Source organism: Pseudomonas sp. NPDC089569 (genome assembly GCF_050280625.1).
GTDB lineage: Bacteria > Pseudomonadota > Gammaproteobacteria > Pseudomonadales > Pseudomonadaceae > Aquipseudomonas.
Map to the genome: position 1 here is coordinate 1 of NZ_JBNNVQ010000003.1, position 190,274 is coordinate 190,274.

The 190,274-nt window shown below is 59.9% G+C and carries 169 protein-coding genes, 3 tRNA genes and 8 pseudogenes; 65 read left to right on the top strand and 115 right to left on the bottom strand.

Going from position 1 to position 190,274, the window contains the following annotated elements; genetic code table 11:
• From flhA to ACQKP2_RS02625, 60 genes are all read right to left on the bottom strand, one after another.
• Window positions 1-1,866: flagellar biosynthesis protein FlhA (gene flhA, locus ACQKP2_RS02330; RefSeq protein WP_427574053.1), on the bottom strand; the 1,866-nt coding region annotated here is incomplete at its 3' end.
• Window positions 1,867-2,626: 760 nt separating this feature from the next.
• Window positions 2,627-3,766, bottom strand: coding sequence for a flagellar biosynthesis protein FlhB (gene flhB / locus ACQKP2_RS02335; protein WP_427574054.1), 1,140 nt, complete (start codon window positions 3,764-3,766; stop codon window positions 2,627-2,629).
• 3 nt (window positions 3,767-3,769) lie between these two features.
• Window positions 3,770-4,555 carry a flagellar biosynthetic protein FliR gene (gene fliR / locus ACQKP2_RS02340; RefSeq protein ID WP_427574056.1) on the bottom strand — a complete coding sequence of 262 codons (786 nt, stop codon included), beginning with the start codon at window positions 4,553-4,555 and terminating at the stop codon, window positions 3,770-3,772.
• Window positions 4,556-4,558: 3 nt separating this feature from the next.
• Window positions 4,559-4,828, bottom strand: coding sequence for a flagellar biosynthesis protein FliQ (gene fliQ / locus ACQKP2_RS02345; protein ID WP_427574057.1), 270 nt, complete (start codon window positions 4,826-4,828; stop codon window positions 4,559-4,561).
• Window positions 4,825-5,583, bottom strand: a complete 759-nt coding sequence (fliP, locus tag ACQKP2_RS02350) for a flagellar type III secretion system pore protein FliP (RefSeq protein WP_427574058.1) — start codon at window positions 5,581-5,583, stop codon at window positions 4,825-4,827. Before fliP ends, fliQ begins: the two co-directional genes overlap by 4 nt.
• Window positions 5,583-6,029 (bottom strand): flagellar biosynthetic protein FliO, encoded by a 447-nt coding sequence (gene fliO, locus ACQKP2_RS02355; protein WP_427574059.1) that lies wholly within the window; start codon window positions 6,027-6,029, stop codon window positions 5,583-5,585. Before fliO ends, fliP begins: the two co-directional genes overlap by 1 nt.
• Window positions 6,030-6,470 (bottom strand): flagellar motor switch protein FliN, encoded by a 441-nt coding sequence (gene fliN / locus ACQKP2_RS02360; RefSeq protein ID WP_427574060.1) that lies wholly within the window; start codon window positions 6,468-6,470, stop codon window positions 6,030-6,032.
• 67 nt (window positions 6,471-6,537) lie between these two features.
• Complete coding sequence (fliM, locus tag ACQKP2_RS02365; protein WP_427574062.1) at window positions 6,538-7,506, bottom strand: flagellar motor switch protein FliM; 969 nt, start codon at window positions 7,504-7,506, stop codon at window positions 6,538-6,540.
• A gap of 10 nt (window positions 7,507-7,516) precedes the next feature.
• Window positions 7,517-8,020 (bottom strand): flagellar basal body-associated protein FliL, encoded by a 504-nt coding sequence (gene fliL, locus ACQKP2_RS02370; RefSeq protein WP_427574064.1) that lies wholly within the window; start codon window positions 8,018-8,020, stop codon window positions 7,517-7,519.
• Window positions 8,021-8,234: 214 nt separating this feature from the next.
• On the bottom strand, window positions 8,235-9,614 hold the full coding sequence (locus ACQKP2_RS02375; protein ID WP_427574066.1) for a flagellar hook-length control protein FliK: 1,380 nt from the start codon (window positions 9,612-9,614) through the stop codon (window positions 8,235-8,237).
• An 84-nt stretch (window positions 9,615-9,698) separates the two neighbouring features.
• A complete protein-coding gene (locus ACQKP2_RS02380) occupies window positions 9,699-10,067 on the bottom strand; it encodes an Hpt domain-containing protein (RefSeq protein WP_427574068.1) in 369 nt (122 codons plus the stop codon).
• Between the two features lie 30 nt (window positions 10,068-10,097).
• Complete coding sequence (locus tag ACQKP2_RS02385) at window positions 10,098-11,804, bottom strand: ATP-binding SpoIIE family protein phosphatase (RefSeq protein ID WP_427574070.1); 1,707 nt, start codon at window positions 11,802-11,804, stop codon at window positions 10,098-10,100.
• Between the two features lie 5 nt (window positions 11,805-11,809).
• A complete protein-coding gene (locus ACQKP2_RS02390) occupies window positions 11,810-12,118 on the bottom strand; it encodes an STAS domain-containing protein (protein ID WP_427574072.1) in 309 nt (102 codons plus the stop codon).
• A 225-nt stretch (window positions 12,119-12,343) separates the two neighbouring features.
• On the bottom strand, window positions 12,344-12,793 hold the full coding sequence (gene fliJ / locus ACQKP2_RS02395) for a flagellar export protein FliJ (protein WP_095195720.1): 450 nt from the start codon (window positions 12,791-12,793) through the stop codon (window positions 12,344-12,346).
• Between the two features lie 6 nt (window positions 12,794-12,799).
• Window positions 12,800-14,158 (bottom strand): flagellar protein export ATPase FliI, encoded by a 1,359-nt coding sequence (gene fliI / locus ACQKP2_RS02400; protein ID WP_427574074.1) that lies wholly within the window; start codon window positions 14,156-14,158, stop codon window positions 12,800-12,802.
• Window positions 14,148-14,942, bottom strand: a complete 795-nt coding sequence (gene fliH / locus ACQKP2_RS02405) for a flagellar assembly protein FliH (RefSeq protein WP_427574076.1) — start codon at window positions 14,940-14,942, stop codon at window positions 14,148-14,150. Before fliH ends, fliI begins: the two co-directional genes overlap by 11 nt.
• A gap of 4 nt (window positions 14,943-14,946) precedes the next feature.
• Window positions 14,947-15,966 (bottom strand): flagellar motor switch protein FliG, encoded by a 1,020-nt coding sequence (gene fliG, locus ACQKP2_RS02410; RefSeq protein WP_077045773.1) that lies wholly within the window; start codon window positions 15,964-15,966, stop codon window positions 14,947-14,949.
• Window positions 15,959-17,743, bottom strand: a complete 1,785-nt coding sequence (gene fliF, locus ACQKP2_RS02415) for a flagellar basal-body MS-ring/collar protein FliF (RefSeq protein ID WP_427574078.1) — start codon at window positions 17,741-17,743, stop codon at window positions 15,959-15,961. Before fliF ends, fliG begins: the two co-directional genes overlap by 8 nt.
• A 15-nt stretch (window positions 17,744-17,758) precedes the next feature.
• Complete coding sequence (gene fliE, locus ACQKP2_RS02420; protein WP_427574080.1) at window positions 17,759-18,088, bottom strand: flagellar hook-basal body complex protein FliE; 330 nt, start codon at window positions 18,086-18,088, stop codon at window positions 17,759-17,761.
• A gap of 249 nt (window positions 18,089-18,337) precedes the next feature.
• Entirely contained in the window at window positions 18,338-19,717 is a 1,380-nt protein-coding gene (locus tag ACQKP2_RS02425; protein WP_427574082.1) for a sigma-54-dependent transcriptional regulator, read from the bottom strand.
• Between the two features lie 5 nt (window positions 19,718-19,722).
• Window positions 19,723-20,940 (bottom strand): sensor histidine kinase, encoded by a 1,218-nt coding sequence (locus ACQKP2_RS02430; protein ID WP_427574303.1) that lies wholly within the window; start codon window positions 20,938-20,940, stop codon window positions 19,723-19,725.
• A gap of 129 nt (window positions 20,941-21,069) precedes the next feature.
• Window positions 21,070-22,545, bottom strand: a complete 1,476-nt coding sequence (locus ACQKP2_RS02435; RefSeq protein WP_427574083.1) for a sigma-54 dependent transcriptional regulator — start codon at window positions 22,543-22,545, stop codon at window positions 21,070-21,072.
• 170 nt (window positions 22,546-22,715) lie between these two features.
• The gene (locus ACQKP2_RS02440) at window positions 22,716-23,012 is read right to left on the bottom strand and encodes a flagellar protein FliT (RefSeq protein WP_427574084.1); all 297 of its coding nucleotides are present in this window, start codon (window positions 23,010-23,012) and stop codon (window positions 22,716-22,718) included.
• Between the two features lie 11 nt (window positions 23,013-23,023).
• On the bottom strand, window positions 23,024-23,419 hold the full coding sequence (fliS, locus tag ACQKP2_RS02445; protein ID WP_427574086.1) for a flagellar export chaperone FliS: 396 nt from the start codon (window positions 23,417-23,419) through the stop codon (window positions 23,024-23,026).
• A 128-nt stretch (window positions 23,420-23,547) separates the two neighbouring features.
• Entirely contained in the window at window positions 23,548-24,984 is a 1,437-nt protein-coding gene (gene fliD, locus ACQKP2_RS02450) for a flagellar filament capping protein FliD (RefSeq protein ID WP_427574087.1), read from the bottom strand.
• An 83-nt stretch (window positions 24,985-25,067) separates the two neighbouring features.
• The gene (locus ACQKP2_RS02455) at window positions 25,068-25,430 is read right to left on the bottom strand and encodes a flagellar protein FlaG (RefSeq protein WP_427574089.1); all 363 of its coding nucleotides are present in this window, start codon (window positions 25,428-25,430) and stop codon (window positions 25,068-25,070) included.
• A gap of 72 nt (window positions 25,431-25,502) precedes the next feature.
• The gene (locus tag ACQKP2_RS02460; protein WP_427574090.1) at window positions 25,503-26,354 is read right to left on the bottom strand and encodes a flagellin domain-containing protein; all 852 of its coding nucleotides are present in this window, start codon (window positions 26,352-26,354) and stop codon (window positions 25,503-25,505) included.
• A gap of 242 nt (window positions 26,355-26,596) precedes the next feature.
• Window positions 26,597-26,863: a hypothetical protein gene (locus tag ACQKP2_RS02465; RefSeq protein WP_427574091.1), complete on the bottom strand. Its 267-nt coding sequence runs from the start codon at window positions 26,861-26,863 to the stop codon at window positions 26,597-26,599.
• On the bottom strand, window positions 26,860-28,149 hold the full coding sequence (locus ACQKP2_RS02470) for a motility associated factor glycosyltransferase family protein (protein WP_427574093.1): 1,290 nt from the start codon (window positions 28,147-28,149) through the stop codon (window positions 26,860-26,862). The genes ACQKP2_RS02465 and ACQKP2_RS02470 overlap by 4 nt, the downstream gene beginning before the upstream one ends.
• Before the next feature lie 93 nt (window positions 28,150-28,242).
• Window positions 28,243-29,169, bottom strand: coding sequence for a ketoacyl-ACP synthase III (locus tag ACQKP2_RS02475; protein ID WP_427574094.1), 927 nt, complete (start codon window positions 29,167-29,169; stop codon window positions 28,243-28,245).
• Window positions 29,170-29,398: 229 nt separating this feature from the next.
• Complete coding sequence (gene pseI / locus ACQKP2_RS02480; protein ID WP_427574096.1) at window positions 29,399-30,451, bottom strand: pseudaminic acid synthase; 1,053 nt, start codon at window positions 30,449-30,451, stop codon at window positions 29,399-29,401.
• On the bottom strand, window positions 30,444-31,949 hold the full coding sequence (gene pseG / locus ACQKP2_RS02485) for a UDP-2,4-diacetamido-2,4,6-trideoxy-beta-L-altropyranose hydrolase (protein WP_427574098.1): 1,506 nt from the start codon (window positions 31,947-31,949) through the stop codon (window positions 30,444-30,446). Before pseG ends, pseI begins: the two co-directional genes overlap by 8 nt.
• On the bottom strand, window positions 31,946-32,653 hold the full coding sequence (gene pseF, locus ACQKP2_RS02490) for a pseudaminic acid cytidylyltransferase (protein ID WP_427574100.1): 708 nt from the start codon (window positions 32,651-32,653) through the stop codon (window positions 31,946-31,948). The genes pseG and pseF overlap by 4 nt, the downstream gene beginning before the upstream one ends.
• Window positions 32,650-33,270 (bottom strand): pseudaminic acid biosynthesis-associated methylase, encoded by a 621-nt coding sequence (locus ACQKP2_RS02495; protein WP_427574102.1) that lies wholly within the window; start codon window positions 33,268-33,270, stop codon window positions 32,650-32,652. The genes pseF and ACQKP2_RS02495 overlap by 4 nt, the downstream gene beginning before the upstream one ends.
• The gene (gene pseC / locus ACQKP2_RS02500; RefSeq protein ID WP_427574104.1) at window positions 33,270-34,460 is read right to left on the bottom strand and encodes a UDP-4-amino-4,6-dideoxy-N-acetyl-beta-L-altrosamine transaminase; all 1,191 of its coding nucleotides are present in this window, start codon (window positions 34,458-34,460) and stop codon (window positions 33,270-33,272) included. Before pseC ends, ACQKP2_RS02495 begins: the two co-directional genes overlap by 1 nt.
• A gap of 126 nt (window positions 34,461-34,586) precedes the next feature.
• Window positions 34,587-37,502 (bottom strand): glycosyltransferase family 2 protein, encoded by a 2,916-nt coding sequence (locus ACQKP2_RS02505; RefSeq protein ID WP_427574106.1) that lies wholly within the window; start codon window positions 37,500-37,502, stop codon window positions 34,587-34,589.
• A 56-nt stretch (window positions 37,503-37,558) separates the two neighbouring features.
• Window positions 37,559-38,296, bottom strand: a complete 738-nt coding sequence (locus ACQKP2_RS02510; RefSeq protein ID WP_427574107.1) for a cephalosporin hydroxylase family protein — start codon at window positions 38,294-38,296, stop codon at window positions 37,559-37,561.
• A gap of 17 nt (window positions 38,297-38,313) precedes the next feature.
• The gene (locus ACQKP2_RS02515) at window positions 38,314-39,384 is read right to left on the bottom strand and encodes a class I SAM-dependent methyltransferase (protein WP_427574108.1); all 1,071 of its coding nucleotides are present in this window, start codon (window positions 39,382-39,384) and stop codon (window positions 38,314-38,316) included.
• Window positions 39,381-40,232, bottom strand: coding sequence for an NAD-dependent epimerase/dehydratase family protein (locus ACQKP2_RS02520; protein WP_427574110.1), 852 nt, complete (start codon window positions 40,230-40,232; stop codon window positions 39,381-39,383). The genes ACQKP2_RS02515 and ACQKP2_RS02520 overlap by 4 nt, the downstream gene beginning before the upstream one ends.
• Window positions 40,229-41,455, bottom strand: a complete 1,227-nt coding sequence (locus tag ACQKP2_RS02525; RefSeq protein ID WP_427574111.1) for a methyltransferase domain-containing protein — start codon at window positions 41,453-41,455, stop codon at window positions 40,229-40,231. The genes ACQKP2_RS02520 and ACQKP2_RS02525 overlap by 4 nt, the downstream gene beginning before the upstream one ends.
• Window positions 41,452-42,012, bottom strand: coding sequence for a dTDP-4-dehydrorhamnose 3,5-epimerase (gene rfbC / locus ACQKP2_RS02530; RefSeq protein WP_427574112.1), 561 nt, complete (start codon window positions 42,010-42,012; stop codon window positions 41,452-41,454). Before rfbC ends, ACQKP2_RS02525 begins: the two co-directional genes overlap by 4 nt.
• Window positions 42,009-43,091, bottom strand: a complete 1,083-nt coding sequence (gene rfbG / locus ACQKP2_RS02535) for a CDP-glucose 4,6-dehydratase (RefSeq protein ID WP_427574114.1) — start codon at window positions 43,089-43,091, stop codon at window positions 42,009-42,011. Before rfbG ends, rfbC begins: the two co-directional genes overlap by 4 nt.
• A complete protein-coding gene (gene rfbF, locus ACQKP2_RS02540; RefSeq protein ID WP_427574115.1) occupies window positions 43,073-43,846 on the bottom strand; it encodes a glucose-1-phosphate cytidylyltransferase in 774 nt (257 codons plus the stop codon). The genes rfbG and rfbF overlap by 19 nt, the downstream gene beginning before the upstream one ends.
• A 280-nt stretch (window positions 43,847-44,126) precedes the next feature.
• Window positions 44,127-47,720, bottom strand: coding sequence for a glycosyltransferase (locus tag ACQKP2_RS02545; protein ID WP_427574117.1), 3,594 nt, complete (start codon window positions 47,718-47,720; stop codon window positions 44,127-44,129).
• A gap of 115 nt (window positions 47,721-47,835) precedes the next feature.
• A complete protein-coding gene (locus tag ACQKP2_RS02550) occupies window positions 47,836-49,407 on the bottom strand; it encodes a flagellar hook-associated protein 3 (RefSeq protein ID WP_427574119.1) in 1,572 nt (523 codons plus the stop codon).
• 13 nt (window positions 49,408-49,420) lie between these two features.
• Entirely contained in the window at window positions 49,421-51,466 is a 2,046-nt protein-coding gene (flgK, locus tag ACQKP2_RS02555) for a flagellar hook-associated protein FlgK (protein ID WP_427574121.1), read from the bottom strand.
• A 23-nt stretch (window positions 51,467-51,489) separates the two neighbouring features.
• Window positions 51,490-52,770: a flagellar assembly peptidoglycan hydrolase FlgJ gene (flgJ, locus tag ACQKP2_RS02560; RefSeq protein ID WP_427574122.1), complete on the bottom strand. Its 1,281-nt coding sequence runs from the start codon at window positions 52,768-52,770 to the stop codon at window positions 51,490-51,492.
• Window positions 52,771-52,781: 11 nt separating this feature from the next.
• The gene (locus tag ACQKP2_RS02565) at window positions 52,782-53,891 is read right to left on the bottom strand and encodes a flagellar basal body P-ring protein FlgI (RefSeq protein ID WP_427574123.1); all 1,110 of its coding nucleotides are present in this window, start codon (window positions 53,889-53,891) and stop codon (window positions 52,782-52,784) included.
• 18 nt (window positions 53,892-53,909) lie between these two features.
• On the bottom strand, window positions 53,910-54,605 hold the full coding sequence (gene flgH, locus ACQKP2_RS02570; RefSeq protein ID WP_427574125.1) for a flagellar basal body L-ring protein FlgH: 696 nt from the start codon (window positions 54,603-54,605) through the stop codon (window positions 53,910-53,912).
• A 52-nt stretch (window positions 54,606-54,657) separates the two neighbouring features.
• Complete coding sequence (flgG, locus tag ACQKP2_RS02575; protein WP_427574126.1) at window positions 54,658-55,443, bottom strand: flagellar basal-body rod protein FlgG; 786 nt, start codon at window positions 55,441-55,443, stop codon at window positions 54,658-54,660.
• Between the two features lie 45 nt (window positions 55,444-55,488).
• Complete coding sequence (locus ACQKP2_RS02580) at window positions 55,489-56,229, bottom strand: flagellar basal body rod protein FlgF (protein ID WP_427574127.1); 741 nt, start codon at window positions 56,227-56,229, stop codon at window positions 55,489-55,491.
• 963 nt (window positions 56,230-57,192) lie between these two features.
• On the bottom strand, window positions 57,193-57,756 hold the full coding sequence (locus tag ACQKP2_RS02585; RefSeq protein ID WP_427574128.1) for an NUDIX hydrolase: 564 nt from the start codon (window positions 57,754-57,756) through the stop codon (window positions 57,193-57,195).
• A 2-nt stretch (window positions 57,757-57,758) separates the two neighbouring features.
• Window positions 57,759-58,511, bottom strand: coding sequence for a GntR family transcriptional regulator (locus ACQKP2_RS02590; RefSeq protein ID WP_427574129.1), 753 nt, complete (start codon window positions 58,509-58,511; stop codon window positions 57,759-57,761).
• Window positions 58,512-58,570: 59 nt separating this feature from the next.
• Window positions 58,571-58,975: a carboxymuconolactone decarboxylase family protein gene (locus ACQKP2_RS02595; protein ID WP_427574130.1), complete on the bottom strand. Its 405-nt coding sequence runs from the start codon at window positions 58,973-58,975 to the stop codon at window positions 58,571-58,573.
• A 132-nt stretch (window positions 58,976-59,107) separates the two neighbouring features.
• Complete coding sequence (locus ACQKP2_RS02600; RefSeq protein ID WP_427574132.1) at window positions 59,108-59,593, bottom strand: flavin reductase family protein; 486 nt, start codon at window positions 59,591-59,593, stop codon at window positions 59,108-59,110.
• Window positions 59,594-59,605: 12 nt separating this feature from the next.
• On the bottom strand, window positions 59,606-61,087 hold the full coding sequence (locus tag ACQKP2_RS02605) for an aldehyde dehydrogenase (RefSeq protein ID WP_427574133.1): 1,482 nt from the start codon (window positions 61,085-61,087) through the stop codon (window positions 59,606-59,608).
• The gene (locus ACQKP2_RS02610) at window positions 61,084-61,917 is read right to left on the bottom strand and encodes an alpha/beta fold hydrolase (protein WP_427574134.1); all 834 of its coding nucleotides are present in this window, start codon (window positions 61,915-61,917) and stop codon (window positions 61,084-61,086) included. The genes ACQKP2_RS02605 and ACQKP2_RS02610 overlap by 4 nt, the downstream gene beginning before the upstream one ends.
• 42 nt (window positions 61,918-61,959) lie before the next feature.
• The gene (locus ACQKP2_RS02615) at window positions 61,960-62,550 is read right to left on the bottom strand and encodes an amino acid synthesis family protein (RefSeq protein WP_427574135.1); all 591 of its coding nucleotides are present in this window, start codon (window positions 62,548-62,550) and stop codon (window positions 61,960-61,962) included.
• A 274-nt stretch (window positions 62,551-62,824) separates the two neighbouring features.
• Entirely contained in the window at window positions 62,825-63,187 is a 363-nt protein-coding gene (locus ACQKP2_RS02620; protein WP_427574137.1) for a cupin domain-containing protein, read from the bottom strand.
• Between the two features lie 12 nt (window positions 63,188-63,199).
• The gene (locus ACQKP2_RS02625; RefSeq protein WP_427574139.1) at window positions 63,200-64,588 is read right to left on the bottom strand and encodes an NAD(P)/FAD-dependent oxidoreductase; all 1,389 of its coding nucleotides are present in this window, start codon (window positions 64,586-64,588) and stop codon (window positions 63,200-63,202) included.
• Between the two features lie 119 nt (window positions 64,589-64,707).
• Between ACQKP2_RS02625 and ACQKP2_RS02630 the strand changes: the two genes are divergently transcribed.
• Window positions 64,708-65,559, top strand: coding sequence for a helix-turn-helix domain-containing protein (locus ACQKP2_RS02630; RefSeq protein WP_427574140.1), 852 nt, complete (start codon window positions 64,708-64,710; stop codon window positions 65,557-65,559).
• Between the two features lie 9 nt (window positions 65,560-65,568).
• On the opposite strand, the gene ACQKP2_RS02635 is transcribed toward ACQKP2_RS02630, so the two are convergent.
• Window positions 65,569-66,435 (bottom strand): patatin-like phospholipase family protein, encoded by an 867-nt coding sequence (locus tag ACQKP2_RS02635; protein ID WP_427574141.1) that lies wholly within the window; start codon window positions 66,433-66,435, stop codon window positions 65,569-65,571.
• A 146-nt stretch (window positions 66,436-66,581) separates the two neighbouring features.
• Between ACQKP2_RS02635 and ACQKP2_RS02640 the strand changes: the two are divergent.
• From ACQKP2_RS02640 to astA, 9 genes and pseudogenes are all read left to right on the top strand, one after another.
• Window positions 66,582-66,761: pseudogene (locus ACQKP2_RS02640) on the top strand (winged helix-turn-helix transcriptional regulator); the annotation flags it as partial.
• A 314-nt stretch (window positions 66,762-67,075) separates the two neighbouring features.
• Window positions 67,076-67,855 carry a transporter substrate-binding domain-containing protein gene (locus tag ACQKP2_RS02645; RefSeq protein WP_427574142.1) on the top strand — a complete coding sequence of 260 codons (780 nt, stop codon included), beginning with the start codon at window positions 67,076-67,078 and terminating at the stop codon, window positions 67,853-67,855.
• A 61-nt stretch (window positions 67,856-67,916) separates the two neighbouring features.
• On the top strand, window positions 67,917-68,642 hold the full coding sequence (locus tag ACQKP2_RS02650) for an ABC transporter permease (RefSeq protein WP_427574144.1): 726 nt from the start codon (window positions 67,917-67,919) through the stop codon (window positions 68,640-68,642).
• On the top strand, window positions 68,639-69,349 hold the full coding sequence (locus ACQKP2_RS02655; RefSeq protein ID WP_427574145.1) for an ABC transporter permease: 711 nt from the start codon (window positions 68,639-68,641) through the stop codon (window positions 69,347-69,349). Before ACQKP2_RS02650 ends, ACQKP2_RS02655 begins: the two co-directional genes overlap by 4 nt.
• 71 nt (window positions 69,350-69,420) lie before the next feature.
• The gene (locus tag ACQKP2_RS02660) at window positions 69,421-70,182 is read left to right on the top strand and encodes an ABC transporter ATP-binding protein (protein ID WP_427574147.1); all 762 of its coding nucleotides are present in this window, start codon (window positions 69,421-69,423) and stop codon (window positions 70,180-70,182) included.
• A gap of 12 nt (window positions 70,183-70,194) precedes the next feature.
• Window positions 70,195-70,674 carry an Lrp/AsnC family transcriptional regulator gene (locus tag ACQKP2_RS02665; RefSeq protein WP_427574149.1) on the top strand — a complete coding sequence of 160 codons (480 nt, stop codon included), beginning with the start codon at window positions 70,195-70,197 and terminating at the stop codon, window positions 70,672-70,674.
• Window positions 70,675-70,861: 187 nt separating this feature from the next.
• Window positions 70,862-72,406 (top strand): class I SAM-dependent methyltransferase, encoded by a 1,545-nt coding sequence (locus tag ACQKP2_RS02670; protein ID WP_427574151.1) that lies wholly within the window; start codon window positions 70,862-70,864, stop codon window positions 72,404-72,406.
• 180 nt (window positions 72,407-72,586) lie between these two features.
• Window positions 72,587-73,525 carry a citrulline utilization hydrolase CtlX gene (gene ctlX, locus ACQKP2_RS02675; protein ID WP_427574153.1) on the top strand — a complete coding sequence of 313 codons (939 nt, stop codon included), beginning with the start codon at window positions 72,587-72,589 and terminating at the stop codon, window positions 73,523-73,525.
• Complete coding sequence (gene astA, locus ACQKP2_RS02680) at window positions 73,522-74,568, top strand: arginine N-succinyltransferase (RefSeq protein WP_427574154.1); 1,047 nt, start codon at window positions 73,522-73,524, stop codon at window positions 74,566-74,568. The genes ctlX and astA overlap by 4 nt, the downstream gene beginning before the upstream one ends.
• Window positions 74,569-74,901: 333 nt before the next feature.
• Here astA and ACQKP2_RS02685 read toward each other — a convergent pair whose 3' ends face one another.
• From ACQKP2_RS02685 to ACQKP2_RS02745, 13 genes are all read right to left on the bottom strand, one after another.
• A complete protein-coding gene (locus ACQKP2_RS02685) occupies window positions 74,902-76,116 on the bottom strand; it encodes an OprD family porin (RefSeq protein WP_427574156.1) in 1,215 nt (404 codons plus the stop codon).
• A 182-nt stretch (window positions 76,117-76,298) separates the two neighbouring features.
• Window positions 76,299-76,679, bottom strand: a complete 381-nt coding sequence (locus ACQKP2_RS02690) for a RidA family protein (RefSeq protein WP_427574158.1) — start codon at window positions 76,677-76,679, stop codon at window positions 76,299-76,301.
• A 10-nt stretch (window positions 76,680-76,689) separates the two neighbouring features.
• On the bottom strand, window positions 76,690-78,141 hold the full coding sequence (locus ACQKP2_RS02695; RefSeq protein WP_427574160.1) for an NAD-dependent succinate-semialdehyde dehydrogenase: 1,452 nt from the start codon (window positions 78,139-78,141) through the stop codon (window positions 76,690-76,692).
• On the bottom strand, window positions 78,141-79,523 hold the full coding sequence (locus ACQKP2_RS02700; RefSeq protein ID WP_427574161.1) for an aspartate aminotransferase family protein: 1,383 nt from the start codon (window positions 79,521-79,523) through the stop codon (window positions 78,141-78,143). The genes ACQKP2_RS02695 and ACQKP2_RS02700 overlap by 1 nt, the downstream gene beginning before the upstream one ends.
• Before the next feature lie 43 nt (window positions 79,524-79,566).
• A complete protein-coding gene (locus ACQKP2_RS02705; RefSeq protein WP_427574162.1) occupies window positions 79,567-80,628 on the bottom strand; it encodes an ABC transporter ATP-binding protein in 1,062 nt (353 codons plus the stop codon).
• Window positions 80,629-80,648: 20 nt separating this feature from the next.
• Complete coding sequence (locus ACQKP2_RS02710; protein ID WP_427574164.1) at window positions 80,649-81,449, bottom strand: ABC transporter permease; 801 nt, start codon at window positions 81,447-81,449, stop codon at window positions 80,649-80,651.
• A gap of 2 nt (window positions 81,450-81,451) precedes the next feature.
• Window positions 81,452-82,360, bottom strand: a complete 909-nt coding sequence (locus tag ACQKP2_RS02715; RefSeq protein WP_427574166.1) for an ABC transporter permease — start codon at window positions 82,358-82,360, stop codon at window positions 81,452-81,454.
• A 74-nt stretch (window positions 82,361-82,434) separates the two neighbouring features.
• On the bottom strand, window positions 82,435-83,517 hold the full coding sequence (locus ACQKP2_RS02720) for an ABC transporter substrate-binding protein (protein WP_427574167.1): 1,083 nt from the start codon (window positions 83,515-83,517) through the stop codon (window positions 82,435-82,437).
• Window positions 83,518-83,568: 51 nt separating this feature from the next.
• Window positions 83,569-84,534 (bottom strand): membrane dipeptidase, encoded by a 966-nt coding sequence (locus tag ACQKP2_RS02725; protein WP_427574168.1) that lies wholly within the window; start codon window positions 84,532-84,534, stop codon window positions 83,569-83,571.
• A 15-nt stretch (window positions 84,535-84,549) separates the two neighbouring features.
• A complete protein-coding gene (locus tag ACQKP2_RS02730; protein WP_427574169.1) occupies window positions 84,550-85,257 on the bottom strand; it encodes a hypothetical protein in 708 nt (235 codons plus the stop codon).
• Window positions 85,254-86,984 (bottom strand): hypothetical protein, encoded by a 1,731-nt coding sequence (locus ACQKP2_RS02735; protein WP_427574171.1) that lies wholly within the window; start codon window positions 86,982-86,984, stop codon window positions 85,254-85,256. Before ACQKP2_RS02735 ends, ACQKP2_RS02730 begins: the two co-directional genes overlap by 4 nt.
• Window positions 86,981-87,703 carry an IclR family transcriptional regulator gene (locus ACQKP2_RS02740; RefSeq protein ID WP_427574173.1) on the bottom strand — a complete coding sequence of 241 codons (723 nt, stop codon included), beginning with the start codon at window positions 87,701-87,703 and terminating at the stop codon, window positions 86,981-86,983. The genes ACQKP2_RS02735 and ACQKP2_RS02740 overlap by 4 nt, the downstream gene beginning before the upstream one ends.
• A gap of 406 nt (window positions 87,704-88,109) precedes the next feature.
• Window positions 88,110-88,412, bottom strand: a complete 303-nt coding sequence (locus ACQKP2_RS02745; protein ID WP_427574174.1) for a hypothetical protein — start codon at window positions 88,410-88,412, stop codon at window positions 88,110-88,112.
• 59 nt (window positions 88,413-88,471) lie between these two features.
• Between ACQKP2_RS02745 and ACQKP2_RS02750 the strand changes: the two are divergent.
• The 3 pseudogenes from ACQKP2_RS02750 to ACQKP2_RS02760 form a co-directional block, all read left to right on the top strand.
• Window positions 88,472-89,282 (top strand): annotated as a pseudogene (locus ACQKP2_RS02750) (AraC family transcriptional regulator); the annotation flags it as partial.
• Window positions 89,283-89,560: 278 nt separating this feature from the next.
• Window positions 89,561-90,250: pseudogene (locus tag ACQKP2_RS02755) on the top strand (PAS domain-containing protein); the annotation flags it as partial.
• A 342-nt stretch (window positions 90,251-90,592) separates the two neighbouring features.
• Window positions 90,593-91,141: pseudogene (locus ACQKP2_RS02760) on the top strand (methyl-accepting chemotaxis protein); the annotation flags it as partial.
• A gap of 68 nt (window positions 91,142-91,209) precedes the next feature.
• On the opposite strand, the pseudogene ACQKP2_RS02765 reads toward ACQKP2_RS02760, so the two are convergent.
• The 5 genes and pseudogenes from ACQKP2_RS02765 to ACQKP2_RS02785 all read right to left on the bottom strand — a co-directional run.
• Window positions 91,210-91,449, bottom strand: a pseudogene (locus ACQKP2_RS02765) (tyrosine-type recombinase/integrase); the annotation flags it as partial.
• Between the two features lie 13 nt (window positions 91,450-91,462).
• Window positions 91,463-91,888, bottom strand: coding sequence for a hypothetical protein (locus tag ACQKP2_RS02770; RefSeq protein WP_427574176.1), 426 nt, complete (start codon window positions 91,886-91,888; stop codon window positions 91,463-91,465).
• Window positions 91,889-92,494: 606 nt separating this feature from the next.
• Complete coding sequence (locus tag ACQKP2_RS02775; protein WP_427574177.1) at window positions 92,495-93,091, bottom strand: hypothetical protein; 597 nt, start codon at window positions 93,089-93,091, stop codon at window positions 92,495-92,497.
• A 265-nt stretch (window positions 93,092-93,356) separates the two neighbouring features.
• Window positions 93,357-93,701 (bottom strand): hypothetical protein, encoded by a 345-nt coding sequence (locus tag ACQKP2_RS02780; RefSeq protein WP_427574179.1) that lies wholly within the window; start codon window positions 93,699-93,701, stop codon window positions 93,357-93,359.
• Between the two features lie 46 nt (window positions 93,702-93,747).
• On the bottom strand, window positions 93,748-94,650 hold the full coding sequence (locus ACQKP2_RS02785; RefSeq protein ID WP_427574181.1) for a LysR family transcriptional regulator: 903 nt from the start codon (window positions 94,648-94,650) through the stop codon (window positions 93,748-93,750).
• A gap of 124 nt (window positions 94,651-94,774) precedes the next feature.
• Here ACQKP2_RS02785 and ACQKP2_RS02790 point away from each other — a divergent pair, with 124 nt between their 5' ends.
• From ACQKP2_RS02790 to ACQKP2_RS02800, 3 genes are all read left to right on the top strand, one after another.
• The gene (locus ACQKP2_RS02790; protein ID WP_427574182.1) at window positions 94,775-96,205 is read left to right on the top strand and encodes an aldehyde dehydrogenase family protein; all 1,431 of its coding nucleotides are present in this window, start codon (window positions 94,775-94,777) and stop codon (window positions 96,203-96,205) included.
• A gap of 601 nt (window positions 96,206-96,806) precedes the next feature.
• Window positions 96,807-97,094 (top strand): hypothetical protein, encoded by a 288-nt coding sequence (locus ACQKP2_RS02795; protein WP_427574184.1) that lies wholly within the window; start codon window positions 96,807-96,809, stop codon window positions 97,092-97,094.
• An 894-nt stretch (window positions 97,095-97,988) separates the two neighbouring features.
• Complete coding sequence (locus ACQKP2_RS02800; protein ID WP_427574186.1) at window positions 97,989-99,569, top strand: diguanylate cyclase domain-containing protein; 1,581 nt, start codon at window positions 97,989-97,991, stop codon at window positions 99,567-99,569.
• A 107-nt stretch (window positions 99,570-99,676) separates the two neighbouring features.
• Here ACQKP2_RS02800 and ACQKP2_RS02805 read toward each other — a convergent pair.
• Window positions 99,677-99,820 (bottom strand): annotated as a pseudogene (locus ACQKP2_RS02805) (methyl-accepting chemotaxis protein); the annotation flags it as partial.
• 258 nt (window positions 99,821-100,078) lie between these two features.
• Window positions 100,079-100,166: transfer RNA gene (locus ACQKP2_RS02810), tRNA-Ser, on the bottom strand.
• Between the two features lie 123 nt (window positions 100,167-100,289).
• Between ACQKP2_RS02810 and ACQKP2_RS02815 the strand changes: the two genes are divergently transcribed.
• Entirely contained in the window at window positions 100,290-100,961 is a 672-nt protein-coding gene (locus ACQKP2_RS02815; RefSeq protein ID WP_427574187.1) for a Bax inhibitor-1/YccA family protein, read from the top strand.
• 66 nt (window positions 100,962-101,027) lie between these two features.
• Here ACQKP2_RS02815 and ACQKP2_RS02820 read toward each other — a convergent pair whose 3' ends face one another.
• Complete coding sequence (locus ACQKP2_RS02820) at window positions 101,028-101,465, bottom strand: Lrp/AsnC family transcriptional regulator (RefSeq protein ID WP_427574188.1); 438 nt, start codon at window positions 101,463-101,465, stop codon at window positions 101,028-101,030.
• 137 nt (window positions 101,466-101,602) lie between these two features.
• Between ACQKP2_RS02820 and ACQKP2_RS02825 the strand changes: the two genes are divergently transcribed.
• Window positions 101,603-102,496 carry a DMT family transporter gene (locus ACQKP2_RS02825; RefSeq protein WP_427574189.1) on the top strand — a complete coding sequence of 298 codons (894 nt, stop codon included), beginning with the start codon at window positions 101,603-101,605 and terminating at the stop codon, window positions 102,494-102,496.
• 7 nt (window positions 102,497-102,503) lie between these two features.
• Here the strand turns inward: ACQKP2_RS02825 and ACQKP2_RS02830 are convergent, their stop codons facing one another.
• Together ACQKP2_RS02830 and ACQKP2_RS02835 are read right to left on the bottom strand one after the other, a co-directional pair.
• On the bottom strand, window positions 102,504-103,523 hold the full coding sequence (locus tag ACQKP2_RS02830) for an FUSC family protein (protein ID WP_427574304.1): 1,020 nt from the start codon (window positions 103,521-103,523) through the stop codon (window positions 102,504-102,506).
• A gap of 68 nt (window positions 103,524-103,591) precedes the next feature.
• Window positions 103,592-105,217: an NADP-dependent glyceraldehyde-3-phosphate dehydrogenase gene (locus ACQKP2_RS02835; RefSeq protein ID WP_427574190.1), complete on the bottom strand. Its 1,626-nt coding sequence runs from the start codon at window positions 105,215-105,217 to the stop codon at window positions 103,592-103,594.
• 302 nt (window positions 105,218-105,519) lie between these two features.
• Here ACQKP2_RS02835 and ACQKP2_RS02840 point away from each other — a divergent pair, with 302 nt between their 5' ends.
• From ACQKP2_RS02840 to ACQKP2_RS02880, 9 genes are all read left to right on the top strand, one after another.
• Window positions 105,520-106,407 carry a Dyp-type peroxidase gene (locus ACQKP2_RS02840; protein WP_427574192.1) on the top strand — a complete coding sequence of 296 codons (888 nt, stop codon included), beginning with the start codon at window positions 105,520-105,522 and terminating at the stop codon, window positions 106,405-106,407.
• Between the two features lie 209 nt (window positions 106,408-106,616).
• Entirely contained in the window at window positions 106,617-107,384 is a 768-nt protein-coding gene (locus ACQKP2_RS02845) for a GntR family transcriptional regulator (protein ID WP_427574194.1), read from the top strand.
• Window positions 107,381-109,111, top strand: a complete 1,731-nt coding sequence (locus tag ACQKP2_RS02850; RefSeq protein WP_427574196.1) for a fumarate reductase/succinate dehydrogenase flavoprotein subunit — start codon at window positions 107,381-107,383, stop codon at window positions 109,109-109,111. Before ACQKP2_RS02845 ends, ACQKP2_RS02850 begins: the two co-directional genes overlap by 4 nt.
• Window positions 109,112-109,137: 26 nt before the next feature.
• Window positions 109,138-109,383, top strand: coding sequence for a 4Fe-4S dicluster domain-containing protein (locus ACQKP2_RS02855; RefSeq protein ID WP_003225615.1), 246 nt, complete (start codon window positions 109,138-109,140; stop codon window positions 109,381-109,383).
• Window positions 109,384-109,610: 227 nt separating this feature from the next.
• Window positions 109,611-111,035: an ABC transporter substrate-binding protein gene (locus ACQKP2_RS02860; RefSeq protein ID WP_427574198.1), complete on the top strand. Its 1,425-nt coding sequence runs from the start codon at window positions 109,611-109,613 to the stop codon at window positions 111,033-111,035.
• A gap of 146 nt (window positions 111,036-111,181) precedes the next feature.
• The gene (locus ACQKP2_RS02865; RefSeq protein WP_427574200.1) at window positions 111,182-111,964 is read left to right on the top strand and encodes an ABC transporter permease; all 783 of its coding nucleotides are present in this window, start codon (window positions 111,182-111,184) and stop codon (window positions 111,962-111,964) included.
• Window positions 111,964-112,812, top strand: coding sequence for an ABC transporter ATP-binding protein (locus ACQKP2_RS02870; protein ID WP_427574201.1), 849 nt, complete (start codon window positions 111,964-111,966; stop codon window positions 112,810-112,812). The genes ACQKP2_RS02865 and ACQKP2_RS02870 overlap by 1 nt, the downstream gene beginning before the upstream one ends.
• The gene (locus ACQKP2_RS02875; RefSeq protein WP_427574202.1) at window positions 112,809-113,771 is read left to right on the top strand and encodes a HEAT repeat domain-containing protein; all 963 of its coding nucleotides are present in this window, start codon (window positions 112,809-112,811) and stop codon (window positions 113,769-113,771) included. The genes ACQKP2_RS02870 and ACQKP2_RS02875 overlap by 4 nt, the downstream gene beginning before the upstream one ends.
• Complete coding sequence (locus ACQKP2_RS02880; protein ID WP_427574204.1) at window positions 113,768-114,043, top strand: DUF971 domain-containing protein; 276 nt, start codon at window positions 113,768-113,770, stop codon at window positions 114,041-114,043. The genes ACQKP2_RS02875 and ACQKP2_RS02880 overlap by 4 nt, the downstream gene beginning before the upstream one ends.
• A 114-nt stretch (window positions 114,044-114,157) precedes the next feature.
• Here the strand turns inward: ACQKP2_RS02880 and ACQKP2_RS02885 are convergent, their stop codons facing one another.
• Window positions 114,158-114,895: a TorF family putative porin gene (locus ACQKP2_RS02885; RefSeq protein WP_427574206.1), complete on the bottom strand. Its 738-nt coding sequence runs from the start codon at window positions 114,893-114,895 to the stop codon at window positions 114,158-114,160.
• Window positions 114,896-115,029: 134 nt separating this feature from the next.
• Window positions 115,030-116,772: an amidohydrolase gene (locus tag ACQKP2_RS02890; protein WP_427574207.1), complete on the bottom strand. Its 1,743-nt coding sequence runs from the start codon at window positions 116,770-116,772 to the stop codon at window positions 115,030-115,032.
• A 104-nt stretch (window positions 116,773-116,876) separates the two neighbouring features.
• On the opposite strand from ACQKP2_RS02890, the gene ACQKP2_RS02895 reads away from it, so the two are divergent.
• From ACQKP2_RS02895 to ACQKP2_RS02915, 5 genes are all read left to right on the top strand, one after another.
• On the top strand, window positions 116,877-117,791 hold the full coding sequence (locus ACQKP2_RS02895; RefSeq protein ID WP_427574208.1) for a LysR substrate-binding domain-containing protein: 915 nt from the start codon (window positions 116,877-116,879) through the stop codon (window positions 117,789-117,791).
• A 145-nt stretch (window positions 117,792-117,936) separates the two neighbouring features.
• The gene (gene lexA, locus ACQKP2_RS02900) at window positions 117,937-118,554 is read left to right on the top strand and encodes a transcriptional repressor LexA (RefSeq protein WP_427574210.1); all 618 of its coding nucleotides are present in this window, start codon (window positions 117,937-117,939) and stop codon (window positions 118,552-118,554) included.
• Window positions 118,554-119,171 (top strand): translesion DNA synthesis-associated protein ImuA, encoded by a 618-nt coding sequence (gene imuA / locus ACQKP2_RS02905; protein WP_427574212.1) that lies wholly within the window; start codon window positions 118,554-118,556, stop codon window positions 119,169-119,171. The genes lexA and imuA overlap by 1 nt, the downstream gene beginning before the upstream one ends.
• 7 nt (window positions 119,172-119,178) lie before the next feature.
• A complete protein-coding gene (locus ACQKP2_RS02910; RefSeq protein WP_427574214.1) occupies window positions 119,179-120,594 on the top strand; it encodes a Y-family DNA polymerase in 1,416 nt (471 codons plus the stop codon).
• Window positions 120,570-123,668 carry an error-prone DNA polymerase gene (locus ACQKP2_RS02915; RefSeq protein WP_427574215.1) on the top strand — a complete coding sequence of 1,033 codons (3,099 nt, stop codon included), beginning with the start codon at window positions 120,570-120,572 and terminating at the stop codon, window positions 123,666-123,668. Before ACQKP2_RS02910 ends, ACQKP2_RS02915 begins: the two co-directional genes overlap by 25 nt.
• Window positions 123,669-123,807: 139 nt before the next feature.
• Here ACQKP2_RS02915 and ACQKP2_RS02920 read toward each other — a convergent pair whose 3' ends face one another.
• The 7 genes from ACQKP2_RS02920 to ACQKP2_RS02950 form a co-directional block, all read right to left on the bottom strand.
• Window positions 123,808-124,470, bottom strand: a complete 663-nt coding sequence (locus tag ACQKP2_RS02920) for a flavin reductase family protein (protein ID WP_427574217.1) — start codon at window positions 124,468-124,470, stop codon at window positions 123,808-123,810.
• Between the two features lie 12 nt (window positions 124,471-124,482).
• On the bottom strand, window positions 124,483-125,970 hold the full coding sequence (locus ACQKP2_RS02925; protein WP_427574218.1) for an amidohydrolase family protein: 1,488 nt from the start codon (window positions 125,968-125,970) through the stop codon (window positions 124,483-124,485).
• The gene (locus ACQKP2_RS02930) at window positions 125,967-127,163 is read right to left on the bottom strand and encodes an amidohydrolase family protein (RefSeq protein ID WP_427574220.1); all 1,197 of its coding nucleotides are present in this window, start codon (window positions 127,161-127,163) and stop codon (window positions 125,967-125,969) included. Before ACQKP2_RS02930 ends, ACQKP2_RS02925 begins: the two co-directional genes overlap by 4 nt.
• Window positions 127,164-127,329: 166 nt before the next feature.
• Window positions 127,330-128,388, bottom strand: coding sequence for an extracellular solute-binding protein (locus tag ACQKP2_RS02935; RefSeq protein WP_427574222.1), 1,059 nt, complete (start codon window positions 128,386-128,388; stop codon window positions 127,330-127,332).
• 17 nt (window positions 128,389-128,405) lie between these two features.
• Entirely contained in the window at window positions 128,406-129,194 is a 789-nt protein-coding gene (locus ACQKP2_RS02940; protein WP_427574224.1) for an ABC transporter permease, read from the bottom strand.
• Window positions 129,191-130,108, bottom strand: a complete 918-nt coding sequence (locus ACQKP2_RS02945) for an ABC transporter permease (RefSeq protein ID WP_427574226.1) — start codon at window positions 130,106-130,108, stop codon at window positions 129,191-129,193. Before ACQKP2_RS02945 ends, ACQKP2_RS02940 begins: the two co-directional genes overlap by 4 nt.
• 1 nt (window position 130,109) lies before the next feature.
• Window positions 130,110-131,192 (bottom strand): ABC transporter ATP-binding protein, encoded by a 1,083-nt coding sequence (locus ACQKP2_RS02950; RefSeq protein ID WP_427574228.1) that lies wholly within the window; start codon window positions 131,190-131,192, stop codon window positions 130,110-130,112.
• 140 nt (window positions 131,193-131,332) lie between these two features.
• On the opposite strand from ACQKP2_RS02950, the gene ACQKP2_RS02955 reads away from it, so the two are divergent.
• Complete coding sequence (locus ACQKP2_RS02955; RefSeq protein WP_427574230.1) at window positions 131,333-132,022, top strand: GntR family transcriptional regulator; 690 nt, start codon at window positions 131,333-131,335, stop codon at window positions 132,020-132,022.
• 317 nt (window positions 132,023-132,339) lie between these two features.
• Here the strand turns inward: ACQKP2_RS02955 and ACQKP2_RS02960 are convergent, their stop codons facing one another.
• Entirely contained in the window at window positions 132,340-132,858 is a 519-nt protein-coding gene (locus ACQKP2_RS02960) for a DUF4142 domain-containing protein (protein ID WP_427574232.1), read from the bottom strand.
• A 219-nt stretch (window positions 132,859-133,077) separates the two neighbouring features.
• Between ACQKP2_RS02960 and ACQKP2_RS02965 the strand changes: the two genes are divergently transcribed.
• Window positions 133,078-133,311 (top strand): DUF465 domain-containing protein, encoded by a 234-nt coding sequence (locus ACQKP2_RS02965; RefSeq protein WP_427574233.1) that lies wholly within the window; start codon window positions 133,078-133,080, stop codon window positions 133,309-133,311.
• Window positions 133,312-133,568: 257 nt separating this feature from the next.
• Here ACQKP2_RS02965 and ACQKP2_RS02970 read toward each other — a convergent pair whose 3' ends face one another.
• From ACQKP2_RS02970 to ACQKP2_RS02990, 5 genes are all read right to left on the bottom strand, one after another.
• The gene (locus tag ACQKP2_RS02970) at window positions 133,569-134,657 is read right to left on the bottom strand and encodes an SMP-30/gluconolactonase/LRE family protein (RefSeq protein ID WP_427574235.1); all 1,089 of its coding nucleotides are present in this window, start codon (window positions 134,655-134,657) and stop codon (window positions 133,569-133,571) included.
• The gene (locus ACQKP2_RS02975; RefSeq protein ID WP_427574236.1) at window positions 134,654-135,799 is read right to left on the bottom strand and encodes a sterol desaturase/SRPBCC family protein; all 1,146 of its coding nucleotides are present in this window, start codon (window positions 135,797-135,799) and stop codon (window positions 134,654-134,656) included. The genes ACQKP2_RS02970 and ACQKP2_RS02975 overlap by 4 nt, the downstream gene beginning before the upstream one ends.
• Before the next feature lie 105 nt (window positions 135,800-135,904).
• The gene (locus tag ACQKP2_RS02980) at window positions 135,905-136,768 is read right to left on the bottom strand and encodes a LysR family transcriptional regulator (protein WP_427574238.1); all 864 of its coding nucleotides are present in this window, start codon (window positions 136,766-136,768) and stop codon (window positions 135,905-135,907) included.
• A gap of 126 nt (window positions 136,769-136,894) precedes the next feature.
• Window positions 136,895-137,209, bottom strand: a complete 315-nt coding sequence (locus tag ACQKP2_RS02985; protein ID WP_427574240.1) for an SCP2 sterol-binding domain-containing protein — start codon at window positions 137,207-137,209, stop codon at window positions 136,895-136,897.
• A gap of 64 nt (window positions 137,210-137,273) precedes the next feature.
• Window positions 137,274-137,984 carry a histidine phosphatase family protein gene (locus tag ACQKP2_RS02990; RefSeq protein WP_427574242.1) on the bottom strand — a complete coding sequence of 237 codons (711 nt, stop codon included), beginning with the start codon at window positions 137,982-137,984 and terminating at the stop codon, window positions 137,274-137,276.
• A gap of 201 nt (window positions 137,985-138,185) precedes the next feature.
• Between ACQKP2_RS02990 and sohB the strand changes: the two genes are divergently transcribed.
• Entirely contained in the window at window positions 138,186-139,208 is a 1,023-nt protein-coding gene (sohB, locus tag ACQKP2_RS02995) for a protease SohB (protein WP_427574244.1), read from the top strand.
• Between the two features lie 186 nt (window positions 139,209-139,394).
• On the top strand, window positions 139,395-143,291 hold the full coding sequence (locus tag ACQKP2_RS03000) for a dermonecrotic toxin domain-containing protein (RefSeq protein ID WP_427574246.1): 3,897 nt from the start codon (window positions 139,395-139,397) through the stop codon (window positions 143,289-143,291).
• 43 nt (window positions 143,292-143,334) lie between these two features.
• Here the strand turns inward: ACQKP2_RS03000 and ACQKP2_RS03005 are convergent, their stop codons facing one another.
• Both ACQKP2_RS03005 and ACQKP2_RS03010 read right to left on the bottom strand, forming a co-directional pair.
• Window positions 143,335-143,829 (bottom strand): DUF934 domain-containing protein, encoded by a 495-nt coding sequence (locus ACQKP2_RS03005; protein ID WP_427574248.1) that lies wholly within the window; start codon window positions 143,827-143,829, stop codon window positions 143,335-143,337.
• The gene (locus ACQKP2_RS03010) at window positions 143,813-145,471 is read right to left on the bottom strand and encodes a nitrite/sulfite reductase (RefSeq protein WP_427574249.1); all 1,659 of its coding nucleotides are present in this window, start codon (window positions 145,469-145,471) and stop codon (window positions 143,813-143,815) included. Before ACQKP2_RS03010 ends, ACQKP2_RS03005 begins: the two co-directional genes overlap by 17 nt.
• A 522-nt stretch (window positions 145,472-145,993) precedes the next feature.
• Here ACQKP2_RS03010 and ACQKP2_RS03015 point away from each other — a divergent pair.
• Window positions 145,994-147,079 carry an ABC transporter substrate-binding protein gene (locus ACQKP2_RS03015; protein ID WP_427574251.1) on the top strand — a complete coding sequence of 362 codons (1,086 nt, stop codon included), beginning with the start codon at window positions 145,994-145,996 and terminating at the stop codon, window positions 147,077-147,079.
• Between the two features lie 6 nt (window positions 147,080-147,085).
• Here the strand turns inward: ACQKP2_RS03015 and ACQKP2_RS03020 are convergent, their stop codons facing one another.
• From ACQKP2_RS03020 to mrcB, 5 genes and pseudogenes are all read right to left on the bottom strand, one after another.
• Window positions 147,086-147,304 (bottom strand): DUF2970 domain-containing protein, encoded by a 219-nt coding sequence (locus tag ACQKP2_RS03020; RefSeq protein WP_427574252.1) that lies wholly within the window; start codon window positions 147,302-147,304, stop codon window positions 147,086-147,088.
• A gap of 169 nt (window positions 147,305-147,473) precedes the next feature.
• A pseudogene (locus ACQKP2_RS03025) lies at window positions 147,474-149,651 on the bottom strand (vitamin B12 dependent-methionine synthase activation domain-containing protein); the annotation flags it as partial.
• A gap of 417 nt (window positions 149,652-150,068) precedes the next feature.
• Window positions 150,069-150,404: a YqcC family protein gene (locus tag ACQKP2_RS03030; RefSeq protein WP_427574254.1), complete on the bottom strand. Its 336-nt coding sequence runs from the start codon at window positions 150,402-150,404 to the stop codon at window positions 150,069-150,071.
• Window positions 150,404-151,138, bottom strand: coding sequence for a tetratricopeptide repeat protein (locus tag ACQKP2_RS03035; protein WP_427574256.1), 735 nt, complete (start codon window positions 151,136-151,138; stop codon window positions 150,404-150,406). The genes ACQKP2_RS03030 and ACQKP2_RS03035 overlap by 1 nt, the downstream gene beginning before the upstream one ends.
• A gap of 16 nt (window positions 151,139-151,154) precedes the next feature.
• On the bottom strand, window positions 151,155-153,479 hold the full coding sequence (gene mrcB, locus ACQKP2_RS03040) for a penicillin-binding protein 1B (protein WP_427574258.1): 2,325 nt from the start codon (window positions 153,477-153,479) through the stop codon (window positions 151,155-151,157).
• A gap of 115 nt (window positions 153,480-153,594) precedes the next feature.
• Here mrcB and ACQKP2_RS03045 point away from each other — a divergent pair, with 115 nt between their 5' ends.
• From ACQKP2_RS03045 to ACQKP2_RS03060, 4 genes are all read left to right on the top strand, one after another.
• Window positions 153,595-155,151 (top strand): AAA family ATPase, encoded by a 1,557-nt coding sequence (locus ACQKP2_RS03045; protein ID WP_427574259.1) that lies wholly within the window; start codon window positions 153,595-153,597, stop codon window positions 155,149-155,151.
• 90 nt (window positions 155,152-155,241) lie between these two features.
• The gene (locus ACQKP2_RS03050) at window positions 155,242-155,586 is read left to right on the top strand and encodes a pentapeptide repeat-containing protein (RefSeq protein WP_427574261.1); all 345 of its coding nucleotides are present in this window, start codon (window positions 155,242-155,244) and stop codon (window positions 155,584-155,586) included.
• Window positions 155,587-155,829: 243 nt separating this feature from the next.
• Window positions 155,830-156,102 carry a TfoX/Sxy family protein gene (locus ACQKP2_RS03055; protein WP_427574263.1) on the top strand — a complete coding sequence of 91 codons (273 nt, stop codon included), beginning with the start codon at window positions 155,830-155,832 and terminating at the stop codon, window positions 156,100-156,102.
• A gap of 506 nt (window positions 156,103-156,608) precedes the next feature.
• A complete protein-coding gene (locus ACQKP2_RS03060) occupies window positions 156,609-156,926 on the top strand; it encodes a Rieske (2Fe-2S) protein (RefSeq protein WP_427574265.1) in 318 nt (105 codons plus the stop codon).
• On the opposite strand, the gene sfsA is transcribed toward ACQKP2_RS03060, so the two are convergent.
• Window positions 156,923-157,636 carry a DNA/RNA nuclease SfsA gene (sfsA, locus tag ACQKP2_RS03065; protein ID WP_427574266.1) on the bottom strand — a complete coding sequence of 238 codons (714 nt, stop codon included), beginning with the start codon at window positions 157,634-157,636 and terminating at the stop codon, window positions 156,923-156,925. The genes ACQKP2_RS03060 and sfsA overlap by 4 nt on opposite strands.
• The gene (locus tag ACQKP2_RS03070) at window positions 157,636-158,808 is read right to left on the bottom strand and encodes a pyridoxal phosphate-dependent aminotransferase (RefSeq protein WP_427574267.1); all 1,173 of its coding nucleotides are present in this window, start codon (window positions 158,806-158,808) and stop codon (window positions 157,636-157,638) included. Before ACQKP2_RS03070 ends, sfsA begins: the two co-directional genes overlap by 1 nt.
• A gap of 333 nt (window positions 158,809-159,141) precedes the next feature.
• Between ACQKP2_RS03070 and dksA the strand changes: the two genes are divergently transcribed.
• The 16 genes from dksA to ACQKP2_RS03150 all read left to right on the top strand — a co-directional run bounded on the left by dksA (window position 159,142) and on the right by ACQKP2_RS03150 (window position 179,964).
• Entirely contained in the window at window positions 159,142-159,585 is a 444-nt protein-coding gene (gene dksA, locus ACQKP2_RS03075) for an RNA polymerase-binding protein DksA (RefSeq protein WP_046815673.1), read from the top strand.
• Between the two features lie 77 nt (window positions 159,586-159,662).
• Window positions 159,663-160,559, top strand: a complete 897-nt coding sequence (gene gluQRS, locus ACQKP2_RS03080; protein WP_427574269.1) for a tRNA glutamyl-Q(34) synthetase GluQRS — start codon at window positions 159,663-159,665, stop codon at window positions 160,557-160,559.
• A 77-nt stretch (window positions 160,560-160,636) separates the two neighbouring features.
• A complete protein-coding gene (locus ACQKP2_RS03085; RefSeq protein WP_003176118.1) occupies window positions 160,637-160,813 on the top strand; it encodes a hypothetical protein in 177 nt (58 codons plus the stop codon).
• Window positions 160,797-163,751 (top strand): sensor histidine kinase, encoded by a 2,955-nt coding sequence (locus tag ACQKP2_RS03090; protein WP_427574270.1) that lies wholly within the window; start codon window positions 160,797-160,799, stop codon window positions 163,749-163,751. The genes ACQKP2_RS03085 and ACQKP2_RS03090 overlap by 17 nt, the downstream gene beginning before the upstream one ends.
• Window positions 163,752-163,773: 22 nt before the next feature.
• Window positions 163,774-165,213, top strand: coding sequence for a sigma-54-dependent transcriptional regulator (locus tag ACQKP2_RS03095; RefSeq protein ID WP_427574272.1), 1,440 nt, complete (start codon window positions 163,774-163,776; stop codon window positions 165,211-165,213).
• Between the two features lie 766 nt (window positions 165,214-165,979).
• Window positions 165,980-167,380 (top strand): polynucleotide adenylyltransferase PcnB, encoded by a 1,401-nt coding sequence (locus tag ACQKP2_RS03100; RefSeq protein WP_427574274.1) that lies wholly within the window; start codon window positions 165,980-165,982, stop codon window positions 167,378-167,380.
• Window positions 167,381-167,383: 3 nt separating this feature from the next.
• Window positions 167,384-167,869 (top strand): 2-amino-4-hydroxy-6-hydroxymethyldihydropteridine diphosphokinase, encoded by a 486-nt coding sequence (folK, locus tag ACQKP2_RS03105; protein ID WP_427574276.1) that lies wholly within the window; start codon window positions 167,384-167,386, stop codon window positions 167,867-167,869.
• 364 nt (window positions 167,870-168,233) lie between these two features.
• Window positions 168,234-169,034 (top strand): 3-methyl-2-oxobutanoate hydroxymethyltransferase, encoded by an 801-nt coding sequence (gene panB / locus ACQKP2_RS03110; RefSeq protein ID WP_427574277.1) that lies wholly within the window; start codon window positions 168,234-168,236, stop codon window positions 169,032-169,034.
• Window positions 169,031-169,891: a pantoate--beta-alanine ligase gene (gene panC / locus ACQKP2_RS03115; protein ID WP_427574279.1), complete on the top strand. Its 861-nt coding sequence runs from the start codon at window positions 169,031-169,033 to the stop codon at window positions 169,889-169,891. The genes panB and panC overlap by 4 nt, the downstream gene beginning before the upstream one ends.
• A 160-nt stretch (window positions 169,892-170,051) precedes the next feature.
• Window positions 170,052-170,432 (top strand): aspartate 1-decarboxylase, encoded by a 381-nt coding sequence (gene panD / locus ACQKP2_RS03120; protein ID WP_003228271.1) that lies wholly within the window; start codon window positions 170,052-170,054, stop codon window positions 170,430-170,432.
• Window positions 170,433-170,655: 223 nt separating this feature from the next.
• Window positions 170,656-172,320 carry a glucose-6-phosphate isomerase gene (gene pgi, locus ACQKP2_RS03125; protein ID WP_427574281.1) on the top strand — a complete coding sequence of 555 codons (1,665 nt, stop codon included), beginning with the start codon at window positions 170,656-170,658 and terminating at the stop codon, window positions 172,318-172,320.
• A gap of 192 nt (window positions 172,321-172,512) precedes the next feature.
• On the top strand, window positions 172,513-174,450 hold the full coding sequence (gene acs, locus ACQKP2_RS03130) for an acetate--CoA ligase (RefSeq protein WP_427574283.1): 1,938 nt from the start codon (window positions 172,513-172,515) through the stop codon (window positions 174,448-174,450).
• Window positions 174,451-174,577: 127 nt separating this feature from the next.
• Window positions 174,578-175,450: an oxygenase MpaB family protein gene (locus ACQKP2_RS03135; protein WP_427574285.1), complete on the top strand. Its 873-nt coding sequence runs from the start codon at window positions 174,578-174,580 to the stop codon at window positions 175,448-175,450.
• A gap of 156 nt (window positions 175,451-175,606) precedes the next feature.
• Complete coding sequence (locus ACQKP2_RS03140) at window positions 175,607-176,623, top strand: class I SAM-dependent rRNA methyltransferase (protein ID WP_427574286.1); 1,017 nt, start codon at window positions 175,607-175,609, stop codon at window positions 176,621-176,623.
• A gap of 93 nt (window positions 176,624-176,716) precedes the next feature.
• Window positions 176,717-179,668 (top strand): DUF748 domain-containing protein, encoded by a 2,952-nt coding sequence (locus ACQKP2_RS03145; protein WP_427574305.1) that lies wholly within the window; start codon window positions 176,717-176,719, stop codon window positions 179,666-179,668.
• Window positions 179,668-179,964: a DUF2845 domain-containing protein gene (locus tag ACQKP2_RS03150; RefSeq protein WP_427574288.1), complete on the top strand. Its 297-nt coding sequence runs from the start codon at window positions 179,668-179,670 to the stop codon at window positions 179,962-179,964. The genes ACQKP2_RS03145 and ACQKP2_RS03150 overlap by 1 nt, the downstream gene beginning before the upstream one ends.
• A 188-nt stretch (window positions 179,965-180,152) precedes the next feature.
• Here the strand turns inward: ACQKP2_RS03150 and ACQKP2_RS03155 are convergent, their stop codons facing one another.
• The gene (locus ACQKP2_RS03155) at window positions 180,153-180,506 is read right to left on the bottom strand and encodes a BON domain-containing protein (RefSeq protein ID WP_427574289.1); all 354 of its coding nucleotides are present in this window, start codon (window positions 180,504-180,506) and stop codon (window positions 180,153-180,155) included.
• A gap of 343 nt (window positions 180,507-180,849) precedes the next feature.
• Complete coding sequence (locus tag ACQKP2_RS03160) at window positions 180,850-181,272, bottom strand: pilin (RefSeq protein WP_427574290.1); 423 nt, start codon at window positions 181,270-181,272, stop codon at window positions 180,850-180,852.
• 356 nt (window positions 181,273-181,628) lie between these two features.
• Between ACQKP2_RS03160 and ACQKP2_RS03165 the strand changes: the two genes are divergently transcribed.
• The 4 genes from ACQKP2_RS03165 to yacG are packed head-to-tail and all read left to right on the top strand — an operon-like array spanning window position 181,629 to window position 184,537.
• A complete protein-coding gene (locus ACQKP2_RS03165) occupies window positions 181,629-182,846 on the top strand; it encodes a type II secretion system F family protein (protein ID WP_427574291.1) in 1,218 nt (405 codons plus the stop codon).
• 1 nt (window position 182,847) lies between these two features.
• Window positions 182,848-183,720: a prepilin peptidase gene (locus tag ACQKP2_RS03170; protein ID WP_427574293.1), complete on the top strand. Its 873-nt coding sequence runs from the start codon at window positions 182,848-182,850 to the stop codon at window positions 183,718-183,720.
• Window positions 183,717-184,340, top strand: a complete 624-nt coding sequence (gene coaE, locus ACQKP2_RS03175) for a dephospho-CoA kinase (RefSeq protein ID WP_427574295.1) — start codon at window positions 183,717-183,719, stop codon at window positions 184,338-184,340. Before ACQKP2_RS03170 ends, coaE begins: the two co-directional genes overlap by 4 nt.
• Window positions 184,337-184,537, top strand: coding sequence for a DNA gyrase inhibitor YacG (yacG, locus tag ACQKP2_RS03180; protein ID WP_096515130.1), 201 nt, complete (start codon window positions 184,337-184,339; stop codon window positions 184,535-184,537). The genes coaE and yacG overlap by 4 nt, the downstream gene beginning before the upstream one ends.
• 36 nt (window positions 184,538-184,573) lie before the next feature.
• On the opposite strand, the gene ACQKP2_RS03185 is transcribed toward yacG, so the two are convergent.
• A complete protein-coding gene (locus ACQKP2_RS03185) occupies window positions 184,574-185,263 on the bottom strand; it encodes an energy-coupling factor ABC transporter permease (protein ID WP_427574297.1) in 690 nt (229 codons plus the stop codon).
• Window positions 185,264-185,400: 137 nt separating this feature from the next.
• Here ACQKP2_RS03185 and ACQKP2_RS03190 point away from each other — a divergent pair, with 137 nt between their 5' ends.
• Genes ACQKP2_RS03190 through ACQKP2_RS03205 form a run of 4 tightly spaced genes read left to right on the top strand, consistent with a single transcriptional unit; the run spans window position 185,401 to window position 188,138 of the window.
• On the top strand, window positions 185,401-186,027 hold the full coding sequence (locus tag ACQKP2_RS03190) for a DUF1780 domain-containing protein (protein ID WP_427574298.1): 627 nt from the start codon (window positions 185,401-185,403) through the stop codon (window positions 186,025-186,027).
• On the top strand, window positions 186,024-186,551 hold the full coding sequence (locus ACQKP2_RS03195; protein ID WP_427574299.1) for an MOSC domain-containing protein: 528 nt from the start codon (window positions 186,024-186,026) through the stop codon (window positions 186,549-186,551). Before ACQKP2_RS03190 ends, ACQKP2_RS03195 begins: the two co-directional genes overlap by 4 nt.
• A 54-nt stretch (window positions 186,552-186,605) precedes the next feature.
• Window positions 186,606-186,779, top strand: coding sequence for a DUF3094 domain-containing protein (locus ACQKP2_RS03200; protein WP_427574300.1), 174 nt, complete (start codon window positions 186,606-186,608; stop codon window positions 186,777-186,779).
• Between the two features lie 60 nt (window positions 186,780-186,839).
• Window positions 186,840-188,138 carry an NAD(P)/FAD-dependent oxidoreductase gene (locus tag ACQKP2_RS03205; protein WP_427574301.1) on the top strand — a complete coding sequence of 433 codons (1,299 nt, stop codon included), beginning with the start codon at window positions 186,840-186,842 and terminating at the stop codon, window positions 188,136-188,138.
• A 58-nt stretch (window positions 188,139-188,196) separates the two neighbouring features.
• Here ACQKP2_RS03205 and ACQKP2_RS03210 read toward each other — a convergent pair whose 3' ends face one another.
• The 4 genes and pseudogenes from ACQKP2_RS03210 to ACQKP2_RS03225 all read right to left on the bottom strand — a co-directional run bounded on the left by ACQKP2_RS03210 (window position 188,197) and on the right by ACQKP2_RS03225 (window position 190,215).
• Window positions 188,197-189,060 carry a methyl-accepting chemotaxis protein gene (locus ACQKP2_RS03210; RefSeq protein ID WP_427574306.1) on the bottom strand — a complete coding sequence of 288 codons (864 nt, stop codon included), beginning with the start codon at window positions 189,058-189,060 and terminating at the stop codon, window positions 188,197-188,199.
• Window positions 189,052-190,002 (bottom strand): annotated as a pseudogene (locus ACQKP2_RS03215) (MCP four helix bundle domain-containing protein); the annotation flags it as partial. The pseudogene ACQKP2_RS03215 and the gene ACQKP2_RS03210, both read right to left, overlap by 9 nt.
• A tRNA-Pro gene (locus ACQKP2_RS03220) sits at window positions 189,970-190,046 on the bottom strand. The gene ACQKP2_RS03220 and the pseudogene ACQKP2_RS03215, both read right to left, overlap by 33 nt.
• Window positions 190,047-190,139: 93 nt before the next feature.
• A tRNA-Lys gene (locus ACQKP2_RS03225) sits at window positions 190,140-190,215 on the bottom strand.
• Window positions 190,216-190,274: the final 59 nt, after the last annotated feature.

The following is a 190,274-nucleotide window of genomic DNA, read 5'->3' on the forward strand; positions in this document are numbered from 1 at the left end:
ACTATTGAGCAATATTTGTTCCAACCTTGGCTCCAGCGTGATCACTGGCAGCTCCGACTCAGTGCCTACAATGCTTTGGACGATTGCGCGAGAGACACCGACGCGCACGGCGGCCACCAATGCGGCAGTATCTTGACTCTTGGCGGCGTTGTTGGCGATGGCTTCGGCAATACTGCGAATGTCACGCACCGGCACCTGCTCGGCCAGCAGTGCCTGCAGCACCTTGAGCAATTGCGACAGCGAAACCACACCCGGCACCAGCTCTTCTGCCAGTTTCGGTGAGTTTTTCGCCAGCAATTGCATCAATTGCTGCACTTCTTCGTGGCCGATCAGCTCACTGGAGTGTTTGTACAGAATCTGGTTGAGGTGAGTCGCCACTACCGTACTGGCATCGACCACCGTGTAGCCAAGCGATTGCGCCTGAGAGCGCTGGCTGATTTCGATCCACACTGCCTCCAGGCCGAAAGCCGGATCTTTGGCGTTAATGCCATTGAGTGTGCCGTAGACCTGTCCGGGGTTGATCGCCAATTCGCGCTCCGGGTAAATCTCGGCTTCGGCCAGGATCACGCCCATGAGCGTCAGGCGGTAGGCACTCGGCGCCAGGTCCAGGTTGTCGCGAATGTGCACCGTCGGCATCAGGAAGCCCAAGTCCTGGGACAGCTTCTTGCGCACCCCTTTGATACGCGCGAGCAGCTGACCACCCTGGTTGCGATCCACCAGCGGAATAAGGCGATAGCCTACTTCCAGGCCAATCATGTCGATGGGCGTCACGTCATCCCAGCCCAGCTCCTTGGTTTCCTGGGCGCGGGCCGGCGACGGCAACAATTCCTGCTGGCGCTTGACCTCCTGCAGGGCTTGAACCTTGGCCGCATTCTGCTTTTTCCAGAACAGGTAGGCACCACCGGCCGCCAGGGCCGCCATGGTCAGAAACGACAGGTGCGGCATGCCGGGCACCAGCCCCATCACCGCCATCAGACCGGCAGCCACCGCCAATGCCTTGGGCGAGGCGAACATCTGGCGATTGATCTGCTTGCCCATGTCTTCGGAACCCGAAGCACGAGTCACCATGATTGCAGCCGCAGTGGACAACAGCAGTGATGGCAATTGCGCCACCAAACCGTCACCAATGGTCAGCAACGCGTAAACCTTGCCGGCATCGGCGAAGCTCATGCTGTGCTGGAAAATACCGACCGCCATGCCGCCGATCAGGTTGATGAACAGAATCAGCAGGCCGGCGATGGCGTCACCGCGTACGAATTTGCTGGCACCGTCCATGGAGCCGTAGAACTCGGCTTCCTGGGCGACCTCGGCGCGGCGGGCCTTGGCTTGCGCCTGGTCGATCAGACCGGCATTGAGGTCGGCGTCGATCGCCATTTGTTTGCCGGGCATGGCGTCGAGGGTGAAACGCGCGCTCACCTCGGAAATCCGCCCGGCACCCTTGGTCACCACGACGAAGTTGATGATCATCAAAATCGCGAAAACCACGATACCGACGACGTAGTTTCCGCCGATCACCACCTCACCGAAGGCCTGGATCACCTTGCCCGCAGCAGCATGGCCGTCCTGACCGTGAAGCATTACCACCCGAGTGGACGCCACGTTCAGCGCCAGTCGCAGCAAGGTCGCCACCAGCAGGATGGTCGGGAACACAGCGAAATCCAGCGGCCGCAAGGCGTATACGCAAACCAGCAGCACGACAATGGACAGGGCGATGTTGAAGGTGAAAAACACGTCGAGCAGGAACGGCGGCACCGGCAACATCATCATTGCCAGCATCACCAGCAACAACAGCGGCACACCCAGGTTGCCCCGACTGAGCTCAGCCATGTTACTGCGGGCAGTGTTGATTAACTGAGAGCGATCCACCGGTATTCCCCGTTCCTTTGAAGCAAACTTTTGACGCCTGAAGCAGGCTCGGGGCGGCTACTGCAAGAAGCTTTCCAACTTTTGCCGGAGGGTGAAATAGAGGGGGTTGAAGCGAGAATGTGCGCCGCGTGAGCGAGGCGCTGCGGGGGTATCTGTTGTACCGCGTTATCGTTCTTCGCCTGTAGGAGCGAGGCTTGCCCGCGAACCGGACGCCGCGGTGTATCTGCTGCATCGCGTAATCGTTCTTCGCCTGTAGGAGCGAGGCTTGCCCGCGAACCGGACGCCGCGGTGTATCTGCTGCATCGCGTTATCGTTCTTCGCCTGTAGGAGCGAGGCTTGCCTGCGAACCGGACGCCGCGGTGTATCTGCTGCATCGCGTTATCGTTCTTCGCCGGCAAGCCTGGCTCCTACAGGCGAAACAGACACCGTGGTGTATCTGTTGTACCGCGTCATCGTTCTTCGCCTGTAGGAGCGAGGCTTGCCCGCGAACCAGACTCCATGGTGTATCTGTTGTACCGCGTCATCGTTCTTCGCCTGTAGGAGCGAGGCTTGCCCGCGAACCGGACGCCGCGGTGTATCTGCTGCATCGCGTCATCGTTCTTCGCCGGCAAGCCTGGCTCCTACAGGCGAACCAGACACCATGGTGTATCTGTTGTACCGCGTTATCGTTCTTCGCCGGCAAGCCTGGCTCCTACAGGCGAACCAGACACCATGGTGTATCTGTTGTACCGCGTTATCGTTCTTCGCCGGCAAGCATCCATCAGGAATCGCGTCGCAGATCCGGTGGAATCGGCAAATCGTCCTTGAGCGGTTCCGGCCGTTTGCCCTTGCCGGCCCGATATTGGCGAATCTGATAGACATAGGCCAACACCTGCGCGACAGCCAGGTAGAGCCCGCCCGGGATTTCCTCTTCAAGCTCGGTCGAATAGTAAATCGACCGCGCCAGCGCCGGGGATTCGAGCAGCAGGATCTCGTTGGCCGCGGCGATTTCGCGGATTTTCAGGGCCAGGTGGTCGCTGCCCTTGGCGATCAGTAGCGGCGCACCACCCTTGTCCGCATCGTATTTGAGCGCCACGGCGTAGTGGGTCGGGTTGGTAATGACAACATCCGCCTCGGGAATCGCAGCCATCATGCGCCGCTGGGACATTTCGCGCTGCACCTGGCGAATCCGCTGCTTGACCTCCGGCCGACCCTCCTGGTCCTTGTGTTCGTCGCGTATTTCCTGCTTGGTCATCAGCAGCTTTTTGTGGCTTTCCCAGAGCTGCACCGGGACATCCACGGCGGCGATGATGATCAGCCCGCACGCCATCCACAACGTGCTCCAGCCCACCACTTGCAGGCTGTGAATAATTGCCCTGTCCAGCGGCTCATGGGCGATGCGCAGCAAATCGTCGATATCCGAAGACAATACCGCCAGCGCCACGAACAGAATGATGATGAATTTGGCCAACGCCTTGAGCAGCTCCACCAGCGCCTTGGCGGAGAACATGCGCTTGATGCCGGGCAGCGGATTGAGCCGACCGAACTTGGGCGCCATGGAGCTTGTCGCGAACAGCCAGCCACCCAACGAAATCGGACCGATGATGGCGGCCAACACCAGTGCAATCATGACTGGCTGAATCGACCAGAGGGCAATCTGCCCCGAATGCAGCAGATAGGTGGTCATGGAGCGCTGATCCATGATCACTTCCCTGGGCAAGGAGAAGTTGATGCGCATCAGCTCCATCATGTCCTGCGCCATCATTCCGCCGAAAATCAGCAGCGCACAAGCACCGACCAGCATGATTGCCAGGGTGTTGAGTTCCTTGGAGCGCGCAACCTCGCCCTTCTCCCGGGCGTCCTTCTTCTTTTTCTCCGTGGGGTCTTCTGTCTTGTCCTGACCGCTCTCGCTCTCAGCCATGACTCAGCGCGCCTTCGCCAGTTCGCGTAAAAACTGCAGGGCCTCGGTGGCCAGCGGTTGATACTGATTGAGAATGTCCGCCATGCCGATCCAGAGAATCACCATCCCCAGCACCAGAATCAGCGGGAAACCAATGGAAAAGATGTTCAGTTGCGGCGCCGCGCGGGTCATCACGCCAAATGCGATGTTGACCACCAACAGCGCGGTAACCGCCGGCAACACCAACAGCAGTGCCGCACCGAGGACCCAGCCGAGTTTGCCCGCCAGCTCCCAGAAATGATTGACCATCAACCCGCTGCCGACCGGCAGGGTGGTGAAACTCTCGGTGATGACTTCCAGCACCACCAGATGGCCGTTCATTGCCAGGAACATCAGGGTCACCAGCATGGTGAAGAACTGCCCGATCACCGCGACCGACACACCGTTGGTGGGGTCGACCATCGACGCAAAGCCCATGCCCATCTGAATGGCGACGATCTGCCCGGCCACCACGAAGGCCTGGAAGAACAGTTGCAGCGAGAACCCCAGGATCACGCCAACGAGAATCTGCTCGGCAATCAGCAGCAATCCGCTTAAATCCAGTGCATTGACCGGCGGCATCGGCGGCAGTCCGGGCGCAATGACGACCGTGATGGCCAAGGCGAAATAGAGGCGCACGCGCTTGGGCACCAGGGTCGTGCCGAATACCGGCATGACCGTCAGCAACGCGCCGATGCGGAACAGCGGCAACATGAAGCTCGCCACCCAGGTACTGATCTGGGTGTCGGTCAAGGCAAGCAGCGATTGCATGGCTCAGCCGATGACCATCGGTATGTTGTGGTACAGCTGAATGATGTATTCCATGAACGTCTGCACAATCCATGGCCCGCCGACGATCAACGTCACCAGCATCACCAGCAGGCGCGGCAGGAAGCTCAAGGTTTGCTCGTTGATCTGCGTGGCGGCCTGGAACATGGCCACCAGCAGCCCCACCAGCAGACTCGGAATCACCAGGATGGCGACCATCATGGTGGTCAGCCAGAGCGCCTCCCGGAAAATGTCGACCGCTACTTCAGGCGTCATGGCGAGACACCGCCAAAGCTGCTCGCCAGGGTGCCAATGATCAACGCCCAGCCATCGACCAGCACGAACAACATGATTTTGAACGGCAGGGAAATGATCAGCGGCGAGAGCATCATCATACCCATGGCCATCAGCACACTGGCGACCACCAGGTCGATGATCAGGAACGGAATGAAGATCATGAAACCGATCTGGAATGCGGTTTTCAGCTCCGATGTGACGAACGCCGGCACCAGGATGGTCAACGGCGCCTGATCCGGGGTGGCAATGTCAGTGCGCTTGGACAGCCGCATGAACAGTTCCAGATCACTGGTGCGCGTCTGGGCCAGCATGAAATCCTTGATCGGCACCTGAGCCTTGGCCACCGCGTCCTGGGCAGTCATTTTTTCAGCCAGGTAAGGCTGCAAGGCGTCCTGATTAACGCGATCGAACACAGGCGCCATGATGAACAGGGTGAGAAACATCGCCATGCCCGTGAGGATCTGGTTCGACGGCGTCTGCTGCAGACCCAGGGCCTGACGCAGGATCGAGAAAACAATGATGATCCGGGTGAAGCTGGTCATCAAAATGACGAACGCCGGGATGAAGCTCAGCGCGGTCATGATCAGCAGGATCTGCAGGCTGACCGAATACTCCTGGGCACCCTGTGCGTTTGTGCCCAGGGTAATGGCAGGGATCGACAACGGGTCGGCGGCCCATGCCAACGGCGCGCCCAACATCAGGGCCAGCGTCAAGACGATGCGTAACGCACCCATTACTTCTTATCCTTCTGATCCTTGCCGAGCATCTTCAACAAATGCTGGGCAAACTCCGGGGTCGCCTTTTCAGTCCCGCTCGGTACCTGCACCGGCTCCTTGAGCACGTGCAACGCAGTGATGGTGCCTGGGCTCAGACCGAGCAGAATCTGCTCATTGCCGACCTGCACCAACATCAGACGATCGCGAGGGCCGAGGGCGCGTGAACCGATCAGCTCGATCACCTGCCCCTTGCCGGCAGGACCGGCCTGCTGGACCCGGCGCAACAGCCAGGCGAGGAAAAAAATCAGCCCCAGCACCAGCAGCAGGCCGAACACCAGCTGCGTCAACTGTCCGGCCACCCCGCTACTGACCGCAGGGGCGGCGGCAGCAGTGGCGACAGGTTCGGCGGCCAGCACATCGAACGGCAGCGCCAGCGCCAGCAAGCAAACAGAAAGCTTTTTCACTCAGCGCAACTTCTTGATGCGTTCACTTGGGCTGATCACGTCAGTCAGGCGGATGCCGAACTTTTCGTTGACCACGACCACTTCGCCATGGGCGATCAACGTACCGTTGACCAGCACGTCCAGCGGCTCGCCAGCCAGGCGGTCAAGTTCGATGACCGACCCCTGGTTGAGTTGCAGCAGGTTGCGGATGTTGATTTCAGTGCTGCCCACTTCCATGGAAATCGACACCGGGATATCAAGGATCACATCCAGGTTCGGCCCTTCCAGGCTGACCGGATCGGTGTTTCTCGGCATGCTGCCGAACTCTTCCATCGGTACACGGTTGTCGGCCGCCAACAGGGCGTCGATGTCGGCCTGACCGGCATCGCCGGTTTCTTCCAGGGCCGCAGCCCATTCGTCTGCCAGTGCCTGGTCGTCCTGGATGTTCATTTCGTCAGCCATCATTTGTCCTCGGCGGGCCACCTGTCTGCGGGAGGCCGTCAGTTAAAAGCGAATGTGTAAACGCCGGTCAACGGCGCTCGATCGGCTCGATCACTTGCAAGGCAAGATTGCCTTTGTGCGACCCCATCTTGACCTTGAAAGCCGGTACGCCATTGGCGCGCATGATCATGTCTTCCGGCATTTCCACCGGGATAATGTCCCCCGGCTGCATGTGCAGAATGTCGCGCAGCTTCAATTGGCGACGGGCAACCGTGGCGCCGATCGGCACGTCGACATCCAGCACATCCTGGCGCAGGGCATTGACCCAGCGCTCGTCCTGATCGTCGAGGTCCGACTGGAAGCCGGCGTCGAGCATTTCGCGCACCGGCTCGATCATCGAATACGGCATGGTTACGTGCAGGTCACCGCCACCGCCATCGAGTTCGATGTGGAAGGTCGACACGACGATGGCTTCGCTGGGACCTACGATGTTGGCCATGGCCGGGTTCACTTCCGAGTTGATGTACTCGAAGTTCACTTCCATGATTGCTTGCCAGGCTTCCTTCAAGTCGATGAAGGCCTGCTCCAGCACCATGCGCACCACACGCAGCTCGGTCGGGGTGAATTCACGGCCTTCGATCTTGGCGTGACGGCCGTCACCGCCAAAGAAGTTGTCCACCAGCTTGAACACCAGTTTGGCGTCGAGAATGAACAATGCCGTGCCACGCAGCGGCTTGATCTTGACCAGGTTGAGGCTGGTCGGTACGTACAGCGAATGCACGTATTCGCCGAATTTCATGACCTGCACGCCACCGACCGCCACGTCCGCCGAACGGCGCAGCATGTTGAACATGCTGATGCGCGTGTAGCGGGCGAAACGTTCGTTGATCATTTCCAGGGTCGGCATGCGTCCACGGACGATGCGATCCTGGCTGGTCAGGTCATAGCTTTTGACGGTGCCGGGGTCGGCAACGGTATCGGTCTGTACCAGACCATCGTCCACGCCATGCAACAGCGCGTCGATTTCATCCTGGGACAGCAGGTCCTGCACGGCCATGTCGTGTTTCCTACTGCAGTACGAAATTAGTGAAAAGCAACTGTTCGACGACCACTTTGCCGAGTTCTTTCTGAGCCACTTCCTGGACGCTGGCCGTCGCTTTCTGACGCAGCATTTCCTGGCCGACCGGCGATGCCAGCGTGGCGAAATCCTGCCCGGAGAACAGCATGACCAGGTTGTTGCGGATCACCGGCATGTGAACCTTCAGCGCATCCAGATCCGCCTGATTGCGCGCCAGCATGGTGATGCTCACCTGCATGTAGCGCTGACGGCCGTTCTGGTTGTAGTTGGCGACGAACGCCGGCGCCATCGCCTCGAAAATCGCCGGTTGTTTACCGATCGGAGCGGTTTCGGCCACGGCCACAGGCTTGCTCTGGGCACTGTGCATGAAAAACCAGGTCGCCCCCACGGACATACCGATCGCCAGCAGCAGAGCCACCACGATCAGGATAATCAGCTTGATTTTGCCTTTGGTTGCGGGATCTTTTACCGCTGCTGCGTCGCTCTTCGCCATGCCAATAATCCGTCACTATTCGGGTTTTCACAGTCGCACGGCAAGGCTGGAGCAAGTGTTATGCCAGAAGTATCGGACGGGGGATGCGCCCCCCCCCTGTAGGAGCGAGCAAGCTCGCGATGGACTGAAGAACGCCCCGGGGTGTCAGGCTCCCAGCGTTATCGTTTGCGTCCATCGCGAGCTTGCTCGCTCCTACAGAGAGAATTGAATCAGATCAGGCGTAGTAGTCGACCGCGCTGGAGCCGATCACGCTGGTCACCGGCGCAGCCACCTCGGCAACGCTCGGTGCGAGCTCTTCGTCCATGCCGTCGAGTCGACCGCCATTTGCACTGGACCGACCGCTCTGGCTCTGCTGAGCCTGTTGCTGTCCTTGCTGCGAGCCTCGGGACTGGTCGGACACGTTGACATCGACCTGGCCCATGCCTTGTTGTGCAAACATGTCACGCAGGCGATGCACCTGGCCATCCAGCGCTTCGCGAACGCCGGCGTGAGCGCTCATGAACGTCACCTGGGTCTGCTGGTCCGGAATCATGTTCACCCGAATGTCCAGGCGCCCCAACTCGGCCGGCTGCAGTTGTATGTCCGCCGCCTTGAGATTGGCACTGGACAGGTACATGACCCGGTTGACCACTTCTTCGGTCCAGCCGCTCTGATGCATGGCGATCGGCTGGTTCACCGGCACGGCATTGGCGGTTTTCGGTGTCGCCGCCTGAGTCAGCGCCGCCAGACGGTTGGCGAAATCATCGACCCGGGTATCGCTGCTGGCCGCCTTCAGGTCCTTGAGGCCGTCATCGATCAGACCGCTGAACGCCTTGTCTCCCCCCTGCTCAGTGCTGTCCTTGCTGGTCTGGACTTCGAGCATGCTGGCCATGCCGGCGGCAAAATTCTGCGCCGAGGTCTGCTCACCTTCCGCCTGAGCCTGGGCAGGCGTTGCTGCCACTTTGGGCTGCGACTGACTGGACGCAGACACGTGTCCGCTTTGCTCCATGGCCATGCGCACGGCAGGCAATGCGTCGAGAGGATCGGCTTCAGGGTCGAAATCGGGATCGGTATTGGTATCAGTAGCGGCGACGGCAACTGTCGCCGCGCTTGTGGCGGCCATCGAAGCGGGGCTGATCGGCTGGGCCGCTGGCTGCGCGACTTCCACCTGCGGCGTTGTCGGCAGCGGTGCTGTTTCAACAGGCTGCACGACCTGCAGCAAGGCCGGGTCAAGCGCCGGATCGACGGTCACGGCATCGACGACGGTTGTCGGCGCGCTGTCGGTCGCTTCGTCGCTGGAGGACTGATCGTCAGTCTGTGCCGTTTTTTCATCAGGCAAGGTTTTGCCGCTATCGGCAACCGTCGGCTGCGGGGCGGCAGAATTGTCGTCGGCGACATCCTTCTTGCCGACGCTATCGGGAGTCTTGTCGCGCACCGGTTTGACCGAGGCACCGGCCGTCGGAGCGGGCGTGCTCTGAGCCTGCCTGGCATAGACCTGAGCGAAGCTTGCAGCCTTATCCCCGGGCTCAGTGACCGACGCCGTGGGATTGGCGGAGACGGTTTGAGTCTTGGCCTGCGCGGCGGCCTGAAGCAGTGTATTGGGGGTAACGGGCATTTAACGGTCTCCGCTGCACTGGAATCGTAGGTACAGTTGTGGAGTAAGCTGCAAAGGTCGCGCCAGTTTCACTAACGGACGCGATCAAAAAGGTCGAGCGGTCGTGCTGGCCGAAAGAGAACGCTGACGCTCTTGTTCATAAAGCGGGCGGATAAACGCAAACTCACGGGCGATTTCAGCCACCAGAGCCTCAAGATCAGAAAGATTTTGCCCCTTGGCTCGTTGCTCCAGCTCATGGCAGAGCCCCGCCAGGCGTATGGCGCCCATATTGCTGCTGCTCCCCTTGAAGCTGTGAGCCGCCTCAAGAACCTGCGCGGCATCGGTCGACACGGTCAACCGTTGCAAGCGCTCTACGGAGTCCGCAAGGAAGGTATCGATCAGCGTCGAAAACTCATCCTCCATGACCTCCCGCAACGCGTTCAAAGCGTCCGGGTCCAGATGTATGTCTGCCACTTGTTCACTCCTTGATCAAGAATGCGCGGATTATGCCAGAGCCTCCCAGAAAAACTCCACGCGGGCGCTTCGACCATCGTCGGACCAACTGGCGTTACGCCCCAACTGACGGATCAGACTGACACCACGACCCGACAAACGGACCGGATCAAGGGGACGCTCCATCACTGATCCCACATCGAATCCCTTGCCGCTGTCCTCGACGCGGATCACCAGGCAACCACCTTCACCTTGCGGCATAACCTGCAAATGTACCCGCACGTAACCGTCCTGCAGTTGATCCAGACGTGCGCTGCGCTGCTGATAATAGCGGCCGAAGCCGGCGATATCGCGCTTGAGACTGGAATCCAGCCCAAGCACGCCATGCTCCAGCGCATTGGAGTACAGCTCGGCCAGTACACTGTAGAGCGCCCCGCTCTGCGCCCGCAGCCCATGAACCTCAAGCAACAGTTGCAACAGGTATGGCAGCGGGTTGAAGCGCTTGAGCGTGGAGGCGCGAAACTCAAAACTCACCGACCAGTCCAGCGGACAGGATTGACCACTGTCGGAATAGATGGGAGGCGACGGACTGAGCTGTTGCGGATCCAGCAGGCTGATTTCGACCATGCTGACATCGTCGCGGGCTTGGCCACGAAAATCCCGCAGTGCCTGCTCGATCTCCTCGAACAAAGTGTCCGGATGACGATTGGCGGCAAACACCTGTTGCAGGCGCTGCACACCAAACAATTGATCGTTGGCATCACAGGTGTCGATCACCCCGTCGGACAGGAGGAACACCCGATCGCCCATCGCCATTGGGAACACTTCGGTGCTGTCATCGAAGGCCTGCGGGCTCAATACGCCCAGCGGCAGATGCCGTGCAGACAGCGGCGTGCGCTCCCCCGTGGCAATGCTGTGCAGATAACCATCCGGCATGCCGCCGTTCCAGACCTCCACCGAACGACGCTGAAAACTCAGGCTCAACAGGGTTGCACAACAAAACATATCCACCGGCAGGATGCGCTTGAGCTTGGCGTTCATTTCGCGCAGGGTTTCGGCCAGTCCATAGCCCTTGGCAGTCATGCCGTAGAAAACTTCGGCCAGGGGCATCGCGCCGACCGCAGCCGGCAAGCCATGACCGGTGAAATCGCCAAGCAGCACATGCATATCACCGGCCGGGGTAAACGCAGCCAGCAGCAAATCACCATTGAACAGCGCATAAGGCGATTGCAGGTAACGGATGTTGGGGGCATTCAGGCAGCCGGAGTGCGCCACCTTGTCGAACACCGCCTTGGCCACTCGCTGCTCGTTGAGCAAGTAATCGTGATGCCGGGCGATCTGGTCACGCTGCTGCAGCACCGTGGCCTGCAACCGCCGCAGGCGATCCATCGCCTTGATTTTGGCGGCCAGGATCACCTGGTTGTACGGTTTCGCCAGAAAATCGTCACCTCCAACTTCCAGACAACGGGCCAAGGCCTCGCTTTCGGACAATGAAGTCAGGAAGATGATCGGTACCAGAGTTTCCCCGGCCAATGCCTTGATCTGCCGAGCGGCTTCGAAGCCGTCCATCACCGGCATCATCGCGTCCATCAACACCAGTTGCGGACGTTGCTGATCAAACGCTTCGACCGCTTCGGCCCCGTTGGTCGCCGTCAATACCTGATGCCCCTGGCGCCGCACGATGCTCGACAGCAGCATGCGGTCAGCCGCGCTGTCTTCGGCGATCAGTATCGTCAGCGATTCGAGTGCAGGCTGCACGGCAATCAACTGATGTCGAACAGCTTGTCGAAATTGGAGATCGCGAGGATTTTCCTCACATCGGAACTGCTGTTGACCACGCGAATATCCGAATCGTCGCCGCCGGCGTGATCACGCAACAGCAGCAACATGCCCAGCGCGGAGCTATCGAGGTAGGTCGCCTCTTTGAGATCGACCACCACCGAACTCGGCATGTTTCGATCAACGCACTCATAAGACTCGCGAAATTCCTGATGCTTGGCGAAATCGAATCGTCCCTTGACCGATATCGTCAGCTTTTGCCCATCCGGGGAGACTTCTGTGACAACTGACATGTTATGGCTTCCTTGTCATTGTTGATCCAGGTTGTACAAGGTTTAGCATTTGGTAGAGGCCTGGGCAAGGTAGTAAAGGTGTGCCGCCTGACAGATCGCTTTCACTGTAGGAGCCGGCGGTGCGGCGATCCGACTTGCCGGCGAAGGCGTTTTCATTGGTGCCGCTTGACGTGAGGCCGTCTTCGCGGGCAAGCCTCGCTCCTACGGTCACTCGATCTGGCTGATTCAATACTGATCCTGCCGCGGCAAGCGCTGCGACAACTCGTCCAGCAGTTTCTGTTCGCGCTTGTCCTCCAGCGCCCGCGCCTCGTCCATGTATCGCTGGACCAGTTTGCGCAATCCTTCGACCCGGGCGAATGCCTGCTGCCAGGTGTCCCGCGCCTTGTTGAGGTTGTTCTGGTGCCAGGCCAGGCTTTGTCGCTGCTGGTCGATGGCCGTGCCCAGTTGAGCCAGAAATCCCTGATAACCCAACAGCCACTGGCCCGATACGCCACCACTGCCGCGCACGATCCATTGCTCCTGATAGTCGAGGCGAAACGCTTCGAGGTCGGCCAGCTTGCTTTCTGCCAGACGTACCTGCCCCTGGAAATGCCCCAGGCGCTGGACCGCGGTTTTTTCGGCCTTCTCGGCCATTTCCACCACGGGAGCCAGGCGTCCCGCCCGAGTCTGGGCCATGGCCGGTTAGCCGCCCGCCGCAGGCGCGAAGATCGAGGCGAGATACGCCTCGCTTTCGCCCAGGCTGATGCTGTCGTTGAGGCCCTGACGCAGGTATTTGACCAACTGCGGTTGCAGGGAAATGGCCAGGTCGGTCTCACGGTCACCACCGGCGACATAGGCACCGACACTGATCAGGTCACGGCTTTGCTGATAACGCGACCACAGCTGCTTGAAATACTGCGCGCGGGTCATGTGCTCCGGCGACACCACGGCCGGCATCACCCGGCTGATCGAAGCTTCGATATCGATGGCCGGGTAATGACCTTCCTCGGCCAGTCGCCGCGAGAGCACGATATGCCCGTCGAGCACGCCCCGCGCCGAGTCGGCAATCGGGTCCTGCTGGTCATCGCCTTCGGACAGTACGGTGTAGAAGGCCGTGATCGAACCACCGCCCTTTTCGGCGTTACCGGCCCGCTCCACCAGTTTCGGCAGCTTGGCGAATACCGACGGTGGATAACCCTTGGTTGCCGGCGGCTCACCGATGGCCAGGGCAATTTCCCGCTGGGCCTGGGCGAAACGGGTCAGGGAGTCCATCAGCAGGAGGACGTTCTTGCCCTTGTCACGGAAATATTCGGCGATGCGAGTGCAGTACATGGCGGCACGCAGACGCATGAGCGGCGCGTCGTCCGCCGGCGACGCGACGACCACCGAACGCTTGAGCCCTTCTTCACCGAGGATGTGCTCGATGAATTCCTTCACTTCACGACCCCGCTCACCGATCAGCCCGACGACGATGATGTCGGCCTCGGTGAAGCGGGTCATCATGCCCAGCAACACCGACTTACCCACGCCAGTACCTGCAAACAGGCCCAGACGCTGGCCGCGACCGACCGTCAACATCCCGTTGATGCTACGGATACCCACATCCAGCGGCTCACTGATGGGTTCGCGCTTGAGCGGGTTGATGGTCGGGCCGTCCATCGGCACCCAGTCCTCGGCCTTCATCCCGCCCTTGCCGTCCAGCGCTCGGCCGGCGCCATCGAGCACCCGCCCCAGCATGCTCATGCCCATCGGCAGGCGCCCGCCATCGGACAGCGGCACGACCCGAGCGCCCGGCGCGATGCCGGCAACGCTGCCGACCGGCATCAGAAAAACCTTGCTGCCGGAAAACCCCATGACCTCGGCTTCGACCTGCACCGGGTGATGGCTGTCGTCGTTGATGACCATGCAGCGACTGCCCATGGCCGCACGCAAGCCTTCGGCTTCGAGGGTCAAGCCGACCATGCGTAGCAGTCGACCTTCCAGGATGGGCGCGCCCTGCAGTTGAATGGCCTCGGCATAACCGCCCAAGCGCTTGGCAAAACTGGTGCGTTCAAGGCGCATCGGGGGTGTCCGCGCCCTGTGCCGCAGGCAGGCTGGCCATCGGCAATTCAAGGCTCACGTCCGGCTCGGCCGGGTGCAATGCCTGCTCGTGCAATTGATCGAACAGCTTGTCCATCGCTTGCACGACGCGGGTTTCCACCGTGGCGTCGATACGACTGTGCTCGGTCTCGACCCGACAACCGCCCGGCAACATGGCCTCGTCTTCGACGATTCGCCAGGTTTCTTCATGGCGCTCGCGCAAGGCTTTGACCTGTGCGAAATCCTGCGGGTTGACGTACAGGCGCACATTGTCCACACCCAGCGGCAGAAGCTTGAGGGCTTCGCGCATGACGTGTTCGATCTGCGTGGAGTTGATGGCCAACTCGCGCTGAATCACCTGCCGGGTGATGTGCTGCACGAGGTTGACCAGCGACTTTTCGATCTGGGTGTCCTGCTCGGCAATGGGCTCGAACAAATGCGTCATCAGTTGTTCAAGGCTGGCGATCTTGGCGGCCAGTGCCACTTCGGCTTCCTGACGGACCTTGAGCGTGGTGCTGTGGAAGCCTTCCCTTTCGCCCACCGCGAAGCCTTCGTTGTAGGCTTCCTGGCGAATGCTTTCGAGTTCTTCGAGTGTCAGTGGCTGAACTTCCTCCAGCGGCACTTCCTCGATTTCCGGCGGCTCGGGTTCCGGCTCCGGCTCAGGCTCGGGTTCCGGCGGATCGAAACTGGGCAGCGCCCAGGTATCGAAACCACTGGCCTGCCCGGCCCGGATCAGGTCAGTGGGCGACTCATCATGCTTGACCATGGCGTTAGATCATTTCCTCGCCGCCCTTGCCGCCGAGAACGATTTCTCCGGCCTCGGCCATACGACGGGCGATGGTGAGGATTTCCTTCTGCGCCGTTTCCACGTCGCTGACACGCACCGGCCCCTTGGCTTCGAGGTCGTCGCGCAACAGTTCCGCCGCACGCTTGGACATGTTCTTGAAGATCTTTTCCTTGACGTTTTCGTCCGAGCCCTTGAGGGCCAGCACCAGCACGTCGGAAGACACTTCACGCAACAGGGCCTGGATGCCGCGATCATCGACATCGGCCAGGTTGTTGAACACAAACATGAGGTCTTCGATCTGACCGGACAGGTCTTCGTCGACTTCGCGGATCGAGTCCATCAGTTGACCTTCGATCGAGCTGTCGAGGAAGTTCATGATGTCCGCCGCGCGCTTGATACCGCCCAGGGTGGTGCGCGAGGCATTGGAGTTGCCGGAGAACTGCTTCTCGAGAATCTGGTTCAGTTCCTTCAGAGCCGCTGGCTGAACGGTGTTCAGCGACGACACTCGCAGGATGATATCCAGTCGCACCTTGTGGTCGAAGTTGCCGAGCACTTCGCCTGCCTGATCCGGGTCGAGGTAAGCCACCACGATCGCCTGGATCTGCGGGTGTTCGTAACGGATCACGTCGGCAACGGCGCGCGGCTCCATCCACTTGAGGCTATCGAGGCCGCTGGTGTTGCCTCCCAGCAGGATCCGGTCGATCAGGCCGTTGGCCTTGTCTTCGCCCAGGGCCTGGGTGAGCATTTTGCGGACATAGTCATCGGAGCCCACGCCGAGGCTGGTCTGGTCGCCGACGATGTCGACGAACTCGCTCATGACCTGCTCGACTTGCTCGCGATGCACGTTCCCCATCTGCGCCATGGCCACACCGACACGCTGGACCTCCTTGGGTCCCATGTGGCGCAGCACCTGGGCGGCGTCGGTAGAGCCAAGGGACAGCAGCAGGATCGCTGCCTTGTCGACTTTGGACAGTTTGGCGGCAACGGCTCGGTTATCACTCATCTGCGTTAATCCACTCTTTCACGACCTGAGCCACACGACCCGGGTCTTCTGCCACCAGACTCTTGATTGCGTTCAACTGCGCGTCATAGCCCTCGCTCGGGCTTGGCAGCAGGATGCTTTGCGGGCCGCCGAGGCTGACGCGGTCGTTGGCCAGTTCGCCATCCAGACCGCCCATGCCACCGAGTTCCACGTCGCTGCCGATGCCGGCCAGCTCTTTCTTGCCGCCACCGGTAATGTTGTTGAGCACCGGACGCAGTACACCGAACACCAGCACCAGAATGAACAGGACGCCCAGCACTTGCTTGACGATGTCCCAGAACCAGGGCTGGGAGTAGAACGGAATATCGGCAATCACTTCACCGCGGTCGGCGGAGAACGGCATGTTGATCACGCTGACACTGTCGCCACGACTGGCGTCGAAACCGACGGCGTCCTGCACCAGACGGGTGAAGCGCGCCAATTCGTCGGCGCTCCACGGTGTACGGGTCGTCTCGCCGTTGGCCGGGTTGACCTTGACCTGATCATCGACCACCACCGACACCGACAGGCGATTCAAACGGCCCAGCTGCTGTTTGGTGTGGCTGATGGAACGGTCGAGTTCGAAGTTCTTGGTCGATTGCGAGCGTTTGTCTGCCGGGTAAGGCGCCAGCATCGGCTGACCGGTGGCCGGGTCCATGATTTGCTGGCCGTTGGCATCGATCAAGGGTTGCCCTGGCTGCACCATGCCCGCCGACGCCGTGGCGCCGCCCGTGGTTTGCGGTGCGGAAGCCGGCGATGGCGGCTGGTTGCTCAAAGCCCCCGGTACGCCTTGCGGGCCATTGCTGGCGGTACGTTGCTCGTTGACCGACTGCTCGCTGCGCAGCGCCGGTTGATCCGGGTTGAACTGCTCGGCAGTCGACTCGACGGCACTGAAATCCACATCGGCGGAAACCTCGGCCTTGTAGCGGTCATTGCCGAGTACCGGTTGCAGGATGTTGTGCACACGCTGGGTCAGCATGCTTTCCATGCGACGGCTGTAGTCGAACTGTTTGCCGGCCATGGTCAGTTCGGAGTTTTCCGCCTGGTCGGAGAGCAGGTTGCCCTTCTGGTCGACCACGGTGATCTGCGACTTGCTGAGTTCAGGCACGCTGGTCGCCACAAGATTGACGATGGCCACGACCTGGCCTGGCTCAAGCGAGCGACCGGAATACAGCTCGACCAGAACCGAAGCGCTCGGCTTGCGCTCGTCGCGTACGAACACGGAACTCTTCGGTATCGCCAGGTGCACACGGGCACCCTTGACGTTGTTCAGACTGGAAATGGTGCGCGCCAGCTCGCCTTCCAGGCCGCGACGGTAACGGGTGGCCTCCATGAACTGGCTGGTGCCCAGGCCCTGCTCCTTGTCGAGGATCTCGAAACCGACGTTGCCATCGCTGGGCGTCACACCCGCGGCCGCCAGTTTCAGGCGCGCGCGGGGCAGATCATCGGCCTTGACCAGCAGGGCGCCGGAATTGGGTTCGACGGTATAGGGAATGTCGGCGGAAGCGAGGGTATCCATGACCTGTTTGGCGTCCATGCCGGCAAGGCTGCCGTACAGCGGACGATAATCCGGCTGCTGGGACCACAACACCACGGCAAAACCGATCGCCACGCTCGCAGCCAGGCCGACCAGAAGGCCCACCTGACGCAACATGGTCATCTCGGAAAGGTTTTCCAGGAAGGACAGCCCGAACAGCGGCGGCTTGCCGCCTGGCGGTGTGGCCTTGGCCGGAACGTTATCGGCGACTGCTTCTGCCATGACTCAATCTCGTCCTTAAACCGGCATCTGCATGATGTCTTGGTAAGCCTGAACCAGCTTGTTACGCACTTGGGTCAAGGCCTGGAAAGACACACTGGCCTTCTGCGAGGCAATCATCACGTCCGTCAGGTCGACGCCGCTCTTGCCGATCTCGAAGGCACTGGCCAACTGATTGGAGGCCTGCTGGGTATCGTTCACTTTATTGACGGCCTGACCCAGCATGTCGGAAAAGCTGTTGCCACTCAGCTCCGGGGCGGCGGCAGTCGATTTCGGCATAGACATGGCATCCATTTGCATGGCACGCATATCCAGCATCAACCGATTAAATTCAATACCTTGACTCATGGCTTCTCTCTTTGACGAGCTACGTCGTTGGCGACCCGCAATTTTTTGACACTCATTCGACGGGTAGTGAGGTGTTAGCAACAAGGGTGCCAGCTCCGCGCGCCCACTGAACAAAAGCCCTTAGCGCACGCTCCCCCGTAGGAGCCAGGCTTGCCGGCGAACCAAAGGTGGCCGTAACACCGACCTCACCGCCCTCGGTTCGCCGGCAAGTCGGGACGCCGCACCGCTGGCTCCTACAGGGGATCGGGTTCAGGTGGCGAACAAATACGCTTCCACATCCATTCCTGCATCGCGCATCTGCGCCAGCTTGTAGCGCAAGGTACGCGGACTGATACCCAGGCGCTCGGCCGCCTCCTTGCGTCGGCCACGCTCGGCGCGCAAGGTGTCGATGATCATCTGGAACTCGCGCCGGCGAAGATCATCACCCAACGCTCCGGCGGACTCCGCCTCGACCTCCACCAGCGGCACAGGCGTGGCCACCGGCAAAGGCACGCAGGAGACCGGCCCGGCCAGGCAAAAATCCTGCGGCTGGATCAAACCGCCCTGCTGCAGAATCAAGGCGCGCTGAATGGCATTATCGAGCTCTCGCACATTACCTGGCCACGGATAACCGATCAGGCAAGCCTGCGCCTCAGGCGACAGGCGTGCTGCCGCATGCTTCATTTTATGGACGTGCCTGGCCAGCAACCGCTCGGCCAGCGGCAGAATATCGGCAGTACGCTCACGCAGCGGACGCCACGCCAGCGGAAACACCGACAGACGATAGTAAAGGTCTTCGCGGAAACGGCCGGCCGCCACTTCCCCGGCCAGGTCACGGTTGGTGGTCGCCACCACGCGAATGTCCAGGGCAATGGGCTTTCGCGCCCCCACTCGCTCGACTTCGCGCTCTTGCAGCACGCGCAGCAATTTGGCTTGCAGCCCCAGGGGCATTTCGGAAATTTCGTCAAGCAGGATGGTCCCGCCGTCAGCCTGCTCGAACTTGCCGGCCTGCGCCGCGATGGCGCCGGTGAAGGAACCCTTTTCATGACCAAACAACGTGGCTTCCAGCATGTTGTCCGGGATCGCCGCACAATTGATCGCGATAAACGGCTGACTGGCACGATGGGATTGCTGGTGGATGTAACGCGCCAGCACCTCCTTGCCCGTCCCCGACTCACCGGAGATCAGCACCGTGGAATCACTGCGGGCCACCCGCGCGGCCAGCTCCAGCAATTGTGCACTGGCTGGCTCGAATGCCACCGGCCCTTCACTGTCAGCAGCCCCAAGACTGCCCAGCGCATGTCGCGCGACCTGATCGAGCAACGCCTTGGGCTCGAACGGCTTGACCAGATAGTCGGCCGCGCCCTGGCGCATCGCATCCACCGCACGCTCCACGTCACCGTGCGCCGTCATCAGTAACACCGGCAGCTGCGGCTGGCGCGCTCGCAGTACGCCCAGCAATTGGTGACCATCCATGCCCGGCATGTTGACGTCGCTGATTACCAGATTGAACACCTCGGCCTCGACCGCGACCAACGCCTCCTCTGCCGACGCCACCGCCTTGTAGTCGTGGCCGGCGAGCAGCAGCGTATCGGCCAGCGCTTCACGCAAGGCGCGGTCATCCTCGACCAGTAAAACCCTGATACTCATGCGCTTCACTCCACTCCTTGAGCATTGCTTTCTTCACTGACAAAAAGCGGCAGGATCACCTGCGCACAGGTGCCGCGCCCCAGCCGCGAGTGCAATCGGAAATCGCCCTGATGGGCACGCGCGACCGCCTTGACCACGGTCAGGCCCAGGCCGGTCCCGGTCGCCTTGGTCGTGAAGAACGGCTCGCCCAGACGCCCCAGCACGGCGCGCTCTATACCGCTGCCGCTATCACTGATGCACACGCGCAAGTGGTTGTTGCGGGTATACAGATGGACTTTCAGGCGCACATTGGCGTTGCTGGCCTGGATCGCATTTTCAACGAGATTGAGCAGAGCCCCGACCAGCGTGTCGCGACTGCACAGCAGTTCACCCGCGTGACTGTCACACTGCCAGCGGATCGGCAGATCCTGCACATGGGTCAACGCTGCCGCCTGCAGTGACTGCATCAGCTGTCTGGGGGTTACCCGATCGGTCAAAGGCAACTCGCCCCGCGCGAATACCAGCATGTCGCGCACCTGATGCTCCAGCTCGTGCAAGCGCTCCTTGAGACGCCCGGCAAACCGCTGTTGGGTCTCCACCGGCAACGCCTGTTCAGTCAAATGACTGGCATACAGCAAGGCCGCCGACAACGGCGTGCGAATCTGGTGAGCCAGCGAGGCAACCATGCGCCCAAGAGAGGAAAGGCGCTCATGGCGGGCCAGTTGGTCTTGCAAATGACGGGTTTCAGTCAGGTCGTTCAGAAGCACGAGCTGCCCAGGTTCGGCATCCAGCGAGCGCGTGGCAATCGACAGGCGCCGACCATTCTTGAGGGAGATTTCGTGACCGTCATCTTCGCGAGGGGCAAAGCAGCGGGCAATGACGTGACGCCACAGTTCACCTTCGAGCGGCAGCCCGAGCAGCTCGGAGGCCGCCGGATTGGCTTCACACACGATGCCCTGAGCGTCGATTACGATGACACCCCCTGGCAAAAGATCGAGAAGATTTTGCAGACGGTTGGCCAGGCGTTCCTTTTCCGCCAACTCCTGCATGCGCTGCGCGCTGACCACCGCCAGCTCACCCTTGAGCTCGGTAACCCGCGCTTCGAGCATGCTGTAGGAACTGGTCAACTGGTTCGACATCTGGTTGAACAACGCAAAAGCCTGCTCAAGACCAAGCCGGCTTGCCTGCTCTACGGACGATGGTTGTCCCGAGGCATCCCCAAGAGCATCTGAGACAGGAGACATCTGGGCGGATGGGGGCATGGGTGTTCTCTCGCTTGGCTGACCGTCAGTGAAACGGAACGTTGCGAGGAACTTAGCAATACCCGTGCCTAAAAAAATCCGCTGGAAAATGAAGCACTTGAAAAACAGGCGTCAATCATCCGCCTGCTCATCTCCATCACGACGGCTCATGCCGTACTTGCGCATCTTTTCCACCAGCGTGGTACGGCGAATGCGCAGGCGCTCGGCGGCACGCGCCACGATGCCATTGGCATCGTCCAGCGCCTGCTGGATCAACCCTTGCTCCAGACCACCAAGGTAGTCTTTCAGGTCCAGGCCTTCCGGCGGCAACATGGCATTGGCGGTGAAGTCCGGCGTGTGGCCGTTGATGGCCACCCGTTCTTCGAGATCACTGCGCAAGCTGTCGACCATTTGCTCATCTTCGTCGTCGACATAGCGGAATTTCTTCGGCAATTCCGCCACACCGATCACCCCGTACGGATGCATGATCGCCATGCGCTCCACCAGGTTGGCCAGCTCGCGAACGTTGCCCGGCCAGCCGTGACGGCACAGCGACATGATGGCTGCGGAATTGAAACGGATCGAACCGCGCTTCTCGTGCTCCATGCGCGAAATCAGTTCGTTCATCAACAGCGGAATATCTTCGACACGCTCGCGCAGCGGCGCCATCTCGATAGGGAACACGTTCAGCCGATAGTAAAGGTCTTCGCGGAACGTGCCGACCTCGATCATGCTCTCAAGGTTCTTGTGGGTCGCAGCAATGATGCGCACATCAACGCCCTGGGTCTTGTTGCTACCCACGCGCTCGAAGGTTCGCTCCTGCAACACGCGCAACAACTTGACCTGCATCGGCAGCGGCATGTCGCCGATCTCGTCGAGGAACAGCGTGCCGCCATTGGCCAGTTCGAAACGCCCGGCACGACTGGTGATCGCCCCGGTAAATGCGCCCTTCTCATGACCGAACAATTCGCTTTCCAGCAGCTCGGCCGGAATGGCCCCGCAATTGACCGGCACAAACGGTGCTTCACGACGCTTGGAGTGGTAATGCAGGTTGCGCGCAACCACTTCCTTACCGGTGCCCGACTCGCCCAGGATCAACACACTGGCGTCGGTGTCGGCAACTTGCTGCATCATCTGGCGCACATGCTGGATCGCCCGGCTGGTGCCGACCAGACTGCGGAAAAGATTGGGTTCACGGTGACGACCGCGTTCGCGGGCCTGGTCGTACATCTCGCGATAGACCTGGGCACGGTGCAGGGAGTCGAGCAGTTTGCTGTAGCTGGGCGGCATTTCGAGGGTGGAGAGCACCCGGCGACGCTGGTCTTCCGGCAGGTCAATGGAAGAATTATCGCCCATCAGCAAAACAGGAAGGAACTCATCCCATGCCGAGAGTGTCTTTAACAGGCCCAGAAGTGCACCAGGAGCATTGACCGTCCCGATGAGGACACAGATCACTTCACGACTAGACGATAGAGAGCCGACAGCCTGCTGCCAGTCATGGCTACCGCAGGGTAAATTTTCTTCGCCGAGAAAATTTAAAATCACCGCCAGGTCGCGGCGGCGGACGCTATCGTCATCAATCAGCAGGATTTTGGTTTCACGCCACATGCAATAGCAACTTCCCTAGTCAACTCAATGCCCAAAATGCTGGGGCAAGCTAAACGCTTGCAGGCTTGTTACGCCTGAAGACGACTGAAATCTGGAACCAGCCACTAGTTAAGTCAAAAAACCGTGCACAGTCAAATTTATGGCGCACCGTATGGATTAACCGGGGTTAATTAACCAAACAGATGGTAAACCTTTGCCGCATTTTTCGCATGGTTGATCTGCGACATCTCGTCGACTATCGCCTGCCTCTCCCCCATGGCAACCTCCAGCAGTTGCTTGTAAACAAACAGCAACTGCTCAAGGTTGTTACGCAGGACCTCCTCGTCCAACGAAGCCTCACTCAAGACATCTTCCATGCAGGAACGGCAATCGAGGTCCAATTGACCGATAGCCTCCCAGTTACGCTCGGCCAGGGCACCAACCAGCGCTTCACGGGTTTGTTCGATTCGCTGCAATACAAGACTCATGGTGTTCTCCTTTAAAACTGCGGACCCGGCTCAGCAATACCGTCCCAGCCTTCTTTGACGGTGCGGAGCAACCCGGCGACCTCATCGAGAATCTTCGCATCACTTTTGACATTCGCCTCAGCCAGGCGACGCATCATGTACAGATAAAGACTGTCGAGCTCGCCTACTGCTTCGGCGCAATTTTCAAGATCCAGGCCTTCACGCAAGCCACCGATGATGCCAACGGCCTTGTTGATGGACACACATTTTCCGGGAATGTCCTTGCGCTCCATGGCGCCTTTGGCCTGGGCGATACGATCCAGCCCACCCTCCATGAGCATCTGTACCAAACGATGCGGACTGGCCTCTGACGCCTGGGCGTGCGCGCCTACTTTCTGATATTGCCGAAGGGCTAACATTGGATTCATGTTCTACCTCATTGCCACAATGACTCGTATGTCCAGTGTATCGCCAGCGAGTCGGAAAACTTTAGATGAAAAGACAAAAACCCGGCACACGCTGAAATGCGTTGCCGGGTTTTTGTCGTCCGTCATGTCTAGTTATTGGATTTCTGGGCGTTCAAGGAGGTGAAGAACGACGTGATGCTGGTCGCGGTCGCTTTCATCTGCCCGACCAACAGGTCCATGGCGTTGTATTTGGCGGTCAACGTCTTGGTCATGTTCGCAACACGCAGATCCAGCGCCGCCTGCTGGTCTTTGAGGTTTTTGCTCACACTCTGCAAACCGGTGTTGCGCTGATCGAGCATACCACCCGTCATCACGTACGGTTTGATCGCCGCCCCCATGCGCGTCAGCAGCCCATTGGTCGCGTCCGTACCATTGAACAACTGCTGGACCTGACCACTCATGCCACTGGTAGCCATGGCCTTGCCGAACGCGGTCGTGTCGAATGCCAGCTTGCCAGTGTCGCGATCGGTCATGACACCCAACTGCGAAAGCACGGCCAGCGGACCACCCGCCCCTGGAGCCGTCAGCACGCCACGGATATCGGAAACCAGCGAACGGGTCAACGAATCACCCGTAAACGCCGCCTGGACCGTTAGCTTTCCATCGGCATCCGCTGTCGCCTTGGACAAGGTGTTGATGGTGGTCATCAGGGTGTTATAGGAATCCACGAACGACTGGATGGACGTTTGCAGACCGGTCGTGTTGGTCGCCACGGTAACAGTCGCCGCAGCCGGCGGCGTACCCGGGCTCACAGACGCCAGGTTCAGCGTCAAACCACTGATCGCTCCGGTCACTGTATTGCTCTTGCTGGTCACCGCCAGACCATCGATGGTTAGCGATGCATCCGTGGCAAGCGCGCTGACAGCACCGGAAGCAGAGGCAGAAGGATTGCTGCCCATCAACTGAGTACCGTCGATTTCGAGACCTGCGATACCGCTCACTGTGAGATCGGAACCCGAACCAGTCTTGTTGGAGCTGATGACCAGACGCGATGCACCACTGCTGTCGGTCACGATGTTGGCAGAAATGCCATTGCTCGACTGCGCAGAGTTGATGGCATCCCGCGTGCTCTGCAGGGTCGCATTGGCTGGAATCGTTACATTGTAATCAGTGCCATTTTGACTGATTTTCAGAGTACCACTCGGAATGGCACTGGTAGCACCGCCGGCAAAAGAAGCACTGGCTACTTTCGAACCAGTGGCCAGACTCTGTACAACGACATTGTAAGTCCCGGCAACCGCAGTGTTATCGGAGGTCGCAGAGAGGATCGATGGAGTGCCCGACGTAGCGGTATAACCCGCAAATGCAGGATTCGTCGTGCTACTCAAATTGGTCAGTGCCGTCTGAAAGGCGGTCAAGGCACTTTTCAATGAGCCGACACCGGAAATCTTCAGCGTGTTGGCTTTGGTCGCAGTATCGATCTGCGTTTGTTTGGCCGCTTTGTCGGAATTGACCAGCGCGGTAACGATCGAACTGATGTCCAGGCCAGAGCCCAGGCCCGTTCCCGGTAAAATTGGACTTGCCACGTTGCATCTCCTTTCAGATTGCTGCCAGTCTTTTGACCCTTACCAGCGTCCCAAGAACAGACAGACATTATTCATGCCAGCTATCAGACCTTGGCGTCGAACAATACGTGGCTTGCATTGCTCAGGCTCTCGGCCAGCTTGAGGGCCTCTGCGGAAGGAATCTGCCGCACGACTTCACCCGTCTCGCTTGCAATGACCTTCACGATGACCTTTCCGGACTGTTCGTCTATCGAGAACTCCAGATTGCGCTTGATCGACTGTACAAACTTCTCGATCTCCTGCACCGCCTGCTTCAGATGAGCGTCATCGGACTGCAGTTTTTTGTCCGGCACTGGCTCCGCCGCTGTAACACTGGCGGTTTTAGGCGTCTCGGTCGGCTTGTCCGAAACCGTATTCGCGGACTGGAGCGCCGGATAAGACACGTTAAGCTTTACGCTCATTTCCATGCCCGTCACCTCTTAAAGTAAAAAGCGAGAGAGCATGACCAGCACACTCCCCCGCTCAAACTCATTCCGAAATTACTGAAGCAGCTTCAGTACAGCGGAAGGCAGTTGGTTGGCTTGTGCCAGAACAGAAGTGGAAGCCTGTTGCAGGGTTTGCTGCTTGGTCAGGTTCGCGGTTTCTGCAGCGAAGTCGGTGTCTTGTACACGACCCTGTGCAGCGGTGGTGTTCTCAACGATGTTCTGCAGGTTGGCGATGGTGCTGGTCAGACGGTTTTGCGAAGCACCCAGGTTTGCACGAGTGCTGTTGATCTTGTCGATAGCAGCGTCGATTGCGGTGATGGCGTTGTCGATGTTACCGGACAGGGCAGCGGAAGTTGCACCGGTCAGAACAACAGTACCGCTACCTACCGACAGGCTCACGGCGTCGAACTTGGAGCTCAGTACCAGGTCGATACGGTTGGCCGAACCAGTGTTCGCACCTACTTGCAGCTGCATGGTGCCAGCCGAACCGTCCAGCAGGTTTTTGCCGTTCAGGTTGGTGGAAGCAGAGATACGGGTCAATTCGTCAGACATCTGAGCGAATTCGGAGTTGGTAGCGGTCTGGTCAGCAGTAGCGTTGGTACCGTTACGTGCTTTAACAGCCAGTTCACGCATACGCTGCAGAATGTCGGTCTGTGCTTGCAGAGCGCCTTCAGCGGTCTGAGCAACGGAGATACCGTCGTTGGCGTTCTGGATTGCTTGGTTACCACCACGGATTTGCGCGCCCATGCGGGTTGCGATCTGCAGGCCGGCGGCGTCGTCTTTGGCGCTGTTGATTTTCAGGCCGGAAGACAGACGATTCATCGAAGTCGACAGAGCGTCGGTAGCGCGGTTCAGGTTTTTCTGAACGCCCAGAGACGTGGTGTTGGTGGTTACGGTTAATGCCATGACGAATTCCTCGTTGGTTGGGTACTGCGGCTTCCGGCCCTGGCAACCGCCGGGTATGGCCTAGAGAACCTTCGTAATAGTTATCGTCGGGTTGGCGGGTTGCTTGAGGGCTTTTTTCAAAAAAATTGCCATCACCCTGCCACCCCTCAGAAAACAAGGGCTTAGCGCCCCTCAACCACGAAAAAATGACGTCATAAAACTGTCCATGACACAAACCCGCGTACTAGCGCGGTCGGTCGACTTCAGGCGGGAACAGATTCCAGCAGTTCGATCAACTCGTACTCCAGGTAGTCGGCAAGCCCCAACCAGTCCTGGCGCTCCTGGCAGGCCAGCATTTGAGTCAACAGGCACGTCCACCCCTGCTGAACATCTGCAGGCGCGCGCAACACCAGCGCCTGCACCTCATCGAAAACATCGACCATGGTCAGCGCAGCCTCGACATCACGCCCCAGTCGGAACAGCGTGGCGCATTGGCGGCACCCGGACAGGCCTTTCAACAGGGCACTCATTGGACGAACTCCGGGTTGAACTGCGTTCCGGCAATCATCGCTCCCGCCTGACTGCTGTTGAAGAAACTCACCTGCGGATGACCGGCGATGTATCGCTCAAGCACGCACAGATAACTGCGGAAATTCAACTGTGTCCTGACTCGCTGGCCATGGCCATCGCGAACCCAGTACCTGGCCTGACTGACGGGTGGCCCGAGGTCGCCGTCATTCCAGCCGGCATGGGTCTTGTCCATCGGAAATGCAAAGTCGGCGCCGAACAACGTGATGCGTCCGGCCCCCATTTTCACCGCCAGGTCCACGGCCGGATGGATCACGCTGCCCCCGACATGCAATTGCGCCCTGGGATGCTGCTCGCGCAACCGTGCATAAATCGGGCTGGCGGAATAAGCCCCGTAACGCTTGCCCCTCCAGGCCTTCAGCATCTCCGGATCGCTCATGGGCATATACACCAGCGGTATGCCATCGGATTGTTCGAAGGGTAAATGCAAAGTACTGATTCGCTGGTCGATGCTCACCACCAGATCCGGCGTGATCCCGTTCTCCCGCAGCGGCCGATAGGCCGTATCGACGCAAATGAACAGTGGTCGCTCGGCCCGCCCGCGCACCGCGGCCAACCGCTGGTAGTGACTTTCGAGGGTCGGCCCCGTGCCGATCACATAGATTTCCCGATCGGTGCAGGTGCCAAACAATTTCGTTGCATCATCGTCGGCGAGCAACACATCAAGACAATCGCGCAAGCGCTGCTGAATGAATGGCGACTGCGGATCGAACTCACGGTTGTTGAAGCTCAAATGCACTTCACTGACCAGCCGATCACGAATCTTCGCATTGAAGTCATCGGCCAGCAGCATTTCGGCAGGCAAGGCAAAAAATGGCGTGAAGATGTCCGGAAAATCGCCGGCAAAAAGCAGCTCCACACGCGGGTCATCGAGCCATTGGCGATGATCGAGCAATTGCAGCACCAGCTTGAACAATGCGCCGTTGAGGACGTGCACATAGAGCTTCTCGAGCCCGGGACGCTCAAGCAGCACTTGTGGCAACTCTCCAAGGCCGATGCCGTAAACATGCAGTTGTGGCTTGTCGAGCGGCAGACTGGAGGCCTGTACACGGGCTTCGCCAAGGCGATCGTGTCGGCTCGTGAGCTGAATGCCGTCCACACTCAACGTCGAGTCCCGTCCCTTGAGCAGCTCGACCTGGACCGTGCCCTCTTGCGTCAACAGTCGCTGATACTGCGCCGGCCAGCGCCGCTGTATCACCTGAGCATTGTCTTCAAACCATTCGCTCATGCAGCCTCGCATTCCCTTCAAACGAAAAAAGCGTCCAAGGTTACCCCTTGAACGCTTTTTTTGTATTGGCCTTTTGTATTAAAAAACTTTCACTCAAGGCCGATAGATAATTGCCGAGCCCCAGGAGAGTCCAACACCGAACCCACTGAGCGCAACGCGTTTCCAGGTGGAGTCCAGAATGCGCTTTTCCAGCAGCAATGGAATACTCGACGACACTGTATTGCCGGTTTCGACCATGTCCTTGACGAACTTCTCCGGCTCACCCTCGAAACGTCGCGCTACGGCGTCGACAATCGCCGCACTGCCCTGATGGATACAGAACGCATCGATGTCTTCGGACTTCAAGCCTGACTCATTCAACAGCTCGTGCAGATGCGCCGGCACCTTGAGCAAGGCGAAATTGAATACCTGACGGCCGTTCATGAAAAACACGCCGTCGGTGACTTTCAAATGAGGCGCGCCAGAGCCGTCGGTACCGAACTTGGACTTGCCCAGTTGCCAGGGTGCGTCTTCGCCCATCCAGGTGGCGGTGGCCGCATCGCCGAACAGCATGGTGGTGTTGCGATCTTCCGGATCGACGATCTTCGAGTACGGATCAGCCGTGATCAACAGGCCGTTTTTCAGGCCAGCGGCTTCCATGAAACCCTTCAGCGCATAAATGCCGTAGACATAGCCGGAGCAACCCAGGGAGATATCGAACGCAGCGACATGGGTCGACAGACCGAGCTTGTCCTGCACGATGGCGGCTGTATGCGGCAGTCCTTCTTCGTCACCGTTCTGGGTGACGACGATCAGCGCATCAATGGATTCACGCTTCAGATCGGGATTACTGGCAAACAACGCATTGGCCGCTTCAACGCACAGATCCGAAGTCTCCTGCGCTGCATCTTTGCGTGGCAGGAACGCCGAACCGATCTTGCCCAGGATGAATTCTTCATCCTTGTCGAACTTTGCACCTTGTGCGTAATTGTCCAAGCCGGCTACAGGAACGTAGCTCGCAATGCTTTTTATGCCAATCATTACGGCTTCCCAATAATAAACAGCCCAATACCACCACTCGCAAGGATTCGAGGGGGCGCCGACAAACCAAAAATTTTCCGTTGCAGCGGAGCAACGGCAGGAAGCGCAAAGAGCCATCACTGGACCCGATTACAGGCCAGGCGCCATCTTCCCTTGCAATACAATACATTGAAGATGCGCGTTATGACTCACAGGTCACGCTAAATTGCCGATTTGGACCTGCAAGGGGCTATTCGACCAGCGACCAGTCCAGCGGGGTTCCGCGCTTGATAGCCTGACGGGCGCGGCGCCCCAGCAGGTTTTGCGCATGTTTGGGGGCCAGTCCCAGCCCCGGACGAATGGCACGCAGATTGGCGGCGCTGAAGGGCTCGCCGGCCGCCATGTCCTGGGTGACATACAGCGAGCGACGGTAAATCAAGGAATTGCGCTCAGCCTCGGTAATACCGTAATGCACCTGCCCCATGGCCTGCCAGGCGCGTTCGGTTTCGACAACCAGACTCGCCATTTCCGCAGGCTCCAGAGAGAAACTGGCATCCACGCCCCCTGCCGAACGGTCGAGGGTGAAATGCTTTTCCACGACCGTTGCGCCCAGCGCCACTGCCGCCACGGAAACACCAACGCCCATCGAGTGATCGGACAGCCCGACTTCACAACCGAACAACTCGCGCAAATGCGGGATCGTACGCACATTGCTATTGGCGGGCGTGGCGGGATACGTGCTGGTGCATTTGAGCAGCACCAGATCCTTGCAGCCGGCCTCGCGGGCGGCACGTACCGTCTCGTCAAGCTCGGCGATACTGGCCATGCCGGTGGAAATGATCAGCGGCTTGCCGGTGGCGGCGACCTGGCGAATCAACGGCAGGTCGGTGTTCTCGAAACTGGCGATCTTGTAGGCCGGCACGTCCAGGCTTTCGAGAAACTCGACGGCGCTGCCATCAAACGGCGTGGAAAACGCCAGCATGCCGAGTTCCTTCGCCCGGGCAAAAATCGGCGCATGCCATTCCCACGGCGTATGGGCCTTCTCGTACAACGCATAAAGCGAAGTGCCAGCCCACAGGCTGTCGGGATCCTTGATGAAGAACTCGTTTTCGGCCAGGTCCAGGGTCATGGTATCGGCGGTGTAGGTTTGCAGCTTCAACGCATGCGCACCGGCCTTGGCGGCGGCCTCGACGATTTGCAACGCAACGTCCAGCGACTGGTTATGGTTGCCGCTCATTTCCGCAATGATGAAGGGCGGCGCATCGGCACCGATCAGGCGCTCGCCAATCTTGAAACTAGTCATTTGCAGGATCCTTCAATACGCGAGTGAATGCGCAGGCATTCTGGGTAAAACCGGCTTGGCGAAAAACGTTCAGCGACGCTTGATTATCGGGCAGCACCTGGGCGGTGAGCGACTCCAGTTGCGGCCAGTGCGCGGTGATAAACGCTGTACCCCGCTCCAGCAGCGCCGCGCCCCACCCCAGCCCCATGCGCTCTGCGAACAGGTAAATCGACACTTCGGCCGTAATGCCGCACAAGTCATAACGCAGAACACCGACCGGCCCGTCATCGGATTCGGCGATCAACAGCATCCGGCAAACATTGTTCAAGCTTGCCGTCAGCCAGTTCTGATGGGCCGCGCGGTCGATCGGGCCGGTTTCCAATGACCAGCGTCGCACCGCCTCGGCGTTGCGCCCATCGAACAACAACTGCGCATCATCCAGGGTGGCCGGTCGCAACTTCAGCAACGCCCCCATCAATGCCGCCGCCACACGCTGCACACCTCGCCCATCGACCAGCTGCCGCGAACGCAAGGCCAGGCTCTGGCGCAAGCCCTGATTGCCGGCGACGAATCCGATGGCCAGACGCAGTTGCTCAACGCTGACCTGCTCCCGGGCGCCCATGAATACGTGGGCGCCGAAAGTCGCCATGACCTCGCCGTTGGCCAACTGATTGTTCGATACGGCAATGCAGATGGTCGGCAACCCCATCGCCGCCCGTTCCCAACTCGTACCGCCCCCAGCCCCGATAAACAGGTCGGCTTCGGTCATCAATCGATAGAAGTCGCTGACGTAACTGTGTAGTCGCCAATTGGGCTTGCTCGCCGCCAAAATCTGCATCTGTGCCCAGGCCGGATTATCGGCACCGGCGACAAAATCGACTTCCAGTTCAGGGAAATCCACCAGTGCCAACATCGCGTGATGAGTCTGCATCGCGGCATCGAAACCACCGAAGTTCACTAACACACGGCGGGCCTGAGGCTTGATTTCGATGGCCGGGCAGCGAAACTCCTCGCGCAACATGGCATACCGAGGGCCGAACAACGTTCGACAACCAGGGGGGAGCAGTGATCTGTAGTCCTGCGCAGTGCCCGACAGATTCTGGTTCAGCAGCAAATCGACTGTGTAGGCACGAGTGGCGAGATCATCCACTGCAGCGATCCGTGGAGCCCAACGCCGCGCGGCGGTCTGCCACTGATGATCAAGGCCATAGTGATCGACGAGGATCCAGTCGAAGGCTGGATGCCGTTCAAGCAACACATCCAGCGCAGCGACATCCGCCTGCCATGGCAGCATGGACTCGATGGCTTGTTGCGGGTCTTCGCCGTCATAGCGCTCCGGCAATGAAAACGTTTCGAATCCTTCGGCCTGCAGTGCATCCAGTCGATGACCCGGCAACAGGCGACAAGCGAATGCCACGTGACTGCCCTGCCGGCGCAACACTCGAGCCAAAGTCAGGCATCGGGCGATGTGACCGCTACCGATGTTGGGCGAGGCGTCGGAACGGATCAGCACTCTCATTGAATTTCACCTGCAGCCTTCAGCGCTGCATACAGGTATTCGGCACGCTTCCAGTCATCCGGTGTATCGATGTCCTGAACCAGATAGCGCGGCAAAATCACTGGCAGGCTTTGTGGTGAATACAGCAGTTCCCCTCGCAACCAGGCTTCGCTACGCCCCCAGTAAAACTGTCCGGCATCCTGATAGGCAGCCGACAAGTCCTGCGAACGGGTATGACGGAACTGTGGATACAACGCATTCAATGCGCCCTGATCGTCAAGGGTCAACGCTCGCTGAACCGGGAAACCGAACTCGCACACCGAAAACGCATAAGACTTGTCGGGATGCTGATTCAGCAGATTCAATCCAGTGGCGAGAAATCGCGGCTGCAACAGCGGTGCGGTCGCGTAAATGCAACAGGCCCGATCGAATTCGTGACCCTGCTCACGCAATGCTTGCAAGGCATGGACAATCACCGCTGCGGTGCCAGTGAAGTCATCCGCCAGCGCCGCCGGACGCATGAAGGGCACCTGCGCGTCGCAGGCACGTGCCACTTCGGCAATCTCCTCGTCGTCAGTGCTGACCACCACGTGAGAAAACAAGCCCGATTCCACTGCTGCCTGAATCGAGCGGGCAATCATCGGCACGCCCGCGAACGGCTTGAGATTCTTGCGCGGTATGCGCTTGCTGCCACCGCGGGCCGGGATGATTGCGACGTTGCTCAATGGCGTTTTTCCAGCAGAAACCAAGTGATGTCATCCACCGGAAACCGCGGATCGCGGTGGTAACCAAAGCCATAATCCAGCAATTGCAGGTCGGCATATCGATCGAGCATTTCCCCGGCGAAATCACGCTTGAACAACTTGCCGCTGTTACCGCGATACGGAACCTCGACCGGTGCAGGGTTGTAGTACTCGGCAATCAGTATGTAGCGCTGGCTCAGAGCATAAAGCTGCTCGTACGCCGCCGGCAGCAACTCCGGCGCCAGGTGAATCAGCACGCCTTTGCTCAGGGTCAGGTCAAAAGTACGTTCGCGGGGAAAATCGAACAACGATCCTTGCCAGATCTGTGCAATGCCCTGTTCCCTGGCAGCGGCACAAGCGCTTGCATTGATCTCTACGCCAAACAATTCGCAGTGGGGCAGCAGCTGGCGCAATGCCTGCAAGTTGTTACCCGCATTGGTACCCAGCTCCAGCAGGCTATCTACCCGTCCGACCCGTGTCAGCGCCTTGGCAAACAGCGCCAGATTGTTCGCCACCAACGCCTGCCCGATATTGCGACTGACGTACTGGTTGCCGAATTCGCCCTGCCAGAAAGTTTCCTGTTCGGTCAGTTCACGCATCACACATTTCCCACCAGCCGCCATGGCTGAATCAATTCAATCAACTGCTGCATCTGCTCGATCACGTAGTCCTGCTCCTCATCGCTGAGCAATGGATACAACGGCAGGCTAATGGCTTCAGCGTAATATTGTTCGGCCTGCGGAAAATCACCTTCGGCGAATCCGAGCTCACGATAGTACGGCTGCAAATGCACCGGAATGTAGTGCAGGTTCACACCGACACCGGCAGCCCGCATCCCTTCAAAGACCTCACGATGGCTGAGTGTGATCTGATCGAGTTGCAGGCGTACCACATACAAATGCCACGACGATTCGGCTTCGGCTTGTGCGCTGGGCAAGGTCAGCGGCAGGTAGGCCAGCAACCGGTCATATCGCGCCGCCAATTCGCGCCGGCGCTCGATGAACTCATCGAGCTTGTTCAGTTGCGAAAGGCCAAGAGCCGCTTGCAAGTCGGTAATCCGATAGTTGAAGCCCAACTCCACCTGCTCGTAATACCAGGGACCATGGCTGGGACCGGTCATTTGTTGCGGATCGCGGGTCATGCCATGACTGCGCAAGCGCTGCAAGCGCTCGGCAAGTTCGGGACTGTTGGTCATGACCATGCCACCTTCGGCGCTGGTGATGATCTTCACCGGATGAAAGCTGAACACCGTCATTGCTGCGAATTCGCCGCAACCTACCGGGCGCCCGGCGTAAGACGCACCGGCTGCATGGGACGCGTCCTCGATGACGGTGAAGCCATAGCGCTTGGCCAATGAGGCGATCCTGCGCATGTCGCAACTCTGTCCGGAGAACGCAACGGCCACCACCACTTTGGGCAACCGGCCTTCTCGCTCGGCGCGCTCGAGTTTGCTGGCAAGCGCACCCGCGTCGAGGTTCCAGGTATGCGGGTCGATATCGACAAAATCCACTTCGGCACCGCAATAGCGACCACAATTTGCAGAGGCCAGAAAGGTATTCGGTGTCGTCCACAACCAATCGCCCGGGCCGAGGCCTGCTGCCAGACAAGCGATATGCAACGCCGCAGTGGCATTGCACACCGCAACGGCATAACCAGCCTCGCAACGATCGGCCATCGCGCGTTCGAAACGCTCGATGGTCGGCCCCTGAGTCAGCCAGTCGGACTGCAAGATACCGACGACGGCGTCGATATCCGCCTGGTCAAGACTTTGTCGAGCGTAGGGAATCATGCTGACAACCAGATAGGGGCAAGCACGTTCCGGGCAGACGGACACCCGAACGAACCCGCGCCGCCAGAAATGAAAATCGATTTACCGTTGAACATGCCTTGAGTCCTTAATTGCTGTGCGCGGGGCTTACCCGAGCAACTGCGTCCAATTGACCGGAGCGCTTTCACCCAGGGAATAACCTTTGCCGTTCAAGGACAGGTTGGCGTTGTAGGCCTGGTCCTGGGCAAAAGCCGTGGCCCATTTTTCACGCAATGCCTCAAGGGCTTGCGATGGTTGCGGTACTTCGCCCGAATGAATGACCTGGACCTGTGGCGTCCAAACGGTGAGGTATCCGGCCTGGCCTGCCTTGAGGCACAGATCGACATCGCTCAAGCCTTGCGCGAAGGTCACATCGTCCAGACCGTCCACCGCATCGAACAGTGCCTTGCGTACCATCAGGCACACCTTCGATACCGCCGAGCAGTTCTGCTCCACGCTCAGGCGCTGCATGTAGCCCTTGGCATCCTGCTTTTCGCCGACGAACGCCGAACCGACGCCACCGTTCAGGCCCAGAATCAGACCGGCCTGGGTGACCTTGCCATCGCGGCCGATCAATTTGGGACCGACCACGCCGACTTCCGGACGCTGCGCGTGATTGAGCAGCGACTCCAGCCAGTTCGGGTTGACCAGTTCGCAATCCGCTGCCAGCAGCACCAGGTATTCGCCACGGGCCTGCTGGCTGGCGGCGTTGAACAACGCAGCTTCGCTCAGCACGTGATCGGCGCGCAGGACATTGACCTTGTGATGCTGATAAGTACCCAGCCAGTCGTTGACCTCGGCCGACGGGTTGGAATTGAGTGCGATCAGCACTTCATATTGGGTGTAGCGGGTACGCAGCAACACGCCTTGCAGGCACTGCTGCAGCGCCGCCAGGTCATCCCCGGCCGGCACGATGATCGATACCAGCGGGCGCTCCGCATGGCGGTAATCGATCTGATAGGTGCCAGGTGTCGCCGAGGTGACCTTGGCTTTGTAGCCACGACTGCCCAAGTGGCGCAACAACGTCAGGCGCTCATCGGCGTTCTCTTCCAGCTCCGGCGCCCGGGCGATGACCAGCGGTTCATCCAGATGAGCCAAGCCGTTGAGGCCGCCCTGCTCGATGATACGCAGCAGCAGGTCGAACTCCAGCGCCTTGCTGAAGTCGGGCTGGTAGCCGCCGACTTCGATAAACACCTCGCGACGGATCAACCAGTGACGCGACATCAGGCCAGGCAGGCTCTGCAGCAGATCAAGATTGAAGCCGGGGCGGAACACATCCACCAGTGCGCCTTCGCCGTTGCGCTGGATTTCATCGGTGCAAACGGCACGGCAGTGCTCGGCGGACAGCAACTCCAGGCTCGCTCGCAACAGGCCACCGGCGGTGAATTCGTCCCCCGCCTCGGCCAGCATCAGCCAGTCGCAAGGTGACTGGCGAGCGCTCTGATTGAGTTTTTCGACATAGTTGCCTTCAGTGACCCGGACGAAGTGCAGGGTGTTCTGCGCCGTCGTGGCCGTCGGTGCTTCACCGGTGGTGAACACCACAATCCTGAACGCCTTGCTGTGACCTTCGAGCAGGCTGTCGAGCGTGGTTTGCAGCTTGTCGACATCGTTGTCCAGATCCAGCAGGAAGATGCCGAATTGCGGGCCTCCACCGTTGGCCGCCAGGTGCAGGCTGATCGACTCGGCCTCCCGTGCATCGGGCTGGCGTGGTGCAAGCCAGTTGAGCAGGCGTCCCGACTGCATCTTGTCGAACGTCTGGTAGTGGTCGTCCCGGGACACCTCGTCCAGGCGCGCAATCCAGTCACGCATGGCCTGTGCGTCCTCGTCCTCGCCCAGCAGCTCCAGTTGAGTCAGCAAGCGCTTGACCACGGGGCGATTGAACGCGTTGAGATCGTGTGCCAGCCACAAACGGTCGACGATGCTCTCCGCCGTGTCGTTATTGCGCGGGCTCAGCAAATGTTCCTGGCGAGTCCACACACCTTCGAGCAATTCAAGTTGCAAGCGACCGGCCGGCATGGCGTGCAGCAGGAATTCGAACTGGGTCAGCCGATCGAAAAATGCCTGATTGTAAAAAGGCATCTCGACATATTGCTTCGGCCCGAAACGATGCTCCGGTGCCTTGAGGGTGTTGTTCCAGATGGACTGGAAAATCAGCTCCACCGTCAGTGCCCGACCGGTTTGCAGGCTGTCGATCATGGCATCGAAACTTTCCATGACAAAGGCTTTGCCCTGCACCGGATCAAGGCCCTTGATACCGGTTGGCAACGAGGCCAGGAACTCGGCGAAGGCATGACGCTCGGCCACCGATTTGCTATCGGTGTAGGTCAACGAGTGATACACCTCGGTATTGTGCTCGGAGTTGCCGTAGTTGATCTCGCGCACCACGTAGGCACTCGGCAGAATCCGCGCCTTGGCGCACGCCAGCATGTAGTACACATGGCCGATTTCCTGCCATTGGAAGCTGGTGCCCGGCGGCAGCAACGAATACCAGGATTTCATCAGGTCGGTACGGGTCACCGCGTAGAACGGCGGCAGGTACTGGCTCATGTAGTCCACGACGCGATCCTGGGCCCGCTCGGACGAATAGTCCTCGCACACCTTTTTGTCGCGGCGGTAGTAGCTCACGCTGCCACCGAGGGTCAGGTACATCAGGCAATAGCCGTGGCACATCCCGTAGTCGCGGTTCTCCTCCAGGAAATCCACCGACTCGAACAACGCGTCATGCACGATGAAGTCGTCGTCGGCCGCCAGCACCATGTACGGGGTGGTCACTTGCTCCACGCCGTGGGCAATCTTGGCCTGGAAGCCACTGTAGGCGAACTGCGGCACGTGCTGGTAGTCGACGTCGGGCAGCTCGCCCTTGAAAGGCTCGGTCGCGGAATCCAGGACCAGGACTCTGCAAGGCAAGGCACCGTAATACTTCATCGCCCTGCGCAAAAAGGCCGGACGATTGTGGGAAATCAACACCACCGTCAGCAACTCATTGAGTGGCAACCTGTGCTCAGAAACGGACTTGCCTTGCATAACCTCTCCCCACAACCGGCGAAACGCCTGATAAACGCTTTATTGATGGTGCCGAATTAACGAACGCGACGCAGGTAGCCGTCCGGTGCAACGCTGATCAACAGCTTGTTGTCCATCTGCACATCGATTTCAAAATCGCGGTTTTCTTCCAGGTAAGCCCAGACCGCCGTCTTCGGGTTGTCGCCCGGCCCCCATGGACGATCCGGGAAGAAGTCGGCCGGCATGTCTTCGACCACGGTGTCCATCACCACGCAGTAGCTGCCCACCGCGACCAGCGGGGCGTACAGACGCAGCTCTTCCAGAACATGATCGTGGGTGTGGTTGGAGTCGAGCACCAGGATGACTTTCTTGCCTTCGGCCGCAGCACGGACCTGGGCGGCGATCGCCTGGTCGATGCTCGAACCCTCGATCATTTTGATGCGCTTGCTCATCGGGTGACTTTCGATGGCTTCGCGGTTGTGCGCGCGGATGTCCAGGTCAATGCCCAGCACTTCGCCATGACCCTGCAATTCCAGCAGCGAGGCGTAGTAGATGATCGAGCCGCCGTGGGCGATGCCGCATTCGATGATCAGATCCGGCTTGACCTGCCAGATGATCTCTTGCATCGCCATCATGTCTTGCGGCAACTGGATGATCGGACGGCCCATCCACGAGAAGTGGTAGCTGTATTTGTGCTTGGCCGATTCATTGAAGAAATCACGGGCCAGGCCGGTCAGTTTCTGGTCGTCGCCCTGGGCGGCGATCTGTTCCTGGCACTCGGCTTCGAAGGCTTTATTGATGCTGTTGTCGGTCATTTTCAAAATCTCAATAGTCACTGGAACGAAGCGCTGTCGACGGCGTGATAGACATAGCGTCCATCGGTCATCCGCTTGATTTCTTCGAGGTAATTGGAATTCATCACAAACAGGTTGGCGCCTTCGGGCAAGGCGTCCATGGCCTCTTGCGGCGAGGACACACGCACACCGCTCAAGGGCAGGAAGCGCCCCTGCTTGGCCGGATTGATATCCACCACGCGATCCACCGCCACCCCTGCCCGCTGCAGGAACAACGAATAGATCACGCCCTTGGACGACGCTCCCCAGATGGCAGAACCCTGTTGGGGAGCGGCCTGGATAATCCGTACGGCGCGGTCGAGGCTGGCGGTGAAGCCTTCGGGCAATGCCAGGCGTGGCACCGGTTGCTCCGGGGTCAGGCGCAACGTGGCCAGGTCGGCGACGATGTACAGGTACTGGCCACCAAACAGGTGGCCGGCCTCGTGGACGGTGCCGAACATCCGGCGCAGGTCGTCGAGACGGAAATAGTTGACGTGCTCGTAGAACAGGTCGAACCAGGCGCGGTGTTCCAGAATCCAGTCGAAGCACGGCACCTCGATATAGATCTGCCCGCCCTGATTGGCTTCGGCGATCTCGGCGAGGAAGCTCACCGGGTCCTGAATGTGCTCGAGCACATGACGCAGCACAATGGCATCGGCAGCCAGACCCAGACCGCGGGTGAACGGCGCCTTGATCACATCGGCGCTGTCACCTTCATAGGCCGGGTCGATGCCGGTGATGGCGTAGCCCAGGCCTTTCAGGAGTTCGAGAAAGTAGCCCTTGCCGCAGCCGACTTCGATCAGTTCCTGATCCTTGAAATGGCGGGCAATGATGCCTTCGACGTCACTCAAGTGCTTCTGGAACTGGCCGGAATGCGCCTGTTCGTTCTGATAATCGGCGTCGTAACTGAGCTTGTCGGCGTCGAACGCCGCATTGAAAATCAGCCCGCTACGCTCGTCCTGCACCAGCAGCATGTCGGCGCTGGCCGAGGCTCTTGCGGAGTCGGCGTCAACAAAAGTGCGGTTCTGCAACACCGGCAGGTCGGTGACACGATACAACTCATGCCTCATTGCTCTGCTCCCAGAAGTTGTTGCAAGCGTTCGGTCACGGCCCAGAACGCCAGGGGTTCATGGGTCGGGTACGGGTAATGGCCCAGGTTCAGTTGCAGTGCCACGCCGCGTTCACGCAAACGTTGCTCCACCAGTGCCCGTACCGACACCGGTTGGCCGCTGGCGCAGTTGATGACGCCATCGAAGTCGCGTTTGCGCAGGATCGCGGCGAGATAACCGGCGGCGGTTTCTATCGCCAGAAAATCACGCAGTTGTTCACCGGCGGACATGTTGAAAACCGGCTCACCCGCCTCGATGGCCCGATCCAGTGCCGCCAGCAGGCTGTTGGGGTTCTGTCCGGCTCCATGCAGGTAAAACAGTCGGGCCCATTGCAACGTGAACGCATGCGTCTGCTGCAAGCTGCGCAGGAATCGATGCAGGCTGTGCTTGGCCAGCCCATAAGGGTTGGCCGGTTGCGGCTCGACGGTTTCACTGAGCGGTCCGCTCTGCAGGCCGTATTCGAAACAGGTGCCGGTCACCAGCACCTGCGTCACCCCCGCTTCCACTACGTCCTTGATGAAGCGGTAGTCCGCCATCAGGTTGTGCTCGATGTGGAACAGCGCGCGGTAGTTCGGCAGCCCGGGCCAGGCCAGATGCGCCAGCGCATCGATGCCGTCGGTCAACGCCGCGATACCCAGATCGGCGGCGTGAATATCCGCCGCAACGAACTCGACGTCCTTGATCCACGGCATGCTCGCTGCAGTTTGCGCGTTACGTGCCACGGCCCGTACCGAGCAGCCGCGCGCCAGCAATGCTGCAACCAGATGCCGGCCGACGAACCCGGTAGCCCCGGTAACCAGTACGTTCACAGGACAGTCAACTCAGGCACGGCAATCACGAAGCGGCCATCCCACTGACGTACCTGGGCCAGTTGCTGACTGACTTCGTGCAGCAGGTTCCATGGCAGCACCAGAACGTAGTCGGGTTTTTCGACATCGATCTGCGCCGGGGAAACGATCGGGATTCGACTGCCCGGCAAACACTTGCCCTGCTTGTGCGGGTTGGCATCGGCCACCCAGGCCAGCAGGTCCGGCTTGACCCCGGCGTAGTTGAGCAAGGTATTGCCCTTGGCGGCCGCGCCATAACCGACGACACGCTTTCCGTCAGCCTTGGCCTGCAGCAAAAAGCGCAGCAGTTCGTGCTTGATACGCTCGGCGGCAGGTGCCAGGGTCGCGTAGTACTCAGGGGTTTTCACCCCGGCGTCGAGTTCGGCCTGCAATTGCTGCTGCACGGTTGGCTGTACCGGGCGGCGCTGGCCGTCCATACGCTGGACAAACACCCGCAGCGAGCCACCATGGGTGGACAGCTGACTGACGTCGAACACTTGCAGACCGTTACGCTCGCACAAGGTCTGCACGGCGGTCAGCGAAAGGTAGGAATAGTGCTCGTGGTACAGCGTGTCGAATTGCTGGCCGGCCATCAGCGTGAGCAATTGCGGAAACTCGAACGTCGCCACACCCGTCGGCTTGAGCAGCGTCGCGAAACCACCGAGGAAATCGTTGATGTCCGGCACATGGGCCAACACGTTGTTGGCCGCCATCAGGTCGGCGCCCCAACCCTCGCCGGCCAGCTGCCTGGCGGTATCGCGGCCGAAGAACAGCTCGCGAATCTCCAGGCCTTTTTCCCGTGCCGCTTGCGCGGTGCTGCGGGTCGGCTCGACGCCCAGGCAGGGAATGCCGCGACGGGCCACGTACTGCAACAGGTAGCCGTCGTTGGCCGCCACTTCCACGACGCGGCTGTCGGCGGTCAGGCCGAAACGCTCGACCATCTCGGCCACATAACCCTCGGCATGGGCCAGCCAGGTGCTGGAGAACGAACTGAAGTAGGCGTACTCGGCATCGAACAGGCTGTCGGCGCTGGTGTAGTCCTCTGTCTGGACCAGCCAGCATTGCTGGCACACCGCAACCTTCAAGGGCACCCATTGTTCGGCCTGATCCAGCTGATCGGCGCGCACGTAGGCATTGGATGGCGGCGATGTACCCAGGTCGATCAGTGGCAGGGTCAGTGCAGCAGCGCAACCACGGCAGTTCATAAACGCACTCCGGCGAAATGTTCATCGAGCGGCGGATGGTTGGCATCACGCACCGACAGATTATTGACAGGCAGCGGCCAGGCAATCGCCAGCCGGGGATCGTTCACCGACAAACCGCCTTCGTGTTCCGGCGCGTAATCGTTGCTGTGCAGGTAAAGCAGCTCGGCGTCGGCGGTCAGGGTCTGGAAACCATGGGCGAATCCGGCCGGAATCAGCAGGCTGCGACCATCGCCGGCACGCAGCTGCTCAGCGTGCCAGCGCAGAAAGGTTGGCGATTCAGGCCGCAAGTCCACCGCCACATCCCAGACCTCACCGCGCAGACACGTGATCATCTTGGCTTCCGGCGCGTGGGCGTTCTGGTAATGCAAACCGCGCACGCTGCCCCGCTCGCGGGTGCAGGAATGGTTGATCTGACGGATATGAAACGCCTGACCGAACGCACTCAGGCTGCCTTCGCAGAACAGCCGCGCGAAGTGCCCGCGCTCATCTTCGAAGCGTTTGTGTTGCACGCTGAACAAGCCGTCGAGCGGCAATGCCTTCAACAGAAACTCGCTCACAGCACGCCCCGGTACAAATTCAACTGGCCCAGGCTGATGGCGCGCATGTCATCGCCGTTCTGCCAGGCCAAATGCCAATCCAGGGTATGGGTCAGGCATTGCTGCAACGTCCAGCGCGGTTGCCAGCCCAGCAATTGACGGGCGCGGCTGCTGTCCAGGCGCAGCAGACCGGCCTCATGCATGTCACTCGGTTCGATGCGCAGGCCGCGTGCCTGTGGCCAGCGGTTGGCGAGCAGCCCAACCACTTCGCCGACGCTGCACATGTCCGCTTCACCGGGGCCGAAATTCCAGGCACCGGCAAACGCATTGCCCTGTTCATACAGGCCGGCAGCCAGTTGCAGATACCCGGCCAGTGGCTCCAGGGCGTGCTGCCACGGACGCACCGCCTGCGGATAGCGCAGCGTGACCGGCTCATCCGCCGACCAGGCCCTCAGCACATCGGGAATCAATCGCTCCGGGGCGAAATCGCCACCGCCCAGCACATTGCCGGCGCGGGCCGTGGCCAATGCCAGGCCATGCTCAGCATACTTTTCGGCGGGGAAAAACGAGGCGGCATAGGACTGCGCCAGCAACTCGCAGCAGGCCTTGCTGCTGCTATACGGATCGTGACCGCCCAGGGCTTCGTTTTCCCGGTATGGCCACAGCCATTCCTGATTGGCATAGACCTTGTCGGTCGTCACCAGCACGCAGGCACGCACGCCACCTATCTGACGAATCGCCTCAAGCAGGTTGAGTGTGCCCATGACGTTACTGGAGTAGGTGCCCAACGGGTCGCGATAGCCTTCGCGCACCAGCGGCTGGGCCGCCAGATGCAGGACGATTTCAGGCTGGGTTTCGGCGATCAACTCCAGCAAGGCCCCCAGGTCACGCAGGTCGCCGCGCTGATCGTTGATGCCTTCGTGAACGCGGGCCAGTTCGAACAGACTGGGTTCGGTGGATGGCTCAAGCGAAAAACCGCTGACCTCGGCGCCCAGGCTTTGCAGCCACAACGTCAGCCAACTGCCCTTGAATCCAGTGTGGCCGGTGACCAGAACCCGCTTGCCGCGCCAGAATTGCGGGCTCAGTCCCATTGCTTCCATGGGGCCTCCCCGCTCTGCCACAACGATTCCAGGTGGTTCTTGTCACGCAGGGTGTCCATCGGGTGCCAGAAACCGTCGTGCTGGAAGGCCTGCAACTGCTGCTGGCTGGCCAGTGCCGCCAGCGGCTCGGCCTCCCAGGATGTCTGGTCGTCTTCGATAAACGGCAGCACCTTGGGCGACAGCACGAAAAAGCCGCCATTGATCCAGCCGCCATCGCCCCGCGGTTTCTCGACGAAGCCCTTGACGCTGTCGCCATCGCGCTCCAGGGCGCCGTAACGCCCCGGTGGTTGCACGGCCGTCACCGTGGCCAGCTTGCCGTGGGACAGGTGAAAGTCCACCAGGGCACCGATGTTGAGATCCGAGACGCCATCGCCATAGGTGAAACAGAAGGCTTTTTCGCCCTCCAGATAACGGGCGGCGCGACGCAGGCGGCCGCCCGTCATGGTGTCTTCGCCGGTGTCGATCAGGGTCACGCGCCAGGGTTCGCTGTAGTTCTGGTGAACATCCATGCGGTTGTTGCACATGTCGAAGGTGACGTCGGAGGTGTGCAGGAAGTAGTTGGCGAAGAAGTCCTTGATCGCATAGCCCTTGTAGCCAAGGCAGATCACGAAATCGTGGATTCCGTGTGCGGAGTACTGCTTCATGATGTGCCAGAGAATTGGCTTGCCGCCGATCTCGATCATCGGCTTGGGCTTGAGGTGCGACTCTTCGCTGATTCGCGTGCCGAGGCCACCTGCCAAAATAACTGCCTTCATCCCCTTCCCCTATTGTTCGTCACCGGGCTCAGCCAAGCTGTATCAAGCTTTTTCGGGCCACCTGGGTTAAACCTGCATGCCGTTCAGAGCACTGGTCGACTCATCGCAAGTGCTCGTTTTATGGCGATATAAGGGGGACTTGCAGGAAACGCGCCAGCTCTTCAGCTCCCGCACCGGGCGAGGCGACGAGCGATCATTGGCACGGGTGCGAAGACTCGCAGGCAAAAAAAAGGCAGGCGACTCAACGTCGCCTGCCTTGTCAGTCTCAATACGGATACCGTCAGTCGGCCAACCAGCCGTTTTCCCAGTAGCGCAGGTTATCGCCACGCAGAACGTAGTCGCGCAGCACGATCTCGCGCAATTCGTCGCCCATGCGATAACTGGCGTCCGGATCGGACAGATGCATGCGAATGGCCTGCAACCATTCGTCCGTGGTGTTGGTCTTGATACGCGTGCAGGGCAAGTAACCGCGGTAGGCCAGGGTGTCGGTGCAAATGACCGGGTAGCCGCAAGCGCCGTACTCGAGCAGGCGCAAGTTGCTCTTGCAGTCGTTGAAAATGTGGAACTCCAGAGGCGCCAACGCCAGGTCCAGGTTCAGGCTGGCCAGCTTGGCCGGGTAGGCATCGAGCCCGATGACCCCATGGAACTCATGCATGTACGGACGCAGATCGTCCGGGCACATGCCGAAGAACACCCAATCGACTTCATTGGCCAGCTCCCGCACCACATCGGCGATCACCGCCAGGTCGCCGTGATGGCTGGTACCGCCACCCCAACCGACCCGAGGCTTTTTCGAGGTGCGGCGCTGACTGCGCAGGCCCGTCCACATATGAGCGGCCAGCATGTTCGGCACAACGCGAATATCGTGATGCATGTCCGACAAGGCATTACCCAGCGGCTCGGTGGAGACCACCACGCGATCGCACATGCCGATCGCCCGCCGAACCAGTTGTTCCATTTCGTCCTTGCCCGGCATGTTGCGGATATGCGCATTGCGATGCGGTACGTTGATGACATAGTCATCCAGTTCGTAGATCCGCCGGGCGCTGGAGTACTTTTGCAAACTCGGGATTTCGTTGATCGGACCTTCGGAATAGCGACCTTGCAGGACGATAACGTCAGGCGACTGACGCTCGACCTCGATGATCGTAGGCAGGTTGTAGTGAATGCGCCCCAACGCCCTGCCGGCCGCCTGCAGTTCGATCAGGGGCTGGGTCACACGGTAGTGCCCGATCGCGGAGGCATTGACCGGCAGCGCCAGAATCTTCGGCATCTGGACCTGGGAAAATGGGCTCCAGCCCGTGCGCAATCCTGGGTCGAGGCTGAAGCTTGTGCCCCCGAGTCCCTGTAGCGCCAGGTTGGTGTTGTAGGCCGGATCACGGGCCACGATCGGCAGCCAGCGCTTATAGAAAATTTCCTGTTCGCCTTCGCTTCGGGCCTGGTCGCCTGCCTGCGCCGGCAAGACCGGTTGCCCACCCAACGCCAGCTGGGCATACGGCGTCCACACCACCAGGTAACCTTGCTGGCCGATGCGCAGGCACAGATCCACCTCGTTGAGCGACTGCGCCAGGTCCTGATCGTCAAGACCACCGGCCGCTTCAAAAACGGCCTTGCGCACCATCAGGCAATCACCGCCCACGGCGCTGAAGTTGTGGGCAGTCTGCAATCGGAACATGTAGCCCGCCGCCTGCAGCGTCTCCCCGTAAAACGGCGCGCCGGCCGGCCCTTGCAAGCCAAGGATCAGGCCGGCATGCAGCACTCGGCCATCGGGATTGAACAGCTTGGCCCCGACGACACCGACTTCCGGGCGCTGTGCGTGATTGAGCATCTCGGCCAGCCACTGGCCCTGAGTGATGACCGTGTAAGGGTTGAGCAAAACAACATAATCGCCGGCGGCCTGCTTCACCGCGAAGTTGCGCACCGCCGCGGCATTTCCCTGTTGCGGACAATCGAGCACGCGAATCCGCTCGCTGCCCAACTGCGCCATGCCTTCGAACCAGGCACAGGCCTCGGCACTCTCACTGCCATTGTTGACCAGCAGCAACTCATATTCGCTGTAGGTCGTCTTCTCCAGCAGGCTCTCGACGCAGCGCTGCATGGCCAGGGTCTGGTCTTTGCCGACGATGATGATCGACACCAGCGGCTGTTCTGCATGCAGGTAATCGACACGATTGAGAATGGCCGAACTGCCGGGGCGAATCTCATGGGCGATGCCCATGCGCTGCAGGTGCGCTTCGAGCAACGCCGGGTTGGTATCAAGCACTTGCGGCTGCGACAACCAATTGGCCAGATCCAGCACCGACTCCAGCAACACCTCGGCAATGTGACCAATGGCGTCCGTGCCGTCATTCTCGACCATGCGCCACAACACATCGTGCGGCGCCAGCTCTGCAAAGCGCGAATCGAAACCACCCAGCGCCAGAAAACGTTCGCGCTCGAACGCCAGGGCTCGCCCGACATAGGGGTAGCTGCGCATGAGGTCCAGGTTGAAATCAGGCTTGAACGCAGGCTCCGAGGACTCACCCTGACGCAACCCGCCTTCATCGCTGTACAGGCATGCCACTCCGTGCGCGTGGGCAATTCGCTCGGCCATGATCAGCAAGGCCGGTGCCACCAGGCGATCACCGGCCCTCAACAGATAGAACCAGTCGGCACCGTCCAGTTGCGGTAGCAAATCGTTGATCTGCTGCTGCCAGTCTTCTTGCAGCGGCAATCGGAATACCCGTCCGTCCAGCCCGGCCTCAGTGCAGGAAGCCGACAGCACCAGGGTCAATTCAGGTACGTAATCCTGCGCGGCGAGCGATTGCAGCGTCACCTGCAGTGCGGAACGGCTGCCCTCCTCATCGATGACGACCGGAACGATTTTCGGAACTTTCGGCCACGCAGCCAGCGTGTCCGCCAGCGAATCGCGCTGCCCCTCTGTGAGCAGGCGACAGGCGAGCCATTGGGCATAGAGCTCGGCAAAACTGACACTGGCGATACCGACATGCCACTCCTGGGTGGTCTGCTTCGTCCCCAGGGTCCGACTCAACGGCAGCTCTTCCCACACTCGTGGCGATTCATCCACCTGGGTCAGCGGCACATAGCGAACCCAACCCGGCGCCGGTGCCGCTTCGCCGCTGCGCGCCTTGAGCATTTGCGACAACCATTGCTGCTCGGTCTGCGCCGCGTCCTTCATCGCCTGCTGACTGCTCAAGCGCTCGGGGTACAGGCGTTCGATGCCGAGGACGTGGTTGGACACCGCCAGATTCCCGCGCCGCATCAGACACACGTACAAGGCGAAATCGAGCGTCGCAACGAAGCAATGATCAGGCTGGGTCAATGCCGGGAACAGCTCCAGCAGATCCGCCCGACGGAACAGGGCATTGCTGAAACCGCCAAGGATGTTGACCGGAAAATTCTCGAAAATCGCCAGCAGGTCTTCGCCCTTGAATACCCCACCTACCGGGGAGAGCGGGGTGTTTTCCAGGCGCGAAGGCAAAACAAGATCATCGGCATCCCAGAACAGCCGCTGGGCCACCGCCAGGTTGACGTCAGGGCAATCGATGAGCATCTGCGCCTGACGCTCGATGCAGGCGGAGAACAACTGATCATCATCGCAAAGGAACTTGATGAACTCGCCTTTCGCCTGCTCCAGGCCCGCCTGGAGATTGCCCACCAGTCCCAGGGTTTGCGCGTTGCGCACATAACGTACGGCGCCGCCCTGCTCGATCACCGAGGCAACGATACCCTCGATCTCAGGGCCACGGCTGTCGTCGCAAACGATAATCTCCAGATTGCCATAGCTCTGGCTCACTGCAGTGTGAAGCGCACGACCGAAAAAGCGGGGATTGAAGGCGGGAATGACCAGGCTGACAAGAGGAAGTGAATTCACGGCGGGCTCACAGGCGGTACGAGCCCGCTCTTGAAAGCGAGCCCCTGGATACCGCAAAAAAGACGATAAATACTGAAGGAGCAAGGCAATCGGGCGCCTGCGCGCCCGAGCACCATCAGATCTTGTTGAACAGCCCCAGCTGGGAGATCTTGCTGAACGCCAGTTGAGCGGCCTGCAGCATGGTCTGCTGCAAGGTCAGGCGGGTCATGACCTCTGCCGGGTCCGAATCCTTGATCGCCGACTGGCTCGAAGCGTTCGCCAGACTGAGGCTCTCGTTGGTCGCGGACTGATTATCCAGCGCCTGGCCGCGAGTACCGATCGTGGTAACGGCCGAACCGATCTGGTTGGCGGCACTGTCGAGGTTGCCCAGGCCGGCTTCCATGGCACCGAGAAAGTTCTGCTTGGCCACGGCGCTGCCATCGCTCGGCGTATTCAACGCGGTGATCATCTGGCCCAGGGTGTCGAGCACGTTCTGGGTCTGATGGTTGTTCGGCTGAATGATGAACTGGTCGCCCGATGCCGGGGCGCCACCGCCCAGGGCAAAGGTAACGCCCGCAGCGGTTGCGTTGCCGGCCGTCACCGTACCCGACGAAACCGGACGGCTGTCGGCGGTGATCGGTGCGGCATACAGGTCGAACGCCGTGGCGCTGGTGAACTTGAGGATGGCTCCGCCTTGCGGGAAGGCATTGGTGTAGGCCGCCTGGTTCGTCACGCTGGAGCCGGTGATGACCGCTGTCGACGAGTTGCCGGCGCTACGCGAGGCGTTGAAGGAGTCCGGGGCCGCCGACAGCTGGAAGCTGTGGCCGGCGATGACCGCGTCCGGGTTGGTGTCGGCAGCACCGAGGTTGATGTTGAGCTTGAGGTCCACGCCACGGAAGCTGACTGTCTGGTTGGCACCATTGGAGTTGCTGATCAGACCGTTCTGGCTGGCTTCGGCCGTGACGTCGTTACCCAGGGCATCGGTGATTTGCAGTTGCGTACTGCTCAGGAAGGTAACGGTATACGGCTGGCCACCGGAAAACTTCGCGTTGTAGGTGCTGCTGGAGCCGATCGTGCCGCTGGACAGCACCACACGACCGTCGTCCACCGCAGGCGCGGTCATGGTGGTCTGTGTGCGGGCAGTGTTGATGGTCTGCTGGAAAGCATCCCAACCGGTGGTGTTGGTGCCTATCGTCACGTTGTCGCCGATGCCCAGATCAATGCTGGTCTGGTCACCGTTGTAAGAGTAGGTGCCGTCCGAGTTCTGCGAGTAAGGCGCGGTGTCGGTTTTCGAACCGGAGAACAGGTAGTTGCCGTTCGCGTCCTTGGAGTTCATCAGGCCCAGTACTTGCTGCTGGATCTGCGTCATTTCCGCCGCATAGGCCTTGCGGTCCGCGTCAGTGGCAATACCGTTGCTGGCGGCAAGGGCCAGTTCCTTGGCGCGCTGCAAGGCAGTGCCGATTGAAGTCAGCGTCGTTTCCTGCTGGGTCAATGCGCTCTTGGTCGTGCTGATATTGGTGCTGTACTGATCGAGCATCGAGCTCTGCTGGCCCAGTTGCAACAACCGGCCGGCACCGATCGGATCGTCGGCGGCGGTGTTGATGCGCGTCAGGCTGCTGGCTTCGTTGCTGGTCGCGATCGCCTTGTTGAAGTTGCGCTGATAGTTCGCAGCGGTTATCTCGTAATACTGGGCGGTGGAAATGCGCATGAATTACGACTCCTTAAAGGCTGTTGATCAGCGTGCTGAAGATTTCCTGCGCAGCCTTGATGATCTGCGAAGAAGCGGTGTAGTACTGCTGGTACTTGACCAGGTTGCCGGACTCTTCATCCAGGTCGACCCCGGATACCGAATCACGGGCACCCTTGGCGTTGGTCAGGATCGCCGTCGTGGCGTCGCTGTCGGACTTGCCCTGGGCGGCCTTGGTGCCCACATTGGTGACCAGCTTGCCGTAGGCGTCGGTCAGGCTGATGCCTTTGCTTGCCGAACCGGTATCCACGGTTTGCTTGGTCTGCAGTCCCACCAGCGCTTGTGCGTTGCCGTTGTTCGACGAGGCTGCACCGGTCATGTTGATCGTGAAGGTTTCACCGCTGGCAGGCGAAGCACCGACCGTGGTCTGCAGGCTGAACGTCTTCTGTACCGCCGGCACAACGCTGTTGTCCATGATCGGAGCGCCGGTGGCGTCGACCATTGGCACGCTCAGGTTCAAGGTGTTGCTCTGGCCCGGAACGATGGTGCCGGTGCCGATCGAGTTGCCCTGGGCATCGACCAGGTTGTAGCCCTGGCTGCCGCCGCTTGGGGCACCGAACACGAGCTTGACCGGCGTCGAATACTTGATCGCGGTCTGCATGTCGGCCTGGGCCGCCGGGTTGTAGATATCGATGGTGCTGGTCAGCTTCGGCTGGGTGTAGGTGCCGGAGTTGTTGGCGCTGGTCACACCGGTCAAGGGTGATGCCGCGGCGATTTTTTTCGGGTCGGTGAGCACGGTCTGGATGCTCGCCGCCGCGCCGCGGGTCGGCGTCACCTTGAACGAATCACCGGCGCTGAGCGCGCCACCGTTGAGCGACAGGCTGAACCCGTCGATCACCGGGGCCGGTGTCGTCGTGGTGCTGAACGAGCCCATGTCAGTGCCGTCCGAACGCTTGACCGAGTAGTTGGTCGCGCTGGTGAACGTCACCTGATAATCGTTGGTGGTCAGCTTGCCGGTGTCCTTGATGGTGACATCCAGGTTGCCCGAACCTGCGCTGTTGCCTGCCTGGGCGATGCTGCGCTGGCTGATCAGCGCGGCACTGTTGATATTGTTGAAAATCGCCGCGCCGAAATCGCCGTTCTTGTCGATGCCTTGCGCCTGCTGACTGTTGATCTGGTCAGCGACCACCAGGGCTACGCGCCCCAACTCGTTGAGCGAAGGATCGAGCACGTCCTTGCGATAGGTGAGCAGGCCACCGATCGAACCGCCAGTGACCACCGACGTGATGTCGATGGTGCTGGAACCACGGTCCATCTGCAGCGCCATGCGCGAAGGATCGTCCTTGCTCGGTACGGTTTGCAGTGTGTTGGTGGTGTTGCCGACCACCAGAGGCTGACCGCTGCCGACATAAATGTCGTAGCTGTTGCCGCGCTCGACAACCTGCGTCCCGACCAGCTCGGACAGCTGGCGTACCGCCTCGTTGCGCGAGTCCATCAGGTCGTTGGGCTGGCTGCTGCCGGTGGAAAGCTCGGAAATCTTCTGGTTGAGATTGGCGATCGTGGTGGACAGCTTGTTCACCTGCGCCGCCATGTCCGACAAATTGCCGTTGAGATTGGTGTTCTGGTCATTCAACTGCTTGGCAATCGAATTGAAGCGGGCGGACAACGCCTGCGCACCGCTGAGCACCGACTGACGGGAGGTATCGTCGGTAGGCGAAGTCACGACGCCCTGCATCGAGGTGAAAAACTTCTGCAGCACACCGGTCAACCCGGTGTTGGAGTCCGAAAGCGTCGCGTCCAGCGGCGTGGCCTGGGCACTGTACGCCGCCGCTTCGCTATTGAGCGAGGAAGCGGTGCGCAACTGCGATTCCAGGTAGGAGTTGTACACCCGACGCACATCGGCCAGCGTGGTGCCGGTGCCGATGAACACGTTGCCGTACTGAAGGGAGCTCTTGGTTGACTGCACGGTCTGCTGGCGCGAGTACCCGGCGGTGTCGACGTTGGCAATGTTGTTACCGGTAGTCACCAACGATGAATGGTTGGCAGACAACCCCGACATCCCGATATTGAGCAAACTCATGGTTCAGACCTTATAACTTGTGCCTACAAAGGCATAGTGGAAGCGCCCGCCGCAGCGTAGTTCTGGTAACTCGTCATCTGCCTGGCAATCTGCGAAATCTTGCTCGCGTAATTGGGGTCGGTTGCGTAACCGGCCTTTTGCAATTCGCGTACAAACTGTTCAGGGTTATCGGCAGACTTCACGACATCTTGATAGCGATTGTTGGTTTGCAGCAGCGTGACCAGGTCATGGAAGCTGTCCTTGTAGGAATCGTAGGAACGGAACTCGGCCGTCTCCTTGACCATCTGGCCGTTCCTGAATTCGCTGGTGATCGCCCGCGCCGAACTGCCCTTCCAGCTATCGCCGGCCTTGATGCCGAACAGGTTGTGGCTGCTGCTGCCATCCTGTGCACGCATGACCGATTTGCCCCACCCGGTTTCCAGTGCAGCCTGCGCCACCAGGTAACGTGGATCGACGCCGATACGGTCGGCCGCCTCCTTGGCCATCGGCAGCATGGTATTGACGAAATCGTCGGCGGAACTGAAGGCTTTCTTCGCAGGCGCCAGAGGAATCTGGGCGATGGCACGACCGTGAATCTGCAGGGTCCCGCCGGAGGATTGCTGCGCACTGAGCAGCCAGTCGCCGTTGTACAGAGGCCCGGACCCGGTTGTCGTGGTGCGCTCCGGCAATGCTGTCTTGCTGACGGCTGCGGTACCGGTCGCGGCGGAAGGCACCAGCCCCGCCAGCAGGCGGTCGGCCAGTTTTGGCGGCAATGCCAGTCGTCGCTGATTCATCAGCGCCATGTCGTTGCGATGCGCGCCCTCGCCTGTCGGTGCGCCGACCGAGCGTGAAGCCCACAGCGGACGTTCACCATTGACTCGCGACAGCGGCCCATTGGTTGCTACCGTGCCGGCAGCCACCGGCGTCTGAGCGGCGGCTTTTGCGGCTGCCTGCTTCTGCGCGGACAATTCTGCCGCCTCACCCGGCGCCAGCGGTTTATTCTTCGACATCTGCCGCATCAGCACGTCCGCCAGACCGATACCACCGCCCTGACGGGACATGGAAACGGCCAGTTGCTGGTCGTACATTTCCTGATACTGCTTGGCTTCAGGCGTATTGAGCGGGTTGTCCTTTCCCAGCGCTTCGGTGGCCGAGCGCATGGACTTGAGCATTTCGCCAAGGAACAGCGATTCGAATTCCTGCGCCACCTTGCGCATGTTCGCATCGCTGTTCTTGTCGCCGACCTTGAGCTGATTGAGACGATTGAGGTCCGAATAGGCGCCCGAATCGCTGCTGCTGACCAGGCCGCTCTTGTGCATATCCATGGTCGCCGTCCTCAAATCACGATCAGGTCGGCCTGCAAGGCGCCGGCTTGTTTGAGTGCTTCGAGAATGGCCATCAGGTCACCCGGTGCCGCGCCGACCTGGTTCACCGCCCGCACGATTTCGTCGAGGGTGGTGCCCGGACCGAACTTGAACATCGGCTTGGCTTCCTGCTGGGCGTTGATCTTCGAACGCGGCACCACCGCCGTCTGGCCATTGGACAGCGGACCTGGCTGGCTGACGATCGGGTCTTCGGTGATGGTCACGGTCAGGCTGCCGTGGGTGACGGCGGCCGGGGAAACCTTGACGTTCTGCCCGATCACGATGGTGCCGGTGCGGGAGTTGATGATGACTTTCGCCACAGCCTGACCCGGATCGATCTCGAGGTTCTCCAGGATCGACAGGTAGTCGACCCGCTGGCTCGGATCGAGTGGCGCGGTGACGCGAATCGAACCGCCATCGATCGCCTGGGCCACGCCCGGACCGAGCATGTCGTTGATTTTGTCGACGATGCGCTTGGCCGTGGTGAAGTCGGAACGGTTGAGGTTCAACGTCAGGCTGTTGCCCTGGTTGAAACCGCTCGGCACGGCCCGCTCGACCGAGGCACCGCCCGGGATGCGGCCGGCCGAAGGAACGTTGACCGTGATCTTCGAGCCGTCGCGACCCTCGGCATCGAAACCGCCCACCACCAGGTTGCCTTGCGCAATCGCATAGACGTTGCCATCGATACCCTTGAGCGGTGTCAGCAGCAGGGTGCCGCCGCGCAGGCTCTTGGAGTTACCGATGGATGAAACCGTGATGTCGACCTGCTGCCCCGGCTTGGCGAACGCCGGCAAATCGGCACTGACCGACACCGCCGCGACGTTCTTCAACTGCACGTTGCCCGAACCCGGCGGCACCTTGATGCCGAACTGCGAAAGCATGTTGTTGAAGGTTTGCAGGGTGAACGGCGTCTGGGTCGTCTGGTCGCCGGTGCCGTTAAGCCCCACCACCAGGCCATAACCGATCAATTGGTTGGAACGCACGCCGGAAATACTGGCGATGTCCTTCAGCCGCTCGGCTTGAGCACTGAAAGCCGCGGACATCAGGAGCGCGGCCACCATGAGTTTTCTGAAATTCAACATGCTCACCGGAAAAGCCACTTAGAAAGGGAACAGCGGGCTGAGGAAGAAACGGTCGAACCAGCCCGGCTGACTCGCATCGGCAAACGAGCCGGTGCCCGAATAAGTGATGCGCGCATCGGCAACCCGGGTCGACGATACGGTGTTGTCGGTGGCGATGTCGTCGGCACGAACCAGGCCGGCAATCCGCACCAGCTCATCACCGGTGTTGAGGGTCATCCACTTCTCGCCACGCACGGCAATGATGCCGTTGGGCAATACATCGGCGACGGTCACGGTGATCGAGCCGGTCAGGGTGTTGCCCTGCGCCGCCTTGCTGTCGCCCTTGGTCGCGCGGTCGCCTTCATAGCTGGCGTTCAGGCTCAGGTCACCGCTACCGAACGGGTTGTTGGTGTTGGGTGTGGAGCCGAACAGCGAGGTCAGGCCGATGCCGGTCTTGCTGTTTTTCGCCACTTGCGAGTTGGCGTTTTTACTGGCCTGGGTCTTTTCGTTCAGGGTGATGGTGATGATGTCACCGACCCGGAACGCCTTGCGGTCCGAGTACAGGTTCTGCTCGAACCCGGCCTGATAGATCGAGCCATTGTTCGCTGCAGCCGGCAGTGGCGTGCGCGGCAACACCGGGGCGTAGTAAGGGTCATTGGGCTTGGGCGTCGGACCGACACAACCGGTCAGCGCGGTGATCCCACTCAGTGCCAGAACAGAGACGATGCGTTTCATGACCCTACCTCACGGTGTTGCCGGCGACCCCGAGGCCGCCGCATAGACTTGATTACAGATTCTGCGTTACGAACGAGAGCATCTGGTCGGCGGTGGAGATCACCTTGGAGTTCATCTCGTAGGCGCGCTGAGTGGTGATCATGTTGACCATTTCCTCGACGGTGCTGACGTTGGAGGTTTCCAGGGTGTTCTGCAGCGTGGTGCCGAAACCGGCCAGGCCTGGCGTGCCGACTTGCGGCGCGCCGCTGGCGGCGGTTTCCAGGAACAGGTTGCCGCCCACCGCTTGCAGGCCGGCCGGGTTGATGAAGTCGGCGGTCTGCAGGTTGCCGATCACCTGGGAGGCCGGGTTGCCGGCCACGGTAATCGACACGGTGCCGTCCTTGCCCACGGTGAAGGTCTGGGCATCGTTGGGAATGACGATCGACGGTTGCAGGGCAAAACCGCTGGCGTTGACGATCTGGCCATTGGAGTCCAGGTGGAACGTACCGTCACGGGTGTAGGCCGTGGTGCCGTCCGGTTGCAGGATCTGGAAGAAACCACGGCCATCGATGGCCATGTCCAGCGGTTGCTCGGTGGTTTGCAGGCTGCCGGCGTTGAAGTTCTTCTGGGTGCCGACAATGCGCACACCGGTACCCAGTTGCAGGCCCGACGGCAGTTCGCTGTCCTGGGTCGACTGGGCGCCTGGCTGACGCTTGATCTGATAGAGCAAGTCCTGGAACTCGGCACGATCACGTTTGAAACCCGTGGTCGACACGTTGGCCAGGTTGTTGGAGATGGTGGTCAGGTTGGTGTCCTGGGCGGACAAACCGGTTTTGGCAACCCATAGAGCCGGAAGCATTCGATTCTCCTCGTGCGCCTGTTTTACGGCGCGACGTTCTGATAATTAGCTGAGCTGCAAGACCCGAGCCATGGCCTGGTCGTCTTCTTTGGCGGTGTTCATCATCTTGACGTGCAGCTCGAATTGCTTGGACAAGGCCAGCACCGAGGTCATTTCGTCCACGGCATTGACGTTGCTCGACTCAAGGAAACCGGACACCAGCTTGACGTTGGCATCGGCTTGCGCCGGGGTGCCGTCCTTGGTGTGGATCGAACCGTCCAGGCCCTTGGTCATGTTCTTGATGTCCGGATTGACCAGCTTGATGCGGTCGACTTCCGCCATCACGCGAGGGTCTTCGCCCATCGAACGAATGCTGATGGTGCCGTCTTCACCGACTTCGATCTGCTGCTCGGGCGGCACGGCAATCGGTCCGCCATTGCCGATCACCGGCATGCCGTTGCCGGCGCGCAGCACACCCAGGGCATCAACCACCAGGCTGCCGGTGCGCACATAGCTTTCGCCGCCGTCAGGGTTCTGTACGGCCATCCAACCGCTGCCTTGAACGGCAACATCCAGGTCGCGACCGGTTTCCACCAGGGCGCCAGGAGAGAAATCGGTGGCCGGGCGTTCGGACATGGCAAACGCACGCGCCGGAAAGCTGTCACCGAACACCGGCATCGAACGCGCCTGCTCCAGGTCTTTCTGGAAGCCGTTGGTGGAGATGTTCGCCAGGTTGTTGGCATGAGCCTTTTGCGCCAGTGCATTCTGGCTGGCGCCGGTCATTGCCACATAAAGGTACTTGTCCACAATCTTTCCTCTGCCCGCCGGACGTTTGCCGCCCACTGCTGTACTCATGAGCCACAAGCAATTTGCAGACCAACTTGTTTTTTGCGGCGCGAAGCCCGAGAAACAAAGGACTTGGAGGATTGAGGAGGTAAAGGGGATTTGTATCGGAGACGAAAAACCGGCGGTGTCATGCCGGTGGGTGGCAAGGCCTGGCCTTGGTCGATGGTAGCGACCGCCATCGCAAGCGACACGACCAACCCGCTTACCAGCCGCCTCGCTTCGGCTTTTGATCTTGATCTTGCTCCGGTGGCATTCCGATATAACGTGGCGCATCAATTGAAAGGCTTTTGAAGGTGAGCATATCCATTGCTGCGGTCGTGGCGGCTAATGGTTCCGCCCTTACGGCGGGTCACTTTGTCGCGCCAAAGTAACCAAAACGCCGCTCCCCTGACGTCCGGCCCTGCGCTTCGCTCCAGGTTCCCTCGCTCCGGTCCCGCTCCGTGGGCCCGCCGCCATCGGCCATCCTTGGCCGAGGGCGGCTAACCCGGCATCCATGCCGGGTTGCCCACTGCGCAGAACCTCCACTCGGCCTTCCGACGGGGAAAAGCTTGTAGGAGCCAGGCTTGCCGGCGAAGGCGTACCTGAGATCGCTTTCGCCGGCAAGCCGTGCTCCTACAGGACAGGTCGATAGCTGTGCTTTGGATTTTGATCTTGATCTTGACCTTCTTGCCCCTCGAGAGGCCGAGCGCAGAACCTCCACTCGGTCTCCCGACGGGGAACAGCTTGTAGGAGCCAGGCTTGCCGGCGAAGGCGTACCTGAGATCGCTTTCGCCGGCAAGCCTGGCTCCTACAGCGGTACACGCAACGCCCCATCGAGAGGCCGAGTGGAGGTTCTGCGCAGTGGGCAACCCGGCATTGATGCCGGGTTAGCCGCCCCCACAGAATCTGCACAGCGCCTTCAGATAACGAACACCCACAACCCCATCAGCGAATGAAGTGAATCTTCCCGCTGTCGTCGTTGCCCATGTAGATGCCGTAGACCCCGGCTTCGCGTTCCTCGATGTAGCGTTCGAGAATCTGCCGGATCGCCGGGTAGTAGATGCTGTCCCAGGGAATGTCCTGGGGCGCGAAGAATTTGTAGTCCAGGGTCTCCGGCCCATGCTGGCCGGTGATTTCCAGGGCGACGGCGCGGAAGATGATGTACACCTCACTGATCTTCGGCACGCTGAAGATCGAATAGGGCGAATGAATCTCCGCGCGCACGCCGCTCTCTTCCCAGACCTCGCGCAAGGCCGCCTGCTCGGTGGTTTCGCCGGCCTCCATGAAGCCTGCCGGCAGCGTCCAGGTACCGGGACGCGGCGGGATGGCGCGTTGGCACAACAGGTATTTGCCATCCTGCTCGATGATGCAGCCGGCAATGATTTTCGGATTGACGTAGTGGATGTAGCCGCAACCGCGGCACATCAGGCGCTCGTGCGTATCGCCCGGCGGCAGCTGTGACTTGAGGTCATTACCGCCGCATTTCGGACAAAAGCTCGGGCTGAACATGATCAACGACCTATGCGAGGTTCTTTGAGTGCGATGGGCAGGGTGATTTCGGGAGTCGCCCCGGTTTCTTCCTGCTTGCGCTTGAGGTATTCGAGGGCAACGGTGGCGGCGGCACGGACGTGATCGACGCAGGCCTGGTGAGCGGCCAGCGCATCACCGCTCTTGATCGCCTCGACCATGCGCTCCATTTCCTGGTTGCTGGCTCCGCGACGGTTTTCCTGGGACACGGACGTGGCGCGCAGGTAGCTGATCCGTGCTTGCAGCTGACGCAGTTGAGTGGCCGCGACGTGGTTGCCGGAGCCTTCGAGCAACACGTCGTAGAAACCTTGCACCGAGTCGATGACCTGCTGAAGTTCCCCTTCCTTGAGTGCCTGGCGGTTTTCTTCGAGGGCTTTTTCCAGGGCCTTGATGTCCTTGGCCTTGGCCCGCAGGGTGAACAACTGGACGATCAGGCCTTCGAGCACGCAGCGCAGCTCATAGATGTCCACGGCATCGGCCAGGGTGATGATCGCCACCCTTGGGCCCTTGGCATCGGCGAATTCCACCAGGCCTTCGGATTCCAGGTGACGCAAGGCTTCGCGTACCGAGGTGCGGCTTACGCCAAGGCGATCGCAGAGGTCGCGCTCGACCAGGCGATCTCCCGGCAGAAGCTGGAAGTTCATGATGGCGCTTCGCAGTTTATCCAGCACGATTTCGCGCAGGGTGACGGGGTTGCGATTGACCTTGAAGCTGTCGTCGAGTGGCAGGCGTTTCATGGGGTCCGCTCTGAATGTGGCTGTCCATGCAGAACGGGCATCAACGGTGCCCGTTCAGATCAAACAGCCGAGGGTTGACTGGAGGCCTCGGCATCGGCTTCGGCGAAGGCTTCACGGGCGAGCCGGAAACTGTCCACGGCCGCGGGGACGCCGCAGTAAATGCCGACCTGAAGCAAAATTTCGCGTATTTGCTCACGACTCAGTCCGTTACGCAAGGCGCCGCGTACATGCAGCTTGAGTTCGTGCGGCCGATTGAGGGCCGAGATCATCGCCAGGTTGATCATGCTGCGCTCCTTGAGCGACAAGCCCTCGCGACCCCAGACATGTCCCCAGCAGTACTCGGTGACCATTTCCTGCAAGGGGCGGGTGAAGTCGTCGGCGTTCTCGATGGAGCGGTTCACATAGGCCTCGCCCAGCACTTGCGTGCGGATCTGCAGGCCTTTTTCGTACTTTTCGTTACTCATCATTTCCCTCGCATCACCAATTCCTGTGGGAGCTGGCTTGCCAGCGATGACGGCATATCAGTCGACATTTTCATCGAATGATCCATCGCAATCGCTGGCAAGCCAGCTCCCACAGGGTCCTCTGTTAACCCGTCAGGTCAGGCTCGGCAGCGGCCCCAGCTTGCCTTTGTGGTAGATCATCGGGGTCACCGGCTGCTCGGGCAGGATCAGGTTTTTCACCGCGCCGACGATGATGGCGTGATCGCCGCCATCGTATTCGCGCCACAGTTCGCACTCGATGATTGCCGTGGCCTTGCCCAGGATCGGGTTGCCCAACTCGCTCAAATGCCAATCGATGCCGTTGGCCTTGTCCTTGCCTTTACCGGCAAACGCGTAGGCTTCGGCGGTCTGGTCGGCGGACAGCAGGTGAATCGCAAACTGCTTGCTGTCACGCAGCACCGGATAGGTGTCGGAGGCGTAGTTGGGGCAGAACAGCACCAGTGCCGGATCGATCGACAGCGCACTGAATGCGCTGGCGGTGATGCCGACGATGCCGCCTTGCGGGTCGAGGGTGGTGACCACCGTGACGCCGGACGGGAAGGAGCCCATGACGTCTTTGTAAATGCCGGGTTCGATCATTTTGCTGGACTCCTAGCGCATCACGAACGGATCAGGCATGGGTGCCTGGGAAAGGTTGATCCACACCGTTTTCAGCTCGGTGTAGGCCAGCACCGAATCGATGCCGCTTTCGCGTCCGTAGCCACTGTTCTTGAAACCGCCGATCGGTGCCATGGCCGAAACGGCACGGTAGGTGTTGACCCAGATGATCCCCGAGCGCACGTCCCGGGCCAGGCGATGGGCGCGGCCCAGGTCGCGGGTCCAGATGCCGGCGGCGAGGCCGAACTGAGAGTCGTTGGCGATGGCCAGCGCTTCGGCCTCGTCCTTGAAACGGATGACCGAGGCCACCGGGCCAAACACTTCTTCCTGCATGATTTTCATCGAGTTGCGGTCGCACTCGAACAGGGTCGGCTCGTAGAACCAGCCATCTCCCACGCCAGCCGGGCGCTTGCCGCCGGTGCGCAGGCGCGCACCTTCGGCGATGGCGTCGGCGACCAGTCCTTCGACTACAGCCAGTTGTTGTGCGGTGGCCATCGGGCCCATTTCACTGCTGTCTTCCTGCGGGTTGCCGATGCGGATGCGCTGGGCGCGTTCCACCAGGCGAGCGACGAACTCGTCGTAGATCTCGTCCTGAACCAGCAGGCGCGAGCCGGACACGCAGCTTTGCCCCGAGGCGGCATAGATCCCGGCGATGGCGCCGTTGATCGCGCTGTCGAGGTCGGCGTCGGCGAAAATGATGTTCGGCGATTTGCCGCCCAGTTCCAGCGACAGCTTGGCGAAGTTCTCGGCACTGCTGCGCACCACGTGACGCGCGGTGGCTGCACCACCGGTGAAGGCAATCTTGCGCACCAGCGGATGGCGGGTCAGGGCCGCGCCGGTGCTGGGGCCGTAGCCAGTGACGACGTTGACCACACCCGGTGGAAAACCGGCCTGATGCGCCAGGCGAGCCAGTTCCAGGATGGTCGCCGAGGCGTGTTCGGAAGGCTTGATCACGATAGTGTTGCCCGCCGCCAGGGCCGGCGCCAGTTTGATCGCGGTCAGGTACAGCGGACTGTTCCAGGGAATGATCGCGGCGACCACGCCCATGGCTTCGTGCACGGTGTAGGCAAACAGGTCCGGCTTGTCCAGCGGCAGGGTGCCGCCTTCGAGTTTGTCGGCAAGGCCTGCGGTGTAGTGGAAGAACTCCGGCAGATAGCCGACCTGGCCACGGGTCTCGCGAATCAGCTTGCCGTTGTCACGGCTTTCCAGCTGTGCCAGTTGTTCCTTGTTTTCTGCAATCAAGTCGCCCAGGCGTCGCAGCAACTTGCCACGAGCGGTGGCGGTCAGGCCACGCCAGGCCAGGCTGTCGAAAGCGGTTTGCGCGGCCTGCACGGCGCGTTCGACGTCGGCTTCATCGGCATCGGGCAGTTCAGCCCAAGGTTCGGCCAGGGCCGGGTTCAGGCTTTGGAAGGTCTTGCCGGACAGGGCATCGACCCATTCACCGCCGATGCACATCTGGAAGCGTGCGAGTGTCATGCAACGATCCCCTTTATATGGTTTTGTCGGGTGTGTGCGGCGTCGAGAAACTCCAGCAACAGCTGGTTGACCAGGCGCGGCGATTCTACGGGCATCATATGCCGCTGCTCGGCGAGTACGGCAACCTTCGCACCGGCAATGCGCCCGGCCAATTGCTCGGCCATGTCCGGGGTCGATCCGGGGTCCAGCTCTCCGGTGGCGATCAGCGTCGGTACCTGGATGGTGCCCAGGTCGTCGGCGCGGTACATGTCCTGGGTGGCGAACAGTTCATAAGTGGTCAGGTAACCCTGGGGGTCATTGCCTGCCAATGTCTGGCGAATTGCAGCGATCTGCGCCGGGTTGGCCGCCTGGTACTCGCGGCTGAACCAGCGTGACAGCGCCGCTTCGGCGTTGGCGTCCGGCCCGTGTTCGGCGGCCTGGCTGGTGCGCGCGATCACGCCGGCACGCTGTTCGGCGGTGCGGTTGAAGACGCTGTTGAGCACCACCAGGCTTTGCAGGCGTTGCGGGTAGTGCAGGGCAAAGGCCCGCGCCACCAGTCCGCCCATGGAAAAGCCGATCACCGCTGCCTTGGGCAATTGCAGGTGATCGAGCAGCTCCAGTAGCTGATCGGCATACCCGAGCAGCTGCGTGCCGTTTTCCGGACGCGGGCTGGCGCCATGACCGAGCATGTCGTAGGCGATGACGCGGTACTTCGTGGCCAGGCCAACGATCTGACCGCCCCACATTTCTTTGTTCAGGCCCACGCCGTGGATCAAGACCACGGGCTGGCCTTGGCCGGTCGCCAGGTAACTGGTTCCAGCCGGGGTTTGTTCAGCGGTGAGCCGAATCATGGAGCGCTCCTGCATACCTTTTTTGTTGTAGTGACCGATCGGTTACTGGGCTTTTTCGGCCGCCAGTTCTTCCAGATCGATGTAACGGTTGCCGATGCGCGGGTGCACACGGCCGCCATCGGCGCAACCCAGGACGACGACGATTTCGTCGGCACGTGGCGCGTCTTCGATCTTCATTTCCAGGGTGATGTAGTGCGAACGCAGACCTTCGTCGTCCTTGTGCATCATCGGAATCTGGATCGAGGTGCCCGGGCCGCCGCGCTTGTTGGTGAAGCTCAGGTAGCTCTTGGCCTTGACCGCTTCGCGGTAGTGGTTGCCGAAGCGCAGGGTATGGATGACGGCGGAAGCGTGTTCGACTTCGCCATCGGCACCGACCACGGCGGCCTTGCCATAAGCTTCGATTTTTTCGGCGCCGCCGATCAGGCCCACCAGGCGTTCAACCATCAGTGCACCGAGGTCGGAGCAGTTGGCGCGGATCTGCGGTTTCAGGTCTTCGACGAAGCCGTTGCCCACCCAGGGGTTTTTCATCACGACAGCCAGGCCGACCATGGTTACGGGCTTGTCGGTGGCTTTGCCGCCTTCGATAAGGGTTTCTTCGACATAGCTGACGATCTTGCGGATTTCGAAACTCATGGACTGCTCCGTTTCAGGGTGGAAAGGTGTCTGTGCGTATGATGGTATACCATAATATAGGATGCGCAAGAGCCAGAAAGGAGTTTCTGGTCGCAAGGCGACAAAATGGAGGGATTGCGGCGTATCCGGATTGGGAAAAGCCGCACAACCGTATGGGCGTACGGCTGCGCGCTCAGGCGCCGGGTTGAGGCTGGAAGGTCTTGTTCAGGGCAAAAAAAAGCCGCTCATCTCACGACAGGCGGCATTTTTCGGTGCGGTGATTCGACAAAGGGATTCAGCCCAGGATGAAAAACACCTTTCGAACCGCTGTCAGGTTCTCCCAGGTTCCCTGGAATCCCGCCGCTACGACAAAGGAATCACCGGGGCCGAATGTGCGGCTTTGACCTTCGGCATCTGTCAGCCTGACGGTGCCCTCAAGAATGTGGCAGAGCTCATCGAAATCACATTGGCAACGCTCCAGATGAGGGCCTGCCTCCCAGATGCCGGCGTATGCTTTTTTTTCCGGTGCGGTGAAATGTTTCCAGGTTGAACTGAGGTAAGGCGCATCGACCACTACCGGGTCGTTGATCTCGCGCTCCAGTGGGTCAAGTGTCGGGTTCTTGAAGTCGATGACGTGTTTGGGCAGGGCGGTTGTCATGATGTTCTCCGATCAAGAGTCGAAACCGATGCCCAAGGCATCGAAGGATTTGAGCAGCAGGTTGCGGTGGCCATTGCGGTCCTCCCGCGCCAATGCGTGCTGTGCCAGCTTTACGCCGACATAGCGCAGGGGCTCCGGCGGAAATCGAAAGGGGGCTTTGCGGGTCATCATCAGCTCGGTTCTTTCGGTGCGTTCACCGGCCAGCAAATCGAGCATGTTCTGTGCGGCGAAGCGGCTTGCCGATACACCCTGGCCGGTAAAACCCATGGCATAGGCAACGCGGCCCTGGTGTTCGCAGCCGGTGAACAGCGTGGTGCGCGCCGAGGTGTCGATGATGCCGCCCCAGATATGACTGAAGGAGACATCGCGCAGGGGCGGGAAGGCTTCGCGGAACTGTTCGGCCAGCCGATTGAAGCTCTCGGGGCGTTGCGTCAGTGCTTCATCGCGACGACTGCCAAAGTGGTAAATGGCATCGTAGCCGCCCCAGAGAATCCGGTTGTCGGCGGTCTTGCGCAGGTAGTGGAATTGATTGCCGGCATCGGCAATGCCATGGCGACCGGTCCAGCCGATCGCTTGCAACTGTGCCTGGCTCAACGGTTCGCTGACCAGCGTGTAGTCGTAGACCGGAATCACACTGGAGGCCAGGTGTCCCAACAATGGCGGTGCAATGTTGGTGGCCAGCGCAACCTGGCCTGTGCGCACGTCAGCGTCCGGTGTGCGAATCAGCAGGCTGTCCCTTTCCGCGCGCAACTCCAGCACAGGGCTTTGCTCGAATATCTGAACCCCTTGCTCAAGGCAAACGCGGCGAAGTTCCGCGGCCATTTTGGCCGGGTTGAGCAGGGCGTAGTTCGTTTCGAACAGGCCCGCGGAGTAGACGGGGGAGTCGAGGCGCTGATTCAGCGCATTGCCCTCAAGCCATTCGCATTCAATACCGAAGCGGGCGTAGTTGCGCTGCATCGAGCGCAAGCCTTCGATCTGCCACGGTTGGCTGGCCAGGTTCAGTTTGCCTTCGCGTTCAAACTCGACCTGCATGCCCAGGCGCTGAAGATCGTTGGCCAACTCGTCGAGATTTTGCCGGCCCAGGCGGATCAAGCGTTCGGCCTCCGTCGGCCATCGCTTCAACGCATTGGAGACACCATGGGAGATGCTTGGCGCGCAGAACCCGCCATTGCGTCCGCTGGCTTCGCCGCCGCAACGTCGGGCTTCGAGCAAGGCGATGCTTCGCGATGGCCAGCGCTGGCGAGCCAACAGGGCTGTCCAGAGGCCCGTGAAGCCACCGCCGACCACGGTCAGGTCGAAGTGCGGGTTGCCGCTCACAGATGGGCGAGGTGGGGATTGTGAAACGCTGTCGATCCAGTAAGGTTTCGGGTGGGCGTTAACCAGCGAAGCGTGTAACTGCATAAGGGACTCCGGCGATGCGTCGGACGATGATGGCAGCAGGTTACCCGCTACAGCGCCCCCGGAAATGCTCGACGGTTGCCTGCGGGCACGCGCGTAAAAATCAAAGTGATGGCGGGACAATGGATAAGCGTGAAGAGAGTCAGGACAAACGTGTTTCCCTGGGCACCGAGACCTTTCGGCAGGATCCGGCCAGCGCGCAAACCCATGCGCTGATCCTGCGTTACCACCAGGCCTGGCGCCGACGCGATATTGATACGTTGCTGACGCTGCTCGACCCGCAGGTCGAGTACAACGATTTTTTTCAGGGGCGCCGAATTGCTCCCCATGAGCTGCGTGACTACCTGTTGTCCAGCATGCCGGCGGCAGGCGATGAAACGCAGCACTATGTCGACCGCTTGCGCGTTGACGGTGACACCGCTTTCCTGCAGTACCAGGTGACGTTGCGCGGCACCCAGGGGCTGGTGTCGTTCCAGGCATGCGAGGCCTTGACCGTTCATGCGGGGAAGGTGGTGCGAGTCAACGAACACTCGACGCTGGTGGGGCAGCAACCCACCATCGCGTCGACGCCGTCCTCGCGAGTCGCCTCCAGCCGCCTCGGTTTATCCGCGCGCCAGCTAAGCTTGCTGGCCAGCGATCTGTTGCAGTATTTCCAGGATCAGCAGCCCTACCTGAATCCGGATCTGGACATGGCGCAGGTGGCGGCGGCCACTGGCTATACACGCAATCAGATCTCTTTCTTCCTCAACCAGGTAATGGGCTGCAGTTTCTACCAGCACATCAATCAGATGCGCTTGCGTCATTTGCTGGGGCAACTGGAGAACGTCGTGACCACGACCCGCATCGACGAGCTGGCCCGCGCGGCAGGGTTTCGCTCGTTGTCGACCTTCTATCGTTGTTTCCGCGAAGAGACCGGGCTTTCGCCAAAAGCCTATCTGGAACGTACATCCCACACTCAAAGCTCTAATGCCTAAGCTCCAAGCTCAATGCTCATGCGCATGGTTGTGGAGCGTCAAGGCGCCCGGCACCTTGGTGCGCTCGAGTCCGCCACGATCCAGCCACCGCAGCGTCTGCTCATAAGCGCGCTGCAACAGGGACTCGGTCTGGGCAAAGTTGAACACCGAAACATCCACGGGGCATAAAGGCGGAACGATGTGCAGGCTGGTGAGGGTGCGGAAGTGTTCGATGTCGCTCACCAGTTGGCGCATGCTCATCAGGTTGACGGTGTGCAGGGCCAGGGCCACCAGGCCTCGGGGTGGTTGGGTCAGGGCGCAACTCATGCCGGTGGGGACCACCACGACGTTGGTGGCGCCCAGGGCTACGGCACTTGAAATAGGCGTATTGCTGGCCACGCCGCCATCAATCAGAAACTGATCGGCGATTTGTACACTGGGAAACACCAGCGGTATGGCAGCGCTGGCCAGTAGCGCCTGTTCCAGTTCGCCACTGGACAGTACCGTCTCGGCACCGCTGAGCAGGTCGGTGGTGACGATGTACAGAGGGAGTTTCGCATCCTCGATGCGGTGGATCGGTAAAGCCTGGTCAAGCAGTCGCTTCAAGGCCGCCGGTTGCAGCAGAAACCCGCGCCGTTTGATCAGTCCTCTACAGGTATCGAGCCAGGACAGGGGAAAGATGTCCGTTTTACGCAGGCCGCGCCAGAAACCGGCGAGCGCCTCGACACCGGCGGCATCGGGTCTTGCGGCAAAGTAGGCACCGTTGATGGCACCCACTGAAGCACCCACCACCAGGTCGAATCGGACATCGGCCTCGACCAGGGCTCGCAACATGCCCACCTGGACGGCCCCCAGGCTACCACCGCCAGCAAACACGATCGCATTTTTGGTTGCCATGCTTGAAGCCTCTGGGCAGCAGTGCGTCGAGTCAGTGTAGTTGACGGCATATGAAACAGAGGTATCCCAGGCGTTGCTGCAGTCCATGCCGTTACTTCACATCGGATATCGAGCAGAACGCTTGAGCACTGCGCTCTACAGTTGCTGTGGTCAGCATGCGGCAATGGGGCGAGCGTTTCCTGTTCAGCCAGCAAGAGACGCGCTCGATATTGCTGGACAACGAGTCCGGCCAGCCTCTGATGCCGATTGAGGTTCGTTCCTCGAGTGGCCAGAAACTCGGTCCTTCCGACTGCCACAGAGTCAGGCTGGTTGCAGGCGAGCCGTGAGTCGCCCCTTGCTACGACGGCCGACGACATAATCGGCTGTGAAGGCTCTCCCTTCAGCACGAACGCGCTGTTTGTGCGTGAGGTTTCGACACCAACGCCATCCCGGTCATTGGCATTCTGGCGGTCCGTTTCAAGCGCTCCGTGCTATCGCGTGAGATGGACTGCATTGCCCGACGACTGGCTCCATTTCAGTCGAAAACAACAACAAACACGGCTGCGGCCAAGACCGCATCGATTCTCTGCCCCTGTCAAAAAGAGTGGTCCGGCCCTGGCGCCAGACCGCGATAAATCCAAATATTCCGGGACTCAAGAAGATGAACATCAAATGGCTGACCTTACCGGCACTCGCCTTGCTGTGCTGCGCCACCGGCGCCAGCGCCAAGGAGTGGAAAGAACTGCGTTTTGGCGTCAACCCCAGCTATCCGCCCTTTGAATCGACCACCGCCGACGGGGGCGTGCAAGGGTTTGGCGTGGACCTGGGCAACGCAATCTGCGCCGAGTTGAAAGTGACCTGCGTCTGGGTCAGCAATGACTTCGACGGGTTGATTCCGGGGCTCAAGGCCGGCAAGTTCGACGCCATCGAATCGTCGATGACCGTCACGGACACGCGCAAAAAACAGATCGATTTCACCGATCGCCTGTATGCCGGCCCGACCGCCATTGTCACTCGCAAGGACTCGGGGCTCTTGCCCACCGCCGAGTCGCTACGCGGTAAAACCATCGGTTACATGCAGGGCACGATTCAGGAAACCTACGCCAAGGCCAAACTGGCACCGGGCGGGGTGAAACTGCGGGCCTATCAGAACCAGGACCAGGTGTACGCCGACCTGGTTTATGGGCGGCTGGACGCCTCGATCCAGGACAAGCTGCAAGCGCAAATGAGCTTCCTGGCAACGCCGCAAGGTGCTGCCTTCCAGAACAGCGAAGGCATCAGCGACCCGCTGGTGCCGTCGGAAATCGCTATCGGTGTGCGCAAGGACAACGACGAACTCAAAGGCATGCTCAATGCCGCCATCAAGGCCCTGCACGAAAAGGGTATCTACGCGCAGATCCAGCAAAAGCATTTCGGCGATCTCGACCTTTATAACAACTGATCCCCGCGCCTGACGGCCGCTGTTTCGCAGCGGCCGGGGCGCTTCAAGACAGGTGACTGGCGTGAATTCCTTCCTGAATCTGATCGGGGGCGATCTTTCGGCCCTGCAAGGCTATGGCCCGTTGTTGCTGCATGGCACCTGGGTCACCCTCAAACTGTCGGCGCTGGCGCTGCTGGTGAGCATGGCGCTGGGGCTGCTTGGTGCCGCGGCAAAACTGTCGCCATTGAAGCTGCTCAACCTGCCGGCCACCTTTTACACCACATTGATCCGTGGCGTGCCGGACCTTGTGCTGATGCTGTTGATTTTCTACAGCCTGCAAGGCTGGTTGAGCAGCCTGACCGAGGTCATGGGCTGGCCCTATATGGAAATCGATCCGTTCGCGGCCGGTATCGTCACCCTCGGCTTCATTTACGGCGCGTACTTCACCGAGACGTTTCGTGGGGCGATTCTGAGCGTCCCCCATGGGCAACAGGAAGCCGCCGCCTGCTTTGGTCTGAATCGCTGGCAGCGCTTTCGCTTCGTGGTGTTCCCGCAAATGATGCGTTTCGCCTTGCCGAGCCTGGGCAACAACTGGCTGGTGTTGCTCAAGGCCACGGCGCTGGTGTCGATCATCGGTCTGTCGGACCTGGTCAAAGTGGCGCAGGAGGCCGGCAAGAGCACCTTCAACATGCTCGACTTCCTGTTGCTGGCGGCGGCGCTGTATCTGCTGATCACCAGTGCTTCGAACGCCGTATTGCGAGTGCTGGAGCGGCGCTACAACCAGGGTGTGCGGGGGATGGCGCGATGATCGAGTTGATAGCCGAATACTGGAAACCCTTCCTCTACAGCGATGGCGAGACCCTTACCGGGCTGGCCATGACCCTGTGGCTGCTGGTGGCGAGTATCGCGATGGGCTTTGTCCTGTCGCTGCCGCTGGCGATCCTGCGGGTTTCGCGCTGGCGCGTGCTGCGTTGGCCGGTGCAGTTGTTCACCTACGTGTTTCGTGGCACACCGCTGTATATCCAACTGTTGATTTGCTACAGCGGCATTTACGGTATGGCGGCGGTGCGTTCGCAGCCGTTGCTGGAAGCCTTCTTCCGTGACGCGATGAACTGCACCCTGCTGGCTTTCACGCTCAATACCTGCGCCTACACCGTGGAAATTTTCGCCGGGGCGATTCGCAGCATTCCCTATGGTGAAATCGAAGCCGCCCATGCCTATGGCCTGAGTGGTTGGCGCCTGTATCTGCAACTGATTTTGCCTTCGGCGTTGCGTCGCGCTCTGCCGTATTACAGCAACGAAGTCATCCTGATGTTGCACGCGACGTCGGTGGCGTTCACCGCGACCATTCCGGACATCCTCAAAATCGCACGGGATGCCAATGCGGCGACTTTCATGACCTTCCAGGCGTTCGGTATTGCCGGTCTGTTGTACCTGATGCTGTCGTTCGGGTTGGTTGCAGCGTTCCGTCTGGCGGAGAAACGCTGGCTGAATTTCCTTGGGCCTGCGCACTGAAGTTCCACTTTCCATTGCCCATTTTCCATCCAGAGCGGCGTCGTTCAGTGCGCCGCTCCAGGAGTGCATGCATGTACAAACTCACGGTTGAAAATCTGTATAAACGTTTTGGTGACAACGAAGTGCTCAAGGGCGTCTCGTTGAACGCGCGGGCGGGGGACGTGGTGAGCATGATCGGCGCCAGCGGCTCGGGTAAAAGCACCATGTTGCGTTGTATCAACTTTCTGGAGCGGGCGGACGAAGGGGCCATCGCACTGGACGGTGAACGGGTGCTGACCCGGCAGGGCGCGGGTGGCATGCGCGTGGCTGACCCCAGGCAGTTGCAGCGTCTGCGTACCCGGTTGGCGATGGTCTTTCAGCATTTCAATCTCTGGAGCCACCTGACCGTACTGGAGAACATCGTGCTGGCGCCGTGTCGGGTTCTCGGCATGAGTCGCAAGGCCGCCGAAGACAGCGCGCGAGCTTATCTGGACAAGGTCGGGTTGCCGCAGCGGGTGGCCGATCAATACCCGGCGTTTCTCTCCGGCGGCCAGCAGCAGCGGGTGGCAATTGCCCGTGCCCTGGCGGTCGAACCGGAGATCCTGTTGTTCGACGAGCCGACCTCGGCGCTCGATCCGGAACTGGTGGGTGAGGTATTGAAGGTCATTCAGGCGCTGGCCGAAGAGGGCCGGACCATGCTGATGGTGACCCACGAAATGGGCTTTGCCCGGCAGGTTTCAAGCCAGGTGTTGTTCTTGCATCAGGGGCGGGTCGAGGAGCAGGGTGATGCTACGATTCTCGACCAGCCAAACAGCGAACGTTTGCAGCAATTTCTATCGGGTCGTTTGAAGTGAGGTAAGGCGTACATGGCCGATATCCGCGATCTGTCGATCGTACTTGACCGTATCGATCAGGCAATCATTGACGTGCTGCGCCATGAAGGGCGCATCACCTATCAAAAGCTCTCCGAGCGTGTGCACCTGACCCCCAGGCCGTGCCTGGAAAGGGTACGCAAGCTCGAACAGCTCGGCGTCATTCGCGGGTATGGCGCGATTCTCGATGAGAAAAAACTGGCGCCGGGCTTGTCGCTGCTGGTGCTGGTGGCGCTGTCGAACCAGAGTGGCCGGGCGGCGCAAAAAGCCTTCGAAGCCAAGGTCCGTGAGTGTCCTCATGTATTGGAGTGTCGCCTGATCAGCGGTGCCTTCGATTACAGCCTGCGCATGCGTTGCCGGGACATGGAGCATTATCGGGTGTTGTCCGAGGTATGGTTCGATGATCCGGACTTGCACATTGACAAATTGGTGAGCCATCCGGAGCTGGCGATGGTCAAGACCATGATGGGATAGAGCAACGGATCACCGCCTGTGACCGGCCCGCAATGATGGCTTATGTGCACGATGCAGGGCAGGCCACAGGCGCTGACCTCCCGCTTTTGAGCCTTCAGCGATTCACTCGCGTTTTTCTGCTTGTCGTACGCAACGGCTACCCCTTATAAGAGCGAATTTTCACTCTCGAAATAATAGGGGCACGAGCATGAGCGATTCCTGGAACGAAGGGTATTTTACGGACGAGGGCTACACCTACAGCTATAGCCGGGAAATCAATCCAGTCTTCCAGCGCTTTTGCTTGTTGTTGCGCGGTTTTACCAGCCTTGAGTCGGCCGACGGCCATCACTGCGAATTGGGTTTTGGCCAGGGCGTCTCGATCAATATCCATGCCGCAGCCAATCCGGGATCCTATGTGGGGACCGACTTCCACCCGGGCCAGGCAGCCCATGCCAATGCACTGGCGACAGCCTGGAACAGTGATGCAAAGCTGTATGACGACAGCTTCGAGCAACTGCTGGCGCGCGATGACTTGCCACAATTTGACAGCATCAGCCTGCATGGCATCTGGACCTGGGTCAGCCGCGACAACCAGAAACTGATCGTCGAATTCGCCCGCCGTCACCTCAAGCCGGGTGGTCTGCTGTACATCAGCTACAACTGCTTCCCCGGATGGTCGCCTTCGGCGCCATTGCGTCATCTGTTCAGCCTGCACGACCGGTTCGCCAACCACACCGCGGTACGTCCGGACCAGCGCATAGACGCAGCGCTGCAATTCTCCGAAGCACTGCTTGCGGCCAATCCGAACTACGCCGGCACGGCCCCGAACCTTGACGCCAAGCTGCAGAGCATCAAGGCGCAGAATCGCCAGTACGTCGCCCATGAGTACTTCAACCGCGACTGGAACTGCATGTACTTCACCGACGTGGTCGATGCGCTGGCCCCGGCCAAACTCGACTACGCCACGACAGCTGTGCCGCTGGATTCAGTGGATCCGCTCAACTTGAACGCGCAGGGCATGGACTTTCTGGAAGGCATCGAGCACCCGATCGTGCGCGAGCAGGCGCGTGATTACTTCGTCAATCAGCATTTCCGTCGCGACCTGTACGTGCGGGGCGCCAATCGACTGTCCGCCGCTGAACAGCGCCAGGCGATGTTCAACACACGTTTTGTCCTGCTGCAGGTCGCCGAGAGCGTGTCGGACACCATCAGCGGGCCTGCGGGCGAAGCGACGCTGCAGGCAGAGGTCTATGGTCCTGTACTCGACGCGCTGGCGGCCAACGCCTATGCACCGAAAACCTTGCGCCAGATATCAGGGGCCGTGCCCTCGATGCTTTATGACGATCTGGTTCAGGCCATCACTGTACTGGTAGGAATGGGGGCCGTGGCGCCGTGTCAAAGCGAAGCGGCCGAGCAGCGGGTACAGCAGCGCTGCAGCACGCTCAACCTGCAGCTGTGCAAACGCTCGCTGCTGAGCAACAAGATCCAGGTCCTGGCCAGCCCGGTCACGGGCGGCGGTGTGCCGGTCAGCCGCTTCCAGCAGCTGTTCCTGATATCGATCAAGCAAGGCAACAAACATCCGGCTCAATGGGCACAACTGGTGTGGGCCATCCTCAGCGAACAAGGCGAAGTCCTCGTCAAGGACAATGCACCGTTGACCACGGCCGAAGAAAATATCGCTGAGCTGACTGAACAGGCTCAAGCGTTTGCAGAGACGTCGCTGGTGATCCTCAAGGCGTTGGGCATCGTTTGACCGGGGAGATGTGATGTAAGCCCAGGGGACAGTCAAGCAGTCTGTCCCCTGGGTTGGAGATCGGCTGCAGGGCCCACCGATTTCAGCCGTTTCAGTCACCTCCACGCCCTTTATCAACCGGGTTTTCCGGGCCTTGGAACAGACAATGAGCCTCTCTCGAACCTCATTGAATCTGTCCTCATGCAAACCACCAATACTGTTTTGATGATTCGCCCGACACGTTTCTCCTTCAACCAGGACACTGCGGCGAACAACCGTTTCCAGCGTCCGGCAGCCGCCGCTGAAGATGTGCAACTCAAGGCGCTTGCGGAGTTCGACGGTTATGTCGCTGCGCTGCGCCGGCATGGCGTCGAGGTGCTGGTGCACAATGATCGCGAAGCGCCGCATACACCGGATTCGATCTTTCCCAACAACTGGTGGAGCAGCCACCCGGACGGCACGCTGGTGCTGTACCCGATGCAAGGCCACAACAGGCGCCTTGAGCGGGACAAGGGCGTTCTCGACTGGCTACGGGACCAGTATCGGGTCGAGCAACTGCTGGACCTCTCCGATCTTGAACAGCAGGAGGTTTTTCTGGAGGGCACCGGCAGCATGGTGCTGGACCGGGAACAACGTATTTGCTACGCCGGTTATTCCACGCGCACTCATGCGCAGGCACTGGATCGGTTGGTCGGCCATCTGGGCTATGAGCTGTGCGCTTTCAACGCGGTGGACCGTCAGGGCGTGCCGATTTATCACACCAACGTGATGATGAGTGTCGGCACTCGCCTGGCGCCGGTTTGCCTGGCGTCTGTCACCGATCCGGATGAACGCCTGGTACTGCGCTCGCGGCTCGAAGCCAGTGCAAAGCGCGTGATCGACCTGGACTGGGCGCAACTGGAATCCTTTGCCGGCAACATGCTGGAAGTCCACAACGCCGCAGGCGAACCCTTGCTGGTGATGTCACGCACGGCCTGGCAATCGCTGGACGCCGGCCAGCGTCGCCTGATCGAAACCCACGTCACACCGCTGCCGGTGAACATCGATACGATCGAGCGCATCGGCGGTGGCAGTGCGCGCTGCATGTTGGCGGAGGTCTTTTTGCCCAGGCAACAGGCCGCACAGGAGCAAGCGCGATGATCGTTCGTCCTGCAACAGCGGAGGATTTGCCGGCATTGCTGGCCTTGGCCCATAGCGCCGGTGCCGGTTTGACGACGTTGCCCGCCGACGCTTCACGGCTGCGCCAAAGGCTGGAATGGGCGGCGAAGACGTTTGCCGGCGAGGCCGAGCGCGCCGACGCGGACTACCTGTTTGTACTGGAGAGTGAACGCCGCGAAGTGGTGGGCATTTGCGCCCTGGCCGGCGCCGTAGGCTTGCGTGAGCCCTGGTACAACTACCGGTTGGGCCTGTTTGTCGCGGCGTCGAAGAACCTCGGGATCAACCAGCAGTTACCGACCTTGTTCCTGGGCAATGACATGACCGGGCATTCGGAGCTCTGTTCACTGTTCCTGCACGCCGATCATCGCTGCGGTTTGAATGGGCGCTTATTGTCAAAGGCGCGGTTTCTGTTCCTGGCGGAGTTTCGTCAACACTTCGGTGAAAAGGTCATTGCCGAAATGCGCGGCTACTCGGACGAGGAGGGCGTGTCACCGTTCTGGGAAGGCTTGGGGCGACACTTCTTCAAAATGGACTTCGCCGACGCCGATTACCTGACAGGGTTGGGCAACAAGACGTTCATCGCAGAGTTGATGCCCAAATTTCCGTTGCCCACCTGTCTGCTGCCAGAGGCAGCGCGCAATGTCATCGGCCGCGTTCACCCCAACACCGAACCGGCACTGGGCATGCTCAAGGCCGAAGGGTTCGAACATCGGGACTACATCGACATCTTTGACGGTGGCCCGTTGATCGAATGCGCCACCGGGGACATCCGCGCAGTCCGTGACAGCCAGGTACTGCCATTGAGTATTGGCACCCCGGGCGAACAGGCGGCGACCTACCTGATCCATAACTGCCAGTTCGCCGAGTGCCGGATCACGGCGGCAGCGGCACGGGTGGCAGACGATACGCTGATTGTCGAGGCTGACACCGCCCAGACGTTGGGGTTGAGGGAAGGGGATTTGGTCAGGGCGGTGAGTCTGGCGGTATCAGGCGGGCCGGACAGGGCGATTTCGTCGGCCGCGTAGCGTCCCAGGCGGGCCAGGGCCGTCTGCGCAAGCCCTAGGTAGATCTCGAGCCCGGGGCCGCGCCGGGGCAGAGTCACCAGGTCATCGCGGTCATCATTGAATCGCCCCTGGTTTGTAGACATCCGACGGCCGCTTCTGACCGATTTCTGCCGGAGTTGACCTGCAACTTTGGATCGATGGCCGCCTGTGATGATGACGTCCATCGACCAAAACACGTCCTGCGTAGCCGCTATCTGCTGCGTTATGAATCAACTGTTACGTCATTCGCCATGACTACCCAGTACTATCGTCCTGAGTGACAAAACGACTGAGATTGCAGCGTGGCTCTGCTCGTTAAAACAGGCTGATCGGGTAGTCGATAATCAAGCGCATTTCGTCCAGGCTATTGCCCAGTGCGCTCGATCGGTGGGAGGCGTGACGCAGTTGGAACCCTAGATCCTTCGCGGTACCGGACTGCACCACATATCGAAGGCTGATATTGCGTTCCCATTCCTTGCCATCTTCGACTGTGCCGTTGTCGATATGCTGACCGCGCACATACAGCACCATGGCATTCAGACCGGGAATGCCCAGCGCTGCGAAATCATAGTCGTAGCGGGCTTGCCATGAGGTCTCGTCCTTTTCCATGAAATCCGAATACTGCACTGAGTTGGCCAGCCAGACCGCGCTGCCGCCGTCCACGCCATAGACATACCCTGTTTCGCCGCTGCTCTTCTGGAAGGCTGCTGTGAAGGTGTGTCCGTCGTGCTTCCAGGCGCTGGAAAGGCTCCAAATGGTGTTGTCGACATGACCGCTAAGTTCTGCGCCCAGCCCTTTGGTGCGGTACAAGTTGAAGGCCGTCTTCAAGGTATCCGACGCACCCACTGGCGCTGCCCAGGAAAGATCGACGTAGCGCTTCTCGAAATTGTCCGCCACGTTGGAGTAGTACAGGCCGGTGTTGATGCTGTCGTTGAAGCGGTATCGAGCCCCGACGATGTTGGCTCGGGTCAGACCCCTTCCATCGTGACGCGCAGTGAACTGTGAGCCCATGGCGGTAAAGCGGCCGGCATCCAGACTCAGCCCCGGAATGTCTTCGCTGTGGATCAGCGTGCCCTGGGTGGTTTCCGGAAGCAGGCGTCCCATCATCGTGGCGAGTACCGGCAGGGAAACGAACTGATCACCGTATTTGAGCGTGGTTTGACCGGAGCGCAGCTTGATGGCTGCGCCTGACTCGGAAATGCTTTGCGCATCTGCGGGAATCGTCGGCCATTGGTCGCGGCCACTACCGCTGTCCAGTTTGACGCCCAGCAATCCATAGGTGTCGAGACCGACACCAATCGGTCCTTCGGTGAAACCCGAGCGGTACTTGAATGTGAAACCTTGGCTGGTGTCTTCGGTGTAGCTCTTGGGTGCCGCCGGGTTGTGGTAGTCCTGATTGAAGTACAGGGTGCGGGCCAGCAGATCGGCGTGGCTGCCCTGAATGAAGCCTTTTTCCTCTTCGGTGGCGTAGGTGATATCGACACTGCTCAGGCCGAAGGCGGTCATGAGCAAGCGGGTCGTGATGCGCATATTGCAGCTCCTTGAATTTCAGCTGTGTTGCCTTGGCACTGGCCGCGGCTGTTTTTGTTGTGGGCGCTAAAAATCAGCTCCGACGGATGTCGGCGGTCACTTTTCGGGCGAACGAACCCGCTCGACGGCCGCTGCGGGGGCAGCGGGCCGAGTGGGACGTTCAGATTTTTCGGGAGGCTTGATCAGCCAGGGAAAGCGGCCTGGGCAACCAGTTCGATACGCACGCCAGGGGACAGTAGTTCCTTGACCACCACTGTGGCCCGGCAAGGGTAGGGTTCGCTGAAGAACTCGGCGTAAACCTTGTTCATGCCTGGTGAATCGCTGCGCTCGGTGAGAAAGATCTGCATGTGAGCGACGTTGGCCAGGCTACCACCGGCTGCCTCCATGGCCTGACGCAGATTGTTCAAGGCCTGGCGGGTCTGTTGTTCGATATCGCCGTCGACGATAGCTCCGGTGTGCGGATTCTTGGAAATATGTGCCGAATACACCAGATGCCCCGCACGTACGGTGCCGTTGAGCGGAGCCTTGGAGCGAACAATACCGGTGTCGATGACTTCAAGCATGGAGCGATCCTTAATGGGGTGGATTTTCGAAATGAGTGACGAACTTGGTGTTCAAGTAACCGGCGAAGGTCTCGCTACCACCTTCGCTGCCATAACCGCTGTCCTTGATGCCACCGAACGGTGTTTCCGGTAGCGCTAGACCGAAATGGTTGATGCTGACCATTCCTGCTGCCAACGCTTGGGAGGCATGTTGGGCACGGGCCGAAGAAGCGGTGAACACGTAGGACGCCAGGCCATAGGGCAGGGCGTTGGCCATTTCGATGGCCTGGCTGAAATCGTCGAACGGCACGACCACCGCCAGCGGCCCGAAAGGCTCTTCGTGCAGCAGGCGAATCTGTTGTGGGGCGTCGTGGATCACGGTGGGGGCAAAAAAATTGCCCGCATCGCCAATCCGCTCCCCACCACAGGCGATCTGTGCGCCAAGGCTGCGCGCGTCCGCCACCAGCGCCTCCATTGCCTGCACGCGCCGCGCGTGGCAGAGCGGACCCATATCGACATTCTCCTGCAGGCCATGGCCGACTCGAGCCTGGGCGACTTTGGCGACAAAGCGCTCGAGGAAGCGCTCTTGGGCAGCACGCTCTACATAAAAGCGGCTTGGCGAGACACAGACCTGCCCAGCGTTACGCAGCTTGTTGGCGGCGAGCGCATCGGCGGCAGCCTCGATATCCGCATCGGCGAACACCAGTACCGGAGCATGTCCGCCCAGCTCCATGGTGCAGCGCTTCATGTGTGAACCGGCGAGGGCGGCGATCTGCTTGCCCACGGGCACCGAACCGGTAAACGACACCTTGCTGACCCTTGGATCGCTGATCAGTGTTTTGGAGATGTACGCCGGGTTGCCCCACACAAGGTTCAGGCAACCGTCCGGCAGGCCTGCCTCCTGTAACAAGCGTCCGATGGCCATGACTGCCGAAGGCGTGTCCTCTGGCCCTTTGAGGATGATGGTGCAGCCCGCACCCAATGCCGCACACACCTTGCGCAAGGCCTGGCTGAAGGGAAAGTTCCACGGCGTGAACGCAGCGCAGACACCCACCGGTTCAAGCATCACGCTCTGGCGCACCCGGATATCACGGGCAGGAATGATCCGGCCATACAGTCGCCGACATTCCTCAGCGTGCCATTCGGCGTGCTCGGCGGCAAAGCGCACTTCGCCGAAGGCTTCGGCCAGTGGTTTGCCCTGATCTCGGGAGAGGTCGAGGGCAATGCGCGGGGCCTGTTCGCGGATCAGCGTGGCGAACCGACGCAGGATCTCCGAACGCAGTATTGGTGAACTGTTGCGCCAGTGCTTGAAGGCGCGCTCGGCACTCGACAGTGCGTTTTCCAGATCCTGGTCGGTGGCATGGGGCAACTGGCCAAGCTCGGTGCCGAATGCCGGGTCCACCACCGACTCGGTCTTGCGTTGCTCGCTCAACCATTGGCCATCGATGAACAACGCCAGCGACGTATAGGCTTGAGTGTTCATCAGGCGTCCACCAAACCATGGTCGCGAGCCCAGACCAGGGTATCGTCCAGAGCGCGTTCGATTCGCTCGATCAGGTCGTCGATTTCATGTTCTTCAATGATCAGCGCCGGGCATAGACTCAAGGTATCGCCCAGGCCTCGGGTGATGACGCCATGGACCTGTGCCCGGCGGCCGGCATAGGCAGCGGCCGACTGTTCGAAGGCGAAGGTCTCGCGGGTGTCCTTGTTACGCACGAATTCCAGGCCGCCCACCAGTCCCACGCCACGGGCTTCGCCAATCAATGGATGTTCCCCAAGCCGGCGTATGCCTGCCTGGAAGCGCGGTGCGACTCGCTGCACGTGGCCCAGGATGTCGCGCTCCTGATAGATCTTCTGTGCTTCCAAAGCGACCGCAGCCGCCACCGGATGTCCGCCATAGGTGAAACCGTGGGAAAAGCTGCCGATCTTCTCGCTTTGTGCCTGGAGCACACGGTCGATCTTCTCGTTGATCAGCAAGGCAGAGATCGGCATGTAGGCGGCCGACAGTTGCTTGGCCAGGCTGATCATGTCCGGCTTGAGGTCGTAGGTTTGCGAGCCGAACATGTTACCGGTGCGGGCAAAACCGCAGATGACTTCGTCTACCACAAACAGGATGTCGTACTTGCGCAGCAGCGCCTGGACCTTGGCGAAATAGCCTTCCGGCGGCAGGATCACCCCCCCGGAAACCATGACCGGTTCGGCGAAGAACGCCGCGATGGTTTCCGGGCCTTCGCGCAGGATCATCGCTTCCAGATTACCGACGCAACGCTCGACAAACGCCGACTCGCTCTCGCCCGGCAGTCCGTTGCGGTAATAGTGCGGGCAATCGGTGTGCAGGATGTTGGCAATGGGCAGGTCGAAATCGCGGTGGTTGTTCGGCAGCCCCGTGAGGCTGGCCGACGCCACGGTCACACCGTGATAACCGCGCTGGCGGGCGATGATCTTCTTCTTTTGCGGCTGGCCGATCGCATTGTGGTAGTACCACACCAGTTTGATCGCCGTGTCGTTGGCTTCCGATCCCGAGTTGGCGAAAAACGCCTTGGCCATTGGCACCGGCGCCATGGCCAGCAGGCGCTCGGCCAGTTCGATGCTCGGCTGCGTCGATTTGTGCGCGAACGAATGATAGAACGGCATGCGTTGCATCTGTTCGAAGGCTGCCTGGGCCAGGCGCGGCTCACTGAACCCCAGGGACGCACAGAACAGCCCGGCCAGGCCTTCGATGTAGCGATTGCCCTGATCATCGGTGACGTAGATGCCTTCACCGCCAGTGATCACGTGTGGGCCCAGGGTCTGATGAGCGTGATGGTTGGTGTAAGGGTGCAGCAGGCTGTCGATATCGCGTTGCTGCAGATCGGTGATGCTCATGGTCTTCTCCATTCCGGGTGGACGGCGCGGCCGTCGAGAATCGTTACGCGTGCAGCGCAGGGATCACGTGGATGTCATTGGCTTGCCAGTGCAGCGGCAACTGCTGGCCCGTTTGCAGACCACGAGCCTGAGGTCCGGGGATACGCACCCTGATAGTGGATTTGCCGAGCTTGCCGATGGCCAGGACGCTGTCGCCATAGTTCACAGCGGCCTCGACTTGAAGCAGGGCGTTGCTCTGGCCCTGCTCGGCCACGCGAATCATTTCCGGGCGCAGCAGCAAGTCGACGCTGGTGCCGGCAGGCAGGGTCAGGTCGTCTGCCTGCAAGTTGCCGATGCCGTCCACGCGGTACTGCCCGCGGCCCACGCAGGTGGCCGGCAGGAGGTTGTTGTCACCAACAAACGAGGCGACGAACCGCGTGGCCGGGCGCAGGTACATGTCTTGAGGCGCGGCAATCTGTTCGATCCGTCCATGGTTGAAGACCGCAATACGGTCGGACATGGTCATGGCTTCGGTCTGGTCGTGGGTGACGTAGATCATGGTCACACCCAGTTCCTTGTGGATACGCTTGAGCTCCATCTGCATGTGCTCGCGCATGTTCTTGTCCAGCGCGCCGAGGGGTTCGTCGAGCAGAATCAGGTCCGGCTCGAACACCAGCGCGCGGGCCAGCGCCACCCGTTGTTGCTGACCACCGGACAGTTCGGCCGGTTTGCGTCCGGCCAGGTGACCCAGGCCGACCATTTCCAGGGCGGCACCGATCATGCGGTTTTTTTCAGCCTTGGCCACACCACGCATGCGCAGCGGGAAACCGACGTTATCGGCCACGCTCATGTGGGGAAACAGTGCGTAGTTCTGAAACACCACGCCAATATTGCGGGCGTGAGGCGGGACTTGATCGATGGCCCGGCCGCCAATGCGGATGTCACCGCTGGTGGGTTGCTGGAAGCCGGCGATCATCATCAGGGTAGTGGTTTTCCCCGAACCAGAAGGGCCGAGGAAGGACACGAATTCACCAGGTTCGATCTGCAGCGAGACGTTGTCGACGGCCGGTTGCAGGTTGTCGTATTGCTTGACGACGTTATGCAGCGTTAGTGAGCGGGCGGGCATGATGAAAACTCCGTAAGCGGTCAGTAGGCAGTCTGGGCGGGGACGCTGCCGCGGGTGGCGCGCCGGGTCAGGCGGGCGGCCAGCGGCACGAGCATGCAGGCCAGTACCATGATGAACAGGAAGGAGGACGCCGCCGAGATCACCGGATCGGCCTCCATGCGGAAGCTGTTGAACATCTGTCGTGGCAAGGTCGCGGTGTCGCGACCGGAAATGAAGACGGCGATCACCGTCTCGTCGAACGACTGGATGAAGGAGAACAGCGCGGCAACCAGTACGGCGGGGCGCAACACCGGAAAGGTCACCAGCCAGAACGTGGTCATCACCGGTGCACCGAGGCTCGAGGCCGCGCGCTCAAGGTTGGTGTCGAAGCTCTTGAGTGCCGCGGTGATGATCAGAGTTGCCACGGGGATGCCCAGGCAGGTGTGGGCAATGATGATGCCGGTGTAGCTCTGGGTCAGGCCCAGCGTACCGAAGTACATGTAGTAACCCAGAGCCATGACGATTTGCGGAACGATCATCGGCAGCATCAGCAACAGATTCAGCGCCGTACGCCCGACAAAGTAGTGACGAACCAGCGCGAAGGACGCGGGAATAGCCAGCATCAATGTCAGCACGGTCGTGGCGGCACCGATGAACAGACTGTTGAACAACGGCTGCATCCAGTTGACGTCAGTGAAAAAGTGCTGGTAGTTCCCCAGCCAATATGCACTGGGCGGGAATTGCAGCGAAGCATTGGCGCTGAACGACATCGGCACCACGATGAACAAGGGGACGGCGATAAACACTGCAATCAGGAAGGCGAGCAGCTTCAGACTTCTCATGCTCATTTTCTCCAGAGACGATCCAGGCCGATGAAACGGTGATAGAGCCAGAACAGGGCGACGGTAATCACCAGCAAAATGACCGACATGGCCGAGGCCGCGCCGAAGTCCAGGACCTGTTCGATCTGGTCGCCGATCACCCCGGAAATCATTTGCTGGTTGGGGCTGCCCAGCAGTACCGGCATCACGTAGAAACCCAGGCAGGTGATGAACACCAGAGTGCAGCCATTGACCACACCGGGCAGGCTCAGCGGCAGGTACACCGTGGCGAATGCGCGCAGTGGATGCGCGCCCAGGCTCTGCGCGGCCCGTACATAACGTGAATCGATGCGCTTCATCACCGCATACATCGCCATCACCATGAACGGCACCATGGCGTGGGTCATCGCCACCGTGGCGCTGAACGAGGTGAACAGCATTTTCGGTGACGGCACCCAGCCAAGGCTTTCCAGTAGATGGGTGAGCGGTCCCTGGCGGCCGAAAATCACCATCCAGGCGTAGGTACGTACCAGAAAACTGGTCCAGAAACTCAAGGCGATGATCGCCAGCAGCAGGCCACCCAGGCGTCGCGCCGGACTTGCTGCGATATACGCCAGCGGATAGCCGAGCAGCAGGCTGCAGACAGTCACGATCGTGGCGGTCTTGAAGGTCTCCAGTAACACCGCGAAGAAGTGCCCGGAGCTCAGCAAATAGCTGAAGTTGCCAAGCCCGGGCTTGGGCTCGGTTACGCTCATCACCAGGACATAGCCCAACGGCACGATGAAAAACAGGATGAGAAACAGTGCGGCCGGCAGATAGAGCGGCAAGGGACTCTTGATCAGCGCTCTGAGCAGAGTGCCCGGCTGTTCGTCACTTTGCGCCGCGTTTTTTTCGAGATTTGCGTCTCGGCGCAAGCTCGGTGCTTCGTTCATTTCGATACCCCGTACAGCAAATGGGTGATGTCGCGCCCAGGCAGGACCGGAACGCGACATCCAGGTCGTTCACTTCAACTGCTGATCCAGCGATCGAAGCGTGTTGCTATTTCGTCGAGTTGTGGCAACAGCTTGACGCCGTCCAGAACCACCGCTTTTTCCATGTGTTGGGGGTTGGTCGGTGTAATCGCTGCGGTCTTCTCGTCGATATAGGTGAAGGCTTTCGGGTTCAACGGACCTGAGGCGTCGACGGCGCAGAAACGCGCCATGCCTTCGGCGTTGTTGGCGATCGACTCGATCAGGCGCCAGGCATTGCGCGCCCGGGGCGTACCCTTGGCGACGACCCAGCAGCTCTTGTCGATAAGTGCCTGATCCCAGATCACTTCCACCGGCTCTTTCGAGGACTGTTGCACGTTGATGGCGTAGTCGTTCCAGATGCCGATCATGTCTACTTCACCATCGCGCAGCAGTTGCTGCGATTGCGGGCCTTGGGTCCACCACACGCGAACTGCGGGTTTGATGCGGTCGAGGGCGGCGAAGGCGCGATCCAGGTCGTAGGGGAACAACTGATCGGGCGGTACGCCGTCGGCCAGCAAGGCAAATGCCAGGACCCGAACAGGGTAGCGCTGCAGGCTGCGGCTGCCGGGAAACTTGTCCAGGTCCCAGAAGTCTTTCCAGCTTTGCGGATGCCCGTTGGGAAAGCTGTTTTTGTGGTACGCGATCAGGTTGGCGAAGGCATGGGTGGCCACACCATTGGCGTAGATTGCGCCAGGCCACAGTTTGCTCTCGTCAATGTTGCCCGCCGCGGGCTCGATCAGATTGGAGGCGTTGGCCCGGGCGATTTCCGCGAGGCCAAGGGTGGTGACGTCAAACTCATAGACACCGGTGCGGGTCTGGGTCGCCAGCTTGGCAAAGGAAATCGGCGAGACAGTACGAATCTCGACACCCGACTCACGGGTAAAGGGATCGAACAGGAACTCTTTCGCCGCCTTCTCCCAGTTGCCGCCCCAGGTGTTGACATACAGGACGTTGTCGTCGGCGCTGGCGCGACGAATGAACGGCGGCAAGGTTGCCAGTGCGGTGCCGGCCAGTGTTGCTCCGAGGAATCCCCGGCGCGACAGCTCGAACTTGCTTTTACTCGAATCACGATCACTCATAGTTGTCTTCCTTATTTAGGATGCGTCGTGGCAGATTCAAAAGCGGCTCTGTCAGCCGAAGACTTCCTCGTAGAGGCGCAGCCAGTTGCCACCGAGGATCTTCGCGGCCTCTTGTGGGTTGAAACCGGCGCGCTGCAAGCCATCGGCGACCACGTTCAACTGGCCGGCCTTGAGCAGCCATTCAGGCTTGCGAGCGGGGCCCGGGCTTGCCGCCGAGCCTGCGCCGTACTGAACGGTTCGGGTCCAGCGGCCCTTGCGCATCCAGTCGTAGTCACGGGGTTGCATGTTGTGGCTGTAATCGGTGCCGATGCCGACGTGGTCGATGCCGATCAGATCCACGGTACGGGCGACCATTTCACACCAGCCATCCACGCTGGCACAGGCGGCCTCCGGGGTGATGTTGCGATAGGCGACACAACCGATCACGCCGCCGTTATCGCGCAACGCATGCAGGACGTCGTCGCTCTTGTTGCGCTTGTGCGCGAATACGCTGGCTGCGTTGGCGTGAGTGATGGCGACCGGTTTTTGCGACCATTCAATGGCCTCAAGCGTGGTGCGATCACCCACGTGGGACAGGTCCACGACCATGCCGACACGGTTCATTTCACGGATTACTTCGCGACCGAAGCGCGCCAGGCCGCTGTCGACTTCCTCGTAGCAACTGCTGCCCAGTTCGTTCTGGTTGTTGTACGTCAGTTGCACCACACGCACGCCCAGATCGGCGAACAACTCGACAAAGGCGATGCGGTTGTCGAACAGGTTGCTGTTCTGGTAACCCAGGACTACGGCGATCCGGCCGCTGCGCTGCGCCTCGCGAATATCCTCGGCACAGCGGGCAATGAGCATCAAATCGGCGCATTCACGCGCCATGTGTCGCCAGTGACCGATCGCATCCAGGGACTCTATGGCCCCTTCCCAGAAACCCAGGGTCGGCGTGACGCAGGTGTAGCCGCCGGCCTTGAGTTCTTCGAACACTTGACGATCAAAATGGCCGCACTGCAAAGCATCGATAAGCATGGGAGTAGCGTCCTCTTAGTGAGTAGGGGCGGTGGTGCCGGATTCGATGCCGGCCATCAACAGCGAAAGATCCGTTTCGTCTTCGTCCGGGCGGCCGACCAGTCGGCCCTTTGCATCGACCATGATGGAGCCTGCATGCCGACGCGATTCGAAGGAGTCGGGGGCCAGTGCTTCGTTGGCGTGATGGAACAATTTCCACCACAGTGCGGCTTCGACCTTCAGGCCGTTGAGGCGGATCTGGTCGAGCAAGGTCGGCGCTTGAGTCCGGTGCTGTGCGGTCAGGGTCAAGCCTTGCGTGTCGGATGCGAGTTCGATGCAAAGGCCATAACGCTCGGCCAGAGCCTTGATCACGTGCAGTTCTTCGGGCTCCTGCACATTGGCCACCCGCAGGCGGGCTTCGCCATGACGCTTGAGGTCGTCTGCCAGCAGGTCGAGCAGGGTGTCGGCGACCAGCCAGGCGTGCTGACCGGCGCAATCGACCCTTTTCACGTCAATCTGGTTATCCAGCGAAAGCGCCCGCGGTCCGCTTTGTTCCAGCAACTGCAGGTGCCTTTGCAGTTCGGCGAAACCGCCCAGGTTCAATGCCGCGGAATACAGCGCGCAGTCACGCAGGGCCGGGACCATGCCGGGCTCCATGCGCACCACTTGCATCAAACGTTCAAACACCAGGCGGCATTCGCGCAGGCTGACCTGCAGCGTGCGAGGGGTAGGGGACAGGCTCATAGGGCAGGCTCCGATGGGTAGAACCAGTGATGGCTGGCGTTGCCGCTGGCCAGGTCTTCGGGAAGCGGAGCACCGTGGAACAGCACGCCGCGCAGGTTGCGGTTGAGGTAGTCGCGGGTTTTGTCGATGCCGTGCAGGCCGACGTTGAGCAACCGGGTGATGTGCGCGGGGATGAAGTCCTCGCTCATGATGTCGGCGTGGGGCGAGTGATAGGGCGTGCCGGCCAGCGCCTGCACGCGGGTCACGATGGCTCGGTGACGCGGATGCATGAGCAGGAAGCGGGCGGTGCTCAGGTCTTCCGGCTGGGCAGCGAGTTCCTCGTCCAGGCTGGTAATCAGACGCGGCAAGTCCAGGCCCAGGTTGACCACATCGCCCAGCGCGTCCTGTGGACCGCGACGGGGTTCTTCCGCGGTGGCGGATTTGTACCAGACGTAGCGGCGCCGGCTATCGTCCAGATCGATGTTGAATGCCCATGGGTATTCGCTGCGCAGCAATTCGCGCAGACGACCGACCGGCATTTCCGGTGTGCCCACCAGTTCCTCGTCGAGGATCAGGTTGCGGCTCAGGCGATCGGCGACTTGTGGCACCAACTCGATCAGCAGGCTGTGCAACGTTTCGAGTACTTCGTCATGGACGCGGCCATCCAGCGAGCGGCACAGTTCGGCGAATGGCAGGTCGCCAATCACTTGGCCGGTCTGCAAGCGCGCCTGCAAGCGCACGACTTCGCTACGGACTGTCTGTAGTTCGGCGGCGACGGCAGCGCTGCTGATGAAGGACTCATAGACGCCGCGGTCCTGTTCGCGGAACTGAATCGCCCGGTCGAGCAGCGTCAATAGAAGAGAGCATCGCTCCAGCGCCACTTCAGGTTCCAGGCCTTTGGCATTGGCCAGGGCTTCCTCGCGAATCCACAGCCAGCGCTCGATCAGTCGCGGGTGGTTATTGACGAACAGCATCAAGCCCAGTGCCGAGCCATTGCCCACTCCAAGGAAACGCCGCAGTTCAGGCGCCATTGCGCAGGCATTCGGCGATGCCAGGCGAGCCAGGTGCTGGACCAGGTCCTGGGCATACACGCGCATCATGTAGGCACAAAGCATTTGTGCGGCGAGGGACCAGCGTAAAGGGTGATCCTCTTCATAGGCCAAAAAGCTTTTGGTGCCGAAGGTGCCGTTGCCGTCGAGTCCGGTGTTGCGCATCAGATAGCAGGTTTGCGCGAGTACGCCGACATCCGGTTGGCGACCGGCCGCCAGCGCTTCGACCGCCTGATTGAAGAAGCGCGCGCTGCGGTTGGAGCGGCACCAGATCAAGGTGTTGGGGGTTGCACGACCTTCATAGAGCTTGGGCAGTTCTTCGCCGGTTTTGGCGAAGTCCTGTTCGCTGATCTCGCCTTCTACCAGTGCACCCAGCATGTCCCAGGAACGACCGATGATTCGGCCTGTGCGGCCGTGAGCCGAGGGCTCGAAGGCAAACACCGGGAAGGAGAATTTCCAGCTATCGATTTCGATGAGGTAGTTGGCGACGCCGCTTCCCTTTGCATCGATGTCGAACCGGGTGCAGGTGATTTTCCAGCGCTGCTCGATGGCTTGGGCCATCAGTGCATGGGAAGCACTAATGCGTGATGGTTGAATCACCGCCAGTCGCTCGGGCTTCATCAGCTGTGCGGGCGAGCGCATCAATCGCGCAAGTCGATGCGCATGCGACTCGGTTTGATAGTTGGGTACGGCAGTCATGCTTGGGCTCCACGCAGGCGCGCGTTCACGACATCCGCGGCGGCGGAGGCGATAGCGGCGCATTTATCAAGATCGAAGCCGGCTTCGGGGCCGGAAATCGCCAGGGCGGCGATGCAGTTGTCATGGGTGTCGAAGATCGGTACGGCGACCGCGGAGACGGCGCGTGGTCCGGTCATGCCGGACACGGCGTAACCCTGCTGGCGGTAGGTTTCGAGCAGGGATTCTTCCGGCAGTGCGATGCCATCGGCGCGCAATTGGGCGATGACTTCCGGGCGGGCATGGGCCACCAGAATCCGCCCCATCGCCGTGCGCTCCAGATTGAGCCGGGCACCGACCCGCAAGTCTGCCCGCAGGATTCCCTTGGATTCGACTCGACGCAGGATCACCGCTTCATGACCTTCCAGAACGGCAAGGGAGGCGGTTTCCAAACTTTCGGTGACCATGTCCTGCAACACGTCAGCCACGCGCTCACCCAGGTTACCTTGCTCCATGGCCATGCTGGCGTAGCGAACGATGCGCAGGGTCAGGCGATAACTGCCTTCTTCGGTCTGCTCGATCCAGCCGCCGTCGGCCAGGGTGATCAACCGCTGATGAGTTGCTGCGCGCGCTTCGTCAAGGGCTTTGGCCACTTCAGTCAGGCGCACGGCGCGCGGTGAGGACGCGACGTAATCGAGGACCGCGAGGGTCTTGGTGACGGAGGAAAGTGTGCGTACAGCCATTTTTGATTTCTCTTGTTGTCTTCTATTAGAATACGTGGTATTCATATGCAATAAATTCTGATCCTGCCCTTGATGCGTGTCAATGCTTCGGGGGATTTTTTGTGGGCGATAGAAAATTCAGGCGACGGGTTTTGCTCGGATCGTCTGGTATTGGTGGATTTTTTAGAGTCGGTTTTCCCCGGGGATGGGGAAGATTTTTCTGCGTGGGAGCGCAGATATGCGCTTGGAGGACAGCCCTTTTCGGGTGAGAGGGCTGGGTAAGGAGGGGTAGTTTTTGGTGAATCTCCCTTGGTTTCTTAGAGGTGCCTGGCTGCCCCTTTTGGCCGGTTTCTGCTGGTCATGACCGTCAAGAATCGGCCAAAAGTTACCCTTCGCGAAGAGTAGTGGTCGACCCAAAACGGTCAAATCAATAAACGAATGTTTCACCGACAGAGAGTGGGATTCGCTGAATTTCCGTCTCGCTCATAACTCGCCAATCATTCGGCAAAATACCGTACTCGAACTCGGCGCTTTCCAGGGCCTCATCCAATCCAAGCATCAAGTGGTCGCCTGCAATCTGGAGTTCTGCGTAGTCCTTAAAGCGTATTTCCAGATGCACCAGGTCATTGTCTTCCGCCTTCAGGCAGAAAAGCACGATAGCGGTAACGTCAGGCCGGAAATCGCTGATTTTCCTTACATTAGAAAATAGGTGACTTGTGGGCTGGGGCATGGTGTCAGCCGCATTTATTGATAGTGGATTACAGCATTCTGTAAGGCTGCTTTTAACCGGATGACTGCAATCCGCTCATGGCGCCACCCCGGCATGTCATTGCCTCGCATTTTGTCTCCGCGGGGCATATGCAGGTACGTGTCGACGACGGTGACGCGGTCGACGTAGGGGGGCGAACTCATATTGGTGCCGCGCAACGAGGTCCATAGTTTCGGCAGCGATCTGGGCATGGCACCCATGCCGGTCAAGGACGTCATTCAACCGCCGGAGATCGGCGGCATTTCACGCATCAAGTACGGCAATAGCGGTGAGGCCACGCAGTTGTTGTGCGGCTTCCTTGGTTCCGAAACGCCCTTCGGCCCGCTGCGTTCATCGCTGCCATCCCTGTTGAAACTAAACCTGCGCGCAACACCTTCGGGGATCTGGATCGAAAGCTCGTTTCGTTTCGCTGTCAGTGAAATCGCCGCGGGGCGCGCCGGCTTGACAACAGTCATCGCCAAGCTTTCCGAACTGCTCTTCGTCGAAGCCATCAGCCAGTATGTCGCCGGCCTACCGGCTGAGCGGCGTGGCTGGCTGGCGCTGCTCCATGCGCGTCCCACCGAAGGCTGGACCGCAGAGGCCCTGGCCCTTGAAGTGGGGATGGCACGTTCGGTGTTCGCGCAGCGATGTACCGCGCTGGTCGGCCAGCCGTCCATGCAATACCTGACCCTCTGGCGCATGCACGTGGCCGCTCAGCACTTGCGCGAAGGGCGCGGCAATGTGGCGCAAGTCGGCTTTGCCGTGGGCTATGAATCCGAAGCCGCGTTCAGCCGTGCATTCAAGCATCAGTTCGGAATATCCCCCGGTACCTGGCGCAAGCAAATGCTTTGAGAGGTTACGCAGGCAGATCATCGAGCATCGGTCAGGGCCTTTGTATCGGTTGTAACTGTTCTTTATTCCTCGCATTGGATTTTCAGGATTTCCTGATGGATTTTCGGGATTTCCTGACGGGTCTTCATGAAAGTGCCATCTTAAACTTGCTGAGTTCATGGTTTGGTGGAAGTTTTTGCGTGGGAGTAACTAATTAGACTCATTAAAAGTTCAGTGCTGTGATTTTTCGTGGTGCTTTCGAGTGCTTCAAGTCAACCAATATTTGTCGTGGACGTGCTATGCGAACTAACTTGCCGGTTACAGGCCGAAATGTCGAACTACCACAGGACGTGAATATACTTTCCACGACGGATACCCAGAGCCATATAACGTATATAAATCCCGACTTCATCAAAGTCAGTGGATTTTCCGAAGCCGAACTTCTAGGGCAGCCTCATAATCTTGTCAGACATCCCGATATGCCTTCGGCGGCCTTCCAGCACATGTGGGCAACCTTGAAGAGCGGGCGATCCTGGATGGGCATGGTCAAGAATCGTTGCAAGAACGGCGATCACTATTGGGTCAGTGCCTATGTCACCCCGATCAGCAAAAATGGCCAAATCGTCGAGTACCAATCGGTGCGTACCAAGCCTGATGCCCGGCAGGTGCAGGCGGCGGAACAGCTGTATGCCAGGCTTCGCAGTGGCAAGGCTGCACGGTTCAAATGGTCAGGTTTGGGCTTGCAGCCCAAACTCTCCCTGTCGATCGGTTCTATCATCGCCCTCAGTGCAGTCGGGCTGGTGAGCATCACCCAATTGCCGCTGGAGAAAGTGATGCCGGTCGCCGGGCTTGCCTGTCTGCTGGGCTCGCTGGTCATTAACCGGATGCTGCGTCCTTTGAAAGCACTGTCGTCAAAAGCACGCGATATTGCAGACAATCCGCTGAGTCAGGTTATCTATACCGGACGCAGCGATGAGTTGGGCCAGATCGAGTTTGCCTTGCGCATGGCACAAGTTGAAACCGGTTCCGTCATCGGCCGGATCGGGGATGTTTCCAATCGATTGGGCGGGTGTGCGGACGATCTTCTCAAAGCCATTGAAGCCAGCGACAGGCTTACGGTTGAGCAACAGGCAGAAACCAATCTGATCGCGACTGCCGTCACCCAAATGGTTGCCAGTATTCAGGAGGTTGCCAGTAATGCCCTGAATGCCGCGAAGGCTGCGGACAAGGCGGACAGTGAAACCCGCAGCGGCGGTAATCTGGTCGCCCACACAAGCGAATCGATCATCGAACTGGATGACGAGATTCAACAAGCGGCCGGCGTCATTCAAGAACTGGAAAATCACTGCACAGAGATTTCCAATGTCCTGAATGTCATTCGTGGCATCGCGGAACAGACCAATCTTCTGGCATTGAATGCTGCGATCGAGGCTGCCCGGGCAGGAGAGCAGGGGCGGGGTTTTGCCGTGGTCGCCGATGAAGTACGAGGCCTTGCCGCACGAACTCAGCAATCGACCACCGATATCCAACAGATGATCAGCGTGTTGCAAGAGGGTGCCCGTTCTGCGGTGACGGTCATGGAAAGGAGCCGAGAGCAGGCGCAATCCAGCGTCAGTCGGGCTCAACAGGCTGCAGGTGCTTTAACGGGCATTGGTCGGCGCGTTAATGAAATTACCGAAATGAACGCGCAAATTGCCACGGCGGTAGAACAACAGGGCATTGTTAGCGAGAGCATCAATCGCAGCATCATGAATGTACGCAGCGCCGCTGATGACAACGTTGAAATGGGGAAAACCAATCACATCAGTGCAGGGCAAGTCGCCAAGTTGACTGTGGAACTTCGTGAGTTGGCGCGGCAGTTTTGGGAGCGTCGGCACTAGGTGTCGTCCAGCGGGGTGAAGATAGGGGCAGATAGCGACGGTCTAGAATCGACCGTCGCGATGGATGGTTAGACTTCAGTCTGTTCCGCCATTTCCAGGGCATCATCGACCTCGATTCCCAGGTATCTGACGGTGCTTTCAAGCTTCGTATGACCAAGCAGGAGTTGGACAGCTCTCAGGTTTTTCGTCCTGCGATAGATCAACGATGCCTTCGTTCTCCGTAACGTGTGAGTACCGTACATAGTTGGGTCAAGGCCAATGGCTGTAACCCATGCTTTGACTATTCGAGAGTATTGTCTGGTGGAGAGATGCTCTGAGTTGTTATTCTTTGGGCTTCTTGTTCTTTTTCTTCCTCTGAAACATCTTAAATACCTGCTTCAAGTCCACGCCAAAACCAAAAAGACCAGGCTTGAGTTGAAGCGCATCATAGAACTCTCCCGCCTTCTGCTTTGCGACTGACATTTCATGCTGCTTCTGCTCTACAAGCTCCTGCGCTCTGAGAGCCTTTAGATGCTCATTGTATGTGGCGGAGACTTTTACCTCCTCAAGAGCCGCGTCATTGAGGATGTGGAGTTGATCAAAGGATGCGTAGATCGGTAACTGCTCACTCTTCGCCAGATTCATGTATTGCCACACAGACAGAAGATGTCGAACACTATCCGTTTTGGACGGGCCGAGCGTAGAAATGAGTTCGTCCAGTTTTCCGATTTCTTCCGGGCTGAGGTTGAAATTAATTTGCAGTGCCATGCGAACTCCTCAAGGCAGAAGGACCTAGGTGGTGTAAGAGGTGATCGGAGCGCAAAGCGCCCAGGGGATTGCAAGAGTGGTGATTGGCTCACTCATGTCGTCGAACCAATACCGCATAAGCATAGGTGAGATAGGTTTGAACGGAGCCATTTAGAATGCTATGGCTGACCGTCCGTTCATGGCCGTTCTCTGCGGGTCATGACCACCCAGCATGACGGTCAAATCCGATGCAAAGGGACGACGAAAATGGGGACTCCGAAAATGGGGACTGATTTATTTTTGCTTTCTTTAAGAAAATAGATCAGTCCCCTTTCTTCTCCGCAATGCGTGGAGGTCGCTAATCGACCCAAACCTGCCTGTCAATACGGGCAAAAATTGGCCAGGAGCGGGTGTTTAGAGTAACAAAAATAAATCTGTCCCCTTTTCAGTCGTCCCCTTTTCAGTCGCTAGTTTATGATCGTCCTCTTCTGGCCGCTTTTTGCTGTCGCCGAGGGCGGAAATCTAACCATAGCTGCCTTTCGCAGGGACAGAAAACGACCGTAGCGGTCGGTTGATGCTAGCGTTAGTTTAGCCATATGGCCTTATTCGAAATTTGGCGCAATATTTTTATTGTATTAGTTTTCTAACACTGTCATTGAAAGACGAGGTAGATGGAAATAGATGTAAGCTGTAATACCACCATGTACTCTCTGCGGCGAATTTGACGCTCCCGGCACCATCTTGCGTGGTGAAGTCAAGTGGTAAAGTCTTATGCTTGTCGAAAAAAGTTTGGATTACGTTTAGTTTTCCCCGCGTTTGCTCACTATCCAGCAAGATGAATACGTAACTGCTAGTAGATACAAGCCAAGTTTTTTGCTTGGGGGTTTGAAAAATTAGCAGCTCTTTTTTCACATATTCATTTTCGTCGAGTAGGCCTGAGTCGGCTACAAAGCTATGAATGCTATTCACTGTTAAAAAACCGTCGGCTCCCAACTCTACGACTGGTGATGCGTTCCGAGATAAAGACTTTGCTGCCGTTTCAGTAGGTTGTTGGAATAGAAACTCATTATCTCCTAATTTCAAGGATGCTAATCTCTTTAGTAATTCCGTTAACGGGGTTCGGAATGCATAAATTGCATACAAAGCAATAGCTGGCCAAGCTAGATCCCCTAACAATTGAATTAGTGCCACTGGAAAAGTCGGACCACCTGCTTGCTCACTCATTTGGCCTCCGAATCCTGAACAAGTCCGAGTGGTCGATGACCTCTCAGGGGATTAGTGAATAACACCTTTTGTCTTGCAATCACTCGTTACTAGGTGGAGCGCATGAAGTTGAGCCGGCACTGACTGAAGATGTATTTCAATGGAGACGAATAGAGTTAGTGACAGCAATCTAAGCATAGCCATTTTTTACAGCATTGGACGATAATGACCACCCTTTAAAGGCCGCTTCTGGCCGATTTCTGCCGTTCGCGAGCGGCCGCTACTCTCATCTTCCCCACAGCAACCTTTCAACCTCATCATATTTACCGGCGACCTTCAAATAGGTCTCAGCCCATCCACTACTCATGCCCAGTTCCTGCAAAGGTCCGGTCGGTGCAAACAACACGGCGACGTTCAATCGCTCAGGCAAAGTACCGGCCTTCAGTGAGTGGATCAGGGCTTGTAGTTCAGCTCTCGCCTTGAACTCATCAGCCCAATACGACCAGCAGAAATCATTCCCCGGAATCGACACCAGTTCGACGGCGGCCTCAAGTATGAGAATGAGTGACTGGACGGCGGAATCACACTTCGCTGTTTCCCGGAGCAAGCGATGCAAGTGGCGGGTTTCCATGGGGACTCCAGATACGATTGCGACGATAAAAGGTGGCTAAACATGTTCAAGCCGCAGTGGGCCGCAATTCGTGCACCAGTTCAATCAGTGCGCGCAACCGTGCCGGCACGAAGCGATGGCCCGAGTAGTAAAGCCTCAACCCGCCGAACGACGGGCACCACGGCATCAGCATCGGCACCAGGGCGCCGCTTGCCAGTTCTTCCTGGATGAACCACTCGGAAATGAAACCGATGCCAAGGCCCGACAACACGGCCTGTTTGATGGCCTGCAACTCGTTGGAGGCGAAGCGCACCGGCAGATCCATTTGCAGCTTCTGCCCGTCGCGCTCCAGTTCCCACTGGTAGAGGCCTCCGTGGGCCATGCGCATGCCGATGCTCTGGTGGGTGAGCAGGTCTCGTGGGTGTTCGGGCACACCATGGCGTTCGAGGTAATCGGGTGTTGCCACCACGAGCATCTGGATGTCACCTGACAGTGCCACGGCAATCATGTCTTGCGGAACGGACCCAGCCAGGCGAATCCCGGCGTCGAAGCCGCCGGCGACAATGTCGACCATGCTAGCTTCGCTGACGATGTCGATGCGCACCTCGGGATAGCGCTGAGCGTACTGCTTGAATAGCGGTTCGAGCAGCAGGTAGGCCGCGCCATACGGTGCATTGATGCGCAGTGTGCCGCTGGGGGCGTCGGGGCCGACACTGGCTTCTTCGCCGGCACTTTTGATTTGTGCCAATGCAGGGGCGATGCGTTCCACATAGCGTTGCCCTATGTCGGTGAGGGCAACGCTGCGCGTGGAACGATTGAACAGACGCACCTTCAGGCGCGCTTCCAGGCCGGCCACCGCGCTGCTCACGGCAGTGGTGGACATGCCCAACTCCTGTGCTGCGCCACGAAAACTGCTGCGGCGAGCAACGGCCAGCACCACTTCCAGCTCGGTCATTCCTGTTCTGTGCATGGATTGTCCTGAAAATAAGGATTCTTCATAAGCTAAAGGATAGCTTATCGGAATAATCAACCCTTCTTAGACTTCGCATCACAGAGGCTCGATTCAGGCGAGTCATTTTGAGCGAGGAGTCGCCATGCAACGCATTGAACAGATCTACATCAACGGCGAGTTCGTCATTCCACACGGTCAGGAATGGTTTGACCTCCATAACCCGAGCACTGAGGAGGTCATCGGTCAGGTTCGGCTCGGCGACGCACTGGACGCGCGGCGTGCCATTGCAGCCGCCAAGGCAGCGTTTCCAGCCTGGGCTCGTACCCGCCGGGAGGAGCGCATTGCGGCACTGCAACGCATGCACCGGGCCGTGGCGGCAAGGGAGGAAGAACTGCTGGAAGCCATCCTCGTGGAGTACGGCGCACCTGCGGTCCGCGGGCGCTGGATGGCGACCTATCCGGCGGATGTGATTGCGCAAGCAATCGAAGCACTGCAGGCGTTCGATTTCGAGGAACAGGTCGGCATGGCCAGGGTCATTCTGACGCCCGTGGGCGTGACCGGCCTGATCACGCCCTGGAACAGCAATGCGGGCTTCATTTGTAACAAGTTGGCCACCGCGCTGGCGGCAGGCTGCACCGCCGTCATCAAGCCAAGCGAGATGAGTGCATTGCAGACGCAGGTCGTGGTCAGTGCGTTGCACGAAGCAGGGCTGCCACCGGGTGTATTCAATATCGTCAACGGACGGGGCGATGTGGTAGGCGAGGAAATCGCCCGACATCCTGACGTTGCCAAAATCTCGTTCACGGGTTCGTCCGCTGTCGGCCAGCATCTGGTAAGAAGCGGTGCTGACACCATGAAGCGCGTGACGCTCGAACTCGGCGGCAAGTCGCCCACCGTGGTGCTGGACGACGCGGATTTCCAGGCGGTCATGCCGTTGGTACTGCAAGCCGGATTTCTCAACAGTGGCCAGGCTTGCATCGCGGGCACCCGCATCCTTGTGCCGCGCAGCCGGCTGGCAGAGTTCGAGCGGATTGCGAAGGAGGGCGTCTCACAGATTCGATCGGGCGACCCGCGCAACGCAGACACCGACATCGGCCCGATGGTGAGCCAGAAACAATGGGAACGGGTGCAGCGCTACATCCGTATCGGCCAGGAAGAAGGCGCGAGGTTGCTGGCCGGTGGCGAAGGTCGCCCGGAAGGCTTGCACGCCGGATGGTTCGTGAAGCCGACGATCTTCACGGATGCCAATAACCGGATGCGCATCGCGCGTGAAGAAATCTTCGGCCCCGTGCTGACGATCATCCCCTATGAAGATGATGCTGATGCAATCAGCATTGCCAACGATACGGACTACGGGCTGAGCGCTCTGGTGCTGGGAAAAAGTTCCGAGCGCTGTATGAACATCGCCCGTCAGATTGATTCGGGACGCGTGCTCATCAACACCCTGGCCCACGAACCGCGAGCCCCTTTCGGTGGGTTCAAGCATTCCGGCCTTGGGCGCGAAATGGGCAGATGGGGGATGAGCGCGTATCTGGAGCCGAAGACGTTGGTCGCGTATGACTCGTTGAAATGACCGGGTCGGGTTCCTGTGTGAGGGCATTGGATGGGGAGTGGCAGCCAGTGGCCGCTTACCAAGGTATGGGCTGAAGTATGGGCTGGCAAAATTTTTGATGCGGTAGAAACGACAAAGCCCTGAATAATCAGGGCTTTGTCATATGTAGATGGCAGAGGCGATGGGATTCGAACTCGTGGGCCTGCTACAGTCGACGTTTTTCAAGTTCGATGATTAATTCTTATATTTCAATTAGTTAATAAAGAATTTGTTCCGCAAGTGAGCAATCGATGATTGCTTTGGAGACCCCTGAAATCAAGGGGTGGAAGTTTACCTGCGGAAACGAAATTGTCGGATTTTAGCTTATTCAGCACCACCAAATAACGGCGAGTTGGTCGGTAGCGGCCTCACCTGAAGCAAACCGAGCCTGATCATTCGTGATAGGCAGAAAACGCCAATTTCTGCCCATCGCTTGATAGCAGCAACGGCCAGATGAAGTCTGTCGAACGGGTTCGACAGAGCAGTCATAATTTATCCGCCTGGTCTACGCTGAAGATGGATATTGACCCCTTCAGGTAGCCAAAAGCAGTGCCTGACAAGCATCAGGTTCGGGAGGTCGAAAGTGCCAGCACAATTGGTAGATCACCTATGGGACAAGATCATCGAGCGCGATGCATTGGCCAGGCAGATTCTGCGAGAGAAAATTGCTGCAGTTCATCAGCTTGAGGCTGCAATTCGCTTGAAAGAAGGTGATGAAGTGACGCGGGTCGTCATGAGAAACGGCTTGATCGAACATGCGCTGAAACGTTGCCTCGAGAACCTTGAGGGGTCAACCAGCGTGACAGAGCAAGATTTCTGGGTGTTTTACGATTACGCAACCTACGTGGCAAAGCACGCCGAAAAGCTTTAGGAAAGGCTCGCGCGGGGGGCTAGAGAGGCAGCGAGCTTCGCATCTTCGTTTTCCTGCGCCTTCACTGCTGCAACCTTTCGCGCATCGTCGATCCTCAGACGAAGCATTGGTGCAGTCATGCGGTGACCGGCGACCTTGGGCGGATTGTTTTGAGCTGTATAAGGGAGGACAAGGTCGCTGCCAATTTCGACTCGTATTTGCTCATCGCACGATGTGGTGGTTTTCACCTGTACCGGTGCACCCTTTCAATGGCGGCGCGTATTTTCTTTGATAATCACTTTCAATAAAAGGGGCTTCTTTTTTATAGGGAAAACCCTGCGTCGTTTTCAGGAATACCTGCCTGGATATTCCTATACCGTATTCACATGAGCCTTTTTCGGGGGGGCAGACCGAGTTCTGGTTTTAGAGGGTTCGGGCTCCGTCGTTCGCACTAACCAGTGGAGTTCTGTGGGGTGCGATAACACAAAAAAGAAAAGCTACGAACTAAAAAATCGTATTAAGAGTGGCGCAGGGATGCGCACCTGAAATCTTTCGCCAGCAACGCTCAAGATCTCTTGGCCCGGCCAATTTAGAACCACAGCGTAAGTTTGCAGTGGCAGGAGAAGAAACTTCAGCCCTTTAAGGCGGGTGTGAAATGGTGCTTATCAGTTTTCTATCCGAATCAATGCTCACCATTATGAGTGGCGTCCTGTACCGCCCCTGCAAGCGCGCGTAATCCAGCGAAAATCTGCAGGCCTCTGGCCGCGTGTGAATCACTCAAATCTATTGTCATGCCGCATCCGTCCGGCCAACACGTTTTCCCGATGCCACCGCCGAAGGCCATGGTGTCCACTTAATTTAAGTGGGTGCCGCGTCAATAGTAGAAAAATGTAAGTCCTTTTTTGGAGTGTTGTAATGCGTACCGATTTAACCCGGAAAACCAATACAAGAGTGTATGTCGTTATCACTTTCTGCTTTGTTTTGGCATCGGCGCTTATCGTGGCGGGGCTGTTAACGGTCAGGCAGCTGGATGGTTATATTCGGGGTATGTATTACGGCAGTGCGGCGCCGATAGGGCATCTGTCCAATATTCGGGCGGCGCAAACCGATATCCGTCGTTTGCAGTGGCGAATTCTCGCTTGCGACCCCATCGATGCCGATGGATTCATCAGAGAAATAAACGCAGATTTGAGCAGCATCGCCAGTGAATGGCAGCTTTATTATTCCGGGGGTGTTAGTAGCCATAAGGAGAAGCGCCTCGCGGACCAACTCAATGAGCAATTGCATTTCGCCGCGACAGTCATTAGGGAGAGCCATCGGCGGCTCAAATCGGATGGCTACGAAGCGATGAGGAGTTGGCATGAGGAAAAAAAGCCTTTCTTCGATCAACTGGACCGCCTAATCGCAGAAGACATCGAGACAAATGTCCACCAGGCGGCGAAGTTCGCTGACTTGAGCGGCGTAATTTTCGACAGGGTTCTGTGGATCGCCGGGACATTGCTGTTGCTGGGTGGCTTTGGATTCGTTGGCGGCCTGGTCGTATCGTTGCGCTGGAGACGACAGCGTGACACCGCAGAGCAAAAATCCCGCGAACATCTATGGCTGGTGGATCAGGTGTTCAGCACCGCTAGGGACGGTGTAATCATCACCAATCGATCCGGGGAAATCACCCAGGTCAACCCGGCCTTCACCAGGATGACGGGGTACACCGAGGCAGAGGTGTTGGGTAAGAATCCCAGCTTGTTGAGTTCCGGTCGGCATCCCGTCGATTTCTACACCGAGATGTGGCGTTCTATCCGGGAGCTGGGCTATTGGGAAGGGAATATATGGAACCGCAAGAAGAGCGGAGATCTGTATCTGGAGTCACTGTCCATTGCCGCCATCCCTGGTTTGAACGAGTCGGATTTGAACTATGCGGCCGTTTGCAGCGATATCACCAAGCAGCATGCGGAATTGGAGTTCCAGGGGTACCTGGCGACCCACGACCCATTGACCGATTTACCCAATCGTCTGCTGTACGTTGAGCGGCTGACCCAAGCCATCGCCCGCGCCCATCGTACAGGCTCCAAAGTGGCGATCCTGTTTCTCGATCTCGATCACTTCAAGCAGATCAACGACCAGTTGGGGCACGGGGTAGGGGACAGCACGTTGATCACGGTCGCGGCGCGGTTAAAAGGCTCCCTGAGGGAGGTCGATACCGTGGCCCGCCTGGGTGGTGATGAATTTGCCATGGTGCTGGAAGAAGTTCATGAGATTGCGCATGTCGAGCCGATTGCCCAAAAGTTGCTGGCATCGGTGGGCGAACCCATTGTGGTCGACGGGCATCGGGTCTCGGTTACGCCGAGTATCGGGATAAGTATCTACCCGGATCACGGAGACACTCCGAAAGAACTGGTGCGGCTGGCTGACGTTGCGATGTACGAGGCCAAGAATGCCGGCAAGAATGCAGTTAGGTTCCACGCCAACTTCGAGCGCAAATGCCTACAAAAAATTTGATTCAGCGGATTGCCCCGCTTCTTGAAGTGCTTGGCTTCGGCACTGCTTTGCTGCATCGATAGCACAGACTTGTCCGATCCCGACATGATGCCGATCATCATCAGTTAAATTTCTTGCGTCGACTCCTGAGTCCGATGAGCCAAGGCCCCGCCTTCATCAGCTACAACGGCAAAGCCGCGGCCTTGCTCACCCGCGCGAGCGGCTTCGATATCAGTGGGCTCCAGGATGGTAGCTTCAAGAGCGATTTGGTTTTCGTTGAGCTTGAACAGCAGGGAAGGGAGCAGATCTGTATTTGTCATCGTGAGTCTTCCATGCAGAATTCAGCGAGCTCCAAGCCGCCGGCAGGACATCGGAGGTCTGGCGATTCAGAGATGACTTACCATGCTTTTACGGGGTGGGTTGCGGAAATGGCCAAAAAAATGCGGAAACGATGGCGTCGGGGTTCAGTCCAGTCGGCAAACCCCAGAAACGACAAAACCCTGAATAATCAGGGCTTTGTCGTATGAAGATGGCGGAGGCGATGGGATTCGAACTCATGGACCTGTTACAGTCGACGGTTTTCAAGACCGTTGCCTTAAACCACTCGGCCACACCTCCGTTGCTGTTGCGGGCGCCATAATACCTGAATGAAACACACTGTCAAACTCTCTGCATCGCTTGTTACAGAGCGTCTGTTATGATCTTTGCGACTGAACGTTTCAAACCAACAGGAGTGTCGCCATGCGCGAACAGGATTACGCAGTGAACAACAGCGTGCAGGCTGAGCAGCTAGAGGTTAGCCGCGTCCTGCGCAACACTTACGGCTTGCTGGCTCTGACGCTTGCCTTCAGCGGTGTGATGGCCTATGTCGCCCAGCAGATGCGGGTCGGCTACCCTAACGTTTTCGTAGTGCTGATCGGCTTCTACGGCCTTTTCTTCCTTACCAACAAACTCCGTGATTCGGCCTGGGGCCTGGTATCGGCATTTGCCCTGACCGGTTTCATGGGATTCCTGCTCGGCCCGATCCTCAATCGCTACCTGGGCATGCAGGGCGGTGCTGAAGTGGTCAGCTCGGCCTTTGCGATGACTGCGCTGGTGTTCGGTGGTCTGTCGGCCTACGTGCTGATCTCGCGCAAGGACATGAGCTTTCTCGGCGGTTTCATCACCGCAGGCTTCTTTGTCCTGCTCGGCGCGACGCTGGCCAGCTTCTTCTTCCAGATCAGCGGCCTGCAACTGGCGATCAGCGCAGGTTTTGTGCTGTTCTCCTCGGTCTGCATTCTGTTCCAGACCAGTGCGATCATTCATGGTGGCGAGCGCAACTACATCATGGCGACCATCAGCCTGTATGTATCGATCTACAACCTGTTCGTCAGCCTGTTGCAGCTGTTCGGCATCATGGGCCGCGATGACTGATCATCATCGGTGAATAAAAAACCCGCTTCGGCGGGTTTTTTAATGCCTGTGATCTGGCAAAAAAAATCAGGCCATTGGCGGCAATCGTCGTTTTACCGGCGTTTTCTTGACGATCGCGGTATTGGTTTCGGCATGGGTGTTGAGGCGGTCGAGCAGGGTGTCCAGTTGCTCCATGGAGCGTACGTGCAGGCGTGCGATGAAGCAGTCGTCGCCGGTTACCTTGTCGCACTCGGTGAACTCGGCAATGGCCATGATTTGCCGTTCCACTTCCTGCAACTGGCCTGGCAACGGGCGAATGCGCACGATGGCCTGGAGTTGATAGCCGAAGGATTTCGGGTCGATTTCAACGGTATAGCCCTTGAGCACGCCACGTTCTTCAAGCCGACGCAGGCGCTCTGCAACGCTGGGTGAAGACAGGCCGCTGATTTGCGCCAGCGCCTTGAGCGAACGGCGCGAGTCTTCCATCAATGCCGTGATCAGCACCTGGTCGATGTCATCGGTCATGGCGAAGAACCTCAATTAGGCAGTTATTGAAAATTGCCTTCATAAAAAAGGCAGGGTGCGAGTTTAGCCTGCTTTTTGCTATGGAGATGAGTTCGGGCGGATTGGCATACTTTGCCCATCAACAGAGGAGTCTGAAGATGGACAAAACAATACGCCGTGGCTCGTTCGAAATGACCGCCGCCATGCTGATCTCCGGGACCATCGGCTGGTTCGTGCTGGTGTCGGGGCAACCCGTGCTGGATGTGGTGTTCTGGCGCTGCCTGTTCGGCGCCGGCGCGCTGCTGCTGATTTGCGCAGCATTCGGTTTCCTGCGCCCCGGCATTCTGACTCGCACCACGTTCCTCTTGGCGGTGTTCAGCGGCGTGGCGATCGTGGGCAACTGGGTGCTGTTGTTCGCCTCCTATTCCCGCGCTTCGATTGCCATCGGCACCGCCGTTTACAACGTTCAGCCGTTCATGTTGGTGGGGCTGGCCGCGGTGTTTCTCAACGAGAAAATTACCCTGCAGAAGCTGTCCTGGCTGGGTGTTTCATTTCTCGGAATGCTGGCGATTGTCAGTGCCCATGGCGGGCAGGGCGAGAGTGGCGACCAATACCTGATCGGCATTGTGCTGGCGCTGGGCGCTGCGTTCCTTTATGCGATTGCCGCGTTGGTCATCAAGCGCCTGACCGGCACACCGCCGCACCTGATCGCATTGATTCAGGTCAGCACGGGTGTCCTGTTGCTCGCACCGTTCGCGCACTTCTCGACGCTGCCGCAGGCTCCAAGCGCCTGGGCCAGTCTGGTGACGCTGGGATTCGTTCACACTGGCGTGATGTACGTACTGTTGTACGGTGCGATTCAGAAACTGCCGACGGCGTTGACCGGTGCACTGTCGTTCATCTATCCGATTGCGGCCATTTTTGTCGATTGGTTTGCCTTTGGTCATCGCCTGGAGCCGCTGCAATGGATCGGTGTTGCCGCGATTCTCCTGGCCGCCGCCGGCATGCAACAGGGCTGGAGCCTGAAGCTGCGGCGTACAGCGACCCAGTAAGCAGCTGTCAGATGTTCCAGCGCGGCGCCGTGTCGGCCAGACGCTGGCGCATCTCGCCGATGTTGGCGGCCAACTGCCGAACCAGTAAGCGATAACCGTCCAGCGGGTTATGGACTGTTGTGTCCAGGCCCGTGTCCAACGGCAGCTCGACAGGGCGACTGAGTCGGCGGGATTCCCCCGTCTTCAACGCCCGGGCCATAGCGATCAACTGCACATGAATCAACCGATGCTCGGCTTTCATGGCCGATTGCAGTTGAGCCATGGCCTCGGGATCATTGGCATCCGGCCGGGTATTGCCGAGAATCTCCAGGGTGCTGACACACATGCGCAGGTGACGTTGAATGGCATCGAGTTCGGTCATGGAAATCCGCACTTCCTTGGACACCGAAGGCATCAACGAGCGCAGTTGCACCATCACCGCATTCAGGCGGCCCATGAGCTTGAGGTGTTCATCCGCCGTGACGGATTCACCCTTGATGATGCGAGCGTAAATGGTCGCGCAGTCGCGCAAGGCGTCGGCCAGGTTGTAGCGCCAGGAGTACACCGCATAGAGCGGCAGGGCGAAGGAAAAAGCCAGGGCCAGGGCGATGCCGATCAAGATGTCCACCCCGCGCCACAAACCGTCGGTGACAGGGTTGTCGCCATGTCCGGCAACGATGAAGACGGTAATGGCCGACAGTAAGGCGGTGTAGCCCCCCTTGCCGATGGCGTGGTACGAGAAAAAGCCGCAGACCACTGCCATGGCGAAATAGGTCAGCCACGGCAAGCCGAGCCACGCTTGCTGCACCACCAGCAACAGGCCGACACCGGCGCCGATCAGGGTGCCGATGGCCCGCTCCGCGGCTTTTTTGCCGATATTGCCGTGATGTTGCAAACCACCGATCACCACCAGCATCGTCACCGAGGCCCACTCGCCGTGGGGCAAGTGAATGCCGGTTGTCAGCAGGATGGTTGCCAGCAACCCCAGGGATACGCGCACCGCGTGAATCATTCTGGCATGCCGATAGCGCTGGTACGGATCCAGCAGCGGGCGCAGTAACCGGCGCAGCAGTGGCGGCAGTCGATGGGCTGTGGTTTTGCTCAGGTCTCTACTCCTCAAAAGATGTAATCAGTGGTCAGGAAACTCGAACTGCGTCCGCTGATGATTTCGCTGACAAGGTCCTTGTTGGTTTCCTGGAATTTGGTCGCCACCAAGGTACGGATCGAAAACACCCGCAAGGCGTCATGCACCGACAAGGTGCCTTCGGCGGAGTTCTTGCGACCATTGAACGGGTAGGTATCCGGTCCGCGCTGACACTGGGCGTTGAGGTTGATGCGTCCGACCTGATTGGCGAAGGTGTCCACCAGCCGACCGACTGCTACCGGATTGCTGCCGAAGATGCTCAGTTGCTGGCCAAAGTCCGATTCCAGGACGTAATCAATCACCGTGTCCAGGTGGCGATACGGCACGATCGGCACCACCGGGCCGAACTGTTCCTCCTGATAGACGCGCATCTGCGGTGTTACCGGGTACAGCACCGCCGGGAAAAAGAACGAGGCACGTTCTTCGCCACCGTGGGGGTTCACTACCTGCGCGCCTTTGCCGACTGCATCGGCCACCAGTGCGTGCAGATAATCGACCTTGCCCGATTCCGGCAGAGGCGTCAGTGCCACGCCGCTTTCCCACGGCATGCCGGGTTTGAGCGTGGCCAGTTTGGCGTTGAATTTCTCGATGAAGGCGTCGACCACGTCTTCATGGACAAACAGGATTTTCAGTGCGGTGCAGCGCTGGCCGTTGAACGACAGGGAGCCGGTGATCGCTTCGTTCACCGCGTTGTCCAGATCCACCTGCGGCAGGACGATGCCGGGGTTCTTCGCATCCAGGCCCAGCGCCGCGCGCAGGCGATGAGGGCGCGGATGCAGCTTCTTCAAGTCACTGGCCGCCTTGTTGGTGCCGATGAACGCAAAAATGTCGATCTTGCCGCTGGCCATCAGTGCGCTGACGGTCTCGCGACCGCTGCCGTAGATCACATTGATCACCCCGGCGGGGAAACTGTCGCGGAAGGCCTCCAGCAACGGGCGAATCAACAGCACACCCAGTTTGGCCGGTTTGAACACCACGGTATTGCCCATGATCAGTGCCGGGATCAATGTGGTGAAGGTTTCGTTCAAGGGGTAGTTGTAGGGCCCCATGCACAACGCCACGCCCAACGGAACGCGGCGGATCTGGCCAAGGGTGTCCTGTTCCAGTTCGAAACGGCTGGAGCGACGGTCCAGCTCCTTCAGGGCATTGATGGTGTCGACGATGTAATCGCAGGTGCGGTCGAACTCTTTCTCCGAGTCCTTGAGGTTCTTGCCGATTTCCCACATCAGCAACTTGACCACCGCCTCGCGTTGTTCGCGCATATGCGCCAGGAAGGTCTCGACGTGCTGGATGCGTTCGGCCACGCGCATGGTCGGCCACAAGCCCTGGCCACGATCATAGGCACGCACGGCCGCGTCCAGGGCCGTGAGCGCGGTGTCGGCATCGAGCAGCGGTGTGCTGCCGAGGATGACTTGTTCGTCGCCATTGGCGCCGCGCAAATACACCGGGCTGCGCACGGTGGCAAGGGCGCCCGGCCAGGTTTTCAGGACCCCATCGACCAGGTATTCGCGTTGTTCCATGCGGCCGTCGAGGCGGTACTGCTCAGGAATGCTGCCAGCCTCGGGAAACAGGTTGCCAAGGAAATCTGCTGTGCTCATGTCGTTACCTCATGTGAGATGCCTGCCACGAACCTGTAGGAGCGAGCAGGCTCGCGATGGTCGTGAACGATGACGCGGGCTGTCTGGATGCCCGCGGTGTCTGAGCTACCTTCGCGAGCATGCTCGCTCCTACAGTGCAGCAGGGGGCGAGCGCTAATGGGCAGGGTAGAGGGGTTGTGGTTCTGGATCTTGTGCCTCAAGCGTAGACGGCTTTGCACGGTTGTTGAAACCCGACTTTTGACCCCAGTCCACACAACGGCCTGTGCTGCGGTTAAACTCGGGTTATTTGCCAAGGAGTTCCCATGAGTCACAACCAGCCAGGCATTCTTGCCACCCCTGTTCCGCCTCACGCCCGTCATATGTTCTTCGTCCTCGAGTCCGCCGCTGAACTGCCGGCTGCGCTCGACCGCTTGGTACAGAGGGTGGATGGCAAGTCCGCGGTGGTTGGCTTCGGTGAATCCCTGGTCAAGGCGCTCGATGCCCACATCGAAGGGCTGCGGGTGTTCCCGGCAATGACCGGTGTGGGGGTGGACAACCCGTCGACGCAACATGCGCTGTGGTGCTGGTTGCATGGCACCGATCGTGGAGAATTGCTCAATCGCAGCAATGAATTTGTAGCCGCGTTGGCACCGGCCTTGCGTCTGGTGCAGGTCACCGAAGGTTTCCGCCATCGCGACGGGCATGACCTGACCGGCTATGAGGACGGCACCGAGAACCCTCAGGACGAAGCCGCGGCGGCCGCCGCTTTAGTGTCGCAAGGCGCTGAAGGCACGGTGGGCGGCAGCTTTGCCGCCATCCAGCAATGGCAGCATGACCTCAAGCGTTTCCATGCAATGGCGTCTCACGAAACGGACGACATCATGGGGCGTCGCTTGAGCGACAACGAAGAACTCGATGACGCGCCGATCAGCGCCCACGTCAAGCGTACCGCCCAGGAAAGCTTCGCGCCCGAAGCGTTCGTGGTCCGTCGTTCGATGCCCTGGATCGAAGGCGACCGCGCCGGCCTGATGTTCCTGGCCTTCGGCTTCTCCCTCGATGCCTTCGAAGCCCAGTTGCGCCGTATGAGCGGTCTGGAGGACGGCATCACCGACGGCCTGTACCGCATCAGCCGACCGCTCACCGGCGGCTACTACTGGTGCCCGCCGCTCAAGGATGGCCGCCTGGACTTGCGCGCCCTGCGCATCGACTGAGTTACAAGCAATCCCTCCGTAGGAGCCAGGCTTGCCGGCGAAGGCGTACTCAATGGCGCCGCACGACGTCAGGCCTGTTCGCGGGCAAGTCGGATCGCCGCACCGCTCGCTCCTACAGCGAATCTAACCTTATGCGTAAACAGTATTTCTCAACCTGAGCACGGCCTCTCTAAGATCACGTCATAACTCGTTATAACAAGTGATCTGCGATGACCGATAACGTTCTAACCTTAAGCCCTCTTTCCCATAGCAGTATCCCGCTGCATACCCAACTTCGCGACCTTTTGCGTTCGCGCATTCTCGACGGCCAATACCCGCAAGACAGCCAGATGCCGTCGGAAAGCGAGCTTGGCGCGCTGTTCAAGGTCAGCCGCATTACGGTGCGTCAGGCCCTCGGCGATCTGCAAAAGGAAGGGCTGATCTTCAAGATCCATGGCAAGGGTACTTTTGTGGCCAAGCCGAAAACCTTCCAGAACGTCAGCACCCTGCAAGGCCTTGCCGAGTCCATGACCGGCCGCGGCTACGAAGTGATCAACCGCTTGCGCAGCTTCAAGTTCATTGCTGCCGACAAACTGGTCGCCGAGCGATTGCAGGTCGCGGAAGGCGAGACCGTCGCGCAGATCAAACGGGTGCGCCTGATCAACCGCGAGCCGATTTCCCTGGAAATCACGTATCTGCCCAAAGCCATTGGCGAGCGCCTGGAAAAAGCCGACCTGGTGACGCGCGATATTTTCCTGATTCTGGAAAACGACTGCGGTCTGTCCCTTGGTCACGCCGACCTGGCCATCGACGCCGTGCTCGCCGACAGCGACCTGACCCAGGCGCTGAACGTTGAGCCCGGCTCGCCGATCATGCGCATCGAACGCCTGACCCACGATGCGGACGGCCATCCACTGGACTTCGAACACCTGTACTACCGTGGCGACGCGTTCCAGTACCGCCTGCGAATCGACCGGCAAAAAGGGGAGCAGGCATGACGCGCAATACGATTGAGCAGGAATATGACATCGTCGTGATCGGTGGCGGTACGGCCGGCCCCATGGCGGCAATCAAGGCCAAGGAACGCAACCGCGATCTGCGGGTGTTGTTGATCGACAAAGCCAACGTCAAGCGCAGCGGTGCGATCAGCATGGGCATGGACGGGCTGAACAACGCCATCATTCCGGGGCACTCGACACCGGAGCAGTACACCAAGGAAATCACCATCGCCAACGACGGCATCGTCAATCAGGCCGCGGTGTATGCCTACGCCACCCACAGTTTCGAAACGATCGAGCAACTGGACCGCTGGGGCGTGAAGTTCGAGAAGGACGAAACCGGCGACTACGCGGTGAAAAAGGTCCACCACATGGGCGCCTATGTGTTGCCCATGCCGGAAGGGCACGACATCAAGAAAGTCCTGTACCGGCAGCTCAAGCGCGCGCGGGTGAGCATCACCAATCGGCTGGTATGTACCCGATTGCTGAAGGATGAAGAGGGCGCGGTCAACGGCGTGATGGGTTTCGATTGCCGCACGGCCGATTTCCATGTGATCAAGGCCAAGGCGGTGATCCTCGCCTGTGGTGCGGCCGGGCGCCTGGGCTTGCCGTCCTCGGGCTACCTGATGGGCACCTACGAAAACCCCACCAATGCCGGCGACGGCTACTCCATGGCCTACCACGCGGGGGCCGAACTGGCGAACCTGGAATGCTTCCAGATCAACCCGTTGATCAAGGACTACAACGGCCCGGCCTGCGCCTATGTCACCGGCCCCCTGGGTGGCTACACCGCCAACAACAAGGGCGAACGCTTCATCGAGTGCGACTACTGGAGCGGCCAGATGATGTGGGAGTTTCATCAGGAGCTGGAAAGCGGCAATGGCCCGGTGTTCCTCAAGCTCGATCACCTGGCCGAGGAAACCATCCAGAACATTGAAGAGATCCTGCACAGCAACGAACGCCCGAGTCGCGGCCAGTTCCACGCCAATCGCGGCACCGATTACCGCACGCAGATGGTCGAAATGCACATCTCCGAGATCGGTTTTTGCAGCGGGCACTCGGCGTCCGGGGTCTGGGTCAACGAGAAGGCCGAGACGTCAGTCAAGGGGTTGTACTCGGCCGGTGACATGGCTGCCGTGCCGCACAACTACATGCTCGGTGCGTTTACCTACGGCTGGTTTGCCGGGACTAATGCGGCGGACTTTGTCGCGGACCGGACGTTTTCAGTGCTGGACGCCGCGCAGATCGAGGTTGAAAAACAGCGGGTCTATGCGCCACTGGACCGCGCGCACGGGCTGCCTCCGGCCCAGGTCGAATACAAGCTGCGGCGCTTCGTCAACGACTACCTGCAACCGCCGAAAGTGACGAAGAAGATGCAGATCGGCCTGCAACGCTTCGGCGATATCCAGCGCGACCTCGACCAGATCAAGGCCCACAACGCCCACGAGCTGATGCGCGCCATGGAAGTCAGCATGATCCGCGACTGTGCCGAAATGGCGGCTCGAGCATCGCTGTTCCGTGCCGAAAGTCGCTGGGGGCTTTATCACTATCGGGTCGATCATCCGCAGCGCAATGACAGCGAGTGGTTCTGCCATTGCCACCTGAAAAAGGATGAAAACGGCCGGATGAGCAGTTTCAAGAAAGCCGTCGAGCCTTACATCATCCCGCTCGACGCCGATGAAATGCAGGCCTACGACCGCTTGCGGGTCGGTGCCGACGCGGCGTAATGCCGTTACTGAAAAAGGGACAAACCATGGCCTATCAAGCCCAGGAAATCTTCTTCCGCTCCAACGCACCCGTCACCGTGGACGAGGACAAATGCATCGCCGAAAAAGGCTGCACCGTGTGCGTCGATGTCTGCCCGATGGACCTGCTGGCCATCAACCCGGCGACACAGAAGGCCTACATGGCGTTCGATGAATGCTGGTACTGCATGCCGTGCGAAAAGGACTGCCCGACGGGGGCTGTGAAAGTGGACATCCCCTACCTGTTGCGCTGACTGGCAGGACGCCATAGCTGGCAAGCCAGCTCCCACAGTGTCTGTGTCGATCATAAATTTGTGTACACCCACGAAACCTGTGGGAGCTGCGGTGCGACGATTCGACTTGCCAGCGATGAGGCCAGTACAGAAAACAAAAAAGCCATCCGGCAACACCGGACGCCTGCTTCAAACAACCCCTCGTTTCCCACCACGCCCTGATCGTGGCGGAGACGAACATCCTATAAATGATTCGAGGGGAAACACTCATGTTACGTGCAACGCTCGCCGGTCTGGTACTGGCTTCATTCACCTTGTCGGCCTCTGCCGAAAACATCCGCATTGCCATCGGCACCCAGGACACCACGATCAACTGCGCCGCAGGCGGCCTGTTGATTCGCGAGCTGGGCCTGCTGGACAAATACCTGCCCCACGATGGCCAATACAAGAACGCCACCTACGATGTGCAATGGAAGAACTTCACCAGTGGCGCACCGCTGACCAACGAAATGGTCGCCGGCAAGCTCGACTTCGGCGCCATGGCCGACTTCCCCGGCTCGTTCAACGGTGTAGCGTTTGAAGCCGCCGGTAAGCACAGCCTGTTTATCAGTGTGCTGTCAGGCAGCACCAAGGGCAGCGGCAATGGCATCGTGGTGCCGAGCGCCTCGGGTGTGCAGTCGCTGGCTGAACTCAAGGGCAAGACCATTTCCGTACCGTTCGCGTCCACCGCCCACGGCATGCTGCTGCGCGCCGTGGCAGCCCAGGGCTGGGACCCGCTCAAGGATGTGAACATCATCGCCCAGCCGCCGGAAGTCGCAGGCTCTGCGTTGCAGGCAGGCAAGATCGACGCCCACGCCGATTTCGTACCGTTCGCCGAGCTGTTCCCGAGTCGCGGTTTCGCACGCAAGATTTATGACGGTTCCCAGGCGGGTGCACCGACCTTCCACGGTGCCCTGGTCGATCAGGGGTATGCGAAAAAATACCCGGAAATTGTCGTCGCCTATCTGCGCGCCAGCATCGAAGCCAACCAGTTGCTCGCCGCCGAACCCGAGAAGTACAGCGAACTGATCGCCAAGGTCACCGGGGTCGATGCCGAGGTCAATTATCTGTTCCATGGCCCACTGGGCGTACAGACCCGCGATTTGAGCTGGAAGCCGGAATACCGCCAGGCCGTCGGCACGGCCATCGATACCCTCAAGCTGTTGAAAAAGGCTGATCGTGGCCTGGACCTGAACACCTTCATCGACGACCAGTACATTCGCGCCGCATTCAAGGCGTCGAACCTGGACTACAGCGCGCAGCTTGAAAACTACAAGCAAACACCGCTCAAAGCCGTGGATGCCGCGACCGGCAAGCCCATCACCGACTTCACCCACGTGGCGGAAATCTGGGTGCGCGGCGAGCCGAAAGTCCGTCAGTACGCCTCGGCGCAAGCGGCGTTCACCGCGCTGGCCAGCCTCAAACAAGAAGGCAGGAGCATCCGCGCGGTGTATGCCCAGGCCAGCGACAGCGGCATCAAGTTGCTGGCCGACCAGGCCTGGTTTGCCAGTGATGCGAAGGGGCAATTGAACGCCTTCCTGCTCAAGGGCCAGGCCGAACAATTCGCCACGGCCCAGGGCGGCAAGGTATTCGACTTCACCGACGCCACCACCCAGGCCGTGGCCACCCGCTAACTACGGCCCCAATCCCTGTAGGAGCGAGCACGCTCGCGATGAACCCGAGAGCGACGCGGGGTGTCAGGCGCCCAGCGTCATCGTTGACGTCCATCGCGAGCGTGCTCGCTCCTACAGGGGAAGGGACTCTGTTCAGAGGACTTTTCGTGTTCAGATCACTCAAACGCTGGCTCCCCCGAGCCGCCTCACTACTGCTCTGCCTGCTGTTCTGGCAACTGGCCGCCAGCCATCGGTGGAACCTGGGCCTGGTGACGTTTGCCAACGTGCCGACGCCCCTGTCAGTGATCGAAGCTGCGCTCGGTCTCGGCGACTCCGGCAAGCTCGCCCGGCACCTGGGCAGCAGCCTTGGCCGGGTGTTCAGCGGATACCTGGTGGCGCTGATCATCGGCATCGCTTTGGGCCTGGCCATCGGTCGCTCGAAACGGGCCGAGGACTGGCTTCTGCCACCGCTGGAAGTGCTGCGTCCGATCCCGGCCGTGGCCTGGATACCGCTGGCGATCCTGATGTTCCCGTCCTCGGAACTGTCGATGGTGTACATCACCTTCACCGGCGCCTTGTTTCCGATCCTGCTCAACACCGTGCATGGCATCGAAGGTGTCGATCCACGCTTGGTCGCATCGGCCAAAAGCCTCGGGGCAGGGCGCCGGGCAATCCTGCTGGAGGTGATTCTGCCGGGGGCGGCACCGAGCATCGTCACAGGCCTGGCCATCGGCATGGGCACGTCGTGGTTCTGCCTGGTGACCGCGGAAATGATCTCCGGCCAGTACGGCATCGGCTACTACACCTGGGAGTCCTACACGGTCCAGAACTACCCCGACATCGTGGTTGGCATGTTGCTGATCGGCGTACTCGGAATGGGCAGCAGTGTGCTGATCAAACGCCTGGGCGGGTTGTTCACGCCCTGGCATCGACCAGGAGGTAAAGCCTGATGAGCGTTTATCAACATCCTGACGGTCGCATCGACATCCACGGGTTGTCGATCAGCCTGGGCGAGGGCAGTGCGGCCTTCGAAGCCGTGCAGGGGCTTGACTGCCAGATCGAACCGGGCCAGTTCGTGTGCATTCTCGGTCCGTCCGGCTGCGGCAAGTCCACGTTGCTCGGGGCGCTGGCCGGCCACCTGCAACCGCGTACCGGCAGCCTCAAGGTCGATGGTGTATCGGTGGCGGGGCCGTCGCCTCAACGGGGCATGGTATTCCAGCAACACACGTTGTTCCCTTGGCGCACGGTGCGCGACAACGTCGCGTTCGGCCTGAAAATGCGTGGCGTCGGTAAAACCGAACGGCACAAGGCCGCCGATGACATCCTCGCCCTGGTCGGTCTTGAAGGATTCGCCGGGCACTGGCCGGATCAATTGTCCGGGGGCATGCAGCAGCGGGTGGAAATCGCCCGGGTGCTGGTCAACCGTCCGCGTCTGTTATTGATGGACGAGCCGTTCGGCGCCCTCGATGCCTTGACCCGCTTGAACATGCAGGAACTGCTGCTGGACATCTGGACGCGGATTCGCACCACAGTGGTGTTCGTCACCCATGACATCGACGAAGCCTTGTTCCTGGCCGATCGCCTGTTGGTCATGAGTCCGCGTCCCGGCCGGATCATTGAAGACCTGCACCTGGATTTTCCACGACCGCGCACCACCGAGCTGGTGACGAGTCACGAATTCTCCCGCTTGAAGCGTCACTGCCTTGATCTGCTGCGTCACCAGGACGGTCGGCAATTACCCCGCCTGAACCCGCTCGGACTTCCCCCTGAAAACCACTTGCCGCGATTTGCCCTATGACCTCACTGTTCGATGTAACCGATAACGAAGACATTCTTGCCCTGCAACCGCGCCTGACCGATGAAGATGCCGGTGTGCGCCGCATCGCGCTGATCGAGCTGGCCGACCTTGAGGAACCTGATGGCCTGCTGTGGCTGGTCGACCGATTGACCCGGGATCCGGCCGAGGAAGTGCGCGCCGAAGCCGCGCGATTGCTTGAGGCCTGGGAGGATGAGCCGGTGGTGCAGGCGCTGTGCCAGGCCCTGACCGATCCCGGCGCTGCGGTACGGGCCGCGGCCGCTCAAAGCCTCAGCCTGCTCAAGGGCGAGGCGGCAGGGCAGGTGATTGTGCCGTGGGCCGCGCATGCCGAGGTCGCCGTGCGTATCGCCGCGTTCCGCGCGTTGCGTGAGTTGCGCTTCGCCGAGGCCGCCCCGGCGGCGTTGCTGGCATTGGCTGACGAGGATGCCGGCGTGCGACGCGAAGCGGTCGGCGTGCTGGGTTGGCTTAAACAACTCGATGCCTTGCCGGCGCTGGCGCGCCTGGCCAGTGATGACCCCGACACCGAAGTGCGTCGCGCCGCCACCGGGGCGCTGGGGCTGGCCACCGATGCGCAGGTCTTGCCGGCGTTGCGCCAGGCCTTGCAGGACCCGGCCTGGCAAGTGCGCGAGGAAGCCGCCACGACCTTGGGCAAGGTCGGACACACCGACGCCGGGCCGGCATTGATCGACGCCTTGCGCGACGATTACTGGCAAGTCCGCCTGCGCGCCACCCGCAGCCTCGGCCGCTTGCGCTACGCCCAGGCCCTTGACCCGCTGATCGAAACCCTCGGCCATCGCATCAGCAACCTGCGCAAGGAAGCCGCCCTTGCCCTGGGTGAATTGAATGAACGCGATGCCGTCGCGCCGTTGCTGGCCGCGCAAGACGACGGCGACCCGGAAGTGCGCAAGGCTGTGCGCATTGCCTTGAGTCAACTGCAATGAGCCCGTTGGCGTTGGGCAATTCGCGCAGTCAACGGCAGTTGCGCCTGAGTTGGCCGGACGGTCGCGAACAGTTGCTCGACCACGCCGAACTGCGTCGGCAATGCCCGTGTTCGCAATGCCGGGCGTTTCGTTTGCGCGGGATGACGCCGATGGTCGACTCCCGCGTTCGGGTGGTTGAGGTCGTCACTCAAGGATATGGCGTGCAACTGGTGTTCAGTGACGGGCATGAGCGGGGGATTTATCCGTGGGCCTATCTCTTGAGCCTTGCTTGACCTGTAGGAGCGAGCACGCTCGCGATGGTGGCCAACGATAACGCTGGCTGCCTGAATGCCCGCGTTGTCCAAACGTCCATCGCGAGCATGCTCGCTCCTACAGGGGGGAGCACATCAGAACGACTTGCTCACGCTCGCCACCACCGTGGCACTGCACACGTCGTCAAACCCCCAGTTGCTCGCGCACTGGTTTTCAGACAGGTCGGTGTCGATATAGGCCAGGCCCAGCATGACACCGGCCAATTCATGGGTCAGCTTGACCTCCCATTCGTGGTACGAGTCCTCAGCCGTTCCCGAGCGCGAATACAGGCGCGGGTCCTTGAAGTCCATCTCGCCGTAGCGCAGTTTCAGCCCCACGCCAAAGGGCAATTCGTGTTCGTAGCCGACATAGCTGTAGAGCGAGTTCTGCTTGCTATCGATACCCGGTGCATCGTTGGAGTAATAGGCCCCGAGCTTTATGCCATAGAGACTGAGAATGCCGTAGACCTCGCCCTGGTTGAACTGGCTCTCTTTAGGGTAGGCGTACCTGATGTAACCGAGGTCGAGGCTGGCGTCGTCACTGGCCTGCCACAGCCAACCTGCGTAGTAGTCGACTTCCTGCCGGGTCTTCAGGCCACCGCCGAAATCGACATTGGAACTCCATGCACCTATATACAGGCCACTGCTATGGGCCAGGGTCACGCCGGCTTGCACGGCCGGGTCGTTCTGGGTCTGCGAGATCCCGCGGGTGCGGTAATCGCTGGCCAGGGTCACGTCCAGCAGCAACGAGAAATCATCGTTCAAGGCAATCGCCTGGCTGCTCAAGGGCAACAGACTCAAGGAACCGAGGGCGAACAGGGTGAAAGCTTTCATCAGGGAGCGTCCCGCTATTGTGGTTGTTATGGGCAAGGCTTTTTGGGTAAAGCGCAGGCAAAGCTGCGCCGTGCCTCGTGTCTCATGCCACGGGGCACGGGACACGAGGTCGGGCAGAAGGAGGAAAGTTTTTCTCAGAGGGTGGGTGCGTAGACCTGGCGACCGGCGAACCAGGTCTGCAGTACTTGGGTGTCGTGCAAGGCCTTGTTGTCGACGGTGAACACATCGCGGTCGACCACGATGAAGTCCGCTTGCTTGCCGGCGCTCAATGAGCCGATCTGTTTGTCCAGGCCAATGGTGCGAGCGGCGTTGAGGGTGTAGGCGTAGAACATGGTTTCGCGGTCCAGGCGTTCATCGGCGTTGAGTACCCCCAGCGGGCCGACCCGCGTCATGGCCTGGGCCATGGCGTTCCACGGGTTGGGCGATGACACCGGCCAGTCGCTGGCGCCGGCGATGGTCGCGCCCTGTTTGAGCAACGAGTGCGCCGGGTACTGATAACGGAACGCCTGGGCGCTGACATACGGCTTGATCATGTCCGTGGTGTAGTCGTCGGCGCTGGCCCACAGCAATTGCATCGAGGCGATGACGTTGAGCGGTTTGAACCGGGCGAACTCCTTCGGGTTGACCATCTGCAAGTGGGTGACGGAGTGGGTCACGCCGCTCTGGCGATCCTTGCGCGCCTGCTCGATCCCGTTCAGGGACTCACGCACGGCCCGGTCACCGATGGCATGGATATGCACCAGCCAGCCCCGTTGATCGATGGCACTGACCAGCTCGCCGAAATGCTTCGGATCGATCAGCAATTCACCCTGTTTATGCGAGTTGCTGTAGGGATCGATCATCGCGGCGCTCTGTGCCGGGTATTCGATCACGCCATCGGCAAAAATCTTGATGCCGGGCAGGGTCAGGTTGGGGATGCCCTGAAACTGCCGGCGAACCTTGTCCAGGGTATCGAGGTCGGCCGGTACGCTTTTCGGATTGGCCACCAGCAGCGCGGCCACATGGGCGCTCATGCCGCCGCTTTCGGCCAGCGCCTTGTACACCGGCAACACGCCAACGGTTTTTTCCGTGGGCTTGAGGGCAAACACCGGTTCGCCCGGCGCGGCGTTGGCGGCGGGGTCCATCCACGCGGTAATGCCCAGGCTGTTGTTGTAGCTCACCGCGGCCTGCGCAGCCTTGAGCATGTCGGCCGCCGCCGGTGCCGGCATTTTCGAGGCGACCCGGTCCCAGCCGGCGTCCACCAGAAACCCGTTGGGGCTGCCATCGGCCCGTTTGCCGATGGTGTCGAGTTCGGCGGCGGGCAATGACTTGAGCAATGCGGTATCGATGCCGGCACGCTTGAGCATCACATCGTTGGCCCAGGCCGTATGGTGGTCGCTGCCGGTGAACACCACCGGTACATCGGCCCATTCGCCACTGTTGAATGTCTTGCCCAGGGCTTCGGCCTGCGCCCAGTAGGCCGAACTCATGCCGGCCACGCTCAATACATCGCCATGCCTGGCCTTGCCATCGTCCCGCCAGGCGCGCAGGCGTTTTTCCAGTTCATCAAGACCGATCACTTCGTCTTCCATGTTGGCGGCGACCATTTCCAGTCCGCCGAAAATCGCGTGGGAATGGCTGTCGATGAGGCCGGGCATCAAGGTTTTGCCGCCCAGATCGATGACCTGGGTGCCAGGTTCGATCAAGGCCTTGATTTGCACATCGCTGCCGACCTGCAACACCTTGCCGTCCTGAATCGCCAGTGCCTGCACCTTGGGTTGGCTACGGTCGGCGGTGAAGATCTTGCCGTTGAACAACACAAGATCTGTCGCCGCCATGGCTTCCAACGAGGCAAAACTCACAGCGACCATCAATAGATTCGGGATGAATCTTTTCATTGAATGTTTCCTTGTTATTGCGTCTGATGGCCAGAATAGTGGCTCGCCGCGACCCGCAGAACGCCTCGCTCATGAAAAACGTTTTTGCCTGAATGGAAAAAGTAATGGACAAGTTGGGTGCATTGAAAATGTTCGTAGTCACGGCGCAACTGGGCAGTTTCAGTCGTGCCGCCGAGCAATTGGGCAAAACGCCGTCGGCCCTGACCAAAGCGGTCAATCACCTGGAGGCGGAGCTGGGGGCGCGTTTGTTCGAACGCAGTACCCGGCGGATCCTTCTGACGGAATCGGGAAGGCTCTATCTGGAAACCGCGCGCCAGGTCTTGCAGCGGCTGGACGAGGCGGGCGAGGAAATCGAGCAATTGCAGCATGGCCTGCGCGGCAGCCTGAAAATCACCGCACCCTTGGCGTACGGGCAGGCTTTTCTCGATCAGGTGTGCGGCGGGTTTCTTGAGCAATACCCGCAAATCAACCTGCAAGTGGACTTGTGCGACGCGTTCGTCAACCTGCTGGAAAGCGGCTATGACCTGGCCTTGCGCGAAGGTCATGACGACTTGCCGGGGCTGATCGCCCGTGTCGTCGGCAGCAATCGCCTGGTGCTGTGCGGTAGCCCGCAGTACCTGGCGCGCAAGCCGGTGCCCGTCACGCCACAGACCCTCGATGCGCATGATTGGCTGCTGTATTCCCATCCGCTGCTCAGTCGCGAATTCTGGTGGGTCGAAAAGGACGGCCAGCGCCTGAGCCTGCCGCAGCCCCGGGCACCACGCCTGCGCAGTGACAACTACGATTTGCTGCTGGCCAACGCCCTGGCCGGAAGAGGGTTGCTGCACACGCCTTTGTGGAGTGCCGCGCCGTACATGGCCGACGGGCGACTGGTGCGGTTGATGGCCGACTACGACATCGATCCGGATTCTTTCGGTCCGCACATTCTGGCGGTGTACCCCAGCCATCGGCGGGCCACGGCCAAAGTGCTGGCGTTCATCGATTACATCGCAGGGTTCCTGGCCTCGCGGGACCTGTAGGAGCGAGCAAGCTCGCGAGAAACGCCTGGACACCGCGAGCATTCAGGTAGCCAGCGTTATCGTTGACCTCCATCGTCGGAACGCCGCCCGGAGCGTGCTCGCTCCTACAGGTGGTACTTGTCAGTTAAACAGCGAAAGAGTACAAATGTACTCCATGACGAACCTGACTCCCCGCCGTACCGCCATCCTGACCTTTATCCGCGAGCGCATCGCCGAGCACGGTCAATCCCCGAGCCTCGCCGAGATCAGCGAGGCGTTCGGTTTCGCCTCCCGCAGCGTGGCGCGCAAGCATGTGCTGGCGCTCACCGAAGCCGGTTTCATCGAGGTCAACCCGCATCAGGCCCGGGGCATTCGCCTGCTCGGCCAACCGCCGCGTCCCGAGTTGCTGGACATTCCGGTGCTCGGTCGGGTGGCGGCCGGCGCGCCGATCGGTGCCGATGCCGAAATCCATAACCGCCTGCTGCTCGACCCGGCGATATTTTCCCGGGTGCCGGACTACATGCTGCGGGTTCGCGGCGACTCGATGATCGAGGACGGCATTCTCGATGGCGACCTAGTGGGCGTGCACCGCAGCCCCGAGGCGGTCAATGGCCAGATCGTCGTGGCGCGGCTCGATGGCGAAGTCACCATCAAGCGTTTCGAGCGGGTCGGCGACACGGTCCGTTTGCTGCCGCGCAACCCGGCCTATCAGCCGATCATCGTCGAAGCCGATCGGGACCTGGCCATCGAAGGGGTGTTCTGCGGCCTGGTGAGGCAAGGCTGATGGGCGCCGTCGTCGCGCTGGATACGCTGCTCAATGGCGGCCAGGTCTGGAAGGGCCGGCCGGCGCCACCGAGTGCCAGCCCACAACCTACCGGGCATGCCGCGCTGGATGCGGCGTTGCCCACGGGCGGGTGGCCGGAAGCTGCGCTGACTGAAATCCTCCTGGCCGGGCAGGGCGTGGGCGAGTTGCAACTGGTGTGGCCAACGCTGGCGCGGTTGTCGGCGGCGGGCGAGCGCATCGTGCTGGTGGCGCCGCCTTATGTGCCATACCCCCAGGCCTGGCAGGGCGCCGGGGTCGATCTGCGGCAATTGTCGATCATCCAGGCCAGCGAGCGCGATGCACTGTGGGCGGCGGAACAATGCCTGCGTTCGGGCAGCTGCGGTGCCGTGCTGTGCTGGCCGCACAAGGCCGACGATCGCGCCCTGCGTCGCCTGCAGGTGGCGGCGGAAACCGGCCAGACCCTGGCGTTTGCCTATCGCTCGCTCGGTGAAGCGCTCAACCCGTCGCCGGCAGCGCTGCGCATCGCCATCGATGCCAAACCGGCGCAATTGCGAATCCTCAAGTGCCGGGGCGGCCTGGCCCGGTCGGCGCCGATTGCCTTCGCCGTGGGGCATTGAGGTTGCCATGCGCTGGGTCTGCATTGTCTTCCCGCAAATGGCGCTGGACGCGGTACTGCGTCAACGCGCCGATCCCGATGAGCCGTTGGCGCTGCTGACCGGCCCGGCCCAGCGCCGGATCCTGCAGGCGGTCAACGGCCCGGCGCGGGCCCTGGGTTTGCGTCCCGGCCAGACCATGAGTGCCGCCCAGGCCTTGAGCAAGGGCTTTGCCACCGCCGAGTACGACATCGCCGAGATCGAACACTGGCAGCAATTTCTGGCTGCCTGGGCCTATCGATTCAGTGCCCAGGTCAGCGTGCATTACCCGCGGGCGCTGGTGTTCGAAATCGAGTCCAGCCTGGGCCTGTTCGGGGCCTGGCCGCAGTTGGAGGCGCGCTTGCGCAAGGAACTGGGCGAGCTGGGCTTTCGCCATCGCATTGTCGCCGCGCCCAACCCGGTGGCGGCACGGATGCTGGCCAACCTTCATGACGGCCTGGTGGTGCCCGACGATCAAGCCTTGCAGCATCACCTGGGGCAATTGCCCATCGACCGGATCGGCCTGGAGAGCGGCGTTGCCACGGCGTTGTCGCGCATGGGGTTGCGCACCTTGAGCCAGGTGCAGGCGTTGCCCCGACACAGTCTGGCCCGACGTTTCGAAGCGCAGGTGCTCAAGCACCTGGACACCTTGCTCGGGGCGCGACGGCTGGCGCTGGCGTTCTATCTGCCGCCGGATCGCTTCGATGTGCGCATCGAACTCAACTTTGATGTGCAGTCCCACCAGGCCTTGCTGTTTCCGTTGCGTCGACTGACCAGCGACTTGTCGGCGTTTCTCTGTGGCCGGGACAGTGGCGTGCAGCGCTTCGACCTGCACCTGGAGCACGCGGGGCTGCCGGATACGCTGGTCAAGGTCGGCCTGCTCAGCGCCGAGCGCGATCCGGCGATGCTGTTCGAACTGGCCCGGGGACGGCTGGAGCAGGTTCAGGTCGAGGCACCGGTGCGCGGGTTTCGCCTGCGCGCCGAAGACTTGCCGGCCTTCACGCCCCAGCATCGGGAACTGTTCGACGAGCGCCCGCAGCAGTCGCTGCCCTGGGAGCAACTGCGCGAGCGCTTGCGTGCACGGCTGGGGGACGACGCGGTGCATGGCCTGCGCTTTCAGGCCGATCACCGTCCCGAGTGCGCATGGCAGGCTGCTGCCGACAGTCGGCCCTGTGCGTCATTGCCCTCCGTGCAGCGACCGGGCTGGTTGCTCACCGAGCCCCAGGCGGTGCACGAAGGCTCGACCCGCATTCTCATGGGGCCGGAACGCATCGAGTCCGGTTGGTGGGACGGCGATGACGTGCGCCGCGACTACTACCTGATCGAAACCCGTGCCGGCCAACAGGGCTGGGCTTATCGTACGGTCGGCGAAGGCGGTCCCCTGTGGCTGCAGGGCTGGTTTGCATGAGCGGCGGGTATGCCGAACTGCACTGCCTGTCGAACTTCAGTTTCCAGCGCGGTGCTTCCAGTGCCCTGGAGCTGTTTCAACGGGCGAAGAAACAGGGCTACCAGGCGCTGGCGATCACCGACGAGTGCACCCTGGCCGGCATCGTCCGCGCCTGGCAGGCGGCGAAGTCCGTGGAGCTGCCGCTGATCATCGGCAGCGAGATACGCCTGGAAAACGGTCCGAAACTGGTCCTGTTGGTGGAGAGCATCGAGGGCTACCAGACCCTGTGCCGGCTGATCACTCGTGCCCGGCGCCGCACGCAAAAAGGCCAGTATGAAATACGCCGCGATGATTTGAGCGAGCCGTTGCCGGGGCTGCTGGCATTGTGGGTGCCGGACGCGGTGGATGACCTCGCGCAGGGCCACTGGCTCAAGCAGGTTTTCGCCGGGCGCCTGTGGCTGGCGGTGCAGCTGCATCGTGGTCAGGACGATCACCGGCGCCTGAGCGATTTGCTGGCTCTGGCCCGGCAACTGGATATTGCGGCGGTAGCCAGCGGCGATGTGCACATGCACGTCCGGGGGCGACGGGCCTTGCAGGACACCATGACCGCGATCCGCCATCACCTGCCGGTGGCGGATGCCGGGTTGCGCCTGCATCCCAACGGCGAGCGGCATTTGCGCAGCCTCGACGCCTTGCGCGAACTCTACCCGCCGGCCTTGCTCGATGAAACGCTGGTCATTGCCCGGCGCTGTACCTTCGACCTCGGCCAGTTGCGTTACCAATACCCGCGCGAGCTGGTGCCCGAGGGGCACACGGCCACGTCCTGGCTGAAGGTCCTGACCGAACGCGGTGTTCGCGAGCGCTGGCCCGAAGGGGCGAGCGAGAAGGTACGCGGGTTGATCGACAAGGAACTGGGACTGATCGCCGAGCTGGGTTATGAAAGTTATTTCCTGACGGTCCAGGACATTGTCGCCTTCGCCCGGCGCGAGAAAATCCTCTGTCAGGGGCGAGGCTCGGCGGCCAACTCGGCGGTGTGCTTCGCCTTGGGGATCACTGAAATCGATCCCGATCGAATGAACATGCTGTTCGAGCGTTTTCTCTCCAAGGAGCGCAACGAGCCGCCGGACATCGACGTCGATTTCGAGCACGAGCGGCGCGAGGAAGTCTTGCAGTATGTATTCCAGCGCTATGGCCGCAGCCGTGCCGCACTGACGGCAGTGGTCAGCAGTTACCACGCCGCCGGCGCGGTGCGCGACGTGGCCAAGGCGCTGGGGTTGCCGCCGGATCAGGTCAACGCGCTGGCCGATTGCTGCGGTCACTGGAGCGACGAGACCCCGCCAGTGGAGCGCTTGCTCGAGGGCGGTTTCGACCCCGAGAGCCCGGTATTGCGTCGGGTGCTCAGCCTGACCGGGCAACTGATCGGTTTCCCCCGGCACCTGTCCCAGCACCCCGGCGGTTTCGTGATTTCCGAGCAGCCTTTGGACACCCTGGTGCCGGTGGAAAACGCGGCCATGGCCGAGCGCACCATCATTCAGTGGGACAAGGACGATCTGGACGCGGTCGGGCTGCTCAAGGTGGACATTCTGGCGTTGGGCATGCTCAGCGCGATTCGCCGCTGTTTCGATTTGCTTCGTCGCCATCGCAACCTGGACCTGAGTCTGGCGACGGTGCCTGCCGAAGACCCGCAAACCTACGACATGATCGGCCGAGCCGACACCATCGGCGTGTTCCAGATCGAGTCACGGGCGCAGATGTCGATGCTGCCCAGGCTCAAGCCGCGCAAGTTCTACGACCTGGTGATCGAGGTGGCCATCGTTCGTCCGGGGCCCATTCAGGGCGGGATGGTGCACCCTTATCTGCGGCGCCGAAACAAGGAAGAACTCGAAAGCTATCCCTCCGAGGAATTGCGCGAGGTGCTCAAGCGCACCCTGGGTGTACCGCTGTTTCAGGAGCAGGTGATGCAGATCGCCATCGTCGCCGCCGACTACAGTCCCGGCGAGGCCGACCAGTTACGCCGGTCCATGGCGGCGTGGAAGCGTCATGGCGGGCTCGAACCGCACAAGGAGCGACTGGCCGCCGGCATGCAGAAAAACGGCTACACCCCCGAGTTTGCCGCGCAGATCTTCGAGCAGATCAAAGGCTTCGGCAGCTACGGTTTTCCCGAATCCCACGCCGCCAGTTTTGCCTTGCTGACGTATGCCAGTTGCTGGCTGAAGTGCCACGAACCGGCCGCCTTCGCCTGTGCGCTGATCAATAGCTGGCCCATGGGTTTCTACAGCCCCGACCAGATTCTGCAGGACGCGCGCCGTCATCATTTGCAGATTCGCCCGGTGGACGTGCGGGCCAGCGACTGGGATTGCAGCCTGGAGCCGATTGCCGGCGCACAACCGGCGATTCGCCTGGGCCTGCGGATGATCAAGGGGTTTCGCGAGGACGATGCCCGGCGCATCGAAGCGGCACGATGCAAGGGCGCCTTTGCCGATATCGCCGACCTTGGCGAGCGGGCGCGACTCGATGTTCGCGCCCGGGAACAACTGGCCGATGCCGGCGCGCTGCGAGGGTTGGCCGGTGATCGGCACCGGGCGCGCTGGGAAGTGGCGGGGGTGCAGAAACAGTTGGGTCTGTTTGCCGGTTTGCCCAGTCAGCAAGAGGACGCCGTGGTGCTGCCCAAGCCTACCGTCGGCGAGGACCTGCGAGCGGACTACGCCAGCGTCGGCACCACCCTAGGACCGCATCCGCTGGCGTTGTTGCGCGCTGAGTTGAAAGCCCGGCGTTGCCGCAGTTCGAAAGAATTGCTGGCAGTCGAGCATGGGCGGCCGGTCAGCGTCGCCGGGCTGGTGACCGGCCGGCAGCGGCCGGGCACCGCCAGCGGCGTGACCTTCGTCACCCTCGAAGACGAATTCGGCAACGTCAATGTGGTGGTCTGGCGCGACCTGGCCGAGCGCCAACGGCGGGTGCTGGTCGGCTCACAGTTGCTCAAGGTCGACGGGCGCTGGGAAAAGGAAGGCGAAGTGCGGCATTTGATTGCCGGGCGCTTGAGTGACTTGAGTCCGCTACTAGACGGCATCAGCGTGCGCAGCCGCGATTTCCACTGACCCCCGCACGCTGCTCGTTCCCACGCTCCGCGTGGGAACGCATCCCGTGACGCTCCGCGTCACTTCCACAAGCGGAACGCGGAGCGTCCCAGGCGGCATTCCCACGCGGAGCGTGGGAACGATCAGCGCGTGGGAACGATCATTTACCTGCCGGCCAGAACCGCTCGCCACCTCCCGGCGCCTCTGTCCACGCCTGCAACGAGCGTGTCGGCAGGTCGAAGTAGTCCCGCGTGCGTGCATAGCCGTGGCCACCCATGCGGCCGATGGCGTCGAGACCCAGTTGATCGATGTAGAGGGTTTTCGGGTCGATCAACTCGTCGCGCACATGGGCCATCAGCACTTCGCCAAAAATGATCTCGCGCGACTGGCCAATGGACAGCGCCATCATTCGCCGACACTCCAGCGCCACGGGCGCTTCACCGATGCGCGGGCATTTGACCCGGGTGCCGGGGATCGCGGTGAGGCCGGCAGCGGTCAGTTCATCGAAGCCGGGGGCGAAGGGCACGGCACAGACGTTCATGGCCTCCACCAGCGCGTCGCTGACAATATTGACGGTGAACTCCTGGTTGAGCTGGATGTTGCGCGTGGTGTCCTTGGGGCTCTGGTCGTCGTAGTTTTCCACGCCCAGCGCCAGAATCGGCGGATCGGCAGACAGGGCATTGAAAAAGCTGAAGGGCGCGGCATTGACGCGGCCTTCACCGTCGACAGTGGTCACCAGGGCAATGGGGCGCGGGACCACGCTGCCAATCAGGATCTTGTACTTTTCCCGCGGGCCCAGTTGGCCGAAATCAAAGCTTTGCATGGGCAGAATTCTCTAAAGAAGGGGATCGACGGCGCACAGCGGCGCCTGTGCGCTGTAGTCGTCTGCGAACGGAATGGCCGGTTGGAAAAGGCTTTTCCAGTCCGGTTGGCCGAAGGCCCGGTCGCTGTGGCTGCGCATCAGTTTTTCGAATTGTCGTTGGGCCTGGCGTTGCATGGGGGGGTAGTCGATACCCTTGACCTGACCGTCCTGCATCACGCAGCGACCATCGATGTAACTGGCGATGCAGTCATCGCCACGCCCGGCCAGCACGAGGTTTTTCAACGGATCGAACAAGGGCCCCAGATGCAGGCCGCGCAGGCTGAACACGGTGATGTCGGCCTTGGCTCCCGGCGCCAGGCGCCCAAGGTCATCGCGGCCCAATGCCCTGGCGCCACCGAGGGTGGCGGCGTTGTACAGATCCAGTGCGCAGGTGAGCGAGCTGCCGCCTTCCATCAATCGCGCGATGTTCAAGCCCTGGCGCATGTTGTCCAGCAAATCCGCCGGCCAGGTGTCGGTGCCCAATGCGAAGTTGATGCCCTTGGCGCGATAGCGACCAAACGAGTTCAACGCCTCGCCATCACGGGCAAACACCACCGGGCAATGCACCAGGCTGGCACCACCATCGACCAGCCGTTGCAGGTCGTCATCGCCGCGGGTGTAGATGCCATGGGGCAACAGGCTGCGTGGGTTCAACAGCCCGAGCTGCTGCAACCAGCCCAGTGGCGAGGTGTCGCGCAGTTGCTCGACCATCGCCACCTCGCCAAGCCCCTGACAGCAGTGCAAGCGCATCGGTGCGTTGAGTTCCCGACTCAGCGCTGCGGTGCGTGCAAGCAGCGCCGGCGTGCATGTCTGGATGCGGTCAGGCAGCAGCGCGCCGCGAATCAGGCCATTGGAAGAGCCGTCGAAATCGCGAAAAAAACGCTCGGCGGCATCGAGCCCGGCCATGCCCCGCGCTTCATCCCAGTGGTGGGCCAGCGAGCCGTCGGCTTGCCAATAACTCATGCCGCTCATGTAGCAGGGGCCCAGGTAAGTACGCAGTCCCAGTTCCGTCGCGACGCCGGCCACGGCGGCAAATTCGTCGTAGGTTTCCGCCCACTCGCGGTAATACATCGAGGTGATCGGCATGGCCGTGGTGATGCCATTGCGGATCAACTGAGTGAAGGCGTAGCGGTACTTGAAGACTTCTTCCTGCGGGCTATAGCTCTCCCGTGGGCCGCGTGCCAGATACTGTGCCGACCACATCCGGCCCATGTCGCGTTCGTCGCCGTTGTCCAGGGTCAGCACCGTGGAGTCGAGATCGCCCAGGGCATCCAGATCGATGAAGCCGGGGCCGATCAGGGCATTGCCGTAGTCGATCCATTGGTCCACCGGCCCTGCATAGTTGCGCCCGACGAACTCGATGCGCGAGCCTTCGAAAACCACTTCGCCATTGCGCCAAAGCACATGCTGGGTGCCGTCGAAGCCGACCACGCAGCTTGATCGCAGACCGATACGCCTCACAGGCGGCTGTCCAGCAAACGACCGCCTTCGGCGATCAACCGCCCGGCGCGATAGACCTGTCGCGCCGGGCGCGAGACCACTGCTTCGCCCAGCGTCTGTACGGGCATCAGCAGAAAGTCCGCCGGCCCGCCGATCTCCACCCCATAACCCTCACAACCCAGTGCCCGCGCCCCATTGACCGTCGCCGCGTCGAACGCTGCCGCCAGTTCGTCGTCCTTGTTCAGGTCGAAACGAAAGGCCAGCAACATCGCCCGTTCCAGCATGTCGCCGTTGCCCATGGGCGACCAGGCGTCGCGGATACCGTCGCTGCCCAGGCAAACGTTGACACCGCTTTCGCGCAGCGCGAGGAAGGGCGGCACCGCGCAATCGGCCGGTGCCGAGCTCATCAGTGAAATGTCCAGCGCCGCCAGGCGTTCGGCCACCGGTTTGACCTGGCTCCACGGCAGCATGCCCAGGCAGTAGGCATGACTGATCATGACCCGACCCTGAAGCCCGAAACGTTCGGTGTAATCAGCGATCAGTACGATCTGCCACAGGCCCAATTCGCCCTTGTCGTGCAGGTGAATGTCCACGCCACGGTCGAATTCGCTGGCCAGTTTGAAGACGAAGTCCAGTTGCGCGATGGGGTCGTTGTCGATGCCGCAGGGGTCGAGACCGCCGACATTCTCCACGCCCAGTGCCATGGCTTCGCGCATCAGCTCGGCGGTGCCGGGTCGACTGATCAGGCCGGTTTGCGGAAACACGACCAATTGCAGGTCGATCAGGTCGTGATAGCGCTCACGCAACTGTTGCATGGCCTCGACGTGGCGCAGGCCGAATTCCGGGTCGATGTCGACGTGGCAGCGCAGGGTCAGCGAACCCCGGGCGATACAGTTTTCCAGCAGGGCGCCGGCCCGTTGTGCGATGGGGGTGGTGACTTCACGCAGAATGCGTCGTTCGTTGGCAATGTAATCCTTGAGTGTCGGCCCGGCGCTGTTCGGGCGCCAGGCCTGGCCCCAGAGGGTTTTGTCCAGGTGCACGTGGCTCTCTACCAATGCTGCGGTGAGCAGTTGGTTCCGGCCGTCGATGTCGGTGTCGAGCAACCCGGCGGTGGAGGCCGGACGACGTTGGGTGAAACGACCATTTTCGATCAGCAGGTCTTCGGCGGGTGCGCCGTAGGGGCGCACATTGCGCAGCCAGCGGGGTTGATTCATTTCAAACCTCAAATTCAATAGTGTCTGGGCGGGCCTCATCGCCTGTAGGAGCCTGGCTTGCCGGCGAAGAACGATAACGCAGTGCGACAGATGCACCGCGGTGCCTGGTTCGCGGGCAAGCCTCGCTCCTACAGCGATGGCCGCCCCTCGGTTTCAAGTCAAATCATCAGCCCTTGAGCTTCGCCCAGATCCGGTCCTGGAGTTCGCGCGCCTTGTTGCTGCACTCTTTTTCCGGGCGCAGGCGCGAGGCGAATTCGTCGGGCATGTTGATGGCATCCATCACCTGCCATTTGGCATCGATCAGCTTGTCGCTCTGGATGCCGTTGGCGTAGGCGATGGCGTTGGACACGGCGGCGGCGTTTTCCGGTTTCATCATCCAGTCGATGAAGATTTTCGCGTTGCCGGGGTGCGGAGCGCTTTTCGGTACGGCGAAGTTGTCCTGGAACATCGCCAGGCCCACGCGTGGGTAAACGTACTTGATGGTGCTCTTTTGCAAGGTGGCCCGCGCCGTGGAGCCGTTCCAGTTCTGCATCATGATCACTTCACCGGAGGCCATGCGGTCGACGGTGTTGTCCGAGCTGTACATCTTCAGGAACGGTTTCTGTTTCTGCAGCAGCTCCAGGATGCGCTTGGCGTCCTGCGGGTTTTCGCTGCATTCATCGACATTCAGGTAATGGCTGGCGGCGTTGATCACGCTGCTGGAGGTATCGAGGGCGGCGAGTTGCCCTTGCAGCTCCTTGCGCGGCTCGAAGAATTCTTTCCACGAATCGTCCAGCTTGCCGCCGGGTACCCGGGCGCTGTCATAGGAGAACCCGGTAGTGCCCCACAGGTACGGTGCCGAGAACTTGCGACCGGGGTCGAATGCCGGGTCGCGGAATGCCGGTTTGACGTACTGGAAGTTGGGCAGGGTCGGGGTGTCGATCTCCAGCAGCAGGTTCTGGTTGATCAGGGTGCGCATGATCGATTGCGACGGCACGATCACGTCGTAGGCCGCACCACCGGCCTGCAATTTGGCCAACAGGGTTTCGTTGCTGTCGTAGCCGTCCATGGTGACCTTGATGCCGGTCTCTTTTTCGAACTTGGCCAACAGGTCGACCGGGTAGTAATCGGTCCAGTTATAGAAGAACAGTTCCTTGGGCTCGGCGGCCTGCGCGCTGAAGGCGGTGAAGCAACTCAAGGCCAGACCGGCAACGGCCAAACGCAGGCTTTTCACTTTTTTGCTCATAAACAAAGTCTCCAGGCTCATTGTTGTTTGCCGCGCTGTCCCAGCCAGAAGGCCAGCACCACCAGCACGATGGAAATCACCAGCATCAGGGTCGAGATCGCATTGATCTCCGGTGTCACGCCGGCCTTGATGGCCGAGAAGATGTAGACCGGCAGGGTCGTGGAACCGGGGCCGGCGACGAAGAAGGTCATGATGAAATCGTCGAGGCTGACCACGAATGCCAGTACCGATCCGGACAACACGGCCGGCCACAGCAGCGGCAGCGTGACCCGGCGAAACACCTGCCAGGGGTTGGCATACAGGTCGTTCGCCGCCTCCAGCAGGCTCTTGTCCAGGTCATTGAGTCGCGCGCGAATCGGCAGGTACGCAAAGGGAATGCAGAAACCGATGTGCGCGATGATCACGGTCAGCAGACCGAGCTTGATGCCCAGCGCCATGAACAGCAGCAGGGTGGCGACGGCGGTGACGATCTCCGGCAGGATCAGCGGCAGGTTGATGCCGCCCTCGACCATTTTCTGCCCGTAGAAAGGCCGGTAAGTGGCCAGTGCCGCGAGCAAGGCAATCGCCGTGGCGCAAACCGTGGCGATACTGGCGACAATGATCGAGTTCAGCGCGGCGATCTGGATCGACGGGTTGGCCAGGATCCGCCCGTACCAGTCGAGCGAAAACTCGGTCCACACCGTCGCCGAGCGGTTGGCGTTGAAGCTGTAGGCGATCAACACGAAGATCGGCAGATACAGATAGGCCAGGATCAGCAGGCTGACTTCCCGGGTCATCGGCAGTTTTTTCAGGTGCAGGGCGATCATGCGGTGGCTCCCCGACGAAGGTTTTTGGCGGCGCTGCGGCTATAGAGGGCGTAAAGCACCAGCGACAGCAGCAGGATTCCCAGAAGCAGGAACGACAGCGAACTGCCCAGCGGCCAGTTGCGCGCAGTGCCGAACTGCTGCTGGATCAGGTTGCCGATCATCAGGGTCTTGCCGCCACCCAGGATGGCCGGCGTGATAAAGGCGCCCAGGCTTGGCACGAACACCAGCAGGGAACCGGCAATCACACCCGGCATCGACAGGGGCAGGATGATTCGCCGCAACGCATGCCAGCGATTGGCGCCCAGGTCATAGGCGGCTTCCACCAGGCGCCAGTCGAGTTTCTCCAGTGTTGAGTAGATCGGCAGAATCATGAACGGCAGGAAGCTGTACACCAGCCCGACGCTGACCGCGAAGTCGTTGTAGAGCAGGGTGATGCCGCCGGCCTGCGGAAACAGCGCGTTGATGGTCTGGGCGACCCAGCCTTGTTCGCGCAGGATGATCAGCCAGGCGTAGTTGCGGATCAGCAGGTTGGTCCAGAACGGGATGGTGATCAACAGCACCATGAGGTTGCGCCGCCGCGGTGTCAGGCTCGACATCCACAGCGCCACCGGAAAGCCGAACAGGAAACACAGGACCGTGGTGCCGCCTGCCTGGAACACCGAGCGGATCAGTGCCTGGGCGTAGACCCAGTTGAGTTCCAGTTCGCCGTCGAAACCTTCCTGGAAAAACAGCTGCACGTAACTTTGCAATTGCCAGTTGGCCTGCCAGTCGACGCCACCATAGACGTTGCGCGGCAACAGGCTGATGTAGCCCATGATGCCCAGCGGTATGGCGATCAGGGCCAGCAGGGTCAGGACCACGGGGCTAAGCAACAGCGCGCGGCCGAGTGCGGGAGAAGTGCTGCTGACGCTCATCTCAGGCCTCCATCAGCAGACAGGCGTGGGGCGGCAGGTGGACCGCCACGCGATCACCGACGCCGCGGCTACGGTTCAGGCCCTCGTTGTTCTCGCGCAACATGACCTTGATGTCGTTGTTCAACCGGCATTGGTAAAGCGTCGCGGTGCCCACGTACAACACCGCTTCGATCACTGCGCGCAGGTGGTGCGGTTGCGCCGGGTCCACCAGTTGCGAACGCTCCGGGCGAAAGGCCAGTTGCACCTTGCCATCCAGGCCCTGGGCCGGGCAGGGGATCTCCACCGGCATGCCGTTTGGTACAAAAAAGCTTTCGTTCTGCTGGCCACGCTTGAGGTGACCGGGGAGGAAATTGATGTCGCCGATGAACTGCGCGACGAACCGATGCTGCGGGCGTTCGTAGATCTCGGTGGGGGTGCCGATCTGCAGAATCTTGCCGGCCGACATCACGGCAATGCGATCGGACAGGGTCAGGGCTTCTTCCTGATCGTGGGTGACGAAAATGAAGGTGATCCCGGCTTCCTTCTGCACCCGCTTGAGTTCGACCTGCATTTCCTTGCGCAGCTTGAGGTCCAGCGCCGACAGCGGTTCGTCGAGCAGCAGCACTTTGGGTTTGGGTGCCAGCGCGCGGGCCAGTGCCACGCGCTGCTGCTGGCCACCGGACAACTCCGCCGGTTTACGCCTGGCCAGATGCTGCATTTGTACCAGCGCGAGCATTTCATCGACCCGCCGGGGTATCTGCTTTTGATCAAGACCCTGCATCTCGAGACCGAAGGCGATATTCTGCGCAACAGTCATATGCGGAAACAGTGCGTAACTCTGGAACACGGTGTTGACCCGGCGCTTGAACGGCGGCAGGTCATTGACCGGCTCCCCGGCCAGGCGAATTTCGCCGTCGCTGACGTGTTCGAAGCCGGCGATGGTGCGCAGCAGGGTGGTTTTGCCGCAGCCGGAAGGGCCGAGCAGGGTAAAGAACTCGTTGTCGGCGATGTCCACCGATACGTTGTCCAGGGCAGGAGCAATGCCTGGATCGTCGGAGTACCGCTTGGAGACGTGGCGCACTTCAATTGCAACTGGATGACCCATAATGGTGCATTCCTCTAATTATTGTATGCAAAATCTGGATGCAATTTAGAAATACCCGGATTAATCTGCTCGTGCAACCCCCTTTTGCAAGGCTGTTCATTCGCCTGGGGCCGGTTGCGTGGCGCTGAAGGAGTCATCGAATGACCGAAAAGAAAACCGAAACCACGGTCGACCGTGTCTACCAAGGGGTTTACGAGGCGATCAGCAAGCGCACGCTGCGCCCCGGAATGAAATTGGGCGAGGCGTCGCTGGCCGAGCTTTTCAATGTCAGCCGCACATCGGTTCGTGCCGCGCTCAAGCAACTGGAAGCCGATGGCCTGGTCACCACTGAGCCCAATAAAGGTGCATCGGTGTCGCTGCCCAGCGACGAAGAGATCCGCTCACTGTTCGAAACCCGGCGCCTGGTCGAGATCGGTATCGTCAGCGAGTTGTGCCGCCGCCGTGATACCGCGGTGACCCGGGACCTGCGCGATCACCTGCTGCTGGAGGAGGAAGCCGCCAGGAGTGGCGATCACGAGCGCTTGATTCATTTGCTTGGCGAGTTCCACATCAAACTGGCGCAGAGCCTGAATAACCCGGTGTTACTTGACTGGTTCCGCAAGCTGATTTCCCGGGCGTCGCTGTACGCTGCCGCGCTGGATGACGACAGCCATGAGGCCTGTCGCGACAATGAACACCTGCGGCTGATCGAGTACATCGAGGCGGGTAACCAAAGCGCGGCGATCGAATTGACCTGCATGCATCTCAATGGCATCGAGAAGGCCATCCTCGATGTCGCGGCGACCCTGAAAACCGGCTATCACCCGCTCAAGCATTTGATTGAGGTTTGATTGAACGATGTGAATGCGCGGGGTGGGGCGTTGGTGGGCGTGATCGCAGTCTTTCATCTTGTACGCACCGCTGTGCCGATATGCCACCAAAGCGAGCTTGTGTGCATGCGCGAGGTGGGGGAGTTACTCATTTCTGTTGCGGGATCAATGGCGTTGGGTTGAGGGCATATCCATTGCTTCGGTTACGGCTGCTGACGGTTCCGCCCTTACGACGGGGAAAAGCTTGTAGGAGCCAGCGGTGCGGCGATCCGACTTGCCGGCGAAGGCGATCTCAGGTACGCCTTCGCCGGCAAGTCGGATCGCCGCACCGCTGGCTCCTACATCGGATGAGCAGCCTGGAGTTTCTTCGCCATCTCCAAGTGTTTTTCCAGTCCCGGCAGCATGTCCTGCGCAAAGCCTTTCAATTCCATCGCACCCGGGGTTTTGTCGTCCGTCACGGTGTCGGCCTGTTTCTTGAACAGTTCGATGGCTTGTTCATGGGCCTTGACCTGGTTGTTGGCGTAGGCCGCGTCGAAGGATTCATCGCGCAGATCGAGGATTTTTTCCTTGGCCTGTTTGACCAGCGTCGTGCTGTTGGGCACATCGATAGCATTTTTTTTGGCGATGGCCGCCAGCTCATCGTTGGCCTTGGAATGATCGCTGATCATCATGTTGGCGAAGGCCTTGACGTCGGCCGCCTGACTTTTCTCGAGTGCCAGACGGCTGGCCTCGATTTCGGCGATGCCGCCGGCGGCCGCCTTGTCGACAAACTCATTGGAGGTTGCTGCCAAGGCCGTGTCCAGGCCGGTGCTCAAGGCAAGAGCCAGCGTGAGATAACGCAGGTTGAATCCGTCCATACGGGCTACTCCAGGCAGGTTTTTCCTGGGTGATCGAGGTGATCGTTAACCTGTGGAGGCCAGCGTTTCGGCAAAGGTTTGATCGCGTTGGCGACAGGGCGACGAACGGACACCGCCGGTCTGACAGATGGTCGACAGAACCGGCCAACCAAGGCCATTCTGATAGCTGGCGAACGCAATCAATCGCGTTTGCTACCGATTAACAAACGGAGGTGTTCCATGCCGGTGTCCCATGACCTTTATCAGGATCTGAAACGCACAAAGGAAGAAATCCAGCAGAAACGCACCAAGGATCCGTTATTGGATTCGCTGCTTAACAAGTATTCGCAGGCGGATGCCGAAGTGGTCAAGGCAGAGCAAGCCAAATCCAGCGATGACGCCGTGAACAAACTCAAGGCAACGCGGCTGATGGTCAAGGACAAGATCGTCAAACAACTCGAATCGCCGTCCTGACCGATCGTGATCAGTCACCGATGAGCGGTGACTGAAAAACTGGAACGGCGATGAAAACCGGCACCTCGAATGTTCAGGGCCTGATGCGACGGCTCGATGCGAGGTGCCTCATGAATCCGAAATTTCCCAGCGAAGAACAGGGCGTTGAAGGACCTGCCAGTCCTGTAGGAGCCAGGCTTGCCGGCGAACAACGATGACCCGATGCATCAGAGATACTGCGGCGTGCGGTTCGCGGGCAAGCCTCGCTCCTACAGTTTCTAATGCAGTGCGGCTTTGAGCGGCAGACGCGCCATGTGATCCGCCTTGAGCGAACCGAAGTACAGCCAGTCTCCATACTCGCGCACGGTGGTGATCGGCGAGTAGTTACCGTTGCTGGCATCCTGCAGATTGGCGATCACCTTGCCTTCCGGATCCAGTCCCAGGGCAAAGGCGCGTTTCTCCACCGGCTTGGGCAACACGGTCATGGCCCGAACGATCATCTTGCGCACGAAAGGGTGCGCCGCCGTGGCGTCGAGCAAGGCGCTGCGTGGTGCGTACAACGCAACCCAGAAGCGGTCGTGCCCATTGAACGCCAGGTTGTCCGGCAAGCCTGGCAGATTGTCGATGAACAGATCGTGGGTGCCGGCCTTCGGTCCGCTCAACCAGTAGCGGCTGATGCGGTAGGCGCCGGTTTCGTTGACCAGTACATAGGCGTCGTCCGGCCCGAGGGTGACACCATTGGCGAACTCCAGTTTATCCAGCAAGACCGATGTCTTGCCGCTCTGGAAGTCGTAACGCAGCAAGCGACCGTCACCTGCGTGTTCGATGATCGCCTCGCCATCCTTGCCGTATCCGAAGCGGCTGGAGGCGTCGCTGAAATAGGCGTAGTGCCCGGATTTGTCGATGGCCACATCGTCGGTGAAACCGAAGGGAACGCCATCGGCTGCCGTGGTCATCGCCACCAGGCGGCCTTGTGCATCCAGTGACAGCAAGCCCTTGATTGCATCGGCGATCACCAGCAAACCATTGGGATGGCGGGCCAGTCCCAGGGGGCGCCCACCGGTGTCGGTGAGGACCTTGGTGGTCTTGCCGTCGAGGCTGGTGCGGATGACCCGCCCATCATGCAGGCCGGTGATCAATGCGTCGTTTTCCAGCAGCAGCGCTTCAGGACCCTCGATGCCAGCGGCGCCGACTCGCTCCACAGCCTTCAGACGCTGGTTGTCGGCATACACGCCGCTGTCCAGGGACGGTGCAGGTGCCGGGGTCCAGGCCACCGGGCGCACTTTGGTCGGCATCAACAGCAGGAATGCGGCAACGGCCAGGATCAACAGCAACACCCAGTGGTGAAACCTGAACGATCGACTCACGCGTTGGCTCCCGCTTGCTTCAAGTGCTTCTGTGCCATTTCGCGCAACGCCAGCATCGATTCGGCGGACTCGTGGTCAATCCGTCGCCTGAGCAGCAATGTGTTGGCGATGCGCATCCCCACGCCGCTGAACTGATATTCCAGGGTACGGACAAATTGCGTGCCGTCGCCCTGGGCCTGGCATTCGTAAGTCAGCTCAAGCGACAGACCGTGATCGCCGAAGGCCCTTGCACGCCAGCGGCGTCCCGGCAAGTACTCGTCCACCACCCAGCTCAGGTGCCCGTCGCGACCACCGGCGCGAATGTCTTCCTCGAACCGCGCTCCGGCATGCAAGGGACCTTTCTGTCCGTTGATCTTCAGTGACGAGGGATGCCATTGCGGCCAAAGGGTCACGGTGCTGGCGTAGGCGAGTACATCGATGGGGTGGCCGGCAATCTCGATCTGATGCTGCATGCGGGTCATGGGCGTTCTCGAAAGGCAAGGGGTGGCCTGCTCGGGCTCCCAGTAAAGGGTGCCGAACAGATAGTCCATCAACGGAAAAACGATATTGAAATTGCGCTCCTGCATCATTTCGCGACGATGGTGCAGTTCGTGCAGCCGACGCATCTGACGGATCCAGGGCAGGCGGGTCAGTCGATTGTGCGGCGGCAGATGCTCGCAGGTGTGGAACACTTCATAAGTCAGGTAGCCGAGGACCAGGCAGCCGGCCACCAGTCCGGCGACATTGCCATCCAATTGCCCCAGCAGCCACCAGACCGGCAAGGTGATGACCAGCGTATGCAACACGATCAGCCAGGCGGGAAACAGAATCACCCGCCAGTCGCGGGCACTGTCGTAAGTCATGTGGCCGGGGGCGAAAAAGCTGTGATGATCGCCGGCATGGCGCGAATAGAACATCCGCGCAAAGGATTTTTTATGGTGCCCCAGATGCCGATGCACCATGTACACACCGAGGTTGAAGAACAACAGGGCAAGCGGTACGGCCAGCCATTCCAGCGGTTGTACCCGGTGTACGGTGCTCCAGAATGCAGCAATGGCCCCGAGGCCGAACAACAGTACAAAAGTGCCATGCAGCCACGGGTTATAGCGTGGGTGAACATTGGCGCGGTAACGGCTGCGGAATGCTTCGGTGGTCTGCCTCACTGCAATCACCTGTCGTTATTGTTATCTCCAGCAGCGTAGTCGATCCGGGCGCTTTGTCTGGCCGACCTTGAGGACACAACTGCCATGATCCGGTGCAATCCGGACTCAGGTCAGTGGGTCCCAGCGCTGCGACCAGTCGCCATCGGATTCGATGACTTCGCGCAGCACTTCGAAGGCCCGTTGCAAGGTTGGCGAGTCACGGTCACGGGAATAGACCAGGTAAGTGGGGTAGCTGAATTCCGGCGCCCTGGGCACCAGTTCCAGTGCACCGCTTTGCAGGTAGCTGTGTACGACACGGGTGCGGAAGTAGCCGCTGCCGCCGTTTTCGAGGATGTACTGCAAGGCCAGCGGGCCCAGATTGAAACTCAGGGCTGCCCTGGATTTTTCCGGCAAGGCGGCATCGTGCTGGCGACGAAAGCCCGGCCCCCAATCGACGTACACATAAGGATCGGCGCGGCCGGGCAGGCGCACCAGGATCAGCTTTTCCTCCAGAACCTGCTCGACTTGCAATCCCGGCCAGTATTCGGGCTGATAGACCAAGGCCGCGTCCAGAACACCCAGCTCCAGTTGGCGCAGCAGGTTTTCGCCGTCGCGAATTTCCATGCGCAGGGCATGGCCGGGGATTTTTTCGCGCAGGGCGCCGGCCCAACCGAGCATCAATGGATTGCACAGGCTGACTTCGCCACCGATGTGCAGCACATTGTGATAACCCTCCGGCAGTGGCAGATCCCGTCGCGCGGCTTCCCAGGTTTCCACCAGTTGATTGGCGTACACCACGAAGGCTTCACCGTTGCGCGTCAACCGGGCCCCGGCGCGATTGCGCACGAACAGCGTGCTGCCCAATTGGTTTTCCAGTTTCTGAACCCGCGCGGTAATCGCGGTCTGGGTGACATGCAGTTTTTCGGCCGCGGCGGCCAGGCTGCCGTGGCGGACGATTTCCAGAAAGGTGCGGGCGAGATCGATATCCATGGCGTGGCCGATTTGTGAGGTGGTCGCATTGTAAAAGCACTGACGCCCAAAAACGACGAATCCCGCCACTGGGGGCGGGATTCGTTTGCGACCTTGCCACGCTCCCGAAGGTCGGGAGCGGCATGATCAGGAAGGGAACAGCTCGGACAGTTTCATCGCCAGCATCATGTCGCCTTCAGCGCGCAGCTTGCCGCCCATGAAAGCCTGCATGCCGTCGGTCTCGCCGCTGACGATGCCTTGCAGGGTTTCGCCGTCCATGACCAGGGTCACTTGAGCGTCCGGGTTCTCGCCTTCTTTCAATTCACATTTGCTGTCTTTTACGATCAGCGAGAAATTCTTGGTGTCATCGATGCGGAAACCGAAGACCAGATCCAGACCGGCAGCGGCGGACGGGTCGAACTTTTCTTGCATTGTTTTTACGGCATCAGCTACGGAGGTCATGGTTCGATCCTTTCTTGGGTAATAAGAGCAGGTTGATTACAGCCAGGGTCACAATAGTCCGGACTCAGCGAAACGTGATGAGTTCCGGGGCCTTCAGCAGTTGCAGGTGCGCATGATTGTTGAAGGAAGCCAGGGCCACCTCGCGACCACGAAACTTCAGGTGATTGAGCGAGGTGTTGACGATTTGCCAGTTCAATTCAAAAGCCTGTCTGGCAGGCATTTGCGTAATGAGGTGGAGCAGGGCGGTGATGGTGCCGCCAGAGGTGAACACCGCAATTTTCTGGGTGTTGTCCGCCTGTTCGAGGATCCGATGCAATCCGGCCCGTACCCGATCGACAAAACCCAGCCAGCTTTCCAGCTCCGGCGTATCGTAGGTGCCGGCCAGCCAGCGCTCGATGATCAGGGCGAAGATGCGCTGGAATTCGGCACGGTTTTGCGCGGCGTTGCGCAGGATATTCAAGGCTTCGGGCTCCTCCGGCAGCATCGCCGGCAACAGCGCGCGGATGATGGCGTCGGCATCGAATTCATTGAAGGCCGAATCGGTCTCCACGATCGGTACCGGCATGCCCACGGCGGCGAATTGTTCCAGTGCGCTGCTGGCCGTGTGTTGCTGGCGGCGCAAATCGCCGGACAGGCAGCGGTCGAAGCTGATACCGAGCTCGACCAGGTGCTGGCCGAGGATCCGGGCCTGGGCAATACCGATGGGCGACAGGACGTCATAGTCGTCTGCACCGAAGGAGGCCTGGCCATGTCGAATCAAATAGATGCTGCCCACGTCCGCGTCATCCCGGTACGTTGAAGGTTTGGCGAGGTTATGAGGATGAGAGTGAGCTGTCAATGAAAAAACATACGCTTGTTTGAAATGCTTGTTACAGCCCTGATGACAGGCATTTCACGGCTGGTCGCAAGGTCGGCGCATGGGTATGCTGGAGGTATCCCGCGCATGTCCATGCTGCGCATCGTCTGAGGAGTCCCCGTGGAGTTTTTTTCCGAGTATGCCGTTTTTCTGGCCAAGACCGTGACTCTGGTGATCGCCATTCTGGTGGTCCTGGCCAGTTTTGCGGCATTGCGCAGCAAAGGTCGACGTAAAACGGCCGGTCAGTTGCAGGTCAGCAAACTCAATGATTTCTACAAAGGGCTGCGTGAGCGTCTGGAGCAGACGCTGCTCGACAAGGATCAGCTCAAGGCCCTGCGCAAGTCCCAGACCAAAACCGAGAAAAAGCAGAAGAAAAAGCCCGAAGCCAAACCGCGGGTGTTCGTGCTGGATTTCGACGGCGACATCAAGGCATCGGCCACTGAAAGCCTGCGTCACGAAATTACCGCGCTGCTGACGCTCGCCACACCCAAGGATGAAGTCGTACTGCGCCTGGAAAGCGGCGGCGGTATGGTACACAGCTATGGCCTGGCGTCTTCGCAACTGGCGCGTATCCGCCAGGCTGGCATTCCCTTGACCGTATGCATCGACAAGGTTGCGGCCAGCGGCGGCTATATGATGGCGTGCATCGGGGAGAAGATCATCAGTGCACCCTTCGCGATCCTCGGTTCCATTGGCGTGGTCGCGCAGTTGCCCAACGTCAACCGGCTTTTGAAGAAGCACGACATCGACTTCGAAGTGCTGACGGCCGGTGAATACAAACGCACCCTGACGGTATTTGGCGAAAACACCGAAAAGGGTCGGGAAAAATTCCAGCAGGACCTGGACATCACCCATCAATTGTTCAAGAACTTCGTTTCCCGTTATCGCCCGCAACTGGCCATCGACGAAGTGGCCACCGGCGAAATCTGGCTCGGTGTCGCCGCGCTCGACAAGCAACTGGTGGACGAGCTCAAGACCAGTGACGAGTATCTGGCCGAACGCGCCGCGCAGTCCGAGCTTTATCACCTGCACTACACCGAACGCAAAAGCCTGCCGGAGCGCATTGGCATGGCGGCAAGCGGTTCGGTGGATCGTGTTCTGCTGAACTGGTGGAGTCGCCTGACTCAGCAGCGTTTCTGGTAACGACCGGTCGAATTCGTAAAGGCAAAAACCGCAGCGTCTGCTGCGGTTTTTTTTCGTCGATCCGCGTTCCGCTTGACCTTCATGGTTCAGCGAAAAATCCCCGGCGCTCTGACGCCCCGATCCTGCCGCCTGTCCCGCCTGCGTCGGTTATGGTGCCATTCCTTTATTGTTTGCAATGGAATGCACATGAATGAGTCTTCGCGCGGCAACCACGCTCCACCGCAATCACCCGTTAAACCCATGCGTGATGAACTGGAAGCGACAATCGCCACGGCACTGCCGCGAACACCCCAGCAGTTTGGCGCGCAATTGATCAAGGAGAAATGGGCGCTGGGTATCGACCCGTCCCAGGCCTTGTTGGTCACCCTCGATTACGACACCGACCAGGACACCGGGCATGACGGTGTTCACCGGGGGCAGGTGAAAAGCTCACAAAGCCTGGTGCAGGTATTGCTGTCCAATTATCAGACGGTGGCCGACGGCGCTTTTGGCGAAACGGTGTTCGGCTTGTACACGCCGCCCGATGTAGGTCCCGAGATTTCCATCCTTGATTCAGCCACTGACGTGAGGGTGTTCAATCACGACTATGAGGGCATCTATCGGCGTACGACGCCACAAACCTACAGCCCCGCAACACAAATGGCCCTGCGGCCCGCGGATTTCAAACGGTGGGTATGGGAGCTTGAGCTGAAGACGCGCTACCAGGCGTACCTGGATCAGGCCTGGCCGTCGGATGCGCGCATCCAGCGGCCCGAGCCTTATGCACTGAGGACTTCGGTCAAGGCGGCCTTTGTCATGAGTGCGTGCCTGCAATACCGCGAAGGCAGTCTCGGCCGGGAAGGCCTGGCGCTGGCAATGCAGGTGGCCGGATTGCCGGCGGCCCACTGCCGGGATGCGCTGACCCTTGCTCAATTGCAAGCACCGACGCCAGTCGGTTCACAGATCGAGGCGGGGCGGCTGACGATCTATCGCTACCGCGCGAAAGATATCTGGTGCTTTCGCCATCGCCACAGTGGCCAGGTGTTGTTGTACGTGCCGGCCAACTCTTCACCCCTGCACGTGTTCGACGACACCCGGCGCATGCGTGACTGGGTCGTGGCGCAAGGCCGGCGTATGGAGACGCAGCGGGCACTGGCAGCACATTTTGCCGATCAGGATCTTGAAGACGGCACCTTTCATGCCGGTGTACTGACTGCTCTGGAAGGTATGGCCGTTTACCCCAAGGAACACTGGCTCAAGAAGAACGCCGGGTTTTTCAATAACGACGGCTATTGGGACCCGCAGGATTACATCGATTTCGAGCGGTCGCCCGCCGGCACCGACCCATTTGCCCAGTGTGTGTTGAGCATGAAACAGGCGGCCATGACCAGCGTCGAGACGATCCGTGACGACGCCCAGGTCAACCGTGACAATCTCGGTGCGGTGGTCGAGCCGCTGGTGCAGTGGATCAACCGGTTCGGTCCGCTGGCATTGTTTGTCCCAGGTGGCGAGGGGCTGTTGGCGCTGGCGGGGATCATTGATGCCGGCTACGGGTTGGACCAGGTTGTGAACGGTAAAAGCCCGGAACAACGCTCCGAAGGCATCACTCGTACAGTGTTCGGCTTGCTCAACGCCCTGCCATTGGTCGACGCGGGAGCGGTGCTGCGAGGCGAAGGCACCGCTGCCGAGGCGGTTGGTGAAAAACTGCATGAGCCCGTCGAGCCTGCTCGCGCCCCCGATGTCCATCCCTTGCCCGAAGTGACGGCGGCACCCTTATCCGGCCCGGCAAAGTCATTGACGCGTATGGAGCTGATGCGCGGAGTTTGCGAACGCTTTGCTTTGTTCAGTGATGAGGTCATTGCTCAAATCGCCAGGATCAGCACCGTGGACGACGACTTCTTGCGTCTGATGCAGGTCGGCCGCGAGCCAACCCCCTTGCTGGCAGATACCATCAGCCGCTTCAGGCTCGATCAGGAGCTTGAAACGGTAACCGACCCGGTGACTCGGGCGCAGTTGTTCGACAGCCGTTACCAGGCGCTTCAGCAATCGGATAACGAATGGGTCCGGCTGTTTCAGCGCCAATACCCCGGTCTGCCGAAAAACGCCGTGGAGCAGATCTTTGATCGCTTTGGTCTTGAGACCGGCCGACCGCTGGATGCCGCCGAGGCCCTGAGCACGATCAAGCGCCTGGACGGCAAGGCGCGTGAGTATCAGGGGCATGCAAGGTTGAATCGCGCTTATGAAGGTCTTTGTCTGAACTCGATCGTTCAGGCGGAATCCGACACGCTGGCCTTGCATTCACTGGAGCGCTTGCCCGGTTGGGCGGAAGGCATACGTATCGACGTTCTCGAGGGTTCCGTGGGTGGCCGGGTACTGGATCGCAGCGGCCCGCTCGAGTCGTCGGATTGTCGGCGGTTGGTCAAGGTGGGGGAGCGCTACCGCAACCCTGCCTGGGAGGATTCCGAAGCCCAGGGAACGGACCTGTTTACAGCGTTGTTCGATCTGTTGTCTGCCCAGGAGCGTCGCGCATTGTCAGTGCGCTCCCCCCGCGAACTCAAACGCAGTGTCGGCGAATGGGCACTGCCCCGTTCCGAATTCATGTCGGGGTTGAATCGAATGCATTCCGGGTTGCCGTTCCAGGCTCGCGGTTTGCGCGGTGGAGGCTTCCCGGATACGCCGCAAGGGGTGGCATTGAACCATGGCGTGAAGCGTCTGCTGGTCAAGGATCTTTACCCCGATTTCACCGATGCCCAGGCCGATGAATGGCTCTATCGTGCGGGGGGCGACGCCCAGGGCGTTCTGGATCGCCTGGGCTTGCAGCTTGAGCAGCTGCGAACGGATCTGAATACCTGGATCGACCAATCCATGATGGATGTCGATGACATGGATGTGGACTTTCTGGAGGTGGGTGATGAACACGCGGCGGGCATGAATGCACAGGAGGTGGCGGCACACAATGACCAGCAGTTGCGTTACGCCATTGAATACGAGCGCGAAACCCGCATGGAACTCGCCACCGAACTGATCGCGATCTGGCAAAAATGCCCGCCTCAGGCCAATAGCGTGTTTGCCAACGAGGTGGTCACCGGTTACCGACTGGACCTGGGGTTCGAGGACTATCATCGGTTGCCGCATATGAATGTCCGTTTCGACGACGTCATCGAGTTGTCGATGCAGCATCTGCAGCTTATCGAGCGCGAGAGCCTGAATACCTTTCTCGAGAGTTTCCCCAATCTGCGCGTCCTGAATCTCGAGCGTGTCGATCTGCGCCGTCTCAATGCCGACGATGTGCTGGAGGGCGTATTGCCTCCCTCCATCGTGCGAATGACCCGTCTCATTTCGCTCAATCTCAAGTCCACTTTCCTTGAGTTCAAGGAAAGTACCGCCGGGCAGTTGAGCGCTTTGGTCAACCTGCAAATGCTGGATCTGAGCGACAACCCGCTGGTTCATGCCCCGGTTCTCCTCGGGCTCCATGACTTGCGGGTGTTGAACCTCAGAAAAACCCGGATCAGCCGTTGCCCTCTCGGCATTGTCGATGAACCTCGGATGACCTCCCTCGACCTGCGCGATAACCGCATCAGTCGGGTGCCCGAGACGATCCTGAATCAGGCGGTCTCCCGGGACCGGGTCAGGTTATGGGGTAATCCCCTGACCGAAGAAGACAGCTTGCTGCGCCTGGTCGAGCATCGTGAACGCACCGGCATCAATCTCTGGCTCAGCGAGCCCGGCGAGCATTACGGCACCGTGACGCCCTGGCTGGAGGAGGGCGATGAGGTGTTGCGTGGGGCGCGGCGGCAGATCTGGCAACGCATTGCACGAAAGCCTTCGGGCGCCGGGTTCTTGCGGGTCATGGACGGTTTGAGCCTGACTGCCGACTTCAAGGTCCGCTATTGGCTCATGCAAGCGCGGGTGTGGCGATTATTGAGTGAGGCGGACGCGTTGGATGAGTTGTGGGGTTGGCTGAGCCATTGTGTCGAAACGACGCCGGCCGATGCGCAAAACCCATTCAGACTGTTTGGCGTGCTGGAGGATCGAGCTCGGGTCTACCATCACTGGGTGGCCATGGGGCGACCGATTCCGATGCCGGAATATCGAGGATCCTGAAGGGAAAAGCCTTGAACCCCTCGCGGGGTCCAAGGCATGAACATCAGCGGCGACGGAACAGCGGCAGCGGTTCGTCGGTGGCGGCCTGATAGGTCACCGAGAAGTCCTTGAGGCTCTCCAGGGCTTCATACGGGTCCTTGTCGGCGCGAATTGCAAACGCGTCGAACCCGCAGCGATGCAGGTAGAACAGTTGGTCGCGCAACACGTCGCCAATCGCCCGCAGTTCGCCTTTGAAACCATAACGGTCACGCAGCAGGCGGGCGTTGGAGTAGTTGCGGCCATCGGTAAAGGCCGGGAAGTTCAAGGCGATGACCTGGAAGCTTGCCACGTCTTCACCGATTTCCTCGGCTTCTTCATCGGAGTCCAGCCATACGCCCAGGCCACCGTCGCGGGCCATGAGCATACGGCTGTGTTCACGCCACAGCTGCAACGGGACGATGTAGTCGTCGCAGTTGGTGATCTCGTCGATGTTGAAGTCCTTGGGCAACAGATGCCAGGTTTCGTCGACGACTTCGTTGTTCTTAATGATTCGCTGCATAGACGCGTTCCTTGAAGAGGTCGATGCCGATACGCTGATAGGTGTCGATGAAGCGTTCGTCTTCGGTACGCTGTTCCACGTACACGTCGATCAGCTTCGAGATCACGTCGGGCATGTCTTCCTGAGCGAAGGACGGGCCGAGGATCTTGCCCAGGCTGGCATCGCGGCTCGCGCTGCCGCCGAGGGAAACCTGATAGAACTCTTCGCCTTTCTTGTCCACGCCGAGGATGCCGATGTGGCCGACGTGGTGGTGGCCGCAGGCATTCATGCAACCGGAGATGTTCAGGTCCAGTTCGCCGATGTCGAACAGATAGTCCAGGTCGTCGAAACGGCGCTGGATCGATTCGGCAATCGGGATCGACTTGGCGTTGGCCAGGGAACAGAAATCACCGCCGGGGCAGCAGATGATATCGGTCAGCAGGCCGATGTTCGGCGTGGCGAAACCTTTCTCGCGCAGTTCACCCCACAAGGTGAACAGCTGGCTTTGCTCAACGTCGGCCAGGATGATGTTCTGCTCGTGGGAGGTGCGCAGCTGGCCGAAGCTGTAACGCTCGGCCAGATCGGCCACGGCGTCGAGCTGCTTGTCGGTGATGTCGCCCGGTGCAACGCCGGTCGGCTTCAGGGACAGCGTCACGGCCACATAACCCGGCTTCTTGTGGGGCTGGGTGTTGCGGGTACGCCAGCGGGCAAAGCCCGGGTGCTCCTTGTCGAGATCGGCCAGCGCGGCGTTCTGGTTGTCCAGGGCCTTGTAGTCCGGATCGACGAAGTGTTTGGCGACGCGATGCACTTCGGCTTCGGTCAGTGTGGTCTGGCCACCGCGCAGGTGTTCCATTTCCGCATCGACTTTCTGGGCGAACACTTCAGGCGTCAGCGCCTTGACCAGAATCTTGATCCGCGCCTTGTACTTGTTGTCGCGACGGCCATAGCGGTTGTAGACACGCAGGATGGCGTCGAGGTAGCTCAACAGGTCTTGCCACGGCAGGAATTCATTGATGAACGCGCCCACCACCGGCGTACGGCCCAGACCGCCGCCCACCAGAACGCGGAAGCCCAGCTCGCCTGCGGCGTTGTGCACCGGCTCAAGGCCGATGTCGTGGACTTCGATCGCTGCACGGTCGGATGTCGAGCCGTTGATGGCGATCTTGAACTTGCGCGGCAGGTAGGCGAATTCCGGGTGGAACGTGGTCCACTGACGAACGATCTCGCACCATGGGCGCGGGTCGATCAATTCGTCGGCAGCAACGCCGGCGAACTGGTCGGTGGTGACATTTCGCAGGCAGTTGCCGCTGGTCTGGATCGCGTGCATCTGCACAGTGGCCAGTTCGGCCAGGATCTCCGGGATGTCTTCCAGCGCCGGCCAGTTGAACTGCACGTTCTGCCGGGTGCTGATATGGGCATAGCCCTTGTCGTAGTCACGGGCAATTTTGGCCATCATTCGCATCTGGCGCGAAGTCAGTTGGCCATATGGCACCGCAACCCGCAGCATCGGCGCGAAGCGCTGGATGTAAAGCCCGTTCTGCAGGCGCAGGGGGCGGAATTCCTCTTCGCTCAGCTCACCTGCCAGATAGCGTCGGGTCTGATCACGGAACTGCTTGACGCGGTCCTCGATGATCCGCTGATCGTACTCGTCGTATACGTACATATAAGTCCTGTTCTCAGGCTTGGGTCGCTCGGATACAGCTGCGTTTTTGTGCTTGCCGGAGTCCGAAGGAGCCTCTGCAATTCTGCGCGCACGGCCGCGCACTCCCTACGGAGCCGGGGCACGATACCAGTTTGCAGTTATGCGCAAAAGTGATGTTTGAGTATATGTAAAGAACCAAACAGCCTAACGAGAATCGTTGTTGGCTAACCCACATTTGTCGTGCGGACAATCATCGTCTTAACTCTGGTCGAGTCTTTGTGCAATCACCGATAAAACCGACAAGAGGCGATGCAATGAGCAACCCAACCAAAGCAAGGAAGAGTGACAGTACAGTCGATGCCTGGGCGATTCTGTTCCTGATCATCCTGGTCGTCGGCACAGCGGTATTTTGGGTCAGCCATCAATAAACGACCCCGTCCGGGCCTCGTTCCGACCATTGTCGGACAAAAACCGGAATTATCGGGTTTTGCGGGGTTTCGCTGGCTATAATGCGCGGCGAATTTCCGGGGGCTCGGACGATAAATGTTGAAGTTTCTATGTGGCGTGCTGCTGGCGCTGGGCGCGGTCGCGGGGCCTTGCGCCCAGGCGGCGTCGGTGCTGTTCCTCAATCCGGGGAACACCAGGGAAGCTTTCTGGGTCAGTTACTCGCAGTTCATGCAGGCCGCCGCCAGGGACCTGGGCATGGACTTGCGCATTGAATACGCCGACCGCAATTCCGACACCACCATCAGGCAGGCACGCGATGCCCTGCAAGGGACGAACCGTCCCGACTACCTGATCTTCGTCAACGAACAATACATCGCCCCCGAGATTCTGCGCCTGGCCCAGGGCAGCGGGGTGAAGCTGTTCATCGTCAACAATGCCCTGACACCGGACCAGATGCGGTTGCTCGGCACTCGGCCCGACAAGTACCCCGATTGGGTGGGCAGCCTGGTGCCCAACGACGAGGAGGGCGGCTACCTGATGCTCAAGGAGCTGATTCGATTGCACGGTCCGGTGGCCCCGGGTCAGTACATCGATTTGCTGGCCTTTTCCGGACTGAAGATCACGCCGTCCGCGCAGCTGCGCGAGAGGGGCATGCGCCGGGCTCTGGCCGAACACCCCGAAGTGCGGTTGCGCCAACTGGTGTATGGCGGCTGGACCCGCCAACGGGCTTACGAGCAAGCCAAAACGTTATTCAAGCGTTACCCGCAGACCTCGCTGGTCTGGTCAGCCAACGACGAGATGGGCTTCGGTGTGATGCGTGCCTTTGAAGAGTCCGGCGGCAAGCCTGGCAAGGATGCATTGTTCGGCACCATCAATAACTCGCCCGCCGCATTGCAAGCGTTGCTGGACAATCGCCTGAGTGTGTTGCTGGGCGGACATTTCAGCCTGGGCGGTTGGGCCCTGGTGCAATTGCATGACTATGACGAAGGTGTCGACATCAGCCGGTACGGCGGTCGTGATCGGCAGGTGCCGTTGTTGCAGCTGATTGATCGAGCGCAAGCCAGGCGGCTGCTGGCGATGGGCGCGGCACCTGATTTCGGTGTGGACTTTCACAAACTCTCGGCCAAGGGGCGACCGACGTCTTATCGCTACCCCTTTAGCCTGCAAACCCTGATGCATTGATGCGCTTCAGCTACCGGCGAAATGCAGCACCAGTTTGACGATGCCCAATAGCGTCAGGGCGAACACCGCTGTAAACAGGATGCCGAGAATCACGAAATGGCTGGGCTTGCCGTGGGTAAAGTCCCGCGCACGGTTCTTCCCGCTCTGCACCCCGAACGCCGCCGCCATGACGCTGTGCAGCATCTGCCAGAAGGTTGGTGGCTTGTTGTCGCCTGGATCGTCCATAAACCCCTCGTCACGCAGGTGTGAGAGCTAAGCATAGACAAACCCTGGAATGCATGTGGGAGCGAGCCTGCTCGCGAAAGTGTCGTGTCATTGAACATTAATTTCGATTGACACGGCCTCTTCGCGAGCAGGCTCGCTCCCACAGGGTTGTTGCGCTGAAACCGGGTGATCAGTTGTCGTAGCCCAGGTTCGGCGCCAGCCAGCGTTCGGTCACGCTCAACTCCTGGCCTTTACGCGATGCATAGCTCTGCACCTGATCCTTGTCGACCTTGCCCACGGCGAAGTACTGGGCCTGCGGATGGGCGAAGTACCAGCCGCTGACGGCGGCAGCCGGGAACATTGCATAGTGTTCGGTGAGGAACACGCCGCTGCGTCCGGCGCGCAATTCCTGCGCCTCAGGGTCGAGCAGGGCGAACAAGGTCGCTTTCTCGGTGTGGTCCGGGCAGGCGGGGTAACCCGGGGCAGGGCGAATGCCGCGGTATTGCTCCTTGATCAGCGCTTCGTTGTCCAGTGCTTCGTCCTTGGCATAACCCCAGTGCTCTTTGCGCACTTGCTCATGGAGCCACTCGGCGCAGGCTTCGGCCAGTCGGTCGGCCAGGGCCTTGACCATGATCGAGCTGTAGTCGTCGCCGGCGTCCTGATAGGCCTTGGCCACTTCCTCGGCGCCGATGCCGGCGGTGGTGATGAATCCACCCACGTAGTCGGTGACTTCGCTGTCCTTGGGTGCCACAAAGTCGGCCAGGGAGAAGTTCGGCTTGCCATCGGTCTTGATGGTCTGCTGGCGCAGGTGGTGCAGTTTGGCCAGTGGCTTGCCGTCATCGCCGTAGAGCTCGATGTCGTCGTCGCGCACCTGGTTGGCCGGCCAGAAGCCGAACACGGCGCGAGCGCTGATCAGCTTCTCGTCGATCAATTTGGCGAGCATTTGCCGGGCATCGGCATACAACGCAGTCGCGGCCTCACCAACCACTTCGTCCTGGAGAATGCGCGGGAACTTGCCGGCCAGGTCCCAGGAAATGAAGAACGGTGTCCAGTCGATGTATTCGGCCAGTACGTTGAGGTCGATGTTGTCCAGCACTTTGCTGCCGGTAAACGTCGGTTTGACGGGCTCGTAGGTGCCCCAGTCGAACTGCGGCTTCTTCGCCACCGACGCGGCATAGCTCAGGCGCTCGGTACGGGCGCTGCGGTTGGCGGTGCGCTCGCGGACTTCGATGTATTCCTCGCGGGTCTTCTCGACGAAGCCGGCCTTGAGTTCCTTTGACAGCAACTGCGTAGCCACGCCCACGGCGCGAGACGCGTCGGTGACGTACACCACGGCATCGTTGCTGTACTTGGGTTCGATCTTCACGGCGGTGTGCGCCTTGGAGGTCGTGGCGCCGCCGATCATCAGCGGCAGGTGGAAGTCCTGGCGCTGCATTTCGCGGGCGACGTGCACCATTTCATCCAGCGACGGAGTGATCAGGCCCGAAAGGCCGATGATGTCGCACTTCTCGTCACGGGCCACCTGCAGGATTTTTTCCGCCGGGACCATGACGCCGAGGTCGACAATGTCGTAGCCGTTACAACCCAGCACCACACCCACGATGTTCTTGCCGATGTCGTGAACGTCGCCCTTCACCGTGGCCATGAGGATCTTGCCCTTGGCCTCCGGCTTGTCGCCTTTTTCCAGTTCGATGAACGGAATCAGATGCGCCACCGCCTGCTTCATTACACGAGCGGACTTGACCACCTGCGGCAGGAACATTTTGCCGGCGCCGAACAGGTCGCCGACGATGTTCATCCCCGCCATCAACGGGCCTTCAATGACCTCGATCGGACGGGCGAACGACAGGCGCGACTCTTCGGTGTCTTCGACGATATGGGTGGTGATGCCTTTGACCAGCGCGTGTTCCAGGCGCTTGTTGACGTCCCAGTTGCGCCACTCTTCGGTTTCCGCTTCTTTGACGCTGCCGTCACCCTTGAACTTGTCGGCGATGGCCAGGAGGGCGTCGGTGCCTTCCGGGGTGCGGTTGAGGATCACGTCTTCCACGGCGTCGCGCAGTTCAACCGGAATCTGGTCGTAGATCTCCAGTTGACCGGCGTTGACGATACCCATGGTCAGGCCGGCGCGGATCGCATGCAGCAGGAACACCGAGTGAATCGCCTCGCGCACCGGATTGTTGCCACGGAAGGAGAACGACACGTTGGAGACGCCGCCCGATGTCAGGGCATAGGGCAGCTCGTCGCGGACATAGGCACAGGCGTTGATGAAGTCCACGGCGTAGTTGTTGTGTTCTTCGATGCCGGTGGCCACGGCAAAGATGTTCGGGTCGAAGATGATGTCTTCCGGCGGGAAGCCAGCCTTTCCCACCCAGCGCGAGGTAACGCGTTGCGGGTGTAACAGGTCGACGCGGATATGCGCCTCATGATCTGCCGAGTGGGTCTGCTTCTGGCAGTCCCTCTACAGCGGACTTTGGATTCTTCTGTTTCGTCCCCTGCAAGTCAAGTCGTCTCTTTGGTTTATTGTGCTAACCACATGAGAACGCAAGAAAAAACCCATAAACCCCAAGTGCGTTAGCTTCAATTGCGCAACTTTTCACAAGGAATTGGCATGCGCACGCACTTCTTGATAGCCGGGCTGATGGGAAACGAAGAAACAGATCGAAGATAACTGCCAGCAGGGCTGGCACGAACCGAACTTGCCAGCGATCACGATGAGAGACTCAACCTGTATGCTGACTGCTCTACCACTATCGCGAGCAAGCTCGCCCCTGGTGGGAACCAAGGATCAGCGGGCAGCGCTGATCAGTTGATCAAACTCCTTGAGCAGCACCTGCAACTGACGGTCCTTGCCTTGAACATTCCGGGAAGCGAAGACCATTTCAGCCATCTCCTGAATCCCCGACGCATTCGGCAGTGACAGATTCTGCTCCAGTATCGCCTTCATGCGCGGCAGGAAAATCCATTGCAACCACTGCTCAAAATCGAGCGTGTCAACGGCAAAGGGCTCAACACTGGACAGTGCTTCAGCAGAGGGGGGGACTTCGTCCCACCAGCCCTGCAGCCGCAACTCACGCTCGATCAGCAGCAACTGCTCGGCAATTTTTGGAAATCGTACATCCATCACGACGAAACCCTTGCCTTCTGACGAGCCAGAGCCGCACCAGAGGAGTCACCCTGCTTCTCGCGCGCCTGGGCAATCAGCTCCCACAGACTCGCCTGGAGCGCCGGACGATTACCAGCGAAGGTCAGCCCCCTGCGGGCAAACTGCTCGGCCTGGGCGGCGTCGCCTTGAGCCATGCGCACTTGCGCCAGGCGATAAAGCACTTGTGGTTCCCGCGGCGCGACACGTTGAGCGCGCTCAAGGCTGGACGATGCACCATTGAGGTCGCCGCTGGCTTGCTGTTGCTGGGCGGTTGTCAACAAAGCCAGTACCGGACCGTCCAATTGCTCATCGGCAGACAGCCCACCTGCACTGGCCGAAGGAATGCCGCTCGGCGCCGATGGCATGCTGTAGCTGCCCTGGTCCAGAGGTGCGGACTGTACCGGCGAAGTATCGATCGGACCTGAGCTGACCGGCCCCGGAGTGATAGGCGTCGTACTGATCGGTGTCGAAGTCGTCGCCCCGCCACCTGGCACCATCACGACAACACCGGTATCGCCTTGCGGAATTTCTTGAGCCCGAGCTTGCACTGGGCGTTTTACGGTCGTCTGACGGAAGCCGCCATTCGCCGAAATTCGTTCGCTGTTGGAGACGGTGGTGCCGGAGTCCTCAACCGGAATCGAACCACGCTGCACAGTGGAACAGCCGCTGAGCAAAGCTACGGCGGCAACCGCTGGAATCAACCACTTGTTCACTTGAAACCCTCTTTGCTTAATTCATCCAGCCTTTGACCCAATCCATCACCGTTTCACCGGTGACAGGGCTTTCGCCGCCGCAAGCAGCTCCAGGAGGCGGCTCACTGCCTCGAATATACGGCATCTGCACCGCACCTGGGCAGTTGGCATCGGAGCCTTGTCCGGTGCGCGAATCGACCCAGGCCTGAACGACGTTGTCCGGTTGCGGCATGTCCAGCGGCAACGGATCGGCCTTGCGCATGAAACTGGTCCAGACCTGCAACGCACCGGTGGCCCCGGTAAAGGGTGTCTTGCCGTTGTCATCCCGGCCCAGCCATACCACAGCCAGCAGATCCTGACTGAAACCGGCGAACCAGCTGTCACGCGAATCGTTACTGGTGCCGGTCTTGCCCGCCAGGGTCAAGGTCTTGGGCAGCACGTTGTAAACCGAACTGCCGGTGCCTTCACGCATTACTCGCTGCATGGCGCTTTGGATCAGGTAGATGGACGCAGGATCGAAGCGCTGCTCAATCTGGAACGGATAGCGCTTGAGCGGCTGCCCCTCGGCAGTCAGCACGCTGCGGATCCCCCGCATTGGCGTATTGAAGCCACCATTGGCAAGCGTCTGGTACATGGTGGCCACTTCGATCGGTGTCATGCCGCCGGCGCCCAGCAACATCGATGGAAATGCAGGGAAATCACGATTCACTCCCAATCGCCCCAAGGTCTTGAGCACATTCGGCACACCGACTGCCAGCCCCAGACGCGCAGTCGACAGGTTGTAGGAGTGCGCCAGCCCCTGATACAGGAAAACCGTTCCGTGGGAGCGACGATCAAAGTTCTGCGGCTTCCAGACCTGGCCGTCCGCGCCTTTGACCGAGAAGGACTCGTCCGACAGCCAACTGGTCAAGGTGTACTGGCTCGGTTTTTCCAGAGCCGTCAGGTAAACCGCCGGCTTGATCAACGAACCGATCGGCCGCACCGCATCCAGCGCACGGTTGAAACCGGCAAAACTGGCCTGGCGACTGCCGATCATGGCCTGAACTTCACCGGTTTCCGGGTTGGTCACGACCATGGCAGCCTCGACATCATCGGCACCCTTGCGCCCGGCCAGGCGCTTGAAGGTATCGTTGACCGATGCTTCGGCCTTCATCTGCAGGATCGGGTCGAAACTGGTGAAAATTCGCAGGCCTTCCTCGGTCAAGTCCTCATCGCGATAGTCTTCGCGTAGTTGACGCTTGACCAGATCGAGGAAACCGGGGAATGAACTGTCCGCCAGACTGCCGCGCTTGGTCACGCCCAGAGGCATTTTCTTCGCGGCCTCAACTTGCTCGGCCGTGGCCACGCCCTGCTCCTGCAACAGATCGAGCACCAGGTTGCGCCGCTCAAGGGCACGCTCCGGGTAACGGCGAGGGTTGTACGAAGACGGCCCCTTGACCATGCCCACCAGCAACGCGACCTGATGAAGCTTGAGTTCGGACAATGGCTGACTGAAGAAGAACTGACTCGCCAGGCCAAAACCGTGCACTGCGCGCTGGCCATCCTGTCCGATGAATACTTCGTTGAGGTAGGCCTCCAGAATCTCGCGCTTGTCGTAATGCATCTCAAGCAACAACGCCATCATCGCTTCGGTGAGTTTGCGAGTCAGGCTGCGCTCGTTGGTCAGATAGAAGTTCTTGACCAATTGCTGCGTCAGCGTACTGCCGCCCTGGCGCATGCGACCTGAAGAACTGTTGACCCAAATGGCGCGGGCGATCGACTTCGGCGAAACGCCAAAATGGTGGTAGTAATCGCGGTCTTCGACAGCCACAAGCGTTTCGAGCAGGTACGGCGGCACCTGATCGATCTTGATCAGGATCCTGTCTTCCAGATTTTTCGGATACAGGCCGCCGATCAGCAAAGGCTCCAGTCGCACCACGGACAATTTCGAACCGTTTGTCGAGGACAACTCGGCGACATAGTCACCAGAGAAGCGCACGCGCACCGGCTGCGCTTGCTCCATACCTTCATAGAACTGAAAGCCTCGGGTGTTCAGGTCGACCGTATTGCCGTTGACCGAGGCCGCGCCCGGACCGTTGGCCACACTTTCACGGCGATAGCCCAAGGCATCGAGTTCGGTGAGAAAGTCGTCCCGGCTCAGTTTCTGTCCGACGAACAGCTCAAGCGGACGCGCATAAACCTTGGCCGGAATCGTCCAGCGCTTGCCGGAAAACTTCTCCTGCACGATGGCATCGAGGTAAACCGCGAATCCGGCCAGCACCACAAGGCCGACCAGACTGAGTTTAAGGGCCCAGCCCAGCCAGGGCCGCAGGCCTTGGGAGGTTGGTTTTTTGGGGGTACGAGGGGATCGAGTACGAGTCATGGCGGCGGATTATACGCACTTTATTCATACTCAACAGGAGGCCTCCGAGATTGCGTTGAGCTGGCTAGCCGCCATAATGACGACCTGAATTTTCCAGACTCCAAAGGATCGCCCTGTGAGCCAGTCCCTGATCGCCGCCCTGCAAAACCCGGCCCTCTACCCGCATCCTGTAGAGGGTTTTCAGCTCATCGAAACCCACATTTCCTGGGTGCTGCTCACCGGTTCGTATGCTTATAAAGTGAAGAAGCCCGTCAATTTCGGCTTCCTCGACTTCACCAGCCTTGAAGCGCGCCAACACTTCTGCGGCGAAGAGCTGCGCCTGAACCAACGCCTGACCGATGATCTGTACCTGGATGTGTTGCCGATCACCGGCAGCCTGGAGCATCCACAACTGGGTGGCGAAGGCCCGGCTATTGAATACGTGCTGAAAATGCGTCAATTCCCGCAAGACGGCCTGCTCAGCACCCTGCAAGCCAATGGCGAGCTGACCACCACGCACATCGACGCAATGGCCGCACAAATTGCCCGATTCCACCTCAGCGCCCCGAAAGTTCCCTCCGAGCACGAGGCTGGCACCCCGGACAGCATCATGGCGCCAGTGCGGCAGAACTTCGAACAAATCCGCCCGTTCCTCAGCGAGAAGGCTGACCTGCTGCAACTCGAAGCCCTGCAAGCCTGGGCCGAAAGCAGCTTCGACCGCCTCAAGCCCGTGCTCACCCAGCGCAAGACCGACGGTTTCATCCGTGAATGCCATGGTGACATCCATTTGGGCAACGCCACAGTGATTGACGGCAAGGTGGTGATTTTCGACTGCATCGAATTCAACGAACCGTTCCGCTTCACCGATGTGTATGCCGACACCGCGTTCCTGGCGATGGACCTGGAAGATCGCGGCTTGAAATGCCTGGCTCGTCGCTTCCTCAGCCAGTACCTGGAGTTGACCGGCGACTATCAGGGACTGGAGCTGCTCAACTTCTATAAGGCCTATCGCGCTCTGGTTCGCGCCAAAGTCAGCCTGTTCAGCATGCCGGCCGATGCCACCCCGGTGCAGCGCGCCACCACTCTGCGGCAGTACCGCACCTACGCCAACCTGGCGGAAAGCTATAGCACCATCCCTTCTCGCTTCATGGCCATCACCCATGGTGTTTCCGCGGTTGGAAAAAGCCACGTTGCGATGCGCCTGGTGGAAGCATTGGGCGCCATTCGCCTGCGTTCCGACGTTGAACGCAAACGCCTGTTTGGCGAACAAACGGTCACAAACGATGTACAGGCCGGCATCTATAGTGCCGATGCCAGTACCGCCACCTATAAGCGTCTGCATGAAGTTGCGGCCGTGATCCTGCACGCCGGTTTCCCGGTAGTGATCGACGCCACTTACCTCAAGCGTGACCAACGCGATAGCGCGGCAAAAATCGCCGAGTCCACAGGTACACCGTTCCTGATCCTGGACTGCAATGCACCGCAAGCCGTGATTGAAAACTGGCTGGCCCTGCGCCAGGCGGACAAAACCGATCCGTCCGACGCCACGCTCGCGGTTATCGAAGCCCAACAATCGAGTCGTGAAGCTTTGACGCCGGCGGAGATCCTCTGCAGCAAACGCGTCCAGACCAATGAAAGCGGGACTCTCGACACGGTTGTGGCGCAAATTCGCCAGCGCCTGCCAGGCCTCTGAAAACTATTTCAGCCGTGAAGCCTTCGCCGGCTTCACGGTCGCCAAATAGTGGCATTATACTGGCGTCATAAAACCAACAGGTGATGCGACATGAGCCAGCCGAAACTTCTCGACACCCCGCTTTATGCCTTGCTGCACAAGGACGACATCACAGGTTTCAATAAGGAACGCCCCAAGGACGGGCCAATCGACATGGTCGGTGGCGACTTCCGGGGCCTGGATTTGCGCGAGCTGAACGCTGACGGCATCGACTTTACGGATGCCTACTTCCGCTCTGCCGATTTGCGCGGCATTGACTTTCGCAAGGCTTCGCTTGAAGGCGCGAGCCTGGCCCATGCGCAGATTTCCGGCGCCTACTTTCCGGCAGAACTGAGTGCGGACGAAATTCTGATGTCCATGAATTTCGGAACCCGGCTACGCTATCGCACTCGCTGAACAGTCCCCGTCACTGACAGGTCCAGTGCCCTCGCCTTGCACTGGACTGTGGGCTGATTCGGTCGAATTTTCAGCCAATACCTCCCGTTTCCTGCACATTTCACCGATATTCACTTCCCCCGCAGCGCTGGCTCCTTAGAAGCATTTGCGCCAAAAGCGACCAAACAATCACGCTTTTCCTACTGATGGCTACACTCCTGAGGAGCTTGCCCACGCACCATTCGGCCATCGCAAGGAGGCTTGATGAATGATGAACTGCAACACCTGAAGAATCTTGGCAAGACGTCGGCGCAGTGGCTGCACGCTGCAGGCATTCACAGCGCCTCGGACTTGCGTCGCCTGGGGGCGGTGGACGCCTATCGGGCCGTGCGCACGCGCGGGTTTCGGGCATCGAAGGTGTTGTTGTATGCAATCGAAGGCGCCCTGATGGATGTGCACTGGAACGACATACCCGCCGAACGCAAGGAAGCACTGAACAAACAGCTGGAAGCCATCTCTTCACGCCATAAAAATTGAAAGCGCACCCAGGGCAAATCACCGGCACACACTAAAAACGACAGGCCGATACTCAACGATTACAAGGACTTAGCACGGACGTACGACACTGAAGGACTCAATGAGAAATCCGCTGTTGACTTGTTAATGAGAATCGATATGATTATCACAACTGGTCGCGAGACCGGTCGATATTCTGAAAAGCCCTTGGTTCGGACTCTCAGATTATCTCCTCATCAGGCTAATCACGGTTATTTGACCCGGCTCTGCCGGGTCTTTTTTTGCCTGTGGAAAAGTGATTTGCCGAATGACTTCCAATCTTGGCCCGGTGAACGGACAGCGGCTCATTGCAAAGTCGGCACAGATGCCTAAACCTCATGAGAAACCTATATTCTTGGGGCCATCTGCTGGGCGCCCAGCTTCTTGTACCCCTGGAAAACACCAGACAAGTTACTCAAGGAGCCCAGGCTAAACGCTCGAATTCATTGAGCAGCGCAGCCCCCCCCTTTCGGCATCGAAGGATACGTATGAAGTTTCTTTGCATGACCAGTGAACTGGAGGACGCCTCCAGCCGAGGTTTTGTTCTCGAAGGTGAAAAGCTTTTCGCCGTACGCCGCAGCGGCCTGGTATACGTCTATATCAATCGCTGCCCGCACCGTGGTGTCGGGCTTGAATGGACGCCCGACCAGTTTCTTGACTCCAGCAATAGCCTAATCCAGTGCGCCAGTCACGGCGCACTGTTTTTGATCGAAAACGGAGAATGTGTTGCCGGCCCTTGCGCCGGGCAATCGCTGACGCCAGTCGAGTGCCGTGAAGACGCACAAGGCATCTGGATCAATATCTAGCTACCGAGCAACACTTCCAGACGTCGGTCCACCACCACTTCTTCGTGAGTCAAGCGCACGCCATAGGCCAGCACTTGCACCCCGCACGCCACCGCCTCGCGCAAGGCCTGTGCGTAGGCCGAATCAATTTCTTCGGCCGGGCGCACGGCGTCGATGCCGGTCAGGTTCACACAATACAATTGCACCGCACGAACCCCGCTCCGAGCCAGATGCGCCAACTCGCGCAAATGCTTGGCTCCGCGCTGGGTCACCGCATCGGGAAACGCCGCCACCGTGGTACCGTCGAACCCCAGGGTGACACTTTTGACTTCCACATAGGCCGGCCCGTCAGGGTAATCGAGTCGAAAATCGATCCGGCTGTTTTCCTGACCGTAGGCCACTTCACGCTTGAATGCGGTAAAGCCGTTGAGCTCGGTAATGACTCCCGCCAGCAGCGCCTCTTCAATCAACGCGTTGGCCCGCCCGGTATTCACGCAGAAAAGTCGACCATGTGGCGTCTCGCCGATTTCCCATGTACCCGGCAACTTGCGCTTGGGGTCATTGGAACGACTGAACCACACCTGCCCGCCTTCGACCTGGCAATTGAGCATCGAGCCGGTATTGGGGCAGTGAATGGTCAGCAACTGGCCGTCAGTGGTTTCGATATCCGCAAGAAAACGCTTGTAGCGGCGAATCAGGCGTCCCTCTTCGAGAGGTGGATCGAACCGCATCAGCCTTGCCAGCTCTTCAATCCGCGCGCGATACGCTCTACCGCTTCCTGCAAGCGCTCCAGGCTTTGCGTGTAGGCAAAACGCACGTGATGCCCGGCCTGATAGCGCCCGAAGTCCAGCCCTGGTGTAAAGGCGATATGCTCCTTTTCAAGGAAATGCTGGCAGAACGAGAAGGCATCGCCGCCGAACTTGCTGATATCGGCATACAAGTAGAACGCGCCCTCGGGTTCCACGGCGATTCCGAAGCCCAGTTCGCGCAAAGCCGGCAGAAGGAAATCCCGACGACGACCGAATTCGGCCCGACGCTCCTCCAGAATGCTGATGGTCGACGGCTCGAAACAGGCCAGCGCAGCGTGCTGCGCCACGCTTGGAGCACTGATGTAAAGGTTTTGCGCCAGTTTTTCCAGATCCCCGACCGCCGCTTCGGGCGCCACGAGCCAACCGAGCCTCCAGCCGGTCATCCCGAAATACTTCGAGAAACTGTTGAGCACAAAAGCGCTGTCATCGACTTCCAGCACGCTGGCCGCGTCTGTGCCGTAGGTCAGGCCGTGATAAATCTCATCGACCACCAGATGACCATGACGCTGCTTGACCGCAGCGGACAACCCCGCCAGTTCGTCACGCGTGAGGATCGTTCCGGTCGGATTGGCCGGCGATGCCACCAACGCACCTACGCTGTCGTGGTCCCAGTGCCACTCGATCAGATCCGGCGTCAACTGATACCGCACATCTGGACCCACGGGAACCAGCTGCGCGGCACCTTCCACCAGCCGCAGGAAATGTCGGTTGCACGGGTAGCCAGGGTCCGCCAGCAACCAGTGTTTGCCCGGATCGACCAGCAAGGCGCTGGCCAGCAACAATGCACCGGAACCACCGGGCGTGATGAGAATGCGCCGCGGGTCGACGTTCAAGCCATAGCGCTGCTGGTAAAAACCGGAAATAGCCTCACGCAACTCGGGAATACCACGCGCAGCGGTGTAACGCGTTCTTCCCGCCTCGAGTGCCGCCTGGCCGGCGCGGATGATCGGCTCGGCCGTCGTGAAGTCCGGCTCGCCGATCTCCAGGTGGATCACATCGTGACCGGCGGCTTGCAATTCATTGGCCCGCGCCAGCAACGCCATGACATGGAAAGGTTCGATTGCGCGACTGCGGGCACTGTAGGACTGAGCCATTGGCCTTCCTTCAACGGGTAAAAAGTCGATTCTACCCAAGCGCAGGAACGAGCGAGAACCCAAAGCGGTCAGAAACCTTGAGATACCTGTCACCAACGACTCAAGCGAGTGCTGCAGGTTTGACTAAAATCATTAATTGAGCAGGGTTCCAGAGCCACCGGTCAGCGCTTTGCCATCATTTGCAAGCGCCCCAGTCCGCGACCTCGACATCAGGGAGTAGCGCGGCCTGAATTGATCTGGTAAGTTCGCCCGCTTGCAGCCGCAGGGCCGGCGGGCGTCGGTGATGGAATAATCCTGCGCAGATGGATTACAAGAGTAGAGGCGGTCTATTTCATGTCCACCCAAGCAAAGCAACAAGCGAATCAGACAATCAGCGGCTTTGAGCCCTATGTTCAGAAAGCAGGCGAAGAGTACATGGGCGAGCCCATGCGCAAGCACTTCACCAAGGTTCTGAATCAGTGGAAAAAAGAGCTGATGGAAGGTGTCGACAAGACCGTGGATCACATGAAGGACGAAGCGGCCAACTTCCCCGACCCGGCAGACCGTGCCAGCCAGGAAGAAGAATTCGCCCTCGAACTGCGTGCTCGCGATCGTGAACGCAAGTTGATCAAGAAGATCGACAAGACGCTTCAGTTGATCGAAGACGAAGAGTACGGCTGGTGTGAATCCTGCGGCATCGAGATCGGCGTCAAGCGCCTTGAAGCGCGCCCTACTGCGGATCTGTGCATCGACTGCAAGACCCTGGCGGAAATCAAGGAAAAGCAAGTCGGCAAATAATTGCGACTTGAACGAAGAACGGAGCGTGCGAACGCTCCGTTTTTGTTTCTGATGTTTTTTTGACTTTAAATGCATTCATGACCGCCATTCCCTCCTCGTCCTACATCGGACGTTTCGCCCCCACACCCAGTGGCCATCTGCATTTCGGCTCGCTGGTTGCCGCACTGGCCTCGTACCTCGACGCGCGCTCGGCGGGTGGGCGCTGGCTGATGCGAATGGAGGACCTTGATCCACCCCGTGAAGTACCCGGCGCCCAGGCGGCGATCCTCAAGGCCCTGGAAAGCTACGGTTTCGAGTGGGATGGCGAAATGGTTCGCCAGAGCGACCGTCACGACGCCTACGCCGAGGTGCTCAACCGCCTGTTCAATCAAGGGCTGGCTTACGCCTGCACCTGCTCGCGCAAACAATTGGAACCGTATCACGGCATTTATCCGGGGCTGTGCCGCAATCTCGGGCATGGCACTGAGAACGCTGCGATTCGCCTGCGGGTTCCCGAAGTGGAATATCACTTCACCGACCGTGTTCAAGGCCAGTATCGCCAACATCTGGGCCGGGAAGTCGGTGATTTCGTGATACGCCGCCGCGACGGACTCTACGCCTATCAATTGGCGGTGGTGCTCGACGATGCCTGGCAAGGCATTACCGATGTCGTGCGTGGCGCCGACCTGCTGGACTCCACGCCACGCCAGCTCTACCTGCAAGAGCTGCTGGGCCTGCGACAGCCACGCTACTTGCACATTCCATTGATTACCCAGCCTGATGGCAACAAACTTGGCAAATCCTACCGTTCACCTCCGTTGACCGAGGGACAGGCCACACCGTTATTGCTGCGAGCCTTGCGTGCGCTGGGGCAGACTCACGGTGCGGAACTCAATGACGCCACGCCCCGGGAAGTTCTGGACTGGGGCATCGTCCACTGGGATGCGAGCCTGATCCCGCGAACACTGAGCCTGCCCGAGGCGCAACTGCAGTGATGGTGCTTGCAGTGGCGCGCCCATCCGTTACCATCGCCGCACGTTTTCGGGCACGCGCATAAAGAAGAGAGGCCGGGATGTACATCTATCGCTTGGTCCTGCTCCTGGTAGTGGGGATATATCTGTTCTCCCCAGCCATCATGGATTGGTGGATCGACGCCACTGGCGCCTGGTATCGCCCTTATCTGCTCTGGCTGATCCTGATTGTCGTGACCTTCATCCTGCAGAGCCAAAAAGATGCCGATGAGCTTTAGCCTGACCCAGATGATCCTGATCAGTGCCGCGTACCTGGCGGTGCTGTTCGGTGTGGCCTGGGTCAGCGAACGGGGCATGATTCCCCGGGCGATCATTCGCCACCCGCTCACCTACACCCTGTCGCTGGGCGTCTATGCCAGCGCCTGGGCGTTCTACGGCACCGTGGGCCTGGCGTATCAATATGGCTACGGCTTCCTGTCCAGCTACCTTGGGGTATCCGGGGCATTCTTGCTGGCACCGGTGTTGTTGTATCCGATCCTCAAGATCACGCGCACCTATCAATTGTCGTCCCTGGCGGATCTTTTCGCCTTTCGTTTCCGCAGTACCTGGGCCGGGGCGCTGACCACCATTTTCATGCTGGTCGGGGTACTGCCGCTGCTGGCGTTGCAGATTCAGGCGGTGGCCGACTCCATTGGCATCCTTACCCGCGAGCCGGTACAGCATCGCGTAGCCTTGAGTTTCTGTGCCCTGATTACGCTGTTCACCATTTTCTTCGGCTCCCGGCACATCGCCACCCGTGAAAAGCATGAAGGGCTGGTGTTCGCGATTGCTTTCGAGTCGGTGATCAAGCTGATCGCCATCGGCAGCGTCGGCCTGTACGCCCTGTATGGCGTTTTCGATGGCCCGCAACAACTGGAATTGTGGCTTCTGCAAAACCAGACGGCCCTCGCCGCGCTGCATACGCCGCTGCAGGAAGGCCCGTGGCGCACGCTACTGCTGGTGTTTTTCGCCTCGGCAATCGTGATGCCGCACATGTATCACATGACCTTCACGGAAAACCTCAATCCGCGCTCCCTGGTCAGCGCCAGCTGGGGCTTGCCCCTGTTCCTGCTGCTGATGAGCCTGGCGGTACCGCTGATTCTCTGGGCGGGGCTGAAACTCGGCGCCACGACCAACCCGGAATATTTCACACTCGGCATCGGCATCGCCGCCAACAGCCAGGCCCTGGCGCTACTGGCTTACGTCGGTGGCCTGTCTGCCGCCAGCGGCCTGATCATTGTCACTACCCTCGCGTTGTCGGGAATGGCCCTGAACCACCTGGTTCTACCGCTCTACCAGCCACCGGCGGAAGGCAATATCTATCGCTGGCTGAAGTGGACCCGCCGAGCGCTGATCGTCGCGATCATCATGGCCGGCTACGGTTTTTACCTGTTGCTGGGCGCAGAACAGGATCTGGCCAACCTCGGCATCGTCGCGTTTGTTGCGACCCTGCAATTCCTGCCGGGTGTCTTGTCGGTCCTGTACTGGCCGACCGCCAATCGCCGCGGTTTCATCGCCGGCTTGCTGGCAGGGATCCTGGTATGGCTGGTCACCATGCTGCTGCCACTGGTCGGCAATTTGCAGGGTTTCTACATTCCGCTGCTGAACATGATCTACGTGCTGGACGACACCAGCTGGCACATGGCGGCGATCGCCTCGCTGGCGGCCAACGTACTGACATTCACCCTGATTTCACTGTTCACCAACGCCAGCACCGAAGAGGCCAGCGCCGCCGAAGCCTGCGCCGTGGATAACGTGCGCCGTCCGCAACGCCGCGAGCTGCACGCAGCTTCTCCTCAGGAGTTCGCCACGCAGCTGGCCAAACCGCTGGGGGCCAAGGCTGCACAGAAGGAAGTCGAACAGGCCCTGCGCGATCTCTATCTGCCATTCGACGAGCGCCGCCCCTACGCTTTGCGTCGCTTGCGCGACCGTATCGAAGCCAACCTCTCCGGCCTGATGGGCCCCAGCGTGGCCCAGGACATGGTCGAGACATTCCTGCCTTATAAGGCCGGTGGCGAAAACTATGTCACCGAGGACATCCACTTCATCGAAAGCCGCCTCGAAGACTACCATTCGCGCCTGACCGGCCTGGCCGCCGAACTCGATGCCCTGCGCCGCTACCACCGCCAGACCCTGCAGGAACTGCCGATGGGCGTTTGCTCACTGGCCAAGGACCAGGAAATCCTCATGTGGAACAAAGCCATGGAGGAACTGACCGGAATCGCCGCACAGCGAGTCGTTGGCTCACGCCTGAGTACCATTGCCGACCCCTGGAAGGAACTGCTGCAAGGCTTCATCAATGTCCCGGACGAGCACTTGCACAAGCAACACCTGACGCTCGACGGCCAGACCCGTTGGCTGAACCTGCATAAAGCGGCGATCGACGAACCGCTTGCACCGGGCAATAGCGGCCTCGTACTGCTCGTGGAAGACCTGACCGAAACCCAGATGCTCGAAGACAAGCTGGTGCATTCCGAACGCCTGGCCAGCATTGGTCGCCTGGCGGCCGGTGTGGCACACGAAATCGGCAACCCGATCACCGGTATCGCTTGTCTGGCGCAGAATCTGCGCGAAGAGCGGGAAGAAGACGGCGAACTCACGGAAATCAGCGGCCAGATCCTCGAACAGACCAAACGGGTATCGCGCATCGTGCAGTCGCTGATGAGCTTTGCCCACGCCGGCAGCCACCAGCACAGTGACGAGCCCGTGTGCCTGGCAGAAGTTGCCCAGGACGCTATCGGACTGCTGGCACTGAACCGGCGCAATTTCGAAGTGCAGTTCTACAACCTGTGCGACCCCGAACACTGGGTCGAAGGCGATCCACAACGACTCGCCCAGGTTTTGATCAACCTGCTCTCGAACGCCCGCGATGCATCACCTCCGGGCAGTGCGGTACGCGTCAAGAGCGAAGCCGGCGAACACACGGTCGACCTGATCGTGGAAGACGAAGGCAGCGGCATTCCATCGAGCATCATGGACCGATTGTTCGAACCCTTCTTCACCACCAAGGACCCAGGTGAAGGTACCGGTCTGGGCCTTGCACTGGTCTATTCCATCGTTGAAGAGCATTATGGACAAATCACCATCGACAGCCCGGCTGATGTTCAGAGCCAACGCGGCACCCGTATCCGGGTGACTTTACCGCGTCATGTCGAAGCGACGTCCGCTGTGAACTGAGACCGTCGAGAGTATCGAATCAATGCCTCACATTTTGATCGTCGAAGACGAAACCATTATCCGCTCGGCCCTGCGCCGCCTCCTGGAACGCAATCAGTACCAGGTCAGCGAAGCCGGCTCAGTGCAGGAAGCACAAGAACGCTTCACCATTCACACCTTTGACCTGATCGTCAGTGACCTGCGTCTGCCCGGCGCACCCGGCACGGAATTGATCAAGCTCGGCCAGGGCACTCCGGTGCTGATCATGACCAGCTACGCCAGCCTGCGCTCCGCCGTGGACTCGATGAAGATGGGCGCGGTGGACTACATCGCCAAGCCTTTCGATCACGACGAAATGCTCCAGGCCGTTGCGCGGATCCTGCGCGACCGCCAATCGGTACAGGCCGGTGCCGAACCGGCGACCGGCAAGGTCGCCAACGGCGGGGCTAAAGCGGGTAACGACAACAGCAATGGCGAGATCGGCATCATCGGCTCGTGCCCACCGATGCAAGACCTGTACGGCAAGATCCGCAAGGTTGCGCCGACCGACTCCAACGTATTGATCCAGGGCGAGTCCGGCACAGGCAAGGAATTGGTGGCACGCGCACTGCACAACCTGTCCCGACGCGCCAAGGCGCCGATGATCTCGGTGAACTGCGCGGCCATTCCGGAAAGCCTGATCGAGTCCGAGCTGTTCGGCCACGAGAAAGGCGCGTTTACCGGTGCAAGCGCCGGGCGCGCCGGCCTGGTGGAAGCCGCGGATGGTGGCACCCTGTTCCTCGATGAAATCGGCGAACTGCCACTCGAAGCCCAGGCACGACTGCTGCGGGTACTGCAGGAAGGTGAAATTCGTCGCGTCGGCTCGGTTCAATCGCAGAAAGTCGATGTGCGCCTGATTGCCGCGACACACCGGGATCTCAAGAACCTGGCAAAGATCGGCCAGTTCCGTGAAGACTTGTACTATCGCCTTCACGTGATTGCCCTGAAGTTGCCGGCCCTGCGCGAGCGTGGCGCTGACGTCAACGAAATCGCCAACGCGTTCCTTGCACGTCAAAGCGCGCGGATCAATCGTACCGATCTGAAATTCGCCCCGGATGCAGAACAAGCCATTCGTCACTACTCCTGGCCGGGTAACGTTCGTGAGCTGGAAAACGCTGTCGAGCGTGCCGTGATCCTGTGTGAGAGCCCGGAAATTTCCGCGGAACTGCTGGGTATCGATATCGAGCTGGGCGACCTGGAAGATGACGAATTCATCGGCTTGCCCCCACAGCAGGGCACCAGCAGCGCCAGTAACAACAACCACGAACCGACTGAAGACCTGTCACTGGAAGACTACTTCCAGCATTTCGTGCTCGAGCATCAGGACCACATGACCGAAACCGAACTGGCCCGCAAACTCGGAGTCAGCCGCAAATGCCTGTGGGAGCGCCGTCAGCGCCTGGGCATTCCACGTCGCAAGAGCGGGGTCGCCAGCGAGAGCTGAACCATGCCTGTCTGAAATGTGGGTAACACGTGACATTGTGAAAAAACTGTTACCTCAGATTTTTCACGTAACAGAAGCCGGGGCTTACGGTAACGAAACCCCGGCTTTTTTTCGCCCCCAAATTGCCTGACCATGCACCTAACCCCTTGTTTTACTGGGCTTTGCAAAAGTTGGCACGCACCCTGCTATATGTTTGGTACAAGAACAATAACAAGCAATGCACAAGACAATAAAAATAAGACGTATCGACTCACGCAAAATAAAAACAAGACGGCGAGAGGCGCAGCTAACTGATTGTTTTGGAGAGGCGTTGTATTTGGGGCTTGCCCCACGACCAGGCCGAGAACAACAAAAAACTGTCTTAAGACAGAGCCTGTACTGGTTGGATCGCGAGATCACTGCAACACAGCGACCAAAGCAATCCGTTTGCTCTTGGCTCCCGATTGGGAGGGTCATGAAGGAAAGCTTCATGACAAGGGCGCTCAACAAAAACAAGAAGCCCGAAACCAATAACAAAAATAGAGCATGCAACTACTTCTTGGGGAGCTTCGGCTCCCCTTGTAGTTTCTGCGATCCCGTGTAGGAGCGAGCACGCTCGCGAAGAAAACTACAGGCACCGCTAATTACCGCGTAAACGTTCACCTCCATCGCGAGCATGCTCGCTCCTACAGCGTCCTACACCATCCCCTGACTAAATGCTAGAATCCCCGCCCATCATGCGGTCATTCTTCGTGTTGGCCGAACATTCCTTCAAACAGTGCATCCCATGCTGAAGAAGCTGTTCCAGTCATTCCGTACTCCCCTGCGTCGTACGCAACACATTCGCAGCACGCCTGAAGTGCTCAACAGCGGCCAGCATTCGCTGCAAAAGGCGCAATTCAGCCGCTACGCGGTCAACATCGTCGAACGCCTGCAGGGCGCCGGTTACCAGGCCTATCTGGTCGGCGGCTGCGTGCGCGACATGCTGCTGGGCATCACACCCAAAGACTTCGACGTCGCCACCAGCGCCACCCCTGAACAAATCAGGGCCGAATTCCGCAACGCGCGGATCATTGGTCGCCGCTTCAAACTGGTGCACATTCACTTTGGTCGCGAGATCATCGAAGTCGCGACCTTCCGCGCCAATCACCCGCAAAACGAAGAAGAGGAAGACAGCAACCAGTCTTCTCGCAACGAGAGCGGGCGCATTTTGCGCGATAACGTCTACGGCACCCTTGAGGAAGATGCGCAACGTCGCGACTTCACCATCAACGCCCTTTATTACGATCCGGTCAGCGAGCGCATCCTCGACTACGCCAACGGCGTCCACGACATCCGCAATCATTTGATCCGTCTGATCGGTGACCCGAAACAACGCTATCAGGAAGACCCGGTGCGCATGTTGCGGGCCGTACGCTTTGCGGCGAAGCTGGATTTCGGCATCGAAAAACACAGCGCCCTGCCTATTCGCGACCTGGCACCCTTGCTGCGCGAGATTCCCGCAGCCCGCCTGTTCGAAGAAGTGCTCAAGCTATTCCTCTCGGGACATGCCGCGATCACTTTCGAGATGCTGGTCGACCTGCAATTGTTCGATCCATTGTTCCCGGCCAGTGCCGAGGCGCTGGAATACAACCCGACCTACACCCATACATTGATCAGCGAAGCCTTGATCAACACTGACCTGCGGATCAAACAGAACAAGCCCGTGACGCCGGCATTCCTGTTTGCCGCCCTGCTGTGGCCTGCCCTGCCCGCTCGCGTGCTGCGCCTGCAGGAACGAGGCATGCCACCGATTCCTGCGATGCAGGAAGCCGCACATGAGCTGATCGCTGAACAATGCCAGCGCATTGCAATTCCAAAGCGCTTTACCATGCCGATTCGCGAGATCTGGGACATGCAGGAGCGCTTGCCACGGCGCAGCGGCAAACGTGCCGACCTGCTGCTGGACAATCCTCGGTTCCGCGCCGGTTACGACTTCCTGCTGCTGCGTGAGAGCGCCGGCGAGCAGACCGATGGCCTTGGCGAATGGTGGACCGATTACCAGGATGCCAACGACAGTGAACGTCGCGACATGATCCGCGACCTCAGTGGCAAGGACGAAGGCACCGGTGCGCCACGCAAACGTCGCCGCAGCGGCAGTTCCAAGCGCAAGCGAGACGCGGGCGTTTCGAGCGGTACAGGCGAGTAATCCATGGAGCGCATCTACATCGGCATGGGCAGCAATCTGGCGGCTCCCGCCGAACAGTTGCACAACGCCGTTGCCGCCCTGGCACAACTGCCTCGATCCGAACTGGTTGCAGTTTCTTCGTTTTATCAAAGCGACTCGCTACTGCCCGGCCAACCGCGTTACACCAACGCCGTTGCGGCCCTGGACAGCACACTCGCGCCACTGGACTTGCTCGATGCGCTGCAAACCATCGAAAACGACCAGGGTCGCGAGCGCCTGGAGCGCTGGGGACCGCGCACACTGGATCTCGATATCCTGCTGTTCGGCGACAGACTGATCGACGAACCCCGCCTCAAGGTTCCGCACTATCACATGCAGGAACGCGCTTTCGTCCTGTACCCATTGGCGGAACTGGCCCCGGCGAACCTGCGTCTGGCCGACGGCCGTTCACTGGAAGAATTGCTCAAGGCGTGCCCGTTCGTCGGGCTGGAGCGCCTGCCCCCAAATTGACGCGATTCCCTTGTGGGAGCGAGCCTGCTCGCGAACGCGGCAGTACATTCAATATTGATATGGACTGACACACCGCCATCGCGAGCAGGCTCGCTCCCACATTGATTTGCGACTTCTCCTACAGAAATTGCTGAAACGCATCAGTTACCCCGGTAACACCGGCCCCGTAACAATGCGGTAACACACTTGATTGACTTCCCGAGTTCTCCTCACGACTATAGGCGTCCCGCTGCCGTCATTACGGCACACAAGGGCGCAATCCAGGCCTTATAAGCACGACAAAAGACCGTGCGCCTGAGTAGATGACGAATCACGCGCGTTACTCGCAGTAGTTTCCATGGCGCCTGAACGAGGATTTTTTGACATGCCAGCCATCACCCTGACCACGCTCCAGAGCCTCAAGCAGAAAGGTGAAAAAATCACCATGCTGACCTGCTATGACGCGACCTTCGCCCACGCCTGCAATCAGGCTGGCGTCGAAGTGCTGCTGGTGGGCGACTCCCTCGGCATGGTTCTGCAAGGTCACGACAGCACCCTGCCGGTCACCACCGCCGAAATGGCCTACCACGTGGCTGCCGTCAAGCGTGGTAATACCGATGCCCTGATTCTCGCCGACCTGCCATTCATGGCTTACGCCACCACCGAACAAGCTATGACCAACAGCGCCCTGTTGATGCAGGCCGGTGCCCACATGGTCAAGATCGAAGGTGCGTTGTGGCTGGCCGAATCGATCCGTCTGCTCGCCGAGCGCGGCATCCCGGTCTGTGCGCACCTTGGCCTGACACCGCAATCGGTGAACATGCTCGGTGGTTACAAAGTCCAGGGGCGCAATGAAAACCAGGCACGGCAGATGCGCGCCGATGCGATTTCGCTGGAGCAGGCCGGCGCGGCCATGCTGCTGCTCGAATGCGTGCCGACCGAATTGGCCGAGGAGATCACCCAGGCGGTGAGGATTCCGGTGATCGGCATCGGCGCCGGTCATCGCACCGATGGCCAGGTACTGGTCATGCACGACATGCTGGGGCTGTCCATTTCCGGTCGCGTGCCAAAATTCGTAAAAAACTTCATGGCCGGCCAAGAGAGCATCCATGGTGCCCTGAGCGCCTACGTCACTGAAGTCAAAGCGGCGACCTTCCCTGGCATCGAACACGGATTCTCTGCATGAACACCGTAAAAACCGTACGCGAACTGCGGGCCGCCGTCGCCCGTGCCCGCAATGAAGGCAAACGCATCGGCTTCGTGCCGACCATGGGCAATTTGCACAGCGGCCATGTCGCGCTGATCACCAAAGCCACCCAACGGGTGGATTTCGTGGTCGCGAGCATCTTCGTCAATCCGTTGCAGTTCGGTGCCAACGAAGATCTCGACAAGTACCCGCGAACCCTTGCAGCCGATCAGGAAAAATTGCTGGAGGCCGGTTGCGACCTGTTGTTCGCGCCAACCGTTGAAGAGATGTACCCCGACGGCATGGCCGGACAGACCCGCGTCAGCGTTCCGCAACTGTCCGAGGGACTGTGCGGCGCCAGCCGCCCGGGACATTTCGAAGGCGTCGCGACGGTGGTCAGCAAGCTGTTCAACATGGTCCAGCCGGATCTGGCGATTTTCGGTCAGAAAGACTTCCAGCAACTGGCCGTGATTCGTGCTCTGGTTCACGACCTGAACATGCCGATCCAGATCATTGGTGAACCGACTGTTCGCGCGGCCGATGGCCTGGCGCTTTCATCGCGCAACGGCTTTCTCAGCCAGGAGCAGCGCGCCGTGGCGCCGGTGGTGTATCGCACACTGAGCGAAATCGCCGAGTCGATCAGGCAAGGAGAGCGTGATTTCCCGGCGCTGATCCGCGCGCAGTTGCAGCAACTGGAATCGGCAGGCCTGCGCCCGGACTACCTGGAAATTCGCCATGCCCTGACCTTGCGTCCGGCGACGGCGCAAGACCGGGACCTGGTGATCCTGGTGGCCGCCTTCCTTGGCACCACGCGGTTGATCGACAACCTGCATCTGAATCTCGATACACCGGTCTAAACACCACCAAAACCTGTAGGAGCGAGCCTGCTCGCGATGAGGGAATGTCAGTCAACATTTTTGTTGGCTGACAGTCTGCTATCGCGAGCAGGCTCGCTCCCACAAGCGTATGCACCACGGGCAACCTGCCCGCCATTCGATTTCAACCTGGGAAACACTCATGCACGCCATCATGCTCAAAGCCAAGTTGCATCGCGCCGAAGTCACCCACGCTGTACTCGATTACGAAGGTTCTTGTGCCATTGACGGCGAATGGCTGGATTTGTCCGGCATCCGCGAGTACGAACAGATCCAGATCTACAACGTCGACAACGGTGAACGCTTCACCACCTACGCCATTCGTGGCGAAGAAGGTTCGCGCATGATTTCGGTCAACGGTGCCGCCGCGCACAAGGCCAAGGTCGGCGATCGCGTGATCATCTGTGCTTACGCGCATTACAGCGAAGCCGAACTGCTCAACTTCAAGCCACGTATGCTTTACATGGCACCGGGCAACGAACTGAGCCACACCAGCAATGCCATTCCGGTCCAGGTCGCCTGATAAACACCTGTCTCGCCTCCGTTTGTCGGACTGTTCGCGGTTTGGATGTAAAAAAGTACTGGAGACAGGTCAGACAAACTCAAGACAGAACATTGCGCGGGGTTTACTGTATTCGCCCTGCGCCATGAATTCGTGTCGACGCAGTTGACCGGACGCCTACCCGTAGCGCTCCGGGAATTTCAGTGTTCAAAAGGCCGTTCAAGTAAAAAGGAAACCCGAAGCGATGGCGTATTACCGTACCCCTCACGACGTTACCGCTCTGCCCGCCTGGCAAGCGTTGAATGACCACCGCCAAGCCATGCAGGATTTCAGCATGCGCGAGGCCTTCAATGCCGACCCGCAGCGCTTTGCCCAATTCACCCTCAGCAGCTGCGGCCTGTTTCTCGACTACTCGAAAAACCTGATCAACGCCCAGACCCGCGATCTGCTGGTGGGCCTGGCCAACGAAGTCGACCTCAAGGGCGCGATCAAGTCGCTGTTCGACGGCGAAATCGTCAACGCCTCCGAAGGTCGCCCGGCCCTGCACACGGCTCTGCGCCGCCCGGTCGGCGACAAACTGTCGGTCAACGGCGTCAACGTGATGCCGGAAGTCCACAAAGTCCTGAACCAGATCACCGACCTCGTTGGCCGTATCCACGATGGTCTGTGGCGCGGTTATACCGAAAAGCCGATCACCGACGTGGTGAACATCGGCATCGGTGGCTCGTTCCTGGGCCCCGAGCTGGTTTCCGAAGCGCTGCTGTCCTACGCCCAGAAAGGCGTGCGTTGCCATTATCTGGCGAACATCGACGGTAGCGAGTTTCACGAGCTGGCCATGAAGCTGCGGGCCGAGACCACGCTGTTCATCGTCTCGTCGAAATCCTTCAACACCCTCGAAACCCTGAAAAACGCCCAGGCTGCACGGGCCTGGTACCTGGCCCAGGGCGGCTCGGAAGCCGAACTGCATCGTCACTTCATCGCGGTGTCGAGCAACAACGCCGCGGCCGTGGCGTTCGGTATCCGCGAAGAAAACATCTTCCCGATGTGGGACTGGGTGGGCGGGCGTTACTCGCTGTGGTCGGCCATCGGCCTGCCCATCGCCCTGGCCATCGGCATGTCCAACTTCAAGGAGCTGTTGTCCGGCGCCTACACCATGGACCAGCACTTCCAGAGCGCGCCGTTCGAACAGAACATGCCGGTGCTGCTGGCCTTGCTCGGTGTCTGGTACGGCAACTTCTGGGGCGCGCAGAGCCACGCGATCCTGCCGTACGACCATTACCTGCGTAACATCACCAAGCACTTGCAGCAGCTGGACATGGAGTCCAACGGCAAGAGCGTGCGTCAGGACGGCACGGCCGTCTCCACCGACACCGGCCCGGTCATCTGGGGTGGCGTCGGCTGCAACGGCCAGCACGCCTACCACCAGTTGCTGCACCAGGGCACCCAACTGATTCCGGCGGACTTCATCGTGCCGATCGTCAGCTTCAACCCGGTCGCCGACCACCACCAGTGGCTGTACGCCAACTGCCTGTCGCAAAGCCAGGCACTGATGCTCGGCAAGACCCTGGCCGAAGCCGAGGCCGAATTGCGCGACAAAGGCCTGAGTGAAGCCGAAGTGCACAGGCTCGCGCCGCACAAGGTCATTCCGGGCAACCGCCCGAGCAACACCCTGGTGGTCGAGCGCATCAGCCCGCGCCGCCTGGGCGCGCTGGTGGCGATGTACGAGCACAAGGTCTTCGTGCAAAGCGTGATCTGGGGCATCAACGCCTTCGATCAGTGGGGCGTGGAGCTGGGCAAGGAACTGGGCAAAGGCGTTTACAACCGCCTGGTCGGCAGCGAGGAAGCACCCGCCGAAGACGCCTCGACCCAGGGGCTGATCAACTACTTCCGTGGTCGTCACCGCGGGTGATCTAAGGCCACATTGCTATCCCTGTGGGAGCGAGCCTGCTCGCGATTGCGGTTTGTCAGTCAACGTTGATGTTGATTGACCCAACGCTATCGCGAGCAGGCTCGCTCCCACAGTTGTTTTGTTTACGACTTGAACCTATCGACCTCTCGGCGCATCTTTATCCTTGTCGCAAAACAAGACCAAGGAACCGTCATGTTCGATATCAGCACGTTCCCCAAAGCCGATGCCATCCGCCGGGCTGCACAGCTGAGTCAAGACGACTACCATCGTCTGTACCGCGAATCCATCGAACATCCCAGTACGTTCTGGGCTGAACAAGCCACCCGTTTTCTCGACTGGAGCGCCCCTTGGGACACAGTCCAGCGCTACAACCTGAAAACCGGCGAGGCCAGCTGGTTTGCCGGTGGCCAGTTGAATGTCAGCTACAACTGCATCGACCGGCACCTGGACAAACGAGGCGATCAGACCGCAATCATCTGGGAAGGCGACGATCCCGCCGAATCCGCGCAAATCACCTATAAAAAACTGCATCACAACGTTTGTCGCCTGGCCAACGTGCTCAAGAGCCGAGGCGTGAAAAAAGGCGACCGGGTGTGCATCTACATGCCGATGATCCCGGAGGCAGCCTACGCCATGCTCGCCTGCACGCGCATTGGTGCCATTCATTCAGTGGTGTTCGGCGGTTTTTCTCCCGATTCCTTGCGCGATCGCATACTCGATGCCGACTGCCGAACCGTCATCACCGCCGACGAAGGTGTGCGCGGCGGCAAGTTCGTCCCGCTCAAACAAAACGTCGATAAAGCCCTGCAGAGTTGCCCGAACGTCAGTACCGTGGTCGTGGTCGAGCGCACGCAAAATCAGGTGAACTGGGTCGAAGGTCGCGACCTCTGGTATCACCAGGCGCTGCGCGACGCCAGTGACGACTGTCCGCCCGTACCGATGGATGCCGAAGACCCACTTTTCATCCTCTACACCTCCGGCAGTACCGGCAAACCCAAAGGTGTCATGCACACCACTGGCGGCTACCTGCTGCAAGCGGCGATGACATTCAAATACGTGCTCGATTACCGCGATGGCGAAGTCTTCTGGTGCACCGCAGATGTGGGCTGGGTGACCGGCCACAGCTACATTGTCTACGGGCCGCTGGCCAATGGCGCCACCACGCTGATCTTCGAAGGCGTGCCCAGTTACCCGAACACCTCGCGTTTCTGGCAGGTGATCGACAAGCACAAGGTCAATATTTTCTACACCGCGCCAACTGCCCTGCGCGCCCTGATGCGTGAAGGCCCCGAACCGCTGAAGGAAACGTCCCGCTCCAGTCTCAGACTGCTCGGCAGTGTCGGTGAACCGATCAACCCGGAAGCCTGGGAATGGTACTTCCATGCGGTCGGCGAAGAACGTTGCCCCATCGTCGATACCTGGTGGCAAACCGAAACCGGCGGCATCATGCTCAGCCCGTTGGTGAGTGCACAACGGATCAAACCCGGCTGCGCCACACAACCGATGTTCGGCGTGCAACCGGTACTGCTCGATGAACAGGGCAGAGAAATCAAGGGCGCCGGCAGCGGTGTGCTGGCCATCAAGTCCAGCTGGCCGGCGCAGATCCGCAGTGTCTACGGTGATCCGCAACGAATGATCGACACCTACTTCAAGCCTTACCCCGGTTATTACTTCACCGGGGACGGCGCGCGCCGTGACGAGGATGGCGACTACTGGATCACCGGCCGCATCGACGATGTGATCAACGTATCCGGACACCGCATCGGCACCGCCGAAGTGGAAAGCGCCTTGGTGCTGCACGACAGCATTGCCGAGGCTGCCGTGGTCGGCTACCCCCACGATGTCAAGGGCCAGGGCATCTACGCCTTTGTCACCGCCATGAACGGCGTCGAGCCCGGGGACGAGTTGAAGAAAGAGCTGCTGGCGCTGGTCAGCAAGGAAATCGGCAGTTTCGCCAAGCCGGACCTGATTCAGTGGGCTCCCGCCTTGCCCAAAACCCGTTCGGGCAAGATCATGCGCCGTATTCTGCGCAAGATCGCCTGCAACGAACTCGACAGCCTGGGCGATACGTCGACCCTGGCCGATCCGAGTGTGGTGCAGGGGCTGATCGACAAACGCCTGAACCCGTAACGCACGGCCCCTGTAGGAGCGAGCAAGCTCGCGATGAACGTCGACGCGCCGCATATATTCAGGAAAAACGCATTATCGTTAGCGACCATCGCGAGCATGCTCGCTCCTACAGAAATACAGAGTCACCATGGAATTCATCAGAAGCCGCATCGAAACCCAAATCATGAGCCTGACCGGCCTGTCCCTGGGCAAGCTCGACCTGGAAAATCCCAAGGGCGATCCCGGCCTGTTCGGTCCGGACTCGGTGAGCTGGCAAGTACACGGCGACTTCAGCAGCATGCTCATCGGCGGCATCAGCGCATTGATGCTTCAGGCCCTGCACCCGCTGGCATTGGCGGGCGTGTGGGACCATTCGAATTTTCGCGAAGACATGCTTGGCCGCCTGCGCCGTACCGGTCAATTCATCTCCGGCACCACGTTCGGTTCACGCCGGGATGCCGACTGGCTGATCGAGAAGGTCCGCACCATTCACCTGCAGGTCACCGGCACAGCGCCGGACGGTCGCCCTTACGCCGCCAGCGATCCCGACCTGCTGACCTGGGTGCATGTGGCCGAAGTCAGCAACTTTCTCGCTGCGCATTTGCGCTATCGCAATCCTCATTTGTCGCTGGTCGATCAGGATCGCTACTACGCAGAAATCGCGCTGGTCGCCGAACGCCTGGGCGCCCGGGATGTACCCCGCTCCCGACAGGCAATTGCCGATTATCTTGAGCACATCCGGCCGCAGCTACAGTGCGACGAACGCAGCCGCGAAGTACTGCGCCTGTTACTGAATGCTCCGTCTCCGAGTCGTCTCGCCAAGCCGTTCGGCGGTCTGATGATGCAGGCCGGAATCGACCTGCTGCCGGACTGGGCCAGTGATTTGCTTGGGGTCAGCCAGAGCCCGCTGCAACGCAAGCTGATCCGCGCCAGCGTCAATCGCAGCGCGCCCATGCTGCGCTGGACGGTGCGCAACGGTTCGGTACAGCGGGCAAAGCGCCGCATGGGCCTGCCGACCTGATGCCTGACCTGTAGGAGCGAGCACGCTCGCGATGGACGTAAACGATGATGCGGGGATCCTGGTGCCCCATGGCGCCCTTTCGTTCATCGCGAGCATGCTCGCTCCTACAAGCTGTTAAACTCCCGCGCCCCCATTCTTTCCTGCAAGGCGCCCAGCATGTCTTCCTTGAACCAGGCGCTGCGCGCCGCCCTCGAACGTCGCCAGGACCTGCTGGCCGAACTGCATCGCCAAGGCACCGATTGCTATCGCCTGTTCCACGGCAGCCAGGAAGGCGCAGGAGGGCTGACGATCGACCGTTATGGCCCGCAACTGATGGTGCAGAGCTTTCACCAGTCGCTGGAGCGCGAGACGCTGCTGCAACTGCACGAAATCATCAATCAGCAGTTGGGGTTTGAAACGTTACTGGTCTACAACGACCGCTCCCGTGGCAACTCGCGCATCGACCGTACAGACAGTGTCTACCGCGCAGACGAAGCCGCCCTGCAGGACCTGGTCGGACACGAGTGGGGACTCAATTATCGGGTTCGCGGGCGTCACGCCGGACAAGACCCGTTGCTGTTCCTGGATCTGCGCAACACTCGCGGCTGGGTCAAGGATCACAGCAAGAACAAGCGTGTACTGAATCTGTTCGCCTACACCTGCGGTGTAGGTCTGAGCGCAGCGGCCGGTGGCGCCAGTGAGGTATGCAACCTGGACTTCGCCGAAGGCAACCTGGCGGTGGGTCGCGAAAACGGCCTGCTCAATCCGCATTTGCCGACCATGGAATTCATCCAGTCCGACTACTTCCCGGCCATCCGCCAGTTGGCCGGGCTGCCCATCAGCCAGCGTCGCGGGCAAAAACTGCCGAGTTATCTGCGACTGGAACAACGCCAGTACGACCTGGTGCTGCTGGATCCGCCGGCCTGGGCCAAGAGCGCCTTCGGCACTGTGGACCTGTTGCGCGACTACCAGAGCCTGCTCAAGCCCGCGCTATTGACCACCGCTGACAATGGCGTGCTGATCTGCTGCAACAATCTGGCAAAGGTCAGCATGGACGACTGGCGCGAGCAGGTTTTGCGTTGTGCAGAAAAAGCCGGGCGACCGGTTCGTGAATGGACGGTGATGAAACCCGCCGCAGACTTCCCGTCGATGGATGAGCAACCGCCGCTGAAAACCCTGATCTTGCAGCTCTGAGCGATGTAGGAACAGTCCGAAAGATCCTCAATGGAGCGATTGCTTCGGAACCGCAATCGCGTGCCATACTCCAAGGCACTCCGATTCAAACAGATGAAGCCGCACATGCCCAAAGGATTGATTCGCGCCGTCGGCGCCTTGTTGACTGCTCTGGCCCTCTACAGTCTGCTGGGCTTTCTGATACTGCCGGGCATTGCCTTGCGTGTGGCCAATCAGCAACTGGCCAACTATGCCACCACACCGGCTTCCCTCCAGCGGATCGAACTCAACCCCTTCAGCCTCGAAGTGACCCTTTGGGGCTTGAACATCGGTGAGCCCGGCAAGGAACAGGTCGGCTTCGAACGCCTGTACGCCAACCTGCAACTCGACAGTCTCTGGACCAAGGCGTTGCATATAACGGCCATCGAACTGGACAAACCCAAGACCGAAATCCTCTTCGGCAAGGACGGCAAGCTCAACCTGCTCGGCCTGTTCAAGCTGCCACCCAGCGAGCCGACGCCGACTGACCCCAACGCCAAGCCTTTTCCGTTGCGCATGGACAGCATCAAACTGGTCGGTGGTGCCGTGCACTTTCAGGATGATCGCCCGAGCGAACCCATCGAATTCCTCTACGACAAACTCGACTTCGAGCTGAAGAATCTCAGCACCCTGCCCGAAGACAGTGCCGATATGACGTTGGTGGCTATCGGACCAAACGGCGGGCAGATCGACTGGAGCGGGAATTTCAGCCTGATTCCGCTTGCCTCCGAAGGGAAACTGAAAGTCACCGACGGCAAGATGAAAGCGTTTTGGCCCTACGTGCGTGATGCCGTACCACTGGACCTGGAAACGGGTGTCTTCAGTCTCAGTACCGATTACAAGCTCAACCTAGCCAAGGATACCGAGCTGCTGCTGAACAACGTCGCCGTCAGTATCGCCCCGTTCTCCATCAAGGCACCCAATGGTCGTCCATTGGCAAGGCTTGAGCGACTGGATGTCAGCGACACCACCGTGGATCTGGCCAAACAGCAAGTGGTGGTCGGCAAGATCCGCAGCCACAAGCTGGAAACCTGGGCCGCGCTCGAATCCGATGGCCAGCTCGATTGGCAAAAACTGTTCGCCAGCCAACCTGCCAAACCGGCCGCGAAAGCCAAAGCGGAACCACCGACGACTCCCGCGGCAGCGGATTCACCGAAGCCTGCACCTGCGGCACCGGGAAAACCCTGGCAAGTCCTGCTCAATGATGTGCAACTGCGTGATTACCAGGTGCACCTGGCGGACCGCAAGGCGCAACCCGCCGTAGCGTTGGAGCTGGGGCCGCTGAATCTCGATCTGCAGAAGTTCGACAGCCTCAACGGCTCACCTTTCACGCTCAAGCTCGACACTGGCGTGGGCAAGCAAGGCAAGCTGCTGGCCGAGGGCGAGGTCAATCTGGCCCCGGTCAGCGCCCGGCTTAAGGTCCAGACCAGGGACATCGACCTGCGTGTCGCCCAGTCATACATCACCCCGTTCATTCGCCTCGAACTGCGCAGCGGCATGTTGGGCAGTGATCTTGCGGTAGACCTCAAGAGCACCGAGCCGCTGGCACTTGCCGTCACAGGCCGCGCCCAGGTCGATCAGTTGCATACCCTGGACACCCTGAAGACCCGTGACTTCCTCAAGTGGCAGCAGGTGGTGGTCGAAGGCCTGAACTATCAGCATGGCGACAGCCTGTCGATTGACAGGATCAACCTGCAACAGCCCTATGCGCGCTTCATGATCAACGATGACCGCACCACCAACATCGACGACCTGCTGATCCCGCAAGCGGCCGACTCCGGCAGCAAAACCGCCGCCAAACCCGCTGCCAGCCAAGGCAAGCCATTGGGCATTCATATCGGCGCGATCGTGATCAACGACGGTTCGGCGAACTTCGCCGACTTCAGCCTGACCCCCAACTTCGCCACAGCCATCCAGCAACTCAACGGCCAGATCGGCACCATCGACAGCCGCCAGGCAAAACCCGCCAGCGTCGACGTCAAGGGTAAGGTCGACCGTTATGCACCGGTGACCATCAAGGGCTCGGTCAATCCGTTCGACCCGCTGGCCAGCCTCGACATCGCCACCAGTTTCAAACGCGTGGAACTGACCACACTGACCCCCTACTCGGGCAAGTTCGCCGGCTACCGCATCCGCAAGGGTCGGCTCAATCTGGACTTGCATTACCAGATCACCCGCGGCCAGCTCAAAGCCGAAAACAAGGTCGTGGTCGAACAGCTGCAACTGGGGGAAAAAGTCGACAGCCCCGACGCTGTGAGCCTGCCGCTGAAACTGGCCATCGCCCTGCTCAAGGATGTCGATGGCAAGATATCCATCGAACTGCCGGTCACCGGCGACCTGAACAACCCGCAATTCAGCATCATGCCGATTGTCTGGCAAACCCTGCGCAACCTGATCGTCAAGGCGGCCGCCGCGCCCTTCAAACTGATCGGTGGGCTGGTGTCCGGTGGTGGTGCGGATGACCTGGGCAGCGTGTCGTTCGCGCCGGGTTCAAGCGATCTGAGCAAGGACGCCGAGGCGGCGCTGGACAAGTTGTCCAAGGCGCTCAAGGAACGCCCGGCCCTGCGTCTGGAAATCGAAGGCACGGCTGCCAAAAGCAGCGACGGTCCTCTGATCGCCGAGCAGCGTCTGGAGCGCGAGTATCAGTACAACTACTACAAGATGCTCCAGCGTCGTGGTGAGAAGGTTCCGGCCCAGGCCTCGATGCTGGACGTTCCGGACAACGAAAAAGGTCCGCTACTGGAAGGCATCTACCGTACCCGCCTCAAGGCTCAACCGCCCGCCGAATGGAAGGATCTGGGCAAGGAGGAACGCACGAACAAGATGCGCGCAGGCGTGATCGAGTCCTGGAGCTCCAGCGAGGCTCTGCTGCGCCAGCTGGGTCAGGACCGCGCCAGCAGCATCAAGGACTATCTGGTCGACAAGGGCCAGCTTGCCGATGATCGCGTCTACTTCATCGACGCCCAGTTGGGCGAAGCGGAAAAGGACGGCAAGGTTGTAACGTCCATGCACCTGGACGCCGACTGATGGGTAGACGGCTGCTGCTCGCACTGGCGCTCGCATTGACGGCGAGCCAGGTCCGGGCAGCGGATACCTTGCGCTGCGGCAGTCAACTGATCAGTGTCGGTGACCGATCGAGCGAAGTGCAGCATAAGTGTGGCGAGCCGGTCAGTCGCGATCTGTTGGGCTACAAACGCAGTGCCAACCGACAGGAAGAATTTCAAGTCGAGGAATGGACTTACGGCCCCACTGGCGGGATGTACCACTTCTTGCGCTTTGAAGGTAATCGTCTGGTGCAGATCACCAGCAAGCGCGGTAACTGACTCAGCCTTGCCCCTATGTGAACCCCCACAGGATTTTGCCGGGCTCAAATAGAACAGGCCCCGGCACGAATGTCGGGGCCTGCAATGGCCATTTTTTTAGGCCGTTCGCATGAACGCGTCAGAAGCGGTAGACGTATGACCCGGCCCGTCTACCGCGTCTTCTCCCGGTCCAGGCGAGAAGTCTTGCCTTATTCGGCTTCCAGGCCATCAGCGGAGACCGCCTTCACGCCTTTGATTTTCTTGGTGATCGACACGGCAGTTTCTTTCTGAGCCTTGGTTAGCATCACGGTAGACGACAGGGACACGACGCCTTTGTTGGTTTCAACTTTGATGTCAGTGCCAGGAATGCCTTTTTCGGTCATCAGGTCGCTTTTGACTTTGGTGGTGATCCAGGTATCGGAAGTGGCTTCCTTGGCCTTGGTCATTTCACCTGCCGCCAGGGTCATTGGCGCCTGAGTGGCTTGAGTCTGCGCAAACACGGCGTTGGTCATAGCAAGAGTCAGCGCGGTTGCGGCAGCGGCAGCGATAGCGAACTTCTTCATACGAGTAACTCCTGTTTTTCTGGAAAGTCTGCCGGATGTCATTTCGGCAGGGTTACTGGAGATATAGCGAACGCTGTGCCAACTTTTCCACTAATAAAAAATTGTTAAATTTCAATCAGTTATCGTAAATGCAAATTTTCGGAATCATGCAAAATGCATGAGTGGACGCAATTCTGCATGCAAGTTGCAGGTTAATGGAAAGTTCCTAAGTGCATGAATTTTTTAAACTTTCCTTTTCAATGTCGGCGCAATATCAACCGGCAACCTGTAGGAGCAAGTATGCTCCTACAAATCCCTTAACTGAACAGCATTACGGTCAGGGCGGGGCTGCCGAAATCACACCTCAACCCGCAGAACCGCTGCAACCTTTAGGTACATAGTCTTGCTGGGCAGTGCTTGCACACGACCATCCCGCATTGACGTCCCGGGTCAGGGTTATGGTTTTGCCCTGTACGGATCCTGGAGCAGATTGCAATGTACAAACAATGGAGCCCGCGCCCGTGGAGGCGGTCCCCGTCACTGCCAGTACACAGTTGCCGGTAGCGTTCCCGCCCCCCGGCACCACGTTCCCCGTCGCCGGTGTATCGCCCTGATTGATGACATCCTCGAACGGAACCTTCATGGCGGATATCTCTGCCAACCCCGCCGTGACCTTTGCTCGCGCCTGGTACTTCGAATAGGCGGGTATCGCAAACGTCGCCAGAATCCCGATGATCGCCACCACGATCAGCAGCTCGATCAGGGTAAAACCTTTTTGTGTATTCATAGGCAGCCTCCATGCATGAGTTGAAATCTCATGATCCGACTGTGCCTCAGCACGACCCGTGCCAAGCCCTTCGCCCCCGCCAGGCAGGGTGAGCGACCACATCAACGCCTTGTCCTGGTTCCAGAATCCGCACTATCTGACACTTTTTGTCACCCAGCCGCCGCTGGTTGGGTGCCGTCAGTTGACTAGGCTATAAGTCACTCACCGACTTCCCCCGAGGAACGCATCGGCACATTCACAATCTATGAGCGGGTCGATTGCGAATACCGCAACGGCGGCATTCACCTGGGCCCGCACAAGACCATGCAAGGCCTCACCCACCTCGAAGAATTCAATCGGCTCACCAGGGACAGAATATGGCGGTCAAAGCAGCAAAAATCAGCGTATATGCCTGGGAAGGCACTGACCGCAAAGGCACGAAAGTCACCGGTGAGCTAAGCGGCCAGAATACGGCGCTGATCAGGGCACAACTGCGCAGACAAGGCATCAATCCCGGCAAGATTCGCAGGAAAACCACCTCGCTGTTCAGCATGGGTTCGCGCATCAAGGCCCAGGACATCGCCCTGTTCACGCGCCAGATGGCGACCATGATCAAGGCTGGCGTGCCGTTGTTGCAGTCATTCGACATCATCGCCGAAGGCTTCGATAACCCGGCCATGCGCGCGCTGGTGGACGAGATCAAACAGGAAGTCGCGGCAGGCAACAGCCTGGCCGCCGCCCTGCGCAAAAAGCCTCGTTACTTCGATGACCTCTACTGCAGCCTGGTGGATGCCGGCGAGCAGGCTGGCGCCCTGGAGACCCTGCTGGAGCGAGTGGCGATCTACAAGGAAAAGAGCGAGGGACTCAAGGCCAAAATCAAGAAAGCCATGACCTATCCGCTGGTTGTGGTCTTTGTCGCGATCATTGTGAGCGCGATTCTGCTGGTCAAGGTCGTGCCGCAGTTCCAGTCGATTTTCCAGGGCTTCGGCGCCCAATTGCCCGCCCTCACCGTGATGGTCATCAGCCTGTCGAAATTCATGCAGGCCGGTTGGTGGATGATGATCGGCGGGCTGCTCGGTGCGTTCCTTGCGGTGCGCCATGCCCTCAGGACTTCGCAGGGATTTCGCGACCGTTCGGACACCTGGCTGCTGAAACTGCCACTGGTGGGCAAACTGATGTACAAATCCGCCGTGGCCCGCTTCGCTCGCACCCTCTCGACTACATTTGCCGCCGGCGTGCCCTTGGTGCAAGCCCTGGAATCGGTGGCGGGCGCCACCGGCAATGTCGTGTTCAAACGCGCAGTGCTGCGTGTCAGACAAGACGTTTCGACAGGCATGCAGTTGAATTTTTCCATGCGCACCTGCGGCATCTTTCCGAACATGGCGATCCAGATGACGGCCATCGGTGAAGAGTCCGGTGCTCTGGATGACATGCTCGACAAGGTTGCGCAATTCTACGAGGACGAGGTGGACAACATGATCGATAACCTCGGCAGCCTGATGGAACCATTCATCATGGTGGTGCTGGGTGTTATCGTCGGCGGCCTGGTGGTTGCGATGTATCTGCCCATCTTCCAACTCGGTGCAGCGATCTGACATGCCCTTGAACGAAATACTGATCCTCTACCCTCTGGCGTTCGTCATCATGGCCGGGCTGGTCGGCCTGCTGATAGGCAGCTTTCTCAACGTGTTGATCTGGCGCCTGCCGAAAATGCTCGACCGTGAATGGCGTGGGCAGGCCCATGAAATTCTCGGGCTGCCCGGCGAAACACCACTGCCGACCTACAATCTGCTGCTGCCCCATTCTCAGTGCCCCCATTGCAACCACCGAATCCGTGCCTGGGAAAACATTCCACTGCTGAGTTTTGTGTTTCTGCGTGGACGCTGCTCGGCCTGCGCGACGCCGATCAGCAAACGCTACCCATTGACCGAGCTGGCAAGCGGGCTGCTCTCGGCATTCATTGCCTGGCATTTCGGCTTCGGCGCTCAAGCCTGCCTGGCGCTGCTCCTGACCTGGGGCCTGCTGGCCATGGCCATCATCGATGCCGAACACCAACTGCTGCCGGATGTGCTGGTGCTGCCGTTGATGTGGCTGGGCTTGATCATCAACAGTCTCGGCCTGTTCGCGCCACTGCAAGATGCATTGTGGGGCGCCATCGTCGGCTATATGGCGCTCTGGTCCGTGTTCTGGCTGTTCAAGTTGATCACCGGCAAGGACGGTATGGGCCACGGTGATTTCAAGTTGCTGGCCATGTTCGGGGCCTGGGGAGGCTGGCAGATTTTACCTTTGACCATCCTGCTCTCCTCGCTGGTGGGGGCTGTCATCGGGGTGATTTACCTGCGCATGCGCAAGGCAAAAACCTCGACACCGATCCCGTTTGGCCCCTACCTGGCGATTGCCGGCTGGATTGCCTTGCTCTGGGGTGGTCAAATAACCGACTTCTATTGGCAGTTTGTCGGTTTGAAATGAATACCCCTGTGGAAAAACCCTGGATTCTTGGCCTGACCGGTGGCATCGGCAGCGGTAAAAGCGCGGCGGCCCAACACTTCATCGATCTCGGTGTTCACGTCGTCGATGCCGACCACGCCGCGCGCTGGGTCGTTGAACCGGGCCGGCCGGCGCTGGCGAAGATCGTCGAACACTTCGGCCCCGGCGTGTTGCAGGCCGATGGGCAACTGGATCGCGCCGCCCTGCGCAAACTGATCTTCGAAGTGCCGGACGAACGCCGCTGGCTGGAAGCCTTGCTGCATCCGTTGATCGGCGAGGAAATCGCCCATCATCTGGCGCTGGCAAAATCACCTTACGCCATTCTGGTTTCACCGCTGTTGATCGAGTCCGGCCAGTACGCCATGACCCGGCGGGTACTGGTGATCGATGCTCCCGAACAATTGCAGATCGAGCGCACCCTGCGCCGTGACCAGACCAGCGAAGAGCAAGTCCAGGCGATCCTCAAGGCGCAGTCCAGCCGCCAGGATCGCGTGAGCCATGCCAACGACGTCGTGGTCAATGACCGCGATCTCACCTGGCTGCACAGCGAGGTCGAACGCCTGCATCACTTTTACCTTACTTTGTGTGGAGGCCAGTCATGAGCCAGATCCCGACCGTCGAATGCCCAACCTGCGGCGCTCCCGTCGAATGGAGCCCCGAGAGCAAATACCGGCCTTTCTGTTCCGACCGTTGCAAATTGATCGACTTGGGGGCGTGGGCGTCGGAGGAGCACAAGATTCCAGTGGCCCCCGATGCCGAAGACGAGTTGTTCAGCGGTGATTTCGACCCGCGCCATTGATGCAGGCAGCGACGATGATGCCAGCCTTGAACCGAATCAGGACTTGGGATCGTCGTCCTTCCAGGGTGCGGAAAGGTAGCGCGTGCGGTTGAAGGTCTCCAGCCACTCGGGGCAAAACACAACCAGCGCGCTGACCACCATGCCGTTGATGAATGCCTCGGGAAAAATGATCAGCCACAAATAGCCGATAAAGTCCTCCAGCCAATAAGGCATGACGAAACGCTCGTCGTACCACAGCAACGTCAGCGAAAGCACCAGACACAACAACGCGCAAAGCGCGGCGGCAAAGAAGCCGGAAACGAAGATATACACGAAGAGATTTTTCGGCTGCGCACGCTCCACCAGGATCGCGCAGCATTCGGTCACCAGTACCGGCAGCAGAATGAACAGCGCACCATTTACCCCCATGGCGGCCAGATCCTGACGCCCCAGCAGCACCAGGCCCACTTGCGCCACCAGCCCACCGACCATTGCCAGCGGCCAGTCCAGCAACAGCGTCACCGCCGTCATGCCGATAAAGTGATAAGACACGCCGGTATCGAAATCCCGACGCACCAGCCACAGCATGAACAGTGCGAATACTGTCCCCAGCAACAAATGCTGGCGACGGCTGTCGGTGAACAATTCGACCCAGGGCGCACGGCAGATGGCCCAGATCAACATGGGCACATAGATCAGCCAGCCAAGCGTCAACGTTTGGGACGCCAGCAGTTCTGCACCGATCATGCGGCCAACCTCATGTTTTTCAACGCTGGCTCCTGGATGGACTCACACCGATGTCGAGCAGTCTACTACGCCAGCACGACGTCTCCAGTCGATGCAAATCTATCTGCTTGTCGCATTTGAACGCTAAGCTTTGGCCTATGGATGACTCAGACTACTTACGCCTGCTGACCATCGCGGCCGAGCAAGCCAACGCGTTCCTGTCCAATGCCCGCAAATGGGAGCGAGAGCGTTGGGTGTGCCAGCGCCTGCTGCAAGGCTTGAACATTCCTTATCGCACCGATGAGTTCGCCCCCGCCGGGGAACCGCCCGACGTGCTGTTTCGCGACGCCAGTTTCGAAGTGTTCTTTGTCCTGGACGAAGGTCGGCGCCTCAATGACGAATGGCGCGACGAACTGCAACGCCGCCGTAGCGCATTTTCCCTGAGCCAATTGGTCCGACGCGAGGCCAAGCCCCGGCGCATTCCTGCCAACGAATTTCTGCTGCGACTGGCGCCGACCCTGCGAAAAAAAGCGCATAACTACAAGGAGCGCGGCATGGATCTGGGCGAGCTGGACATCATCGCCTTTGCCAGTCTCAAGCGCGAAGTGCTGGACCTCAACAGCCATTTTCCCCCACCGACCGAATACCTGCGCCAGGGTTGGCGGTCGCTATCACTGGTAGGCCCGACGTTCGCACGTGTGCTGTTCGCCCACCCGGAAGCCCCGGACTTTCTGCGCAGCAACCTGGGGCGCAGCATTGTTTTCGATGTCGGAATCAGCCTGTGAGTCCATTGCAGGCGCTGATTGCAGAGGTTCCCCAGCAAGGCCGTGTTCGCTGGATAGGTGTGCGCCCCACATCACGTTCGTCGATGATTGAACTGGATGCCGTGGAAGCACGGCTGGAGGCCGGCCTGACCGGCGATCACGCACGCCCCGGTGTCCGCAATGCCCGGCAGGTCACGCTCATTCAGTGGGAACATCTGGCAGTGATCAGCTCGCTGATGGGACGCCCCGACGATCACCCGGTCCTGCCTGCAGATTTACGGCGCAATCTCGTCATCAGCGGGATCAATTTGTTCAGTCTCAAGGGCCGCCGCTTCCGTATCGGTCAGGCAGTGTTCGAAACCACAGGCTGGTGTCAGCCCTGCGCACGCCTGGAGAGCAATCTGGGCAAGGGAACGTTCCAGGCTGTACGCGGGCATGGCGGAATCACTGCACGAGTGTTACAAAGTGGCATCATTCGCCTGGACGACACAGTGAGCGTCGAGCCCTTGCCGGCAAGCGGCTATGCTCCGTTCATCGTGGGATAACACCCGTTGTAGCTTCAGTACATTTAGCAACGTCTACCCCTGACGAGGCCCGATATGACAAGCCGCCTGAACCCCGAAGACCAGAAGCATGTCGAAGAGTACCTGCAGCTGTCCCAGCACCGAGTCGAGCGCCGGCCTTTCCGGCCGTGGATGCTCCTCATACTGGTACTGGCAGTGACCATTGGCCTGGGCCTGTTGAGCCGTTTTATCAGTTATCTGACGCTATGAGCTGCTTCGCGCTCGCTCGGGTAACTGCACAGATTTCTTTTAGCCTTGCGAGTTATCCCCATGTCCCATCGTATTGTCATTGTCGGCGGCGGCGCCGGCGGTCTGGAGTTGGCTACCCGTCTGGGTAAGACTCTGGGCAAGCGCGGCACGGCCAGCGTAATGCTGGTCGACGCGAACCTGACCCACATCTGGAAACCGCTGTTGCATGAAGTGGCGGCCGGTTCCCTGAACTCTTCCGAAGATGAACTCAACTATGTTGCCCAGGCGAAATGGAACCACTTCGAGTTCCAGCTGGGGCGCATGAGCGGGCTTGATCGCGCGAACAAGAAAATCCAGTTGGCTGCCACTTATGACGAAGCCGGTCTGGAACTGGTCCCGGCACGGGAAGTGCCTTATGACTCGCTGGTGATTTCCGTCGGCAGCACCACCAACGATTTCGGCACCCTGGGCGCAGCCCAGCACTGCCTGTTCCTCGACACCCGCAAACAGGCCGAACGCTTCCACCAGCAATTGCTCAATCACTACCTGCGCGCGCATGCCGGGCAGAACGATCAAGTCGAGCAAATCAGCGTGGCCATCGTCGGTGCCGGTGCCACCGGGGTCGAGTTGGCCGCCGAACTGCACAACGCCGCCCACGAGCTTGCCGCTTATGGTCTGGATCGGATCAAACCGGAAAACATGCACATCACCCTGATCGAAGCCGGGCCGCGGGTGCTGCCTGCGCTACCGGAGCGTATCGGCGGACCTGTGCACAAAACACTGGAGAAGCTCGGGGTCAATGTCATGACCAACGCAGCGGTCAGTGAGGTGACGGCCGACAGCCTGGTCACCGCCGATGGCAACGTGATCAAGGCCGGCCTGAAGGTCTGGGCTGCGGGAATCCGCGCACCGGGTTTCCTCAAGGAGATCGATGGCCTGGAAACCAACCGGATCAACCAGTTGCAAGTGCTGCCAACCTTGCAGACCACTCGCGACGAAAACATCTTCGCCTTCGGCGATTGTGCGGCTTGCCCGCAACCGGGCAGCGATCGCAATGTGCCGCCGCGTGCCCAGGCTGCGCACCAGCAGGCGTCGTTGCTGGCCAAATCATTGAAACTGCGGATCGAAGGCAAACCGCTGCCGGAGTACAAGTACACCGACTATGGCTCGCTGATTTCGCTCTCGCGTTTTTCCGCTGTGGGTAACTTGATGGGCAACCTCACTGGCAGCGTGATGCTTGAGGGATGGCTGGCGCGGATGTTCTATGTGTCGCTGTATCGTATGCACCAGATGGCACTGTACGGGCCGTTCCGTACGGCGATGCTGATGCTCGGCAGCAAGATCGGCCGAGGCACCGAGCCACGGCTCAAGCTGCACTGATACCTGCCTCTGTGGGAGCGCCGCACCGTCGCTCCCACAGGTTTTTTACATCTCGGAATTACACCCGAAAGCGCCGCACCATCCCCTGCAGGGTATTGGCCAGTTGCGACAATTCGTGACTTGAAGCGCTGGTCTGGTCAGCCCCACTGGCAGACCGCACCGACAGGTCGCGGATGTTCACCAGGTTACGGTCGACCTCGCGTGCGACCTGCGCCTGCTCTTCGGCCGCGCTGGCGATCACCAGGTTTCGCTCATGGATTTCATGCACCGACGCCGTGATCGTTTGCAACGCCTCGCCTGCGCGCTCGGCCAGTACCAATGTACTGGCAGCACGTGAGGCGCTGGCATTCATGGCCTCCAGGGCCAGACTCGAACCGCTGCGCATGCCCTGTACCATCTGTTCGATCTCCCGGGTCGATTGCTGTGTACGCCCGGCCAGAGCGCGCACTTCATCGGCCACGACAGCGAAGCCTCGGCCACTCTCCCCCGCCCGGGCGGCTTCAATAGCCGCATTGAGCGCCAGCAAGTTGGTTTGCTCGGCGATGGCACGAATCACATCCAGTACCTTGCCGATATCCTGGGACTGATCGGCCAACGACTGCACCAATTGCTCCGTACTTTGCACATCCTTTGCCAGTGAACTGATGGCACTGGCCGTCTCGCCGACCCGCTCCTGCCCCACATGCGCGGATTCACTGGACTGGCGGGTCGCGTCGGATGTAGATACCGCATTGCGTGCGACTTCTTCCACAGCACTGGTCATCTCGTTAACCGCCGTGGCCGCCTGTTCTATCTCATTGTTCTGTTGTCGCAGCCCCTGAGTACTGTCGAGTGTGACGGCGCTCAACTCATCGGCTGCCGTCGCCAGCTGCGTTGCGGAACCACTGATACCTTGCAGGGTTTCGCGCAGGTTTTGTTGCATGGTTGCCAACGCCTTGAGCAAACGACTGACTTCATCATTGCCTCGGGTCTCGATCGGGCGAGTCAGGTCGCCCAGGGCCACGTGCTCTGCAGCGTCCAGCGCCTCACTCAGCGGACGCACGATGCTGCGCGTCAGCAACATCGCCAGGCCGACCGTTGCCAAGGCCGCAAGGGCGATAAACAAGCTGACAATCGTGCGTGAGGTTTCGTAATGCGCCTTGGATTTCTCGCTTTCCGCTGCGACCTGTCGAGTAAACAGTTCTGCCAGGTCATTGAGCTGCTTGCCGGACCCGTCGACCACGGTTTTCATGTCCACCAGCAACAACCTGGTCAATTCGTCTCGACGCCCCTGCTCGGCAAGCGTGAAGGATTGCGCAATGCCGGCGCGATAGGCCGTGAAGGTATTTTTGAACTGATCGTACAACGCCTTGCCTTCAGCCGTGGTCACCAGCGCGTCGTAACTGGCGATTTTCTCGCTCAGTTCCTTGTCACGGGTATCCATCTGGCTGCGGTATTGCGCGATGTTCTTCGGATCCTGGTCCAGGGCCATGCGCAGAGAAATGGTGCGTATGCGTAGCATGATTTCACGAATCTCGTCGCCACCGCGGATACTCGGAAGCCATTGTTTCTCCACCGCAACCTCGCTCTCGCGGATGCTCGACATTTGCCCCAGGGCAAAAATCCCGAGCAATGCCACAAGCACCGCGATCAAGGCAAAACCCAGTGCAGCACGGGGTGCAATATTCAACTGACGAAGAAACATAACGAGCGCCTTTGTTTTTTGTTGGCTTGACTGAAGGGCCATGCCCCGACAGCTCGTTATCGGCAAGTTGTACGATGACTTGAAAGCTTCCCCGTTTTTTACGGGCAAAAAAAATCCCCGTATCTTTCGATACGAGGATTTTTTGTATGGTCGGGGTAAGGGGATTCGAACTCCTGACATCCTGCTCCCAAAGCAGGCGCGCTACCGGACTGCGCTATACCCCGGTAAAAAAAAGGCACCCTCGAAAGGCGCCTTCTGCGAACAGAGCTTTTGGCGTCTGATCTTAAGATTCGATTCCAGCGAACTGGTTTCAAAAATGGTGGGTCGTGTAGGATTCGAACCTACGACCAATTGGTTAAAAGCCAACTGCTCTACCAACTGAGCTAACGACCCAAATATGGTCGGGGTAAGGGGATTCGAACTCCTGACATCCTGCTCCCAAAGCAGGCGCG

Bases quoted from the DNA above. Each gene is read 5' to 3' on its own strand.
- flhB (WP_427574054.1), bottom strand. From the start codon at position 3,766: ATGGCTGAGAGCGAGAGCGGTCAGGACAAGACAGAAGACCCCACGGAG.
- fliR (WP_427574056.1), bottom strand. From the start codon at position 4,555: ATGCAATCGCTGCTTGCCTTGACCGACACCCAGATCAGTACCTGGGTG.
- fliQ (WP_427574057.1), bottom strand. From the start codon at position 4,828: ATGACGCCTGAAGTAGCGGTCGACATTTTCCGGGAGGCGCTCTGGCTG.
- fliP (WP_427574058.1), bottom strand. From the start codon at position 5,583: ATGGGTGCGTTACGCATCGTCTTGACGCTGGCCCTGATGTTGGGCGCG.
- fliN (WP_427574060.1), bottom strand. From the start codon at position 6,470: ATGGCTGACGAAATGAACATCCAGGACGACCAGGCACTGGCAGACGAA.
- fliM (WP_427574062.1), bottom strand. From the start codon at position 7,506: ATGGCCGTGCAGGACCTGCTGTCCCAGGATGAAATCGACGCGCTGTTG.
- fliL (WP_427574064.1), bottom strand. From the start codon at position 8,020: ATGGCGAAGAGCGACGCAGCAGCGGTAAAAGATCCCGCAACCAAAGGC.
- ACQKP2_RS02375 (WP_427574066.1), bottom strand. From the start codon at position 9,614: ATGCCCGTTACCCCCAATACACTGCTTCAGGCCGCCGCGCAGGCCAAG.
- ACQKP2_RS02390 (WP_427574072.1), bottom strand. From the start codon at position 12,118: ATGTCAGTTGTCACAGAAGTCTCCCCGGATGGGCAAAAGCTGACGATA.
- fliJ (WP_095195720.1), bottom strand. From the start codon at position 12,793: ATGGCCCAGACTCGGGCGGGACGCCTGGCTCCCGTGGTGGAAATGGCC.
- fliI (WP_427574074.1), bottom strand. From the start codon at position 14,158: ATGCGCCTTGAACGCACCAGTTTTGCCAAGCGCTTGGGCGGTTATGCC.
- fliH (WP_427574076.1), bottom strand. From the start codon at position 14,942: ATGGTCAAGCATGATGAGTCGCCCACTGACCTGATCCGGGCCGGGCAG.
- fliG (WP_077045773.1), bottom strand. From the start codon at position 15,966: ATGAGTGATAACCGAGCCGTTGCCGCCAAACTGTCCAAAGTCGACAAG.
- fliF (WP_427574078.1), bottom strand. From the start codon at position 17,743: ATGGCAGAAGCAGTCGCCGATAACGTTCCGGCCAAGGCCACACCGCCA.
- fliE (WP_427574080.1), bottom strand. From the start codon at position 18,088: ATGAGTCAAGGTATTGAATTTAATCGGTTGATGCTGGATATGCGTGCC.
- ACQKP2_RS02425 (WP_427574082.1), bottom strand. From the start codon at position 19,717: ATGAGTATCAGGGTTTTACTGGTCGAGGATGACCGCGCCTTGCGTGAA.
- ACQKP2_RS02430 (WP_427574303.1), bottom strand. From the start codon at position 20,940: ATGTCTCCTGTCTCAGATGCTCTTGGGGATGCCTCGGGACAACCATCG.
- ACQKP2_RS02435 (WP_427574083.1), bottom strand. From the start codon at position 22,545: ATGTGGCGTGAAACCAAAATCCTGCTGATTGATGACGATAGCGTCCGC.
- ACQKP2_RS02440 (WP_427574084.1), bottom strand. From the start codon at position 23,012: ATGAGTCTTGTATTGCAGCGAATCGAACAAACCCGTGAAGCGCTGGTT.
- fliS (WP_427574086.1), bottom strand. From the start codon at position 23,419: ATGAATCCAATGTTAGCCCTTCGGCAATATCAGAAAGTAGGCGCGCAC.
- ACQKP2_RS02455 (WP_427574089.1), bottom strand. From the start codon at position 25,430: ATGGAAATGAGCGTAAAGCTTAACGTGTCTTATCCGGCGCTCCAGTCC.
- ACQKP2_RS02460 (WP_427574090.1), bottom strand. From the start codon at position 26,354: ATGGCATTAACCGTAACCACCAACACCACGTCTCTGGGCGTTCAGAAA.
- ACQKP2_RS02465 (WP_427574091.1), bottom strand. From the start codon at position 26,863: ATGAGTGCCCTGTTGAAAGGCCTGTCCGGGTGCCGCCAATGCGCCACG.
- ACQKP2_RS02470 (WP_427574093.1), bottom strand. From the start codon at position 28,149: ATGAGCGAATGGTTTGAAGACAATGCTCAGGTGATACAGCGGCGCTGG.
- ACQKP2_RS02475 (WP_427574094.1), bottom strand. From the start codon at position 29,169: ATGATTGGCATAAAAAGCATTGCGAGCTACGTTCCTGTAGCCGGCTTG.
- pseI (WP_427574096.1), bottom strand. From the start codon at position 30,451: ATGACTAGTTTCAAGATTGGCGAGCGCCTGATCGGTGCCGATGCGCCG.
- pseG (WP_427574098.1), bottom strand. From the start codon at position 31,949: ATGAGAGTGCTGATCCGTTCCGACGCCTCGCCCAACATCGGTAGCGGT.
- ACQKP2_RS02495 (WP_427574102.1), bottom strand. From the start codon at position 33,270: ATGCGTGAACTGACCGAACAGGAAACTTTCTGGCAGGGCGAATTCGGC.
- pseC (WP_427574104.1), bottom strand. From the start codon at position 34,460: ATGATTCCCTACGCTCGACAAAGTCTTGACCAGGCGGATATCGACGCC.
- ACQKP2_RS02505 (WP_427574106.1), bottom strand. From the start codon at position 37,502: ATGCAAGGCAAGTCCGTTTCTGAGCACAGGTTGCCACTCAATGAGTTG.
- ACQKP2_RS02510 (WP_427574107.1), bottom strand. From the start codon at position 38,296: ATGACCGACAACAGCATCAATAAAGCCTTCGAAGCCGAGTGCCAGGAA.
- ACQKP2_RS02515 (WP_427574108.1), bottom strand. From the start codon at position 39,384: ATGAGGCATGAGTTGTATCGTGTCACCGACCTGCCGGTGTTGCAGAAC.
- ACQKP2_RS02525 (WP_427574111.1), bottom strand. From the start codon at position 41,455: ATGAACTGCCGTGGTTGCGCTGCTGCACTGACCCTGCCACTGATCGAC.
- rfbG (WP_427574114.1), bottom strand. From the start codon at position 43,091: ATGGAAGCAATGGGACTGAGCCCGCAATTCTGGCGCGGCAAGCGGGTT.
- rfbF (WP_427574115.1), bottom strand. From the start codon at position 43,846: ATGAAGGCAGTTATTTTGGCAGGTGGCCTCGGCACGCGAATCAGCGAA.
- ACQKP2_RS02550 (WP_427574119.1), bottom strand. From the start codon at position 49,407: ATGCGCATTTCCACCGCCCAGTATTACGAGATAACCGCTGCGAACTAT.
- flgK (WP_427574121.1), bottom strand. From the start codon at position 51,466: ATGAGTTTGCTCAATATCGGGATGTCGGGGTTGTCTGCCAACCATTCA.
- flgJ (WP_427574122.1), bottom strand. From the start codon at position 52,770: ATGGATATGCACAAGAGCGGCCTGGTCAGCAGCAGCGATTCGGGCGCC.
- ACQKP2_RS02565 (WP_427574123.1), bottom strand. From the start codon at position 53,891: ATGTTGAATTTCAGAAAACTCATGGTGGCCGCGCTCCTGATGTCCGCG.
- flgH (WP_427574125.1), bottom strand. From the start codon at position 54,605: ATGAAACGCATCGTCTCTGTTCTGGCACTGAGTGGGATCACCGCGCTG.
- flgG (WP_427574126.1), bottom strand. From the start codon at position 55,443: ATGCTTCCGGCTCTATGGGTTGCCAAAACCGGTTTGTCCGCCCAGGAC.
- ACQKP2_RS02585 (WP_427574128.1), bottom strand. From the start codon at position 57,756: ATGTTCAGCCCGAGCTTTTGTCCGAAATGCGGCGGTAATGACCTCAAG.
- ACQKP2_RS02590 (WP_427574129.1), bottom strand. From the start codon at position 58,511: ATGAAACGCCTGCCACTCGACGACAGCTTCAAGGTCAATCGCAACCCC.
- ACQKP2_RS02595 (WP_427574130.1), bottom strand. From the start codon at position 58,975: ATGAGTAACGAAAAGTACGAAAAAGGCCTGCAGATCCGCACGCAAGTG.
- ACQKP2_RS02600 (WP_427574132.1), bottom strand. From the start codon at position 59,593: ATGATCGAACCCGGCATTTACAAAGACGTCATGGGCTCCTTCCCGTCC.
- ACQKP2_RS02605 (WP_427574133.1), bottom strand. From the start codon at position 61,087: ATGACACTCGCACGCTTCCAGATGTGCATCGGCGGTGAATGGGTCGAT.
- ACQKP2_RS02610 (WP_427574134.1), bottom strand. From the start codon at position 61,917: ATGATTCGGCTCACCGCTGAACAAACCCCGGCTGGAACCAGTTACCTG.
- ACQKP2_RS02615 (WP_427574135.1), bottom strand. From the start codon at position 62,550: ATGAGTTTCGAAATCCGCAAGATCGTCAGCTATGTCGAAGAAACCCTT.
- ACQKP2_RS02620 (WP_427574137.1), bottom strand. From the start codon at position 63,187: ATGACAACCGCCCTGCCCAAACACGTCATCGACTTCAAGAACCCGACA.
- ACQKP2_RS02625 (WP_427574139.1), bottom strand. From the start codon at position 64,588: ATGCAGTTACACGCTTCGCTGGTTAACGCCCACCCGAAACCTTACTGG.
- ACQKP2_RS02630 (WP_427574140.1), top strand. From the start codon at position 64,708: ATGGATAAGCGTGAAGAGAGTCAGGACAAACGTGTTTCCCTGGGCACC.
- ACQKP2_RS02635 (WP_427574141.1), bottom strand. From the start codon at position 66,435: ATGGCAACCAAAAATGCGATCGTGTTTGCTGGCGGTGGTAGCCTGGGG.
- ACQKP2_RS02645 (WP_427574142.1), top strand. From the start codon at position 67,076: ATGAACATCAAATGGCTGACCTTACCGGCACTCGCCTTGCTGTGCTGC.
- ACQKP2_RS02655 (WP_427574145.1), top strand. From the start codon at position 68,639: ATGATCGAGTTGATAGCCGAATACTGGAAACCCTTCCTCTACAGCGAT.
- ACQKP2_RS02660 (WP_427574147.1), top strand. From the start codon at position 69,421: ATGTACAAACTCACGGTTGAAAATCTGTATAAACGTTTTGGTGACAAC.
- ACQKP2_RS02665 (WP_427574149.1), top strand. From the start codon at position 70,195: ATGGCCGATATCCGCGATCTGTCGATCGTACTTGACCGTATCGATCAG.
- ACQKP2_RS02670 (WP_427574151.1), top strand. From the start codon at position 70,862: ATGAGCGATTCCTGGAACGAAGGGTATTTTACGGACGAGGGCTACACC.
- ctlX (WP_427574153.1), top strand. From the start codon at position 72,587: ATGCAAACCACCAATACTGTTTTGATGATTCGCCCGACACGTTTCTCC.
- astA (WP_427574154.1), top strand. From the start codon at position 73,522: ATGATCGTTCGTCCTGCAACAGCGGAGGATTTGCCGGCATTGCTGGCC.
- ACQKP2_RS02685 (WP_427574156.1), bottom strand. From the start codon at position 76,116: ATGCGCATCACGACCCGCTTGCTCATGACCGCCTTCGGCCTGAGCAGT.
- ACQKP2_RS02690 (WP_427574158.1), bottom strand. From the start codon at position 76,679: ATGCTTGAAGTCATCGACACCGGTATTGTTCGCTCCAAGGCTCCGCTC.
- ACQKP2_RS02695 (WP_427574160.1), bottom strand. From the start codon at position 78,141: ATGAACACTCAAGCCTATACGTCGCTGGCGTTGTTCATCGATGGCCAA.
- ACQKP2_RS02700 (WP_427574161.1), bottom strand. From the start codon at position 79,523: ATGAGCATCACCGATCTGCAGCAACGCGATATCGACAGCCTGCTGCAC.
- ACQKP2_RS02705 (WP_427574162.1), bottom strand. From the start codon at position 80,628: ATGCCCGCCCGCTCACTAACGCTGCATAACGTCGTCAAGCAATACGAC.
- ACQKP2_RS02710 (WP_427574164.1), bottom strand. From the start codon at position 81,449: ATGAGAAGTCTGAAGCTGCTCGCCTTCCTGATTGCAGTGTTTATCGCC.
- ACQKP2_RS02715 (WP_427574166.1), bottom strand. From the start codon at position 82,360: ATGAACGAAGCACCGAGCTTGCGCCGAGACGCAAATCTCGAAAAAAAC.
- ACQKP2_RS02720 (WP_427574167.1), bottom strand. From the start codon at position 83,517: ATGAGTGATCGTGATTCGAGTAAAAGCAAGTTCGAGCTGTCGCGCCGG.
- ACQKP2_RS02725 (WP_427574168.1), bottom strand. From the start codon at position 84,534: ATGCTTATCGATGCTTTGCAGTGCGGCCATTTTGATCGTCAAGTGTTC.
- ACQKP2_RS02730 (WP_427574169.1), bottom strand. From the start codon at position 85,257: ATGAGCCTGTCCCCTACCCCTCGCACGCTGCAGGTCAGCCTGCGCGAA.
- ACQKP2_RS02735 (WP_427574171.1), bottom strand. From the start codon at position 86,984: ATGACTGCCGTACCCAACTATCAAACCGAGTCGCATGCGCATCGACTT.
- ACQKP2_RS02740 (WP_427574173.1), bottom strand. From the start codon at position 87,703: ATGGCTGTACGCACACTTTCCTCCGTCACCAAGACCCTCGCGGTCCTC.
- ACQKP2_RS02745 (WP_427574174.1), bottom strand. From the start codon at position 88,412: ATGCCCCAGCCCACAAGTCACCTATTTTCTAATGTAAGGAAAATCAGC.
- ACQKP2_RS02770 (WP_427574176.1), bottom strand. From the start codon at position 91,888: ATGGCACTGCAAATTAATTTCAACCTCAGCCCGGAAGAAATCGGAAAA.
- ACQKP2_RS02775 (WP_427574177.1), bottom strand. From the start codon at position 93,091: ATGAGTGAGCAAGCAGGTGGTCCGACTTTTCCAGTGGCACTAATTCAA.
- ACQKP2_RS02780 (WP_427574179.1), bottom strand. From the start codon at position 93,701: ATGGAAACCCGCCACTTGCATCGCTTGCTCCGGGAAACAGCGAAGTGT.
- ACQKP2_RS02785 (WP_427574181.1), bottom strand. From the start codon at position 94,650: ATGCACAGAACAGGAATGACCGAGCTGGAAGTGGTGCTGGCCGTTGCT.
- ACQKP2_RS02790 (WP_427574182.1), top strand. From the start codon at position 94,775: ATGCAACGCATTGAACAGATCTACATCAACGGCGAGTTCGTCATTCCA.
- ACQKP2_RS02800 (WP_427574186.1), top strand. From the start codon at position 97,989: ATGCGTACCGATTTAACCCGGAAAACCAATACAAGAGTGTATGTCGTT.
- ACQKP2_RS02815 (WP_427574187.1), top strand. From the start codon at position 100,290: ATGCGCGAACAGGATTACGCAGTGAACAACAGCGTGCAGGCTGAGCAG.
- ACQKP2_RS02820 (WP_427574188.1), bottom strand. From the start codon at position 101,465: ATGACCGATGACATCGACCAGGTGCTGATCACGGCATTGATGGAAGAC.
- ACQKP2_RS02825 (WP_427574189.1), top strand. From the start codon at position 101,603: ATGGACAAAACAATACGCCGTGGCTCGTTCGAAATGACCGCCGCCATG.
- ACQKP2_RS02835 (WP_427574190.1), bottom strand. From the start codon at position 105,217: ATGAGCACAGCAGATTTCCTTGGCAACCTGTTTCCCGAGGCTGGCAGC.
- ACQKP2_RS02840 (WP_427574192.1), top strand. From the start codon at position 105,520: ATGAGTCACAACCAGCCAGGCATTCTTGCCACCCCTGTTCCGCCTCAC.
- ACQKP2_RS02845 (WP_427574194.1), top strand. From the start codon at position 106,617: ATGACCGATAACGTTCTAACCTTAAGCCCTCTTTCCCATAGCAGTATC.
- ACQKP2_RS02850 (WP_427574196.1), top strand. From the start codon at position 107,381: ATGACGCGCAATACGATTGAGCAGGAATATGACATCGTCGTGATCGGT.
- ACQKP2_RS02855 (WP_003225615.1), top strand. From the start codon at position 109,138: ATGGCCTATCAAGCCCAGGAAATCTTCTTCCGCTCCAACGCACCCGTC.
- ACQKP2_RS02860 (WP_427574198.1), top strand. From the start codon at position 109,611: ATGATTCGAGGGGAAACACTCATGTTACGTGCAACGCTCGCCGGTCTG.
- ACQKP2_RS02870 (WP_427574201.1), top strand. From the start codon at position 111,964: ATGAGCGTTTATCAACATCCTGACGGTCGCATCGACATCCACGGGTTG.
- ACQKP2_RS02875 (WP_427574202.1), top strand. From the start codon at position 112,809: ATGACCTCACTGTTCGATGTAACCGATAACGAAGACATTCTTGCCCTG.
- ACQKP2_RS02880 (WP_427574204.1), top strand. From the start codon at position 113,768: ATGAGCCCGTTGGCGTTGGGCAATTCGCGCAGTCAACGGCAGTTGCGC.
- ACQKP2_RS02885 (WP_427574206.1), bottom strand. From the start codon at position 114,895: ATGAAAGCTTTCACCCTGTTCGCCCTCGGTTCCTTGAGTCTGTTGCCC.
- ACQKP2_RS02890 (WP_427574207.1), bottom strand. From the start codon at position 116,772: ATGAAAAGATTCATCCCGAATCTATTGATGGTCGCTGTGAGTTTTGCC.
- ACQKP2_RS02895 (WP_427574208.1), top strand. From the start codon at position 116,877: ATGGACAAGTTGGGTGCATTGAAAATGTTCGTAGTCACGGCGCAACTG.
- lexA (WP_427574210.1), top strand. From the start codon at position 117,937: ATGTACTCCATGACGAACCTGACTCCCCGCCGTACCGCCATCCTGACC.
- imuA (WP_427574212.1), top strand. From the start codon at position 118,554: ATGGGCGCCGTCGTCGCGCTGGATACGCTGCTCAATGGCGGCCAGGTC.
- ACQKP2_RS02910 (WP_427574214.1), top strand. From the start codon at position 119,179: ATGCGCTGGGTCTGCATTGTCTTCCCGCAAATGGCGCTGGACGCGGTA.
- ACQKP2_RS02920 (WP_427574217.1), bottom strand. From the start codon at position 124,470: ATGCAAAGCTTTGATTTCGGCCAACTGGGCCCGCGGGAAAAGTACAAG.
- ACQKP2_RS02930 (WP_427574220.1), bottom strand. From the start codon at position 127,163: ATGAATCAACCCCGCTGGCTGCGCAATGTGCGCCCCTACGGCGCACCC.
- ACQKP2_RS02935 (WP_427574222.1), bottom strand. From the start codon at position 128,388: ATGAGCAAAAAAGTGAAAAGCCTGCGTTTGGCCGTTGCCGGTCTGGCC.
- ACQKP2_RS02940 (WP_427574224.1), bottom strand. From the start codon at position 129,194: ATGATCGCCCTGCACCTGAAAAAACTGCCGATGACCCGGGAAGTCAGC.
- ACQKP2_RS02945 (WP_427574226.1), bottom strand. From the start codon at position 130,108: ATGAGCGTCAGCAGCACTTCTCCCGCACTCGGCCGCGCGCTGTTGCTT.
- ACQKP2_RS02950 (WP_427574228.1), bottom strand. From the start codon at position 131,192: ATGGGTCATCCAGTTGCAATTGAAGTGCGCCACGTCTCCAAGCGGTAC.
- ACQKP2_RS02955 (WP_427574230.1), top strand. From the start codon at position 131,333: ATGACCGAAAAGAAAACCGAAACCACGGTCGACCGTGTCTACCAAGGG.
- ACQKP2_RS02960 (WP_427574232.1), bottom strand. From the start codon at position 132,858: ATGGACGGATTCAACCTGCGTTATCTCACGCTGGCTCTTGCCTTGAGC.
- ACQKP2_RS02965 (WP_427574233.1), top strand. From the start codon at position 133,078: ATGCCGGTGTCCCATGACCTTTATCAGGATCTGAAACGCACAAAGGAA.
- ACQKP2_RS02980 (WP_427574238.1), bottom strand. From the start codon at position 136,768: ATGGATATCGATCTCGCCCGCACCTTTCTGGAAATCGTCCGCCACGGC.
- ACQKP2_RS02985 (WP_427574240.1), bottom strand. From the start codon at position 137,209: ATGACCTCCGTAGCTGATGCCGTAAAAACAATGCAAGAAAAGTTCGAC.
- ACQKP2_RS03000 (WP_427574246.1), top strand. From the start codon at position 139,395: ATGAATGAGTCTTCGCGCGGCAACCACGCTCCACCGCAATCACCCGTT.
- ACQKP2_RS03005 (WP_427574248.1), bottom strand. From the start codon at position 143,829: ATGCAGCGAATCATTAAGAACAACGAAGTCGTCGACGAAACCTGGCAT.
- ACQKP2_RS03010 (WP_427574249.1), bottom strand. From the start codon at position 145,471: ATGTACGTATACGACGAGTACGATCAGCGGATCATCGAGGACCGCGTC.
- ACQKP2_RS03015 (WP_427574251.1), top strand. From the start codon at position 145,994: ATGTTGAAGTTTCTATGTGGCGTGCTGCTGGCGCTGGGCGCGGTCGCG.
- ACQKP2_RS03020 (WP_427574252.1), bottom strand. From the start codon at position 147,304: ATGGACGATCCAGGCGACAACAAGCCACCAACCTTCTGGCAGATGCTG.
- ACQKP2_RS03030 (WP_427574254.1), bottom strand. From the start codon at position 150,404: ATGGATGTACGATTTCCAAAAATTGCCGAGCAGTTGCTGCTGATCGAG.
- mrcB (WP_427574258.1), bottom strand. From the start codon at position 153,479: ATGACTCGTACTCGATCCCCTCGTACCCCCAAAAAACCAACCTCCCAA.
- ACQKP2_RS03050 (WP_427574261.1), top strand. From the start codon at position 155,242: ATGAGCCAGCCGAAACTTCTCGACACCCCGCTTTATGCCTTGCTGCAC.
- ACQKP2_RS03055 (WP_427574263.1), top strand. From the start codon at position 155,830: ATGAATGATGAACTGCAACACCTGAAGAATCTTGGCAAGACGTCGGCG.
- ACQKP2_RS03060 (WP_427574265.1), top strand. From the start codon at position 156,609: ATGAAGTTTCTTTGCATGACCAGTGAACTGGAGGACGCCTCCAGCCGA.
- sfsA (WP_427574266.1), bottom strand. From the start codon at position 157,636: ATGCGGTTCGATCCACCTCTCGAAGAGGGACGCCTGATTCGCCGCTAC.
- ACQKP2_RS03070 (WP_427574267.1), bottom strand. From the start codon at position 158,808: ATGGCTCAGTCCTACAGTGCCCGCAGTCGCGCAATCGAACCTTTCCAT.
- dksA (WP_046815673.1), top strand. From the start codon at position 159,142: ATGTCCACCCAAGCAAAGCAACAAGCGAATCAGACAATCAGCGGCTTT.
- gluQRS (WP_427574269.1), top strand. From the start codon at position 159,663: ATGACCGCCATTCCCTCCTCGTCCTACATCGGACGTTTCGCCCCCACA.
- ACQKP2_RS03085 (WP_003176118.1), top strand. From the start codon at position 160,637: ATGTACATCTATCGCTTGGTCCTGCTCCTGGTAGTGGGGATATATCTG.
- ACQKP2_RS03090 (WP_427574270.1), top strand. From the start codon at position 160,797: ATGCCGATGAGCTTTAGCCTGACCCAGATGATCCTGATCAGTGCCGCG.
- ACQKP2_RS03095 (WP_427574272.1), top strand. From the start codon at position 163,774: ATGCCTCACATTTTGATCGTCGAAGACGAAACCATTATCCGCTCGGCC.
- ACQKP2_RS03100 (WP_427574274.1), top strand. From the start codon at position 165,980: ATGCTGAAGAAGCTGTTCCAGTCATTCCGTACTCCCCTGCGTCGTACG.
- folK (WP_427574276.1), top strand. From the start codon at position 167,384: ATGGAGCGCATCTACATCGGCATGGGCAGCAATCTGGCGGCTCCCGCC.
- panB (WP_427574277.1), top strand. From the start codon at position 168,234: ATGCCAGCCATCACCCTGACCACGCTCCAGAGCCTCAAGCAGAAAGGT.
- panC (WP_427574279.1), top strand. From the start codon at position 169,031: ATGAACACCGTAAAAACCGTACGCGAACTGCGGGCCGCCGTCGCCCGT.
- panD (WP_003228271.1), top strand. From the start codon at position 170,052: ATGCACGCCATCATGCTCAAAGCCAAGTTGCATCGCGCCGAAGTCACC.
- pgi (WP_427574281.1), top strand. From the start codon at position 170,656: ATGGCGTATTACCGTACCCCTCACGACGTTACCGCTCTGCCCGCCTGG.
- acs (WP_427574283.1), top strand. From the start codon at position 172,513: ATGTTCGATATCAGCACGTTCCCCAAAGCCGATGCCATCCGCCGGGCT.
- ACQKP2_RS03135 (WP_427574285.1), top strand. From the start codon at position 174,578: ATGGAATTCATCAGAAGCCGCATCGAAACCCAAATCATGAGCCTGACC.
- ACQKP2_RS03140 (WP_427574286.1), top strand. From the start codon at position 175,607: ATGTCTTCCTTGAACCAGGCGCTGCGCGCCGCCCTCGAACGTCGCCAG.
- ACQKP2_RS03145 (WP_427574305.1), top strand. From the start codon at position 176,717: ATGAAGCCGCACATGCCCAAAGGATTGATTCGCGCCGTCGGCGCCTTG.
- ACQKP2_RS03150 (WP_427574288.1), top strand. From the start codon at position 179,668: ATGGGTAGACGGCTGCTGCTCGCACTGGCGCTCGCATTGACGGCGAGC.
- ACQKP2_RS03155 (WP_427574289.1), bottom strand. From the start codon at position 180,506: ATGAAGAAGTTCGCTATCGCTGCCGCTGCCGCAACCGCGCTGACTCTT.
- ACQKP2_RS03160 (WP_427574290.1), bottom strand. From the start codon at position 181,272: ATGAATACACAAAAAGGTTTTACCCTGATCGAGCTGCTGATCGTGGTG.
- ACQKP2_RS03165 (WP_427574291.1), top strand. From the start codon at position 181,629: ATGGCGGTCAAAGCAGCAAAAATCAGCGTATATGCCTGGGAAGGCACT.
- ACQKP2_RS03170 (WP_427574293.1), top strand. From the start codon at position 182,848: ATGCCCTTGAACGAAATACTGATCCTCTACCCTCTGGCGTTCGTCATC.
- coaE (WP_427574295.1), top strand. From the start codon at position 183,717: ATGAATACCCCTGTGGAAAAACCCTGGATTCTTGGCCTGACCGGTGGC.
- yacG (WP_096515130.1), top strand. From the start codon at position 184,337: ATGAGCCAGATCCCGACCGTCGAATGCCCAACCTGCGGCGCTCCCGTC.
- ACQKP2_RS03185 (WP_427574297.1), bottom strand. From the start codon at position 185,263: ATGATCGGTGCAGAACTGCTGGCGTCCCAAACGTTGACGCTTGGCTGG.
- ACQKP2_RS03190 (WP_427574298.1), top strand. From the start codon at position 185,401: ATGGATGACTCAGACTACTTACGCCTGCTGACCATCGCGGCCGAGCAA.
- ACQKP2_RS03200 (WP_427574300.1), top strand. From the start codon at position 186,606: ATGACAAGCCGCCTGAACCCCGAAGACCAGAAGCATGTCGAAGAGTAC.
- ACQKP2_RS03205 (WP_427574301.1), top strand. From the start codon at position 186,840: ATGTCCCATCGTATTGTCATTGTCGGCGGCGGCGCCGGCGGTCTGGAG.
- ACQKP2_RS03210 (WP_427574306.1), bottom strand. From the start codon at position 189,060: ATGCAACAAAACCTGCGCGAAACCCTGCAAGGTATCAGTGGTTCCGCA.